The 230,686-nt window shown below is 40.7% G+C and carries 229 protein-coding genes, 6 pseudogenes, 4 riboswitches and 1 other annotated feature (2 of these 240 only partly in view); of the genes and pseudogenes, 143 read left to right on the top strand and 92 right to left on the bottom strand.

The window, feature by feature from the left end; genetic code table 11:
* From ACQKMH_RS15310 to ACQKMH_RS15285, 6 genes and pseudogenes are all read left to right on the top strand, one after another.
* Positions 1 to 58: pseudogene (locus ACQKMH_RS15310) on the top strand (aldehyde dehydrogenase family protein) (it extends 1,417 nt beyond the left edge of the window).
* Between the two features lie 80 nt (positions 59 to 138).
* Entirely contained in the window at positions 139 to 1,089 is a 951-nt protein-coding gene (locus ACQKMH_RS15305; protein ID WP_427588335.1) for a DMT family transporter, read from the top strand.
* 73 nt (positions 1,090 to 1,162) lie between these two features.
* Positions 1,163 to 3,115 carry a primary-amine oxidase gene (locus tag ACQKMH_RS15300; protein WP_427588334.1) on the top strand — a complete coding sequence of 651 codons (1,953 nt, stop codon included), beginning with the start codon at positions 1,163 to 1,165 and terminating at the stop codon, positions 3,113 to 3,115.
* A 51-nt stretch (positions 3,116 to 3,166) separates the two neighbouring features.
* A complete protein-coding gene (locus ACQKMH_RS15295) occupies positions 3,167 to 3,751 on the top strand; it encodes a hypothetical protein (protein ID WP_427588333.1) in 585 nt (194 codons plus the stop codon).
* Between the two features lie 231 nt (positions 3,752 to 3,982).
* On the top strand, positions 3,983 to 4,837 hold the full coding sequence (locus ACQKMH_RS15290; protein ID WP_427588332.1) for a RhaT/GlcU family sugar-proton symporter: 855 nt from the start codon (positions 3,983 to 3,985) through the stop codon (positions 4,835 to 4,837).
* A gap of 18 nt (positions 4,838 to 4,855) precedes the next feature.
* Positions 4,856 to 5,641 carry an SDR family oxidoreductase gene (locus ACQKMH_RS15285; protein WP_427588331.1) on the top strand — a complete coding sequence of 262 codons (786 nt, stop codon included), beginning with the start codon at positions 4,856 to 4,858 and terminating at the stop codon, positions 5,639 to 5,641.
* Positions 5,642 to 5,757: 116 nt separating this feature from the next.
* Here the strand turns inward: ACQKMH_RS15285 and ACQKMH_RS15280 are convergent, their stop codons facing one another.
* A complete protein-coding gene (locus tag ACQKMH_RS15280) occupies positions 5,758 to 6,303 on the bottom strand; it encodes an NADPH-dependent FMN reductase (RefSeq protein WP_427588330.1) in 546 nt (181 codons plus the stop codon).
* A 359-nt stretch (positions 6,304 to 6,662) separates the two neighbouring features.
* Between ACQKMH_RS15280 and lepB the strand changes: the two genes are divergently transcribed.
* A complete protein-coding gene (gene lepB / locus ACQKMH_RS15275; protein WP_427588329.1) occupies positions 6,663 to 7,211 on the top strand; it encodes a signal peptidase I in 549 nt (182 codons plus the stop codon).
* Positions 7,212 to 7,316: 105 nt separating this feature from the next.
* Entirely contained in the window at positions 7,317 to 8,363 is a 1,047-nt protein-coding gene (cobT, locus tag ACQKMH_RS15270) for a nicotinate-nucleotide--dimethylbenzimidazole phosphoribosyltransferase (RefSeq protein WP_427588328.1), read from the top strand.
* Positions 8,364 to 8,453: 90 nt separating this feature from the next.
* On the opposite strand, the gene ACQKMH_RS15265 is transcribed toward cobT, so the two are convergent.
* The gene (locus ACQKMH_RS15265) at positions 8,454 to 9,866 is read right to left on the bottom strand and encodes a sigma-54 interaction domain-containing protein (RefSeq protein WP_427588327.1); all 1,413 of its coding nucleotides are present in this window, start codon (positions 9,864 to 9,866) and stop codon (positions 8,454 to 8,456) included.
* 614 nt (positions 9,867 to 10,480) lie between these two features.
* Between ACQKMH_RS15265 and ACQKMH_RS15260 the strand changes: the two genes are divergently transcribed.
* From ACQKMH_RS15260 to ACQKMH_RS15230, 7 genes are all read left to right on the top strand, one after another.
* Complete coding sequence (locus ACQKMH_RS15260) at positions 10,481 to 12,163, top strand: alpha-keto acid decarboxylase family protein (RefSeq protein ID WP_427588326.1); 1,683 nt, start codon at positions 10,481 to 10,483, stop codon at positions 12,161 to 12,163.
* Between the two features lie 577 nt (positions 12,164 to 12,740).
* Positions 12,741 to 12,941, top strand: coding sequence for a hypothetical protein (locus tag ACQKMH_RS15255; protein WP_427588325.1), 201 nt, complete (start codon positions 12,741 to 12,743; stop codon positions 12,939 to 12,941).
* 319 nt (positions 12,942 to 13,260) lie between these two features.
* Positions 13,261 to 13,866, top strand: coding sequence for an acyltransferase (locus ACQKMH_RS15250; protein WP_427588324.1), 606 nt, complete (start codon positions 13,261 to 13,263; stop codon positions 13,864 to 13,866).
* A 743-nt stretch (positions 13,867 to 14,609) separates the two neighbouring features.
* Complete coding sequence (locus ACQKMH_RS15245) at positions 14,610 to 16,316, top strand: hypothetical protein (protein WP_427588323.1); 1,707 nt, start codon at positions 14,610 to 14,612, stop codon at positions 16,314 to 16,316.
* A 411-nt stretch (positions 16,317 to 16,727) separates the two neighbouring features.
* Positions 16,728 to 17,417 carry an alpha/beta fold hydrolase gene (locus ACQKMH_RS15240; protein WP_427588322.1) on the top strand — a complete coding sequence of 230 codons (690 nt, stop codon included), beginning with the start codon at positions 16,728 to 16,730 and terminating at the stop codon, positions 17,415 to 17,417.
* 113 nt (positions 17,418 to 17,530) lie between these two features.
* Positions 17,531 to 17,950, top strand: coding sequence for a VOC family protein (locus ACQKMH_RS15235; protein ID WP_427588321.1), 420 nt, complete (start codon positions 17,531 to 17,533; stop codon positions 17,948 to 17,950).
* Positions 17,951 to 18,186: 236 nt separating this feature from the next.
* Positions 18,187 to 18,435 (top strand) — a binding site (T-box leader).
* 70 nt (positions 18,436 to 18,505) lie between these two features.
* Positions 18,506 to 19,330, top strand: coding sequence for a hypothetical protein (locus ACQKMH_RS15230; RefSeq protein WP_427588320.1), 825 nt, complete (start codon positions 18,506 to 18,508; stop codon positions 19,328 to 19,330).
* Between the two features lie 356 nt (positions 19,331 to 19,686).
* Here the strand turns inward: ACQKMH_RS15230 and ACQKMH_RS15225 are convergent, their stop codons facing one another.
* Both ACQKMH_RS15225 and ACQKMH_RS15220 read right to left on the bottom strand, forming a co-directional pair.
* Positions 19,687 to 20,340 carry a YczE/YyaS/YitT family protein gene (locus ACQKMH_RS15225; protein WP_427588319.1) on the bottom strand — a complete coding sequence of 218 codons (654 nt, stop codon included), beginning with the start codon at positions 20,338 to 20,340 and terminating at the stop codon, positions 19,687 to 19,689.
* 2 nt (positions 20,341 to 20,342) lie between these two features.
* Entirely contained in the window at positions 20,343 to 20,783 is a 441-nt protein-coding gene (locus ACQKMH_RS15220; RefSeq protein ID WP_427588318.1) for a GNAT family N-acetyltransferase, read from the bottom strand.
* A 127-nt stretch (positions 20,784 to 20,910) separates the two neighbouring features.
* Between ACQKMH_RS15220 and ACQKMH_RS15215 the strand changes: the two genes are divergently transcribed.
* Positions 20,911 to 21,363: a MarR family winged helix-turn-helix transcriptional regulator gene (locus ACQKMH_RS15215; protein ID WP_427588317.1), complete on the top strand. Its 453-nt coding sequence runs from the start codon at positions 20,911 to 20,913 to the stop codon at positions 21,361 to 21,363.
* A gap of 274 nt (positions 21,364 to 21,637) precedes the next feature.
* Here ACQKMH_RS15215 and ACQKMH_RS15210 read toward each other — a convergent pair whose 3' ends face one another.
* Both ACQKMH_RS15210 and ACQKMH_RS15205 read right to left on the bottom strand, forming a co-directional pair.
* Positions 21,638 to 22,255 carry a DNA-3-methyladenine glycosylase gene (locus ACQKMH_RS15210; RefSeq protein WP_427588316.1) on the bottom strand — a complete coding sequence of 206 codons (618 nt, stop codon included), beginning with the start codon at positions 22,253 to 22,255 and terminating at the stop codon, positions 21,638 to 21,640.
* Between the two features lie 116 nt (positions 22,256 to 22,371).
* Positions 22,372 to 23,937, bottom strand: coding sequence for an MDR family MFS transporter (locus ACQKMH_RS15205; RefSeq protein ID WP_427588315.1), 1,566 nt, complete (start codon positions 23,935 to 23,937; stop codon positions 22,372 to 22,374).
* A gap of 286 nt (positions 23,938 to 24,223) precedes the next feature.
* Between ACQKMH_RS15205 and proC the strand changes: the two genes are divergently transcribed.
* Entirely contained in the window at positions 24,224 to 25,030 is an 807-nt protein-coding gene (gene proC / locus ACQKMH_RS15200; protein ID WP_427588314.1) for a pyrroline-5-carboxylate reductase, read from the top strand.
* Between the two features lie 86 nt (positions 25,031 to 25,116).
* Positions 25,117 to 26,484, top strand: coding sequence for an FAD-binding oxidoreductase (locus ACQKMH_RS15195; protein ID WP_427588313.1), 1,368 nt, complete (start codon positions 25,117 to 25,119; stop codon positions 26,482 to 26,484).
* 352 nt (positions 26,485 to 26,836) lie between these two features.
* Here ACQKMH_RS15195 and ald read toward each other — a convergent pair whose 3' ends face one another.
* From ald to ACQKMH_RS15165, 6 genes are all read right to left on the bottom strand, one after another.
* Positions 26,837 to 27,970, bottom strand: a complete 1,134-nt coding sequence (gene ald, locus ACQKMH_RS15190; protein WP_061461855.1) for an alanine dehydrogenase — start codon at positions 27,968 to 27,970, stop codon at positions 26,837 to 26,839.
* Between the two features lie 198 nt (positions 27,971 to 28,168).
* Positions 28,169 to 28,990 carry an EcsC family protein gene (locus ACQKMH_RS15185; protein WP_427588312.1) on the bottom strand — a complete coding sequence of 274 codons (822 nt, stop codon included), beginning with the start codon at positions 28,988 to 28,990 and terminating at the stop codon, positions 28,169 to 28,171.
* Positions 28,991 to 29,038: 48 nt separating this feature from the next.
* Positions 29,039 to 30,295, bottom strand: a complete 1,257-nt coding sequence (locus ACQKMH_RS15180; RefSeq protein WP_427588311.1) for a PucR family transcriptional regulator — start codon at positions 30,293 to 30,295, stop codon at positions 29,039 to 29,041.
* Between the two features lie 131 nt (positions 30,296 to 30,426).
* Positions 30,427 to 31,425 carry an inorganic phosphate transporter gene (locus tag ACQKMH_RS15175; protein WP_427588310.1) on the bottom strand — a complete coding sequence of 333 codons (999 nt, stop codon included), beginning with the start codon at positions 31,423 to 31,425 and terminating at the stop codon, positions 30,427 to 30,429.
* A 15-nt stretch (positions 31,426 to 31,440) separates the two neighbouring features.
* The gene (locus ACQKMH_RS15170; protein ID WP_053344716.1) at positions 31,441 to 32,061 is read right to left on the bottom strand and encodes a DUF47 domain-containing protein; all 621 of its coding nucleotides are present in this window, start codon (positions 32,059 to 32,061) and stop codon (positions 31,441 to 31,443) included.
* A 236-nt stretch (positions 32,062 to 32,297) separates the two neighbouring features.
* The gene (locus ACQKMH_RS15165) at positions 32,298 to 33,296 is read right to left on the bottom strand and encodes an inorganic phosphate transporter (RefSeq protein WP_427588309.1); all 999 of its coding nucleotides are present in this window, start codon (positions 33,294 to 33,296) and stop codon (positions 32,298 to 32,300) included.
* 376 nt (positions 33,297 to 33,672) lie between these two features.
* Here ACQKMH_RS15165 and ACQKMH_RS15160 point away from each other — a divergent pair, with 376 nt between their 5' ends.
* A complete protein-coding gene (locus ACQKMH_RS15160; protein ID WP_427588308.1) occupies positions 33,673 to 34,503 on the top strand; it encodes an aldo/keto reductase in 831 nt (276 codons plus the stop codon).
* 457 nt (positions 34,504 to 34,960) lie between these two features.
* On the top strand, positions 34,961 to 35,215 hold the full coding sequence (locus ACQKMH_RS15155; RefSeq protein WP_170946860.1) for a GlsB/YeaQ/YmgE family stress response membrane protein: 255 nt from the start codon (positions 34,961 to 34,963) through the stop codon (positions 35,213 to 35,215).
* A gap of 211 nt (positions 35,216 to 35,426) precedes the next feature.
* Here the strand turns inward: ACQKMH_RS15155 and ACQKMH_RS15150 are convergent, their stop codons facing one another.
* The gene (locus ACQKMH_RS15150; protein WP_427588307.1) at positions 35,427 to 36,341 is read right to left on the bottom strand and encodes an RluA family pseudouridine synthase; all 915 of its coding nucleotides are present in this window, start codon (positions 36,339 to 36,341) and stop codon (positions 35,427 to 35,429) included.
* Between the two features lie 231 nt (positions 36,342 to 36,572).
* On the opposite strand from ACQKMH_RS15150, the gene ACQKMH_RS15145 reads away from it, so the two are divergent.
* Positions 36,573 to 36,992, top strand: coding sequence for a DUF5365 family protein (locus tag ACQKMH_RS15145; protein ID WP_427588306.1), 420 nt, complete (start codon positions 36,573 to 36,575; stop codon positions 36,990 to 36,992).
* 69 nt (positions 36,993 to 37,061) lie between these two features.
* On the opposite strand, the gene ACQKMH_RS15140 is transcribed toward ACQKMH_RS15145, so the two are convergent.
* On the bottom strand, positions 37,062 to 37,532 hold the full coding sequence (locus tag ACQKMH_RS15140) for a thioredoxin family protein (RefSeq protein WP_427588526.1): 471 nt from the start codon (positions 37,530 to 37,532) through the stop codon (positions 37,062 to 37,064).
* A gap of 141 nt (positions 37,533 to 37,673) precedes the next feature.
* Positions 37,674 to 37,901, bottom strand: a pseudogene (locus tag ACQKMH_RS15135) (disulfide bond formation protein B); the annotation flags it as partial.
* 267 nt (positions 37,902 to 38,168) lie between these two features.
* Here ACQKMH_RS15135 and ACQKMH_RS15130 point away from each other — a divergent pair.
* The 3 genes from ACQKMH_RS15130 to ACQKMH_RS15120 all read left to right on the top strand — a co-directional run bounded on the left by ACQKMH_RS15130 (position 38,169) and on the right by ACQKMH_RS15120 (position 42,346).
* Entirely contained in the window at positions 38,169 to 39,716 is a 1,548-nt protein-coding gene (locus tag ACQKMH_RS15130) for a GNAT family N-acetyltransferase (RefSeq protein WP_427588305.1), read from the top strand.
* A gap of 148 nt (positions 39,717 to 39,864) precedes the next feature.
* On the top strand, positions 39,865 to 41,595 hold the full coding sequence (locus ACQKMH_RS15125; protein ID WP_427588304.1) for a phospho-sugar mutase: 1,731 nt from the start codon (positions 39,865 to 39,867) through the stop codon (positions 41,593 to 41,595).
* 220 nt (positions 41,596 to 41,815) lie between these two features.
* Positions 41,816 to 42,346 (top strand): NADPH-dependent FMN reductase, encoded by a 531-nt coding sequence (locus ACQKMH_RS15120; RefSeq protein ID WP_427588303.1) that lies wholly within the window; start codon positions 41,816 to 41,818, stop codon positions 42,344 to 42,346.
* 128 nt (positions 42,347 to 42,474) lie between these two features.
* Here ACQKMH_RS15120 and ACQKMH_RS15115 read toward each other — a convergent pair whose 3' ends face one another.
* Positions 42,475 to 42,717 (bottom strand): YhdB family protein, encoded by a 243-nt coding sequence (locus ACQKMH_RS15115; protein ID WP_230157202.1) that lies wholly within the window; start codon positions 42,715 to 42,717, stop codon positions 42,475 to 42,477.
* Between the two features lie 132 nt (positions 42,718 to 42,849).
* Here ACQKMH_RS15115 and ACQKMH_RS15110 point away from each other — a divergent pair, with 132 nt between their 5' ends.
* The 9 genes from ACQKMH_RS15110 to ACQKMH_RS15070 all read left to right on the top strand — a co-directional run bounded on the left by ACQKMH_RS15110 (position 42,850) and on the right by ACQKMH_RS15070 (position 52,310).
* A complete protein-coding gene (locus ACQKMH_RS15110) occupies positions 42,850 to 43,818 on the top strand; it encodes a M14 family zinc carboxypeptidase (RefSeq protein ID WP_427588302.1) in 969 nt (322 codons plus the stop codon).
* Positions 43,819 to 43,868: 50 nt separating this feature from the next.
* Positions 43,869 to 44,189: a DUF3889 domain-containing protein gene (locus ACQKMH_RS15105; RefSeq protein ID WP_427588301.1), complete on the top strand. Its 321-nt coding sequence runs from the start codon at positions 43,869 to 43,871 to the stop codon at positions 44,187 to 44,189.
* A 240-nt stretch (positions 44,190 to 44,429) separates the two neighbouring features.
* On the top strand, positions 44,430 to 45,311 hold the full coding sequence (locus ACQKMH_RS15100) for a radical SAM/SPASM domain-containing protein (protein ID WP_427588300.1): 882 nt from the start codon (positions 44,430 to 44,432) through the stop codon (positions 45,309 to 45,311).
* Between the two features lie 198 nt (positions 45,312 to 45,509).
* Positions 45,510 to 46,352, top strand: a complete 843-nt coding sequence (locus ACQKMH_RS15095; RefSeq protein ID WP_427588299.1) for a MurR/RpiR family transcriptional regulator — start codon at positions 45,510 to 45,512, stop codon at positions 46,350 to 46,352.
* A 61-nt stretch (positions 46,353 to 46,413) separates the two neighbouring features.
* On the top strand, positions 46,414 to 47,568 hold the full coding sequence (locus ACQKMH_RS15090; RefSeq protein ID WP_427588298.1) for a M20 peptidase aminoacylase family protein: 1,155 nt from the start codon (positions 46,414 to 46,416) through the stop codon (positions 47,566 to 47,568).
* Positions 47,561 to 48,367: a GNAT family N-acetyltransferase gene (locus tag ACQKMH_RS15085; protein WP_427588297.1), complete on the top strand. Its 807-nt coding sequence runs from the start codon at positions 47,561 to 47,563 to the stop codon at positions 48,365 to 48,367. Before ACQKMH_RS15090 ends, ACQKMH_RS15085 begins: the two co-directional genes overlap by 8 nt.
* 2 nt (positions 48,368 to 48,369) lie before the next feature.
* The gene (gene menC / locus ACQKMH_RS15080; protein ID WP_427588296.1) at positions 48,370 to 49,479 is read left to right on the top strand and encodes an o-succinylbenzoate synthase; all 1,110 of its coding nucleotides are present in this window, start codon (positions 48,370 to 48,372) and stop codon (positions 49,477 to 49,479) included.
* Between the two features lie 167 nt (positions 49,480 to 49,646).
* Positions 49,647 to 50,726, top strand: a complete 1,080-nt coding sequence (locus ACQKMH_RS15075; protein WP_427588295.1) for a YkvI family membrane protein — start codon at positions 49,647 to 49,649, stop codon at positions 50,724 to 50,726.
* 168 nt (positions 50,727 to 50,894) lie between these two features.
* Complete coding sequence (locus ACQKMH_RS15070; RefSeq protein ID WP_427588294.1) at positions 50,895 to 52,310, top strand: SpoVR family protein; 1,416 nt, start codon at positions 50,895 to 50,897, stop codon at positions 52,308 to 52,310.
* Between the two features lie 1,020 nt (positions 52,311 to 53,330).
* Here ACQKMH_RS15070 and ACQKMH_RS15065 read toward each other — a convergent pair.
* Complete coding sequence (locus ACQKMH_RS15065; protein ID WP_283901239.1) at positions 53,331 to 53,483, bottom strand: YfhD family protein; 153 nt, start codon at positions 53,481 to 53,483, stop codon at positions 53,331 to 53,333.
* A gap of 78 nt (positions 53,484 to 53,561) precedes the next feature.
* On the opposite strand from ACQKMH_RS15065, the pseudogene ACQKMH_RS15060 reads away from it, so the two are divergent.
* Both ACQKMH_RS15060 and ACQKMH_RS15055 read left to right on the top strand, forming a co-directional pair.
* Positions 53,562 to 53,936: pseudogene (locus ACQKMH_RS15060) on the top strand (SpoVR family protein); the annotation flags it as partial.
* Positions 53,937 to 54,081: 145 nt separating this feature from the next.
* A pseudogene (locus tag ACQKMH_RS15055) lies at positions 54,082 to 54,273 on the top strand (hypothetical protein); the annotation flags it as partial.
* Between the two features lie 192 nt (positions 54,274 to 54,465).
* Here the strand turns inward: ACQKMH_RS15055 and ACQKMH_RS15050 are convergent.
* From ACQKMH_RS15050 to ACQKMH_RS15040, 3 genes are all read right to left on the bottom strand, one after another.
* Entirely contained in the window at positions 54,466 to 54,849 is a 384-nt protein-coding gene (locus ACQKMH_RS15050; protein WP_427588293.1) for a VOC family protein, read from the bottom strand.
* 99 nt (positions 54,850 to 54,948) lie between these two features.
* The gene (locus tag ACQKMH_RS15045; RefSeq protein ID WP_427588525.1) at positions 54,949 to 55,227 is read right to left on the bottom strand and encodes an ArsR/SmtB family transcription factor; all 279 of its coding nucleotides are present in this window, start codon (positions 55,225 to 55,227) and stop codon (positions 54,949 to 54,951) included.
* 588 nt (positions 55,228 to 55,815) lie between these two features.
* The gene (locus ACQKMH_RS15040; protein ID WP_427588292.1) at positions 55,816 to 56,214 is read right to left on the bottom strand and encodes a VOC family protein; all 399 of its coding nucleotides are present in this window, start codon (positions 56,212 to 56,214) and stop codon (positions 55,816 to 55,818) included.
* Positions 56,215 to 56,565: 351 nt separating this feature from the next.
* On the opposite strand from ACQKMH_RS15040, the gene ACQKMH_RS15035 reads away from it, so the two are divergent.
* From ACQKMH_RS15035 to ACQKMH_RS15020, 4 genes are all read left to right on the top strand, one after another.
* Entirely contained in the window at positions 56,566 to 56,907 is a 342-nt protein-coding gene (locus tag ACQKMH_RS15035; protein WP_427588524.1) for an ArsR/SmtB family transcription factor, read from the top strand.
* A gap of 17 nt (positions 56,908 to 56,924) precedes the next feature.
* On the top strand, positions 56,925 to 58,223 hold the full coding sequence (locus ACQKMH_RS15030; protein WP_427588291.1) for an arsenic transporter: 1,299 nt from the start codon (positions 56,925 to 56,927) through the stop codon (positions 58,221 to 58,223).
* 34 nt (positions 58,224 to 58,257) lie between these two features.
* On the top strand, positions 58,258 to 58,677 hold the full coding sequence (gene arsC, locus ACQKMH_RS15025) for an arsenate reductase (thioredoxin) (RefSeq protein WP_427588290.1): 420 nt from the start codon (positions 58,258 to 58,260) through the stop codon (positions 58,675 to 58,677).
* 479 nt (positions 58,678 to 59,156) lie between these two features.
* The gene (locus ACQKMH_RS15020; protein WP_427588289.1) at positions 59,157 to 59,630 is read left to right on the top strand and encodes a divergent PAP2 family protein; all 474 of its coding nucleotides are present in this window, start codon (positions 59,157 to 59,159) and stop codon (positions 59,628 to 59,630) included.
* 49 nt (positions 59,631 to 59,679) lie between these two features.
* Here the strand turns inward: ACQKMH_RS15020 and ACQKMH_RS15015 are convergent, their stop codons facing one another.
* On the bottom strand, positions 59,680 to 60,468 hold the full coding sequence (locus ACQKMH_RS15015; protein WP_427588288.1) for a SurA N-terminal domain-containing protein: 789 nt from the start codon (positions 60,466 to 60,468) through the stop codon (positions 59,680 to 59,682).
* A 682-nt stretch (positions 60,469 to 61,150) separates the two neighbouring features.
* Between ACQKMH_RS15015 and ACQKMH_RS15010 the strand changes: the two genes are divergently transcribed.
* The gene (locus tag ACQKMH_RS15010) at positions 61,151 to 62,356 is read left to right on the top strand and encodes a metallophosphoesterase family protein (RefSeq protein WP_427588287.1); all 1,206 of its coding nucleotides are present in this window, start codon (positions 61,151 to 61,153) and stop codon (positions 62,354 to 62,356) included.
* A 167-nt stretch (positions 62,357 to 62,523) separates the two neighbouring features.
* Here ACQKMH_RS15010 and ACQKMH_RS15005 read toward each other — a convergent pair whose 3' ends face one another.
* The 3 genes from ACQKMH_RS15005 to ACQKMH_RS14995 are packed head-to-tail and all read right to left on the bottom strand — an operon-like array spanning position 62,524 to position 65,132.
* Positions 62,524 to 63,081, bottom strand: a complete 558-nt coding sequence (locus tag ACQKMH_RS15005; RefSeq protein ID WP_427588286.1) for a TVP38/TMEM64 family protein — start codon at positions 63,079 to 63,081, stop codon at positions 62,524 to 62,526.
* Between the two features lies 1 nt (position 63,082).
* The gene (locus tag ACQKMH_RS15000) at positions 63,083 to 63,763 is read right to left on the bottom strand and encodes a response regulator transcription factor (RefSeq protein WP_427588285.1); all 681 of its coding nucleotides are present in this window, start codon (positions 63,761 to 63,763) and stop codon (positions 63,083 to 63,085) included.
* Positions 63,741 to 65,132, bottom strand: a complete 1,392-nt coding sequence (locus ACQKMH_RS14995) for a sensor histidine kinase (RefSeq protein ID WP_427588284.1) — start codon at positions 65,130 to 65,132, stop codon at positions 63,741 to 63,743. Before ACQKMH_RS14995 ends, ACQKMH_RS15000 begins: the two co-directional genes overlap by 23 nt.
* A gap of 840 nt (positions 65,133 to 65,972) precedes the next feature.
* Here ACQKMH_RS14995 and ACQKMH_RS14990 point away from each other — a divergent pair.
* From ACQKMH_RS14990 to ACQKMH_RS14980, 3 genes are all read left to right on the top strand, one after another.
* Positions 65,973 to 66,713, top strand: coding sequence for a hypothetical protein (locus tag ACQKMH_RS14990; RefSeq protein WP_427588283.1), 741 nt, complete (start codon positions 65,973 to 65,975; stop codon positions 66,711 to 66,713).
* Positions 66,703 to 67,437, top strand: coding sequence for a hypothetical protein (locus ACQKMH_RS14985; RefSeq protein WP_427588282.1), 735 nt, complete (start codon positions 66,703 to 66,705; stop codon positions 67,435 to 67,437). The genes ACQKMH_RS14990 and ACQKMH_RS14985 overlap by 11 nt, the downstream gene beginning before the upstream one ends.
* A gap of 184 nt (positions 67,438 to 67,621) precedes the next feature.
* Complete coding sequence (locus ACQKMH_RS14980; protein ID WP_427588281.1) at positions 67,622 to 68,098, top strand: Lrp/AsnC family transcriptional regulator; 477 nt, start codon at positions 67,622 to 67,624, stop codon at positions 68,096 to 68,098.
* Positions 68,099 to 68,135: 37 nt separating this feature from the next.
* Here the strand turns inward: ACQKMH_RS14980 and ACQKMH_RS14975 are convergent, their stop codons facing one another.
* Both ACQKMH_RS14975 and ACQKMH_RS14970 read right to left on the bottom strand, forming a co-directional pair.
* Positions 68,136 to 68,690: a chromate transporter gene (locus ACQKMH_RS14975; protein WP_427588280.1), complete on the bottom strand. Its 555-nt coding sequence runs from the start codon at positions 68,688 to 68,690 to the stop codon at positions 68,136 to 68,138.
* The gene (locus tag ACQKMH_RS14970) at positions 68,690 to 69,277 is read right to left on the bottom strand and encodes a chromate transporter (protein ID WP_427588279.1); all 588 of its coding nucleotides are present in this window, start codon (positions 69,275 to 69,277) and stop codon (positions 68,690 to 68,692) included. Before ACQKMH_RS14970 ends, ACQKMH_RS14975 begins: the two co-directional genes overlap by 1 nt.
* Positions 69,278 to 69,539: 262 nt before the next feature.
* Here ACQKMH_RS14970 and ggt point away from each other — a divergent pair, with 262 nt between their 5' ends.
* Entirely contained in the window at positions 69,540 to 71,114 is a 1,575-nt protein-coding gene (gene ggt / locus ACQKMH_RS14965) for a gamma-glutamyltransferase (RefSeq protein WP_427588278.1), read from the top strand.
* An 869-nt stretch (positions 71,115 to 71,983) separates the two neighbouring features.
* Here the strand turns inward: ggt and uraH are convergent.
* The 4 genes from uraH to ACQKMH_RS14945 form a co-directional block, all read right to left on the bottom strand.
* On the bottom strand, positions 71,984 to 72,343 hold the full coding sequence (gene uraH / locus ACQKMH_RS14960; RefSeq protein WP_427588277.1) for a hydroxyisourate hydrolase: 360 nt from the start codon (positions 72,341 to 72,343) through the stop codon (positions 71,984 to 71,986).
* A gap of 9 nt (positions 72,344 to 72,352) precedes the next feature.
* Positions 72,353 to 73,846, bottom strand: coding sequence for a factor-independent urate hydroxylase (pucL, locus tag ACQKMH_RS14955; protein WP_427588276.1), 1,494 nt, complete (start codon positions 73,844 to 73,846; stop codon positions 72,353 to 72,355).
* A 15-nt stretch (positions 73,847 to 73,861) separates the two neighbouring features.
* Positions 73,862 to 75,187, bottom strand: a complete 1,326-nt coding sequence (locus ACQKMH_RS14950) for a nucleobase:cation symporter-2 family protein (protein WP_427588275.1) — start codon at positions 75,185 to 75,187, stop codon at positions 73,862 to 73,864.
* A gap of 166 nt (positions 75,188 to 75,353) precedes the next feature.
* A complete protein-coding gene (locus ACQKMH_RS14945; protein WP_427588274.1) occupies positions 75,354 to 76,970 on the bottom strand; it encodes a PucR family transcriptional regulator in 1,617 nt (538 codons plus the stop codon).
* A gap of 322 nt (positions 76,971 to 77,292) precedes the next feature.
* Here ACQKMH_RS14945 and ACQKMH_RS14940 point away from each other — a divergent pair, with 322 nt between their 5' ends.
* The 4 genes from ACQKMH_RS14940 (at position 77,293) to ACQKMH_RS14925 (ending at position 82,480) form a co-directional block, all read left to right on the top strand.
* Positions 77,293 to 78,348, top strand: a complete 1,056-nt coding sequence (locus tag ACQKMH_RS14940) for a Rieske 2Fe-2S domain-containing protein (RefSeq protein WP_427588273.1) — start codon at positions 77,293 to 77,295, stop codon at positions 78,346 to 78,348.
* Between the two features lie 197 nt (positions 78,349 to 78,545).
* Entirely contained in the window at positions 78,546 to 79,790 is a 1,245-nt protein-coding gene (allC, locus tag ACQKMH_RS14935) for an allantoate deiminase (protein WP_427588523.1), read from the top strand.
* Between the two features lie 15 nt (positions 79,791 to 79,805).
* Positions 79,806 to 81,068 (top strand): pyridoxal-phosphate-dependent aminotransferase family protein, encoded by a 1,263-nt coding sequence (locus tag ACQKMH_RS14930; RefSeq protein ID WP_427588272.1) that lies wholly within the window; start codon positions 79,806 to 79,808, stop codon positions 81,066 to 81,068.
* Between the two features lie 32 nt (positions 81,069 to 81,100).
* A complete protein-coding gene (locus ACQKMH_RS14925) occupies positions 81,101 to 82,480 on the top strand; it encodes an allantoinase (RefSeq protein ID WP_427588271.1) in 1,380 nt (459 codons plus the stop codon).
* 167 nt (positions 82,481 to 82,647) lie between these two features.
* Here ACQKMH_RS14925 and ACQKMH_RS14920 read toward each other — a convergent pair whose 3' ends face one another.
* Genes ACQKMH_RS14920 through ACQKMH_RS14910 form a run of 3 tightly spaced genes read right to left on the bottom strand, consistent with a single transcriptional unit; the run spans position 82,648 to position 85,012 of the window.
* On the bottom strand, positions 82,648 to 83,094 hold the full coding sequence (locus ACQKMH_RS14920) for a PaaI family thioesterase (RefSeq protein ID WP_427588270.1): 447 nt from the start codon (positions 83,092 to 83,094) through the stop codon (positions 82,648 to 82,650).
* A 17-nt stretch (positions 83,095 to 83,111) separates the two neighbouring features.
* On the bottom strand, positions 83,112 to 84,662 hold the full coding sequence (locus ACQKMH_RS14915; protein WP_427588269.1) for a solute symporter family protein: 1,551 nt from the start codon (positions 84,660 to 84,662) through the stop codon (positions 83,112 to 83,114).
* A complete protein-coding gene (locus tag ACQKMH_RS14910) occupies positions 84,659 to 85,012 on the bottom strand; it encodes a DUF485 domain-containing protein (RefSeq protein WP_427588268.1) in 354 nt (117 codons plus the stop codon). Before ACQKMH_RS14910 ends, ACQKMH_RS14915 begins: the two co-directional genes overlap by 4 nt.
* 256 nt (positions 85,013 to 85,268) lie before the next feature.
* Between ACQKMH_RS14910 and paaK the strand changes: the two genes are divergently transcribed.
* From paaK to paaX, 14 genes are all read left to right on the top strand, one after another.
* The gene (gene paaK, locus ACQKMH_RS14905) at positions 85,269 to 86,597 is read left to right on the top strand and encodes a phenylacetate--CoA ligase PaaK (RefSeq protein ID WP_427588267.1); all 1,329 of its coding nucleotides are present in this window, start codon (positions 85,269 to 85,271) and stop codon (positions 86,595 to 86,597) included.
* Between the two features lie 114 nt (positions 86,598 to 86,711).
* Positions 86,712 to 86,951 carry a ferredoxin gene (locus ACQKMH_RS14900; RefSeq protein WP_133349024.1) on the top strand — a complete coding sequence of 80 codons (240 nt, stop codon included), beginning with the start codon at positions 86,712 to 86,714 and terminating at the stop codon, positions 86,949 to 86,951.
* A 129-nt stretch (positions 86,952 to 87,080) separates the two neighbouring features.
* Positions 87,081 to 88,037, top strand: a complete 957-nt coding sequence (paaA, locus tag ACQKMH_RS14895; protein ID WP_133349022.1) for a 1,2-phenylacetyl-CoA epoxidase subunit PaaA — start codon at positions 87,081 to 87,083, stop codon at positions 88,035 to 88,037.
* An 18-nt stretch (positions 88,038 to 88,055) separates the two neighbouring features.
* On the top strand, positions 88,056 to 88,415 hold the full coding sequence (paaB, locus tag ACQKMH_RS14890; RefSeq protein WP_133349020.1) for a 1,2-phenylacetyl-CoA epoxidase subunit PaaB: 360 nt from the start codon (positions 88,056 to 88,058) through the stop codon (positions 88,413 to 88,415).
* Positions 88,405 to 89,205 (top strand): 1,2-phenylacetyl-CoA epoxidase subunit PaaC, encoded by an 801-nt coding sequence (gene paaC, locus ACQKMH_RS14885; protein ID WP_427588266.1) that lies wholly within the window; start codon positions 88,405 to 88,407, stop codon positions 89,203 to 89,205. Before paaB ends, paaC begins: the two co-directional genes overlap by 11 nt.
* A 26-nt stretch (positions 89,206 to 89,231) precedes the next feature.
* A complete protein-coding gene (paaD, locus tag ACQKMH_RS14880; RefSeq protein WP_230157139.1) occupies positions 89,232 to 89,729 on the top strand; it encodes a 1,2-phenylacetyl-CoA epoxidase subunit PaaD in 498 nt (165 codons plus the stop codon).
* A gap of 20 nt (positions 89,730 to 89,749) precedes the next feature.
* Positions 89,750 to 90,055, top strand: a complete 306-nt coding sequence (locus ACQKMH_RS14875) for an EthD family reductase (RefSeq protein WP_098372584.1) — start codon at positions 89,750 to 89,752, stop codon at positions 90,053 to 90,055.
* Complete coding sequence (locus ACQKMH_RS14870) at positions 90,052 to 90,828, top strand: enoyl-CoA hydratase/isomerase family protein (protein WP_427588265.1); 777 nt, start codon at positions 90,052 to 90,054, stop codon at positions 90,826 to 90,828. The genes ACQKMH_RS14875 and ACQKMH_RS14870 overlap by 4 nt, the downstream gene beginning before the upstream one ends.
* A gap of 10 nt (positions 90,829 to 90,838) precedes the next feature.
* The gene (locus ACQKMH_RS14865) at positions 90,839 to 91,612 is read left to right on the top strand and encodes an enoyl-CoA hydratase-related protein (protein ID WP_427588264.1); all 774 of its coding nucleotides are present in this window, start codon (positions 90,839 to 90,841) and stop codon (positions 91,610 to 91,612) included.
* Between the two features lie 22 nt (positions 91,613 to 91,634).
* The gene (locus ACQKMH_RS14860; protein WP_427588263.1) at positions 91,635 to 93,152 is read left to right on the top strand and encodes an aldehyde dehydrogenase family protein; all 1,518 of its coding nucleotides are present in this window, start codon (positions 91,635 to 91,637) and stop codon (positions 93,150 to 93,152) included.
* A 120-nt stretch (positions 93,153 to 93,272) separates the two neighbouring features.
* Complete coding sequence (locus ACQKMH_RS14855; RefSeq protein ID WP_427588262.1) at positions 93,273 to 94,145, top strand: 3-hydroxyacyl-CoA dehydrogenase; 873 nt, start codon at positions 93,273 to 93,275, stop codon at positions 94,143 to 94,145.
* Complete coding sequence (locus tag ACQKMH_RS14850; RefSeq protein ID WP_427588261.1) at positions 94,142 to 95,350, top strand: acetyl-CoA C-acyltransferase; 1,209 nt, start codon at positions 94,142 to 94,144, stop codon at positions 95,348 to 95,350. The genes ACQKMH_RS14855 and ACQKMH_RS14850 overlap by 4 nt, the downstream gene beginning before the upstream one ends.
* Positions 95,351 to 95,390: 40 nt before the next feature.
* Complete coding sequence (locus tag ACQKMH_RS14845) at positions 95,391 to 96,167, top strand: enoyl-CoA hydratase-related protein (protein WP_427588260.1); 777 nt, start codon at positions 95,391 to 95,393, stop codon at positions 96,165 to 96,167.
* An 81-nt stretch (positions 96,168 to 96,248) separates the two neighbouring features.
* Positions 96,249 to 97,130 carry a phenylacetic acid degradation operon negative regulatory protein PaaX gene (paaX, locus tag ACQKMH_RS14840; protein ID WP_427588522.1) on the top strand — a complete coding sequence of 294 codons (882 nt, stop codon included), beginning with the start codon at positions 96,249 to 96,251 and terminating at the stop codon, positions 97,128 to 97,130.
* A gap of 91 nt (positions 97,131 to 97,221) precedes the next feature.
* Here paaX and ACQKMH_RS14835 read toward each other — a convergent pair whose 3' ends face one another.
* A complete protein-coding gene (locus ACQKMH_RS14835) occupies positions 97,222 to 97,734 on the bottom strand; it encodes a gamma carbonic anhydrase family protein (RefSeq protein WP_427588259.1) in 513 nt (170 codons plus the stop codon).
* A gap of 80 nt (positions 97,735 to 97,814) precedes the next feature.
* Between ACQKMH_RS14835 and ACQKMH_RS14830 the strand changes: the two genes are divergently transcribed.
* Positions 97,815 to 98,780 (top strand): NAD(P)H-dependent flavin oxidoreductase, encoded by a 966-nt coding sequence (locus tag ACQKMH_RS14830; protein ID WP_427588258.1) that lies wholly within the window; start codon positions 97,815 to 97,817, stop codon positions 98,778 to 98,780.
* Positions 98,781 to 99,082: 302 nt separating this feature from the next.
* Here ACQKMH_RS14830 and ACQKMH_RS14825 read toward each other — a convergent pair whose 3' ends face one another.
* Positions 99,083 to 99,217, bottom strand: coding sequence for a YjcZ family sporulation protein (locus ACQKMH_RS14825; RefSeq protein WP_427588257.1), 135 nt, complete (start codon positions 99,215 to 99,217; stop codon positions 99,083 to 99,085).
* Positions 99,218 to 99,433: 216 nt separating this feature from the next.
* Here ACQKMH_RS14825 and ACQKMH_RS14820 point away from each other — a divergent pair, with 216 nt between their 5' ends.
* The 5 genes from ACQKMH_RS14820 (at position 99,434) to ACQKMH_RS14800 (ending at position 103,939) form a co-directional block, all read left to right on the top strand.
* A complete protein-coding gene (locus tag ACQKMH_RS14820) occupies positions 99,434 to 100,177 on the top strand; it encodes a metallophosphoesterase family protein (protein WP_427588256.1) in 744 nt (247 codons plus the stop codon).
* A gap of 98 nt (positions 100,178 to 100,275) precedes the next feature.
* Entirely contained in the window at positions 100,276 to 100,410 is a 135-nt protein-coding gene (locus ACQKMH_RS14815; RefSeq protein ID WP_427588255.1) for a hypothetical protein, read from the top strand.
* Between the two features lie 196 nt (positions 100,411 to 100,606).
* The gene (locus tag ACQKMH_RS14810) at positions 100,607 to 101,533 is read left to right on the top strand and encodes a cation diffusion facilitator family transporter (RefSeq protein WP_427588254.1); all 927 of its coding nucleotides are present in this window, start codon (positions 100,607 to 100,609) and stop codon (positions 101,531 to 101,533) included.
* Between the two features lie 296 nt (positions 101,534 to 101,829).
* Positions 101,830 to 102,519, top strand: a complete 690-nt coding sequence (locus ACQKMH_RS14805; protein ID WP_427588253.1) for a response regulator transcription factor — start codon at positions 101,830 to 101,832, stop codon at positions 102,517 to 102,519.
* Positions 102,509 to 103,939: a sensor histidine kinase gene (locus ACQKMH_RS14800; RefSeq protein ID WP_427588521.1), complete on the top strand. Its 1,431-nt coding sequence runs from the start codon at positions 102,509 to 102,511 to the stop codon at positions 103,937 to 103,939. The genes ACQKMH_RS14805 and ACQKMH_RS14800 overlap by 11 nt, the downstream gene beginning before the upstream one ends.
* 61 nt (positions 103,940 to 104,000) lie before the next feature.
* Here ACQKMH_RS14800 and spx read toward each other — a convergent pair whose 3' ends face one another.
* A complete protein-coding gene (gene spx, locus ACQKMH_RS14795; protein WP_057912582.1) occupies positions 104,001 to 104,396 on the bottom strand; it encodes a transcriptional regulator Spx in 396 nt (131 codons plus the stop codon).
* Positions 104,397 to 104,637: 241 nt separating this feature from the next.
* Between spx and modB the strand changes: the two genes are divergently transcribed.
* The 3 genes from modB (at position 104,638) to ACQKMH_RS14780 (ending at position 106,340) form a co-directional block, all read left to right on the top strand.
* Complete coding sequence (gene modB, locus ACQKMH_RS14790) at positions 104,638 to 105,291, top strand: molybdate ABC transporter permease subunit (protein ID WP_427588252.1); 654 nt, start codon at positions 104,638 to 104,640, stop codon at positions 105,289 to 105,291.
* A 161-nt stretch (positions 105,292 to 105,452) separates the two neighbouring features.
* A complete protein-coding gene (locus ACQKMH_RS14785; RefSeq protein WP_427588251.1) occupies positions 105,453 to 105,944 on the top strand; it encodes a hypothetical protein in 492 nt (163 codons plus the stop codon).
* A gap of 198 nt (positions 105,945 to 106,142) precedes the next feature.
* Positions 106,143 to 106,340 (top strand): cold-shock protein, encoded by a 198-nt coding sequence (locus ACQKMH_RS14780; RefSeq protein ID WP_028393295.1) that lies wholly within the window; start codon positions 106,143 to 106,145, stop codon positions 106,338 to 106,340.
* A 67-nt stretch (positions 106,341 to 106,407) separates the two neighbouring features.
* Here the strand turns inward: ACQKMH_RS14780 and ACQKMH_RS14775 are convergent, their stop codons facing one another.
* The 4 genes from ACQKMH_RS14775 to ACQKMH_RS14760 all read right to left on the bottom strand — a co-directional run bounded on the left by ACQKMH_RS14775 (position 106,408) and on the right by ACQKMH_RS14760 (position 110,492).
* Positions 106,408 to 106,572, bottom strand: a complete 165-nt coding sequence (locus ACQKMH_RS14775) for a hypothetical protein (protein ID WP_427588250.1) — start codon at positions 106,570 to 106,572, stop codon at positions 106,408 to 106,410.
* A gap of 114 nt (positions 106,573 to 106,686) precedes the next feature.
* Entirely contained in the window at positions 106,687 to 107,106 is a 420-nt protein-coding gene (locus ACQKMH_RS14770) for a flavodoxin domain-containing protein (protein WP_427588249.1), read from the bottom strand.
* Entirely contained in the window at positions 107,096 to 108,148 is a 1,053-nt protein-coding gene (locus ACQKMH_RS14765; protein WP_427588248.1) for a ribonucleotide-diphosphate reductase subunit beta, read from the bottom strand. Before ACQKMH_RS14765 ends, ACQKMH_RS14770 begins: the two co-directional genes overlap by 11 nt.
* Before the next feature lie 46 nt (positions 108,149 to 108,194).
* Positions 108,195 to 110,492, bottom strand: coding sequence for a ribonucleoside-diphosphate reductase subunit alpha (locus ACQKMH_RS14760; protein ID WP_427588247.1), 2,298 nt, complete (start codon positions 110,490 to 110,492; stop codon positions 108,195 to 108,197).
* A gap of 137 nt (positions 110,493 to 110,629) precedes the next feature.
* Positions 110,630 to 110,810, bottom strand: a riboswitch (cobalamin riboswitch).
* Positions 110,811 to 111,103: 293 nt separating this feature from the next.
* Here ACQKMH_RS14760 and ACQKMH_RS14755 point away from each other — a divergent pair.
* The gene (locus tag ACQKMH_RS14755; protein ID WP_427588246.1) at positions 111,104 to 112,033 is read left to right on the top strand and encodes a manganese-dependent inorganic pyrophosphatase; all 930 of its coding nucleotides are present in this window, start codon (positions 111,104 to 111,106) and stop codon (positions 112,031 to 112,033) included.
* Between the two features lie 93 nt (positions 112,034 to 112,126).
* On the opposite strand, the gene ACQKMH_RS14750 is transcribed toward ACQKMH_RS14755, so the two are convergent.
* The 3 genes from ACQKMH_RS14750 to ACQKMH_RS14740 all read right to left on the bottom strand — a co-directional run bounded on the left by ACQKMH_RS14750 (position 112,127) and on the right by ACQKMH_RS14740 (position 115,854).
* Positions 112,127 to 112,273, bottom strand: a complete 147-nt coding sequence (locus ACQKMH_RS14750) for a hypothetical protein (RefSeq protein ID WP_427588245.1) — start codon at positions 112,271 to 112,273, stop codon at positions 112,127 to 112,129.
* An 80-nt stretch (positions 112,274 to 112,353) separates the two neighbouring features.
* Entirely contained in the window at positions 112,354 to 113,811 is a 1,458-nt protein-coding gene (locus ACQKMH_RS14745) for a SulP family inorganic anion transporter (RefSeq protein WP_427588244.1), read from the bottom strand.
* Between the two features lie 560 nt (positions 113,812 to 114,371).
* Positions 114,372 to 114,462: riboswitch (cyclic di-GMP riboswitch) on the bottom strand.
* 180 nt (positions 114,463 to 114,642) lie between these two features.
* Complete coding sequence (locus ACQKMH_RS14740) at positions 114,643 to 115,854, bottom strand: MFS transporter (RefSeq protein WP_427588243.1); 1,212 nt, start codon at positions 115,852 to 115,854, stop codon at positions 114,643 to 114,645.
* Between the two features lie 232 nt (positions 115,855 to 116,086).
* On the opposite strand from ACQKMH_RS14740, the gene ACQKMH_RS14735 reads away from it, so the two are divergent.
* Together ACQKMH_RS14735 and ACQKMH_RS14730 are read left to right on the top strand one after the other, a co-directional pair.
* A complete protein-coding gene (locus ACQKMH_RS14735; RefSeq protein ID WP_427588242.1) occupies positions 116,087 to 117,394 on the top strand; it encodes a CitMHS family transporter in 1,308 nt (435 codons plus the stop codon).
* Between the two features lie 170 nt (positions 117,395 to 117,564).
* On the top strand, positions 117,565 to 118,197 hold the full coding sequence (locus tag ACQKMH_RS14730; protein WP_427588241.1) for a superoxide dismutase family protein: 633 nt from the start codon (positions 117,565 to 117,567) through the stop codon (positions 118,195 to 118,197).
* A gap of 116 nt (positions 118,198 to 118,313) precedes the next feature.
* Here the strand turns inward: ACQKMH_RS14730 and ACQKMH_RS14725 are convergent.
* Together ACQKMH_RS14725 and ACQKMH_RS14720 are read right to left on the bottom strand one after the other, a co-directional pair.
* Positions 118,314 to 118,691 (bottom strand): annotated as a pseudogene (locus tag ACQKMH_RS14725) (transposase); the annotation flags it as partial.
* 341 nt (positions 118,692 to 119,032) lie between these two features.
* On the bottom strand, positions 119,033 to 119,998 hold the full coding sequence (locus tag ACQKMH_RS14720; RefSeq protein WP_427588240.1) for a rhodanese-related sulfurtransferase: 966 nt from the start codon (positions 119,996 to 119,998) through the stop codon (positions 119,033 to 119,035).
* A 141-nt stretch (positions 119,999 to 120,139) separates the two neighbouring features.
* Between ACQKMH_RS14720 and ACQKMH_RS14715 the strand changes: the two genes are divergently transcribed.
* The 3 genes from ACQKMH_RS14715 (at position 120,140) to ACQKMH_RS14705 (ending at position 121,853) form a co-directional block, all read left to right on the top strand.
* Complete coding sequence (locus ACQKMH_RS14715) at positions 120,140 to 121,156, top strand: nitronate monooxygenase (RefSeq protein ID WP_427588239.1); 1,017 nt, start codon at positions 120,140 to 120,142, stop codon at positions 121,154 to 121,156.
* 13 nt (positions 121,157 to 121,169) lie between these two features.
* Positions 121,170 to 121,622 carry a GNAT family N-acetyltransferase gene (locus tag ACQKMH_RS14710; protein WP_427588238.1) on the top strand — a complete coding sequence of 151 codons (453 nt, stop codon included), beginning with the start codon at positions 121,170 to 121,172 and terminating at the stop codon, positions 121,620 to 121,622.
* A 78-nt stretch (positions 121,623 to 121,700) separates the two neighbouring features.
* Complete coding sequence (locus ACQKMH_RS14705; RefSeq protein WP_427588237.1) at positions 121,701 to 121,853, top strand: hypothetical protein; 153 nt, start codon at positions 121,701 to 121,703, stop codon at positions 121,851 to 121,853.
* A 49-nt stretch (positions 121,854 to 121,902) separates the two neighbouring features.
* Here the strand turns inward: ACQKMH_RS14705 and ACQKMH_RS14700 are convergent, their stop codons facing one another.
* Positions 121,903 to 122,481, bottom strand: coding sequence for a GNAT family N-acetyltransferase (locus ACQKMH_RS14700; protein ID WP_427588236.1), 579 nt, complete (start codon positions 122,479 to 122,481; stop codon positions 121,903 to 121,905).
* Between the two features lie 104 nt (positions 122,482 to 122,585).
* Between ACQKMH_RS14700 and ACQKMH_RS14695 the strand changes: the two genes are divergently transcribed.
* Positions 122,586 to 123,977: a PLP-dependent aminotransferase family protein gene (locus ACQKMH_RS14695; protein WP_427588235.1), complete on the top strand. Its 1,392-nt coding sequence runs from the start codon at positions 122,586 to 122,588 to the stop codon at positions 123,975 to 123,977.
* Positions 123,978 to 124,047: 70 nt separating this feature from the next.
* Here the strand turns inward: ACQKMH_RS14695 and ACQKMH_RS14690 are convergent, their stop codons facing one another.
* Together ACQKMH_RS14690 and ACQKMH_RS14685 are read right to left on the bottom strand one after the other, a co-directional pair.
* The gene (locus tag ACQKMH_RS14690) at positions 124,048 to 124,467 is read right to left on the bottom strand and encodes a MarR family winged helix-turn-helix transcriptional regulator (RefSeq protein WP_230158307.1); all 420 of its coding nucleotides are present in this window, start codon (positions 124,465 to 124,467) and stop codon (positions 124,048 to 124,050) included.
* A gap of 507 nt (positions 124,468 to 124,974) precedes the next feature.
* Positions 124,975 to 125,178, bottom strand: coding sequence for a hypothetical protein (locus tag ACQKMH_RS14685; protein ID WP_427588234.1), 204 nt, complete (start codon positions 125,176 to 125,178; stop codon positions 124,975 to 124,977).
* 127 nt (positions 125,179 to 125,305) lie between these two features.
* Between ACQKMH_RS14685 and ytvI the strand changes: the two genes are divergently transcribed.
* Positions 125,306 to 126,349 carry a sporulation integral membrane protein YtvI gene (gene ytvI / locus ACQKMH_RS14680; RefSeq protein ID WP_427588233.1) on the top strand — a complete coding sequence of 348 codons (1,044 nt, stop codon included), beginning with the start codon at positions 125,306 to 125,308 and terminating at the stop codon, positions 126,347 to 126,349.
* A 340-nt stretch (positions 126,350 to 126,689) separates the two neighbouring features.
* On the opposite strand, the gene ACQKMH_RS14675 is transcribed toward ytvI, so the two are convergent.
* Positions 126,690 to 128,042 (bottom strand): hemolysin family protein, encoded by a 1,353-nt coding sequence (locus tag ACQKMH_RS14675; protein WP_427588232.1) that lies wholly within the window; start codon positions 128,040 to 128,042, stop codon positions 126,690 to 126,692.
* Between the two features lie 606 nt (positions 128,043 to 128,648).
* On the opposite strand from ACQKMH_RS14675, the gene ACQKMH_RS14670 reads away from it, so the two are divergent.
* The 4 genes from ACQKMH_RS14670 to ACQKMH_RS14655 all read left to right on the top strand — a co-directional run bounded on the left by ACQKMH_RS14670 (position 128,649) and on the right by ACQKMH_RS14655 (position 131,110).
* Positions 128,649 to 129,221: a YitT family protein gene (locus tag ACQKMH_RS14670; protein WP_427588231.1), complete on the top strand. Its 573-nt coding sequence runs from the start codon at positions 128,649 to 128,651 to the stop codon at positions 129,219 to 129,221.
* 94 nt (positions 129,222 to 129,315) lie between these two features.
* Positions 129,316 to 130,029: a FixH family protein gene (locus tag ACQKMH_RS14665; RefSeq protein ID WP_427588230.1), complete on the top strand. Its 714-nt coding sequence runs from the start codon at positions 129,316 to 129,318 to the stop codon at positions 130,027 to 130,029.
* A 117-nt stretch (positions 130,030 to 130,146) separates the two neighbouring features.
* Complete coding sequence (locus ACQKMH_RS14660) at positions 130,147 to 130,311, top strand: hypothetical protein (RefSeq protein ID WP_427588229.1); 165 nt, start codon at positions 130,147 to 130,149, stop codon at positions 130,309 to 130,311.
* Between the two features lie 169 nt (positions 130,312 to 130,480).
* Positions 130,481 to 131,110, top strand: coding sequence for a DedA family protein (locus ACQKMH_RS14655; RefSeq protein WP_427588520.1), 630 nt, complete (start codon positions 130,481 to 130,483; stop codon positions 131,108 to 131,110).
* 53 nt (positions 131,111 to 131,163) lie between these two features.
* On the opposite strand, the gene ACQKMH_RS14650 is transcribed toward ACQKMH_RS14655, so the two are convergent.
* The 3 genes from ACQKMH_RS14650 to ACQKMH_RS14640 form a co-directional block, all read right to left on the bottom strand.
* Complete coding sequence (locus tag ACQKMH_RS14650) at positions 131,164 to 132,495, bottom strand: hemolysin family protein (RefSeq protein ID WP_427588228.1); 1,332 nt, start codon at positions 132,493 to 132,495, stop codon at positions 131,164 to 131,166.
* 273 nt (positions 132,496 to 132,768) lie between these two features.
* Complete coding sequence (locus ACQKMH_RS14645; RefSeq protein WP_427588227.1) at positions 132,769 to 133,878, bottom strand: histidine kinase N-terminal domain-containing protein; 1,110 nt, start codon at positions 133,876 to 133,878, stop codon at positions 132,769 to 132,771.
* A 236-nt stretch (positions 133,879 to 134,114) separates the two neighbouring features.
* Positions 134,115 to 135,002 carry a cation diffusion facilitator family transporter gene (locus ACQKMH_RS14640; RefSeq protein ID WP_427588226.1) on the bottom strand — a complete coding sequence of 296 codons (888 nt, stop codon included), beginning with the start codon at positions 135,000 to 135,002 and terminating at the stop codon, positions 134,115 to 134,117.
* A 416-nt stretch (positions 135,003 to 135,418) separates the two neighbouring features.
* Between ACQKMH_RS14640 and ACQKMH_RS14635 the strand changes: the two genes are divergently transcribed.
* Positions 135,419 to 135,646, top strand: a complete 228-nt coding sequence (locus ACQKMH_RS14635; protein WP_427588519.1) for an energy-coupled thiamine transporter ThiT — start codon at positions 135,419 to 135,421, stop codon at positions 135,644 to 135,646.
* A gap of 175 nt (positions 135,647 to 135,821) precedes the next feature.
* On the opposite strand, the gene ACQKMH_RS14630 is transcribed toward ACQKMH_RS14635, so the two are convergent.
* Complete coding sequence (locus ACQKMH_RS14630; RefSeq protein WP_427588225.1) at positions 135,822 to 136,346, bottom strand: universal stress protein; 525 nt, start codon at positions 136,344 to 136,346, stop codon at positions 135,822 to 135,824.
* A 278-nt stretch (positions 136,347 to 136,624) separates the two neighbouring features.
* Here ACQKMH_RS14630 and ACQKMH_RS14625 point away from each other — a divergent pair, with 278 nt between their 5' ends.
* Positions 136,625 to 138,658, top strand: a complete 2,034-nt coding sequence (locus ACQKMH_RS14625; protein WP_427588224.1) for a transglycosylase domain-containing protein — start codon at positions 136,625 to 136,627, stop codon at positions 138,656 to 138,658.
* Positions 138,659 to 138,861: 203 nt separating this feature from the next.
* On the opposite strand, the gene ACQKMH_RS14620 is transcribed toward ACQKMH_RS14625, so the two are convergent.
* Positions 138,862 to 139,170: a hypothetical protein gene (locus ACQKMH_RS14620; RefSeq protein ID WP_427588223.1), complete on the bottom strand. Its 309-nt coding sequence runs from the start codon at positions 139,168 to 139,170 to the stop codon at positions 138,862 to 138,864.
* A 190-nt stretch (positions 139,171 to 139,360) separates the two neighbouring features.
* On the opposite strand from ACQKMH_RS14620, the gene iadA reads away from it, so the two are divergent.
* On the top strand, positions 139,361 to 140,536 hold the full coding sequence (gene iadA, locus ACQKMH_RS14615) for a beta-aspartyl-peptidase (RefSeq protein ID WP_427588222.1): 1,176 nt from the start codon (positions 139,361 to 139,363) through the stop codon (positions 140,534 to 140,536).
* 271 nt (positions 140,537 to 140,807) lie between these two features.
* On the opposite strand, the gene ACQKMH_RS14610 is transcribed toward iadA, so the two are convergent.
* A complete protein-coding gene (locus ACQKMH_RS14610) occupies positions 140,808 to 141,377 on the bottom strand; it encodes a hypothetical protein (RefSeq protein WP_427588221.1) in 570 nt (189 codons plus the stop codon).
* A 755-nt stretch (positions 141,378 to 142,132) separates the two neighbouring features.
* Between ACQKMH_RS14610 and pdhA the strand changes: the two genes are divergently transcribed.
* The 5 genes from pdhA to ACQKMH_RS14585 all read left to right on the top strand — a co-directional run bounded on the left by pdhA (position 142,133) and on the right by ACQKMH_RS14585 (position 148,675).
* Positions 142,133 to 143,245, top strand: coding sequence for a pyruvate dehydrogenase (acetyl-transferring) E1 component subunit alpha (gene pdhA, locus ACQKMH_RS14605; protein WP_427588220.1), 1,113 nt, complete (start codon positions 142,133 to 142,135; stop codon positions 143,243 to 143,245).
* Entirely contained in the window at positions 143,245 to 144,228 is a 984-nt protein-coding gene (locus ACQKMH_RS14600) for an alpha-ketoacid dehydrogenase subunit beta (protein WP_427588219.1), read from the top strand. Before pdhA ends, ACQKMH_RS14600 begins: the two co-directional genes overlap by 1 nt.
* A gap of 32 nt (positions 144,229 to 144,260) precedes the next feature.
* Positions 144,261 to 145,541, top strand: coding sequence for a dihydrolipoamide acetyltransferase family protein (locus ACQKMH_RS14595; protein ID WP_427588218.1), 1,281 nt, complete (start codon positions 144,261 to 144,263; stop codon positions 145,539 to 145,541).
* Positions 145,542 to 146,966, top strand: coding sequence for a dihydrolipoyl dehydrogenase (gene lpdA, locus ACQKMH_RS14590; protein WP_427588217.1), 1,425 nt, complete (start codon positions 145,542 to 145,544; stop codon positions 146,964 to 146,966).
* Positions 146,967 to 147,298: 332 nt separating this feature from the next.
* The gene (locus tag ACQKMH_RS14585; protein ID WP_427588216.1) at positions 147,299 to 148,675 is read left to right on the top strand and encodes an amino acid permease; all 1,377 of its coding nucleotides are present in this window, start codon (positions 147,299 to 147,301) and stop codon (positions 148,673 to 148,675) included.
* Between the two features lie 99 nt (positions 148,676 to 148,774).
* On the opposite strand, the gene hisC is transcribed toward ACQKMH_RS14585, so the two are convergent.
* The gene (gene hisC, locus ACQKMH_RS14580; protein ID WP_427588215.1) at positions 148,775 to 149,887 is read right to left on the bottom strand and encodes a histidinol-phosphate transaminase; all 1,113 of its coding nucleotides are present in this window, start codon (positions 149,885 to 149,887) and stop codon (positions 148,775 to 148,777) included.
* A gap of 172 nt (positions 149,888 to 150,059) precedes the next feature.
* On the opposite strand from hisC, the gene ACQKMH_RS14575 reads away from it, so the two are divergent.
* Positions 150,060 to 150,527 (top strand): Lrp/AsnC family transcriptional regulator, encoded by a 468-nt coding sequence (locus tag ACQKMH_RS14575; protein WP_230158360.1) that lies wholly within the window; start codon positions 150,060 to 150,062, stop codon positions 150,525 to 150,527.
* Positions 150,528 to 150,606: 79 nt separating this feature from the next.
* On the opposite strand, the gene ACQKMH_RS14570 is transcribed toward ACQKMH_RS14575, so the two are convergent.
* Complete coding sequence (locus ACQKMH_RS14570; protein ID WP_427588214.1) at positions 150,607 to 150,990, bottom strand: carboxymuconolactone decarboxylase family protein; 384 nt, start codon at positions 150,988 to 150,990, stop codon at positions 150,607 to 150,609.
* Between the two features lie 118 nt (positions 150,991 to 151,108).
* Between ACQKMH_RS14570 and ACQKMH_RS14565 the strand changes: the two are divergent.
* The 7 genes and pseudogenes from ACQKMH_RS14565 to ACQKMH_RS14535 all read left to right on the top strand — a co-directional run bounded on the left by ACQKMH_RS14565 (position 151,109) and on the right by ACQKMH_RS14535 (position 154,391).
* Positions 151,109 to 151,538: pseudogene (locus ACQKMH_RS14565) on the top strand (Lrp/AsnC family transcriptional regulator).
* 87 nt (positions 151,539 to 151,625) lie between these two features.
* A complete protein-coding gene (gene sigY, locus ACQKMH_RS14560) occupies positions 151,626 to 152,189 on the top strand; it encodes an RNA polymerase sigma factor SigY (protein WP_427588213.1) in 564 nt (187 codons plus the stop codon).
* Positions 152,146 to 152,490, top strand: a complete 345-nt coding sequence (locus ACQKMH_RS14555; RefSeq protein ID WP_427588212.1) for a YxlC family protein — start codon at positions 152,146 to 152,148, stop codon at positions 152,488 to 152,490. The genes sigY and ACQKMH_RS14555 overlap by 44 nt, the downstream gene beginning before the upstream one ends.
* Positions 152,483 to 152,701 (top strand): sigma-Y antisigma factor component, encoded by a 219-nt coding sequence (locus tag ACQKMH_RS14550; RefSeq protein WP_230158374.1) that lies wholly within the window; start codon positions 152,483 to 152,485, stop codon positions 152,699 to 152,701. The genes ACQKMH_RS14555 and ACQKMH_RS14550 overlap by 8 nt, the downstream gene beginning before the upstream one ends.
* Positions 152,682 to 152,996, top strand: a complete 315-nt coding sequence (locus ACQKMH_RS14545) for a YbjQ family protein (protein ID WP_427588211.1) — start codon at positions 152,682 to 152,684, stop codon at positions 152,994 to 152,996. The genes ACQKMH_RS14550 and ACQKMH_RS14545 overlap by 20 nt, the downstream gene beginning before the upstream one ends.
* 200 nt (positions 152,997 to 153,196) lie before the next feature.
* Entirely contained in the window at positions 153,197 to 153,307 is a 111-nt protein-coding gene (locus ACQKMH_RS14540) for a hypothetical protein (RefSeq protein WP_427588210.1), read from the top strand.
* A 151-nt stretch (positions 153,308 to 153,458) separates the two neighbouring features.
* Positions 153,459 to 154,391, top strand: coding sequence for a catalase family peroxidase (locus ACQKMH_RS14535; RefSeq protein WP_427588209.1), 933 nt, complete (start codon positions 153,459 to 153,461; stop codon positions 154,389 to 154,391).
* A 59-nt stretch (positions 154,392 to 154,450) separates the two neighbouring features.
* Here ACQKMH_RS14535 and ACQKMH_RS14530 read toward each other — a convergent pair whose 3' ends face one another.
* Together ACQKMH_RS14530 and ACQKMH_RS14525 are read right to left on the bottom strand one after the other, a co-directional pair.
* On the bottom strand, positions 154,451 to 156,121 hold the full coding sequence (locus tag ACQKMH_RS14530) for an ABC1 kinase family protein (protein ID WP_427588208.1): 1,671 nt from the start codon (positions 156,119 to 156,121) through the stop codon (positions 154,451 to 154,453).
* A gap of 15 nt (positions 156,122 to 156,136) precedes the next feature.
* Complete coding sequence (locus tag ACQKMH_RS14525; protein WP_230158382.1) at positions 156,137 to 156,439, bottom strand: phasin family protein; 303 nt, start codon at positions 156,437 to 156,439, stop codon at positions 156,137 to 156,139.
* A 239-nt stretch (positions 156,440 to 156,678) separates the two neighbouring features.
* On the opposite strand from ACQKMH_RS14525, the gene ACQKMH_RS14520 reads away from it, so the two are divergent.
* Positions 156,679 to 157,428: an SDR family NAD(P)-dependent oxidoreductase gene (locus ACQKMH_RS14520; RefSeq protein ID WP_427588207.1), complete on the top strand. Its 750-nt coding sequence runs from the start codon at positions 156,679 to 156,681 to the stop codon at positions 157,426 to 157,428.
* Positions 157,429 to 157,430: 2 nt separating this feature from the next.
* Here the strand turns inward: ACQKMH_RS14520 and ACQKMH_RS14515 are convergent, their stop codons facing one another.
* Together ACQKMH_RS14515 and ACQKMH_RS14510 are read right to left on the bottom strand one after the other, a co-directional pair.
* A complete protein-coding gene (locus tag ACQKMH_RS14515; protein WP_427588206.1) occupies positions 157,431 to 157,661 on the bottom strand; it encodes a hypothetical protein in 231 nt (76 codons plus the stop codon).
* Between the two features lie 68 nt (positions 157,662 to 157,729).
* Positions 157,730 to 158,521, bottom strand: a complete 792-nt coding sequence (locus ACQKMH_RS14510) for a TIGR00266 family protein (RefSeq protein ID WP_427588205.1) — start codon at positions 158,519 to 158,521, stop codon at positions 157,730 to 157,732.
* Between the two features lie 186 nt (positions 158,522 to 158,707).
* On the opposite strand from ACQKMH_RS14510, the gene glpK reads away from it, so the two are divergent.
* Complete coding sequence (gene glpK, locus ACQKMH_RS14505; RefSeq protein WP_427588204.1) at positions 158,708 to 160,198, top strand: glycerol kinase GlpK; 1,491 nt, start codon at positions 158,708 to 158,710, stop codon at positions 160,196 to 160,198.
* A 71-nt stretch (positions 160,199 to 160,269) separates the two neighbouring features.
* The gene (locus ACQKMH_RS14500) at positions 160,270 to 160,737 is read left to right on the top strand and encodes a CBS domain-containing protein (protein WP_144550728.1); all 468 of its coding nucleotides are present in this window, start codon (positions 160,270 to 160,272) and stop codon (positions 160,735 to 160,737) included.
* 54 nt (positions 160,738 to 160,791) lie between these two features.
* Here ACQKMH_RS14500 and ACQKMH_RS14495 read toward each other — a convergent pair whose 3' ends face one another.
* From ACQKMH_RS14495 to ACQKMH_RS14480, 4 genes are all read right to left on the bottom strand, one after another.
* Positions 160,792 to 162,903, bottom strand: coding sequence for a peptidoglycan D,D-transpeptidase FtsI family protein (locus ACQKMH_RS14495; RefSeq protein WP_427588518.1), 2,112 nt, complete (start codon positions 162,901 to 162,903; stop codon positions 160,792 to 160,794).
* A gap of 390 nt (positions 162,904 to 163,293) precedes the next feature.
* Positions 163,294 to 163,647, bottom strand: coding sequence for a hypothetical protein (locus ACQKMH_RS14490; protein WP_427588203.1), 354 nt, complete (start codon positions 163,645 to 163,647; stop codon positions 163,294 to 163,296).
* 75 nt (positions 163,648 to 163,722) lie between these two features.
* Entirely contained in the window at positions 163,723 to 164,847 is a 1,125-nt protein-coding gene (locus ACQKMH_RS14485; RefSeq protein ID WP_427588202.1) for a DUF2515 family protein, read from the bottom strand.
* Positions 164,848 to 164,942: 95 nt separating this feature from the next.
* Positions 164,943 to 165,116, bottom strand: a complete 174-nt coding sequence (locus ACQKMH_RS14480; protein ID WP_427588201.1) for a hypothetical protein — start codon at positions 165,114 to 165,116, stop codon at positions 164,943 to 164,945.
* 512 nt (positions 165,117 to 165,628) lie between these two features.
* Here ACQKMH_RS14480 and ACQKMH_RS14475 point away from each other — a divergent pair.
* The 3 genes from ACQKMH_RS14475 to ACQKMH_RS14465 all read left to right on the top strand — a co-directional run bounded on the left by ACQKMH_RS14475 (position 165,629) and on the right by ACQKMH_RS14465 (position 169,779).
* Positions 165,629 to 167,380 carry an ABC transporter ATP-binding protein gene (locus tag ACQKMH_RS14475; RefSeq protein WP_427588200.1) on the top strand — a complete coding sequence of 584 codons (1,752 nt, stop codon included), beginning with the start codon at positions 165,629 to 165,631 and terminating at the stop codon, positions 167,378 to 167,380.
* A complete protein-coding gene (locus ACQKMH_RS14470; RefSeq protein WP_427588199.1) occupies positions 167,377 to 169,395 on the top strand; it encodes an ABC transporter ATP-binding protein in 2,019 nt (672 codons plus the stop codon). The genes ACQKMH_RS14475 and ACQKMH_RS14470 overlap by 4 nt, the downstream gene beginning before the upstream one ends.
* 135 nt (positions 169,396 to 169,530) lie before the next feature.
* Positions 169,531 to 169,779 carry a type B 50S ribosomal protein L31 gene (locus ACQKMH_RS14465; protein ID WP_427588198.1) on the top strand — a complete coding sequence of 83 codons (249 nt, stop codon included), beginning with the start codon at positions 169,531 to 169,533 and terminating at the stop codon, positions 169,777 to 169,779.
* Positions 169,780 to 170,125: 346 nt separating this feature from the next.
* Here the strand turns inward: ACQKMH_RS14465 and metC are convergent, their stop codons facing one another.
* Together metC and ACQKMH_RS14455 are read right to left on the bottom strand one after the other, a co-directional pair.
* Positions 170,126 to 171,307 (bottom strand): cystathionine beta-lyase, encoded by a 1,182-nt coding sequence (metC, locus tag ACQKMH_RS14460; protein WP_427588197.1) that lies wholly within the window; start codon positions 171,305 to 171,307, stop codon positions 170,126 to 170,128.
* Positions 171,304 to 172,416 carry a methionine biosynthesis PLP-dependent protein gene (locus tag ACQKMH_RS14455; RefSeq protein WP_427588196.1) on the bottom strand — a complete coding sequence of 371 codons (1,113 nt, stop codon included), beginning with the start codon at positions 172,414 to 172,416 and terminating at the stop codon, positions 171,304 to 171,306. Before ACQKMH_RS14455 ends, metC begins: the two co-directional genes overlap by 4 nt.
* An 86-nt stretch (positions 172,417 to 172,502) precedes the next feature.
* Positions 172,503 to 172,616, bottom strand: a riboswitch (SAM riboswitch).
* A 336-nt stretch (positions 172,617 to 172,952) separates the two neighbouring features.
* Between ACQKMH_RS14455 and fumC the strand changes: the two genes are divergently transcribed.
* Both fumC and ACQKMH_RS14445 read left to right on the top strand, forming a co-directional pair.
* Complete coding sequence (gene fumC, locus ACQKMH_RS14450) at positions 172,953 to 174,335, top strand: class II fumarate hydratase (protein WP_427588195.1); 1,383 nt, start codon at positions 172,953 to 172,955, stop codon at positions 174,333 to 174,335.
* A 106-nt stretch (positions 174,336 to 174,441) separates the two neighbouring features.
* On the top strand, positions 174,442 to 174,684 hold the full coding sequence (locus ACQKMH_RS14445) for a hypothetical protein (RefSeq protein ID WP_427588194.1): 243 nt from the start codon (positions 174,442 to 174,444) through the stop codon (positions 174,682 to 174,684).
* A 50-nt stretch (positions 174,685 to 174,734) separates the two neighbouring features.
* Here ACQKMH_RS14445 and ACQKMH_RS14440 read toward each other — a convergent pair whose 3' ends face one another.
* The gene (locus ACQKMH_RS14440; RefSeq protein WP_427588193.1) at positions 174,735 to 175,880 is read right to left on the bottom strand and encodes an ABC transporter ATP-binding protein; all 1,146 of its coding nucleotides are present in this window, start codon (positions 175,878 to 175,880) and stop codon (positions 174,735 to 174,737) included.
* 123 nt (positions 175,881 to 176,003) lie between these two features.
* Positions 176,004 to 176,891 carry a PucR family transcriptional regulator gene (locus tag ACQKMH_RS14435; protein ID WP_427588192.1) on the bottom strand — a complete coding sequence of 296 codons (888 nt, stop codon included), beginning with the start codon at positions 176,889 to 176,891 and terminating at the stop codon, positions 176,004 to 176,006.
* Between the two features lie 189 nt (positions 176,892 to 177,080).
* Between ACQKMH_RS14435 and ACQKMH_RS14430 the strand changes: the two genes are divergently transcribed.
* A complete protein-coding gene (locus tag ACQKMH_RS14430) occupies positions 177,081 to 178,118 on the top strand; it encodes an SDR family oxidoreductase (RefSeq protein ID WP_427588191.1) in 1,038 nt (345 codons plus the stop codon).
* Between the two features lie 404 nt (positions 178,119 to 178,522).
* Here the strand turns inward: ACQKMH_RS14430 and ACQKMH_RS14425 are convergent, their stop codons facing one another.
* Positions 178,523 to 179,860, bottom strand: a complete 1,338-nt coding sequence (locus tag ACQKMH_RS14425; protein WP_427588190.1) for a PLP-dependent aminotransferase family protein — start codon at positions 179,858 to 179,860, stop codon at positions 178,523 to 178,525.
* A 116-nt stretch (positions 179,861 to 179,976) separates the two neighbouring features.
* Here ACQKMH_RS14425 and ACQKMH_RS14420 point away from each other — a divergent pair, with 116 nt between their 5' ends.
* Together ACQKMH_RS14420 and ACQKMH_RS14415 are read left to right on the top strand one after the other, a co-directional pair.
* Entirely contained in the window at positions 179,977 to 180,897 is a 921-nt protein-coding gene (locus tag ACQKMH_RS14420) for a DMT family transporter (RefSeq protein ID WP_427588189.1), read from the top strand.
* A 262-nt stretch (positions 180,898 to 181,159) separates the two neighbouring features.
* Entirely contained in the window at positions 181,160 to 181,414 is a 255-nt protein-coding gene (locus ACQKMH_RS14415; protein WP_427588188.1) for an EamA family transporter, read from the top strand.
* Positions 181,415 to 181,651: 237 nt separating this feature from the next.
* Here ACQKMH_RS14415 and ACQKMH_RS14410 read toward each other — a convergent pair whose 3' ends face one another.
* The 4 genes from ACQKMH_RS14410 to ACQKMH_RS14395 all read right to left on the bottom strand — a co-directional run bounded on the left by ACQKMH_RS14410 (position 181,652) and on the right by ACQKMH_RS14395 (position 185,371).
* Positions 181,652 to 182,758 carry an iron-containing alcohol dehydrogenase family protein gene (locus ACQKMH_RS14410; protein ID WP_427588187.1) on the bottom strand — a complete coding sequence of 369 codons (1,107 nt, stop codon included), beginning with the start codon at positions 182,756 to 182,758 and terminating at the stop codon, positions 181,652 to 181,654.
* A gap of 71 nt (positions 182,759 to 182,829) precedes the next feature.
* Positions 182,830 to 183,651 (bottom strand): MetQ/NlpA family ABC transporter substrate-binding protein, encoded by an 822-nt coding sequence (locus ACQKMH_RS14405; protein WP_427588186.1) that lies wholly within the window; start codon positions 183,649 to 183,651, stop codon positions 182,830 to 182,832.
* Positions 183,652 to 183,699: 48 nt separating this feature from the next.
* Complete coding sequence (locus ACQKMH_RS14400; RefSeq protein ID WP_427588185.1) at positions 183,700 to 184,368, bottom strand: methionine ABC transporter permease; 669 nt, start codon at positions 184,366 to 184,368, stop codon at positions 183,700 to 183,702.
* Positions 184,355 to 185,371: a methionine ABC transporter ATP-binding protein gene (locus ACQKMH_RS14395; RefSeq protein WP_427588184.1), complete on the bottom strand. Its 1,017-nt coding sequence runs from the start codon at positions 185,369 to 185,371 to the stop codon at positions 184,355 to 184,357. Before ACQKMH_RS14395 ends, ACQKMH_RS14400 begins: the two co-directional genes overlap by 14 nt.
* A gap of 68 nt (positions 185,372 to 185,439) precedes the next feature.
* Positions 185,440 to 185,546: riboswitch (SAM riboswitch) on the bottom strand.
* A gap of 255 nt (positions 185,547 to 185,801) precedes the next feature.
* Here ACQKMH_RS14395 and ACQKMH_RS14390 point away from each other — a divergent pair.
* Positions 185,802 to 186,626 (top strand): MBL fold metallo-hydrolase, encoded by an 825-nt coding sequence (locus tag ACQKMH_RS14390; protein WP_427588183.1) that lies wholly within the window; start codon positions 185,802 to 185,804, stop codon positions 186,624 to 186,626.
* A gap of 170 nt (positions 186,627 to 186,796) precedes the next feature.
* Here ACQKMH_RS14390 and ACQKMH_RS14385 read toward each other — a convergent pair whose 3' ends face one another.
* From ACQKMH_RS14385 to ACQKMH_RS14360, 6 genes are all read right to left on the bottom strand, one after another.
* Complete coding sequence (locus tag ACQKMH_RS14385) at positions 186,797 to 186,985, bottom strand: hypothetical protein (protein ID WP_427588182.1); 189 nt, start codon at positions 186,983 to 186,985, stop codon at positions 186,797 to 186,799.
* A 97-nt stretch (positions 186,986 to 187,082) separates the two neighbouring features.
* A complete protein-coding gene (locus ACQKMH_RS14380) occupies positions 187,083 to 187,286 on the bottom strand; it encodes a YheE family protein (protein WP_427588181.1) in 204 nt (67 codons plus the stop codon).
* A 63-nt stretch (positions 187,287 to 187,349) separates the two neighbouring features.
* Positions 187,350 to 188,546 (bottom strand): YheC/YheD family protein, encoded by a 1,197-nt coding sequence (locus tag ACQKMH_RS14375; RefSeq protein ID WP_427588180.1) that lies wholly within the window; start codon positions 188,544 to 188,546, stop codon positions 187,350 to 187,352.
* A complete protein-coding gene (locus ACQKMH_RS14370; RefSeq protein WP_427588179.1) occupies positions 188,543 to 189,910 on the bottom strand; it encodes a YheC/YheD family protein in 1,368 nt (455 codons plus the stop codon). Before ACQKMH_RS14370 ends, ACQKMH_RS14375 begins: the two co-directional genes overlap by 4 nt.
* A 3-nt stretch (positions 189,911 to 189,913) precedes the next feature.
* A complete protein-coding gene (locus ACQKMH_RS14365) occupies positions 189,914 to 190,984 on the bottom strand; it encodes a YheC/YheD family protein (protein ID WP_427588178.1) in 1,071 nt (356 codons plus the stop codon).
* 15 nt (positions 190,985 to 190,999) lie between these two features.
* Positions 191,000 to 192,361, bottom strand: coding sequence for a YheC/YheD family protein (locus ACQKMH_RS14360; protein ID WP_427588177.1), 1,362 nt, complete (start codon positions 192,359 to 192,361; stop codon positions 191,000 to 191,002).
* 677 nt (positions 192,362 to 193,038) lie between these two features.
* Between ACQKMH_RS14360 and ACQKMH_RS14355 the strand changes: the two genes are divergently transcribed.
* The 4 genes from ACQKMH_RS14355 (at position 193,039) to ACQKMH_RS14340 (ending at position 195,040) form a co-directional block, all read left to right on the top strand.
* Positions 193,039 to 193,395 carry a YlbF family regulator gene (locus ACQKMH_RS14355; RefSeq protein WP_427588176.1) on the top strand — a complete coding sequence of 119 codons (357 nt, stop codon included), beginning with the start codon at positions 193,039 to 193,041 and terminating at the stop codon, positions 193,393 to 193,395.
* Between the two features lie 146 nt (positions 193,396 to 193,541).
* Positions 193,542 to 194,408 carry a Cof-type HAD-IIB family hydrolase gene (locus tag ACQKMH_RS14350; protein WP_427588175.1) on the top strand — a complete coding sequence of 289 codons (867 nt, stop codon included), beginning with the start codon at positions 193,542 to 193,544 and terminating at the stop codon, positions 194,406 to 194,408.
* 137 nt (positions 194,409 to 194,545) lie between these two features.
* The gene (locus ACQKMH_RS14345; RefSeq protein ID WP_427588174.1) at positions 194,546 to 194,800 is read left to right on the top strand and encodes a transcriptional regulator SplA domain-containing protein; all 255 of its coding nucleotides are present in this window, start codon (positions 194,546 to 194,548) and stop codon (positions 194,798 to 194,800) included.
* Positions 194,801 to 194,812: 12 nt separating this feature from the next.
* Entirely contained in the window at positions 194,813 to 195,040 is a 228-nt protein-coding gene (locus ACQKMH_RS14340) for a hypothetical protein (protein ID WP_427588173.1), read from the top strand.
* Here ACQKMH_RS14340 and ACQKMH_RS14335 read toward each other — a convergent pair.
* On the bottom strand, positions 195,025 to 195,474 hold the full coding sequence (locus tag ACQKMH_RS14335; RefSeq protein WP_427588172.1) for a DinB family protein: 450 nt from the start codon (positions 195,472 to 195,474) through the stop codon (positions 195,025 to 195,027). The genes ACQKMH_RS14340 and ACQKMH_RS14335 overlap by 16 nt on opposite strands.
* A 326-nt stretch (positions 195,475 to 195,800) precedes the next feature.
* Here ACQKMH_RS14335 and ACQKMH_RS14330 point away from each other — a divergent pair, with 326 nt between their 5' ends.
* The 10 genes from ACQKMH_RS14330 to ACQKMH_RS14285 all read left to right on the top strand — a co-directional run bounded on the left by ACQKMH_RS14330 (position 195,801) and on the right by ACQKMH_RS14285 (position 202,631).
* Positions 195,801 to 196,103, top strand: a complete 303-nt coding sequence (locus ACQKMH_RS14330; protein ID WP_230158458.1) for an urease subunit gamma — start codon at positions 195,801 to 195,803, stop codon at positions 196,101 to 196,103.
* Between the two features lie 13 nt (positions 196,104 to 196,116).
* The gene (locus tag ACQKMH_RS14325) at positions 196,117 to 196,431 is read left to right on the top strand and encodes an urease subunit beta (RefSeq protein ID WP_427588171.1); all 315 of its coding nucleotides are present in this window, start codon (positions 196,117 to 196,119) and stop codon (positions 196,429 to 196,431) included.
* Between the two features lie 4 nt (positions 196,432 to 196,435).
* Positions 196,436 to 198,145: an urease subunit alpha gene (ureC, locus tag ACQKMH_RS14320; protein WP_427588170.1), complete on the top strand. Its 1,710-nt coding sequence runs from the start codon at positions 196,436 to 196,438 to the stop codon at positions 198,143 to 198,145.
* Positions 198,146 to 198,154: 9 nt separating this feature from the next.
* Entirely contained in the window at positions 198,155 to 198,601 is a 447-nt protein-coding gene (gene ureE / locus ACQKMH_RS14315) for an urease accessory protein UreE (RefSeq protein ID WP_427588169.1), read from the top strand.
* Positions 198,594 to 199,280 (top strand): urease accessory protein UreF, encoded by a 687-nt coding sequence (locus tag ACQKMH_RS14310; RefSeq protein WP_427588168.1) that lies wholly within the window; start codon positions 198,594 to 198,596, stop codon positions 199,278 to 199,280. The genes ureE and ACQKMH_RS14310 overlap by 8 nt, the downstream gene beginning before the upstream one ends.
* A gap of 50 nt (positions 199,281 to 199,330) precedes the next feature.
* Positions 199,331 to 199,948, top strand: coding sequence for an urease accessory protein UreG (gene ureG / locus ACQKMH_RS14305; RefSeq protein ID WP_427588167.1), 618 nt, complete (start codon positions 199,331 to 199,333; stop codon positions 199,946 to 199,948).
* On the top strand, positions 199,945 to 200,760 hold the full coding sequence (locus ACQKMH_RS14300) for an urease accessory protein UreD (RefSeq protein ID WP_427588166.1): 816 nt from the start codon (positions 199,945 to 199,947) through the stop codon (positions 200,758 to 200,760). Before ureG ends, ACQKMH_RS14300 begins: the two co-directional genes overlap by 4 nt.
* 13 nt (positions 200,761 to 200,773) lie before the next feature.
* Positions 200,774 to 201,415: an urease accessory protein UreH gene (locus ACQKMH_RS14295; protein WP_427588165.1), complete on the top strand. Its 642-nt coding sequence runs from the start codon at positions 200,774 to 200,776 to the stop codon at positions 201,413 to 201,415.
* A 192-nt stretch (positions 201,416 to 201,607) separates the two neighbouring features.
* Positions 201,608 to 202,003 carry a hypothetical protein gene (locus tag ACQKMH_RS14290; protein ID WP_427588164.1) on the top strand — a complete coding sequence of 132 codons (396 nt, stop codon included), beginning with the start codon at positions 201,608 to 201,610 and terminating at the stop codon, positions 202,001 to 202,003.
* A 142-nt stretch (positions 202,004 to 202,145) separates the two neighbouring features.
* On the top strand, positions 202,146 to 202,631 hold the full coding sequence (locus ACQKMH_RS14285; RefSeq protein ID WP_427588163.1) for an HIT family protein: 486 nt from the start codon (positions 202,146 to 202,148) through the stop codon (positions 202,629 to 202,631).
* 129 nt (positions 202,632 to 202,760) lie between these two features.
* On the opposite strand, the gene ACQKMH_RS14280 is transcribed toward ACQKMH_RS14285, so the two are convergent.
* Positions 202,761 to 203,639, bottom strand: coding sequence for a dimethylarginine dimethylaminohydrolase family protein (locus tag ACQKMH_RS14280; protein ID WP_427588162.1), 879 nt, complete (start codon positions 203,637 to 203,639; stop codon positions 202,761 to 202,763).
* A gap of 278 nt (positions 203,640 to 203,917) precedes the next feature.
* On the opposite strand from ACQKMH_RS14280, the gene ACQKMH_RS14275 reads away from it, so the two are divergent.
* On the top strand, positions 203,918 to 205,534 hold the full coding sequence (locus ACQKMH_RS14275; protein ID WP_427588161.1) for a long-chain fatty acid--CoA ligase: 1,617 nt from the start codon (positions 203,918 to 203,920) through the stop codon (positions 205,532 to 205,534).
* A gap of 101 nt (positions 205,535 to 205,635) precedes the next feature.
* Positions 205,636 to 206,427, top strand: a complete 792-nt coding sequence (locus tag ACQKMH_RS14270) for an enoyl-CoA hydratase (RefSeq protein WP_427588517.1) — start codon at positions 205,636 to 205,638, stop codon at positions 206,425 to 206,427.
* A 354-nt stretch (positions 206,428 to 206,781) separates the two neighbouring features.
* On the opposite strand, the gene ACQKMH_RS14265 is transcribed toward ACQKMH_RS14270, so the two are convergent.
* Positions 206,782 to 206,970 carry a YhzD family protein gene (locus tag ACQKMH_RS14265; RefSeq protein WP_427588160.1) on the bottom strand — a complete coding sequence of 63 codons (189 nt, stop codon included), beginning with the start codon at positions 206,968 to 206,970 and terminating at the stop codon, positions 206,782 to 206,784.
* Positions 206,971 to 207,307: 337 nt separating this feature from the next.
* On the opposite strand from ACQKMH_RS14265, the gene cysK reads away from it, so the two are divergent.
* From cysK to ACQKMH_RS14225, 8 genes are all read left to right on the top strand, one after another.
* Positions 207,308 to 208,231, top strand: coding sequence for a cysteine synthase A (gene cysK, locus ACQKMH_RS14260; protein WP_427588159.1), 924 nt, complete (start codon positions 207,308 to 207,310; stop codon positions 208,229 to 208,231).
* 196 nt (positions 208,232 to 208,427) lie between these two features.
* Positions 208,428 to 209,630, top strand: a complete 1,203-nt coding sequence (locus tag ACQKMH_RS14255) for a metallophosphoesterase family protein (RefSeq protein WP_427588516.1) — start codon at positions 208,428 to 208,430, stop codon at positions 209,628 to 209,630.
* Positions 209,631 to 209,651: 21 nt separating this feature from the next.
* Positions 209,652 to 212,672: an AAA family ATPase gene (locus tag ACQKMH_RS14250; protein ID WP_427588158.1), complete on the top strand. Its 3,021-nt coding sequence runs from the start codon at positions 209,652 to 209,654 to the stop codon at positions 212,670 to 212,672.
* A 42-nt stretch (positions 212,673 to 212,714) separates the two neighbouring features.
* Positions 212,715 to 213,122 (top strand): hypothetical protein, encoded by a 408-nt coding sequence (locus tag ACQKMH_RS14245; protein WP_427588515.1) that lies wholly within the window; start codon positions 212,715 to 212,717, stop codon positions 213,120 to 213,122.
* A 271-nt stretch (positions 213,123 to 213,393) separates the two neighbouring features.
* Positions 213,394 to 214,218, top strand: coding sequence for an ABC transporter ATP-binding protein (locus ACQKMH_RS14240; RefSeq protein WP_427588157.1), 825 nt, complete (start codon positions 213,394 to 213,396; stop codon positions 214,216 to 214,218).
* Positions 214,211 to 214,909, top strand: coding sequence for a (2Fe-2S)-binding protein (locus tag ACQKMH_RS14235; protein ID WP_427588156.1), 699 nt, complete (start codon positions 214,211 to 214,213; stop codon positions 214,907 to 214,909). The genes ACQKMH_RS14240 and ACQKMH_RS14235 overlap by 8 nt, the downstream gene beginning before the upstream one ends.
* A gap of 179 nt (positions 214,910 to 215,088) precedes the next feature.
* Positions 215,089 to 216,027: a 3'-5' exoribonuclease YhaM gene (yhaM, locus tag ACQKMH_RS14230; RefSeq protein WP_230158554.1), complete on the top strand. Its 939-nt coding sequence runs from the start codon at positions 215,089 to 215,091 to the stop codon at positions 216,025 to 216,027.
* A gap of 99 nt (positions 216,028 to 216,126) precedes the next feature.
* Complete coding sequence (locus ACQKMH_RS14225) at positions 216,127 to 216,318, top strand: sporulation YhaL family protein (protein WP_427588155.1); 192 nt, start codon at positions 216,127 to 216,129, stop codon at positions 216,316 to 216,318.
* A gap of 46 nt (positions 216,319 to 216,364) precedes the next feature.
* On the opposite strand, the gene ACQKMH_RS14220 is transcribed toward ACQKMH_RS14225, so the two are convergent.
* Entirely contained in the window at positions 216,365 to 217,231 is an 867-nt protein-coding gene (locus ACQKMH_RS14220) for a peptidylprolyl isomerase (RefSeq protein ID WP_427588154.1), read from the bottom strand.
* Positions 217,232 to 217,430: 199 nt separating this feature from the next.
* Here ACQKMH_RS14220 and ACQKMH_RS14215 point away from each other — a divergent pair, with 199 nt between their 5' ends.
* Positions 217,431 to 217,514 carry a YjcZ family sporulation protein gene (locus tag ACQKMH_RS14215; protein WP_083450669.1) on the top strand — a complete coding sequence of 28 codons (84 nt, stop codon included), beginning with the start codon at positions 217,431 to 217,433 and terminating at the stop codon, positions 217,512 to 217,514.
* A 185-nt stretch (positions 217,515 to 217,699) separates the two neighbouring features.
* The gene (locus ACQKMH_RS14210) at positions 217,700 to 217,783 is read left to right on the top strand and encodes a YjcZ family sporulation protein (RefSeq protein ID WP_061462016.1); all 84 of its coding nucleotides are present in this window, start codon (positions 217,700 to 217,702) and stop codon (positions 217,781 to 217,783) included.
* A 403-nt stretch (positions 217,784 to 218,186) separates the two neighbouring features.
* On the opposite strand, the gene ACQKMH_RS14205 is transcribed toward ACQKMH_RS14210, so the two are convergent.
* Positions 218,187 to 218,573 (bottom strand): DUF3267 domain-containing protein, encoded by a 387-nt coding sequence (locus ACQKMH_RS14205; protein WP_427588514.1) that lies wholly within the window; start codon positions 218,571 to 218,573, stop codon positions 218,187 to 218,189.
* A gap of 396 nt (positions 218,574 to 218,969) precedes the next feature.
* Here ACQKMH_RS14205 and ACQKMH_RS14200 point away from each other — a divergent pair, with 396 nt between their 5' ends.
* Positions 218,970 to 219,296 carry a DUF1878 family protein gene (locus ACQKMH_RS14200; protein ID WP_427588153.1) on the top strand — a complete coding sequence of 109 codons (327 nt, stop codon included), beginning with the start codon at positions 218,970 to 218,972 and terminating at the stop codon, positions 219,294 to 219,296.
* A 2-nt stretch (positions 219,297 to 219,298) separates the two neighbouring features.
* Here the strand turns inward: ACQKMH_RS14200 and ACQKMH_RS14195 are convergent, their stop codons facing one another.
* The 5 genes from ACQKMH_RS14195 to ACQKMH_RS14175 form a co-directional block, all read right to left on the bottom strand.
* Positions 219,299 to 219,877, bottom strand: a complete 579-nt coding sequence (locus ACQKMH_RS14195; protein ID WP_230158572.1) for an HTH-type transcriptional regulator Hpr — start codon at positions 219,875 to 219,877, stop codon at positions 219,299 to 219,301.
* Between the two features lie 191 nt (positions 219,878 to 220,068).
* The gene (locus tag ACQKMH_RS14190) at positions 220,069 to 220,431 is read right to left on the bottom strand and encodes a YtxH domain-containing protein (protein ID WP_230158575.1); all 363 of its coding nucleotides are present in this window, start codon (positions 220,429 to 220,431) and stop codon (positions 220,069 to 220,071) included.
* 597 nt (positions 220,432 to 221,028) lie between these two features.
* Positions 221,029 to 221,547, bottom strand: coding sequence for a tryptophan transporter (locus ACQKMH_RS14185; protein WP_427588152.1), 519 nt, complete (start codon positions 221,545 to 221,547; stop codon positions 221,029 to 221,031).
* Positions 221,548 to 221,674: 127 nt separating this feature from the next.
* Positions 221,675 to 222,778: a 3-phosphoserine/phosphohydroxythreonine transaminase gene (serC, locus tag ACQKMH_RS14180; protein ID WP_427588151.1), complete on the bottom strand. Its 1,104-nt coding sequence runs from the start codon at positions 222,776 to 222,778 to the stop codon at positions 221,675 to 221,677.
* A gap of 247 nt (positions 222,779 to 223,025) precedes the next feature.
* On the bottom strand, positions 223,026 to 223,448 hold the full coding sequence (locus ACQKMH_RS14175) for an HIT family protein (protein ID WP_427588150.1): 423 nt from the start codon (positions 223,446 to 223,448) through the stop codon (positions 223,026 to 223,028).
* 666 nt (positions 223,449 to 224,114) lie between these two features.
* Between ACQKMH_RS14175 and ACQKMH_RS14170 the strand changes: the two genes are divergently transcribed.
* The 3 genes from ACQKMH_RS14170 (at position 224,115) to ACQKMH_RS14160 (ending at position 226,870) form a co-directional block, all read left to right on the top strand.
* A complete protein-coding gene (locus ACQKMH_RS14170) occupies positions 224,115 to 224,858 on the top strand; it encodes an ABC transporter ATP-binding protein (protein ID WP_427588149.1) in 744 nt (247 codons plus the stop codon).
* On the top strand, positions 224,851 to 226,059 hold the full coding sequence (locus ACQKMH_RS14165) for an ABC transporter permease (protein ID WP_427588148.1): 1,209 nt from the start codon (positions 224,851 to 224,853) through the stop codon (positions 226,057 to 226,059). The genes ACQKMH_RS14170 and ACQKMH_RS14165 overlap by 8 nt, the downstream gene beginning before the upstream one ends.
* A 106-nt stretch (positions 226,060 to 226,165) precedes the next feature.
* A complete protein-coding gene (locus tag ACQKMH_RS14160; protein ID WP_427588147.1) occupies positions 226,166 to 226,870 on the top strand; it encodes an EcsC family protein in 705 nt (234 codons plus the stop codon).
* A gap of 28 nt (positions 226,871 to 226,898) precedes the next feature.
* On the opposite strand, the gene ACQKMH_RS14155 is transcribed toward ACQKMH_RS14160, so the two are convergent.
* Complete coding sequence (locus ACQKMH_RS14155) at positions 226,899 to 228,110, bottom strand: M20 family metallopeptidase (protein WP_427588146.1); 1,212 nt, start codon at positions 228,108 to 228,110, stop codon at positions 226,899 to 226,901.
* A gap of 92 nt (positions 228,111 to 228,202) precedes the next feature.
* Between ACQKMH_RS14155 and ACQKMH_RS14150 the strand changes: the two genes are divergently transcribed.
* Positions 228,203 to 228,826, top strand: a complete 624-nt coding sequence (locus tag ACQKMH_RS14150; protein ID WP_427588145.1) for a phosphatase PAP2 family protein — start codon at positions 228,203 to 228,205, stop codon at positions 228,824 to 228,826.
* A 203-nt stretch (positions 228,827 to 229,029) separates the two neighbouring features.
* Here ACQKMH_RS14150 and ACQKMH_RS14145 read toward each other — a convergent pair whose 3' ends face one another.
* Positions 229,030 to 229,545 (bottom strand): antibiotic biosynthesis monooxygenase family protein, encoded by a 516-nt coding sequence (locus ACQKMH_RS14145; protein ID WP_427588144.1) that lies wholly within the window; start codon positions 229,543 to 229,545, stop codon positions 229,030 to 229,032.
* A 290-nt stretch (positions 229,546 to 229,835) separates the two neighbouring features.
* Between ACQKMH_RS14145 and hemE the strand changes: the two genes are divergently transcribed.
* Positions 229,836 to 230,686: the 5' portion of a uroporphyrinogen decarboxylase gene (hemE, locus tag ACQKMH_RS14140; protein WP_427588143.1), read on the top strand. It continues 193 nt past the right edge of the window; 851 of the gene's 1,044 nt are visible here — the first part of the coding sequence; it begins with the start codon at positions 229,836 to 229,838; the stop codon falls past the right edge of the window.

The raw sequence follows: 230,686 nt of genomic DNA, 5'->3' as shown, positions 1-230,686 counted from the left end.
AACAAAAAATGTGTGGATCGATTTGAACGAGCAAGGCTTGAACTGGTATGGGGTGTAAGGGGAGTGAGCGTCTAGTCATCGCTTTCTCGCTTGCAGGTTAACTAAGTTTCCTTTCCAGCATTCCGCTTGATAAACCGTATGAATGGGGTGGGTTCACTGAACGTTGGCTATATCTTCATCATATTGAATATGGTTGTTTTAGGTCTCTCGATCCCGGCCGGCAGTGTTGCAATGGCGACCATTCCCGTATGGCTGTTTACAACCATAACGCTTGCCATCGCTTGTATCATCTTACTGCCATCAGCGAAAATATACGAGAAAGTCAAGTGGAAAGAGTTAGGGTATAAAACGTACTTCGGAATATTCATGCAATCTCTTTTTACCGTTACATTATATACGGTATTCCTCCTATATGGTTTGAAATACTCTAGTGTAATAGCAGCTGGAATCATAAATAGCATGGTGCCTGCCGTAACTTTGGTTCTTTCCTTCATATTATTGGGAGAGCGGTTGAACATCCGTAAGAGCATAGCCATCATACTAGCTGTTTCAGCTGTTCTGATAATGGAGCTTGCAGGTGCGAGTACGGAGGGGGAATCCAGTGCATTAGGGATTACTTTCATGATATTGGCGGTTGTTTCATTGGGATTGTTTTTTGTATATGCAAAAAAATTCGCAGTGGAAGTACCCCCGGTGACGATGGCAGCAGGACTATGCTTAATGGGGCTGCTAACTACTTTGCCAATGGCTACTTATGAGGCAATATCATTTGATTGGGGAAAACTGACGCCCGGTTTATGGAGTGCTGTCATTGCGTACTCATTGCTTGGCTGGGTGCTTGCTTATGTATTTACGTACTTAGGAATTCCAAAGGTACCTGCAAGCACCATAGGGATGGTAACGGCAATCATTCCGATTACTGCGATGCTATATGCCGTTTTATTCCTAGGTGATGAATTACGAACGGTAGATATCATTGCTACTGTACTTTTAATTATTTCAATATTCATAGCAGAATCAAAAGAAAGAGAAAAGATAGGAAATGAGCTAACTACAACTATCGAAAATAAGGATGCAATAGAAAAATAAATTGGAAGTCAGTTTGAAAGAAAAGATGACCGTAAAAGATAGAACGATATTTTACCTAAAAGGAGAGGGTACGATGGAAAAAACATCAAACTTGAAAGTAGCGAGGGAAAATCATCCGCTTGATCCATTATCGGCAGAAGAACTTGAGTTGACGGTCAAGATTTTAAAACGTGATAAAGGAATGGATGTCCAATACCGTTTTGCTAACATTAGCTTACTGGAACCGGAAAAATCCATTGTTTTGAATTATCAGGATGAAGAACAAATCAAGAGAGAAGCATTCTGTATCGTTCTCCATAATAAAGAGGGAAAGACATATGAGGCTGTCGTTTCTTTAACGGAAGGCAACATAAAATCATGGAAACTGATTCCGGGAGTGCAGCCATCCATTATGGCAGATGAATTCTTGGAGTGTCAAGAAGTCGTGAAAAGCCACCCGGAGATGATAGAGGCCTTTGCTAAAAGGGGTCTTACGAATATGGACAATATTATGGTAGATCCATGGTCTGCGGGGAATTTTGGTATTGAAGAAGAAGAGGACGTTCGAATCGTAAGGGCTTTATGTTATTACCGTACATCATTATATGATAATGGGTATGCACGCCCCATTTCAGGATTATATGTCCTAGTAGATTTAAATAAGATGGAAGTCATCAAGATTGTGGATAAAGGTGCCATACCGTTACCTCCGCTTGATGGAAATTATACACCCGATCAAGTCGGGAAAATGAGGCAGGATGTAAAACCTTTAGAAATCATCCAACCGGAAGGTCCAAGTTTCACGACGAAAGGCCATGTGATCGATTGGCAAAAATGGAAGATTCGCTTTGGTTTCAACTCTCGTGAAGGTCTTGTCCTTCATACGGTCAGTTACAATGATGATGGAGTGCATCGGTCAATCCTCTATAGAGCATCTTTATCCGAAATGGTGGTGCCTTATGGTGACCCAACAGATCCGGTGAACAGGAACAATGCTTTCGATGCGGGGGAATACGGAATCGGCATGTTGGCTAATTCACTGGAACTTGGATGTGACTGTCTAGGTGAAATCAAGTACTTTGATGCGAACCTGGTGGATAGTAAAGGGGATGTCATTCATATCAAAAATGCCATTTGCTTACATGAGGAAGACTTTGGAATTGGTTGGAAACATACGGATTGGAGAACCGGTCATGTTGAAGTCCGCCGTTCAAGAAGACTGGTCTTATCAAGCATCTCGACAGTCGGAAATTACGAATATGGATTTTATTGGTATTTCTTTCAAGATGGGACGATACAGTTTGAAGTGAAATTGACAGGCATATTGCATACTCAAGCCATCGAACCTGGCCAAAAGCATCCACACGGCAATTTGGTTGCTCCTCAATTATTTGCAGCACATCATCAGCATTTCTTCAATATGAGGCTGGATATGATGGTTGACGGAAGCAATAATTCAGTCTATGAGGTCAATACAAAAAGGATGGAGAAGGGGCCGGACAACCCGTATGGCAATGGTTTCTACCCAGTTTCAACTCTGCTAAAACATGAATCGGAGGCAGTTCGAGATCTGGATTTGCGAACTGCGCGCTTCTGGAAGATTGTCAATCCATCAAAAACGAATAGTTTGGGAGAACCTGTTGGTTATAAATTGTTCGCAGGTGAAAATTGTTTCCCGTTCGCCGATGATGATTCGCCCCTTTTAAAACGGGCTGGATTCTTAAAGCATCATTTTTGGGTGACGCCATTCAATCCGGAAGAACAGTTTGCATCAGGGCGGTATCCAAACCAACATGCAGGGGGAGAGGGGTTGGAAGAGTGGGTTAAAGCCGATCGCTCCATTGAAAATGATGACGTTGTGGTCTGGTATAACATGGGGCACCATCATATAACCCGACCTGAGGATTGGCCGGTCATGCCGACTGCATATATTAGCTTCATTTTGAAACCAGTAGGCTTTTTCGATCGCAATCCGGCTCTTGACGTGCCTCCATCAAAATCAAAGAATTCGGCTTGCCATATGGATAATAACTCTTCCTGTCATTAAAGAATCAGCCGTCGCACAAAAATAGCTCTTACTAGAAGGGAAGCGAATCAAATGCTGCTGCTTACCAGTTTTATCATAGTCGGGGCCTATACGTTTTATTTTTCCAAAAAAGTAAATCGGAATAAAGATCATATTGGCACGAGCCTGGGTAAATGCATGGTCATGATGTTAAGCATGACAACAAGTTTGACCTTGAGTTTAATCCTGGCATTCATGTTACCCGGCATGCTGGCGGTTTTAACTGTTGTAGCCATCGCAATATGTGCCGTGGCAGCAATCATCATTGGAAGCCCATTCGGTTTAACTGCGGTAATGGAATCTATATCCACAACTCTGATGGGGGCGATGATGGGCGCCATGCTTGGGGTCATGCTGCCTCTTGGTTCACAAACTTTCATGCTCGTTTCGATGGATCTGATTTATCTTGCCAGTATATTATTTGTGACATTTTATATAAAGAGGCATGATGTAAAAGAAACACATCCAACAAAAAGAATGAAGGAACTTGTTCCATTCTACTTGACTCTCTTGTTCTCCATCATCATGATCGGAACGACGGCTGCTTGGGAAAGTGATTTTTTCAAGGTCGGGAATGATCCGGAAATGGACATGCAGCATCATAAACATGGTGGATAGCTGCTATGGAGCCAGAAATAATATTTTCACTCATCAAAAAGGGCTGCGAGGGCAGCCCTTTTTGTGTTGAACCTTTTTTTTACGACGGATGTGTCTAAATCCAGATCAATCCTCCCTTCAACCAAGGAAACTTCATAAAATTACCAAGACTCAATTCAAAGAATGCGAACATATTAAAAGAAGATAAAAAATTTCCTGCTTTGGATTTGAACTTACATATGGGGGTTGAAAATGGATATATTATTAGCTCTCTTGCCGGCATTATTCTGGGGAAGCATCGTTTTATTCAATGTGAAACTAGGTGGGGGACCTTATAGTCAAACATTAGGTACAACGATTGGCGCCTTGATTTTTTCAATTGGGGTTTTTATTTTTGCTGATATTAAGTTGTCTCTTTTGGTGTTTGGAGTAGGGGTTGTCTCTGGTCTGTTTTGGGCTGTTGGACAAGCTAATCAGCTTAAGAGCATTGATTTAATGGGCGTATCCAAAACGATGCCGATCTCAACCGGATTGCAGCTCATATCGACCACCTTATTCGGAGTCATTGTTTTTCACGAATGGTCCACAATGAAAGCGATCATTTTAGGGGTTTTGGCCTTAGTTTTCATTATTATTGGGATTGTCCTGACTTCATTGGAAGATAAAGAGTCAAAAGAGGGTAAAAAGGGAAACTTGAAGAAAGGAATCGTTATTCTCCTCATCTCGACGTTTGGTTATTTGGTCTATGTGGTCGTTGCCCGTCTTTTTGATGTTAATGGCTGGTCGGCGTTGTTCCCTCAAGCGATTGGTATGGTGATAGGCGGTCTGTTATTGACTTTTAAACATAAACCGTTTAACAAATATGCAATTCGCAATATCATTCCCGGATTGATATGGGCTGCAGGTAACATGTTTTTATTCATTTCCCAGCCTCGTGTGGGAGTCGCTACGAGTTTTTCCCTTTCTCAAATGGGAATAGTCATCTCAACTCTAGGCGGGATCATCATTTTACGTGAGAAGAAAACAAAACGCCAACTGATTGGAATCGTTATTGGAATTATCTTGATCATCATAGCCGGGATTATGCTCGGACTGGCAAAAAGTTAATTGGAGGAGGGCGATGAAATGTATACAGATTTAGAAGGTAAGGTCGTTGTGATAACCGGTTCATCCACTGGGTTGGGAAAAGCGATGGCCATTCGCTTTGCACAGGAAAAGGCAAAGGTCGTGGTTAATTATCGCAATAAATCAGAGGAAGCGGATAGTGTATTGGAAGAAATCAAAACCAATGGTGGAGAAGCTGTTGCAGTGAAAGGCGATGTCACTGTTGAAGAAGATATGATTAACCTTGTTCAATCTGCGATAAAGGAATTCGGCAAACTCGATATATTCATTAATAATGCAGGAATAGAAAATCCTGTTCCATCGCACGAAATGCCGTTAAGCGACTGGAATAGAGTAATCAATACCAACTTGACAGGCAATTTCTTAGGCTGCCGTGAAGCAATCAAGTATTTTGTCGAGAACAATGTTAAAGGGAATGTAATAAACATGTCCAGTGTACATGAGATGATTCCCTGGCCCTTATTCGTACACTACGCAGCAAGCAAGGGCGGTGTGAAGTTGCTTACGGAAACCTTGGCGCTTGAGTATGCGCCGAAAGGGATTCGTGTGAACAGCATTGGGCCTGGAGCCATAGCCACGCCAATAAATGCTGACAAGCTTGAAGATCCCGAAAAGAAAAAGGATCTGGAAAGCATGATTCCAATGGGGTATATCGGAAAACCTGAAGAAATTGCCGCGGTTGCTGTATGGCTGGCTTCTTCAGAATCCAGTTATGTAACGGGCATCACTCTATTCGCTGATGGCGGGATGACCAAATATCCTGCGTTCCAAGCTGGAAGAGGATAATTCATCCGCTTGGTAAAGGCGCAAACCTGCCATTGAGGCAAAGGGTCGCTTCTCACGATTCTTGATTAAAAAAATCCTGGCAGGATCAATTCCTGCCGGGATTTTTGTTAAAAAGATTATCGAGTATGATGATTATACCAGGTTATGAAATTATCAACGACCGTATCGATGAACTGGACAGTCGATTCATGTGTAAGACTTCCATCACTATCAATTTTATCATGCACGGCTCCAACGTATACTTCATTCCCAGGAAGGAGTGGGGAGGAGATACCTAGAGCGAATAAGATTTCACGCAAATGCAATTGAGCCTTAACCGTTCCTAATTGCCCCATTGACGCACCCATGATCCATGAAGGTTTACCGATCAAGACCTTATCGACTCGCGATAACCAATCGATGGCATTGCCCAATACCCCTGGAATCGTCCCATTGTATTCAGGTGTTACCCATAGGACTGCATCTGCATCAGCCACTTTACTTTTAAATTCGTTTACGACTGCAGGAGGATCATTTTCAATATCTTGGTCATAGAAAGGAAGATCCCGAATGTTTAAGATTTCGAGATCAAAACGATCTTGATATCTAGTTTGAATATATTTAGCGAGCTTTAGGTTGTAAGACTCTTTACGAATACTTCCCACTATTGCAACAACTTTCATCTTCATTACCTCCGACAGTTTATTTTTCATGGATAATCATGATAATAAATTCCACTTACCCATTATAATTGGAAATTAAATGAAAGGGAAAAAGGATGCTTAGGAAATAATCTTTCACCGATTCTAAGAAGCGGGCATTCGTTGATACCAAGTAAGTGCAGAAGCCGTTTTTAAGGCCACCTATTTTCCTGTTACAGAAGTGTACTCGTGAACTCGACTCTTTAGCTATGAAAAAATGATTCATTCTCGCAAGCGGTACATGGATATGTTACAATTTTCCCAGTTGAAACTGGACGATATTCTGAAAGATCATTGGTTTCCGAAGTGTTAGCGGCACTATGGAGGGGAGGAGGTCCCGCATGCAGGATAATAGGAAAAGTGAAGTATTATCGTGGTTGAAATCTATCTTATTTGCGATAATGATCGTATTTATTTGCCAACAGTTTTTATTTACGCCAGTGACCGTCAAAGGTGAATCCATGGAGCCGACTTATGAAAACGATGATCGGATCGTAGTTACTAAAGTCGGAATGCCCGAACGTTTCGATATGGTTGTATTTAATGCTCCAGACAGGGATGAGCTGTATATAAAAAGGGTGATCGGTTTACCAGGTGACAGTGTCGTTATGAAAGATGATGTGCTATATATCAATGGGAAAAAATATACAGAACCGTATTTGGAAACAAAAAAAGCGGAAATTCCAAGGGGAGAAAATCTGACGGAGAATTTCAACCTGAAAGATTCGTTTGGGAAAACCAAGGTACCAGTTGGTTCCTTATTTGTCATGGGGGATAATCGCAGGAATAGTTGGGATGGAAGAAGATTTGGTTTTATTTCTGAGCAATCACTTGTAGGCAAAGCGGAAATTCGTATCTATCCTTTAAATAAAATGGGAGCGCCGAAGTAATAATCGTAGATAATTATGTGGACGATGTTATATTTATAGCAGATGATGGATAAGAACCTTTTCCGATGGGGAAGGTTTTTCATTTTGAATTTTGGAGGGTTTAATATGACGAATGGGTTAGCCGCTATCTCCATCCCGATTCTGGATGAAGAAATGGGACGGCAAGTGAAAGGCCATGTTGATTCGCTGACTGTTCCTCAGGGAAGCTTAGGACGCCTTGAGGAATGGATCATCGAATTGGCCAAGATGACAGGATCGGCATTTCCTGACATTTCGAAACCGGGAGTGATCGTATTTGCAGCAGATCATGGAATAACGGAAGAGGGAGTTTCTGCTTATCCAAAAGAAGTGACAGAGCAAATGGCACTCAATTTCTTGAATGACGGAGCAGCCATCAATGTATTCAGCCGTGCGATAGATGCTTACTTAGACATTGTTGATATAGGGATCGATGCAGATATCGAAGCACCGGAATTAACCTCAAGAAAGGTCCGCCGTGGAACTAGGAACTTTTATAAAGAAGATGCGATGACACGAGAAGAGGTCATTCAAGCGCTTGAAATTGGATTTGCCCGTGCACAGGAAATGATTGCTCGTGGAGCGAAATGCCTGATCCTTGGTGAAATGGGAATCGGAAATACGACATCCAGTTCCGCCATCATCTCGGTCGTAAGCGGGAAAAGCGTAGAATCACTAGTGGGACAGGGAACAGGACTGAAATCGGAAGGTATTTTACATAAGCAAAGAATTATTGAAGAAGCGATTTCACTAAGAAATCCTAGTCCCGATGATCCTATCAATATATTAATGAAAATCGGGGGATTCGAGATTGCAGGTATGGCAGGGGCCATGCTCGCTGCAGCGAACAGCCGTATACCCATTCTTGTTGACGGATTCATTACAACCACCGCTGCTGTATTGGCCAACCTTATTTCAGACCGTGCAGCCGATTATATGTTTGTTGGACATCAATCGGCAGAACCAGGTCATAGAACAGCCATAGAATTGCTGGGTAAGAAGCCGATTCTCGATTTAGGAATGAGAATTGGAGAAGGAACAGGAGCCGCCGTGGCATACCCTATTCTAAAGGCAGCGACATTGGTCATTAAAGAGATGGCAACATTTGAATCGGCAGGCGTATCAAATAAGTAAGAAAAAAGAGACCTTCCATGTGAAGGTCTCTTTTTATTATAAGACTTCAATCCGCTTTTCCGGCTCCAAGACAGGTATGAAATGAGCTTTTTAGTTCCCTTGTTGAATGGTTAGTTGATCTTTATATTTTTTCATCTTCCTAACGACGGAAGGCTGGCTAATCCCTAAAAATTCAGCCATTTCATAGGTGGATTTACATTGTTTACTCGCTTTCATCATCATCCATTTTTCCACTTGTTCAAGAGCGGTCTTTAGATCATGATCCTCAACCATCATTTGATCGATCATTAGGATATCATCTTTTTTTTCCAAGGGTTCTTGTCCATGGAAATGGGAGGGGAGGAATCCTGGGAAAATGATGGAGTCTTCCGAGGTCAAAATGAGCCGTTCAATTAGATTTTCCAATTCTCGTACGTTCCCTGACCATTTATGCTTAATCAGGATTTCGTAAGTGGAAGGGTGCAATTTCTTATCGGTTTTGTACTTCTTGTTGATGATTTCGAGATTATGATTGATTAAGATGGCAATATCTTCTTTTCTTTCTCGTAAAGGCGGTATTTGGACGGGAATCACATTTAAGCGGTAATACAAATCGAGCCTGAATGCTCCCTTTTCAACCATTTCCTCAAGGTTTTGATTGGTTGCTGTTACAAGCCGGAAATCTATCTTATGCTCTTTCTTTCCGCCCACTCTTTTAAAAGTCTTCTCTTGCAAGACATTTAATAGTTTTACTTGCATATCCAGGGGAAGTTCCCCTATTTCATCCAGAAATAAAGTTCCGTTATCTGCCTGTTCAATCAGTCCCTGCTTCCCATGCTTTTGCGCACCGGTGAAGGAGCCTGCTTCATAACCAAACATTTCAGATTCAAAGAGACTTTCTGGAATGGTACTGCAGTTGACTTCGATGAATGGCTCTTTGCTGCGGTAACTTTGATTATGGAGTCGGCGGGCAAAGACGCTCTTTCCAACACCCGATTCCCCAAGTAGCATGACTGTGGCATCCGTTTTGGAAACACGGAGTATCGTTTTGGCGATTTGCTGCATTTCCTTGCTGCGATAGATCAGCTCTTCCTGTTCCCTAAGTTCCTCGACCTCCGATTGGTATTCTTGGATCTTTTTCTCCAATTGCCCATACTGATCCTGGAGTTTCCTGATTTCAGTTTGATCTTGAGCATAACTGACGACACGGATCAAATCACCATCATCATCAAAGATGGGAAAGGCAGTCGACATGACGATTTTTCCCGTCTTCGTCTGCTGCATAATCTGGACAGGTGTTTTTTCTTTCAATACCATGGCGGAAATCGAAGGTGAAAGTATTCCTTCCGTTTCAAGCTGGTAAACGGATTTTCCTAGATAATGGTCAGGTTCAATTCCATAAATCCACCAATGGTTAGGATTCGTAAATAAAATGAATCCTTTTTCATCGGTCACGGTAATATTGTTATTGGATGTACTGATGATGCATTCCAAAACTCTTTTCACATTCTTATCACTCATCATTTTCCTCCTTATCCCATTGTTCCGGTGATTCAAATATAAATCAAAAACAAGTAGTAAATCAAGAATTTTCAGATACCTCGATTCGAAATTGAATCATTTTTCATACATTTGGCATATGAGCACGATGATAGGATATCGAGTGGAGGAAGTGTCATCATGAAAGCTGTTATTTATCTGAACTAAGGAAAAATGGATGTTTCGTGAGCTGAAGGGGTTCTTTCGCTACCTCCATCAGAATAGCTTAGATTCGTATTTACGAAATATAGAAAAATATAAAGTGAAGTGAAAATTGATATTGGTTTTACTTTGCTTTGCAAGAGGTTTTTCATTTTTGTCACTTTGGATGACTTCCGAGGAGGTAGTGATATACCTCATATATTGTTTCGGAACCACCCTGATGCCGAAGCCCATTAGGGTGAGGTTTAGGAACTAGTGCTTTTCCTACTGGTGTGAAAGGTGGAACAAACCTAATGATTTCAAAATCACTGTCAATTCTAAAAAGTTGAAAATGGGGTAAATGAGTTGCAAAAGCAGCTCATTTTTATATGGATATCTAAACGGTTAACCTATTTCTGTTTGGGTATAAATAAAGGAGAGATGAATCGAATGAAGGAGTGATTAATTTGGCAGGGAACAGAACCTTGGGACAGTATTTGTACGACTGCTTGAAGGCAGAAGGTATTTCAGAGATTTTTGGTGTGCCTGGAGACTATAATTTCTCATTACTGGATACTTTGGAAGAATACGATGGGATCGAGTTCATTAATGGACGAAATGAACTCAATGCTTGTTACGCGGCGGATGCATATGCCCGTGTGAAGGGCATATCAGCATTGATCACCACATTTGGTGTCGGTGAAATGAGCGCATGTAATGCAATCGCTGGTGCTTACAGTGAAAATGTGCCAATCATTCATATTGTAGGCTCGCCAAAGTCCATGATGCAAAAGGAAAAGGCGCTTGCCCATCATACGTTAATGGACGGAGATTTTGACGTTTTTCGTAAGGTTTATGAGCATATCACGAGCTATACGGCGATTCTTACACCAGAAAACGCTGCTAGGGAGATACCGGCAGCAATCAGAATCGCGAAGGAAAAGAAAAAGCCCGTTTATCTTGTAGTGGCTATTGATCTCGTGACAAAACCGGTGATTTCTCAAAGCAAGCTTTCGGAAAATGAATCAAAAACGAATGTTGATGCACTGCAGTCAGCGGTCGAGCACATAAAAAGAATATTAGAGCCTGCAAAAAAAGCAGTTCTGCTTGTCGACGTGAAAACACTTCGTTATCACCTGCAGAATTCCGTGCAGCAGTTGGCTGAGCGGTTGAATGTTCCAGTCGCTTCGTTGATGCAGGGGAAAAGTGGATTTGATGAGAGCCATCCTCAGTATATTGGTGTATATGGCGGAGCTTTCGGAAGTAAGGATGTAACCGAGACCGTTGAGGAAGCGGATTGTGTTATTGCCGTTGGTCCTGTTTGGTCGGACACAAATACCTCAAAAAGTACGGCAATGCTTAATCCTCTTAAAATGGTAGAGATTCAACCCGACTCTTTAAAAGTGGGAGCAGCCAGCTATATGAACGTAAAAGCGGAGGATATTCTACATGCCTTGCAGGAAATTGGCTACAGGCAGGATGAATCTGTTGGAAAATTATCATTTCCGTATGACACGATGATTGAAGACCCAGCAGCACCACTAAAAGCGGCATCCTATTATCCTCGTATACAGCAGATGTTGAAGGAAAATGACATTGTGGTCACGGAAACAGGAACATTCTCTTATGGGATGTCACAGGTTAGATTGCCAAAAGGGACGACATACATAGCGCAGGGAGGATGGCAGAGCATCGGGTATGCGACGCCCGCTGCCTTCGGTGCTTGTATAGCGGATAAAAACCGTCGTGTTCTTTTGTTCACCGGTGATGGCTCAATACAGCTGACAGCACAGGAAATCAGCTCGATGCTTGCGAACGGCTGTAAACCGATAGTTTTTATTCTCAACAATAACGGTTATACGATAGAAAAATATCTAAACGTAAAGGTCGATATCGAAAAGCAGAAATATAACGAGATACCAGAGTGGGATTATACAAAACTAGCCGAAGCTTTTGGCCAGGAGGCGTTCACTGCGAAAGTCGAGACGAATAGGGAACTGGATGATGCCATTGTAAAAGCTCAGGACATGAATGACGAAAAACTTTGCCTTATCGAAATGATCGTGAAGGATCCAATGGATGGACCAGAGTATCTTCAGAAAATGAGGCAATACCTTGAGAAGCAAGAGAAACAACAGTAATATCAAAAGGCCTTCTGTCAGGAAGGCCTTTTTGGAGTGGGTGAAACGGAGTGCACGCTTTTATACCAAGAACCTTGAGTGAAGAATGCTTCAAGGACTTTGTATGACACAAATAGAACAGCCTTAGATGTCATCGGGATAAGAAAACGAGTGCCTTTGATAGTTTTTGTTATGTACGTAACGCCGGAGAAGGATAAACCAAAAGCCTAGGAAACATATCGCGTTTCACTTGGCTTCTTTGGCATGCCTGCTTTTGCTTTTTCATCACTCACTAGTTTGATCGTTTTATCGTATTTAAAATTACATAGTTTGATGGGCATGAAACGCAGCCTCATTATAGAAAGCATCATCTAAGCTTTTATGATTAAAAGAAACAAAGGATTGGGCAATCCCAATCACCTAAGTCCTACATACCTGAAGATAAATGGGCAGTCTTCCAAGAGTGGTCTCTGTCATTTCAAAATTGAAACCGAGAAACTTTAAATTGAGAGTAAGATGAAGAAGACCATAAAGTCATATATTTAGAAATCGATTTCCAGTAGGGTTAGCTATTTCTTAGTAGATAAGGGGGAAAAGAATGCGTAAATCTGTATCATTATCGTGGCTAATAGAGTCGAATAAAGAAAAACTAATCAATAATCAGATGTTTATAGATCGGGTAAAAGAAAAAAGGATAAAAAGCAAGTGGAAATGCAGGAAAAACCATAAAAAAAAGGCAGGTGATGATGATGTTATTGAGAAAAGCCTGGTATTTACAACAAACGATTACCTATCATAGAAAAAAGAAGGATGAAATAGCTGAACGAAAGGATTTATCAAGCCTTGAAGGAGTCCGTGTATGTAATCAACTCGATTATGCAATTTTGGAAATGCAAAGGTTAATGCGCGAGTGAGGATGGATTCAAAAAAATAATCATGGTCGGAACATTTGTAGGTATAGGTGTAACCGATTGTTAATTTCGTGAATATTAAATCTATTCATATTGAGAGAGTCTTAAAGCCATTAACCCTCCCTCTATTTTTGCATGTAGAAAGGCACTAGATCCTTCTGTTAAATATTAACATGTAAGAAAAAATTTAAAAAACGGAAGTGTATTATGTTGACGAAAAATGAAAAGTTAAACTTGGAATCTGGTTTTTTCAAAATGTATTGGATTAAAATTAATAAAATGCTATTAAGAAAGATAGGCGGTTTATTGCCTCAATCGAATCATCCATTCGGGAAAATATTAGGCAGGAACTTCAGGAATTGGACTGCGAAACAGATTGCTAAAGAATTTGGTCAGGGAATTAGCGTTGAAAAAGGAGCTGAAATTCAACCCTCAGTTATATTGAAAGACGGTTGCACAGTTGGGGTTAATTGTAAGGTAGGTGCAGAAACGATTATAGGAAAAAACTCAAAGTTGGCTCCAGATTGCATGATCTTTACAAGAAACAAGAAGTTCCACAAAGAAGAAGGGAAATTTTATGGGTATCGGGAAGTCAAGCCAGTTATTATAAATGATAATTGTTGGATAGGAGCAAGGGTTATAATTTTGCCAGGAGTGGAAATTGGGGAAAGTTGTGTAGTTGGCGCAGGATCCGTCGTCACTAAAAGTATGCCGCCTTTTTCAGTCATTGCAGGTAATCCAGCCGAAGTAATGAAAGGCTTACTAGGTGAAGAGGTGCAAAAGAAAAAAATTAACAGTTCCGAAAATATATAACCGGTATATATCCAATGAAAGAAAGAAGGGTTATTAAATCGGGTTTCAAATGACCTTCCTAGGAGATGATCGGAAACGGAAGCAAGGTTTCCTCGTTACAAGGAACAGTGTATATTGTACGTGTTCAGGTAATAAAAGATCTTTCAAACATTTTATTAAACAGCGGTGGTAGCGCAATTTCAATTCTTGTCTATTAATGAGAAGGGATTTTTTAGAGGTGAAGGATACCATCCTTCGGGGAATAGTTGAAAAAGTTATGAATGCAATTATTAAAATAACCGTCATAGCGATTTTGAAAAAGGAATCGCTATGAGACGAACAAGTTCAAATGTGCCATACAGCATTTTGCGGCTTTTAGGAGCTGTCCTTTTTTATTAGATTTTGAACTTCTTTTGATATATATCCTTTTGAATATTCTTTTATACCAAATTCAGATGCAGCTAATAATGAAGTTACATTCTTTCTAGGAATAACCAGCACCTCCTAAATTTGAATTTACTAGTGAAGGTTTAGTTTATTTTTTATGTTTTGCAATTCTTTTAAGTATTTGGAGTATTTTTAATAACAAGTAACCGCTAAAAATCTAATAAAACGCGTGATGTCCAAATTCATTTGCGTCAAAAGCCGTTTTATTGGCACCACTGCAGGGGAAGTCCATCGTCTTCACAGCCTTTTTGATTAATCAACACGCCACAAGGTAAAGAATGCATTGTTTCTTCCTCATCTTTTTCAAAGGAGTAGTTATGGGTAATGTATACAGAAATATCAGTATCCTCATTTTGTCGCTAGTAGCGGCCTTCTCTCTCCAATCCGTCGCATACGGAAAAAATCCTGCCTGTGAGCCTTCAACGGGTAAAACCATTCATTTAAAAGACAATGAAGGCAATCTAAAACAAATATTGACGCTCGCACCAAACTCTACTTCGTCAACGGTACGGACGACCCTAAATTATGCCATTACGTCGGTTGCAGGCTATCCAAAAGACGAGTCGAGTGGGAGACGGGGTACCTTACATTTATCAAAAGGAACATTCACCTCAAGTGCCCTTCTTCTTTTGAAGGAAGGCGTCACACTACAAGGAACAGTGGAAAATGGGAATCCGGTCACTACATTATGTACGGAATCAAAAAGTGATCCGGTCACCATTAAAATGGCGAGTGATACAGGCGTCAAGAACATTATCCTCGATGGGAAACGCAGGACGGAAGATTCGGAAGGGAATCCAAAAAAGTATTACTCCTCACGGCACAGAGGCATCGAAGCAACAGCTATTGATCAAACTAAATCCACAGATGATTTGGTTTCTACATACCCCACCTCGACACTGCTACGCAATATCACCATTGAAGATACCCACATCATTGGATATGAGGGATATGGCATTTATTTAGAGCGTGTAAAAGGGGTAACCATCAAAGGTTCAGATCCAGAATATAAGAGAAGCATGAAAATTTCAGATATCGGGTACGGGGGAATCGGGGGATATTCAGTCAAAGATGTAACCGTCCAATATGCCATGGTCACCGATATCATGCCAGGTGCAACTGTAGGAAGCGCCCAACAAAGCTATGGGATGGCATTTAGTCATCGGAAGGATCATATGGCGAGCCCGGAAAACCAAGCTAAGTTCCCGCGAAGCCAACAAATCCGCGTCGATCAGAATGTGGTCGCCAATAATCCGACATGGGAAGGGATTGACACGCATTCAGGGTACAACGTGCAATTCACGAAAAACGTCATTTTAAACACGCGCTTTCCAATCGTTGTCGGGGGGATGGATTATGATGAAGGGAAAATTTCAGCCTATCCACCTCGCAACATCACGATTTCCGGAAATCGAATTAATAGTGATGGAGAAGAAACCACCGATGATTATACGAAATATGGGATAAAAAAGGATAATACCATAAAAACCGAAAGAGGAATCTCGTTGAACGGCACCCGATACACCGATCTTTACAAAACGAAGTTGGGATTTTTAGAAGGAGCTGTGATCTTAGGTAATTATGTGAACAATGTGCATGCTCAAGTAGAAACAAAGGGAGGCATCAGCATTCTCGCGACGAAAAATGCGGAAATTAGGGGAAATACGGTAGAAAACAGCCTATATTTCGGTATTGTGCTGCTTGGCTCCAATAATGCTCCAAAAATACAAGGGAATATCATACGACATGACAGGTACAATAATCCATTCATCCAAAGTAGAATTGGAATCCGCAGTTCTCTTGAAAATGGAAACCCTACAAATGACAATACGACAAATCCACGGTCCATCGAAAATATCCAGATAGATAACGACTTCACTGAAGTTGGAAATCGAACAGATTCCCAAACTACGTCGGAATATAATCTTTTGCATGGCTGGATAAGCTTAACTCCTGTACGCACGAATTTCGTGACTTTTGACTGGACACAGTATGAAACGATCAAATTGATGCAGGATAAGTGAGATTTCAAGTGGGAAAAAGAGAAGCAACGGGAATAATATTACACGTTTTATAGTAATTAAAATCTGTGTATTTATGTATGTAAAGTCTAAGATTTAGGCAGATAACCAAGATTAAATTACAATATATGTGGACTCGTTTCAAAAATGGAACGGACCAAATTATTTTTGGTATAGCTGAAATATATTTATCTTTCGTCCACTCTATTTTTTTCTCGTAAAAATAACAAAAGAAAGATTGATCAACATCCTGTATTCATTTTAACAGGATGTTGAAGACTCCTGAAGTTACCTCCACTTAAGGGAAGAAGAGCGTAAGAAGGGAATAATCGCATATCAGTTGAAATATATAAAGTATGTACAATAAATAAATCAGGTTTCATATAACGAAGCCCACTAAGGAGATGATCGCAGATGGAAACACGGGTGAATCAAATTAAATTGAATGGACTCACCTTTCAATATCGTGAGAGTGGGGAACCTTCTGCCCCACCTATTGTTGCACTTCACGCGCTAGGGAAAGATTCAGAATCATGGGATCAAGTGGCTGCCAAATTAGGAGAAAAATACCGTGTTTTAGCTTTAGATCAACGTGGTCATGGTGGGAGTGCGAGAACAAGTACATACACTTTTGAACTGATGTGCAATGACTTGCTTCAATTTGCGAATGCTATGAATTTGGAGCGGTTTACGTTAATTGGTCATTCCATGGGGGGAACAGTATCCTATCTTTTTTCGGAAGCATTTCCGTCAAGGATTGAACGCTTGATTGTTGAAGATACACCTCCTCCTTTTCTGGATAAGCCGATCGAAATTCCTGCCCAGCCTTCTGATCCCCTGCCATTTGATTGGCTGGTCGTACCTTCGATTTTACGGCAACTTAATGAACCAAGTCCCGAATGGTGGGTGCGCCTTACAGACATTATTATGCCGACTCTTATTATAGGCGGTGGGTCCAGTCATATGCCTCAAAATAAATTGCAGGAAGTTTCTGAGCTAATTCCGAATTGCCAGCTGGTAACGATAGAGGATGCTGGGCACTTTGTGCATGATGCTAATTTACCAGCATTCTTAGCGGCCGTAAAAAGTTTTCTTAAATCATGAGTTTCCGAATGCTTTCGCCATTGGATACATCGAGTTAGTTACCCACCGTAAAATTCTACGACAAGGATAGCAAGGATTCTCCCCAATTTTGAAAAATAGAGAGGGATGGGACAATGGAAGGTAAATGGCCCAAAGAAATGAAAGTAGCGCAAATCCGAGTTGCACGCCCTACGGATCAACTGAAAGAAATTGAAAACTTCTATTGTGAAGGATTAGGTTTGAAAAAAATCGGTTCCTTTGAAGGACATGAAGGATATGAAGGTATAATGATAGGGCTTCCTAATTCAAACTATCATTTAGAGTTTACGCAACACAAAGATGGAAGTCCATGTCCAGCCCCAACAAAGGATAATCTGATTGTCTTTTATATTCCTGAAAGTAAAACCATTGAAGAAGTCACAAATAGATTGAAAGGTATGGGATATGATCCGGTATCCCCTGAAAACCCATATTGGGAACAATCAGGTGTTACAATTGGAGATCCAGATGGGTGGAGAATTGTATTGATGAATTCGCCGGGAATAGGAAATTAAAATGATAAATGCACATAAAATTTAAGATTTACCTTCAATAAGGAGTTGCTTCGGCAGCTCTATTTCTTATGGAACCAAAGAATCCCAGGTTCGGCGCTTACTCAACTAACGGGGGATTAGGAGCCTATTCTAACTATAGGGAAGGAGAGGAAAAGGGAAATCAATAACTTCCTTTGATTTACCATTGATTTTTTTTCTGATTCGTATAAAATAATGTCTAAATAATCAGATTTCATTCAAATTCTATGAAGAGAACGAGTACGTTATTGTTTCTGATCCAAAGAGAGCTGGTGCTTGCTGAAAGCCAGTGTTCAGATAATGCCGAAAATCATCTCTGAGAAGTAAAGTCGAAGTTTAGTAGGCTTTATCGGTTCCCTCCGTTACAAGGGACAACGTATGATCGTACGTATGTAAAGGGTAGTAAGGTGTTTTTTAAACATTTTATTAAACAAGAGTGGTACGCGAGTTTCAATCTCGTCTCTTACTGAGACGGGATTTTTTGTTTTTTAGCTGTTTTTTTACAACACAAATTTAAGAGAAGCGGGTGAACGCATTATGAAGACGTTACTATTTGTAACAGATTTATACTATGAAGCAAAAGGGAGAAATTATTACGAGGAGGATTTATATCTTACTTCAAAACTTCGCGAAGAGTTTCATTTATTGATCTGCCATCCTGAAGACATTGAAGCATTTGAAGACCATGCTGATTTAATTGTCTTCCGAAATGCAGGTCCCGTCGCGAATTTTAAAGACAAATATGAAGCATTCCGAACCCGGATTGTTTCGAAACATTTAAAAACCTATAATTCGTTTAATGGAAAGGCTGATATGAATGGAAAGGAATACTTAATTGAACTAACCAATGAACATTTTCCTGTTATTCCAACAATTGATACGCTTGATTTCCTAGAAAAACTATCTAACGTAGATACGTATATCGTAAAGCCAAAGGATGGAGCAGATTCTATCGGGATGGAATTTATTACGAAAGGTGAATTGAGTGAAAAAGTTGATGCGGAGTCAAAAAATACATTGGTACAGCCATTTATCAATTTTGAATATGAAGTCTCATTTTATTTTATCAACAAGGAATTTCAGTACGCCCTTTATGCACCTGATAAAAAGAAAAGATGGAAATTAAAAGAGTATGTATATACCGAAGAAGATTTAGCCTTTGCTAAACGATTTATCGATTGGAATAATCTTGATTGGGGGATTCAAAGAGTTGATGCTTGTCGTAATGAGGAAGGGGAACTTTTATTAGTCGAACTAGAAGATTTAAACCCCTATCTTTCCTTGTCAGAAGTATCTGATGAAACACGAGACAACTTTGTAGAAGCAATGAAAAAATCAATACGGAAAGCTCTTCAATCATAAATTCCCATTCTGTATGGGTGCATTACTTCTATTGAAGTGCTGCACCCTTTTTCTTTTAGAGCTTAAGGGGCAGGATTGTGGAATAAGTAAAACCATTCTAGATAGAATGGCTTCAGACTGTATACAAACTCGATAATAATGGAGTTTGTATACAGTTTTTTTTGAGGGTTTTAAAATTCAAACGTTTCTTTCCACTGCAGGCACTCGCTTTCCGCGGCCCTCGGAGGAGTCTCGCACACCCGTTCCAATCATCTTTGTTTTACAGTTAGATAGAAATCCTTTTGCCTACAGTCTTTTTTGTTTAAAAATAGAAGTAGTAAAACTTGAGGTGATACGGATGTTTTCTAAACATGATTCTATTCATCGAGATCAACTTGAAATGATGGTTTAGAGATTTTTATTGTGAGGTTGCTTATAACCTTTTCAATAATTGGCATGAAGTAATGCAGAATCGGGCCACCTAAACAAACGGTTAATAGAGTCCCAATGCCGATTGGTCCATTGAAAATGATTGCCATTGTCAAGAAGAGGAGATAAATTAATGTTTTCGAAAACAGAATATTCATTTTAGTTAAATCTCTAATTATCAACATGAAACGGTCAACAGGGATAGGCGCAAAATTTGTTTGTAAGTAAATTGCAGTTCCTAGTCCTATAACGATTAAACCTATTCCTAAACAAACAAGTTTACTGAACCACTGTTCTGGATTCAACAAAAGATGCAAGATGAAAAGCCATATATCAATTGCAAGACCGGTAATAAAGGCTGTTAGCAAACCCAAAAACTCTGGTCTTTGCCTTTTTAAAAACGAATTACAGAATATCATCATAAATGCCAGTATGACTTCCCAACTTCCTACAGTTAGACCCACTTTTATAGATAGACCGACCAAAAGTGCATCAAATGGTGAGGTTCCAAGGTCAGATAGGATAGTTAAAGAAATACCAAGGGTTAATATCAAGATTCCTAATCCATAAAAAATATATTTCGCTTTTCTCAATCTTTTCATAATTATTTAGTAGATAATTCTTTTATCATTAAAATATGAGGAATACCGTCTTCCATAAATATACTTGATGAAGTCTGATAGCCAAGTTTTTTATAAAAGCCCTCTGCCTGTGATTGCCCGTGTAATCTAACCCGGGATATACCTTTATCTTCTGCTATTTCTTCCAACGCTTTCATAATTACTTTTCCAAGACCAAATTTACGGTAAGGCTCTAGGATACAGATTCTCTCCAATTTACCAATGTCATCAACCCATCTTACTCGTCCAGTTCCGACAGGTTGTTCATTATAATAAACTAAAATGTGTTCAGAGAGCTCATTTAGTGTGTCGAATTCATCAAACTCATCTTCTAATGGTACACCCTGTTCTTCAACGAAGACTTCTTTCCTGATATGAAAGGCTTTTTTTAAATCGTTAATCTGTGTTATTCTTTTTGAATCCAATTTTTTCAGTCCTTTCTAGATTTAATGAATCAGACCAGTCATAATTAATGATAGCCATTTAATAGTATAAGTTAAATAAACTTTGTTGTAAATGCAACAAAAACAAGTGTATTAAGGAGTTTTGTAAATGACGGAAATTCTCCGTGAAATCGGAATGATAGCCAGGTCTTTAGATTCCATAAGCAATATAGAATTTAAAGAATTTGACCTTACAAAAGGGCAGTATTTATACCTTATACGAATATGTGAGAATCAAGGAATCATCCAAGAAAAATTAGCAGAAATGATAAAGGTTGACCGTACAACGGCAGCTCGTGCGATAAAAAAACTCGAAACTCAGGGTTTTATTGAAAAGAAAAGTGATGAAAATAACAAAAAAAATAAAAGGCTATTTCCGACTGAGAAAGGTGAAAAAATTTATCCTTTATTAATGAGAGAAGGAGAATATTCCAATTTGGTTGCATTATCTGGATTTTCCCCTGAAGAAACAGAAACAATCTTTACTCTTCTTCAAAGGGTTAGGAAAAATATTGAAGTCGATTGGGAATTCGTAAAAAAGGGAAACAAGAGAGAATATTGATGAAGCTAATTGATGAGCCTTCATCAAACAAGCAGTGCTTTACTTCAATACGGAGTTGCTTCGGCAGCTCTTTTTGGAGGGGGTGGTTGAAGAAGGTAATGCTATCGAAGGCAGGCACTATTGATCAGCTTGTATTTTTAAAGCATACAATAGTAGCTGTTATTTCGGACATCGTTAAATCCCCTCCACATTTGGTTACAAACCGGCATGTAGCTTGTATCCTTTTACACTGTGTAAGTATAGAGGGGATAACATCTCACGGGAATTTTTGGGATCATCCTTTTTTTATTAAATTCTTGCGAGATATAAACGGGTTGTCGGTAACCCAAAATCGCCACGGATAATCTTTTGCTTCCCCAGAGTTGTCAATTCCGACGCGGGGTCCGCTGGATATGTGTCCAGGCTTTTTTCCATCAGCAAGATAAAGCGGAGGACTCGTAAATGAACGACCATAATCATCCATAGTGATGCCTAGTGCTTTGGTTAACTTCCCAGGTCCATCCGTCCATTTACGAATATCGGCAATTCCGCGTCTTTCCTGCATTAACTCAAGCCCTGAATATGGTTCCACAGCTCGGATTAAAATGGCCTCCGGCTTCTCAGGCCCGCCGCTTACGACATTGACCAGTGTATGTGTATGCATGACGTATGTATATATCAATCCGGACTTACCGAACATCACATCCGTCCGTTTTGTCCGTCTATTTCCAAAACTATGTGCAGCCCTGTCAATAGGGCCCATATAGGCTTCGGATTCAACAATGAAACCAGAAGCGGCCCCATCCGGTGTTTCTTTTACGATCAGGCAGCCGAGGAGGGATTTTGCCAGTTCTAGCGTGGGCTGCTCATAAAAATCCGCAGGTAAAATTGAAAGGTTATTTATCTTGTTCATAGTATCACTCCAATTAGTCTCTTATAGGTAAAATTCCCTTAACGCTGGAAAAGAAACATAGGAATGCATGGATTAAAAAGACCGGCTGATCTATTCAGCCGGTCCCGAGTTTATTATTAACCTAATTCCTTTTCCGTTTCTTGATCTTTTTTGATTCTGCCGGAGCCCACGGAAAGTGCCACTAATATTCCTGCGGCAACAAAAAAGATACCTGTGACAAAAACACTGGAAAATGCATGGATCCAAGCATTTTCAATTGATTTTAAAAGGACATTACTGACCTCTGCCGGCATTTTAAGGTGTTCAGGATAAAGCATGATGTTGAATAACGCATCCGTTTTATCGGCTAACGCTTTCAGTGCCTCATGCAATATAGGGTTCTTTTGGCTTACGACCGCATCATCCATATTTTGTTGTAGATTATGATTCATGACAGCATTCAATATCGTGATGCCCATCGTTCCTCCTATTGATCGGAAGAAGGTTGAAGCCGCTGTAACAGACCCTAGCTGTGATTTTGGGAATTCATTTTGCACGGCAATCATCAATGTCGGCATGACAAGACCCATTCCGATCCCAAGGATGGCCATGAATGAGTAAGCAGTGAAAATAGTCGTACTATCGTCCATCGTACTCATTAGGAAGAAGCCGAGCGTCGCAAATGCCATTCCAAAGGTAAGCACGGTACGAAATCGGAATTTCAACAGTAACCGCCCGCCAATGATGCTGGAAAGAATCATACCGATCATCATCGGAGTCATGGTCGATCCCGCTTTTGTCGGTGAAACTCCCAGTACGCCTTGCATGAACAGTGGGACGAACATGATTGCCCCGAACATGCCAAGGCCCAGCAAGAATCCCAAAATATTCGTAGTGGCAAAAACTCTATTTTTAAAGAGGGATAAATCAAGGATCGGTTCAACTGCTTTTCTTTCAAAAATAATGAATAGGGCAATGAAGACGAGGGTGCTGCCGAAAATCAAGAGAGATTCAAGTGATTTCCATTCGAACTTATCACCACCGAATGTTAAGCCCAATAATAACAGGACAATACCAGGAATCAAGGTGAAAATACCAAGATAATCGATATTCACTTTCTCTGATTTTCGAATGCCTTCATGTTTCAGCCCGACATAAATCAAAATGGCAGATAATAAGCCCGTCGGTACATTGATCAGAAAGATCCAATGCCAGCTGATATGGTCAACGATCAGGCCACCCAGAAAAGGACCAATGACAGAACTTAAACCAAAAAGGGCTCCGAATACACCTTGCCATTTGGCTCTTTGTTCTGCAGAGAATATATCTCCTATAATCGTTTGGGATAGTGGCATGATCATCCCGCCGCCGATTCCTTGCAGCCCCCTATAGATGATTAACTGCTCCATCGAAGTGGCCGTGGCACATAAAAACGAACCAATCGTAAAAATGATCGTGCCAATCAGGTAGAGGGAACGCCTGCCATATAAATCAGATAGCTTTCCAACGATCGGTACAACAGTCGTAGAGGCTATTAAATAGGCAGTCGTTACCCATGCGAAGATGGTAAAACCATTCAATTCCCCAATAATAGTCGGCATGGCCGTTCCGACGATCGTCTGTTCCAATGAACTGAAAAACATTCCAATGATCAATCCAGTTATGACAAGCTTAGTATTAACTGCTCTTTTCTCCATTTGCATACCATTTCTCCATTCCTTGAACTTTATTCCTTATTTGGTTGTGACCAATAGGTCAAAATTATAATGCTGAAGTGACCATTTAGTCAATGGTTTTTTTTCGCTAAAAAAATCCATTGCATGAAGGAGTGTTTCTATGGAAAAGTTGCAGATTCGCCCCCATATCATCTTTATTAATTCGATTAGAATACACTAAATCCTTCCTGAAGATTCTCTAGCGTGTTTCCAATTACCAAATCCGATATAATAAGAAGGAATATAGATGAACTTATGATTGGAAGTGTTAGATATGAATAAAAAAGTCGGATTTATAGGATGCGGTAAAATGGGTGAGGCAATGCTTGAGGGCATGTTGCTTGCAGAGGTCATTTCACCTGATGGAATCATGGTCAGTACAGCAAGTATGGAAACTAAAACTAAAATCACCACGAAATATAAGGTTAAAGGTTCTTTGGATAATAAAGACGTTGCCGGTTTTGCCGATTTTCTCTTTCTAGGAATTCAACCTGCCATGCATAAACAAGTGCTTGAAGAAGTGAAGGGATATGTGAAAGAAGACACAGTGATCATTACAATGGCGGCTGGGATCACTATATCTCAAGTGGAGAACAATGTCGGAAAAAGAGTGAAGGTTGTCCGGACGATGCCAAACACCCCTTCCCTTGTCGGAGAAGGTATGACGGCTATAAGCCTAAACGATGAAATTACAGATGCTGATCTAGCAGGTGTGACGGAACTGCTGAATAGTTTCGGGAAAACGGAAATCTTGCAAGAAGATTTGATGGACGCTGTACCGGCTATAAGCGGTTCGTCACCTGCTTATGTATACATGTTCATTGAAGCGCTTGCTGATGGCGGGGTTCGTGATGGCATTCCGCGAAAGCAAGCCTACAGAATGGCAGCGCAGGCTGTTATGGGAGCGGCTAAAATGGTACTTGAAACGGAAAGACACCCAGCGGCCTTAAAGGATGATGTTTGTACGCCGGGTGGTTCAACGATATCTGCGGTCGCGTCTTTAGAAGAGAGTCAGCTTAGGTCCAGCATTTTACAAGCAATGAAGGCCTGCACGGATAAAACGAAAGGGATTGGCCAGTAAAGAAGGATGGATTGCCTACATGTGGGCAGTCTCCTTTTTCACCAACTATTATCAGAATGTTTTGTGAAAAAAGAGGGGGATGCAGAATGAATAATTATATAGAGGAATTAAGGAAGATACTGACGGAAGATCAAGTAACGGTGAATGAAACTTTATTGGAGCAGCACAGTCATGATGAATCGTATCATACTCCGCACCTACCAGACATGGTCATATACCCAAGAAATACGGCAGAAGTGAGTGCAGTCATGCGTTATGCCAATGAACATGAAATACCGGTCATTCCTTTTGGGTTGGGATCAAGTTTAGAAGGGCATGTCGTTCCTGTCAAAGGCGGGATTTCCCTGGATTTGTCCTTGATGAATCAAGTTTTGGAAATCAGGGAACATGATTTTTTAGTGAAGGTACAGCCAGGTGTGACAAGGACGCACCTTAATAAAGAATTGAAAAAATATGGTCTGTTCTTTTCCGTGGATCCTGGGGCAGATGCGACTTTGGGCGGGATGGCAGCTACGAATGCAAGTGGGACGACCTCAGTCAAATATGGGATAATGCGCGATCAAGTCAGGGATTTGGAAGTGGTTCTAGCGAACGGTGAAGCGATCCATACCGGAAGTTTAGCGACAAAATCATCTTCAGGCATTCATTTGAATGGTTTGTTTGTCGGCTCGGAAGGTACGCTTGGTGTATTTACTGAACTGACTTTAAAGGTATACGGAATCCCTGAAGTCACCATGGCAGGGAGAGCCTCTTTTCCAACAGTCGAGCAGGCAGTATCTGCGGTCAATGGTATCATGCTTGCTGGCATCCCGATTGCACGAATTGAATTGGTTGATGCCGAGTCCATAAAAAAAGTTAATCAATTCATGGAAAAATCCTATGATGTCAAACCTACTTTATTCCTTGAGTTTCATGGGAATTTCGCAGGACTAGAACAGGACGTCAAATTCGCTAAGGAAATCGTAAGTGATTTTGGCTGCGAGGATATCCAGTTTGAAACGGATTCAAAGGCACGGAATGCTCTGTGGGAAGCCCGCCATAATCTCGCCTATGCTTTCATTCACAGTGCCCCGGGTAAAAAGCTGATGGTGACCGACGTAAGTGTACCACTTCATGAATTGTCGGATGCCATATTGGAAACAAGGAAGAAAGTCGAGCAATCCAAAGTGGAGGGAGCGATTGTAGGGCATGTAGGTGATGGGAATTATCATGTATTGTTCATGATCGATCTGAAAAATCCTGAAGAAGTTCAAGAAGCGAAGAGGATAAATGAAGAAATCGTTGAATATGCATTAACAAAAGGCGGTACATGTACGGGGGAACACGGGGTAGGCCTTGGAAAATCGAAGTATCAGCGAAGGGAGCATGGAGCAGCGTACGATGTGATGAAAACGATCAAACAGGCACTGGACCCGAAAGGAATAATGAATCCCGGGAAAATTTTCATAGATTAAAAGAGTTTCATGATGTTAGGTGAGTAATAACTTAAAACAATGAATGAGGATCACTTGCTGAAAGGACAGACTTGCCCCCTATTATATGGGGGTAAGTCAAAAACGCCAAATATTTCATGTAATTAATCGTCTTAAATATGATTTTCTTCTTTAATTCGTGCCATCTCCTGAAAAATCGACTGATGTTTCGACCTATATTTGGAAAATTCGTCCGTTCGTGCTGATAATTCGACCTAAATCCGGAAAATTCGCCCCTCAACCCGATAATCCGCCCCTCAACCAAAAAACTTCATGAGATTTCGGATCAAAAAAAGACTTCAGACACGATGTGTGTCTGAAGTCTTTTTTTTGATTAAGCGTTAATGTTGTTTGGGTTTAAGGCGTTTTCAACACTTACGTAGTTGTAGCCTAGGTCTGTTGCAACTGCCTCGAACGTGATTTCTCCGTTCGCCACATTGACGCCTTTTGCAAGGGCATCGTTTTCAAGGATCGCTTTAATGGCACCTTTGTTTGCGATTTGCAGTGCGAAAGGTACTGTTACGTTCGTTAAGGCTACTGTAGAAGTTTGTGGCACCGCTCCTGGCATATTGGCCACTGCGTAATGCACGACTCCGTGTTTTACATAAGTAGGATTATCATGTGTTGTTATATGGTCAACTGTTTCAAAGATACCGCCTTGGTCGATTGCAACATCGACAATGACTGAACCTGGAGACATTGATTTAACCATTTCTTCAGTAACGAGCTTAGGAGCTTTAGCACCTGGAATCAATACAGCACCGATCACTAAATCAGCATCTTTGACTGCTTCAGCGATATTATAAGGATTTGAAATGAGTGTAGTCAGCTCATTTCCGAAAATATCATCAAGTTGACGAAGACGGTCAGGACTTAAGTCAAGAATCGTAACATCTGCGCCTAATCCAATTGCGATTTTAGCTGCATTCGTTCCGACCATACCTCCGCCGACGACAGCCACTTTACCACGTTTCACTCCAGGAACACCGCTTAATAGAATACCTTTTCCACCGTTATTTTTTTCAAGGAACTGAGCACCGATTTGTGCAGCCATGCGTCCTGCCACTTCACTCATTGGTGTCAATAAAGGAAGTGTACGGTTTACTGCAACCGTTTCATAAGCAATGGCCAAGACACCGCTTTCTTTTAGTGCCTGTGCAAGAGCCGGTTCAGCTGCAAGATGCAAATATGTGAAAAGAATCAAATCTTTACGGAAATATTTATATTCAGATGAGATAGGTTCTTTTACCTTCATGATCATTTCTGTGCTTGACCAAACGCTAGCAGCGTCCTCGACTATAACAGCACCAGCTTCTTGATATGATTCATTTGTAAAACTGCTTCCTAAACCTGCATTCATTTCGATTAACACTTCATGTCCCGCATTGACTAATGCTACAACCCCAGCTGGAGTGATCGCTACACGGTTTTCATTGTTTTTAATCTCTTTTGGAATTCCTATTCTCATCTTAATCCCTCCAATAATATGTTTTACTATTTGTATCACAAGTATAGTTGGAAAAAGAAATAGTTAGTATGTGGAAATCAGAAAAATGAAAAAGGTGTATTTGTGGAATTCCACAAACGCAGTTTCAATAAACATAGACTTGCAGGGATAAAGACATTGATTCATATCAATAATGTTAGAAATCATAACAATGGATTTTTAATTCTTTGGACTCGGTTCATGAATGCGTTCTAAAATCCGTCTTTTTTTATAAAGCATGATTCCCGTTTCGGCCATATCGGCAATCATGGAACGATTGGTAATGGCGCCAAAAATCATTCCGGCAACGGGCACCATTTGCAAAAGCTTTTTCCAGCCGAACTGATCACGGTATGTATAAACGACCTCTCGCCATCCTTGCAGTTCGGATGCAATTTCCCTTTTTGATTCGGACTCAGGCAGGTTCATTTTCGACAATTCATTTAATAGGGCTTTTTTTCCGACAATATCCGATGTGGTGAATTGTAGACATTTGACGATGAAAATACGCTCTTCGCGGTCACGGGGATCGAATCCATACGTGATGGCGATATCCTGAAGTGTTTTGATCGACATTCCCAGAAGAAGGGGGATGTCGACGGCCAAGGTGAAAATTCCGCCTATACCGGTAGTGGCACCTTGAACCGTAGCCAACTTACTGCCTGAATTTTTAATATCCTGACTCACGCTATCCATAATATGGAGCGGTAGGCTTGAAACATCTTCTAAGGTTGTAATATTGAACTCGGGATTCTTGGCCTCCAGCAGATTTAAAATATGGGCTTCTTTCGTTAAATATTTTCCGCCCGTCTGAATATAGCTCCCTAATTCATCGAGCATGACACCCAATTTTTTTTGAATGAATTCCGGTGTCACCTTGTCCAATAGCTTAAATGGGAGTCGCCCAATCCGTTCCCAAAACCATAGCCCTTTCTGATCCTTCTCCCATTTTTCAATGATTTTTAATTCCTTCTCAAGTTCTTCTTTAGTTTCCCGTTTCATTTGATCAACCTTTCCACACATCTAGTATTCCAGCCAGGAAATAAATCATTAATTTTTCTTGGAAAATTCATCATATTGATTAAGTTTAATATTAAGAAAGAGGGATATTTTTTGAACCGGGTCCTTTAACCGGATATTTCCCACTTCTGAGATCCTTTTTAATCGGTAATTCAATGTATTCACATGGATATGAAGATTTCTTGAAGCTTCATTTGGGTTGCAATCTTTCTCTAGATAAACCGTGAGTGTTTGCAGCAATTCTGTTTGGTTTTTCATGTCGTATGCTTTTAACTTAAGGATGGAAGGATGAACACGGCGCTGTTTGTTACTTGCAAGTGCTTCAATCATTTGAAACATGCCAAGTTCTTCATAATGTAAAATGAGTTTCATGTCATCAGGGAAAATATTTTTCATTTTTAGGGTGTATTGGGCTTCTTCGTAACTTGATTTAACATCCAATAAGTTTTTATACATATTGCCAGCCGTTCCAAGGATATGCTCAACACCGAAACGCCGTTTCATCTCCAGAATGAAGAAGGGAATGAAATCATAAATCGATGAAGTGAAAGAAGGGCTGTTTTCCTGGTTGGCTCCTGCGAAAAGAATGAGCTTGTTATGGTCAATGGCAAATAAGGAACTGTTTATCTTTTGAGTAGTCGTTAACATATATGAAATATAGCGCTCCACTTCGCGATTGATTTCTTTAGGAAATTCGAATACCAATATGGAAAAAACCACGGGAACATGGATGGAGAACTTCGTGAAATTTTCAATTATTTCGGATTCTTCTTGGTAGTGACCGGTCAACATTCGCCAAAGGAACTCTTGATGTCCTGCTTCTTTCCTTTGTTTTTTCAATTGCAATTGCTGCAACTGATTCTTGGCCTCCTTGGCAGCGAATTGCAGAAATTTCATATCTTCTTCGGAGAAAGGTTCATTTACTTCCAAAGCCCAAATGAATCCAAGGACTTCATTATTTTTTCGAATGGAAACCGCAGCCCTGTTACCGAGACCGACATCATTGATGGCCCCAATTTTAATGGGGGCATCTTCTTTCAATAAAGCGGGGATGAAGCCATCTTTCCATAAACTGTTGATGACCTTTTCAGGGACACGTCTTCCGATAATGGTCATGATACGAGCTTGATCCGTAGTATCATCGTGTGTGCTATAAGCAAGTAAGCGGTGGTTACCGTCCTCGATTGTAATGGGGCAACCTAAAACAGAACTGATCCTATCGGCAAACTCCATCATATCTCCATAAAGGTCTTTAAAAATATCTCTATTTTTTTCGAATTCCTTCATATTCATTTTGCCCCTCGCTAAAAAAATTCCTTCTCCTTGAATTTTAAACGATTTTCTATGAATAAGCATAGATAAATCCTTTGTTAAAACAAAAAATCCCTTCCGGTTGAAACAGGAAGGGATTTTTTAATTTAGAATATGAAATTAATCAAAAGATAAATCAAACCTGCTAATGTTGCCGAAATCGGAATGGTAATGAACCAAGTGATGATCATTCTTTTTGCCGTTCCCCATTTTACGCCCTTGACACGATGGGCAGATCCAACTCCTAGGATTGAAGAAGAAATAACATGGGTTGTACTGACTGGCATGTGTATAACGGTCGCGCCGAAGATGATGAAGGCTCCAGTTAAATCTGCTGCAACACCATTTACCGGACGAATCTTCATGATTTTGCCGCCAACGGTTTTAATGATTTTCCATCCACCAACGGAAGTTCCAAGTCCCATTGCTAACGCACAGGAGAATTGAACCCAGAAGGGGATATCGGCATTTGATGCATAACCGTTTGCGATAAGGGCCATCGTGATGATCCCCATCGCTTTTTGAGCGTCATTCGTTCCGTGGGTATACGATTGAAGTGCGGCAGTAGCAATCTGTATTGTACGGAATTTTTGGTTTGTTTTAGTCAAGTTATTGTTTTTAAAGACGACTTTAAAGATGCTGTATACGATAAACCCGATTGCAAAAGCAATTAGCGGGGAGAAAATCAAAGCTTGAAGGATTTTCATGAAACCTTCCCATTTAATGCCGGCGAAGCCTGCTGCAGCGATGGCGGCACCTGCAATCGAACCAATCAATGCGTGGGAGGAACTGCTTGGGATTCCGTAATACCAGGTAAGAAGGTTCCATATGATTGCTGCAAGAAGAGCAGCCAAAATTACATATGAACCATTCGGAAGCGTGAACGGATCCACGATATCCTTCGTTATGGTCTTCGCTACGCCTGTAAATGTCATAGCTCCGACGAAATTCATGATGGCAGCCATGATGATGGCATGACGAGGCTTCATGGCCTTTGTTGAAACAGCAGTCGCTATTGCATTTGCAGTATCATGGAACCCATTGATAAAGTCAAATGCTAAAGCAAAGAAAACGATTAATATTGTTAAAATTAATAAAGTATCCATTTATTGGGGTACTCCTTAGGCGTTTTTCATTATGATTGTTTCAAGTGTATTGGCCACTGCTTGACAGTGATCGGCGATCTCTTCAAGGCTTTCATATATTTCTTTATATTGAATGATCCTGATAGGATCCTTTTCAACAGTAAATAAGTTTTTGATCGATTGACGTTGAATTCCGTCGCAAACTGATTCAAGATCTTTAATTTTGATTGCATTTTCACGAATCATTGGTAATTTTTTTGTGGATAGTGTATCGACAGCTATTTCAATTTCATACGTACATTCTTTGATGGCATCCACAAATTTAAGCATATACTCATCCGCATTGACAATGGAGTACATTTCGAATAATGCGGCACAGTGTTCTAAACCGTCAATGACATCATCCATTCTCATGGTTAATTCAAGGATATCCTCGCGTTCGATAGGAGTGATGAAGGCATTGTTCAGCTCTTTAATCACGTTATGAACCATTGAATCGCCTTTATGCTCATAATCTTTCATGGTATCTGAAAATACCTTTAGATCAGAGATGTTTTTCAATTTATAATCCGCGAAATAGTCAGCACCTTCTTTAAGGTTTTGAGCGATGTTGAAAAGCATTACTGCGAATTTGTCTTTTTTTGATTTAAAAGCCATGTTAAAGCCTCCCAATTAGTCATGCAAATTTACGCACTTCAGTCGTACGCTTAGTATTAACAAATTGATTGTAACGAATTCATGTAGAAACTGGGAAGGTTTTTCGACGAAAATTTACAAAATCTTAATAAAACTTTACAAACCAAAACAAGGATAAGTAAAAAATGGGAGACAATTACACTTTTATAGCGGAATTTGCAAAAAAAAGCCTTCCCGATACGGAAAGGCTGAAGGGGCTATAAAAATAAAGCGATTAAATAATAAATTATTCCTGCCAATGATGCGGAAATCGGCAAGGTTATGAACCAAGTAATCAACATGCTTTTAGCAGTTCCCCATTTTACCCCTTTGATGCGGTGTGCAGAACCCACCCCAAGTATGGATGAAGAAATGACATGTGTCGTACTGACAGGCATATGCAGGAAGGTAGCACCGAAAATGATGGCTGCACCAGTCACATCGGCAGCAACCCCATTCACGGGACGTATTTTCATGATTTTACCACCGACGGTTTTAATGATCTTCCAACCACCGATGGATGTTCCAAGCGCCATGGCGATTGCACAAGATAATTGTACCCAGAAAGGTACCTCGGAGTTAGAGGCATATCCGTTAGCGATTAAAGCCATTGTGATGATACCCATGGATTTTTGCGCATCATTCGTACCATGTGTATAGGACTGGATGGCAGCCGTGAGAATTTGTATTCTCCTGAATCGTTTGTTGGTCTTTCCTAAATTATTATTTTTGAAAATCACCTTGAAGATACTATATACAATGAATCCAAGTGAAAAGGCAAGGATAGGAGAAAGAATCAATGCTTGGACAATTTTAGTGAATCCACTCCATTTAATCGCATCGAATCCACTAGCGACAATGGCCGCTCCCGCTATCGAACCGATGATCGCATGGGATGAACTGCTTGGAATTCCAAAATACCAGGTGACTAAATTCCAGGTTATTGCCGAAAGCAGAGCAGCCATGATTACATAAGTTCCATTGTTTAATGTGAAAGGATCAACGATATCCTTTGTAATGGTGTGCGCTACACCGGTAAATGTCAGCGCTCCTAATAAATTCATGACCGCAGCCAAGATGATTGCATGACGGGGTTTTAACGCCTTGGTTGATACAGCTGTTGCTATGGCATTGGCCGTATCATGGAACCCATTGATAAAGTCAAAGACCAAAGCAAAAATAATAATTAGCGCGGTTAAGATGAATATGCTGTTCATACATAGAAGACTCCCTTAATTTCAAGTATGTAAAAAGTAAATTTGGATTGTGACCATTGAATGGGCGTTGGGCAGTTTTTCAACTCCTCACCATTTAGAATGGGAGTTTTATGTTTGATTATTCTTTAAAGATGGCACCTTCTTTTTTCCTTGGTTTAAAACGGACTATATAATTGTAACGAATATTATATCAATAAGGATAGATGTTTCGTCATTTTTTTACAAATTAATTAATTTAGTTAAGAATTTAAAGGTGGAAAATCTGATAAAACGGGATTGTTTTCGGTTTAGGGGCACTCAATATCCCGAGGCTTATGGTTGGAAATAGAAGGAGGGGCGGTGTATAATTGGTAAATAAAAGTAAGGGGGAATGACAATGATTTCAAATATTGGGGAAACGATCACTTTACATAACGGAGTTCAAATGCCACAGCTGGGTTTCGGTGTATTCAAAGTGAAGAACGGCAATGAAACGGTTGAATCTGTCAAGAAAGCTATCGAAGTAGGATACCGCGCTATTGATACAGCTGCCATTTATGAAAATGAAGAGGGAGTAGGACAAGCGATTTCTGAGTGCGGAGTCCCGCGTGAGGAATTGTTCATTACTTCTAAAGTGTGGAATACAGAGCAAGGATACGAATCGACGCTACAGGCATTTGATGATAGTTTAAAACGTCTTGGCTTGGAGTATTTGGATTTATACTTAATCCACTGGCCAGGAAAGGACAAATACCTGGAAACCTGGAAAGCGTTAGAAAAGCTTTATAAGGATGGAAAAGTGAAATCAATCGGTGTAAGTAATTTCCATGTTCATCATTTGGAAAATTTACTTGCGAACTGTGAAGTCAAACCAGTCGTCAATCAAATCGAATTGCATCCACTTTTGACTCAAGTGGAAATTCGTGAATACTGTGCAAAACATGAAATCATGGTAGAAGCATGGAGTCCCCTAGGCAGGGGGAACATATTGGAAGAACCAACAATTAATCATATAGCGAAGAAGCACGGGAAAAGTTCCGCACAAGTGTTAATTAGATGGCATCTGCAACATGAAATCGTTGTCATACCTAAATCGATTACGCCGTCACGTATCAAGGAGAATGCAGAGGTCTTTGACTTTTCTTTGAGCTTAAATGAAATGAATCAAATAGATGCTTTGAACAAAAATGAACGGTTCGGAAGCAATCCGGATGAACTTTTGTTCTAAAGTGCGTCCTGTACGAATATAAAAATACGTTAGTAAGGGTGTCCCAAGGGGCACCCTTTTTCTTTTACCTATATGAACATATTTGCGACAGTTAATGCTTATACTATCTATGTGACAAAGTTAAGCATATGGTATACCCGTTTCATACGTCTGATAATCCTTTTTTTGCTGCCAAATATTTATAAAAAAAATTAGGTTTTAGATTATTAAAACGGGGAAAATAAGGAGTACAGCGGCAAACAAAAAGAAAAACACACTAACACATTGAGGAGTGTCCAATCAGTTCCTCAGGGGCTATAGCTAGCTAACTCTACCCATTGAATTTTGTGGATAACGGCATCATACCATTTGAATTAACGTTAAAGAACTGAAAAGGCATGACTAGATGGAAGTGATGAAATTTCTTGTTGTCTGCTGTAGCAGGTAAAATAACTAAATTAGAAGGAGGAAATATATTATGGGATTTTTATGGTCATTAATTATCGGAGGTATCATTGGTTGGTTAGCAGGTATGATCGTTGGGCGTGATGTACCATTTGGTATTATAGGTAACATTATCGCAGGTTTTGTTGGTGCATGGTTAGGTTCATTAATTCTTGGGAACTGGGGACCTTCAGTAGCGGATTTCGCTATTATTCCAGCATTGATTGGGGCAATCGTATTTGTCTTCATCTTAAGCCTTATCTTAAAAGGCATGAGAAAAGCATCATAACTACAAAATAAAGCTGGCCGAAGAGGCCAGCTATTTTTTGTTCATATCCTTATGCTATTTGGAGTGAAATCCGACCTTTGTGAAGATAAACTGGCTGATATGCAGGAGATCCAAAGGAAATCGAGATATAGGGACAATTGTATTTCATATATAAGGAAGAAATTAAATGAACACCGCGCCTTAAGGGAACGGTGTTTTTTTGTTTATGGCTTTATAATATGTGAACATCGAATATTTCAGGGCTATCGATAAATGGAGCTTCCATGGTCATTTTTTGTTCGGAAATGGGGTGGATGAATTCGATTTTCCGTGCATGCAGGGCTTGACGTGGAAATGTCCGCCTTCCGCCATACAGGGTATCTCCTGCCAAAGGGTGTTTCAAGTGACTGAAATGCACCCGGATCTGATGGGTTCGGCCGCTTTCCAAGGTGCAGCTGACAAGGGTCAAGTTTTTCTTGGAATTGCGATTGAGCACCCGATAATGGGTGACTGCTGTCTGGCCTGTAGGAGAAACTCTCCGCCTTGTAGCATGGTGGCGATCACGGCCTATTTTTTCTTTGATTTCGCCTTGGTCGTTTTTAATGATTCCTTCGACTAAAGCAAGATATGTCCGTTTGATTTCCCTTTCCTCCAACATTCTATCCAGAATGGACCCAATGAGGCGGTTTTTGGCAAAAAGGACTGCACCTGTGGTATCTTTATCCAGCCTATGAATATGCTTTATCATACAAGCCTGGCCGGTGTGTTGAAGATGGTATGCCACTCCATTGATAAGGGAATGTGCATCACCGGGTTGAGAAGGGTGCATATCCATTCCTGCCGGTTTATTGGCTACCAACAACACATCATCTTCATATAAGATGGAAATTCCTAAGTCTGTAGCTTTTACGCTTTCTTTTTCAGCATCATCAAGTAAGGGGATGCTGATTGTATCTCCTTTAGTAAGGACAGTTGACCATGGGACGGAATTGCCGTTCAACATCACTTCTTTACTCATTCTCCACTCATGCACCAACTTCTTGGGGGCTTTCCACCGCTCCCTAAAAAGTTTTTCCAATGATAACCCATTCCAGCTTTGCAGAACTTCTATTAATAAATGTTGGTTTGTTATATTGAAATATTCCATTTTAATTCCTACTTTCGGCCTGTTTGGTTGTGTGTAAATGAAAAAAATATATAATAATTAAGGATAAAAGATAAAAAAGTAACATTGGACCTATTGTCAATAAATTCGTGGTGGAAATTACCACATGTTTTTTACAATTTTTATGTTACTCTATAGGGAAAGAAATCGCTTGTCCTAGAATATACATATATTAAGATAGGTCTAATGGATCTGAAAAAGGTGGTTTTTTTAGTGAAGACGGTCTTTTCTTCAACGGAAGAACAAGAGCAAGAAATAGCGAGTCTCGTTGCTCGTTTCTATGAATCTGTATTTCCAAAGTACTTTACGGAAAGTGAAATCCTTCATTTTCGCGAAATCGGCGTTTTGGAGCCCAATCAAAGTTCCTTTACCTATTTAGCAACATTACGAGACGCATTTCAAGTAATGACGTGCCTTCAAGTCCTCATGTCAATATTAGACAAACAGAAGAGAGTAGATTCTTTAATGATGGAATCTGATTCTGAAGAATTGTTCCAGCATAACATTGCACTATTGAATGAATACGGAATCTTTTTCCCTTTTTATTATGACCATTTTTCATGTTTAAACCATGATGCGAGTAAAGATGTGCAGATGATGGATATCCAGGTAGCGAATCAATATTTAGTATAAGTCAAAAAAAATGAGCCGGCTATAACGGGAAAAGCATTTCCGTTAGGGCCGGCTCATTTTTATCCATCTTTAATTAATATCGTTGTCCTCGAACCACTTCTCGAAGGTTTCCTCATCTTTATAGCCATCGATCCGTTCTTGTTCTTGTCCATTCTTATAGTGTACGATGGTCGGCGTTTTTTTGATGCCATAATCGCTCCATCCTTGTTCAAACTCCAAAAGATTGAATTGAACAAGATCAATACCCAATTTCTCTGCCAAAGGTGCCACGACTGGTGTGGTTTTTTGACTGATCGAACTCTTGGGACTATAGAAATAAACGGTCACGTCTTTACTATCTTGGAGGTCCTTCTCCAACTCTACAGGAAGGATCAAGTTTTGATAATTGGGGTCATCCAGCTGATCGACAGTAGCGGGTTTAAGCTTATCCTTGCCGTATGGATTACCTTTTGATTTTTCTTCTTTTTTCATGTTTGTAAAAACGCCCAGCAGGACAAAAAGGGCGACGATTATCACTAAAAAAATAGCCATTTTCTTCATTAAGCTGCAACCTCCTTGGATCTTGTCCATACGATGTAACTGCATATGAAAATAATGACGAATGCAGTCAAGGCTAGAACGGATGGTAATGAAACCAAACACGTCAATATATTGTCCTATACATGGAACCCTTCCGCATGCAAGGGTGTGGTCGGGAAAGAATGAAACCTTTTGCACAAAATAATGATGCGTGGAAATAAATGCACCGATGGCTGTTACTATCATGGTATAAAAGCAAATCCAAAGATCTTTTCGAATGATTGCAATTCCTAAAATGATTGTAAAAGGATATATGATGATACGCTGATACCAACAGAACGCAAACGGTTCATTTTGCTTATTTTCAGAGAAATATAAGCTTCCAAACATAGCAATGATGGAGCAGCCAAGGCCACAAATAATAAGTTTTCCCCATTGCGTATGGTCTTGTTCATGGTTCCTCTTCCCCATCTCTTTTTGCTCTCATGAAAAGTATAGTATGTATGGATGGGGTCTGTAAAATATATATTCTTTTTCGAGGGCATTCAGTAAGGATTTTAGCTGCGCAATTTTGAAATCCTTGGGTAGGTTGAGTTGTTTTAATTTTTGAATAAGGGGTATAATTCTTATGGAAGAGATTAAAGGAGTCTGAGGAAAATGCCTAATTTGGACCTGCATAAATATGAAAAAATTATGGAAATACGCAACATGAGGCTAGGAGACATAGATGAAATAATTGCTTTGCAATCGAGTTGCTTTCCTGGAATGGTGCCTTGGAAACGAGATCAGCTTGAGAGCCATCTGGAAATTTTTCCGGAAGGTCAATTCGTAGCTGAATATGATGGAAAAGTGATTGGCTCATGTTCCAGCCTCATTATTAATTTTGACGAATATGATGATCGCCATACATGGGACGATGTAACGGATAATGGATACATCACGAATCATAATCCGGACGGTTATAATTTATATGGCATCGAGGTCATGGTCCATCCTAAATTCCGCAGGATGAAAATCGGTCAAAGACTATATGATTCAAGGAAAGAACTTGTTGCCCAATTGAATTTGAAAAGCATCATTATCGGCGGCAGGATCCCCAATTACCATAAACATGCGGATGAACTATTACCTAGGGAATATGTAAAAGAAGTGCAATTACATAAAATATATGACCCGGTACTTTCGTTCCAGCTTTTAAATGGCTTCACGCTCATGAGAATCAATCCGAATTACTTGCCGGATGATTTACAATCCAATAAGTATGCTACGCTCATGGAGTGGAATAACGTCGATTATCAGGCGAAAACAAAACGTTATTATAAAACATCTGAACCTGTAAGGATTTGCGTCGTGCAATACATGCTGCGTAAAATCGATTCATTCGAAGACTTTGCGAACCAAGTCGAGTATTTCACCGACGTGGCTTCGGATGCCAATGCCGATTTCGCCGTATTCCCGGAATTGTTCACGACCCAGCTGATGTCTTTCTTAAATGAGAGGTCACCAAGCTTGGCTGTTAGGAAACTGTCCGATTTCACGGAGCAATACATTGAGTTGTTTACCACTTTAGCAGTAAGGTATAACATCAATATTATTGGCGGTTCCCATTTCGTTAAAGAAGACGATGACAATATCTATAACATCGCTTATTTATTCCGTCGCGACGGGACGATTGAAAAGCAATATAAGATTCATATCACACCGAATGAAAGAAAATGGTGGGGAATCAACGCAGGTGATCGCGTTCGTGTCTTTGATACGGATTGTGGGAAAATCGCCATACAAATTTGTTATGATATTGAGTTTCCGGAACTCGCCCGGATTGCAACCGACATGGGTGCCAAAATCATATTCACTCCATTTTGTACAGAAGATCGGCAAGGTTACTTGCGCGTTCGTTATTGTGCCCAGGCCCGTGCTGTGGAAAACCAAATTTATACGGTCATCTCCGGAACTGTCGGGAATCTGCCACAAACGGAAAATATGGATATCCAATATGCTCAATCAGGGATTTTTGCCCCATCCGATTTCGAATTTGCGCGTGACGGAATAGTAGGGGAAACGAGCCCGAACCTTGAAATGGTCCTGATTGGCGATGTTGATTTGGAAATCTTACGACGAGAAAGACAGTCCGGTACAGTAAGGCAATTGAAGGATCGACGCCACGATATTTATAAGCTACATTATCAAAAAGGCGGAAAATAAAGAGATAGAGAGCTCGTAATGAGAAGCAAAGCTTGATGCTGTCCTTTTCATTACGAGCTCTCACTTCATTTATTGGAAAAAATGTGATAATTTTGTATAGGTAGATACATAACGACTAAAATAAGGCATTTTGGAGGAGATAATGGAGATGGAATGGAAATCTTTATACACCACATGGGCAGGGTACCAGAATTTAAATGGGGAATTACGTGTCCTCCTCGAGGAGATGCAGCAGGATGAAGCAAAACTCGAAGATGCCTTTTATAAGAATTTAGAATTTGGTACAGGCGGTATGCGAGGGGAAATCGGAGCGGGAACGAACCGGATGAATCTTTATACAGTAAGGAAAGCCACGGTTGGGTTGGCCCAATATATCTCATCGTTTGGGGAAGAGGCAAAGGGAAGAGGGGCTGTGATTGCTTTTGATTCGAGACATAAGTCTCCGGAATTTGCACTCGAGGCAGCTAAAACCTTAGCAACATTTGGGGTGAAGGCTTATTTATTCGATGAATTGCGGCCTACTCCCGAATTATCATTTGCCGTTCGCGAACTGAATGCTTTTGCTGGAATCGTCATCACGGCAAGCCACAATCCGCCTGAATATAATGGTTACAAGGTTTATGGACCTGATGGGGCACAATTGCCACCTGAGGCTGCGGATCAAGTGATCGGCTACGTGAATGCCATTGAAAGTGAGCTTGATATTCAGGTTGAAGAAGCTGAAAGTCTTAAAGGGCAGGGCCTCATTGAAATGATTGGCGAGGAATTAGATGCAGCGTATAATCAAGAGTTGCTTACAGTACCCGAGAATCCACAGCTTGCAGAGGAAATAGATGTGTCAATCGTTTTTACGCCACTTCATGGCACGGCAAATAAATCAGTAAGACGGGCACTGCAAAGCTTAGGTTACCAAAACCTGCATATCGTTAAGGAGCAGGAGCTGCCAGATCCAGATTTTTCAACAGTCAAATCTCCAAATCCTGAGGAACCAGCTGCATTTGAAATGGCGATCGAGCTTGGAAACAAAGTGGAAGCGGACTTATTGATTGCAACGGACCCAGATGCCGATCGGCTGGGGATAGCCGTGAAAAACGAGATGGGCCAATATGTTGTCCTGACCGGAAATCAAACAGGTGCCCTTTTCCTCGATTATTTACTGGCACAGAAAAGAGAAAAGGGGACAATTCCCCAAAATGGAGTCGTCTTAAAAACAATTGTCACCTCAGAAATCGGACGGACGATTGCGGAGTCCTATGGCTTGCAAACGGTTGATGTTTTGACCGGGTTTAAATTCATAGCCGAGAAAATAAATCAGTATAATGAAAGCGGGGAACACAGCTTTTTGTTCGGGTATGAAGAAAGCTACGGTTATCTAATTAAGGACTTTGCCCGGGATAAAGATGCCATTCAAGCGGCAGTGCTAGCTGTAGAGGTCTGTGCTTATTATAAAAAACAGGGATTAACACTTTATGAAGGGTTATTGAATGTGTTTGAAAAATACGGATTTTACCTGGAAGGTTTGCGTTCATTGACGTTAAAGGGCATTGAGGGAGCAAAACAGATTTCTGGTATATTGAATCAATTCCGTCAAAATCCGCCTGCTCAAATAGCCGGCACCCAGGTAGTTATTGAGGAAGATTATCTGAGCAGTATAAAGCGTTCATTACCTTCAAATGATGAAGAACGGATTGAGCTTCCGAAATCAAACGTATTGAAGTATTTCCTTGAAGATGGTACATGGGTATGCCTCCGTCCCTCAGGCACTGAACCGAAAATTAAATTCTATTTCGGTGTCCAAGGTAAATCAATGCCAGAAGCTGAGTCAAAGTTAGCTGAAGTCATGGCTGATTTCATGGGTAAGATCGAAGCATTAGTTTAAATGTTTGAAAAGCTAAACGAAGGACTTTGGTCTTTCGTTTTTTTCTTGTAAAGTCAATAAGAGTTGACGCCGACAAATTTTTAGTAGCAAGAATAATCAAAATTCAAGGAATTTCTGTTTCGGTTTTGGTATACTGAATTGGCGAGTGACCTCGGAAAACATCGGTTCATTATGTAGATAGAGTGAGCAGCAATTTAGGAACAATGGAAGGGGTATTTACATGAAAAAATTAGTAATCATTAATGGTTCACCACGTAAACAAGGGCGTACAGGGATTGCATCACGTTACATTTCCAAGAAATACGGAGCGGAACTTATTGATTTAAGCAACAGTGAGATTCCTTTATATTCGGGTGAAGGTGAGCAATATCAATTGGAAGTGATTCAAGGTCTTCGTAAAAGCATCGAGGAAGCGGATGGCGTGATCCTTACCACTCCGGAGTATCATGGTTTGATGAGCGGAGCTTTGAAAAATGCTTTGGATTTTCTAAGCAGTGAACAATTCACGCATAAACCAGTTGCTTTATTGGCTGTTTCCGGAGGAGGAAAAGGCGGAATCAACGCCTTGAATTCCATGAGGACTGTAGGGCGTAGCCTTTATGCCAATGTGATTCCGAAACAATTGGTCCTTGATCCGCATTGCTTCGATTATGAAAATGATGGATTATTTGAAGAGTCTGCTGTACTTGTAGAGGGTTTAATTGAAGAACTTAAAATATATGCAACTGCATATGCCACAATAAAAAAATAATGAAATGGGGGTCAGGTATTAAATACCTGACCCTTCCTTGTTTATAGGGTTCCACCAGCCACAGTTAAATCCCCGTAAATCAATCTTCTTGTATAAATTTCCCCATTTTGCAAAAACTATAGTTAATTTTAGCTTGGGAGTTCATTTAAATAATCACTTGTTTTTTCTGCTGCATGATCCAGATAACGTAGAAGTGCATACAGCTGGGATTGAACGATTTGGTAATCATGCTCAAACCGGTATGCGTGCAAAAAATGTTCTATTTTTTTCGAAAGAATGTGATCTTTCGTTCGAACCATTAATACTAACAAGCTGTCCCAATCAGAACGGTGTGTGTGAAACAATGCTTGATCATAATCCGCAATCCTCATGTAGTTCTCCCCCTTAATAAGGAGCTATTTGTATTTTGTTCAGATTGGACTGAACATTTCCTTACAATAAGTGGTGATGTATTTGGACCGCGGTTGTTGCTTTTTACCTGAATAAAAATAAAAGGTGAGTACATGAGAAAATTAATGCTAATTGGAATGTTCATTTTCCTTTTGTTTCCCGAAACCACACTTGCAGAAGAAGTGTATTCCCCTGAACGAATGGAAGCGGATCTGCAGGAAATACAGAACCAATATGATTTGGACGAACAAATAATCGGGAAAACTGAAAAGGGAAAAAATATAAAGGCAGTGAAGTTAGGAGAAGGGAGAAGATCGATATTGCTTGTGGGCTCGCATCATGGTAGGGAATGGCTTAGCTCCAAACTGTTAATGAGCATGCTCGAGGACTATGCAGGCGCTTATCGGGCGGGTAAGCCGATAGGAGGGTATTCGTCGGCATTATTGGATGAAGTCAGCATTTGGTTTATCCCGATGCTAAATCCAGATGGCGTCAGCATCCAGCAAGGAGATTTATCAAACTTGAGCTTTATTGAAAAGACAGCCGTCTGGAAAATGAATCGATATAGTAATAATTGGTCGCGTTGGAAGGCCAACGCCAAAGGCATTGATTTAAATAGGCAGTATCCGGCTGGATGGAAAGAAGTCATGAGTAATGAAACAAAACCAACTTATCAATTTTATAAGGGTGAACACCCCCTTGAAGCTGCGGAGGTTAAAGCGCTTGCTGATTTTACGAGGGAAATCGATCCCCTTATTGCGGTTTCCTACCATACGTCCGGAAGGGAAATCTTTTGGCATTATCAAAATAAACGGGAAAATATGGCGAGGGATTATGGCATTGCCAAAAAAACAGCGGAAATGACTGGGTATGAATTGACCTTTCCGGAAAAAGAAGCGGTGGGCAGTGGATTTACGGATTGGTTCATTACTGAATTCGGCCGCCCAGGAATGACAATCGAACTCAGTTATTTAGTGGATGAAACCAATCCTCCAATGTCTGTATTTCCTGAAGAATGGAAAAGGAACCATTTTGTTGGGATCATGCTTGTAAATGAAGCGAACCTGCTGCATAACAATTGAACAATTTTACATAATAATAAATAAGAGGACAGTATAAGGAGGAAAAGATATTGAAAAAAGTCATCTTGATGCTAATGGGTATTTTTTTGATAATACAAGCAGGGTCCATTTCTGCACAGGCCCAAAAACCTGATTATGAAAAATATGGAAAAATTGCGATTGCCGTCGTCCAAGCAGATTATCCCGAAGTTGAGATTACCGATTATGAATATAATGGTAGAAAAACTACAGCGAAGAATCTTGTCCAAGACGATTTCAGATTTTTGGTCAAGGAAAAAGGAAAGGAGTTCAATGTCATCGTGACCGTTCAACATGATTTGACAAATGAAAAATTACTTAATTTAAAGGTCACGGAGCAAAAAGGAAAGTGAGTTCATAAACGGAAATTATAGGTATGTATCTAACGAACATCTTCAACTCCAGAGGATGTTTTTTTCTAATTTATACTTAAGGTGATTGGCAAATGAATAATGGCTGCCACTGGAAAAAATGTTATGAGATCAACAAACTTATGCCCCTGCCATGAAGTTTTCATTGCATTTATGAGCTGCTAACAAGTATAGTTAGTATCAGATTGAAACAATATAGCTAGATTTTAGGGGTAGTAAATCATGAGAAAGTTTAAGAAAGTTTATGTGGAAATTACAAATATATGTAACTTGAAGTGCAATTTTTGTCCGAGCTCCAGCTTGCAAAGGACCCTGAAATTCATGGATCCTGAAGGGTTTACGCATGTTATCGAGAAAATTAAACCACACACCGATCATATTTACTTTCATCTGATGGGTGAACCATTTTTAAATAAAAATTTGGGTACATTCCTGGATATCAGTGCTGAAAATGATCTGAAAGTGAATATTACAACGAACGGTACTTTGATTCAAAAGGTCAAAGACAAGCTGCTCTCCAAAAAGGCCCTTCGGCAGGTGAATATTTCCCTTCATAGCTTTGAGGCAAATGATACGAGCAATAGTCTTGACTCTTATGTCAGTAATATTGCCGATTTCATTAATGAGGCCAATGAAAAAAGTGAAGTGATTTGTGCCATTCGTTTATGGAATATGGATACAGATGAACTGAAAGCGAGTAATGGCCTGAACGACGATATTCTCAGTATGTTGGAGGAGAAGCTTTCTTTGGATATCCGCTTAAGTGAAGCTCTTCAGCAAAAGAATAATATCAAGTTGAAGGACAGGGTTTATATAAACATGGCTGAAAAATTCGAGTGGCCGGAATTGGACCGTGATATTATCGATGAAAATATATTCTGTTATGCTCTGAGAGATCAGTTGGGCATCTTGGTGGATGGAACGGTCGTACCTTGCTGTTTGGATAGTGAAGGGAAAATTCCACTTGGGAATATATTTGAAACGTCACTTGAAGAAATTTTAAATGGTGAACGGGCTAAAAACATGTATGATGGCTTCTCAAGAAGATGTGCAGTTGAAGAGCTATGTAAACGGTGTGGCTATGCAAAGCGTCATAAAAAATAAAGTGTAAGGAAAACCACGGAGTTCATCTTCGTGGTTTTTTTGGTTAGGAGAAATCGGTCTCTTTTTATTAAAAATTCTGAATATTATTGTTTTATTAAAGAACCCGTGTTAAAATACTTTCTATTATTAAAGAAGTTTATACTTCATATTGTCATATATAAAGCCTAGGATTCATACTTTGTTTTGAGGGGATGTTTTATGGATATACAGCAAAAAGTTAAAGAGGTATTCCCTGATTTATCGACTGGTCAAAAAAAGGTAGCGAAATATTTGTTAGTACATTCACATACATTCGCAGTCACTTCAGCTGAAAAGCTAGGGAAGGATATTGGCGTCAGTGAAACGACTATCATCCGTTTTTGTTATTCGTTGGGGTTAAGTGGATTTGCGGAACTTCAAAAACTTATTCGTAATCAGTTGATATTCGAGAGCAGCAGTTTGAATGAGTATCATGCATCTAAACTAGAAGCTGCCAATCAGCCAAACTTCATGGCACAAGTGATGGGGCAGGATATTCTTAGCATCGAAAAGACAATGAAAAATTTATCAAATGATGATTTCTCCAAAACGGTTGATAAATTGGTGGCAGCCGACTATATCTTGATTTCCGGACACCGTTTATCATTTTCGGCAGCGCATTGGTTAACGTATACACTTAGGCTTGTTCGGGAAGATGTCCATTTATATAGACCGGACACAGATGATATTTTTTCACAACTGAACGAAATGACTGAAAATTCCGTCTTTGTTGCCGTTTCATTTCATCGGTATGTAAAAGAGACGGTGAAAATCACGGAAATGGCCAAACAAGCGGGTTCATTTGTAATCGGCATTACTGATTCTGAACTTGCACCGATTGCTGAATTCAGTGACATTTTATTGCCCATTTCTACACCGAGGACCTCCACTATCGATACGGCACCTGTTTTATTCTCCTTGTTGAATAGTTTAGTAGCAGGTGTATCGATTAAAGATGAACAGCGTTTCAAAGAAAGAAAAGCTAGATATGATGCGTTCAATCAAGATGATTATTTCTTTTAATTAACACTTATATGAATTCATTAATCAAACCGATAAAACCGGGATATTAGGGGGAACAGAAATGGATATAAAACGATCAATCGATAAATTAAGGCCGCGGATCATCGGTATATTCGACCATTTACACGCTCATCCTGAAACGAGTTGGAATGAGGTGAATACGACAGCTTTCATTTCTAATATTTTAAGAGAAAATCAGTGCACGGTAGAAACATTCGAAGATTGTACCGGAGTGATTGGAGAAATGGGAAATGGGAATTTCACAGTCGGATTACGATCCGATATCGATGCACTTTGGCAGGAGGTGCATGGAACATTTCAGGCTAATCATTCCTGTGGGCACGATGGGCATATGACCCTGGCACTTGGAGTATCCCTAGTTTTGAAGGAAATGGACTTTCGGCCGGGGGGTAAGCTGAAATTCATTTTTCAGCCAGCTGAAGAAAAAGGTACGGGCGCCTTGAAGATGATTGAAGAAAAAGTTTTGGATGATGTCGATTTCCTTTACGGAGTGCACTTAAGGCCAGTGGAGGAAGTGAAGGATGGGCAGGCGTCACCTGCCATTGTCCACGGAGCCGCACAGTTCATTAAAGGAGAAATAGTCGGGACGGATGCACATGGGGCAAGGCCGCATCAAGGGCAAAATGCAATCGAAGTAGGAGCAGCATTCGTCACTATGTTAAATAGTATCCATCTCAATCCATCCATCCCTTATTCAGCAAAAATGACCCAGTTTTTCGCTGGAGGCGAAAGTTCCAATATCATTCCTGGAAAAGCAACATTCTCACTGGATTTAAGGGCTCAAGATAATGAAGTGATGAAAGAGCTCACCAAAAAGGTGGAAAAAGTTGCAGAATCTTTGGCGTTTGTCCATGGAGTTGAAATAAAACTCGAGCCGGCTGCTAATGTTGCCGCAGCTATCGTAAACGAACAAGCCCAGGAAGTAATGGCTGAAGCGATTGCCGATACACTCGGGAAAGAAAATCTGGTAGCGCCTGTCATAACAACCGGAGGAGAAGATTTTCATTTTTATACGTTGAAAAGGCCTGAAGTCAAAGCGACGATGCTTGGGTTAGGCTGTGATCTCACACCAGGTCTCCATCATCCGAACATGACGTTCAACAAAGATGCTTTGTTTTCCGGGATAGAAATCCTGACGAAAGCCATCATTCTTACTTTTGATAAGTATGGAGAGAAGGGACACCTACATGACTGATGAATTAATCATAAAATCGCTATCAACACTAGAGGATTTACAAGAAGTGCAGCGACTTGAAATCCTTGTATGGGGCATGGATTGCGTTCCTACCCATCAGACGATTACCGCAGTCAAAAACGGCGGCCTTGTTTTAGGTGGTTATATCAATGATCAGTTAGTTGGATTTCAATACAGTTTCCCGGGATTTAAGGATGGAAGGGTGTTTCTTTGTTCCCATATGTTAGCCATCCATCCTGCCCATCAAAAGAAGGGCTACGGTAGATTACTTAAATTGGCACAAAGAGAAGAAGCACTCAAAAAAGGCTACGATTTAATTACATGGACATATGATCCATTGGAAAGTGTGAACGCAAACTTGAATATCGGCAAGCTAAAAGCGGTTTGCTCTACATATATGGAAGATTGTTATGGAAATATGGAAGATACCCTCAATGAAGGATTATCCACTGATCGGTTCGTGGTGGAATGGAATATACGGCAGGAAGGAAGGGAAGAGATAACACTTCCCGAAAATTCCACACACATCGTAATCACAGAAATGAATGACCAAGGCTTTCCTTATATCAAGGATTATCATTTGGAAACCAATGCAGATGTGGTCGCTATCCCCATCCCGACAGATATTCAGAAAATCAAAAAAGGTGATCTCCGCCTTGCGATTGATTGGCGGTCAAAAACGGGTGAATTATTTAAAACGCTTTTTGCTAACGGATATATTGTAATTGGAATAGAACGGGTACAAGGTGAGCACATTCAACACTACTTATTAAAAAAAACAGGATTGAGAGGGAAGTAGAAATGAAAATAAAAGAAGTGCGTTTACGTCATTTGAACATGGATCTGATTGCTCCATTTACAACAAGCTTTGGAACGTTTGTAGATAAGGAATTCATACTGGTGGAAGTGAAAAATGAGGAGGGGCTTTCGGGTTGGGCTGAATCAGTGGCTTTTTCAGCGCCTTGGTATAACGAAGAAACAATAAAAACAAATTGGACCATGCTTGAAGATTTCTTGATTCCGCTTGTATTGGATAAAGATATTGATCATCCTCGTGAAATATCGGAAATGTTTTCACATATTCGCAAAAACAATATGGCTAAATCGGCAATTGAGGGAGCTATCTGGGATTTATACGCAAAAGAAAAGAATATCCCATTAAGTATGGCACTAGGTGGAGAACTCGAAAAAATCGATGTTGGAATCAGTATCGGCATCCAAAAAACGGTACCTGAATTACTGAAGAAAATAGAAGATGGATTGAATGATGGTTATAAAAGAATCAAAATAAAAATTCAACCAGGTTGGGATGTTGATGTAATCAAGGAAGTGCGCAATCGTTATCCGGATATCCCAATCATGGCAGATGCAAACTCCGCCTACCGCCTGAAAGATATCGAATTACTGAAGCAGCTTGATCAATTTGATTTAATGATGATCGAGCAGCCCTTGTCATCGGATGACATAGTTGATCATGCGGCATTACAGGCGGAAATCAAAACCCCGATTTGCTTGGATGAAAGTATACATTCGGTGGAAGATGCAAGAAAGGCCATTGAATTGGGAAGCTGTAAAATCATTAATATCAAGATTGGCAGGGTAGGCGGTTTAACGGAAGCGAAGAAAATACATGATTTATGTAAAGAACGAAAAGTTCCGGTTTGGTGTGGAGGCATGTTGGAATCAGGTGTCGGGCGCGCTCATAATATCGCCTTGACAACTCTGGATAATTTTACGATGCCTGGAGATACCGCAGCATCTGCGAATTATTGGCATCAAGACATCATTCAGCCGGAGGTTACCGTTATAGATGGGGTCATAACCGTTCCAAAGTCTGCAGGCATTGGCTTTGAAGTCGATCCCACTGCTGTCGATGAATTCACTTCCTTTAGTAAAAGGTATACCAAATAATAAAAAGCAAGAACCTGAAGAATAGCACTCCCCAGCTTCAAGAGCGATTTGCTCGCTAAAATTACTGAAGCTGGGAAGCATTAAGGAACAGGGATAGTTATGAACGAATAGGTACTTCATTTAAAGTTAATTATCAGAATAATCATTCAATTAAAAGGAGGGTCCATATGAAAAACAGTGTAAATCTTGCAGGTGCATATATTGGAATCATCATTGGGGCAGGTTTCGCTTCAGGACAAGAAGTATTACAATTCTTTACGAGCTTCGGAATCTACAGTGTATTGGGAATTGTGGTGGCGACTGCTTTATTCGCGTTTTTAGGGAGGCAAGTTACACAACTGGGAAGCTCTCTTCAAACCCGCTCCCATAAAAGCATCATCGATCATATTTGTGGCCGTTACATAGGCAGGGTAGTCGATATTATCATTACTTTTTTCTTGTTTGGCGTTACAGTCATCATGATTGCTGGTTCTGGAACGATTTTTGAAGAACAATTCGGCATTCCAAGTATAGTCGGCGCAATCGTCATGACTGTCCTTACGATTGGCACGCTCTTACTTAATGTTAATAAAATCATGTCCATCATTAGTGCTGTCACACCCTTTTTATTTATAATCATGATTATTATTTCAGGCTATTCATTCTTCACATCCGAACTTAGTTTTAAAGAAATCATTTCTTCTTCAAGTAAAGGAACGGCAGCAACCGGAAATTGGTTGATGGGTTCATTATTGTATGTTTCATATAATATGACTGCCGGAATCGCGATGCTGGCCGTAATGGGAGGGATCTTTAAGAATAAGAAAGAGGCTGGAATGGGAGGCATCCTTGGAGGTATCGGATTGGGGATATTGTTATTTTTGATCAACATGGGAATGATGTCTGACTTGAAGGGCATAGAAGGGTCGGGAATGCCTACCCTTTATTTAGCAAATCAGATTTCTCCATGGTTGGGATATATCCTGTCAATCGTTCTTTTAGGAATGATCTATAACACCTCAGTTGGAATGCTGTATGCATTTACAGCCAGGTTGGTGACTGCCGATACGAAACGATTTAAAATCTCTGTGGTTTTGGTGGGAATCCTCGCTTTCCTTGCAAGTTTCGTTGGTTTCATTAAATTGGTCGGAACGGTATACCCAGTTACAGGTTATTTAGGTTTTGTAATCATAGCAGCGCTTATCATTTCCTGGATTCGTTCGAAAGCGAAAAAAGGGGCAGTGAATGCGGAATTAGTAAAATATTAAAGAGTGACGGGAAAATAAAGGGTGAACGGAATCGATCAATTATAACTGACATCTTCTTCATGGGGATGTTTTTTTTCTGTTTTCGAGGAACCTTTACACATGATCACGGCATTTTTCCGCCTTTTTTTCATACATTAGTTTAAAGGCGGAAGACAAGGGGGATATCGGATGAATGGAGCGGAGCAAAAGGCTCTGGAATATGCCATTAGTGAAATTACAGAAATAGCAACGGGGTTCGGGTTGGATTTTTACCCGATGCGCTATGAAATTTGCCCTTCAGAAATCATCTATACATTTGGTGCCTATGGGATGCCGACCCGTTTTTCTCATTGGAGCTTTGGGAAGCAGTTTCATAAAATGAAGCTGCAGTATGACTTTGGATTAAGTAAGATCTATGAACTGGTCATTAACTCTAATCCTTGTTACGCTTTTCTGCTGGACTCCAATTCACTTGTACAAAATAAATTGATCGTTGCCCATGTTTTGGCGCATTGTGATTTCTTTAAGAATAATGTACGTTTCAATAATACCAAGAGGGATATGGTTGAAAGTATGTCGGCCACGGCAGAAAGAATCCGTGAATATGAAATCCTGCATGGCAAAAAGGAAGTAGAAACTTTCCTCGATGCACTTTTAGCCATTGAAGAACATATCGATCCTTCGTTGATGAGACCTAAGCTTGCCTGGACGATGGAAGATGAGGAAGAGGAAGAGGAAATAAAGCCGATAGCCACACAATACGATGATTTATGGAATCTGGATAATAAGAATAAACCAATGAAATCCACTATTAAGAAAAGAAAAAAATTCCCGCCGAGGCCAGAAAAGGATATTATGCTTTTCATTGAACAGTACAGCAGGGATTTAGCCGATTGGCAGCGGGATATCATGACGATGATCAGGGAAGAGATGCTGTATTTCTGGCCACAGCTCGAAACGAAAATCATGAACGAAGGCTGGGCATCATACTGGCATCAGCGCATAATCCGTGAATTGGATTTGTCCTCAGGGGAAGCCATTGAATTCGCAAAACTGAACGCGGGTGTCGTTCAGCCATCACGGACCAGCATCAACCCTTATTATCTTGGATTAAAAGTGCTTGAAGATATTGAAGAACGCTATGATAATCCAACCGAAGAAATGATCAGGCTGGGCGTCAAGCCTGGATCTGGAAGGGAAAAGATGTTCGAAGTCAGGGAAATCGAATCCGATATTTCCTTTCTCCGCAATTATTTGACGAAGGACCTGGTCATGCGGGAGGATATGTATTTATTCCAAAAGCAGGGCAAGGATTATAAAATCGTCGATAAAGCATGGGAACATGTGCGTGATCAACTCGTCAGTATGAGGGTTAATGGCGGGTTCCCTTATATCACAGTAAATGATGGAGACTACATGCGCAATGGGGAACTTTATTTGAAACATTGGTATGAAGATATTGAGCTGGACCTGAAATATCTCGAAAAAGTCATGCCATATATCTATCAGCTTTGGGGACGCTCCGTGCATATGGAATCAGTCATGGAAGGAAAAGAAGTCCTGTTTTCCTATGATGGAAAAGGTATTCACCGGAAGTATTTATAAGAAACAAAACTGCTGAGAAATCGGCAGTTTTTTTGTTTGATATGTTTCCAGATGTTGGATGAAACTTGTGGTTTGCAAGTACTAGTGTTATTTACCCTAAAACTAATGATATCAAAATCCCTTGTGAATACTTCTTTAAATCTGCTACATACCGCGTCTTGGTGGCATCATTTTGCTAATGATCTGGTTTATTTATCTGGGCCTATCATCATTATAGGGGGAGAAATCAATGCCTTCATAAATGAAGATCATCCAAAATGTGAATGAGCTTCCTTCAGTTCCCGTAATACCTGAAAGCCCTTCAACGAACACTAATCAAGAAATAACATCTTGTATTGGGGAGGAATTCTTTCATGAGTAAGAAAGGAAAGCATAAGGGTAAAAAGGGGAACCATAAAACATCAAGTTCTGCAAATGGGCAGAATGGCGATCATTAAAAAGTTAAGCTGCATACAAGGGAGCCTTTTAGGGCTCCCTTTTGTATCTGTTTTACTAAAATTTAGGCTTTGTTAAAGAATAATGTTGTTATTTGATTTTCTCGAACTTTTGTTCTATAGTAAACTAAAATTACTGAGAGCGAGTGAGTTTTAATGGCGGTAGCGGGCATAATTAACCAAATCAGAAATCTTAGCCAAAGAGACCAACAGCGATTGAAGGAGTTCTTCACAAACTCATTAGGGAGTGCGGGAGAAATAAAGTCTGTATTCACTGATGTATCAGAACAGAAACACAAAGACGGCTACACCTGCACCCATTGTCAATCCACTAATGTCATTCGCTTCGATAAAAAGTGCTAGAGGATATTACTTTTGAACAGGCAATTTGGAAACGCAGCTTTTAAAAAAGCATTAGCTTTAAAGATATTCCATTCCATTATAGGGGGCTTTAATGAAATAAGAACGGGAACGTCCAAATCGGACGTTCCCATATTTTATACCTGAAAAACAACCATGCTACTTAACAAAGCCAAAATTTAAAGAGGAGTGTAATCAATCCGTATCTTTTCACTTTTTTGTAGTTTCATTTAGGTCTTGTAGCTCTTATTTTCCCACTTTCACCTAGCTCACGAGAAAACTCTTCATCCACGCGATTAGGTTCTATTTTTAAGTTTTTGGGAGTTTGAGGTAATGAATTTTTACTGCTAGATGGTTTTTGATTGTTTGATCTTCCCATAATATTGCCTCCTAACGAAATTTTAATCTTTATTAGTATGGCTAAGAATCACATTTATATATCTTTAGATTTGCTCATGAAGCCATTGAATTCGCAAAACTGAACGCGGGTGTCGTTCAGCCATCACGGACCAGCATCAACCCTTATTTTCTTGGATTGAAAGTGTTTGAAGATATTGAAGAACGCTATGATAATCCAACCGAAGAAATGATCAGGCTGGGCGTCAAGCCTGGATCTGGAAGGGAAAAGATGTTCGAAGTCAGGGAAATCGAATCCGATATGTCCTTCCTCGGCAATTATTTGACGAAGGACTTGGTCATGCGGGAGGATATGTATTTATTCCAAAAACAGGGCAAGGATTATAAAATCGTCGATAAAGCATGGGAACATGTGCGTGATCAACTCGTCAGTATGAGGGTTAATGGCGGGTTCCCTTATATATGGAATCAGTCTTGAAATGAAAAGGGAGTCCTGTTTTCCTATGATGGAGAAGGTATTCACCGGAAGTATTTATAAGAAAAAAACTGTTGAGAAATCGGCAGTTTTTTTGTTTCACGCGTTTCCAAATGTTGGATGATGTTTGTGATTTGCAAGTTCTATAAGGCAATCCGAAAAGAATTTTTTCTACGTTGTTGGGATGAAGAGTTATGGAGGATCACCTACATTCTTACTGGCTACTGAAACAGGAGTGTGCAGTATGAATCTCGCTTCTAGTTCCTGCGATTCTGTATTCCTGGTACTGAAACAAAGGATGATTCTTGCTGTGGCAGACCTGTTTTGGCGAGATTGATCATAAAATAATTCTTGCTGCAATCGTAGAATGACAACAATGTCATTTATTTTTAGACGTTAAAAATGTATAACCCCGTCCTAAAATTAGGACAGGGTTAACATAAAGTTGTTTAATTGTTGATAAAAACACTTCATCCAACTTAAAACATAACAATAAAGCCGTTTAGAACTAGGTTACTTCGTCATTAAGTTAATTCTGCAATATCTGAATAAGGTTACCACATGTATCGTCGAAGACAGCTATTGTGACTTCGCCCATTTTTGTCGGCTCCATAGTAAACTTCACGCCGTTTTCCAATAATCGTTTGTACTCTTTATGAATATCAGCAACGCCAAACATTGTTGCTGGAATGCCTTCGGCAAATATCTTCTTTTGATACTCCTTTGCGGCAGGATGCTCATTCGGTTCGAGTAATAGCTCGGTACCGTCATGATCATCGGAAGAAACAAGCGTAATCCACCTAAATTTCCCCATGGGGACGTCATGCTTTTTTACAAATCCGAGCTTTTCTGAATAAAATTCCAGTGCCTTGTCTTGGTCTTGTACGAATATACTGGTAACAATGATTTTCATACTGTTTTTGCCTCCTTTGATATTTACCACGTTGGTGCTCTGCAAACAATCTGGCTCCAAGTAGAAAAACCCTACATTCGTCAGAAGTTTTTAAATAAATTACTCTATCCATCCTTTTAGCAAATTTTTAAGTGGTTCGTTGTTAAATATAACTACGCGATATTTTCCCTTTTTTTTTGATTTTACGAGCCCTGCATCTTCCAGTACAGAAAGATGTTTAGCTATCGCTTGTCGCGAAATGGAAACGTCGTGCTTCATAATGAGACGTACCGTAAGTTCATACAACGTCAGCTCATTGCGTTCGGATAGTTCGTCTAATATAAGCCGCCGTGTCGAGTCGCTAAGTGCTTTGAATATAGCATCTTTTTCCCAATTCATATATCGAGTATAAGCAACTATACGGTTGCTTGTCAAGGATGAGCAACTGTATGGTTGCGTGATAGAGGAACCGTATCATGCAATCTTAACAAGTTAAAGTCACATAATTGTAGTTTGAACAATTATAGAAATATAAATTGTATTTTAACAAAAAAGTGCATGGTTCGCTGGCACGAGTTGATCTCGCTGAATAGAATTATGTTTAGAAAGCATCCTAATCACCTCAAGGTTAATCCTTCTTTTTTATACAAAAAAGACTGTAGGAATAAGTTCTATCTAAATGTTAAAACAAAGTTGGTTGGAGCGGGTGTTCGAGACTCCTGCTTAGAAAAGCGCGTCTATGGGAGACCCCGCATGCGCAAGCAGAGGAGGCTCTCCGACCGCCCGCGGAAAGCGAGTTCCCTACGTTCCAATTTACGTTTAAATTGTAAAAGCTATAAAAAATAAAACTGTAGACAATCTCGATATTCATCGAGTTTGTCTGCAGTCTGAGAACAGTCTGGGTATAACAGACTGTTCTTTTGATTGTATTTCAAGATGCAGTATGAAATCACTTTTATGAAAGCTTTGTTAAAATACTTCAGACCTTCATGAAGGAAGATTGAGTTGCCACGATATTCCAAACTTATCATTTAACCAACCAAACCTCTGACTAAAACCATACTCACCAATTGGCATAAGTGCTTGTCCACCCTCGATAAGTTTCTGATAAAGGATGTTAATTTCTTCTTCAGTATCACAAGTAACAAAAATTGAGAATGAAGGGGTAAAGGAAAACTGATGCTTCACATTACTGTCAATGCACATGAATTCTTGCCCTTTTAAGGAAAAAGTAGCCTGCATTACAGTTCCCTCATCTCCATTTTCATTCGCTCCATAGCGAACAATACTTGTAATTTCTGAATCGTCAATGATGGATATGTAGTGATTCATCGCTTCTTCTGCATGACCATCTTGAAACATTAAGAATGGTGTAACTTTTTCCATTAAAATCATATCCTTTAGTCACTTAATTAAAGCCTTCATAAATTAATATAATGAATATACGTAAGGTGACTTTAATTTAATAATGACATTACCTGAAATATAATTCAATACAAGTCATACTTCTTCTTTATGCTAAGCGCCCCGATCGTTCATCAAGAAAATCATAATATCCTTTAATAGAGAATTTGTAAAAAAATCCACATGCAAGTTTTTTAGCAGATTAAAATGTAAAATGGTTTGTTGAATAGTTAATGGTTGATTAAATAAGAATATGCTTATACAATGATATTGAATAAGTACATAAGCATATGGTTATGTGTTGAGATTAGGCGAGGAGGGGATATAGTGCAAATGAATGAAGCGTTGGATATAGAAGCTACTGCAAATCTTCTTAAACTTTTAGGTGATAAAACACGTTTGACGATGGTGAAAATTATGTCTGAACATGAATGTTGTGTCTGTGAATTTGTAGATCTTTTTGATATGAGCCAACCTGCTATTAGCCAACATTTACGAAAGTTGAAAGATAGCGGAATCGTGAATGAAGCAAGAAGGGGACAATGGATATTTTACTCGTTAAACCAAACATCTCCGTATCACTCATATATTCTAACTGTTATCAAGGACTTGCCAAGTCAAGCATTTAAAGTTGAAGAGTTAACTGCACAAGGAAAACGAATTTGTTGTGACTAACGAGGAGGAGAACATCAGTGGGTTCAGTTTTATTAGCTAGTATCATCTTTTTGCTGACGTTGACACTCGTCATTTGGCAACCCAAAGGATTGTCAATCGGCTGGTCAGCATGCGGGGGTGCGGTACTTGCCTTACTAGTTGGGGTTGTTGACTTCAATGATGTAATTGCCGTTACGGGTATTGTATGGAACGCGACGTTGGCGTTCATTGCTATTATCATTATTTCTTTGATTTTAGATGAAATTGGTTTCTTTGAATGGGCAGCTCTACATATGGCTAGAGCGGCCAAGGGAAATGGAGTAAGGATGTTTGTGTATGTAAGCATTCTCGGAGCCCTAGCCGCTGCGTTCTTCGCAAATGACGGAGCCGCTCTCATCTTAACTCCGATTGTATTGGCGATGGTTCGAAACTTGAAGTTGGAAGAGAGAATGATCTTCCCATTTATTATCGCAAGTGGGTTTATTGCGGACACTACATCCTTACCGCTTGTCGTAAGTAATTTGGTCAACATTGTTTCTGCTGATTTTTTTGATATCGGGTTTATTGAGTTCGCATCTAGGATGATTGTTCCAAACCTGTTTTCATTAGCAGCTAGCATCCTGGTATTATATTTGTACTTCAGAAAGAGCATTCCGAAGAATTATGATATGGCTCATTTGAAGAAGCCAGTCGATGCCATTCGGGATGTGAAAATGTTTCGCCTGTCTGGGATTGTTTTAGGCGTTCTGTTGGTAGGCTATTTTATCAGTGAATTTTTCAATATTCCTGTATCCATCATTGCAGGTGTTATCGCCATTTTCTTCTTGTTTATGGCAAGACGAAGTCCAGCTGTTAATACCAAGAACGTTGTAAAAGGCGCACCATGGGCTATTGTGTTCTTCTCAATTGGAATGTATGTCGTGGTGTATGGATTGAGAAACGTTGGATTGACGAACATTTTAGCTGACCTTATACAAGTAACGGCTGATCAAGGATTATTCGCTGCTACTGTCGGGATGGGATTCATCGCAGCAATTCTTTCATCCCTTATGAATAACATGCCGACGGTCATGATAGACGCTCTTGCAATTGATAGTACCAATACAACAGGCGCGATTAGGGAAGCCCTTATTTATGCAAATGTCATCGGTTCGGATTTGGGACCGAAAATTACACCGATTGGTTCTTTGGCTACATTAATATGGCTGCATGTCCTTTCATTAAAAGGTGTGAAAATCTCATGGGGAACCTACTTTAAAACGGGTATCATCTTAACCATCCCAACGCTGTTCATCACATTAGTTAGCTTATATATATGGTTGCTCATTATTCACTAAACACATCATTTTACTCATGAAGGAGAGGAACAACATGGCTAAAAAAACACTTTACTTCTTATGTACGGGTAACTCTTGCAGAAGCCAAATGGCTGAGGCATGGGGTAAGAAATATCTAGGCGATGAATGGCAAGTACTTAGTGCAGGAATGGAAGCACATGGGTTAAATCCGAATGCTGTTAAATCGATGAACGAGGTTGGATTGGATATTTCCAATCAAACCTCCGATATCATCGACCCTGACATTTTAAATAATGCCGATTTTGTTGTGACATTATGCGGCGATGCGGCAGACAAATGTCCAATGACGCCACCGCATGTTAGACGTGAACATTGGGGCTTTGATGACCCAGCAAAAGCGGACGGTACAGATGAAGAAAAATGGGCTACCTTCCAACGTGTTCGTGATCAAATCGGAGAAAGAATTGAACGTTTCTCTAAAACGGGCGTATAAATAAAATGGAAAAGCCTTGCAGCGGGTTATTAATGTTGGCGACTACAAGCGCAAGGGAAAGCTATATTTGAAACAATGGTATGAACATATTGAATGGGACCTGAAATGTCTCGAAAAAAAGGCAAGGGGAAAAGAAGTACTGTTTCCTATGATGAAAAAGGTATTTACCGGAAGTATTTATAAGGAAAAAAACTGCTGAGAAATCGGCAGTTTTTTTGTCTAGTCGAATCTCAATACTCAATTCTTCAACACTGATAACGTAACTGGATTTCTCAGTGTCCAAGTAACTTATGTATCCTGTTGATTTTTTTTTAAGGTGTAACAATTTTGTTTAGTTATGAGATCTAAAGAATTACTAGACAAGATGAACCTATTAAAAGCTAGTAATCATGGAAGAACTCCGCATATAAAAATGAAATTTTGGGTATCAAAAGAGAGAGGATTGGGTTGGACTGGTCCGTGGACTGGAGGAGTTGCTCATGGAAAAGATGAATCGAGGAATATGGACGGCGCTGTCGGCAATCGGCATTGCGCAAGGCCTGAAAATTTTAACGCACAAGAAACTGACGGGAGAGTGGGACTTGAAGCAGGCCTTCACAACAGGAGGTATGCCGAGTTCGCATTCTGCTGGTGTCGCTGCGCTGGCATCCTATGTGGCAGCGAACAAAGGCTGGAGGCATACGGAGACTTCTCTTGCGACTGTGTTTGGTGTGATTGTGATGTATGATGCACAGGGAATTCGGCGCCATACAGGCGAAATTGCTAAGCTTGTGAACGATCTTGAAGATAATATGGCGAAATTTTCTGGTGAGTTTCCAAGTTTTAAGTATGTGGAGCGTGAGAAAGAGCTGAAGGAATTGCTCGGACATCAGCCAGTGGAAGTGGGGGCTGGTGCGCTGCTTGGCGTTGTACTCGGGCTTGTTTCGGCAAAAATGGAAGATGGTAGAGCTTAAGTTGCCATCATAAAGAAAAAGCTGCCAAAATTGGCAGCTCTTTTTTGCATTAAATCTTAATATCGACCTTAGCGTTTTTCTGAAGTTCTTCCACATGCTTCACAAGCTTTTCTTGTTTCTTTTGCTGCTCTATTTGTTTCTTGATTTGTGGCTTCATTTCTTCAAGTTTCTGTACTTTTTGCCCGCTTGCCTTGGCTTGCTCCGCAACCTGGTTATAATACTTTTCAATTTCTTCATCTGTTGCTGCATCAACTTTAATCTCATTTTCAACGTACTTTGTATATGGAATATTCTCGGCGATCTGAGTATTCAACATTTCCGCATTCAGACCTGCTTGTTTCATCGCTTCCTTGAATTTTTCCTCATTTTCATATTGGTCTTTGATTTTGGCAAGTTGCTTTTGAATTTCTGCCTTGGAGGCTGTGTATCCCTTTTTATCTGCAGCTTGAAGCAGTAATGTTTGCCCCACTAAAGAGTTGATCGTTTGCTCTTTAATTTGTTTGGCACCCTCCTTGGTTGTTGGGTCTTGTCCAAATTGCTGCATCTGCATTTGTGTCGTGGACAACACGTTATTATAGTCCGCACCTGAAATTTTCTCGTCATTGACGATGGCTACCGTTTTCTTTTCATCTACCTTTTGCTTATCTAGTTTCTTCTGCATTTCTTCCATCTTTTTTTGCTGTTCTTCAGTTGCTTTAGCCGTTTCTTTGCTTTGCTGATCCTCAGTTGTTTTTGCATCTTTTTCCTCATTTTTTTTATCAGCTTCATCGTTTGAACCACAAGCTGTTAGAACAACTGCCAATAATCCAATAATGATTGGGTAAAATAGTTTCTTCATTTTCAGTCTCCTTTCAATTCGGTACTTAAAAAAATCATCTAATGCGCATTATAAAGGAAATTCCCGTAAAAACACAATATATTCATTCTTTTTTTCCAGAAAACAGGAAGATAGTATAGGCATTGTACATAAAATAGGTGTAACCTTCTAGGAATTGAACCAATTTACCCTTTGGCATGCAATAAGTTGAAAAGAGATGGTCAGGACGACATACACGAACAAAAGGGAAAGCACTTCGCACCATCCAGAGCGGAGACTACCATAGACTATTTATGGAGCAAAAATCAGAGAAATTTTAAAAAAATTAGTTGTAGTGCCTAATTAAGGAGTAGCATTGTATACTAGCTAAGCTTGAAAACAAACTTTCCTGATGAATAATTGAAACGATAAAAGCCACTGGTTTTGGTTTCATACATTCCTTCTTCTATTGTTTTCTTTACTTCCCTTTCATATAACATTCATACTCCACTAATAATTCTATCTTATGATGAAGTAGGAGCTGAACTTTATAGGGTGATCTTCAATACCGTGTAAGTTTGTCATCATAATATATCCAAATCCAATTTTTTTGTTTACCATAATTCTTTTTTGAATTGGAACTACATAGTTAATGTGCTCACCATCGTATCGATAGCTTGATCCCCTATAAAACAGTTACTAGAAGAGAATGGGAGATTTTTTTATGAAGAATCAAGAACCACATGAAGGGTTGGATAGACGGAATTTTATCAAGATAGGAGGCATGAGTACACTTGCCTTAACACTTGGATTCTCCGGACTTTCAGATGATTTATTTAGCACTGCAGCACTGGCAGAAGAAAAAGATGACATGGCTCTTCAATTTAATCGTAATGGAAAATTAAAAATCGTTCAATTTAATGATACACAAGATGATGAACGTATTGATCGTAGAACTTTACAGCTTATGGAGAAAGTGCTCGATACAGAAAAACCTGATTTTGTTGTGCTTAATGGAGACATTATTACGGGTGGATGCGATTCAACTATGGAGATGAAGCAAGCCATTAACAATGTTGCGTATCCTATGGAACAAAGAGGAATCAAGTGGGCCATTACCTTTGGAAATCATGATGAGGATTCTACCCCGAAGGGCGGACTTGATGAGGAAGACATGCTCAAAATCTATCTTTCTTATAAATACAATATGAACAAACCTACAGTTGAAGGTATTACTGGGACAGGTAACATGAATTTACTTATAAAGGATTCAAAAGGAAAAAAGGCAGCTTTCAACCTCTGGCTGCTTGATAGTGGAAGATATGCGCCAAAAAACATTGCGGGTCAAGACTTTCAAGGATATCCTACATGGGACTGGCTTCGTTTTAATCAGGTAAATTGGTATTATGAGACGTCTAAGAAGTTAGAGAAAAAATGGCGAAAAAAAATTCCTTCACTCGCTTTCATCCATATTCCTCTTTGGGAACACAGGTTTATGTGGTATGCGAGCGTAGACCAAAGAGCAGACTCCAATCATGAGGTAGCCGTTAAAAAGCATAATATAGTAGGAGAAAGAAATGAAGAAGAGTGTATGGGACCAATCAACGGGGGGCTGTTTTCAGCGATGCTGGAGAGAGGCGATGTCAAGGGCGTTTTTTGCGGTCATGATCATATAAACACTTATGTAGGTAATTATTACGGAATCCTGCTTGGTTATGCGGGCAGTACCGGATTCGGTGCTTATGGTCTGCCGGGAGCTGAAAGGAACAGACTGCGCGGCGCCAGAGTATTTAATTTAGATGAAAATACAGCAGAGGTTCTAGTAGAAACGCACATGGTATTCGCAAAGGACTATGGGATCGACTTGACAGCTAATGATCAGAGCATTGATCCTGTGCCTCTAGAAAACAATAAGAAAGTTAAAATCTAAAGCAAATTATAATATTGTATACAATAAAGGATAGATAAAGCAGATTAAGTTCTGTCTTTATCTATCCTTCTATATGTTTGACATGATTTATTCCTTCTTTGTTATCAAACTCTTTCCTCATAACCTTATTAATGAGAATATCAGGTAATCTCTTTTAAGAGGGTCTCCTACTCTTTCATTTCTTTATTTTTACCTCTTTTAAAGTAATAAAAGACTACGATGATTAAAATCAATATGACTAGAATAGTCCTTACATCGTCTGAAGCCTGCAACACCTGTGTCACCGAGTACGCCTCGACAAGGAGGGCAGGCAGTTTGCCGATGGATGTGGCGATGAAGAAAATCATCACGCCCGTCTTACTTAATGCTGCAGTAAGGTTAATCACGCCGGACGGTATAAAAGGTAGGAGCCTGAGCAATAGAATCATCCAAAAGGCCGGATATCCTTGTGACTTTTGCAGGCTCATGATCCATCGATTCTTCATGTATTTGGGTTGGAATGTTTGAAAGCCTTTGCGATATAACCAAAAGCTCACTACGGCTCCTGTAATTTCCCCTATGTAAGAAACGATCAATCCCTTTTCAAATCCAAACGCGGTTATATTGGCTGCCGTGATGAATACGCTTGGAATAAAACCAAGCACGCTAATCAATATATTCAATACTATACTAACTGCAATGGAGAAGGGGCCACTGGATGCCAATGCGTCAGAAATGAAGTTCATATCAATTGACAGACCTCCATTTATATCCGATGCCCCAAACCGTTTTCAAATGTTGATCAACAGGAAAACCGGCATGACGTAATTTCTCTCTAATATTTCGAATGTGGGAATCGATTGTCCGATCTTCCGTGTCTGTTTTAAATCCCCATATGGTCGAAAGCAAGTGATCTCTGGAGTACACTTGATCAGGGGATTTGATAAACAAGCACAACATGGAAAATTCTTTTGGTGTCAATGGGACGGCTCTAGAATGATAATGTGCTTCATAAGCGGATTCATTTATTTTTATCCCGTTAAAGATCATATGGTCCTCTTGGTGATTATGTACTCGTCGAGTCACAGCTTCGATTCTGGCAAGTAAAACCTCTTCATTAAATGGCTTTGTTACGTAATCATCGGCGCCCTTTTTCAGCCCTTTTACCATTTCTTCCGCTGCATCCCGTGCGGTGAGCATGATAATGGGAATATTGGAAAACGCCCGGATCTTTTCGCACGTTTCCCATCCATCCATTTCAGGCATCATTACATCAAGAATGACTACATCCGCATGATTCTGCTTTAAGAACTGTAAGGCTTCATGTCCGGATTTCTTCTTTATGCATGTATAACTGTGAGGGATCAGGTATAGCTCTATAAGATCAATCATTCTCTGTTCATCATCAACCAAAACTGCTATCTTCATTTTTTATCTCCTTAAATATGATAGTGAAGCACGTTCCTTGCTCCAACTTGCTTTTAACTGAAATGGCCCCTCCTTGAATCTCAACTAATTGCTTGACGATGGAAAGCCCCAATCCAAATCCACCGGTACCTCTAGCACGTGATTTCTCGACACGATAAAAACGATCAAAGATATGCGGGATGTCTTCACCTGGAATACCAACCCCTTGATCGATGATGGAGATGGAAATACGGCCAAGTGATTCAGTGACTTTGATGGTGGTGATTGTATATTCGTTCGAGTATTTTAGTGCATTATCCAGCAGGTTAAGGATGACTTGCTCAAATCGTGAAGGGTCTATCTCAATATATAAATGATCCTTACATTCCAGATTCAATTGTATTTTTTTATTTGAAAAGGCTGGTAACACTTTTTCATGAATGGATTGTAGGAATGAAGAGAGCTGGACATTTTTTTTTGAAATGGTGAATGTATGTATATCCATTCTAGCCATATGGAATAGTTCGTCCAATAGTTTGTTTAATCGTTGTGATTCATCATGGATGACTTCTAAGTATCGTGATCTTTCAGCTGCATCCAAGTCTTTTCGGCGGGCAATGTCAGAGTAGCCCTTGATATAGGTTAGTGGCGTGCGCAGTTCATGAGAGATACTTGCCAAAAATTCATTGCGTTCCTTCTTTAAATAATTCAATTCATTAGCCAAGCTTTGAATGGATTGAGCCAGTTCACCTAGTTCATCATGTGAACGTACAGGTACAGCTACAGAAAAGTTCCCTAGGCTTAGATTGGTTGTCGCTTCCTTCATCGCAATAAGCGGTCTAGTCAGGGCTTTTGATAGAAAATAAATGGTGATAAGCATAACGAAAAGGAGCAATACAGTTGCAAAGATGAAATGTTTATTCAATTGGGCAATTAATTCTTCTACATCTCTAGTATTCTTGAACATATAGACATAGCCTTCATTTTCTTTATCACTTTTAAATGGTGTAACTGTGGCTATATACCGCTCATCCTTCCATCTTGATTGGATGATCAGACCTTTTCGCGGTACTTGTGGGAGCTTCTTTGCTAAGATTTTTTTCATTGCCCCATTTACCTCTTCGGACGACATCAGAGTATTGCCTGTAGTATTCGTGATGACGACATCTGTATCCGTATGTGATTCCATCAGGCCGATATGCTGAAGAGTTGAGTCGGAATAAGTGATTTCTAACACATCACGATGACTATTGCCACGAGCCTTCAGTGATTCCAATTCTTGGTTGATCCGGGAATGGATCACTTTATTATGCAAATAAAACATGGAGACGGTTTCCATCAATAAAATGCACACAAATATACAAAGCCCCAGCTTAAAGGAGATTTTCAATTTATCACCTTCTTATTTATTGAAGACAGTTTAGCGAAAAAATATGAAGAAAGTATGCAGTTTTTTATAGTTCCTTTCGTTTCTACTTAAATAACGATAATCCGAATGACGACTGGTTGCAAGAAGGACAACGTTTTTTAATGATCACGAACTGTCGTTTTTCAGCATTTGAATAGATGAAAATGGAAATCAGGTTGTATTTTGACTTCCTTCAATAAAGCATGAACTTAGCATTGCTAAGAAAAGCCTGTTTAATTAAGGGTGCCAGTAAATCCGTTTACGAAGGGACGAGTTTCAAAAAGAACAAGCGAAGAAGTTACACGTTCAAGCTGCTTCCATTCCTTTAATTTATATAGTTATATAGAATGGTCTGGTTTAATCACCTAAATCACAGATCGATGGATCCATATTCCATATGTGAAATTGAAACTGCCGAAAGAAACGGTAGTTTTTGTTTTTGTCTAAACGAAATATTTTGCGTATAGGAAACATTTTGTCACTAGTGAATAGTATGTAAAAAAGGAGCTGATTCATATGAGTTGTACAAACCGTACGCAAAAAAAAATAATGGCTTATTCCGCATTATTCAAAAAAATGGGTATTCTCAATGAAGAAGAATACAAAAATATCGCGAAGACCTTTCAAGCAAAGGATTGAGGAACGTTCCATTGAATGCCCATAAACTTTTATCCCACATTAAACAGGCTGTAAAACCCCCACCTACAATTTCCGAATGAAGTGGGGGACGGCAGTCTGTGGATAGATTCCCTGAATTACGAAAAAAGGATTTATATGGTATTGTATGAGAGTTGTATATATTAAGGGGGAGTGGTAGATAGAATGAATGGAATATTTGATGTGGGAGAATATTTGCATACACCCACTTTAATCCTTATGGTGCCTAGTTACATAATGATTGGGATTGTTTTTTCCATTATTTATAAAAAAATAGAAAGTCCTCCTAAGGTATGGAAGGCTCTCATTGTGTTTGTCCTAGGAATGATCACTTTTCGTTTTACTTTTAATCTATCAGAAGAGGTGGTAAGTGTACCCATTATCCCTATAGGGGTGGCCCTCTTATCATGGTTATTGAGAAGGAAAGGAGATATAGGCAGATGGCATCGTTTTCGTCGATTTGCCTGGCTCGGATTCTTATCGAATTTCATCTTTTTGGCGGCTTCACTATTAGCCATACCGCTGGATGAAATGATGTATCCCAAGAAGGAACCAACTACATATATGATGGACGTTAAAAATTCGTCTCTAATAGCGACCCATCCGAACTCTAAAGAAGTCACATTGAATCAAGAAGAGCTGCAAAGACAAATGAATAGGATGAAACAAAAGAAAATCGAGAGCGAATCTTGGTATTCCGGGATTAATGAAGAAAGCGGATATAAAGAAACGTTCCCTTATATTCTGTCAGGGACCGTTCATGAAAAGGGAAGTGGACTTAATGCACTCATTTATATTGAAAAGGATGGAAAGGGTCTACTGATTACACCAAATAAAGGGCAGCAGGTCTATTACAGGTTAGAAGAATCCATTTTGACTGAAGGAGGGGAGAGGAATGACTCATAAAACAAAAATGATTGTTTTCATTACAGCTGTTATATCGATGGGAGGTATCCTTTTATTTGGTCGATTTCCAAAAGCGCCGGAACCCTTCCTATCGAACAGACAAGTCATCGAACAAATAAACTCTAACTTCTCTGAGGCTCAACCGCTGGTCATACAAGATCAAATCTTTTTGGATGATACACATGTGTTTGTCCCCTTCATTAGCGAAGATAATCGATATGGGATGAGTTTTTGGGTCTGGAAGGGCAATAAATGGAGAGTGGCTTCTGTGGAAAATAGGGGTCAGCCACACGTTTGGAATGGAGAAGAAAAATCTTTGATCATGTGGAATATGGATCCGAAAGATGACATTTCCGAAATTAGGGTTTTTATGAAAAAAGATAGAGATTTTATGGTATCGGATGGCAAAGCCACCTATCAACCTGGAATAGAAATGATGCACAGCATTGTGATGCAGGGGAAAATGTACGGAGTCGAGACGTATCCCGACAATTGGCAGGAACTTATGGATCATTTTGTAAAACTAAAGGGCGAAGTTGGTCAGAAAGACTTTCTTGAGTTGAACGAACCGATACAATTGGCGATTAATTTTTATGATAAGGATGGGAAAGAGACTTATCCTGAACACGCCTTTAACGGAAATAGCTATACGACAGGAAATCATTTTGTGGATGTTCCTTTTCTTGTTCATGTGGAAGTGGATGAGTTGGAGGGGACTTATTGAAAGTGAGCTGCCAAAATTGTCAGGCCTTTATTCATTATACTAATCAGTTTAGATAGTGTGATATTGACCAATATGATCAATAGGCTGTTGTTTTAATGGAGGTTATGTAGAAGGAAGATTTGTTGTGATCCCGTGGTTGTCTCTGCGATAATAGAATAAAGAAATCGAAAAGGAGTTACAAAGGATGGCAGAGGACTTTAAGATTCCCAGCTTGAAAGTGGATGAGATCGATAAGAAGATCATATCGGTTTTACATGAAGATGGGCGAATTTCATATACCGACTTAGCGAAGAAAGTGGAGCTCTCCAGAGTTGCGGTTCAGATGAGAATTAATCATCTTGTTGAAAACGGCGTGATTGAGAGGTTCACTGCGGTCATTAATCCAGCTAAGGTGGGCATCCATGTTTCCGCATTTTTTAACGTTGAAGTTGAGCCTAAATATTTGGAATCGGTGGCCCAGCAATTGGAAAGCGAGCCGGCTGTAACGAGTTTATATCATATGACCGGCCCGAGTAAACTCCATATGCACGGAATCTTTTCTGATAATCAGGAGATGGAACGTTTTCTCAATGAAAAGTTGTATGCGGTCGTCGGGGTTGTCAGCGTTGATTGCCAAATTCTCATTAAACGTTATAAGAGCCGGATGGGCATGAAACTTTAACTAAAAAAATCCGCCTTTATAGGTGGATTTTTTTTATTTATGTGAGCGGGATGATAAAGCCGCCGTACGCAAAGGCAAGAATGATTACAAATGCGGGGTGAATCTTGAATTTACCCAGTGCCAAGTAAGCCAATCCAGCGATGATGATTGAATGGATGTAGCCGATGGAACCGACGGCATCTGCGGCCATGTTCCAGGTAAGCAGTAACATCATGATTGCAATCACGGGCTGAACAAGTAAGGACATGCCTTTTACGATGGGGGATTGCTTGTATTTTCGCAAGATTTTCAATAAGTAGATTAAAGCCACTGCTGAAGGGATGATGGTGCCAGCCAATGCAGCTATAAACCCTGGCCAGCCGTACACATCATATCCGACATATGCGGCAATTTTGGTGGCGATTGGCCCTGGAAGGGAATTTCCTAATGCAAGCATTTGCGAGAACTCGGTATTATCAAGCCAGCCATAACGGGTGACGATTTGATCATACATAAGCGGAATCGAGGCTGGACCTCCGCCATAACCAAGAATATTGGCTATGAAAAACGCTAGAAAAACTGCGACACCAATAGGGATGAAGATAAGACCCATTACGCGGATTCCTCCTTCTTATCAACCTTTTTATTTTTCAATCTATCTTTTAATTTAAAATGGAACGCCCCATATAAAAGGAATATCATGATGACGATACCCGGATGCAGGGTAATGATCTGGAGAAGCAAAAAGGAAATCGCAAAAAAGGTGATTCCGAGTACCTTTCCCAAACCTTTTACCGCCTTTTCGCCAAACTCATATGCCATTTGACCAAGCATGACCGCAACAACTGGCATTACAGCCGCGATCATATTGCTGATCATCGCCGAATTACTTAAAACATTAATAAATGCAATCAAGAAAACCATCGCAAAGCATGAAGGTAAAACATGAGCTGCCACACTCACGAGGGCTCCCGGCCAGCCTTTTAATTTATAACCAAGATATGCCGCCATCTTGGTGGCGATCGGTCCTGGGAGTGTATTGGCAATCGCCAAGGTGTCACCGAATTCATCATCGTCGAGCCAGTGATAGCGGGAAACTGCTTCGTGGCGGATGAGCGGGATGACAGATGGCCCGCCGCCAAAACCTAAAATCCCCGTCCGCAACATCCCGACCGTTAATTCGGTATATGGATTTTTCAAAACGATTCCTCCTATTTTTGTTTAAATTTAGTAATGTATTTCCAAGATTATGAATTAATGATATCAAAAATGCTTTCGAAATGTATATAAAATTATAATAATAATTACGGAATGAATGTATTCTTGTTATTTTATAATAAAATAGGCTGGTGAAAATGAAAAAAAACATCTTTTTGTCTTAAACAAATTAATTTTTAAAAAGGTATAATACAATTATCGTTAATTATCTGAAAAATCTAATAATTTAAAAAGGAGCGAACTGATGACCCGATTAATTGGAACGAAAAGCATGGTTGTGAGCCCTCATTATCTAGCATCGATGGCAGGAAATAAAATTCTCGAAAAGGGAGGGAATGCTTTTGATGCGGCAGTGGCAGTCAGTGCCTGTTTGGGTGTAGTTTACCCACATATGACCGGGCTCGGAGGAGATACCTTCTGGCTGACATATGAAAAGAAGGGTGGGAAAATTCGTGCTTTTAATGGAAGCGGACGCTCGGGCGGCCATGTCAATCGTGATGCTTATAGAGGGGAAAAAAAGATCCCTTTTCGCGGGGTGAGAAGCGCCATTACAGTACCGGGGATGGTAGATAGTTGGGCTGAGATATTGAAAGAAAGTGGAACACTTACTTTAGCCGAAGTTCTCGTGCCAGCGATCGAATATGCTTTTGAAGGTTTTCCGATTACGAAAAATCAGGTGATGTATACGGAAAAGAATTGGAATTGGCTCTCGACGACACCGATAACTGCTGAACTATATGCACCGGGGGGAAGAGTGCCCCAGGTAGGTGAACGATTTGTTCAAAAAGATCTTGCACGAAGTTTATCGTTGATTGCTCAACAAGGCCGTGATGTTTTTTATAAGGGAGAACTCGCAAAAGCTATCGTATCCTATTTAAAAGAGCAAGGTGGTTTGTTAACAGCAGTGGATTTCGCTGATCATCATGGGAAATGGGCAGAACCCATTTCGACTCAGTACCGCAATTATACGATTTATCAGGTCCCCCCTAATTCTCAGGGGTTCGTGGGGCTGATGGCACTTAACATTCTTGAGAATTTCAACTTTGACAACATTGAGCATGGCTCTGCCGAATACTATCATTTATTGACCGAGGCGTTAAAGGCTGGTTTCCGCGATCGAAATGAAGTGCTGACAGACCCTGAGTTCTTTGATATTCCCCTTGATAAGCTGCTTGATAAGCAATATGCAACAAAGCTTTCATCAGCGATACAAACAAAGGCAATGAAGGTGACGAGTCCTCCAATGGGAAGTGACACAGCCTATGCCGCAGTGGTTGATAAAGATGGAAACGCGGTGTCCTTTATTCAAAGCCTTTACTTTGAGTTTGGATCAGGAATCATTGCCGGTCAAACAGGGGTCATGTTACAAAATAGAGGATCGTTTTTCTCGCTTGATTCCAATCATGTCAATTCACTCGAACCTAACAAGCGATCATTCCATACTTTGATGCCGGCAATGGCCTGCAAAGATGGAATACCCAGTATTTTATATGGTACGCAAGGTGGGGAAGGACAGCCGCAAACACAGACCGCGATCATTACAAGGATGATAGATTATGGAATGGATCCACAAGCGGCAATCAATGAACCGCGATTCGTCTGGGGAAGAACCTGGGGTGAAGATAGCGAGTCGTTAAAGATAGAAAGCCGTGTCCCAAAGGATGCGATTGATGAACTAAAAGAAAGGGGCCATCAAGTAGAAGTGGTTGAAGAATTCGATGGAGTAATGGGCCATGCCCAAGCAATTCGGATTGATGAGCATAACTTCCTCAAAGGAGGAATCGATCCACGTGGGGACGGTGCGGCGGTCGGTTCTTGAAGAATTCGCCTTCTTTTAACACAAAAAAGTACCCTATAGGCAGCCTTTTTAAAGTGAATGCTCTATGGGTACTTTTTATATATAATACTAATAAACTCATATTTTTCCTGAATGACTAATCATTGCTCTTCTTTTGATAAGATAAATCATTTTTTTCATTAATTTTCCGAGTTATACATTCAGTAATTTCACTTCGTTCCTTCTTTAATTTTAGCCTCCATAATCTCCCACTTTTTTTATTTTATCCACTCTATTACATTCTTATACTTATTTTTGGCCTATCTGGTTTACTGTTCAAGTTAATTTTCATGAACTGCAGTTTATGATTGTGTTCAGCAATGGTTCTTTGCTAGGCAAAGGGAGAGAAGTCAATATCATTTATTGGTTAGTAAGGCAAAGGTGGATTTTGGAGAACATCAAAAATTTATCTTAAAGTGGGCAGTGGGAACATGTATAGTCATGATTACTATGGCTGTATTTGCAGGAGCTATTTCTTAATAGAAAGATTTTTAAGATATGTATGGGAGTTGTTTTTTACTAAACGTAAGAAAATACATTACGAACGGTTTGTAAAAATGATAGCTTGATATGAATTGTTTTTTAGTCGGGATGAGGGATAATGATGAAAAAAAATCAAATAGAAGGGGGAGAGGCAAATACTGTTGCGGGTTGCCACGGCAACTCTTTTTAATTAAAAGATCGACACAAATATCCTGAAAATCAAAACCTTTGTTATAAAGTACGACAAATGCCTGCTGCTAATAATAGTGTGGGTAAATAGTTATAGTTTATTACTTTTTCAGTTTTGTCGGTCCTGAATGTAATCAAGAAAAAGCCGGAGAAGGAAGCATCTTCTCCGGCTTTTTTCTTTAACTTCCCCGGTACACTTGATAGCCCCATGGGGAAACGAGCAGTGGTACATGATAGTTAGAGGATGGGGAAGATAGTCCGAAACGGACGGGAACCAGGTCCAAAAAGGGTGGCTCAGGAAGCTCTACGGATTTATTCCGGAAGTAATCCCCGATATGAAATACGATTTCGTAGTTTCCCATTTTAGTGCTTTCGGCGTTCAGCAGCGGGGAATCGAGCCTCCCGTCTGCATTTGTGACCGCTGACTGGAGCAGTTGCCAGCTAGCGGCGTATGATTCGGAAAAGTATAATTCTATCTTCACGTTTTCGGCAGGCTGACCATGCATTAAATCCAATATATGTGTCGTTATACCAGGCATAATCACTACTTACCCAATGCTTTCTTTTGCCGCAGCAAGGATTTTGTTGTTTTCAAGATGTTCTTTTTTAACGGTGAAGACCTGAAAGCCATATGGCGGGCGTGGCTCGGTATATACTTTGCCTTTTGAATCCGAGATTTCGGAGACGACGGTATCCCATGTGTGGTTTTGGGATTCGAATGTCACTTCAAGAAGCTGGGGAAATCTGGTTAAAATACGACAGCCGATTTCATAAATCAAATTTTGGATGGAGGGGGTCTCCATCTCATGAAAAACGGATGTGGCAATATCGATAACCTGTTCAGCAGCTACGTATTTAGAGGGATCCATGCCGAGTGCATCCTTTTGATCCTCATAGACCCAATGAAGATTCAAATAGATGAAAAGCGGCCGGTTTCCGTCTTCGGGTAGTGTCGTATACTCATCGCGGACAAAACCTATAAATGAGTTTCCGCTTACTTTGATTAATTGGAGGTCAAGGATGGAGCTGCTTTGGTGAACGATTTCATTGCCATTTTCCCCGCGGATGATTTCGACTGAAGCCCTTGCCCGTTCGTTGCGTGACTTTTTGAATACAAGGTCACTCGGTTTCAATTGAGGGTCCGTTGCTTCCGTCACCGCTTCAAAAGGGATATCTTGGGCAATCAATTTAACCGTATCGATTTGGGGATATTTGTTAAGGAAGGCTTCTGAAACATATGAAGCAAATCCTTCTAATGTTGCCCCCTTGAATGTTGCTAGATGTCTTTGGATGAAGTTTTTCATCGAATCAGTTGCTACGACCATGGAATTGTCCCCATCAGTGAAGGAGGGAAGAAAAGAAGAGCCGCCAACGGAAACTTTTACGTTGGTGCCAAAAATGATATGATCTCTACCTGAAAAAGTAGATTCTGGTATTTGTTTGATTCCGGTTAATGGATTTGAATAGGTCCTATAGGCGAAAACATTTCCTTTCCCGTAACTAAGTGTTTGGGCGGCAGACTTATTTTTCATGAAATTCTCTCCTTCAGTTTTGATTTTATCCTTTAAACGAAATAAGGCTATTTGATAAATTTCAGACAAGGCATTTTCGAACTCGGCGGTTTCAGTGTGGTGAATCCTTGTTTTCATCGATTGGTAAATGTCATTTTTATCCTTTCCGCGTACAGCTAAGATAAATGGAAAGCCGAACTTATTCATATATTGCCTATTCAATGAGACGAAATTTTCATATTCATCAGCAGTTAGGTCCTTTAAACCGGCACCTTGCTGTTCCTTAATCGAATCTTCACTCATTTCAACTTTGTCACCAAGGCTCGGATGCGTTCTGATTAACGTTAACTTTTCTTCCTTTGACGAATGACTTACAATGTCCACCATGCATTGATGTAGGATAATAATTGAAGAAAAGGGCCTGTAGGGTGCAGCTTTTTCTGCAATCCAAGCTGAATGTTCAAAAATATCCCCAAGGAACTTCGTGAAATTTTTTTCGCTTTGTGCATTTAGTGTCGTAAGAGTAATCATCTTCCAGGCTCCTTCCTATATACTTTTTGCCATAATCTGATCTGCATCAGGTATGGTACTATCGGCATCCTTTTTCCTGCGGGGAGTCAAGATCAAATTCAGGATGATGGCTGTCAGGCTACCTGTGATGATCCCATCACCGACGACGATACGGATTGCTTCCGGCAAGCTTGAGAATAACTCGGGGACGACGGTGGCACCCAGGCCTAGTGAGACTGAACAAGCGATGACCAATAAATTAGCGTTATCCGAGAAATCGACGTCGTTCAACATTTTAATTCCAGATGAAACGACCATTCCGAACATGACTACGGTTGCGCCCCCGAGGACTGCCGTAGGAATAAGTGTAGCGAGTGCAGCGATTTTCGGTACCAGGCCGAGCCCGATAAGTATGAAGCCGGCTACAATGGTGATCGTTCTTTTTTTGACACCGGATAATTGTACGAGTCCTACATTCTGAGCGAATGTACTATAAGGAAAAGCATTGAAAATCCCTCCTAAAGTGAATGCCAGGCCTTCTGCCCGGTAGCCTCTGATAATATCTTTCTCACTCAATTCCCGACCGGTTATTTTTCCGAGAGCAAGGAATGCGCCAGTGGATTCGATTAGAATGACTGTACCAACCAACATCATCGTAAGAATGGGGGCCATTTCAAAGGTAGGTGTACCAAAGTAGAAAGGAGCAGGGATATGGAACCAAGAGGCCTCGGCAACGGTGGAAAAGTCCATGCTCCCAAAAAATGTTGAGGCGATTGTCCCTAAGATGATGCCGATCAGAACGGAAATGGCGCGTATGAATCCGGTGAAGTAGCGATTGATTAATAGGATGACAGCGAGGACACCGAAGGATAGCATTAAGTTTTCGGCTGAACCAAAGTCTTTGCTGCCAGAACCGCCAGCCATGTTCTTTATGCCGGTGGGTACTAAGGATAATCCAATAATGATGACGACGGTACCGGTCACGACCGGTGGGAATAATTTAAGCAGTTTACCAAATATGTTGGAGAAAATAATGATGAAGAACCCGGCTGCGATAATTGACCCATATATAGCGGAAATGCCATAATTGCTGCCGATGGATATCATTGGGGTGACTGCGACGAAAGAAGTTCCCAACACGATTGGGAGTCCTATTCCGAAGTATTTGTTTTTCCAAGCTTGCAATAATGTAGCGATTCCGCAGGTTAAAAGGTCAATGGCAATAAGGTAAGCGAGCTGTTGCGAAGTAAACCCCAATGCTCCACCGACGATGATTGGTACCAAGATGGCACCAGCATACATAGCTAGGACATGTTGAAGACCTAATGAGAAGGTCTTGGACGTGTTAATTCTTTCGTTCATAAAAAAAACTCCCTTCTCTAAATGGTTGTCATGTTATATTACGTCAATTTGTTATGATAGTTATCATCATAATAAAAAAACTGAAAATTGTCATTAGTTAAAATAGACAATTTTTGGATGGTAATATAGACAACTTGCATAAAGTGAGGGAGGGGAGGCTGGTGTTTTATATTTTAAGCAAAGATTTAATGCGAAGGGCAATTCGTATCTGGAGTGTGGTCTCTGAATCTTTTAAGCTCTTGCCGAGCAGCTCTTCGCATTTCTCGAGTCTGTACACAACGGTGTTCCGGTGAACGAATAATCTTTTGGCTGTTTCGGAAATTTGGCAATGTGTTTCGAGATAGACGGATAATGTTTGTAATAAGGATTGTTCCTCCTCTGTGAAAATCTTTGTAAAGCCTTGTAGGGCGAAAAGGTAAAAATTCTTTAAGTCTTCTTCTGGGATGACTCTCAACAATTCCATGATATCCTTTGTCCGGAATGTTTGGATGTATCCTGTCCTTTTTGAAAGACCTCCTTCGTGAAGGGAGTCGTTCGCTTCTTTGTAGGAGTTCTTGGTTTGTAAAAAACTCTGGCACATATGGCTCACTCCGAAAGAAATCGTGCAGTCGAACTGGCTGGATGTTATCTTTTGCAATGATTTTAGGGAGGTTTCGACATATTGGAGAACATGGGTTTCGACTTCGTTCACTTCGTATAAAAGGATGCATTTCTTTCCTTTTGTAAAGAGATGAATGGGATTGGGTGATGTACAAAGTTCGTCTTCCAAAAATTCGTAAATGGAGTCTGCCCTTCGATGTAGCTGTGTGTAACTTTTGGCTGATTCGGATTCATCGATCTTTCCGACTGCGCAAATATACGCTTGGTCATTATGTAAGGAAAACTCTTTTGCACGGTTTATGATTTCCTCTTGTGAGGAGAAACTGCCATCCAGAAAATGAAGGAAGAAATCATTTCGGATATTTCGATCATGCTGTTTAAGGGCATGTTCTTTCATCAAGGCAAAAGAGATGACGTTTGTGGCTTGCTCGATCGTTAGTGTAATGAGGTTATCGCTAGTCTTGATTTCTCCTGAGATCGTCAAATAGCCAAACTTTTCTTCATTCATATAGATGGGGAAAACGGTATAGGTTTGTTGATTGGAAAGAGATGAAAAAGAAAAGAATGAAGCTTTGGTTTTATGAAATCGGAATCCTTCACCGCTCATTTTTTTGATTATTGCAATAACTTCAGGTGTTGAGAACGGATGGAAGATCGGTTTAAGGTACTGGTCAACTAATAGGATGGGGTATCCAATCATTTCTGATAAATGATCAAGAAGTTTTTGAATCCCTTTACCCCGCATGATTAAGTTAGTGAATTGTTTATGGGTTTCCATGGCGAAAGTCAATTCTGCTGCCCGTTGGTCCAAAATCCCCCGTAATGTATGGTTGATGATTTCCCCGAGTGATAATTCTGACGGAAGGTCAATGATCGGGAAGGATAGTTCATCGGCAAGTGCCAGTGCATCTTCTGGAATTTCTTTTAAGAATCTGCTTGTCTTTATCCCGAGTGCTGCACAGCCATGGGTTGCCATCGCTTCTACAAGTGATGATAAAAGGTGTGGCTTGTCCTTTAGGTGATAAGCTGTGGTTACAAGGAATTCATCTGGTTTTAAAAAGTGAATGATATCTGGAGCATCCATCATATTAACAGTGAGGACTTCGCGGTCGATCCCTGTTTCTCCGGCGATCAATTTCGTGCCGGTTAATGTGGGCAATGTTAAAAGTTCTGTTACCTTCATCTGAAACACCTCGTTCTGGAAAAATTGGGTTATTGCTTGTGATTTAAGTGAAGCTTTATAGGAATCCAGGGAATTGAATCGGGTTTAAATGAGTGCTTGTAACTGTATATCTGAATCCTTGCGTTTGCTCACGTGGTATTGCGGATTTTTACTATCATATCATACTAACCCTTTGGCATATCTTACGAATTTCGTTGTTTGGATTGTTAAGGTATACAAAGATGAATTTAATGTGAGGTTTTATCACATTGTAGATGACATTTTATTCTAACTTTGTTAATATTTATAAAAAAATAACGTGAGAATAAGGGAGGCCGCTAATATGAGTGAAAGTACAGTTGCTTCAAATAAGAAAAAAAGAGTAACGCCGTTTCCGAAAGAATGCACATTCAGCAAAGGGGACTGGGATGTCTTAACGCAATATTGGTTTCCGGTGGCTGCAATCGAGGAAGTGTCGGCAAAGCCGATGGGCATTAAACTTCTCGATGTGCACCTAGTCCTTTATCGGACCAATGGGAAGATTATCGTTGCAAGGGACCTTTGTCTGCATCGTGGTGTTCCATTAAGTATGGGGTGGGTGGAAGGTGATAATATCGTCTGCCCTTACCACGGTTTTAGGTATGGCCCGGAAGGCAACTGCACCGGGATACCTGCGCATCCCAATGCTAAAATATCCCCTCGTCTTTGTATTAATATTTATCCTGCGGTGGAGCGCTACGGTTTGGTTTGGACATCGATTGCGAGCGATAAAGAGAATATTCCGAAGTTACCGGCCTGGGAGGATGATGAATATTTGAACATCCTGCCGCCCTCCATTGACATTGCTGGTTCAGCCGGTCGGCAAATGGAAGGTTTTTTGGATGTGTCCCACTTTGCTTGGGTGCATTCGGAAAGCTTTGCCGATCGTAACAATCCAATCGTTCCGAGTTATAAGGTGGAAAAAACGAAGTATGGCCTACATGTGGAATACTTAAGTTCTGTCAGTAATTACGGAAAAAGCATGCAGCATTTAGAGCCTGATAACTTTGAATGGCTGCGTGTGTTTGATATCTATCCACCGCTGGCTGCGAGGCTGACTGTACATTTCCCTGAGGACGGTAAACTTCATATACTGAATTGTGCCAGCCCGGTTTCGGCACGTAAGACAAGAATGTTTTCGCCGATGGCCCGTAACTTTGATTTAGATGCCCCGATTGAAGATACGTACGAATTCAATTTACAGATCTTCAATGAAGATAAGGAGATGGTGGAAAACCAAAAGCCGGAAGAGCTGCCTCTCGATCTACAAGCGGAAGCGCATATCGCGGCAGATAAAACATCGATCGCTTATCGTCAGCTTTTAAGGGAATTGGGCTTAGGTTCGAATTATACAAGTTGAAAAGAAGAGGGTGCCCATTTAACATGGACACCCTCTTCATTTACAAGCGTGTTTCCATTGGTTATTTTGCACAAAAAAATACCAAAATACTCACAAAAATGTCAATGAAGTTAAATGCGAAAGCAAGTAAAATAATAGATAACATATATTTGTGAATATTCATAACATGAATGGATAGTGAGAAGGGAAGCGATGTGATGAGCATTCAAATCGAAAAGTTCAATGAAAAAGATGATGTAGCTTCGATGATCGAATGGTTAGCATCTTTCGGAGCTACGGAGAGCAGTGGGGTAACTCGTTTATTATATTCCGAGGAATGGTTGAGGGCTCAACAGGCAATGAAAGCCGAGATGGAAAAGGAAAATCTGGATACATATTTTGATAGTGTAGGTAACTTGTTTGGCAGGCTCGAGGGAACGGGCTCCGCCGGCGGAACCATCCTGACCGGCTCTCATATCGATACGGTCAGGAATGGGGGGAAATATGATGGAGCATATGGGGTCATTGCTAGTTTCCTTGCGGTCAAGAGGTTGTATAAAACCTATGGCCTTCCAAGGAAGACAATTGAAGTCGTTTCCTTTTGTGAAGAAGAAGGGAGCAGATTTCCATTAACGTTCTGGGGGTCGAGGAATATCCAAGGTATCTATGATCTTGATCATGTAAGGAATCTAAAAGATACAGAGGGAATTTCCTTTTTGGAAGCCATGAAAAAATCGGGATTTGAACCTGAAGCATATATAACGCCTGTCCGTGATGATATCGACCGGTTCGTCGAAATTCATATAGAACAGGGGGCGATTCTTGAAAAGAACCAGAATACAATTGGTGTCGTCAGCCATATTGTCGGGCAGCGACGTTTTACGGTAAAAATCGTTGGTGAAAGCGATCATGCGGGCACTACTCCCATGTCATACCGGAAGGATGCAGTCAGTGCAGCTTCGGAATGCATTTCCTTTTTAACGAAAAGAGCGAAGAGGATGGATCGGGATTTAGTTGCGACGGTAGGCAGGATGGATGTTAAACCTAATGTTCCGAATGTCATTGCTGGTGAAGTGGAGTTCAGTCTGGATATCAGGCATCACGAAGAATTGATTCTTGATAAGTTTTGTCAGGAAATCTTTTCGACTTTTGATTCCTTGGCGAAAGAAGCGGAAATGCAGATGGAGATTTTACAATGGATGGATGTCAAACCTGTTGCACTGGATATGGAAATGAATCGCCTTGTCCGAAAGATTGCGGAAGATAAAAATACACCATATCAGGACATGGTCAGCGGAGCCGGGCATGATGCACAGGTGTTTGGGTCGTTTTGCCCGACGTGTCTGCTGTTCGTTCCAAGTCAGGGCGGAATAAGCCACTCGCCCAAGGAGTTTACGAGTGTTCCGGATTTGGAAAGGGGAATCGATGTTTTAAGCGAAGTACTATATAAATTAGCCTATTAGAAGGAGTTGGGTAAAATGGCATATTCAGAGTTGAATACACCGGTGAGAACAATCATGACGCCAGGTCCAGTGGAAGTGGACCCGCGTGTTTTAAGGGCCATGAGCACACCGATATTAGGGCAATTCGATCCTTCATTCACGACCATCATGAATGAAGTGATGGAAATGTTGCGTTTGGTTTTTCAAACGAAAAATAAGTGGGCATTCCCGATAGATGGCACATCAAGGTCCGGGAATGAAGCGATTCTATGCAGCATCATTGAACCTGGCGATAAAGTCCTGGTCCCTATCTTCGGAAGATTCGGTCATTTATTGGTGGAGATTTGTGAGCGATACGGAGCGGAAGTTCATACGATCGAATGTCCTTGGGGAGAAGTGTTCGATCCGCAAGCTGTCATTGCGGAAATAAAGAAAGTCTCACCTAAAATAACAGCAATCGTACATGGGGAAACTTCCACTGGTTGTATGCAGCCATTGAAGGAAATCGGGTTGGCTTGCCGTGAATTGGGTGTCTTGCTTGTGGTGGATGCGGTAGCGTCAATCGGGGGAACGGATGTAAAGGTGGATGAATGGTGTATTGATGGATTGATAGGCGGGACGCAAAAATGCTTGTCCGTTCCTTCGGGCATGGCACCGATTACATATAATGATCGGATAGAAGAAATCATCCAGGCCCGCAAAAAGGTGGAGCGTGGTATTGCTACCGATGAAGACAACCAAAAATTATCAGGCCGCCTTCCCATTACAAGCAATTATTTCGATTTAGGGATGCTGCAGGATTATTGGGGACCGCGACGTTTGAATCACCATACCGAAGCTACTTCAATGATATATGCGTTGCGTGAAGGATTGCGCCTTGTACTTGAAGAAGGTCTGGAAGCGCGCTTTGCCCGTCACGAACTCCACGAAGCAGCACTCGTGGAAGGGGTCAAGGCGATGGGACTGACGTTATTCGGGGATGGGCAAAATAAACTGCCATGTGTAACTTGCATCGAAATTCCAGAAGGAATCGATGGGGAAGCTGTAAGAGCGATGCTGTTAAATGAATTCGGTATCGAGATCGCCTCCTCGTTCGGTCCGCTTCATGGGGAAATATGGAGAATAGGCACCATGGGATTCAGTTGTAGGAAAGAAAACATCCTCTTTGTGTTGGGCTCCTTGGAAGCCGTCCTTTTGCGCCAGGGCTTCAATGTGAATCGGGGAGAAGCTTTGCAGGCTGCGCTTGATGTTTATGTGGGGAAGACAGGGAACGTGGTTGCATCCAGGGGTTCTCTTTGATTTAATAAAACTATTTTGGAGGAGTGGTCTGTATGGCGATATATGATCTTATTATCCGCGATGGGTATGTAGTTTTTCCAGATGAAGTGAAGAAGTCTGATCTGGCAATCCGAGATGGGGTGATTGTTAAGATAGGGGATCGTCTGGATGGTAAAGCGAAAGAGGAGTACGAAGCGAGTGGACTGCATATCTTTCCGGGTATGATTGATGTCCATGTACATTTTAGTGAACCTGGCCGCGCTCATTGGGAAGGCTTTGAAACGGGATCCCATATGATGGCAGCGGGCGGTTGCACCACATATTTCGATATGCCGTTGAATGGCATCCCTTCAACGATCGATCGAAAGGCACTCCTTGAAAAAGCCGAGATAGGTGAAAGGAAGTCAGTAATAGATTTTGGATTATGGGGAGGGTTGGTCCCGGGAAATATCGATGATTTAGAGGCGTTGGCCAATTCTGGAGTCATCGGTTTTAAAGCCTTTCTCTCAGCTACGGGAAATGAAGAGTTTGAACGGGCGGATGACTTCACCCTGTTGCATGGAATGAAGCGAATCGCAGAGTTGGGCAAGGTATTGGCCCTTCATGCGGAAAGTGATCCGATCACTCAATGGTTGAAGCAGGAAAAAGAGAAGGATGGTCTATTCAGTGCAGATGATTATGCAGCAACAAGACCTGTGCTAGCAGAAGCGGAGGCTGTTGAACGTGCCATTACATATGCAGAGTTAACAGGCTGTCCACTGCACTTTGTCCATATTAGCAGTGGCTTGGCCATTGAAAAAATAGAATCAGCCAAACGACGGGGTCTGGATGTGACCGTTGAAACGTGTCCACACTATTTATTATTCAATCACGGAGATTTATTCGAAAAAGGCGCAGTTGCAAAATGTGCTCCTCCACTAAGGGAACGTGAAGAACAGGAGAGATTGATTACCTGTTTAATGGAAGGGAAATTCGATATGATTTCTTCCGACCACTCACCATGTCCTTATGAACTAAAAGACTCTGCTACAAATAATCTTTTTGAAGCATGGGGCGGAATAAGCGGGGGGCAATTTTCATTGATGTCGATGATAGAATTGGCTGTACTGCATGATATCCCGCTTCATAAAGTCGCAGAGTGGACTGCATCAGCCCCTGCTGAACGATTTGGCCTCTCTTCTAGAAAAGGGCAAATTAAGAATGGAATGGATGCAGACCTTGCGATTGTTTCCTTGAATGGGGTGCATGAAGTTTTGGATTCGAATTTTTTCGCGAAACATAAGCAAAGCATATATATGGGCCATACCTTTCCTTGTCAAATCACCGCTACTTTTAATAGAGGAAAAATGGTTTATCAGGTTGATACAATAAGTGAAGGAGTGCAGGGGGAGTGGTTGAAAGTGATTGACTCCTGTATAGCGGTCAATAACTAGGAAGAACGATTTCACTTTAGGATTCGATAGTGATGAAGTATCAAAAAGGGGGGATTCCAAATCGGGAATCCCCCCCTTTTTCTGCTCGACGGCTCCTAACTATGGTCTTTTCAATCAAATGAAAAAGAACCGGACAAGTCAATGGCCTTGTCCGGCTCACGGATTACTTATTCAACGTGGTCAACGAAATATTGATTTTTCCTGAAAACCATCGCTTCCATCGTTGCGATCAGTTCCTTATCATTTACAACTTCTATTTTATACCAAGCAAGTTTATGGTTTTTCTTTATCTCATTTGCCCTTGCAGTTAAAGTCTCACCACGCTTTCCAGCTGATATGAAGTTAATGTTGTTTGAAACACCGACTGCTATTTTCCCATATGAATTGCTGGCAGCTGCAAACACATAATCAGCAAGTGAGAAGATAATCGCACCATGAACCGTTCCGTGAGCATTGAGCATGTGGTCACTAGGAATCAATTCAGCTTCCGCTGTACCGGGACCGAGTTTCGTCAACTTCATCCCGAGAAAAGAGGCATATGGTTCGTCAACCAGCACTTGCTTGATTTTATCGTAATGCAATTCGTGAATATCCTGATCTAATTGAATGGTCATTTGAAACCTTCCTTCCTTTAATGGTCTTTTGCAGAACTTATTCCATATCCTGTGTTAGATTTGAAGAGTACTTCCGAAAACTTGTTCTCCTCATCTTTTGGCTTTGACAAGACTGTGCCTAAATAGGCTCCGATAAAGCCAAGAGGCACGGTGAAAATAGTCGGGTTGCTCATCGTGAAGAGGGGATCTCCTGTGAAAATACCCATTCCAGGCTCAGGATTCCATACATTAGGACTGAGCATGACCAGTATAAGGGAGCTGATTAACCCGAATAGCATTCCGGTGATTGCTCCGGTTGAGTTGAATCGTTTCCAATATATTGTACATAGGATGATCGGTAAATTGGCACTGGCAGCTATTCCTAGTGCAAGAACAGAAAGGAAAGCGACATTCAACGATTGTGCAAATAAAGCGAGTAAAATCGAAATGACCGCTACGCTTATTGAGGCCAGACGGGCAACAAGAATTTGTTGTTTTTCCGTAATGTTTCCGTCTTTGATGATTTCGCCATATATGTCATGTGCAAAAGCGGATGCCGACGTTAAAACAAGACCGGATACAACCGCTAAAATCGTCGCAAATGCCACAGCAGAAACGAAGGCGAATAAGAACTCCCCGCCCACTGTTAATGCAAGAAGTGGAGCGGCCATGTTCCCGGCCGAGTTTGCTTCAACAATTCTATCAAAACCGACGAAAGCAGCAGCCCCGAAACCAAGGAAAATCGTCATAATGAAAAATATTCCAATAAACCAAGTGGAATATACCACGGATTTCCTGGCAGTAGCTGCGTCCTTCACTGTAAAGAAGCGAACGAGTAAATGTGGAAGGCCTGCTGCTCCAAGGACAAGCGACATATTAAATGAAATCATGTCAAGTCCATCGGTGTATTTATTGCCAGGATTCAAAAAATCATTACCAAGAGGTGTTGCGGTTTGAACATGATGGAACATCTCTGAAATGTTAAAATTAAAACGGGAAAATACAATGAACGTCAAAACAGCTGAACCGCAAAGTAAAAGAACAGCTTTGGTGATCTGCACCCAGCTTGTCGCTCTCATTCCACCGAAAATAACATAAATCGTCATCAATACACCAACAAGAAGGACGGATAGCCAGTAATCGATGCCGAGCAATAGTTTAATTAATCCTCCTGCGCCAACAAGCTGTGCAATCATATAGAAAATTGAAATGACCAGTGTGTTTGCGGCAGCTATCCCGCGCACTTTTTTTGATTTGAAACGTGCTGAAATCATGTCTGCCAACGTATATTTACCTAAGTTACGAAGTGGTTCCGAAACAAGATACAATAAGACAAGGAATGCTACAAGGTTCCCGATGCTCATATAAAAGCCGTCAAAACCAATCAGCGCAATCGCACCAGTAATCCCTAGGAAAGAAGCGGCTGACATAAAGTCACCGGCCACGGCCAATCCATTTTGCCATGCAGTCAATCCGCCGCCGGCAGTATAAAAATCACTGGCATTTTTCGTTTTCTTTGAAGAATAATAGGTTATTGTAAGCGTTAACAAAATGATTCCTAAAAAAAGCGTAAGGGATAACATGCTCATTTGCCAAGCTCCTCCTGATATTTATTCAAAATGTTTTTAGCCATTGTGTCATATTTCGCCGATTTTTTTATATAAACAATTCCCCCGATCCATACGACAGCAAATTGGAGTAGTGCGTATACCCATGCCCAAGTTATATTGAAAAAAGCTTCACCTTTCAATACATCCGTATAAGCAGCTAAAATTGGCAGAATAAAATAAAAAGCAAGAAAGAATAGAGTAACAGGTACGATGAAAGCTTTTTTCTTTTGAAGTAAATCCTTGAATTCATCTGTTTCAATTAATTGACGATACTTAGTTTCGTTGTCATGATTTTCTGCTGAATGACCCATTTTAACCGGTGATTCCATAATAAGCCCCCTTTTAATTGTAGTACGTTTTTAAAACGAGTACTGAAAAATATGATATATCATTGTTAAAATTAACATAGTCAGAAAATTATGTAAATTAAAAAAGTTTTGTTAAATTATACAAAACATGATTGACATCGTTAAAATGACGTATTAATCTTAAAATGAAGCATAACAATAAAATTAAATTCCGTTTTAATATCGTTATGAATGAGAAGTCGGATGGAACACTAGCTAAATTGAGGGGGCTGAAACAATGTACAATCCTGAAGTTGAAACGGCAAGCCGCGCTGAAATGGAAAGTCTTCAAACGGCACGACTAAAAAAAACGATTAGCCATGTATACGAAAATGTACCTTATTACAGAGAAAAGTTTGAAGAAATGGGCATTGATCCAGAGGATATTCAAACTTTAAGCGATGTGTCAAAGCTTCCATTTACAAAAAAACAGACTCTTCGTGACCAGTATCCGTTCGGTTTATTTGCCGTTCCAATGGAAGACGTAACACGCATTCATGGTTCATCCGGAACAAGCGGGAAGCCTACCATTGTCGGGTATACGAAAAATGATTTGGAAAACTGGGCAACGATCGTTGCACGTGGAATCGTGGCTGCAGGAGGACGCAAGTCAGATATATTCCATAACGCATACGGATATGGTCTGTTTACAGGTGGACTGGGCCTTCATTGCGGTGCAGAAAAGTTAGGGGTTGCCACTGTTCCTATTTCAGGGGGGAATACCGATCGCCAGATTACGATCATCAATGATTTTAAACCGCGTGGGATTTGTGGAACCCCTTCTTATATATTGAATATTGCAGAAAAGATGGAAGAGATGGGGCTTGACCCAGCCAATAATGGGCTTGAGTATGGGATTTTCGGAGCTGAGCCGTGGTCAGAGGAAATGAGGGTTACCCTAGAGAAGAAACTGAATTTGAAAGCAGTCGATATTTATGGATTAAGTGAAATCATGGGGCCGGGAGTTGCAATAGAATGCCATGAAGCACAGGATGGACTGCATATCGCAGAAGACCATTTCCTTGTTGAAGTCATTAATCCGGATACACTTGAACCGGTTGAGGACGGCGAGGATGGGGAACTTGTCTTTACAAGCCTTACAAAGGAAGCGCTTCCAATCATTCGTTATCGTACAGGCGATATTGCCTCGATTACCCATGAACCATGTAAATGCGGACGCACCACAACAAGAATGTCCCGTGTTAAAGGCAGAACGGATGATATGATCATAGTCAGGGGAGTGAATGTATTTCCATCTGAAATTGAGCGTGTGTTATTCCAAATGGAGGGAATTGTTCCTCATTACCAGATTCACCTCGTTAAGAAGGGGAATATGGATAGTGTTGAACTGCATATAGAGATTGAAAGCGTTTTCTACAAAGAGATTGAAGAAGACTTAGCACATATAAAAGTAGAGAAATTAAAGAAAACGATTCAACATCATATGAAATCCACATGTCTTGTAACGATGGATATTGTTGTTAACATTCCAAAAAGCATTCCGCGTTCAGAAGGAAAAGCCATTCGTGTCGTGGATAAACGGAATGATGAAATCATTAGCGTATGAATGGGGCTTTGGGTAAAAGGGTGTATGAACAAGAAAATGCAGTGGACGTTAAGATAATTGGACGGTAGGGAAACAAGAAAGAATTAATGAAATAGAGATAAGGAGGAAGGCATCATGGCTAAATATGCAATTGTGGATCAAGAAACTTGCATTGCTTGCGGGGCATGCGGTGCCGCTGCGCCGGAAATCTTTGATTACAATGATGAGGGAGTCGCATTCGTCATCCTGGATGAAAATGAAGGAACCGCAGAAGTCGAAGAAGATTTATTTGATGACTTGGATGATGCACTGGAGGGCTGCCCAACAGAGTCCATCAAGGTGGAATCGTCGCCGTTTAACGTATTAGTTGAATAAAAGACTGGTCCAATTCCGATAATTTCCTTTTATTCAGCAAAAAGACAGAATAGTGTTGCATTTAATATAACAATAAAATATAATAACGTTATATAAACGTTATATATTATCGAATAAGAGGTGTTTTGGATGAACGTTCTTTTAAATGATATGGCAGAACAAGAAAAGCTAAATCAATTTATTGCCAGAATCGAGGCTGGAGAAAAGATAGAAGCGGATGATTGGATGCCTGAAGATTACCGAGGCACCCTCATCAAATTAATTTCAATGCATGGCATAAGTGAAATCATGGGGGCGCTTCCAGAAAAGGAATGGGTACCTAAAGCTCCGACCTTAAATAGAAAACTTGGAATCATGGCAAAGGTGCAGGATGAAATGGGGCATGGACAATTATTGCTTCGAGTCGCGGAGGATTTGCTAAAGCCTTATAACAAAAAACGGGATGACCTTATGCAAGATTTATTTAATGGAGATTTAAAGTTTCATAATGTTTTCCATATGGAAGCAAAAACTTGGGGAGATGCAGGATTGATTGGCTGGTTGGTTGATGGGGCAGCGATCATTTCCCAAACGAACATGCTTGGCGCTTCATACGGACCTTATGCCCGTGCGCTGCAAAGGATTTGCGCGGAAGAAGTTTTTCACGCTCAGCATGGTGAAGCGATCATCATGGCTTTGGCAGAAGGAACGGAAGAACAAAGGAAATTGGTTCAAGATTCCATCAATTATTGGTGGGAATCCTTGTTACTCTTCTTTGGACCTCCGAGTAAGAAAGAGGTGGGTTCATCCAAGCAGGATGTAACGATCAAATACAGGATCAGAACAAGTACCAATGAAGAGCTTCGCCAAGCTTTCTTTTCTAAATATGTGAAGCGGATTCTTTCACTCGGCTATACCATTCCCGATGAAACACTTCGATTTGATAAAGAATCGGAAACCTGGATTTACCAACAACCCGACTGGGGGAAATTGAAGGTGTACGCAAGAAATGAAGGGCCACGTTCACAGGATCGCTTAAGTCTTCGAAGAATTTCTTATGAAAATAATAAATGGGTGCGCGAAGCGTTAGCGCCGAAGGTCATCTAAGGGAGGGGGAAGGACTATATGGAAACTAGACAAAAAACTTACTTTGAAGAATTTGAAGTATTTAGCCGAAAAACACAAACCTCACCCGTTCAATATCATTTTAGCCTGCTGGCCCCCAATGAGGATATCGCCATCATGATGGCACAAGAAAATTTCATGAGACGTGAAGCGGTAGATGATATCTGGGTGGTTAAAAGACAGAATATACGGAAAATGACGGTCGAGGAAAAGAAAACGCTTCAACGTATGGATAATAAAGATTACAGGACTACAAAAGGATATGGATACCTAAAGAAAAAATGGCGGAAGTACGAGCAGGAAATGCTCGATGAAAAAGAGATAATGTCTTGGGCTGGAGGCGTGAAAAATGGGGAATGAATCATTGAAGGACATCGCAATCAAGGAATTGCTGCTTCACTTGGCGGACGATGATTTTATCCATTCGTATCGTGGTTCGGAATGGCTGGGACTCGCTCCGCATATTGAAGAAGATGTTGCATCCTCCTCGATCGCCCAAGATACGATGGGGCATGCAGCGATATATTATAAATTATTGGAAGAAATCGGCGTAGGGAATGCAGATCAGCTGGCCCATGATCGACCAGCGAAAGAACGGCGTAATGCAATTATCCTGGAAGTGGTCAATGGTCCTGGATACTATATGAAGGATCCTGAATATGATTGGGCTTTTGCAGTGGTGCGGAATTATCTTTATACCCAAGCCAAAGCGATTAAGCTTCAATCCCTTCATACAAGTTCATATGAACCGCTTGCAGAAGTGGCACAAAAAGTACAGATGGAACTTTACTATCATTTGATGCACTGGAAAATGTGGTTCGTCCAATTGCTGGGTTCCGGTCACGAAGAAGCGGTTTCGAGAATGAAAGCAGCGATCGAGAAAACAATACAGGATTTCGCTGGCGTTTTTTCACTTGGGCAATACGGAGAAGAAATGGTGGAGCTCGGACTGATTGAAGGCGAAGCTGACTTACAAAAGAAATGGATCGAGGCTGTTTCCCCCATTTTTGAAAGTGTAGGTTTAGCAACAACCTTTGAAATAGGAATGGCCAAAGGTGATGGACGAAATGGCCAGCATACGGAAGATTTGGAAAAGGCGCTGGAAACGTTATGCGAAGTGTATGCAAGCGATAAAGCAGCTTCATGGTGAAACACTAGAAAAAGGGGAGGGGTATCATGTCGACCGTACTGTTGAACACAAAAGAAATATATAAGCTCCTGGAAGACGTAAAAGATCCCGAAATCGATACAGTCAGTATTCTGGATTTAGGGATGGTAGAAAACGTGACGGTTTCGGGCCAGGACGTTTTGGTGAAGATGCTGCCGACTTTTCTGGGGTGCCCGGCATTGTCGATCATTCAGAAAAATGTGGAAACTGCTATTAAACAGCATCCTGCCGTAAAAAATGTCAGCGTTGAATTTTTACGCTCCCCTTCCTGGACATCCGATCGAATTACGGAAAAGGGGAAAGCTGGACTGAAGCTTTTCGGAATCTCCCCTCCTCCTCGTCAAATGAAAAAAGATGGATCCTGGCATGTGGATTGCCCGTATTGTGAATCCACTTATGTCACGATGGAAAATATATTCGGCCCAACGGCTTGCCGCAGCATTTTATACTGCAAGTCGTGTAAAAATCCGTTCGAAGCGATGAAACCGATGATAAAAATGATCTAATAAAATGGAGGTTTTCTAAAATGGTAAAACTAATCGCCCTTTATAAACAACCTGAAAACAAGGAAGAATTCGATGAGCACTACTTCAATGTACATGGTCCGATAACGGAAAAAATTCCTGGTCTTCAAAAAATGGAGGTCACTAAAATAGTCGGGACACCGATGGGCAAAGACTCTGAGTATCACATTCTATGTGAAATGTATTATGAAGACCATGATGCACTGCAAAAAGGAATGCGTTCTCCAGAAGGCAAAGCATCAGGGAAAGACTTAATGGGCTTTGCGGGGAAACTTGTAACGATGATGATCGGCGAAGAAATAAAATGAATGCGCTTCAATTCATTGAAACGTCAATCGAGGACGGCATTGGTTATATCTTTTTAAATCGGCCGCAGCAATTGAATGCGCTTAACAGGAAAATGGTCAGGGAAATCGTTTCATCCTTGGAGGCATTCGACCTCGACCCACAAGTGAAGGTGATTTTGCTGGCGGGCAATGGAAAAGCATTTTCTGCTGGAGCTGATATTGACGAAATGGCTAACGACAATCCAATCAATCTGGAGGTAACGAACCAATTTGCCGATTGGGATCGAATAAACCTAGTTAAGAAGCCTGTAATTGGTGCGGTGAAAAGTTTTGTATTCGGTGGTGGTTTTGAACTTGCTTTATCCTGCGATTTCTTGATTGCCGCCAGCGACACCCAGTTTTCCTTTCCGGAAGTGACTCTAGGAGTCATGCCTGGTGCAGGCGGAACGCAGAGGCTGACGAAATTGGTAGGCAAAATGAAGGCGCTTGAATGGATATTGTCGGCCGAAAGGATTAATGCTAAGACAGCTTTGCATTACGGTTTCATCAATAAGATCGTTGCTCCTGAATTGTTAATGGAAGAATCGATTGATTTTGCTAGAAAGATAGCAAAGCAACCTCCGTTAGCTGTAAGGCTGATTAAAGAATCCGTCAATAAAGCCGTTGATCTTTCCTTATATGAGGGTATGCAATTTGAACGAAAGAACTTCTATATTCTTTTTGCATCAGAAGACCAAAAAGAAGGAATGAAAGCATTTGTTGAAAAAAGAAAGCCTAAATTCACAGGCGGATAAGGAGTGCTCTATGTACGAAACGATCACTTATAGGGTTGAAAACGGAGTGGCTTGGCTTACTTTGAACCGTCCTGATAAACTTAATGCCTTTACTTCCCAAATGAATAAAGAAATACAAAAAGCGATCAAAACATCTTCGGGGTCCGATGAAGTGCGGGCCATTATCATCACAGGTGAAGGCAGGGCCTTTTGCTCCGGACAAGATTTATCGGATTTGGATGATAGCATGAATTTAGGTCAATTGCTGCGTGAAAATTACGGTCCAATGATGCAGCAAATAGCAAGCTGTGAAAAACCGATCATCGCAGCGGTCAATGGGGTGGCTGCAGGGGCCGGTTTCAGCCTTGCACTGGCATGCGATTTCCGGCTTGTTTCTGAAAAAGCCAGTTTTATAAATGCCTTTGTCAATATCGGATTGATTCCTGATTCAGGAAATCTGTATTACCTTTCGCGGATTGTCGGTCATGCGAAAGCCTTGGAATTATCTTTATTAGGGGAAAAGGTTACGGCTAGCGAGGCGAAAAATATCGGAATCGCTACAAAAGTGATCAGTGTGGAATCATGGGACGAGGAATTGAAAGCCTTTGCAGAGAATCTCGCAAACAAACCGACGAAAGCAATCGGCTTAATCAAAAGATACTTAGAGGCATCCTATCACCTTTCATTGGAAGAATACTTAAAAGAAGAAGCGGAGGGTCAGCGGATCGCTGGCTTAACGATGGATTATGCTGAAGGTGTGGCAGCATTCATGGAAAAAAGGAAAGCTCAATTCATAGGCAAGTAATATAAAAAGGGAGTGGGATTACATGGTTAAAGTTCAAGAGTCAGCATTTGAAAAAGCGGAAACGAAACGTGATTATTACCACCTTATCATTAATGGAGAAAGAGTGGAAAGCTCTAATGGATCCACTATTGATGCGTACAATCCTGCGACTGGTGAAATCATTGCCAAGGTTGCAAAGGCCACTAAGGAAGATGCAGAGAGAGCCGTTCAAGCTGCTCGTGAAGCATTTGATAACGGTAAATGGAAGAAAACTCCGATCAATAAACGGTCCCGTGTATTGAACAAGATTGCAGCGATCATGCGATCACGCTTCAATGAATTGGTTGAATTGGAAGTCCTGAATAGCGGCAAATCCATTTCTGCAGCGCAAGGCCAAGTCATGCAGGCAATAGAAGATTTCGAATTTTATGCAGGTGCTTTAGTTGGGCATCGTGGATCTGTCAATAATGTACCTGGTCAATTCCATAACTATACGGAGAAAGAGCCTGTGGGTGTTTGTGCACAAATCATACCTTGGAATTATCCAATGATGATGGCGGCTTGGAAAATTGCACCTGCCATTGCAGTTGGATGTTCGGTCATTGTTAAGCCAGCCTCTTTAACACCGCTGACTGCCATCGTATTAGGGGAAATCTGTTTAGAAGCAGGTGTGCCTTCCGGAGTGGTCAATATCATCCCAGGTCCTGGATCAGACGTAGGGAATTACCTTGTCGAACATCCTAAAGTGAATAAGGTAGCCTTCACAGGTTCTACGCCAATCGGCAGGGATCTCATGGGCAAAGCTTCTCAAACATTAAAAAGGGTAACATTGGAGCTTGGCGGAAAGTCTCCTAATATTGTATTTGAAGATGCTGACCTTGAAGCAGCAATCGATGGATCCTTATATGGAATTTTCTACAATACTGGACAATCTTGCGAAGCAAGATCCCGTTTATACGTACATGAGGACATTTACGAGGAATTCGTTACTAGATTCGTAGAAAAAACGAAGAAATTGAAATTGGGCAATCCGCTGGATAAAGAAACACATGTCGGTGCAGTCATAGATCAAGGGCAATTGGATGTCATCGACAATTATGTCCAATCTGCCATTGCTGATGGAGCGGATATCCTGACTGGAGGAAAGCCGGCGACTATTGAAGGCTTCGAAAGCGGTTATTGGTATGAGCCGACGGTCATTGCCAATGTGAATCATGATATGAATGTCGTTAAAGAGGAAATATTCGGACCGGTTGTTGTCATCATGAAATTCAAAGATGAAAAAGAAGCCATTAGACTTGCGAATGATACAGAATTCGGATTGGGCTCAGCACTTTGGACAAAGGATGGCGGGCGTGCGACGCGGGTTGCCAACCAAATCGAAGCGGGAATCGTCATGGTGAACTGTCCATTTTCCGCATTTCCTGGTACACCTTTCGGAGGGTATAAACAGTCAGGATTCGGCAGGGAACTTTGTATTGAGACGCTTGATCTTTATACAGAAACGAAAAGCATCATTTCCTATCATGGAAGCCGTCCCTTAAATCCTTTTGGCATTTAAAAAAACATAAAATAGGGTGCTGGCAAAACGATCTGTCGGAAAAGTAATTCAGGTTTGGGATGAATGCTGATCTGATTCATTGTAGCCAGCCCTATTTATTTTGAAGGAGGAATGATTTGAATGATTAGAAATCTAGTGATTGTAGGATCTGGTGTCATGGGCAGGGGAATTGCCTATGTAGGGGCAACAGGAGGCTTTGATGTAATATTGGTGGATGTGAATCAAGACGCATTGGAAAGTGCAAAAAAAGAGATCGATACCATTTTTGAAAAGGGTGTGCGCTACCAAAAGATCACACAGGAGGAAGCGGCTTCTGCAAAAAGCAGACTTTCGTATTCCTCCAATTTGAAAGAGTCAGCAGCATATGCCGATATAATCATAGAAGCTGTTCCGGAAAAGGCAGAAATTAAGAAAGCCGTTTTCGAAACAATTGAAGAGCATGCAAAAGAAGGCTGTTACTTTGCAACAAATACTTCCACTATGAGTCCGACAGAAATTGGTTCATATGGAAAACGTCCTGAAAAAACGATTGCGATGCATTTTTTCAACCCTGTCCAAAAGATGCCACTCGTGGAAATAGTACGCGGGCTTGAAACAAGTGATGAAACGGCAGCCATAATAAAAGAGGTGGCTGAAAAAATGGGGAAAGAGACCGTGGTCATCAACGAATTCCCTGGTTTTGTTACCAGTAGAATCAGCTGTCTGGTAGGTAATGAAGCGTTCTTTATGCTTCAAGAAGGGTTAGGGACACCAGAAGAAATCGATAAAGCAATAAAGTTAGGGTTGAATTACCCGATGGGACCATTTGAGCTAGGTGATTTGGTGGGATTGGATGCCCGTTTAAATAATTTAAGATATTTACATAGTAAGCTAGGTGAGAAATACCGTCCGGCACCACTGCTTGAGCAGTATGTTAAAGCTGGCAGACTAGGCCGAAAGTCAGGTAAAGGTGTGTACGATTATACAAAAGATGGGGAGCTGGTGAGAAAATGAAGGATGTTGTGATTGTTGATGCCGTGAGAACACCAATAGGAAGATATAAAGGCGCATTGAAAAGTGTTCGCCCGGATGACCTGGGTGCAATTGTCATCAAGGCGCTGACAGATCGCAATCCTAAGCTTCCCCCAGAGCAAATTGAAGATGTCATCTTCGGAAATGCAAATCAAGCTGGTGAGGATAATCGAGATGTTGCCAGAATGTCTGCACTTTTAGCCGGCCTTCCTGTAAACGTGGCTGGAACGACAATAAATCGTTTGTGCGGATCAGGACTTGATGCCGTTATGTATGCTGCTCGTTCCATAGCTGCAGGGGAAGGCGATATTTATATCGCAGGCGGGACCGAAAGCATGACAAGAGCGCCATATGTCATGGCCAAACCTGAAATTGAATTCCCGCGGGGTTCGATGGAGCTTCAGGATACAACGATCGGCTGGCGTTTCACGAATGAGAAACTTGAAGAAATGTATGGTGCGGATTCCATGCCTCAAACAGCTGAAAATGTCGCTCAGCGCTTTTCGGTTTCAAGGGAAGATCAAGATCAATTCGCGTTTCAAAGCCAGCAAAGGGCGAAAATAGCAGTGGAAAATGAGCGATTCATTAATGAAATCGTACCTGTTCGATATACGGACCGTAAAGGGAATGAGGTCATTTTCGATAAAGATGAACACCCTCGTCCTGACACGACCATCGAAAAGCTGGCAAAACTCAAACCGATTTTTAAAGGTGGTACGGTAACGGCCGGTAATGCCTCCGGTGTTAATGATGGAGCCTCTGCCTTGCTATTAATGAGTGCAGAAAAGGCACGGGAGCTAGGGGTTAAACCTCTGGCCAAATATGTAGTAGGAGCGGTTGCAGGCTTAGAACCGTCGATTATGGGCCTTGGTCCCATACATGCTACGAAAAAAGCGATGGAGCGGGCGGATTTATCTATTGAAGATATTGGGCTAGTCGAATTGAATGAAGCATTCGCTTCCCAATCCGTGGAGTGTATCCGCCAATTGAAACTGGATCAGGAAAAAGTGAATGTCAATGGCGGGGCGATAGCGTTTGGCCATCCACTCGGTGCGAGCGGTGCGCGTATTTTAACAACACTTGTTCACGAAATGAAAAAGCGGAAAGTACGCTACGGTCTTGCAACGATGTGTGTCGGTGTTGGGCAGGGGATATCAGCCATTATAGAAAATATTGAAAATGATTGATGGTAGTGAACCATTTTTTTTATAAAAGGGGAGAAGAATCATGTCTAACGTCATTTATAATGTGAATAATCAAATTGGCTATATAACAGTGAATCGACCTGACGTATTGAATTGCTTCGACTATGAGACACTTTCTGAACTGCAGGAAGTCGTTGATGCTGTTTATATGGACGGAGATATCCGTGCCGTCATTTTCACGGGTGCAGGAGAAAAAGCATTCAGCGCAGGAGCGGATTTAAAGGAAAGAAAGACTTTGAATGATGCGGAAGTAAGAAGGAACGTTAAATTGATTCGCGATGTTTTTAATAGTATCGCAGGGCTTCCGCAGCCAACCATAGCTGCCGTTAATGGATATGCATTGGGGGGAGGATTTGAGTGGCTGCTTTCATGTGATTTTGCAATTGCAGCTGAAGGTGTTTCATTGGGGCTCACTGAAACTAGCTGGGCCATCATTCCTGGAGCAGGCGGTACACAGCGGCTGCCGAGATTGATAGGTGAAATGAAAGCGAAGGAATTAATCTTTACTGCTAAAAAATTGACAGCAGAAGAGGCGTGTCAACTAGGGATCCTATTGAAGGTCGTTCCGAGGGATGAATTGTTATCAGTCTGTGAGGAATTGGCAGGAAAGATTATGAATAATGGGCCGATTGCAGTCAAGCAAGCCAAATATGCCATTGTCCAGGGAATGAATACAGACTTGCAAACCGGAATGGCCATAGAGGGGAAAGCCTATGAATTGACCATTCCGACTCAAGATAGATTGGAAGCGCTCGAAGCATTTAGTGAGCGGAGAAAAACGCAATTTACGGGTAAATGATATTGCGGTTTCATTTTAAAAAGATATAATAGTATTTATGCAGTCCGTGTGAAAATCGTAACAATGAAAGAGGTGAGAAATATAGGAACTAATACGCAATCCATGATTTTTACGATTTATGGTGATTATATCCGTAACTATGGAAATAAAATCTGGATAGGCAGTTTAATTCGTTTATTAAAGGAATTCGGCCACAATGAACAGGGCGTACGTGTAGCCGTTTCCCGTATGGTCAAACAAGGCTGGATTCAATCAGAGAAGCAGGGAAATAAGAGCTATTACTTTTTGACTGATCGCGGTGTACAGCGAATGGATGAAGCGGCCAATCGCATATATAAAATGAAACCAAATGATTGGGACGGTAAATGGCGCATTTTAATGTACACGATCCCTGAAGATAAACGTCAATTACGGGATGATCTTCGAAAAGAATTATTATGGAGTGGATTTGGCAGCTTTTCCAATGGTTGCTGGATTTCCCCTAATGACTTGGAAAAACAAATCAAACTCTTGATCGAGAAATACGATATCAATGAATATGTTGATTTTTTCATTTCGGAATACAAGGGTCCCAAACAAAATCAATCGCTTGTCGAGAAGAGTTGGCATTTAGAAGAGATTGAGAATAAATATGAAGAATTCATCGAGAAATACAGCAAACAATTCATCGTGCACCAAAGCATCATTAGCAGGAGGGAAATGTCTGATGCTGATTGCTTTGTGGAACGAACGAATTTGGTGCATGAATACCGCAAGTTTTTATTTATCGATCCAGGCTTGCCCAAGGAACTATTGCCTTCCAAGTGGAACGGGAATCATGCCGCACTTTTATTCAGCCAGTATTATCAAGTCTTGGCTGAACCAGCAAGCAGATTCTTTGAAAGCGTATTTCAGGAAAATAATGATTTATGCCGGAAAGATGAAACCTATGATGCTAAGGATCATCCTCTAATCATTAAGTAAAAAAGGTTCGGCCAGTCACTAGTGACTGGCCGAAGCTCTTTTTTACATGATATAGCCACATAAGGACAACGGGGTATGTTCAGTGTGAAAATTAATCAAGCAGCCCTTTGAAGTCCTTTCCTTTTTGAACATATGTATCAACCGAAAGTTGGATCAATTCAAGATCTTTATCATTCAATCTGCGAACCACTCGCCCTGGGGAACCAATAACTAGCGAACGTGGAGGTATACTTTTGCCAGCGGCAATCAATGTATTTGCTCCGACGATGCATTCTTCGCCAATTTCTACATTATCCAATATCGTTGAACCCATACCGATAATGGACCGTTTGCCTATTTTACAACCATGTAGGATAACGTTGTGACCAACCGTCACTTCGTCTTCGATGACAACAGGGCAACCTTCAAATAAGTGGATGGTGGAGTTATCCTGAATACTGCACTTCTCTCCTATTGTAATTGAATCTTCATCACCGCGTAGAACGGAGTTAAACCAAATGGACGATTCTTTTCCAATTGAAATATCACCGATTAAATGAGCACCAGGTGCAACAAAAACAGTTTCGTCAATAGAAGGTTTTTTATTATTGTACGGAATAATCATAGTCTCGCTCCTTTTGGAAAAGTCAGAATTGTTTTTCTAATGAATATAGTATAACATTAAATGGACAGGGAGGGGTAAAAGTGAAATATATTTGTGAACTTTTTTCGATAAAATATCCTATTATTCAAGGCGGCATGGGGAACATAAGCAATGCAAGTCTAGCAGCCGCAGTATCCAATGCAGGTGGCTTAGGGACAATAGGGTGCGGTACCATGAACCCTGAACAGGTAGAAGCCATCATTCTTGAAACCAAAGATAAAACCGATAAAAATTTCGCGTTGAACATACCGATAAACGTTAATCCATATACAGATGAGTTAATCAATCTTGTCCTGAAGCATGATATACCAGTCGTTTCCTTATCAGCTGGAAATCCTGCCCCTTACATTCCGCAATTGCAACAAAAAAATATAAAAGTGATCGCTATCGTTGCTTCGGTCAAGCACGCGCAAAAAGCGCAAGCCGCTGGAGCCGATGTGTTGGTTGCTGAAGGGTTTGAAGCTGCCGGCATCAATTCGAACCTGGAATTGACCACATTTTCACTCATCCCGCAAATCAGCAAGCATGTGAACCTGCCTGTTTTGGCTGCTGGCGGAATCGGAAATGGCCAGGGTCTGGCAGCTGCATTGATGCTGGGAGCTTCAGGCGTCCAGTTAGGAACAAGGCTGATTGCAACACAAGAAGCACCGTTCCATCCGTCATATAAACAGAAACTAATCGAAGCGATGGGCAATGATACGGTAATTTTGGGCAGATCCGTTGGTCAGGTCAGAAGAGTATTGAAGGATCCATATACCGAAAAAGTCCTGGATTTGGAAAAACAGGGGCTGTCTCCTATGAATTATCGTGAAATGACCTCTGAAGTTCATCATATTAATGGTGCAATGAACGGGGATGTTAACAATGGTTTTATGAACAGCGGCCAGGTTGCCGGATTGATTGACGATATCCCCACGGTCAAGGAGTTACTTGATGGCATGATGAAAGATGCGAAAAAACAAATGGAGGATGGATTGAGCAGGCTCTCTGCCCCTTTTATGATTTGAGAGCAGAGGGTAGAAATATTGCAATTAGTTCATGTCTAGCAGAGGTTATTCCCTTGGGTAACTTTCAGAAGCTTAAGGTCAATTCGTCCTTAAGCTTTTTTCGGGACATTTAATTATTATACTTCTTATAATCTGAATTCTGCAGTAAATAGCTGGATAACACAATATGGGATTATGGAACATATCGTTTATGAAATCATGGGGTGCCGGGATTATATGTAATAAAAGTTTGATAAGGGAAAATGACTATGGAAAAACAAAGAAGGCGCCATGATCAGGCGCCTTTTTCATTTTTGACATTATCAGAATCCACCGAATCCGCAACTGCATCCAATGATGATTAGCAGGATAAATAATACGATCAGCAATGCAAATCCGTTATTGAAACCGCCGCAGCCGCCACCGCCGCCACAACTATCGTTACCAAATCCACCCATTCAATTTCCTCCTCATACATATTATGAATTACATACCTAGCAAAACATCTTTACCGGGAATACTTCATACTATGTATTCTAGGCCGAAGTGTTAGCTTATTCATAAAAAATGGGCGTTAAACAAATCAGGGGAATAAGCCCGAATATTTTTTTGATTTCGTTTGAAATGTTATAATATACCTTGTGGATTATGGGGGAAGGGAGCTGAGCTTAGTCATGAAAGTTGCCATTATAACGGATGTGCATGGTAATGCTTCAGCGTTAAATGCTGTTCTTAGGGATATTGATCAAAGGGAGGATATCGATCATATCTATTGTTTGGGAGATATGGTTGGAATAGGCCCGGATACAAATGAAGTCCTTGAACTTTTATTTTCGAGAAATGATTTATCGATGTTAACTGGAAATCATGATGAAGCTGTACTCGCCATCATTAACGGGGAGCCGCATCCGGAAGGTCACATTCATGTCAAGGAGCATCATGAATGGATAGCGCGAAGAATGCATTGGAATTTCATTGCAAAACTGGAGAATTTACCTCGCACCATACAGAATACCATCAATGATCACTCCGTTTACTTCACTCATTATCACATGGAACCGAAGAAGTTGGATGAACACATAAGCCAAAACCCTTTTAGTAAAATCGTCGAACCGAATTTATATAACTTAGAAAGACTTTTTAAAGATCAGCATCACGATTTAATTGGATTTGGACATCATCACCCTATCCATCATTTTAAAAATGACAGAACGATATTCCTGAATCCAGGTTCTCTTGGCTGTAATGGTGAACCTGTTGCACCTTATGCCATCGTTACGATTGAAAATGCCGGTATACAGGTATATCTCGAACAAGTCATCTATGATAATTCATCGTTTCTATTATCCTATAAAAGCTTACAAGTTCCTGAGCATGAATTCATTATACGTGCGTTCCATGGTGGGCAGCAGGTCTGAACCTTTTATAAATGATGAAAATGGGGAAATGTTCAGCATAAAGGTACATGCCTGTGGATACGATAATAGGCAAAACATGATGATGCGGGAGGTAGGCCATGAAGGAACATGAAAAGCAAAGAAATTTTCAAGATCAACAAGAGAAGGAACGTCACAGTTTTGTCTGTAATAATGAATTGTTTAATAAAGATCTGCATGCCATTGTCGATGATACGATGCAAGAAGAAAGATAAACAAAAAATAAACGCTGCAGGAAAAGTCTGCGGTGTTTATTTTTTGTTTTTAGGAAGGTTTTCCTAAAAAGGGATCTTTTATTTGCTTTTTTTAACATTTGCTTTGCAGCAATGAAATCGGGAAGTGAATCATTTGAAACCATTCTAGATTTATCCCATACTATATATAAGTTTTAAATCCGAGAGGAGGAATGGCATGGGACATCATCATGGTCACTCCCATGAACATGGGCACGGACACCACCATCATTCTAATAATAAAAAAGCGTTGTTGGCTTCTTTCTTGTTAATCACTACATTTATGGTAGTTGAGGTTATTGGAGGATTCATGACAAATAGTCTGGCTTTACTGTCGGATGCAGGTCACATGCTTAGCGATGCGGCAGCTTTAGGACTTAGTTATACAGCGATAAGGTTCGGTGAAAGAAAAGCGACATCGTCCAAATCGTATGGATATAAAAGGTTTGAAATCATTGCTGCTTGTTTGAATGGATTGACCTTAATCGTGATATCCGTTTTCATTTTCATAGAGGCAATTAAAAGGTTCATCAATCCCCCTGAGGTACAAAGCCTCGGAATGCTAATGATTTCAATCATTGGTTTACTGGTTAATATCATTGCCGCATGGATTTTAATGAGCGGAGATAAGGAAGACAATTTGAATGTACGGAGTGCCTTTTTACATGTCATTGGTGATATGCTTGGATCGGTGGGTGCCATTGCTGCCGCACTCTTGATTTATTTTTTCGATTGGGGAATGGCAGATCCGATTGCGAGTGTCATCGTTGCGATTTTAATTATTATCAGCGGATTTAGAGTAGTGAGGGATTCTTTCCATATCTTGATGGAGGGTACACCCGAGCAAGTCGATATGGATGAAGTGAAAACATCCTTGATGGAATTGGGCAGTGTATCAGATGTCCATGATCTCCATATCTGGACGATCACCTCTGGTTTTTTGACCATGAGCTGTCATGTTGTCATAGATGAGAGTGGCAACCACGATTCTGTTTTAGCAGAAGCACAAAAACTACTTCACGATCAGTTTGGAATTGAACATAGCACGATTCAAGTGGAAAGACAGGAAGTGGGCTGTCCGAATCCACACGAAACATGTAATTGAAAAGAGGCTGGCTCCACCTTGAGCCAGCCTCTTAAGGGTGTATATAAGAAAATCATAAGTTTTGTACAAGCTTTATCCGTTTCCATATAACTTTTTCCTAGAAGGTTAAAATGAATCGAGATTCTTCGTACAAAATAAGTTTAATGGAAAGTACTAAGGGAAATCGTAGCCAAATTTTGCTGCGAACATAATCCTGACACATTAAAAGGGTAAAATTGAGGGAAAAAGCTCTTATACTTTAATAGTTAGCATATACAAAATGATTCCACTATAATTCAGGAAGGAGGAATCCTTAAATGAAGAAAATTTTAGTAGTAGAAGATGAATTGGCCATTTCAATGGTATTGAAAGCATATTTGGAGCGTGAAGGTTTTAATGTAGTCCAAGTATACGATGGGTTAAAGGCCATTCCTGTATTTGAAGAAACGACGCCGGACCTTGTCCTGCTTGATGTCATGCTGCCGGGAAAGGAAGGCTGGGATATATTGAAGGAAATCAGGGAGGGTAATACATGCCCGGTTATCATGTTGACGGCACTGAATGATGTCGATTACCGATTATCCGGATTTAAGTCAGGTGCGGATGATTACATCTCTAAACCATTTGTTGCCGAGGAAGTCGTGGCACGGGTGCATGCCGTTTTAAGGAGATCCTCGACTGTTGTTGCGGAAGATGATCATGTACATGAGTTTGGGAGTTTAACCATCGATGATCAGTCTTATATGGTGCAATTGAATGGGAAAGAAATAAGTTTGACACCACGTGATTTATCTCTTCTCATTTTTTTCGCTAAACACCCTAATCAAATTTTTACGAGGGAGCAGCTGCTCGATCAAGTGTGGGGCATGGATTATGATGGCAGTGACCGTGCCGTGGACCTGGCAATCAAACGAATCAGGAAGGCAATCGATGCATGGCCTGCAGCTGAAGGGGAAATAAAAACGTTGCGCGGATTGGGGTATCAATTGAGTGTCTATGAAAACTAAAAAAAGAACCACTTTACAACGTTATTGGACGAAGAGATACGTATTGACCTTGATTTCAGGTTTGATATTATTGTCTGTTTTTTCCTTATGGTGGATGGAAAAAACAGCTTTGGAATATAGGCTTAGCCTCCTTAAGTACTTAGCTGATGAAACATCAGATCGGGCGATAAAGGAAAATGGACAGATAGTCGTTGGTCCGGTCCTTTCGGAGATTGTTGAGGAAAGGGAAAAAATCCTTCATCTGAACCAACAGCCAATCATCTATATCGTCGACACTGATGGCAGCATCATTTATACGATGCCTCAGTTGTATATCGATCCGGATGAAAACAAACTTCCAGACGTCATTATGAAAAATAGGGAATTAATTCAAAAGGTCAAGATTTCCGACAACAAAGTATATGTCGTCAAATCCCCCATTACGTTTAATGATGAGACGAGAGGGTGGGTGGTCATCGCACAGGAAGAAGCAGCATTAAAGGAAATCAACCAAGATCATGGCTTGTTGGCAATCATGATAGGAGGCCTTTTAATTCTTGGAACGGGAGTCATTTATTTTCTTTCGAGGCAGATTTCGCGGCCCATCCAAGACGTAGCTAACGCCGCGGTCCAGGTTCGTGAAGGCAACTATGATATCCATTTCAAAGAGGAAGAAGAAATAAAGGAAGAAGAAATTTATGAACTGATCGAATCATTTAAGGAAATGACCAATCGATTGAAAGCGATGGAGAAGTTACGGGCAGAATTACTAGCTGGTGTAACCCATGATTTGAAAACGCCTGTCACTTCTATTAGCGGACTCATACAAGCGGTTAAGGATGATGTCGTTACGGGAGAGCAGAGTAAGGAATTCTTGGATATTTCCTTAAAGGAAACACAGCGGCTACAAGATATGATAGAAGATTTACTTAATTATAATGCCATTTCTGCAGGCGCTTTTAAAATTCGTGTGCAACGGGAAAATATCAATAAATTCATCCAGGAAATCGCCTATCGCTGGCAAGTAACCCAGGATGATGATCAAGCGTTCGAGCTTGTTATAAAAGTTCCTGATGAACCTGTCTTTGGTCAAATAGATCCATTGCGGATGCAGCAAATTGTCATTAACCTTTTGAATAATGCCAGGCATGCTCTTGATGGCAACGGGAAAATAGCGATTCACCTTTATGAAAAGGAGGATGATCGAATCTGCATTGACGTCCAGGACAGTGGACGAGGAATTCCGAAACATGAACAACAGTATGTGTTTGAACCATTTTATCGAGGTGAAAGCAAAAAGTTGAAGATACGTGGTTTAGGTTTGGGGCTGCCATTCAGTAAGATGCTCGCAAAAGCACAAAATGGGGATCTTGTACTGAAGGATAGCAATGAACAAGGCACCACCTTTACGATCATTGTAGAGAAGACGAATCAAATATAAAAAAAGGGTTGTCCAATTTAATGGACAACCCTTTTACATAAGCACCTGAATGTTTAATGGTTTAAGCCAATTGGGAGATTGCTCGCCATAATTGGACATGACGGACCTTTCTTGGAAGGAAGCGTCCCATTTCTTCCTCATTATATCCGGCATGCAAGTTCTTATGGTCGAAAATGATTGGCCGGCGAAGTAAATCCGGATTATCTTGAATAAGCTTGCAAAGATCGTTAAGTGGTGTATTATTTATATCGATATTCAGGCTTTTGAATTTTTTAGAACGGGTTGAGATGATTTCATCTGTTCCGCCTTCCGTTTTACGTAAAATCTCTTTTATTTCTTCTATAGAAAGAGGTTGAGAATATAGGTTGCGTTCATTGTATGAAATTTCGTTTTTCTTAAGCCAAGCTTTTGCTTTACGACAGGCTAAACTGCTTGGAGTAGTATAAATTGTTACCATTTAAAATCGACTCCTTCAAAGTTTCAAGTTTATTGGAATGAAATTATTTTTACATTTGTGATACTCTTACTTTAACGTTTCTATGTGTCAGCAAGATGTCAAGAAAAATAAACTTAAATGTTATTTCAAAAAGAAAGGGAGAAACCGAAATGAAATCTGCCTTTAATGAAAAAAACTCGGTGATAATACAGAGCAAGGATTTACATAGGTTGATATTTAACATGGATGCGCGGATAGTATCATGACAGAGGATTTTTGGTCACCTGTCAGGTTATCGATACAGGTAGCAGGACTAGCGGGCGTCCTTGTGTTCTTCTTGGGGATTATCCTTGCACGATTGATGTCTAAAAAGAAATTCAAGGGAAGAGTCCTGCTGGAAACCGCATTTTTATTGCCGCTTGTTCTGCCACCCTCTGTCGTAGGTTTTTTATTGATTGTGATTTGGGGTAAAAATGGGGTGCCAGGCCAATTCATTGAAATGGTTTTTAACCAGCCGATCATGTTCACGTGGTGGGCGGCAGTCATTGCATCTACCGTTGTAGCTTTTCCGCTTATGTACCAATCCGCTAAAACAGGCTTTGAGGGAATAGATGAGGAAATAGAAAATGCAGCAAGGGTTGACGGGGCCGGCGAGTGGAGATTGTTCCTGAGTGTATCCCTTCCGTTGGCGGTCAAATCCATCGTCACAGGTGCCATATTGAGTTTTGCACGTGCATTGGGGGAATTCGGGGCGACACTCATGTTTGCCGGAAACATTCCAGGAAAGACACAAACCATACCAACCGCGATTTATATTGCCATGGACTCCGGGAATATGACATTAGCTTGGCTGTGGGTTGCCGTGATCATTGTCCTTTCATTCATTATGCTTTTTGTCGTGACGTACATTAAATGAATGGTTTCTCTCCTATATCCTTATGAAAAAATGAGGTGCGGCGTCTATGTCTTCTTTATGAGGGTAGCCGTTTTATTATAGCGGAAGAGGGAGATTATTGTTTCTTATCAGTCTGTGTTATAATCGACAAACAATATGATCTAATGAAATGAGGAAGAAATTTGTTAACATTTGAAGAAAAATTGAGCATCATTGAGACTTTTCCGGAATTACAGCGAAAGGACGTTTCATTGGGGCGTGTGAACTTTCATTATCCAGGGAGTGTCCAGGAGAAAAAAATCGTCGTTCAGCACTTGCATCCTAATGGAAATGGATTCGTTTACGCAGGGCATATCAGAAAAAAAGACACTGACCGTAAAGGGTTTATTAATATACGTGACTATAATGAAGCAGAATTAAAGGAATTGATCCAAAAAAGCATGGATTACCTATCCGAACCTCCGATTGAAATCGAAGAAGAGGAAAACGAGTTCGCTAGGTTGGAAGGAACGTGGATTGGTCAAGAAAAACAAGAGCTTTCTCTTATTAGAGAAGATCAACTCTGGAACGTGTACTCTGGTTCGAATTTGGAGGAGTGTTTCGAGAGCCCGATCGAGGCGGAGCGCTACTTACTTGACGAGGGTTTCCGTCAAAGCAAGAAGCGGAAAATGTAGAATTTTAGGGTAATTTGTCGGTTGATTTACTGTTATAATCTTGTTTTTTTTTGATTTCCCATGATATAATATGGGTAATTATTTTTGTTCGGTATAAGTTTGATAGAAGGATTTACTGTTATAGGATTCCTCTTGAAACATTATCCAGAACCAAAAATAGTAATAAAATGGATTTTTCCAAACACAGGAGGAACTATCATGGTACAAGGTAAAGTAAAATGGTTTAACGCAGAAAAAGGTTTCGGTTTCATCGAAGTTGAAGGCCAAGACGATGTATTCGTACATTTCTCAGCTATCCAAGGCGAAGGCTTCAAAACTCTTGAAGAAGGCCAAGAAGTTTCTTTCGAAATCGAGCAAGGCGCTCGCGGACCACAAGCAGCTAACGTTCAAAAATAATTGAACGCTTATAAAAAAGACTCCGATTTTGGAGTCTTTTTATTTTTCGTTAAAAGGGAAACATCGATTAATCCTCTTTTTTACTGGCCATTTTCTTTAGTACTTCATCCAATTTTTCTTCAATCCGTTTAGAACGATTAAAATGACGTGACAGGTATAACACGATGGATATAACGAATATGACAAGTACTAGCATAAAAAGTATAGGTAGTAACTGAGTGATATTAGCCATGAATATCTCCTTTTTCCCTTCATTATACTTCATGTTTAATCGTACTATGATATAGGCAGCTAAAGTTTTTATAAAACGATTGAAAGGGATATGCGAAAACGCATATCCCTTCAGTCAGTTCTGGAATAGTGAGGCGAACTTCTTAAGTCGGGACAAGTCTGATTCTTGATACATCTGTTCTATCTTCAATGTCACCAATAACTGGCTTTGGGCAAATAACATGTCCCGGAAATGATCGACTGCCCCGCAAAAATGATTATAGTTGGTTTCACCAGTTCCGAAGACTCCCGTTTTCAGATGAGCAATAGGCAGCTGTTCAAGTTCTTTATAAAGGGCTGCTGATTTAGCAGGCAGCTCTCCATTTCCCCATGTATATGTACCAATTATCAATGCTTCATAATCCGGCAATGTACGTAAATCGAATTCATTCATTCGATATAGTTCGGATTCAGGTAATAGGGAGGCGATGGCTTCAGCAAGCGCTTTTGTATTGCCGCCGGCTGAATGATAGACAATGGCAACTTTAGAGCTCATCGAATCCATTGCTGGCATTTACTTGACTGTATGTCCTGGACTTCTGCTCGAAGAAATCGGTTTTGGTAAGGCCGATGGATTCATCATCGAATGTTTTGATCCATGGCATCGGGTTCTCGCTATACTCTTTATACAAGTTCTCAAGTCCTAGCATGCGCAGCCGTTTGTTGGCGATATATTCGATGTATTCATTGAATTCTTCCAAATCGAGATCGGCCTTGGTTTGGATATCTTCAAGCATATATTCAGACCATTCCTTTTCGAGTTCGACGGCTTTTTCAATCGTTGTATAGATGAATTTCGTGTTTTCTTCATTATTTAATTCAGGATATTCATACATCAAGATTTGAACGAGCATTCCTATGAAATCGAAATGGACCATTTCATCACGATGAATATAGGAAATCATCGTAGCCGAACCGGTCATTAGGTTTTGGCGCCCTAAATTATAATAGAAGGCGAATGCCAAATAAAAATATATCCCTTCGAGGTTCGTTGAATGGATCAGAGCCTCGAATAAATGCTGAGGGCTTGGATCATCTACAAACGTTTGGTAGGCATCCACAATAGGCTGATTGCGCTTAATCACTTCCGGATGTTCTTTAATGCGGTCGAAAAGCTGTTTTTGCTTGCCTACCGGAATCAAGGAAGCCAGGATATAGGAATAAGACTCATTATGGATGGATTCCTGCTGGGCCATGTTTGCGAGGATAGCTTTTGCCGCCGGATCCTTGATGTACCGAAGGATTTCTACTAAAGTAGGCGTTTGAAGACTGTCCATTCCAGCGATCATCGTAAGGATATCAAGAAAAGCATCCTGGATATCCTCGTCCAATTCGCCCCACTGCTTTTTATCCTGAATCATGTTCACGCTCGAAGGCTTCCAAAAGTTATTGATGAGCTGTGTATAAGTATCATAGAATTTTTCATACTGGATATCGTTCCAAAGGAGAAAGCCTGAGGCTTCTCCTTTGAATACGCCGGTCGCTTTAGTTGGATGCGTAGGTTCGAGCATCCGAATCTTTTTGATATGATTGTTCATACGTGAAAACTCCTTTAAGAATAAATTACTGGGTCTTGATCAAACGTTAACTTGAACAGCTTTCACAAGCATTGTCATATTCGGAAGAAGTCGAACGAACATAATATGTTGATTTCAACCCGCTTTCCCAAGCCGTTAAATGGATATCTAATAGAACCTTCGCTTTGATTGTGTTGTGTACATACAGATTAAAGCTGATTGCTTGGTCAATATGACGTTGACGTGCTGCATTTTGCTTGATGCTTTCCAGTTGGTCCAAATTAAAGCGCGTCTTTTTATAATATTCATACGTGTTTGGCGTCAATCCTGGTGCTGTCACCTTGAATTTGAAGTTTTTCTTTTCTTCATAAAATTCAATTTCATACAAGGGATCGATGCCATCCGTGGAATTACCGATTTTAGCGGTCGATGAATTGGGGGCGATGGCCATTAAATATCCATTACGGGTCCCATGTTCCTGTACGTTTGCTTTTAAATCAATCCATTTTTGATCCGTATAGTCACGCAGTTCGAAATATTCGCCTGTATGCCAATCCGATCCTTCGAAATATGGATATGATCCTTTTTCCTTGGCCAACTCATTGGATGCCTTGATTGTTAAGTAAGCGATCTTTTCGTATAAAGCATCGGCATATTGAACAGCCTCATCAGATTCCCAATAAATATTCTGGGTAGCAAGTAAATGATGCCATCCAAATGTTCCTAATCCAATTGCCCGGTAACGTTTGTTCGAGATGGATGCCTGCTTGACCGGAAGATTATTCACATCAATGACGTTATCCAGCATCCGGATCTGAATAGGAATCAATCTTTCCAAAACATCACTGCTCACCGCACGGGGCAAGTTAATGGATGAAAGATTGCAGACAACGAAATCACCGCTTTTACGAACCACAACGACATCGCCATCTTCCGTTTCGTATTCATCCGTGATCGTCGAAGGACTTAAGTTTTGAGCAATCTCTGTGCAAAGGTTAGAACAATAAATCATACCCTTATGTTTATTCGGATTCTTCCGGTTCACTTCATCGCGGTAGAACATATATGGGACGCCTTCTTCTAATTGGGAAATCATGATGCTTTTCATGATTTCCATCGCATTGATTTTTTCAAAGCTATAATTTGGAAGAATGCCATTTTCTGCTGCCTCAACGGCAAGTGCGTAATGTGTCCTGAAGCTTCCTTCACCTTTCTTCTCGTCATAAAGATCTTCAAGTGAGAATCCAAGTGTTTGCTTGACGGTGTGCGGGTCGAACAGATACCATTCTTTTCTGTCGCGTACAGCCTCCATGAATAAATCAGGTATGCATACACCTGTAAAAATATCATGGGCTTTTAATCTGTCGTCCCCGTTTTGCGTCTTCAAATCAAGGAAGCTCAGGATATCTTTATGCCAGGCATCCAAGTAAATCGCGATGGCACCTTTACGTTGACCCAATTGATCGACACTGACGGCTGTCTGGTTGAATAGTCGAATCCAGGGAGTCGTACCGGAACTATTTCCAGAGAAGCCACGGATATCAGAACCAAGCGACCGAATCTTGCCTACATAAAGTCCGACACCACCGCCGAATTTAGATACTTTTGCAGCATCGTAGTTAGATAGATAGATGCCGTCAATGGAATCTTCGATGGCATCGATAAAGCAAGAGCTTAACTGTCCATGTGTTTTACCGGCATTCGATAGTGTAGGGGTCGCAACAGTCATATAAAGATTGGACATGGCCCAGTAAGCTTCTTTTATAAGTTGCAGGCGGTGCTCCGTTTTTTCCAATCGCATGATTTCCATCGCAATGATCATGAAGCGCTCTTGAGGCAGTTCATAGACCTTGTCTCTTTTTGGGCGGGCTAGGTAGCGATCGTTTAATAAGTAGATGCCTATGTAAGAAAAAAGTTTATCTCTTTCCGGGTCAATCATCGAACCCAATTCCTCGATTTCAGCTTTCGTATAAGAAGCTAGCAGTTCTGATTTATAAATGGGATACCGCTGGCCATCTTGTAGTTGGGAGAGCTCCGAGATCAGTTCATAAAATGGGCCATAACTCTTGCCTTCATAACCTCGATTGGCTTGCGCATCCTTATACATTGTATTCAACAGTTCTGCAGCAGCAACGAATGTCCAATCGGGAGCATCGATATCCACACTTTCAAGAGCGAGCTGAATCAGTTTTTTTGAAGCCTGTTCTTCGGTTGAGTCACTTTTGCGATCAAGCCATTTAGTAAAACGCTTTTTGAACTTTTCCATATCGAGACGACCTTCGAATTCCTTCGATAACATTTCAAGCTGGATGGAGCTCGTTTCGGTATCATTTTCGCTTATAATAGAGTTATATGTTTGAGTCATTAATAATCCTCCTTGTAAAAATCCGCTAAATAAAAAAACCGCCCAATGAATTGAGCGGATCAAACGATAGAATAAAAGAGCCATGAAAAAATAGCCATTAAACTATCGTTTCATCATCTCAATCCCCGAAGAATAAGAAACGTGAAAAAATCAAGGCAGGTCTCCTGACTCATGATCATCCTACTTTGAGTCCTTCCCGTATAGAGAGCTATACAGTGGTTTTCTCATTTCGTCACATTTACAGTTGCGGGGACAGTTCCGGGTTTGCACCGGATTCCCTTTTCAGCCATCACTGGCACCTTGGATTATAAAAAATTCTATATATAGTTATTAGCATTGTTCGTGTAATCAATATCTAGTATTTCTGCTTATATTATCGTAAGCCATATACGATGATAATTCAACTAATATATTTGAGAAAAACCAACCCTTATCTATTGACAAAGTGAAGGTAGAGGGAAAAGGAATGAAAGATTTTATTGGATAATGGACAATTCAAGCACTGAATTTACAGGATTTTGTGTTAAAATAAAGTGTATTGTAAAGGTGGCTCTCCTTTATTGCGCTGAGGGGATTCGCGGAAAAATATTTATGAAAAAGGAGATAAAATCTTGGAAAAAGTATTAGTTTTTGGACATAAAAACCCGGATACAGACACAATCTGTTCAGCAATCGCTTATGCAGATTTGAAAAAGCAACTAGGTATCAACGCTGAACCAGTTCGTCTGGGTGAAGTGAATGGTGAAACTCAATTTGCGTTGGATCAATTCAATTTCGAAGCTCCTCGTCTTGTGGAAAAGGTGGCAGGGGAAGCGGATGGCGTGATCCTTGTCGATCACAACGAACGCCAGCAAAGTGCTGAAGATATTGACCAAGTCCGTGTGCTGGAAGTTATCGACCATCACCGTATCGCTAACTTTGAAACAAGCGATCCTTTATATTACCGTGCGGAACCAGTTGGCTGTACGGCAACTATTTTAAATAAAATCTATAAAGAAAACGGAATTGAAGTCCCTAAAGCAATTGCAGGACTTATGCTGTCTGCCATCATTTCTGATTCTTTATTGTTCAAATCCCCGACCTGCACAGAGCAAGACGTTGCAGCAGCTATGGAACTGGCTGATATTGCAGGAGTCAATGCCGAAACATATGGCTTGGAAATGTTGAAGGCGGGAGCTGATTTAAGCGACAAAACGATTGCCCAGCTAATCACTCTTGACGCAAAAGAATTCTCCATGGGTAATGCTAAAGTGGAAATAGCCCAGGTGAATGCCGTAGATCCGAACGAAGTGCTTGCCAAGCAATCCGAATTGGAAGCAGCAATTGAAGAGGTCATCTCTATGAAGGAATTGGATTTATTCCTATTCATTGTAACGGATATCTTGACTAATGATTCTGTTGCCCTTGCTCTTGGAAAAGCTGCGAATGCAGTGGAAAAAGCATATAACGTTACATTAAACAATAACATCGCCGTCTTAGAAGGCGTTGTATCGCGTAAAAAACAAATCGTGCCGATTTTAACGGACACATTCAATAAGTAATAGAGAAAAAGGGGTGCTTTTCGGGCATCCTTTTTCATGTGCAAAAAAAAAGACTCAAGCACTCCCATATAATGGTGTTTGAGTCTTTTTATCTTAATTCAAAGAATCCTTCTCTTTTTCATAGGCGATGACAATCAGTTCTTTATTGGCTTCCTCGCCAAGTTTGCTTTCAAAGCTTTTCAGTTCATTCAATAAATCAGCTGACAGATTTGCTGCCGTATAATCCTGCTGGTATGTCATGTTTTTCGCTCCTTCAAAATAGTTTTCATGTATCTATTTTGTCGGTTTGAAACGTTTCTATTCAACAGAATTTTACTTTTTCAAGATATTTTACTTTCTGTAGTGGCGAGTTTCTCAAACAATAAGGAACTTTCGTGATCAAGACCTTGCACCTTGACGGGTGTACCGTGAAGCTGATATTTAAGAATAATCTTATCAACGGCACCGACCGCAGAAGCATCCCATATTTTAGATTGGGAAAAATCGATGATGATCACATCTGCTTTCTCCTTAGAATCGAACTTCGAAATAAAGTCCTCCACTGAAGCGAAAAATATTTGTCCACTGATACGATAAATGATTTTCTTACCCTGGCTGTCTGCCGTTTTCTCCACCGTCACTTTAGAAATTTTTGCCGAGAAGAAAATCATGCTCAAAAGCACTCCAGCAAAAACCCCTTTTGATAAATCATGCGTATAAATAACAATGAGAACCGTCACGATCATCACGGCTGAATCCGTCTTTGGAGCCACCTTGAGCCTTTTTAGGGAGGACCAGTCAAATGTTCCAATGGAAACCATGATCATGACCGCGACAAGTGCAGCCATCGGTATCTGTATAAGGACGTCATTTAATACCACGATTAAGACCATAAGGAAAGCGCCAGCTACAAATGTCGAGAGACGGCCCCTTCCCCCTGACTTAATGTTGATACCGGATTGACCGATCATTGCACATCCTGCCATGCCGCCAAAACATCCGGCAATGATATTAGCGATACCCTGGCCTTTGGCTTCCCTGTTTTTATTGCTGTCCGTGTCAGTCATCTCATCGACTATTTGGGCCGTCAACAAGGATTCAAGCAACCCGACAAACGCAAGGGCTATGGAATAAGGGAAAATGATCGCCAAAGTTTCGAAGGTCAAAGGGATATTTGGAAGCATGAACATCGGAAGTGCTTCTGTCAATTGTCCGATATCCCCAACCGTCCGCACCCCAGCACCCGTAGTAACTGCGACAATTGTCATGAATATGATGGCGACCAATGGCGAAGGGATGACTTTCGTGATCATTGGAAAAAGATAAATGATAGCTAATGAAACAGCAGTCATGACATACATGATCCATGTCTCACCCACGAAATGGGTGAGCTGTGCAGTGAAAATCAGGATGGCTAAAGAATTCACAAAACCAGTCATGACGGGCTTTGGGATGAACTTCATTAATTTCCCGATTTTTAAGACCCCTAGTAAAATTTGCAGCAAACCAGTCAATATTGTTGCAGCAAGTAAATAGTTCAGACCGTGATCTTTAACAAGATCGACCATGACGAGTGCCATTGCTCCAGTGGCAGCCGATATCATTCCTGGCCTACCGCCGACAAAAGAGATGACGATGGCAATACAAAATGAGGCATATAAACCAACCATTGGGTCAACACCTGCAATGATCGAAAAGGCGATCGCCTCTGGAATCAATGCCAAGGCAACGACAATACCAGAAAGAACATCTGCCCTAATGTTGCCTGTCCATTCTTGTTTGTATGCAGATGTATTCAAAGAAACACTCCTTTTATATGTGTGAATTTCATTTTTTAACGGACTAAATTATAGCATGAGTCCTTCTTTCTATCTATATGGATAATTGAAATGGCAAATCCGGGGCTATTCTGTCTAATCATTTACAGGCGGTCGGCATAAGGGGGCATGAAGTCTAAGATAGCTTTTGTTTATCGGAACGATGTACTTTTACCTATTAACCTTACATGGGAGTGATGAGGGCAGAACTGGCGAGTTCTATCAATTTCTAGGAGAAAGGAACCCATCAAGTGAAAAGGGACTAATTGTCCTTATGAATAATACTTGATTTACATTTTGTGCATGTCACTTCTTTATAATGCTTGAATCTGATCTTTCGAAGGTCGCTTCTGGTCAACATTGCGAAAACATTATATCTTGTGCCGCATGCACATGTATTTTTATCTTTAACAATGTGCCTCTCATCCGTATTAGCTGAATAAATGGTTGGAAAAAACATATATAACCCTCTTTTTTCTAATTTTAGGCAAATTAAAAATGGGGCAAGAAATAATTAATTAAACGATCTAATCAAGATAAATCTTGGCAACCCGGCTGCCATGACAACTAAGTTGTTGGTTTAGGCCCGTGGCTTTGCGTCTTTTACTTTCATAAAATTTGCCTATAATAATCTTAACATAAAATGTGATGCGTTTATGAGGAGGAATAAAAATACTTATCAGTTTATGGTTCAAGCCTAAGGAGTAAGGAGGTCAAAGAAAAGTGATCTCACTGCCTGTATATCGGAATCCAAATGACTACCGAATAAAAGCCTGCTTCCATCTGGAAGCAGGCTTTCTTGCGAAAAAATGATCAATGTGATCTGGCCAGCTCTGGATTTCGGTGCATCGCGAAATAAAGAACAAGCCCAGCGATGAGAAGCAGGGTGCTGGTCGTGATGAAAACAGCGGAGAATCCATAGAAACCAGCGACCATTCCGCCCATTGCAGGTCCGATGATATTGCCTAAAAAGCGTAGACTCGTATTGTAACCAAGGACTTCCCCCTGCATTGCGACGGGGGCTTCTTGGCGAATGTAGGCAATCCTTACAGGGATGATGCCCCCTATTGCCATGCCTAGTATGAAGCGTACAATGACAAGTTGCCAAAAATGATTGATGAAGGCACCAGGGAAGTAGACGAGTGCGGTCAGAAAAAGTAGCAGCACAAGGATCTTCACATGCCCATGCCGATCACCAATCTTGCCCCAATGACGCGCCATCAATAAATTTCCAAGTCCCGCTGCAGAAAAGGCGATCCCCGAATAAAATCCTAGATTGGAAGTTCCATGCAGCTCGCCAACATATAAAGAAAGAATGGGCTGGATGCTGAAATGGGCAACTTGAACAAGTGTCGAAATGAGCATGACATTCACCAGGATGGGATTCCGTAAGATATGCGAGAGTACTTCTCTGCTTGAATAGCTCGACTTGGTTCCCTTTTGACGTTCCATTTGGTATTCCTTGGTTGCAAAAACGAGCAGTCCAGAAACGAAAATGGTGATCGAGGTGAATTTAAAGGCGGTTGAATAGCCGAGTGTGTCGGCAAGTATGCCGCCGAGCAATGGTCCGAAAAGTGAACCAGTTATATTTCCCGTTTGCAGCGTTCCCAGTACACGTCCGGCAATTTCTTTCGGAGTCTGGGTTGATATGAAGGCCTGTGACATGGAAATGAATCCAGTGAATATTCCTGTGAACATCCTTAAGACGAATAGCTGCCAAACATTTTCGACGAATCCCATCAAGAAAATGGACAGCCCCATCCCAAAGGCACAGACAATCAAGATTTTTTTTCTTCCATACCGGTCACCGATCCGGCCCCAAACAGGAGAAAATAAAAAGGCAGTCACAAAAGTGATTCCGAATGTCCATCCGGACCAATGCTGGATATATTGAGTAGAATAATCGCCGAATGTACCAATGTATAAAGATATGAATGGAAGAACCATTGTCATGCTTCCGCCTATGAAAAAGTTTGCGAACCACATGATGAATAGATTCCGTTTAGCAATTTTATGAGCATTCATTTTACATGCAACACTTCTTTCTTAAAAAAACTTCGGGTCCCTAAATAATAGTATACAGAAATTAACTAATTTATTAAATGAATTTGACTTTGATTATAGAATTTGACTTTGGTTATAGAATTTGACTTTCGTTATAATAGTGGGTTTTTTAATGAATGTACAAGTGTTATAATGTGAAAATATTGATTTTTCAGAAAAATTTATTTATTTACAAATTAAAGGAGTTTTTAACATGTTAACTATTCTTGGCTTTTGCATGATTTTAACGTTTCTGGTCTTAGTCATCACAAAGCGTCTCTCCGTAGTCGTCGCTTTTATTTTCACGGCGATAGCTTTTGGTTTGATTGGCGGCTTTGCATCCGAAATGGGAGAAATGATGGTCACAGGTATTTTAAAGGTGACACCAACGGCTGTCATGATCGTTTTTGCTATTTTATATTTTGGTTTAATGATTGACGTTGGTTTATTCGAGCCTATGATCGCTAAAATTTTGAGTTTTGTAAAAGGTGATCCACTAAAGGTTGTCATGGCGACAGCCATCATAACCATATTGGTAGGTTTGGATGGAGACGGTTCATCCACATTCATGATCACCGTTTCGGCCATGCTGCCGCTTTATATGAAATTAGGGATGAACAGACTCGTATTGGCTTGTGTCGTTGGTTTAGGTGCAGGAGTCATGAATATGATTCCATGGGGAGGTCCGTTGGTAAGAGCGGCCGCGAGCCTGCAAGTTGAAGTATCGGATTTATTCATACCGCTTATTCCGGTCATGATTTGCGGTCTTTTATGGACCTTGTTTTCGGCATATGTACTTGGCAAAAAGGAAAGAGAGAGAGTAGGAGTCAGTTCGATGGAGACGACCATGCCACCCGGTATGAGCGAACAGGCTGCAACTGCAGAAACCACATCTAAACGACCATCCAAGTTATTTTTGTTTAATTGGCTCTTGACGATTTTACTAATGGTATTGCTGGTGATGGAGGTGCTGCCAATCCAAATCTTGTTTGCCTCTGCTTTCGCGATAGCATTATTCGTTAACTTTCCTAATCCACAAGAACAGCAGGAAAGGATTTTAAGTCATGCCAACAGTTTCGTGATGATCTGTACACTCATTTTCGCTGCAGGGATTTTTACGGGTGTATTTACAGAAACAAAGATGATGGACTCGATGGCCGCGTCCATCGTAACCGTCATTCCGGATTGGCTCGGGGCACATTTGCCACTGGTGGTGGCGCTGACGAGCATTCCGATGGGGTTCATTTTTTCACCTGATGCCTACTATTTCGGCATTCTGCCTATCATCAGTGAAACCGCCTCCAACTTTGGTATTGCCCCTGTAGAAATTGGAAGGGCGGCTTTATTAGGTCATTCGACCACAGGGTTCCCATTATCGCCATTGGTACCTGCAACATTCATATTGATTGGCCTTGTAGGCGTTGATTTTGGGGATCACCAAAAATTCCTGTTTAAATGGGCGTTTGGGACAACCATCATCATGACGATTGCAGCCATTACTTTCGGTGTCATCACTTTGTGAAAATGGAGCCCATTATGCCTTATTGTAAAATCGTTGACTGTGAATTTAGTAAGAGGTTTTCTCTTACTAGTGAAATCTATTTTCCTATTTATCCCGCTTTCTGTTTATTCTTCCATAATAGTGGAAAGTAATAAGTAGAATATACATATAAGAGAGCGAGGGTATTTATCATGAACTATAAACAAAAACTTATGCTTCCTATGTGTGTTGCCTTTATACTGTATGGATGTAATTCCGCTGATGATACAGATCAGGCCGGCAAAAATGCCGAGGACATGAATACAGTGGGACAAGGAACACAAACAGATATTGATCCCCAGGTGAAAGCGGAAGTAAAAGATGTTGAAGGTAAAAAATTAGGTACTGTCAATTTTACCGCGGAAGAGAATGCCGTAGTGATCCAGACAGCTTTGGAAGGTTTAGAGCCAGGCTATCATGGTTTCCATATTCATGAAAACGCAATATGTGAGGTGGATGCCAAGGATGGCCCTTTCACTACAGCGGGAGGACACTTCAATCCAACTTCTGAAACGCACTCACATCATGCAGGGGATATGCCCCCTCTATTTGTAAAAGAGGATGGGACGGCAAAATATACGGCAACATTGGATAATATGACGATAGATCAACTGAAGAAAGAAGAGTTAGCTGTCATTGTTCACGCAAATCCAGACAACTTTGCCAATATTCCTGACCGTTATGAAGCCAATGGAGAAAAGGGACCTGATGAAGATACCTTGAAAACTGGTGATGCGGGCGATAGACAAGCTTGTGGAATTGTTGTAAGTGCAGAAGAAAAATAAATTTAATGGAAACAAGAGAAATTCTTCGAAAGAGGAATCGCTCAGTTTGTAGACATAAAGGTTTCGGAATGGTCTCATTCCGAGACCTTTTTGATTTATTATTGGATTAGAAGCAGCTATAGGGAATAGTGACCTCTCCAAGTCCAGTTGGTCATCTTCTTTTCATTCATGGCACGAAAGTAAGTATCGCCTGTATCGACAATTTTTTAAGTCCTCTTAAAGTAGTCCAACGCATACCATGCTTTTCTTTTGCATTTGCGAATACACGCTCTATCGTTTCTTTGCGTTTCGCCTATATAAGTTTTACCTCTTCAAGATGATGAAGATGATCTGCTTCTTCCCAATATTCTTAAAAAATATGACGTGTCATCACTTTCAGAAGGTCTTTACTTTCTGTACACTATGATAAAAATGAACAAGCCGCACAAAATTGATTTCAATGATTTTATACGATAGTCCTTTTTATTTGTTGTTGGTACTTTAAAATCTCGCCCGAAGCAAAAGGAGTTCTATTTAAATGTTAAAACAAGTTGGTTGGAACGGGTGTTCGAGACTCTGATTGGGTTTGAGATGGGATAATGCAGTACCCTTTAGGAGTTAGTGGTTATTTCTTGCTTTTAATGCTTAAAGAAGGTTTTTTCTATTTTGATATAGAAGTAAGAGAGTATGGAATCTTGCAGTTAGAAAAAGTTCATAGTTAATCTAAGCAGTGGGATGAAGAAAAAGCTCAGGATTAAAATAGGGAAATAAGATTTAGTTTCTGTATGAGGGGGTTGAATGCAGGGTATTGAAAAAACCCGAATAGGGAACATGTCCACTGATTCGGGTTGCTTAATCATTTTGCCGTAATGGCTTCTTCGATTTTCTGTAATCTTTCAGCAACTTCTTCTTCAGAAAGGTTGTGCTCGACTACATAGCGGTTACGCGGATGCACTCGGCATTCGTGGGTACAGCTGCGCATATGTTTGTGTTCGTTCTCTTCACTGCAAAGGATTTTCTTGTTGCATTCAGGGTTAGCGCAATTGACATAGCGTTCACAAGGCTCGCCGGAATAAATATCGCGTCCAACAATGACATGCTCCTTTTGATTGATAGGTACGGCAATTCTTTCATCGAATACATACATTTGGCCATCCCAAAGCTCACCTTGGACTTCGGGGTCCTTCCCGTATGTTGCGATGCCGCCATGCAGCTGGCTAACGTCCTCAAAGCCTTCTTCGACAAGCCAGCCGGAGAATTTCTCGCAGCGGATACCGCCGGTGCAATACGTAAGGATTTTTTTGCCTTCGAACATTTGTTTATTTTCCAGGACCCAATCCGGAAGTTCACGGAAATTCGTTATTTCTGGCTTGATTGCGCCCCTGAAATGTCCTAAATCATATTCATAGTCATTTCTGGCATCAAGGACGATCGTGTTTTCATCTTGCATTTGCTCGAAGAATTCCTTCGGGCTCAAGTATTGGCCTGTCGTCTGATTCGGGTTGATGTCATCTTCCAATCGAAGCGTGACAAGTTCATTGCGTGGACGAACATGCATTTTTTTGAAAGCATGTCCATCAGCTTCATCTATTTTAAACACGATATCGGCAAAGCGGGAATCGCTTTGCATCATGTCCATATATTGGTTGGTTTGTTCGATCGTACCTGAAACCGTTCCGTTGATACCTTCTGATGCCACCAAGATACGACCTTTCAATTCAAGGGCTTTACATGCCGCAAGATGCTCGGCTGCAAATTCTTCGTGATTCTCGATAGGTACATACAAATAATAAAGCAATACTCTATATGGTTTTGTTTCCATTTTTTATTTACCACCTATGTTTTATATTTGCAAGATATAAAGGGTGATCATCTAGACACTTTTCTCTTACAGACAATCATTATACCAAGAAAACGTAAAAATGATAAGGGCATGTAGAAAAATCAAAAGGAGTTGTGTAGAATGTTCAAAGATTTACTGAGATATCCAATCATTCAAGCACCGATGGCAGGAGGGGCTTCCACACCAATGCTTGCGGCTTCAGTATCCAATGCAGGAGGATTGGGCTTTCTTGCGGCAGGCTATAAGACTGCCAAAGAGATGGAAGGAGAGATAGCGCAGACGCGTCAAATGACCAAGCGACCATTTGGCGTGAATGTTTTTGTGCCTGGTCATGAGGTGGTGGATGAAAGTTCATTATCTGCCTATCATGAAAAAATTGAAAAAGAGGCAAAGAGTGTGGGGGTTGCGATTGGAAATGCCCATAGTGATGATGATGATTGGCAAAATAAATTAGCTGCATTAAAAGAGGCCCGGATGGCGATCGTCAGTTTTACATTTGGATGCCCTTCATCTGATGTAATAAGCGAGCTCCAAAGCGTCGGTACCCTTATCGCCGTGACAGTAACCAACCTTCAGGAAGCAAAAAAGGCAGCGGGTGCTGGTGCGGATGTGCTATGTGTTCAGGGCATTGAGGCAGGGGGACATCGTGCCAGTTTTGAAAACCGTACAGAAGATGATTACGGTCTTTTAGTATTGATACGGATGATTGAAAATGAACTGAAGTTACCGATCATTGCGGCGGGTGGACTGATGCATGGAAAGGATATCGCTGCCGTACTCGCAGCAGGAGCAACAGCGGCGCAATTGGGAACAGCTTTCCTTCGCTGTCCGGAAAGCGGGGCAAGTCCCGTTCATAAAGAAGCTCTCGGAAATCCTCGATTTACTCGGACCTCAGTTACCCGCGCCTTCAGCGGCCGAAGGGCACGGGGGTTGGTGAACCATTTTTTGACGGAATATGATAGCGTTGCACCAGTCGCCTATCCTTATGTCCATCACATGACCAAGCAAATGCGAAAAGCGGCAGGACAAAAAAACAATCCTGAACTGATGGCCTTGTGGGCAGGGCAGGGGTTTAGGTTGAGCAGGGAGCTTCCGGCTTCCGAATTGATGGAACTCCTTATAGAAGAACTAAAATGAGAGAAGGGTTTGTGTGGAGATAAGAAAACTATATATGGAAGAGTCACCGCCGATGCATTTGTTGCTTTTGGCAGATCCTTCAAGGGAATTGGTAGAGGAATATTTGAGAAGTGGAACATGCTTTGTTGCCGAGATGGATAAGCAGATGATCGGGGTGTATGTTTTGCTCCAAAAAGGTCCTGAACTGTTAGAGATAATGAACATTGCGGTGGATGAAAGGCACCATGGAAGAGGAATCGGAAAACGATTGATAGAACATGCCATTCGCTATGCAAGGAAACAAGGTTATAAAACGATTGAAATAGGCACTGGAAATTCGGGAATAGGGCAGCTTGCCCTTTACCAAAAATGCGGTTTTAGAATAACTGGTGTCGATCGCGATTTTTTTAATAGAAACTATTCCGGGCCCATATATGAAAATGGGATTCAGTGCCAAGATATGATTCGCTTGTCACAAAGTATTTAGACTAGCACTAATCATCCAAGTTTGACGGAAAAGCTTTACTGACAAAAGTGCACGTCGAATTGCTTAGGGGGAATGAGCTTGTTCTTTGGAGATATGATTTATCTTCTTTTTGCTTTGCTAATGCCGCTTTTATTTGCGATTGGCGTTTTCATATTCATTCGAACAACGAAAAGGCAAAAGACTTCTTTTTTGAAAATTGAATCGAATCATAAAGACCTACATGAAAAATAGCAGCAGGCGAAAAGAGTGCCAAAATAATCGGCACTCTTTTTCTCCATCTTCACCTATCCAAAAAAGCTTCCAAGCTCTTTTTCACATCAGGCCATTCGTTCTCGATAATGCTGAAAACCACTGTATTCCTTATCCTTCCATCTTTCAGCTTTTTCTCCATCCTTAAAATGCCTTCTTCATGGGCGCCAAGCCTGGTTATTGCTGCACGCGATCTTTTGTTCAATTCATCCGTCCTGAATTCAACCCGTTTCATATGCCACCTTTCAAAAGCGTGCTGCAATAGAAGGTACTTACATTCAGTGTTAACGGCTGTCCGCCATTTGTCGGGATGATACCAAGTTGCCCCGATTTCCAGGGATTGATTGTCAAACTGGATACTTCTTAGGCTCGTGCTCCCGATTACGGAATCATTCGTTTGATCGACAACGACAAATGGATGATGAAGTTCCTGTTCCCTTGCTCGGATGCCTTCCTTTACATAGGAAACGGCATCCTCATATGACAAAATCTTTGTAGCGCTCCATTCCCAGATTTCAGATGGCAGGGAAGCTGCATAAAGCGGTTCAATATGATGCTCCATCATTGGGGTGAGGATCACGTGTTTCCCGAATAGTTCAATATGCTCCATAGTTTCCTCCTCTTGATTGATATCTTCATTATAAAAACATTCTGATCCTGTAATAAGGACCAAAGCTGATATAATTTATGGTACCAGTTTAAAAGGAGGGGCAAATGTTTGAAATCACGCTAACCTTAGATAAAAAGAATAAAGAAGCGTTATATCTCCAATTGTATAAATACTTCAAAGCGGAAATCCAGAACGGACAAATAAAAGCCGGAATGAAATTGCCTTCTAAACGAAAGCTAGCTGCTCATTTAGGAATAGGTCTGAATACTGTAGATACGGCATATCAGCAGTTGATGGCGGAAGGGTATGTGGAAAGTCAATTAAGGAAAGGATTCTATGCAGCCGATTTGGAACCGATCTCACCCGTGAATGAACCGTTGCCTGTTAAAGCAGAGATGAAAGGCCCTCACGATGAAAGGAGTAAGATAGATTACAATCATGGCCGGGTGGACGTTGATTCTTTCCCGCATGCGGTATGGAAAAGATGCTTAAACAATACGTTGTATCTACAGGAAAGGGAAATGTTCATCAGCGGTGATCCTCAAGGGGAATGGGGGATCCGGGCTGAGATTTCTTCCTATCTTTTTCAATCGAGAGGAGTCCGCTGTGGTGCTGAACAGGTCATTATCGGGGCAGGTACACAGTATTTCATCCACTTACTGCGGTTACTTCTTGGAAATGAGCGGGTTTTTGGGCTGGAGGATCCTGGCTTTCATCGAGTTAGGCAGGTACTGAGTTTGGAGGGAGCTAAAATGGCATTCATTCCATTAGATGAAAGCGGTATGAATGTTGACTCATTAAAAAATAGTGAGGCGGATGTTGCTTATGTCACCCCTTCTCATCAGTTCCCTTCCGGCATGATCATGCCGATAGCTAGAAGGGTGGAATTATTGAATTGGGCTGGGGGAAAAAAGGGTTATATTATTGAAGATGATTATGACGGTGAATTCCGTCATACAGGTAAACCGATTCCGTCCTTGCAGGGATTGGACACAAAGGGAAAGGTCATTTACCTAGGCACGTTTTCAAAGTCGTTCATTCCTACAATCAGGGTCGGCTATATGGTGTTACCCAAAGAGCTAGCTTGCCGCTATCAGGAGAACTTAATAGGATACAAACAGACCGTTTCCAGAATGATTCAGGAAACGCTCTGTCTTTTTATGAAAAATGGGCATTGGGAACGCCATCTGAATAAAATGCGTACGATTTATCGTAAAAAGAACAAGGTGTTGCTGAATGCAATTGAAGAGAACTTTCATGATCGTGTAGCCGTAATCGGTGAAAAGTCAGGATTACACGTTCTGTTAAAAGTAAAAAGCAGCAGCAGTGAATCAGAGCTTATTCAAAAGGCAGCCAGTGTTGGGGTTAAAGTCCATCCAACTTCAGTTTATCATTCAAAAAAGGTAAAAGAGCCGACTGTCCTGATTGGGTACGGTGGATTAACCGAAAAGGAAATCGAAGAAGGAATCAGACTTTTAAAAAAGGTATGGCCATAGCTCGATGGAAACTAGAAAGTGGCCAATGGAAGACCATGGCTCACACTTATTCAACAATCATATAAGACATTTAGTTTCTTATATTATTGAGGATTTTAAGGACCGTTTGGAAAAAAAAGTCCTGTTCTTCTTCAGTAATGCCTTCTAGGGCTTTTCCTTCGATCTTATCTGCTATCTTAAGGCATTTGGTATGTACTTCTTTGCCTCGGGGAGTCAGTTCGATTCGTTTTTCCTGTTCATCTTTTCCAGGGACCTGCTTAATCATATTATTCTGTTCCATGCTGTTGACCGAACGTGTGATGATAACACTATCTACATCCAAGTAGCTGCATATATCGGGTATGGTGGAGTATCCACAGTTTTTTAAATAATTCAAGATCGTCCACTGATTGTGGTAAATTTCAAGGGTTGTAATTTGCTCATTCATTTTGCTGACTAATGATCTGGATACTTGTAAATATTGATGAAATAATTGAGTAGGGTTCGTCATATGATTCTCCTTTATAATGGTCGACCAATCCATTATATTCTTTAATTCTTAAAAGTCTATTGTAAAGAATCATTCATTTCAGTCAATGTTTAATTTTGGAAGAAAAGGAGGTGTGGGAAAGACGATGGTGAAATATGAACAGAGGGTAACCGAATCTCCTATATCATCAAATAACAATGCACCAGCATCTCCTAACCTGAATGGATAACAAACATACTGATCGATATGAAAAACAGATGCTCAGAAAAAAAACCAGTGGTGGCAACTGCGTAAATAGATCCTGATGGTATCATCAAAAAGACTGCCTCAACGAGAAACGATAAGCTGCCATTTGCATAGGTGGGAAGTAATCATCGAGTTAAAATCGCTGGCACGAGTTGATCTAAAGTAATCATTTCAAGTTGATCTCGCTGAATAGAATCATGTTTAGAAAGCATCCTTATCACCTCATGTTTAATACTTCTATTCTAAAACAAAACAACAGCCTCCTAAGGCTGTTGTTTTGTTTTAGAACTTCTCGCTGGTGGAGCGGTGTTTCGTTTCTTTTTTATTTCGTTCTTCTTCTCGTTCATATTTAATTTCATCAATTGGTAAATCTTCAATTGGCATGACTACTTGATCACGTTCCAGCTGTTTTTCTTGATTTTCTTTGAATGCCTTGGATTTATCATTACGCTCTTCAAGATACTTTTCTTTATCTTTGTTATCCAATGTCAATCCCTCCATCTCTTTTTTTCTCTTTTTCCCTTAATTGAGAAAATAAAACGTATAAGCGAAATATATGCGGCACCGTTTCATAAATATAAGGAGAACAAGAAGTGCAAGGAGGGTTTGTTCAGTGAAGGGTGCTGTCTTTTTCCGCTGGTTTTGGAGGGGTATTTTCCTTTTAGGGCTATTTATCGTCATTCCCTATTCATGGGCGTTGATTTTAGCGTTACTCACTGCCATTCTTTTGGATGGATTAGTCCGCATAATTAGTGAAACGGCAAAGCTGCATCGTCTATGGGCAGTTTTGATTTCATTTGTTTTATATGTAGGCGGGGTTATGAGCATCACTTATTTTTCCCTATCGGTTTTAATCAAGAAGGTCATTGTCTATTCGGAGGAATTTCCTGACGTCATTCGTGAAATGTATCTGACGGCGATATTGCCAGTCATAAGGCAATGGGAACAATATTCCCAAACGTTACCGCCAAATCTCATACAGTCCATAGAACAAACCATGGAAAAGGGAGTCAAGGCTTTAGAGGGTTTCACTGAGGGCTTTGTTCAAGATATGGTCCAGCTCGTTACACTTATCCCTGGATTTTTCATTGATTTTTTAATTTATTTAATCGCTTTATTCCTAATTAGCCTGGAATTGCCTAAGTTAAGAAAAAAGGCAGTCCATTATTTAAAGACATCCACCTATCAAAAAATATCGCTAGTTTATCAAGATTTAAGTATGGCAGCAGTGGGCTTCTTCAAGGCGCAAATCTTGTTAAGTTTAATTACGTTCATCATGGCCTATGGAGGACTAAGGTTGTTGGATGTAAAATATACAATCCCATTGGCACTGTTAATAGTTGTTGTGGACATTCTTCCAATTTTGGGGACGGGATCTGTACTTGTTCCTTGGGCGGTTATTGTTTGGGCTCAAGGAAACCATCATCTAGGGGTTGGCCTGATTATCCTGTTCCTGGTCATTACCATTATTAGAAGGACCATCGAACCAAAAATCTATTCAGCAAATATGGGATTGTCTCCATTGGCATCGTTGGTCAGTCTGTATTTAGGATTTAAGATGTTTGGTTTCATTGGGCTTTTCCTTGGACCTTCAATACTGATCGTTTATGAAACGTTAAAGAAGGCAGGTGTCATCAAATCAAACTTCAAAATATGAAAGATTATTAGAGGTTTTTTGCATGGTTTCTTAAATTGGACATATCTTTTACCGCTTTACCTTGGCCGTTGCAATGATGGCAGTTCCGGGAAAAGAATTGCAGATAACGAGTTTTCCCTTTCCCTTTGCAGTGCTGGCAAATGGTTATAAGTTTCATGATTCCACACTCCTTCATAAAGTATTGCTTTTCTAACAGTATGAAACAATAAAGGTTGAACTATACTACATGTTATCAATCAATCTAAATCGGTGTATTTTTATATGATATGTCGTTTTTTTATTTCATGTACCAATTGGAAAAAAACCCCCGCTCCTAATGTTAGGAGCGGGGGTTTTTTAATCATGAAACGATTTCGGTCGGAGATATCCTTGGAAATTCTTTTACTTCGCTTACGATTTTTGCTGGTTTATATATTTCAATATAACAAATATGGTGATCTTCCATTTCTTTTATCCTAAAGTTATAGGGACCGTAAGTCAGGACATCACCTTGTTTGGCCTCGTAGTTCTCTGTAAGGATCCAACCGCCCATCGTATCGATATCTTCATCGTTTATATCCAATCCAAGTAAATCATTCACTTCACTGACTAATACCTTAGCATCGATGATATAGTGATCTTCTTTTAATTTGCGGACATCCGGCACTTCATCCAGGTCGAACTCATCGCGGATATCGCCAACGATTTCTTCAAGGATATCTTCAACGGTCACCAAACCTGACGTACCGCCGTATTCATCCATGAGGATAGCCATGTGAATGCGTTCTTTCTGCATTTTTAAAAGTAAATCATGAATCGGGATACTATCAATGACACGTATGATCGGACGGACATATCTGCTGATCGTTGTCGCCGTCTGATTGTTCTTGTCTATCATTTCAGTAAATAGCTCTTTGATATTGACCATCCCGATAACATGGTCTTTATCTCCATCGATGACAGGATAGCGGGTAAAGTTCTCCTCCGCCATAACGGTAAAAAATTGTTGAATCGTATCATCTTTGGATATTGTAGCAATTTCAGTACGCGGAACCATGATTTCTTTAGCAATCCGATCGTCGAATTCAAAAATTTTATTCACATATTTAAACTCTGATTGGTTAATTTCGCCACTTTTGTAGCTTTCTGAAACAATGATGCGAAGCTCTTCTTCTGTATGAGCCAGATCATGTTCGGAAACTGCTTTTAATCCTAGCATTTTTGTAAGCGACCTTGCAGAGCCATTAAGTACCCAGATGAAAGGATACATGACTTTGTTAAAGGCAATTAAAGGTTTCGAAACCAATAATGTTACTTGCTCCGCTTTTTGAATCGCCAATGTTTTCGGTGCCAATTCTCCAACAACGACATGTATGAACGTAATGAAAGAAAAGGCAATTGCAACTGAGAGTACATGTGAAGCCGACTCCGGAAGATTTAATTGATTTAAAAGTGGTCGCAAAATGTTTTCAACTGTCGGTTCCCCAAGGAATCCAAGCCCTAAAGCAGTAATGGTAATTCCGAGCTGACAAGTTGAGAGGTATTCATCCAGGTTGGATATGACCTTCCTTGCTGAAAGAGCATTCGGCTTTCCTTCTTCAATTAATTGATCGACCCTCGTGCTTCTCACTTTAACAATCGCAAACTCCGTAGCTACAAAAAATGCTGTTAAAGCAATTAAAATGGCAATAAGAACCAAGTTTATTATGTCCAAATAGTCTCCCTTAACTCGCCTCCGAGACGAATAAGGAGTCCACCTCCTACATTTTTAAAATATACAAGTATATTTTTTTTTGCTTGCAAAATCTTTTCGGGATTCATTCAAATAAGCTGGTTACAAGTTGTTTGAACTCCCAATTGTTTAATTGCTGAAGAGAATAATAGTATATGCCGATTAGCGATGCGCAGACGGGAAATAGAAGAATTTCTGTATGAGGGAGTACACCCATTTTTCAAAAGTATGCACATGTCCGTTACGCAAAGCAGCGTCCGTCCGTCAAAACGAACATTCTTTAATGTCCCATCAAATCACCTCAATTTAATTAATTTAAATACTTTCATTATAGAAAGAGTTAATGATTCAGTCAAACAGCTTACGGCTCCTTAAATCCGGTAAATAGCTTGTAAAGGATCAATTTGATCTAATAATTAGCGGTTTTTGACTGTTTTCTCTACTTTATTGTATCATGTGATGCAATATTCAGAAAACTTAAAGTTTGCTATATAAAAAATTGATTGTTTTCATTATTTTTTGGACTATATAAACATATTCTATAAAATCCGGACAGGTTTTTATGCAGGTTAAAAGGGGGTGGCAGTCATGAAAATCATGGAAAGGATGGCGGCGATCATTGCCGGCAGCATGCTGGTTGGTGTGGGAATTAATTTTTTCCTGATACCTTATCATTTATTGGATGGGGGCATGATAGGGATTGGGCTGATTTTTCATTACTATATAGGACTACCAACAGGGCTTGGTGTGATTTTAAGCAGTATTCCATTATATATATATGCTTGGTACTTTGAAAAAAAACTATTTCTGAACAGCTTGCATGGCTTGCTTTTTTCCTCCTTATGCATTGATATTTTTTCCGACGCTGTCACAGGATGGGATCTTCCCATTTTTGTTAGTGCGGTAATGGGGGGAGGATTGATCGGACTTGGAATAGGCTTGATGCTTAGGTATGGAACCTCTACTGGTGGAACGGATATGCTCGCGCAGATCCTTTCCAGGAAGAGTGGGCTCAATGTGGGTTTGCTGATTTTTTTCATTGATGGATGCGTTCTGCTTGCCGGGCTGAGTGTGGTGGGGACTTCGGTCTTTTTATATTCATTTTTAACGATCATCGCAGTAGCCATGCTGACTTCAGTCACCGTGATGCGAACTGCTTGATGTAATAGCATGTATAAAAATCTGAAAAAAGGGAAGGATGGGCAATATGAAAAGGACGGATTTTTAGTCTAATAAATAGTAAAGGGAAGTTTTTATGAAAAAATTCTATTTGTGTTCTGCGCTATTATTTATGCTGGCTGGCTGTCAAGAGTCTGAAATGCCAGAGGATAAAGAAGTGAACAGTGCCGTTCCAGAATCCTTGGAAGCATCGATTGTCATTAAGGGAAAATTAAATCCTGGAAAAGAAGTCATTCTTGAAACGACAGTGAAACAAGGAAGCCAATTAGTGAACGAAGCTGATGAGGTACTGTTTGAAGTGAGAAAGTCCGGACAGGACAAACGGGAAATGCTAGAAGCAAAAAATACTGGAAGCGGCATGTATCAAGTGATGCATACATTTGATGAACAAGGGAAGTATATTGTGGTTGCCCATGTAACGGCCAAAGACCTTCATGTTATGCCGGAAAAAGAAGTTGTCATCCCAGAACATGAAAGTGAAGGTGCCTCGGTTCATCCGAGTTCGGATGTATCAATCGAATTTCAAAGTAACCCTGTTAAGGCAGGAAACAGTTCGAGCTTTGAAGCAGCCGTAGAATTGGATGGGAAGCCTCTGACAAATGCAGATGTGAATTTTGAAGTGTGGAAGGAAGGCAGCGAAGAAAGTCATTTTACCAAAGCAAAAGAAGATGGAAATGGCACATACCAAAATAAGGTATCGCTTGATGAATCCGGAACCTATAAGGTGCAGGTACATGTAGAAAAAGACGACGTGCATGAACATCAACTGGAAACCATACAAGTAAATTGACAAGTGAACCTGTGCAACATGTTTTTTACAGTGGAATTGTGTAAGTAGGTTTTATCTTCACGTAAACTGGGAAGTAAAAGAATAACGATAACGAAACAGCAGAAAGGGAGGGTAAGCATGAATAACCCAATAATCAACAAGTATAAGAATCTCGGTATTCATATTGAAAAAACGAAATCACGCCAGGAGATTTTCACTAATGTCTCACAAAATGATTCATCCTTACTCACCATAGCTGCTTTTTCTCAATTCTCCCAAAAAAGGGAGCTAAAAGAATACTGATAAAAATGAGACCGGGGTACATACCAGCTGGTCTTTTTTTCTGTGCAATCGAAAAAAAAAGATATGAAGTGAAAGAAGGATATGAAAAATCGAATAGAACGTTATGAGCTAAAATAGGATAAAAGGACAAACATTTTGAAATTAGCGGTAAGGGGAGTCCGATTGCATGATATCACAGCTTATAATGACGATATTGAATTGGTTTGCAGGAATGGGGTATATGGGGATTTTATTGGGGCTGATGGTTGAAGTCATCCCTAGTGAGCTTGTTCTGGGATACGGTGGTTATTTGGTTGGCCTTGGGAAAATGAATTTTTGGGGAGCTGTCCTTGCGGGAGTAGCAGGAGGAACGATCGCACAATTATTTCTCTATTGGGCTGGTTATTATGGCGGACGGCCCTTCCTTTTGAAGTATGGAAAATATGTGTTCATTAAAGAAAATCATATCGTAATGGCTGAAGAATGGTTTCAACGTTATGGGGTAGGAGTGATTTTTACGGCTCGATTCATCCCCGTTGTTCGCCATGCCATTTCCATCCCTGCCGGTATAGCAAGGATGTCCGTATGGAAGTTTATCATATATACGGTTGCGGCTGTGATACCTTGGACCATTGCGTTTCTAACCTTAGGACGGATGCTCGGCGAGAATTGGCAGCAAATCAAAGAAGTTACTGCGCCATATCTAATTCCTTTGGCAGGATTTTCGTTTGTGCTAATCATGCTTTATATCATATGGAAAAAAAAGAGTACACCTCCAATCGTAACGGTCAAAAAAATGGGACGTTTTCCCGATAAATGAAAAGACAAAAAACAGCCTCGTAAAAGGACCTTTTACGAGGCTGTTTTTCATTATTATCCTTGGGAAAGGTCCTCTTCCAGAGGAAGCTGTATGACCTTTTTTGTTACCTCGATAGAACGAATGGCGTGATCTTCCATTTCAATCACTTTAAAGCAGAATCCGTCTTTTTCCATGATGTCCCCAACACTTACATCATAATTTTCCGTAAGGACCCATCCACCTATAGTATCGACATCATCTTCTTCTAAGTGAATGCCAAGTAAATCATTGACTTCCTTTACAAGTAGTTTAGAGTCCAAAATATAGTGTCCATCCTTAACTTTCCTGATGGATGCGACTTCATCGACATCGAATTCATCACGAATTTCCCCAACGATCTCCTCAAGGATATCCTCAACGGTGACAAGGCCTGAGGTTCCGCCGTATTCATCCATCAAAATAGCCATATGAATGCGTTCCTTTTGCATTTTCAACAGCAAATCATGTATGGGTATATTCTCCATGACCCGAATGATCGGGCGAGTGTAATTTTCAATCGCTTTAAAATGGATTTCCCGATCCTTAATAAGATCCGAGAAAATTTCCTTTAAGTTCACTAAGCCGATGACATGATCCTTATCACCTTCGACAACAGGATATCGAGTGTATTTCTCCAGTTTTGCCACGTCGACGAATTCCTGTACCGTTTCATCTTTGGATATGGTCATAATCTCTGTCCTTGGAACCATGATTTCTTTGGCAACACGGTCATCGAATTCAAAGATGTTGCTTACATATTTAAATTCCGATTGGTTAATCTCCCCGCTTTTATAGCTATCTGAGAGGATAAAGCGCAATTCTTCTTCCGTATGGGCAATCTCGCTTTCAGATGCAGGCTTGAAGCCAAATAATCCGACAACGAAACGAGAAGAGTGATTCAATATCCAGATGAAGGGAAAGGCAATCTTATGGAAAAAAATCAGCGGGTTGGCTATAGCCAAGGCCACTTGCTCTGCCTTTTGGATGGCAACGGTCTTTGGAGCCAATTCACCTACAACCACATTCAGGAATGTTATCAGGGAAAATGAAATGACAAATGTAAGAATGCTTGTGACTTCCTGTGGGAAATGCAGGGCATTGAATAAAGGTCCCACCAATTTGAGGACGGTCGGTTGTCCTAGCCACCCCAATCCAAGGGCAGTTACGGTAATTCCAAGCTGTGTGGCGGATAGGTATTCATCAAGATTGGATGTAACCTTCTTGGCCGCAATGGCTTTTTTGTTTCCCTCTTCTATCAATTGATCGATCCTCGAGCTGCGGACCCTTATGATCGAAAATTCAGAAGCTACAAAAAAGGCAGTTAAAGCGATTAAAATAATGACAAATAGAAAACTTAATATGTCCAATTAGTGTGGGACTTAATTGAATCGCCTATTGTACCGAACGACTTAATTATCCCAGTCACCTCCCAAAACCAATAATGAATGAAATGATGTTATCGTATTAAATGTTAGATGAAAAAATTATTTTGCAGGAAATATTATGATGGTTTTTATTTTCAATCTATAGGGTCATTCACCTCGATTAGTAGTGGAACCTAACTATTAGTATAAGTAAATAGACGTCAATCAGTCAAAAATTTCACACTGAATATCCAGGTAAATAAGGATATTTATCCATTATTTAGTTTTCAATTGAATCGAAAATGTCGTTAGAAAATCCGTTGAGTGGCATGATAATGTTCCTTGATGTTTTAAAACGATTTCTTTACAGACGAATAGTCCCAATCCCGTTCCCCTTTTTTTTGTGGTGATGAAAGGGTCAAATATATTCGGCAGGACCTCGTCGGGTATCTTCGGACCATTGTTGGAAATATTTAAGGTAAGGATGCCGGGCGGTGATTCAGAGCCAGATATATAGATGGACGGGGATGGCATTCCGCCAACCACATCAAGAGCATTTAAAATGATATTCAGTAAAACTTGGCGGAATTCTTCTTCAGAACCGGAAATTACCGCATCATCGGCAATATTACATGTAATGGAAGCATTTACTTCCAAAATGCTAGGATATAAAAACTCGATCACCTCGTTCACGAGTTTGGAAATGGAAAACAGATCCGGTGGTGATTCTGATGTTTCTTTTTTTGAAATATTAAGGAATTGTGTAATCCGGTAATTGAGCTGATCCAATTCCTTTGAAATGATATCAAGATATTTTATCTCGGATTGTTCGGCTTGTAACAATTGAATGAATCCCATGATGGAAGTAAGTGGATTACGGAATTCATGGACAAAACTTGAGGTCATTTGGCCTAGGAGCGTCAAACGGTCTTTATGGTTTGGGCTTATGAATTGATAGCGTTCTTCAAGTTCCTTCGTTTTCAATTCCGTATAATGGGATGATGCAAAATGAATGAGTTTATCGAAGTAAACGTTTATTTGCTTAATAAGATTGTATACTTCGTCTTTAGTTGCCTCGGAATTCAAAACATGATCAATGATGATGGATCTGCCGATGGTTGCAGTGGAAAAGAAATTTTCCAAATTCAACTGCTTATGAACTCGATCAGACGCAATTTTTTCCCCTACGACCCTCAGTACATCTTCTATGCCAGTATCCGATTTTCCAAGCTGATCCATTAGCAGATTAAAAATATTTTCTACTTCTCCTTTGAAGTACCCCATATATCCATCCGGTAAATGCAGCAGCTCATCGTTCCATTTGGAAATGATACTGCTTTTTTGAGAAGATAAAAAGTGAATGGTCATTTCTCGATTAGATACCATTTTGCCCTCCATACTGTAGGAAAATGAATTTACTTATGATCCAGAAATATATTAATTTGAATAAAATTACAAAATATCAAAATAATTACATTATGCCTTTATGATAACAGATTAATGTCCTTTACACATGTGTCAATTGGATAAATATTCGGCAATCAATCGATAAATCCCTTTTTTTGACACAGTTTTATTGCACTTATTACAAGATTAGACATAATAAAAAGGTATCCGTAAAGTTAATGACGGTTACCTTTTGTATGAAATGCATATGGTTCAATGTGAACGATTACATGCTCGATATTATATTCCTTCAAAAGATTCTCCTCGATTTTAATCGTGATATCGTGACCTTGAATGACGGTCAAAAGCGGGTTAACATGAACGGTGGTTTCAAGCAGGATTTCACTCCCATGCATACGTGCTTTAATTTCACTCATGTCTTTAACACCTTCTGTCAAGATAATGGTTTGTCCGATCTTTTGCAGAAGCTGTTCGTCAAAACCATCTGTTAAAGAGATGGAGGCGTCATGAAAGATGTCCCATGCAGTTTTGCAGATGATGATCCCAACGACTGCAGCAGCTATGGCATCTAACCAAGGGATTCCCATCTTAGTACCGATAATTCCTATAAATGCTCCAACACTGACAAGTGCATCGGAACGATTATCCTGTGCAACGGCGTAGATGGAAGCGCTGTTGATCTTTTTACTTAATGCGATGTTAAAACGATAGATTCCGTACATGAAGATTGCAGAGAAAAGAGCGACATAAGCGGTCAGCATATTGGGAACGGTTGTTGAATCTTGCTTGAAGAAGGATTCGATAGCACTGAATACTACCTGCAGTCCCACGGTTATCATGATGAAGGCAGCTACCAACGAGGCTACGGTTTCCGCCCGTAAATGCCCATATGAATGATTATCATCAGGCGGTCTCTTTGAGATTTTCAAGCCAATCAATACGGCTAATGAAGCGATAATGTCGGTGGTATTATTTAAACCATCTGCCCAAAGTCCTTTAGAATCGCCAAAATAACCAATAGACAATTTAAGAGCAGACAAGAATATGTAAGCGGCAATGCTTATGTAGGCGCCTTTTTCAGCTGAAACCGAATGTTTATCCATGTCTATTCCCTCCCAAGTGTAAAAAAGCTCAATAAGATACCAAAACAAATAGTCTAAAGAAAAATTATCGTATTTATCAATCTAACTTGATTATGATGGGTGTATTGAAGGCCTATAGAGAAGTTGGTTAAAAGAAAGAATTTGGCAATAAGGTTCAATTATAGAAACTAGTAATATATTCTAACCGAGGATCGATTTTTAATACTTCCACAAGGGGAGCCAGTAAGTGAGTTTAGCCCCCGTTAGCACGAGCACAAGGATGGGATGTAGTTTGGATGCGAGCATTACTGGACACAATATCGCCCGGTTGCCGCTTTTTGTATTGCGCTCATTGCGGTAGGGGAAATCATGGACACATTTTTGGATTATTCCTAGGCCTTTTTATAGCGTTACAGCATCGATGAAGGTAAAGATTCATTGATTATTATCTTGCCTTTTCGGTGGTGGGCCTATCCGGTGTATTCATGAATATGTTTGGCAATGACTATAAAGAGGAAAAGCGTTTCAAAACAAAGCTGAATGGAATTGGCAGCATGTTTTTGGGACGTTTTCTGAGGTTTCCTTGCCATTTCAATATATCTGGAATCGTGTCATTGGTTCTTCTGCTCCAACAGACAGCCAGTAGCGCTTTATTCGTTCATTGATAATGGGACTCACTTATATGCCGACAGTTTAATTATTCGCGGCCCTATTGGTGTTGCTATATTCTGCTGCTTCAAAGGAAGTAAAAAAAGCGTAGGAAAGACCGGATTCATAATGGAATCCGGTCTTTTTCGACGGATGATCATATAGGGCATAAAGGATGAACTGGGCCCATCTTCATTTGGCAATGAATACTGAGCAGTGCGCGTTTTTGGCAATGGAACTACTTGTACTGCCAAGAAAGAATTTTTCCAACCCGCTTTTAGCGCTATTACCGACAACGATGATGTCAGCCGCGGTTCTTTGAGCATAGTCACATATGCTATCAGGCGCATGACCTTCCAATATTTCGAATTTCCCCTTTACTTGACATTCACTTAGCAGTCTCATCGTATTGCATTCTGCATTTTGAACACTATTCTCGACGGCGGAAAGGTGATCATTTACTTTTTGATGTTCTGATTGTTCAACTTCTACGACGGGGTGTGTTTGGACAGGGTCTACATAAAATCCTGCGGCAGGTACGAATCCCGGAGCCGATACGTTTCCAATGATATGCTGTTCCACCTTATCATTCAGGACATGAACTACTGTCAGCTCAACACCAGGAAAGGCCTTTTTCAATGTTGCTCCATATTCAACGGCACGCTTACTCTCTTCGTTTCCATCAAAAGCGACGACAATATGTTTTAAGTCCTTCATGAATATCATCTCTCCCCATTTTATAATGTCTTTAAATGTGTTATACCCACTTTTACATGGCTTAACGCCTGTTTATCTAGATGATTCCAACCGAATGTGGGTAAGAGATAAGATACGGATTTTTAAAAAGATAACCCAGATGACTCAGTTGGATAGCGTGTTTTCTTTTGTAGAAGGGATATCGTCAGCAAGGAAGCTAATTCTGGAAAAGAAGATTTAACTATTGCCTTTTAAACAATCGACGAGTTTTCTTTTATAAAAAGGGTAAAATATTTTTAATGAAACATGTCGCAGATGGGAAAATGGGGGTACAAATGAGAGGGTTAATGAAATTAAGTCTATTTATAATATTGGCGATGGTGGTTTTAGGCGCCGGTTTACTATTTTATTTCAGGCAGGGTGCAGACATAAGCCAGCTTCAAAATCATCTTCAGCAGCCGACGGGAATTTATGATCTTGATGGGAATCTTGCCAGCACAGTAACAGCAAATAAATCCGAAGGTGTTTCGATAGATGAAATACCGGAGCATATGAAACAAGCGGTGGTTTCCATTGAGGATCACCGTTTTTATGAACATCATGGCATAGATTACCAAGGGATTTTGCGAGCCTTGGTTAAAAATGCGAAGGCCGGAAGTGTTGTTGAGGGAGGGAGTACGCTTACCCAGCAACTTGTGAAAATTACGATGTTGGAATCTAATCGAACACTGAAAAGGAAGATAGAAGAGTTTTTTCTAGCCCAAGAAGTTGAAAATGAATATACAAAAGATGAAATTCTCGAAATGTATTTGAATCAAGTTTATTTCGGCCATGGAGCATGGGGCATCAAAAAGGCAGCAAATATTTATTTTTCCAAAGAGGTATCCGAATTGACAATTTCCGAGGGAGCCTTGCTGGCGGGTGTCATTAATCTGCCATCCAAACTTGATCCTTACAAGAATTTGGATGGGGCATTGAAGCGACGTGATTTAGTGCTCTCAAGGATGGCTGAACATGGGTATTTGACGAAAGATGAAGAAGCTGCCGCCAAAAAAGATACAGTGACACTCCTTATGGGAGAGAAAGAAACTGATCCATTAAAAGGAAAGTACCCTTATTTTGTCGATCATGTTTTATCGGAAGCATCCAGCAAATATGGAATAAAGCTTGAGGATCTTCTTACAAAGGGCTATAAAATATATACGACACTGGACCAATCCATGCAGCAAGCTACAGAATCCGTGTATGCGAATCCTGCCAATTTTCCAGTTGGAACGAGTACAGAAGAAATTGTTCAAAGTGGGTCAGTCCTTCTTGATCCGAAAACAGGCGGAATAAAGGCGCTTGTCGGCGGGAGGGGGGAGCATCAATTCATGGGATATAATCGGGCGACCCAACTGACAAGATCTCCAGGTTCATCCATTAAGCCGCTTGTCGTTTACACACCGGCGGTAGAGGAGGGGTACGATATCACAACCCCATTAAAGGATGAAAAAATGAGCTTTGGTGAATATGAGCCAACAAACCTGAGCGGAGTTTATAAGGGGGAAGTACCTATGTACGAAGCGGTGATGAATTCCCTGAATGTACCAACTGTTTGGCTGTTGAATGAAATTGGCATCGATAAGGGGCTTGATTCACTTAAGCGGTTTGGGATCCCTTATGACAAGAATGACCGAAACCTGTCGGTTGCTTTAGGCGGGATGAGGAAAGGGGTGTCACCGCTGCAAATGGCAGGAGCCTTTTCAGCATTTGCCAACAATGGAGAACGGATGCAGACGCATGCCATTGTAAAAATAGAAAATAATGATGGAAAAGAGATAGCCTTCTTTAAAGAGAAACGCACCAAGGTAACCTCTAAAGGCGTTGTCGACAAAATGAATGCCATGTTGCTTGGAACTGTGGAATATGGCACAGGGGAAAACGCGGCTGTTTCCGGTTACGAAGTAGCAGGTAAAACAGGGTCCACACAAGTTCCCATAGAAGGAATATCAGGGGTTAAAGACCAATGGTTCGTCGGTTATACACCTTCATTGGTCGGTGCTGTATGGGCTGGGTATGATAAGACGGATGCAAAACATTATTTAACCACACATAGTAGTCAGGGAAGTGCTCTCATCTTTCAAAAAATAATGGCGAGAGCTCTACAGAATCAAGCTTCTCAATCTTTTAATACACAAGACATCGGACAGCTAATAGCTGAACAAGAGGCACTTATAGCAAAACAACAGGCAAAAGAAGAAGGGGCGCAAAGTAAGCAATATTGGATTGATAAAGGAAATGAAATTCGAAAAGGGTTGCATAAATGGAAGGATTGGGAGTTACCGTGGTAGGTTTTCTTTAATATGGAGAATGGATTCATATGCACTTACCCATCCAATTCAGCACAAAAAAAGACTGTCAAGCCTTTGACAGTCTTTCAGCATTCATTAAAAAATAAAATTTACGATTATGCCGATAACGACGATTGCGCCAATCACCATTAAAATGGTTCTCATTGTATACACCCTCTTTGTTTTTTCGTAGTTGTCATCATTTAAATGTTAACGGTTTGATTTGTTTGATAACCAAATGCACCTTCATCATTTTCTTTACAAATATCCTGTACATTTTGGAGCATGGCATGTACATTCTCGCCTTCAAGGATGACTTTCATGGTTGCACACTCTTGAAGAATGAGTACAAAAGAAACAAATGTTGAAAGTTTTTTGGCATCCACCAATTTATGGTTGCAGATAAAATATATATTTCCTTTAAATTCTTTTGTAACTTGATATAAGTTCATGATTTGACGCATGGATAACCTTTTATTTGTTTTAATATCAGAAGAAATTACTTTATTCATGTCGTTAGCTCCTTTAGTTTTTATACTTTTGAAAAGCATAATCAAGATGTCAGTTTGGCTACAACTTGTAAATCGAACAAGTATGTTTGTTTTATTTATGTAATTGTTAGCGGGTCATGTTGTATATTTACCCGTGTAAAAGACTTTGAAACCTATTTGAACATTTCATTTCGTGAAGGGAGAAGGAACAATGCTTACACTTATAAAAAATGGGGAGATTTATGGGCCGGAATATATGGGTCAAAAAGATATCCTCTTGGTTGGAAAGCAAATTGGGTTCATTAAGGACACGATTGATGTTCCTGCCAATTTCGTTGAAATGGAAGTGATTGATGCGAGGGGGCAAATCGTCGTTCCGGGCTTTATAGATGCTCACGTACATATCATAGGCGGGGGTGGGGAAGGTGGCTTCAAAACGAGGACACCTGAAATCCAATTAACAGATGCCACTTTAGCAGGTATAACGACATTAGTCGGAGTCATCGGAACAGATGGAACGACAAGGACGATGCCAGCACTGTTAGCTAAAGCAAGAGCGCTTGAAGAAGAAGGGATTAGCTGCTTCGTTCAGACTGGTTCATATCAAGTTCCAGTCAAGACGTTAACCGGAAAGATTGAAGATGATTTGATTCTTGTGGATAAAATTATCGGTGTGGGCGAAATTGCCATTGCTGATCATCGTTCATCGCAACCGACAGCGGCTGAACTTGCTAAGCTAGCCTCTCAGGCACGTAATGGAGGGCTTTTATCAGGAAAAAGCGGTGTCGTGAACATTCATGTGGGTGACAGTCAAAATCATTTGCAGGTAATTGAGGATGTAGTCGAAACAACGGAAATACCGATTACACAGTTTTACCCCACACATATCAATCGAAATCCGCATTTATTCAATGCAGGTCTGGAATTTGCAAAAAAAGGGGGGTATATTGATTTTACGACGAGCACGATCAGGAAATTCCTTGAGGAAGGGGAAGTAAAAGCAAGTACAGCAATAAAAAGGGCACTTGAAGAAGGTGTTGGAATCGGGCAGATCACTTTAACTTCAGATGGACAAGCCAGCCTGCCTGACTTCGATGGCAACGGGAACCTGCGCGGTTTGAACATTGGTACATGCATGTCTTTATATGATTCTGTTGTCGATGCGATTCTCGAGGATGGAGTGACAATTGCCGATGCCATACGAGTTGTGACGGAAAATCCTGCGAGTATTTTAAAACTTGAAAAAAAGGGACGGGTAGAGGTAGGCAGGGACGCCGATATCATCATAATGAAGCAGCCAAAGTTAGAAATAGATTGTGTAATCGCGATGGGCCGGATCATGGTCAAAGATGGTGCAGCGGTTGTGAAAGGAACATTTGAAAAATAGATTTTTCTCATATTGGAAGTGGAAAAAAGATAATGAAGTTCTTTTAGTAAGATTAGGCCATGATGCGGAATATGGTCGGTGCCGTTTCAAGGTCCCGTCATTCTCAATAAGAAATAAAAAAAGACTCATTATTATAATAAACAGGTTCCCTTCTGGGGAACAAATCATTCAAAAGTCACAATAATTTAACACCTAAAAAAGCATCGGCTCCATCACCGATGCTTTACTGTTTTTATTTGTTTTATCATCAATCTAAATAGCAAAGTTTTAACTATTTCTTTTTTAAGTTAAATCGAGTTATTTCTTTACCATCTAAAATTACTATTAGCGAAGCATCTAAAGCATCGTCCTTAAGTTTATTTAACTTCTCTTTTGATGGAACCCTTAGAGGAACTTGTGGGTTTTCTTCGCTTACACCCAAATCGAAAGTAAAAATGTATTTCCCATTTTTATTAGGCTGGATTTCCCCATAAAAAGAATTTCCGTAGCCTACACCCGTTCCTTCATATGAAGAGGGATTAAAAATATTAAAACCTACTGTTTCTTTGGAGATAGCCACTAATTTATCATTTGGTTCTATTTTAACTTGTAATCCCTTCTCATCCATTCCCCCCATTTTTTTATTCCCATTATTTTTAATTTCAAATTCATAATATAACGCGGTTGGTACAAGCTCTTGCCCCTTCTTATCCCCTTCCGTTATACCTATTGCACCAACCTTGCTCTTATCATTGACAATATCAGCTCGTGAACTTACTAATTCTAAAGATGGTCTAGTCGAGCAAGCCGTTAAAAGAGCAAAAAATAATAGTAAGCCTATAAGCATAAAAAACCGTTTCATTTTGAATTCCCCTTTTAATCCAACGATCCTTATATTTTATCATAATATTTCCATATTTCAGAAAATATCCTAATGACAATGGATCCTTAATTTCCATTGTCTGCATTTATTTCATATATTTCCGCTATGCCTAAGTAAGAACAGCATATCTATAAAATCATAAACAAACACGCACCAAATACCTGTGTACAATATCTAATGTATGAGTATATTTTTATCCGAAAATTCATCCTATTTTTGATGCTTATATTGTGTAATTGGCTTTAAATCAATAAAAAATGGCCTATCTGATTTTGCGATTCATATGCATTTTGATTGTTGTGGCCCTATCAAGGAAACCGGTTATTTCTTTGTTTGATCCAGGTTTCGGATGATGAAAGGGAGATCCTTATTTCATTCATTGGGGCACCCCAGGGGTAAATGTGATTAGCAGCAATCAAACTATATCCAATAATTTTTAGTGAATTATATGATTTTATATGAAATTTTCCCATTGAAGGATCCTGTTTTCAAAATGAAGGCAAAGTATAAGGAAACATATTCAAAATAAAGGAAATATGCAAAAAATTCATTCTAATTAACATATTATTAAAATCTTGGATGTATTATCCTTTTATATAAGGAAATGTAGTTTATGAAACAGCAATCATTCACAGGCATAATAGACCAACGAAAAATTTTTGGGCTGTTATTTCACGACTGTTAAAATCCTCGGTAAGTTTGCGAAACAAATCTATCTTAAGGGGAGAAATGAAATGGAAAAGACGGGAAACTCAATAATGAAAGCGCATTCAAGTGGAGTTGAATCGGAAATGTTTCGAGTATTGACTCCTGAAGGTGAAATCGTTGAAACGATTGATCCGAAAATCGATAAATCAATGATGTTAAAAATGTATGAGAGCATGCTTCTGCTCAGAACATTTGACCGTAAATCAATTAATCTTCAACGTCAAGGCAGAATGGGAACTTATGCACCTTTCGAAGGACAGGAAGCATCACAAGTAGGAAGTGCTTTAGCTCTGTCGGCAGGGGATTGGATGTTTCCCACTTACCGTGATCATGGAGCGGCAATCATTCATGGACAGGAGCTGTATCGTGTTTTCCTATACTGGATGGCACATTTTGAAGGTTCAATATGTCCTGAAGGAAAAAGAATAATGCCAGCTAGTGTTCCCATTGCCACACAAATGGTTCATGCGGTAGGAACGGCTTGGGCAAGTAAGCTAAAAGGGGAAAAGAATGTAAGCATTGCTTATTTTGGTGATGGTGCCACTTCTGAAGGGGATTTTCATGAGGCACTGAATTTTGCAGGCGTTTATAAAACCCCAACTATCTTTTTCTGCCAAAATAATGGCTACGCGATCAGTGTGCCTTTTAATAAGCAATCAGCATCCAAAACGATATCCCAGCGGGCGGCTGCTTATGACATCCCTGGGGTTCGAGTGGATGGAAATGATATCTTCGCAGTTTGGCTGACTGTAAAGGAAGCTGTCGAAAGAGCGCTAAAAGGTGAAGGACCTACTTTAATTGAAGCGATTACCTTTCGATATGGTGCCCACACTACGGCTGACAATCCGGCCATATATCGTGAACAAGACGAAATATCAACGTTCTGGAGGGAAAACCGCGATCCGATTACCCGGCTTAAAAAGTTTTTGATAAAAGAGGGGTACTGGAATGATGAGCAGGAAGAAATGGTGTTAAAACAGTTCAACGAGCAAATTGATGCTCACCTCCAAAAAGCGGAAGCTTATCCGAAATCCAACCCGCTTGAAATGTTTAACCATGTATATGCAAATGAGTCATGGCATCTAAAGGAACAACAGCAGGAGTTGGAACAAATCTTAAAGAAAGGTGTGAATAAATAATGGGCAAAAGTTTAACGATGCTCCAGGCTATTACGGAAGCGATGGACCAGAAGCTTGGTCAGGATGATCGCGTGATGATCATGGGCGAGGATATTGGAGTGAATGGCGGAGTTTTCCGAGCGACGGAAGGACTTTATGAAAAGTATGGGAAAGATCGAGTTGTCGATACACCATTGGCTGAGTCTGGAATCATCGGATCTGCCATTGGTTTAGCCCTTAATGGAATGTTACCCATAGTGGAAATTCAATTTCTCGCCTTTATTTATCCTGGATTCGAGCAGCTCGTATCCCATGCTGCCCGTATGAGATACCGAACGCGTGGGCAATTTGGGGTGCCCCTCGTAATCCGTACGCCATATGGTGCCGGAATCAGAGGTCCTGAGCTTCACTCCGAAAGTGTTGAAACCTTTTTTGCCCATACTCCAGGATTAAAGGTGGTTGCACCTAGTAATCCATTCGACGCAAAAGGGCTGCTCATTTCTGCGATTGAAGATCCTGATCCGGTAGTCTTTTTGGAGCCTACTAAATTGTATCGGGCTTTTAAGGAAGAAGTTCCCGAAGAAATGTACCGAATACCGATTGGCCAGGCAAAAGTGGTCCAGGAGGGAAGCGACCTGACCATTTTTGCCTGGGGGGCTATGTTAAGGGAGGCATTGAACGCCGCGAAAAAGATCGAAAACGAAAAAGGCTGGAAGTGTGAAGTGGTCGATCTTCGAACATTATACCCTCTGGATCGAGATACGATCGTACAATCCATTAAAAAGACAGGGCGTGCATTAATCGTACATGAAGCCCATAAGACTGCTGGATTAGGTGCGGAGATTATCTCCATCATTAATGATGAAGCTCTTATTTATCTGAAAGCGCCGATTAAGCGTGTCACTGGATTTGATGTTCCGGTACCGCCGTTTTCTATAGAAGATCATTATCTACCGACTGTTGAACGTGTAAAACAAGGGATAACGGACACGATTACATTCTAAATGATGATATTAAGGGAGAAGGGGGAAGACGCATGATCGAATTTAAACTTCCTGATGTAGGGGAAGGAATGCATGAAGGAGAAATCATCCAATGGCTCATCAAAGAGGGGGATGCAGTAGCGCAGGACCAACCCATCGTTGAAGTGCAAACGGATAAAGTCAATGCGGAATTGACTGCACCAACAACGGGAGTGGTCAAGAAAATACTTTTTTCCGAAGGGGATATCGTGGAAGTGGGGACCACTATATTCACCATTCAAGAAGAGAACGAAATGTCTGTACCGGAAAATGACAGTATGGAAGAGGATATCCCGAACGCGCAATCTGGAAATGTAAAAGGAATTGCAGAGCATATTACAAGCAAACCGGTTTTTGAAGCAGGGCGCGTTTTGGCTACCCCATTCGTTCGTCAAATGGCGAGGGAAATGAAGGTTGATATCCAGCAAGTAATAGGTTCTGGGCCTGCAGGGCGAATAATTGAAAGCGACCTGCAAAAGTTTAAAGAAAATAATTCGATTACACGCGAAAGTGCCCATCACAAAGATGACAGGATTCTTCAGGAGAAGGATCCTATGAAGAATGCCGATCAGGCAAAAGGAACGGAAAATGAGTGGGAAGAGCGCATTCTGCTTAAGGGAATTCGTAAAAAAATAGCTGAACATATGGTAAAGTCTGTTTCGACCATTCCTCATGTAACCCATGTTGATGAATTGGAAATGGATCGTTTGAAGGAATTGAAAGATCAATTAAAGGCATATTCCGATGACAAGGATATTAAATTGACCTTTTTACCGTTTTTCGTTAAAGCCATTGTCATCGCCTTAAAGGAGTTTAAAACATTAAACGCTTCAATTGATGAAAAGACAAATGAAATCATCTTGAAAAATTATTATCATATTGGAATTGCGACGAATACAAATGAGGGGCTTATTGTTCCTGTCATAAAGCATGCAGATCAAAAAACCATTTTCCAACTAGCTGATGAAATCAGGCAATTGGCCGCCCAAGCCCGTGAAGGGAAATTGAGCATAAATCAAATTACAGGCAGTACATTTACCATAAGCAATGTTGGACCGATTGGAGGGATGCATGCGACCCCGATCATTAATTATCCCGAAGCGGCCATATTGGCGTTGCATAAAATGGAACCGCGCATGGTCGTTCGCGATTTGGAAGGTGTTATTCGTTTAATGATGAATATGTCTTTATCTTTCGATCATCGTTTAATTGATGGTGTAACAGCGGTGCATTTTACAAATCGGATCAAGGAACTGCTGGAAAATCCAATTCGTTTAGTTGTGGAGATGAGATAAATGGTAGTAGGGGAAGTTGCTGTAGAAACGGATGTTATCATCATTGGAGGTGGTCCGGGAGGATATGCTGCGGCAATCCGTCTCGGACAGTTAGGGAAATCAGTCGTTCTGGTTGAAAAGGATAAGATAGGTGGTGTTTGCCTCAATAGGGGCTGTATACCTTCTAAGGCTTTAATACACACAGCTGACCAATTCCATCGGCTTAATGATTTAGGAAAAATGGGAATCAGGCTATCTCAAGAAAGAACCACTATGGACTTTAATATTTGGCAGGATTGGAAAGAGGGCATCATTTCTCAGTTGAACCAAGGCATTGCCCATTTATGTAAAGAAAATGGAGTGACAGTGGTTAAAGGTCAAGCAACCTTTTTATCTGACGACCGTATCGGGGTTGAAACGGATGGGGATTTTGAAACCTACAAGTTTGAACAGGCAATTATTGCGACGGGGTCCAGACCATTCGTTCCATCATTCATTAAAGTGGATGGAGAATATATTTTGGATTCAACAACATCTTTGCAGCTTCAGGAAGTCCCATCCAGCTTGTCGATCATTGGCGGAGGTTATATCGGTATCGAATTGGGTATGGCATTTGCAAAGTTAGGGGCTAAAGTGACCATCATTGAAATGGCCGACCGCATTCTTCCACAAGTTGCCGAAAATCTTGTCAAGGAAGTATCCCGTAATGCGAAGAAGCTTGGGATGACTATTAAAACATCCGCTAAGGTAGAAAAGGCGAGTGTAGTGGATGGTCAAGTGCATCTGCATGTTTCCTCCGAAAAACATGGGACGGAAGTGGTCGTGAGCGAAAAGGCGATGGTAACAATCGGCAGGATTCCTAACACAGAAGAGATTGGCCTGAGCAGGGCTGGCGTTACTATGGATGAAAAAGGCCATATAGCAGTAGATATGGAATGCCGTACAAATGTGCCGCACATCTTTGCCATCGGCGACATTACGCCTGGTCCCGCTCTTGCTCATCGAGCGTCTAAGCAGGGAATTGTTGCAGCGGAAGTAATAGGGGGGCTGCCAAGTGCCATGGACTCGGCTTTTGTACCTTATGTAATCTTTTCGGAACCGCAAATAGCAGGAGTTGGTTTAAGCCGTGAAGAAGCTGAGCAACAGGGATACAGCGTAAAGTCCGGGAAATTCCCGTTCAGTGCCAACGGAAGGGCGCTTGCAACGAATGAAACAGAAGGATTTGCTGAAGTGATCGTAGATGCCAAAAGCCACATATTGCTGGGCATGCATATGGTTTGTGCTGATGCTTCCAACCTTATTGGTGAAGGCATTCTCGCCCTTGAGCTGTCAGCACGGGTTGAAGATATAGCCCTCAGTATACATCCTCATCCAACTTTGACAGAGGGGTGGATGGAAGCGGCGGAGGCAGTTTTGGGACATGCGATCCACATCGTTAATAAGTAAGATCACGGGGAAGATGTAAACTCATGGGGATTACAAAAGTAGTCCCCGATTGGAATGTTCTATTTTTAATAGATAGAGATGAAAATAATCGTTATGGGTCCCCGTAAAGAAAGGCACCGTTTATCCATCCAGGAACAGTACAAGCTAGCAATGTCCTTTTCTAAAACTACTGGCATGTTGTTCTATTTTTATCTTGTTGAATAATGCCATGCAACTTCAACTTCTATAGCTTAACGGTTGATGAAAATCTAACTATCAAGTCGCCATTCAACCATTGGTTTGGAGTGATTGATTTTTCATTTAAAAATTATGGAATGAAGGAGGCGTATGTAATGGAATCAAATGGTGGGTCACTGCAAAAAAGATTGTTGCCGCGACATATTAGCATGATGGCAATGGGCGGGGCAATAGGCACTGGGATTTTTAAAGGAAGTGCCGAAACCATATCATTAGCAGGACCAGGAGTCATTTTCACTTATATGTTTGCAGGACTGTTACTTCTTGTAGTGATGGGAGCTATAGCAGAAATGGCGATCGTCTATCCAAATACGAATATGAAGGGTTTCGTTCAGAAAGCATTCGGTAAGCGCAGTTCCTTCATTATAGGCTGGATGTATTGTTTCATGTGGCTGTCCGTATGTGTCATTGAGTTAGTGGTGGCAGGAAGCTTCTTGCAGTATTGGCTCCCAGCGATTCCACTATGGATATTAAGTTTAGGGTGCGCTGTCTTGATCATTGGGGTTAACATGATGAATGTTAAAAATTATGGGGAATTCGAATTTTGGTTTGCTGGCATTAAGATTACAATGATCATCTTATTCATTATCTTGGGAGCCTGCATTTTATTTGGGGCCATCCCAAGCGGCGGAACTAATTATCTGCAAAACTTCACAGGGCACGGAGGGTTTTTCCCAAATGGGTGGATGTCCATCTTTTCGGCATTACTGATCGTTATGTTCTCATATGGAGGTTCTGAGTTAATAGGTCTGACGGTAACTGAAGCAAAGGATGCAGAACGCATTTTACCGAAGGTCATTAAAAGCTATATTTGGAGAGTCGTATTATTTTTCACCTTACCGATACTTGTAATCTGCGGTTTGATTCCTTGGAACGAGATCACCGACCAGGCAAGCCCCTTCGTCCAAGTTTTGTCGATGTCCGGCTTTCAGGGATCGGCACACATCATGAACTTCATTTTAATTACGGCCGTCTTATCTGCCGCTAACTCTGGAATATATGGGTGTACTCGGATGTTGCATTCTTTAGCGGCAGAAGGAGAAGCTCCCAAGTCGTTCGCTTATGTGTCAAAAAATGGCGTTCCGTTATATAGTTTAATGCTAAGTGCCATTGCATTGGTCGTCGGCTCCATGATTACATACGTTGCACAGGACAAGGCATTTACTTTATTAATGGCGTTTCCAGGTTTTGTGGTATCGCTTGTATGGATCAGCATTTGTTTAGCGCAGTTAAAACTTCGCCGTACATATCCTAAAGCTCCGAGTTTTAAATTGTGGGGCTTTCCATATGTAACCTTCTTTGCAGTCATCACCTTAATCATCATTTGTGTCACGTTCGTATTTAGTGCACAGAATCGGATCAGCATCATTGCCTGCCTTCTTGTGTTGGCTACATTGATCTCGATTTCGATCATTAAATTCAAAAGCGTGGATGAACAGGAAACAACGATCATAGAAAAAGAATCTTGTTGAATAAATCCACGTAAAAGATACGACATGGGCAAAGGCGTCCATGTCGTATCTTTTATCTATTAATAATTTATCGTCATACTGCAACTTCGTTTCGATCGTTCATGTACTGGAGGTTTTATTGATTGCATGTTGTAACGCTGTTATGAATCTCTCATTTTCATGAGGAGTGCCGATCGTCACGCGGATCGTATTATCATAGCCTAGCAAATGACCAGAACGGATGATGACACCAGAAATCAATAGCTTCTCGAAAATGTCCTTACCTGGTTGGTTTAGTTTGACCATCAAGAAGTTGGCATGTGAAGGGAAGCATGTTAATCCCATCTCGCTTAGTTCGTTTTCTAAAAACTTTCTTCCTTCCTCATTCTTACGGGCACATTGTTCTACAAATAGATGGTCGTCGAGGGAAGCGAAAGCAGCAGCCTGTGCTAACCGATTGGTATTGAAGGGTTCCTTCACTTTAACTAGCTCTTGTATGATGGAAGCGTCCATTAAACCGTATCCAATCCTTAATGCAGCCAATCCATAAATCTTTGAAAAAGTGCGTAAGATGACCAGATTTGAATGGGTATTTAGAAGTGGCAAAGTTTCTAAATATTCTTCATCATCGACATACTCATAGTATGCTTCATCAACGATCAGTAATATATGTTTCGGCACCTTCTCGATAAAAGATCTTAACTTTTCTTTTTGAACGATCGTTCCTGTCGGATTATTGGGATTACAGACAAATATCATTCTTGTTTTTTCAGTTATGGCATCATACATACCCTCCAGGTCATGTACACCATCTATAAGAGGGATCTTTACAGGTGTGCCGCCATCAATCAATACATTCGTTTCATAGCGTGGAAATGTAACATCAGCCATGATGACTTCATCATCTTGTTGGATGTAGGTTCTTGTTAACAAACGTATCACTTCATCAGATCCATTTCCCAGGATGATATGATCTTGTTTGATATTCAATTTCCTTGACAGCTTTTCAGCTAATGACGGTGCCATTCCTTCAGGATAAAAGGAGGTTTGCTCCATTTCGATAAGCATGGCTTCCTTTGCTAGAGCTGAGTAACCGTATGGATTTTCATTGGATGCCAATTTAACGATCGTTTCAAGTCCCAGTTCGCGTTGGACTTCTTCAATTGGCTTACCGGAAACATATGGGCTTATGTCTTCAATGTTTTTTCGAACCGGGATTTTCGTAAAGGTCAATGCAGGTTCCTCCTTTTGATAAATTCTGAATTTTCTTTTTCTATTTGCTAATTTTAATGATAGAATATTAGCTGGTAAATTTACATACAAAAAAGAATGTTTTTTCACTTTCCATACAACATTTTAAAGAAAGATAAGCTTATATTCCTTCATTATGAAAGGTGGTTGCTTCATGGATGAAATAGATGTCAGTTTACTGGAACTTTTACAGATGAATGGACGCATTACGATAAGTGAACTATCAAAGAAATTGGCTCTCAGTCGGCCCAGCATTTCGGAACGTATGTATCGCTTGCAAGAAAAGGGGATCATTGAGGGGTTCAGTGCAAGGGTTTCGCCGCTGGCAATAGGAAGAGGTGTACTTGTGTTCATTCAGGTCAGTGAACTTAAGGTTTCTGTTTCCGATTTCGAGCAGTTAGTTAAAAATGATTTAGACATTATCGAATGCCATCGTGTAACAGGAACAGTTGGATATTTTTTGAAAGCGGCTTTAGCTGATATGGACAGCATGAGATTACTTATAGATCGATTAATACCCTATGGACATCTGAACACTTCCATAGTTTTGACATCCCCGGTACCTTCCCGCTCCATTCTCCCAAAGATCAATGAAATGGAGGATCATGGCGCGAAATCCTAGCTGAAAGGGTTAGAATGAAGGATTTTTACAAAAAGGAACGAGGCGATGCCTGTTCCTTTTTGGTGTTATTTCAAATCCATCAAAGCCCCGAAATATTGCTGGGCAGTTGTAAAGCAAATGAAGGCCAATAGTTCCGAGACCTCTTCATCAGTGAATACCTCCTTAATACGTGAAAAAACTTTTCCTCCGTTTTTTCACGTTGAATGAGAAATACTTCTGCAAAGGCGATTGCATAGCTTTCTTTCGTATCTTCTGGCATTAATGGTGTTCCTTTTGCCTGACAGTATGTACAGCCATTACCGTATGCAAGCACCCTTCTGACATTTTCCTTTAACTCCTTCGAAAGTTTCCCATCTGCAGATACAGAATCCGAAAGGTTTGCCCATTTATGCGAAATCTCTTCTGAGTGAAACAATCGTTGAAATGGACTGGACCCAAGCCCCGAATTTTTTATTCTTGTCATGAACATCTCCCCTTTGAGATAATCTTAATATAAAAAACTAGGAATTTTCATTGCGTTTGTAAGGTATTTCAGTTTAATAATGAATGAATGTAAAGAAAAGAAGGGAAGTTATATTTAAATGAGAATAGATGAAAAAGACCGTAGCATCCTTGCCGAAATTAACGATGAATAGCCGAATTTCCATGAGGGAATTGGCAAAGAAAGTCAACCTCTCTGCACCCACCGTAACAGAACGAGTACGGCAAATGGAGTCGTTCGGAATCATTAAAGGGTATGTTGCCGAGATTGACCATAAAAAGATTGGTTTTCCTATTGAGTGTATCGTGGAAGCAACGATAAAAAATGGGGAATATGAGAAATTCAAAAAGTATATCTCCAAGTTACCGAATGTAGATTTTTGCTATCGAATTGCTGGACAGGCTTGTTTTATGCTGAAAATCCATAGTGAGAGCCTTGAAGAAGTGGAGGTATTCATCAACCGAACAATTCCTTTTGCGGCAACTGTCACCCATGTGATCCTTTCAGAAGTGGAGCGGAATCAAGAATGAAAAATATTATGTATTTCTCGTGAACGAATTCTTCGTCCCAAACGTCATATAACTATAACGGATAGGGACGAGAGTAGGTGATCATTGATGGAAGAAAAAAGACTGGTCAAAGCGGCGAAAAAGGGTGACGATGAAGCATTAGCCGAATTGTTTCAAGTTACCTATCCTTTCCTGCTTAAATATTTATTAAAATTGACTTTCAATCTTCAAAATGCTGAAGACTTAGCTCAGGAGACCTTTTCGAAAGCGATTGAGAATCTTCCTAAGTTCAAGGGGACTTCAAAGTTTTCTACATGGCTGATTGCCATTGCAACACGCTTATATCTGGATCAAAAGCGAAAGCAGAAACGAGAAATCAACTTGTTAATACGAGAGCAGTCAGTCCGCAAACTGAAATGGGAGACACAAAGCAATAACCAAGCATGGGATGATGTCATGGAAGCACTAGGTCATCTGAATGATGATTTACGGGTTCCGATCATCCTGAAGCATTACTATGGTTTTTCTTACGAAGAAATAGCGGGAATAATCAAGGTTCCAGAAGGGACAGTAAAATCCCGTGTCCATAAAGGCATTAAAACTATAAGAAAGGAGCTGAAACCGATTGATGAAGGATCAACAAACTTATCCAAACCGCTCAGCCAAGGATGATCAAGAAATAGTCGACCAAATAAATAAGAGCCTGGAAAATTTTGATGAGGCTTTTTCGATTGAAATCCCCCAACCATCCTATTTTGAACAAAAAATCAAAATGCAGCGAGCGGAGACCAAAAAAAAGTGGGTAAAAGAACTGCTTATATTTACTGTAACCGCTGCAATCATTCTAGGTTTCCTGTTTCTAGCCTTATTCCATCAACCCGAAGTCTTTCTAGCGCTCCAGGTGCTGACCGTTGTGTTCATTTGTTTTTATACGATGCTTGTAAAAAGAAAGGTGAAGATGAGTCATGAGTAACCTTAAAATATTTGCCTTGATCGTGTGTGGGCTGATTTTATTGGCTCAAAGTATTTTTCTCTTCATCGATGCCAGGAAGAATGGCTTTAACCATTGGATGTGGGGGATTCTAGGTTTGATTCAAGCTCCATTTCCGTTGATTTTTTATTTGATCGTAAAAAAAATTAGAAAAAAGGAAGAGGATGAACTATATGATTATCGTGACTACTAATACCGTTCCTGGTAAAGAAATCAAAGAACTGAAGGGGCTTGTTAAGGGGAACAGTGTTCAATCCAAGCATATCGGAAAAGATATTCTCGCTGGATTAAGGACCATTGTCGGGGGCGAAATCACTGAGTATACAGAAATGATGAAAGAAGCAAGACAAAAAGCAATTGGCAGGATGGTGGATGAAGCGAAAGAAAAAGGGGCGAACGCCATCGTTGCCATGCGCCTGGAAACTTCAGCTTTCATGCAAAATGCTTGTGAAATCATTGCTTATGGCACTGCCGTTCATGTTGAATGAAATAAGAGGGGGATCTGTGATCCTTTAAGCTTATTTCTCTTGTTCTTCTTACTATTTATCGTATCATGCTAAATAATTAAAGAGCCATATATGATCTTTCGGCAGAGGGTTCCGTATTTTTGTCAATACGGCAAGTGAATGAAGCTTTATAACAAATATAAAGATAAGGTCTGAATCAAGAGCCCGGCCAAAATGAAGAAGTGGAGACGTTTTGCCAGTTGAATTACGGCGTTAACTTCCCAATTCTCAGTAAAATCGATGTAAGGGGAAGTCTAGCACACCCCTTCTATAACATGGATTCGAAGAATTAATGAAGCGCCTGGATTTTTCCAGGCGCATTTTTAGCGATCATTGCTTTCCAATATTTTTATGAGATCAAAGTACCTTGAATAAGCAAATGAAATAAGGGGTACAGGTAATAGCGAATGAACTTTAATAAAAATTTGAAAAGAGGGGTGACACATGGAAGGGAATGCCAATGTTAAACCTGAACTAGCGAGTGAAGCAGTGAATGTAATTGAAAATGTAGCTGGAACATATCCTGGTTATCGACGGGCGCATGCAAGGGGATATATGTATGAGGGGGTTTTCACCCCAAACGGAAACGCGTCCCCATTAACGGTGGCAGCCCATCTTCAGGATGAAGCCGTGCCGGCGATCATCAGGTTTTCAAATAGCTCGCCGATTCCAATCCATCCTGATGCCATTTCACCTGTAAAGGGCATGGCAGTCAAGTTTCAATTGCCGAATGGAGAGTCATCAGACCTTATAGCTGTGACCATCCCGCTATTCTTTGCGAAAACACCGGAAGCATTTGTTGATATTGCTGACTTTTTCAAGTCTGCAAAAGATGGTTTTCCCAATCTGAAAGATCTTGCAAAAATCCTGTTGAAGTACCCTGAAAGCAAGGCAAGCCTGCAAATGCTGAAAGAAATGCGTTCTCCAGCCAGTTTCTCAACGTGTCAATATTACTCCATACATGCCTTCTATTTCGTTAATGCGGAAGGGAGGCGTCAGGCCATTAAGTATGAGTGGGTACCTGATGCAGGTCTTAGTATGCTAGCAAAAGAGGAGGTAGCCAAGCGTCATCCGGAATATCTGAATGAAGAAATGGAAGAGAGGCTCAAGCAAGGTCCAGTGGGCTTTAAATTGAACATTCAAATAGGAGGGGTAAATGACCCGACTGATGATTCAACCATTGCTTGGTCGGAAGATAAGCAAGTAATCACGGTCGGTCATTTAATGATATCAAATAAAATCGAATCTTTTGCCGATCATTTCCTGTTTGATCCAACCAATATCCCTGAGGGAATTGAGTGCTCGGAAGACCCAATCTTACATTTCCGCCATCATGCGTATGCGATTTCGTATGATCGTCGCACACATAACCAATGAATGAAATCATGAAAAAAGAGAAAAACCTTATTGATTGGTTTTTCTCTTTTTTCGTAAGTTTACATTTTTCCGGATCTGAAAATGGTGTAAAGCATGAATAAGAACATCAGGGTTGCAACCACAAAACCTATCTCGATAACTGGTATTTTCCATAGAAGAAGGGTTTCCCCGCCTATTGCCGAACCGATAATGAGACCGACCATGATTATGCTAAAGGCAAGCAGGATAATACTAAAAGACAAACGGTTGGAGATTTGATCTAGCTTATGTAAAAATACTTGAAGTTCGGGAATATTGATATCCAATCGCAATTTCCCTTTTTTTATGATACCTGTTACTTCCCTGATGTCCTTCGGAAGTTCAGCAAGAGCTTCAGCAGACTCTATGAATTGATTCCATGTGTTCTTTGCAATGTTTTTTGGATTGTAGCGTTCCTTAAAAAGCCTTTCCCCAAAAGGTTCAGCTGCCTTCATAATGCTGAAATGTGGATCTAATTCCTCGATAATGGCTTCCATGGTAAGCAGTGCCTTGCCGAGCATCGTGAATTCAGGGGGGATTTGGACATGGTGACGATTGGCAACTGTGAACAGGTCATTCACTGCTCCACCTAAGCTGATTTGGCTCAATGGGATATCATAATATTTATTTCGCAGTTCATCAATATCTCCCCTTAATGAAGCCATATCCGTTTCGTCTGTCAGGAGGCCCATATCGGAAAGCGTCTTGATCAGTCCATTAGTGCTTCCGCGTTTCAGATTGATGACAAGCGAGGCGAATTGATATTTCGTTTCATCCTCCAGACGTCCCACCATTCCAAAATCCATGAGTGCGACGACATTACCTGGCAAAACGATGATATTGCCAGGATGGGGATCGCCGTGGTAAAAGCCATCGATCAATATTTGTTGTAGCATGGCATTTGCTAATCTTTCCGCGATTTTTCGGCGATCATACCCTTCGTCATCAAGCTGCTTATAATGATTGATCTTAATTCCTTGAATAAAATCCATCGATAGGACCCTTTTTGTAGAATATTCCCAATGGATCCTTGGTATCTTTAACGCTTGATCATTGATGAATTGCTTGGCAATTCTTTCCCCGTTTCGCCCCTCGGAGTTATAATCGAGTTCTGCGCGAAGTGATTTAGCGAATTCATCAATCATTTTTCTGACTTGGTAGCGTCTTGCCCAAGATATGCGTGCTTCCATCAGTCTTGCCAAATCATCGAGAATTTCCAAATCCGTTTCCACGGTTGGCAGAATATCAGGTCGCTGCACTTTGATTGCTACTATTTCCTGCGATGGTAGCCGTGCAGCATGGACCTGCCCAATCGAAGCGGTTGCCAGTGGGATTTCATCAAATTCAAGAAAAAGGTTTTCCAATGAATCCCCCAATTCTGCTTCAACAATCTTGCGAACTTTATCAAATGGAAAGGGAGTGACCTGGTCCTGTAACTTTTCAAGTTCGCGGACGATTTCTTCCGGAACGAAATCACGCCTCGTACTTGCAATCTGACCAAGTTTAATGAAAGTGGGTCCCAAGCTTTGTAATATCTTATGCAACCTCTCGCCTATTGAGCGGAGGTTCAGATTTTCGTCTGGTTGGAGTTTCGATGCCGCTTTGCTCTCGGATAACCCGAGGCGATAGATGAAGTAACCAAAACCATTTTTCAAAAAGGCATTAATGATTTCTTGGTAACGATGTGCGTGTTTCAGTCGCTTGCCAAACATTCAAGTACCTCCAGATTACGGTTGTATGTTTTTGTTTTGCTGCTCTAAAATTGCGATACGACGCTCTAATTCCCGAACTTCTTCTTTGGTTGCCAAGTTTAGACCGTTGAGTGCTTGATTGACTTTGAGCTTGACGGATTCATCCAGTTGTTTTTGGGCTTGTTCCCCTTTTTCGACCCATTGTTTAATAAGAACCTTGGAGTCTTCCTTTGAGATATCGCCTTTTTTTACAAGAGAGTCCACTGCTTTTTCAATTTGTTCCTTTGTAGCAGCGGCAGCACCTAATCCTAAAGAAAACACATTTTTTAATAAGTCCATTTTTACATTCCTCCAATATAAATTTTTTTACACTGTAGAAAGATAATAGCAGGTTCCCTTCACCCTGGTTCATTCTTGTTGTTTCTATTATCATACATCATTGAAGGCCACTACAAAAATATAATGGGTCCTGCTGATTATTGATCACTCAAGGAAAGTGTTTGAAGTGAAGTGTTTGAAGTGGGGCGAATTGGAGATTATGATAGGGAAAGCAAGCTAGTGAAAGTGAGGATGAAAATATGGGGTTCACAAATAAAACGGTGATTGTAACAGGCGCTTCTAATGGTATAGGGAGAGGCGTGGCAAAGGGATATGCTGAAAGTGGTGCATCGGTCGTACTTGCAGATATGGACGAGCAGGAGGGCCTTCAGTACGTAGAGGAGCTCAAAAGTAATGGGAATGAAGCCATGTTCGTTAAAACGGATGTTCGGAAGGAAGCTGACATCCTGCATTTGATGGATGTCACTCTAGAAACATATAAAACCATTGATATATTAATTAATAATGCCGGAAAGACATTATTCAAATCGCTATATGATCTGACGATTGAGGAATGGGACGATATGATGAATACGAACTTGCGCAGTGTGTTCCTTTGTTCCCGGGCAGCAGCAATTTCGATGCGGAATAATGAAACGGGCGGGGCAATCATCAATTTAGCATCAACAAGAGCGATTATGTCAGAGCCGGATTCGGAATCCTATGCAGCGACAAAAGGGGGGATCGTTGCCTTGACCCATGCACTCGCCGCTTCATTCAGCAAAGAGAAAATTACGGTTAATTCGATTTCTCCAGGTTGGATTGAAACAGGTGATTATGGAGCGTTAAGGGAAAAGGATCATCAACAGCATTTATCCAATCGGGTTGGCAAACCGGAGGATATTGCAAGGGCCTGCCTATATTTAACGGCATCGGATAATGACTTCGTTACGGGAGTTGACCTTATCGTCGATGGAGGGATGACAAGAAAAATGATGTACGAGGAGTGACCTCATTTTTTCCGATAGAGATATTGCAGTTCAGTTCCGAGCTCCCGGTTGAGCAACTGTTCCATTTTTTCAAGCTCATTAATGCCGATGGGGGCATCGGCAGCTGTCCAGTGAATGGTATAAACAAAATAGTAATCTCTTATTTTTCGGAAAATAACAGGCGAGTTCGGGAATTCATCAAAAATTGCCTTGATATTATAACGTCTCATGTAGGACCATTTAATAAGCTGCATGTAGCTATCCATCCTTTTAAAAGAGAGCAATGACTGCCATGATGGCATGGCAGCCATTGGTCCGGTTCTTATTTATCGTTGAATAAATTGAACAATCCTCTAGCTACGCTGCCTTCTTCGGATGATCCTCCATTTTGCGGCGCTGCAGCAAATACACGGCTGGCAAGCCGGCTGAATGGCAAAGATTGCACCCAGACGGTTCCGGGTCCCTTTAATGTGGCGAAGAATAAACCTTCGCCTCCGAATAAGGCGGTTTTTACGCCTTTTACAAATTCAATATTATAATCTACCCCAGCAGTCATTGCTACCAAACATCCAGTATCGACGCGTAAAATCTCGCCTGCAGCCAATTCTCTTTTATGGATCGTTCCACCAGCGTGAACGAAGGTCATTCCGTCTCCTTCAAGCTTTTGCATGATGAAACCTTCACCGCCAAAAAAGCCAGCTCCTATTTTTCTCTGAAACTCAATTCCGACTGAAACGCCTTTTGCCGCTGCCAAGAAAGCGTCTTTTTGACAAATGATTTTCCCGCCGAGCTCGCTTAAATCCATGGGAATGATTTTACCTGGATAAGGGGAAGCGAAGGAAGCATGTCTTTTATCTCGTCCTTCATTCGTAAAAGCCGTCATGAAAAGACTCTCACCCGTTAGAAGCCTTTTCCCAGCACCAAATAGCTTACCCATCATTCCGCCGTCACTATTCGAAGACCCATCACCAAAGATGGTTTCCATCTTGATTTGGTCCTCCATCATCATTAAACTTCCAGCTTCGGCAATCACGGTTTCATGCGGATCCAATTCCACTTCAACAAACTGCATGTCGTCACCATAAATTTTAAAATCTATATCATGATTATTCATTTACCATTTCCTCCTATCCGTCTTTTTTCATTGTAAAAGATTAGCTAGCAATCTGCCAATAATTTTCAACCTTCCAACTAACTTTCTATATTTTTTGTTTTCAGGGGTATATCTAGTAAAATGAAGAAAGAAAAAACAGCACGACACTTAAGTTGAAATGTATCTTAGGTGTAGGAGGAGACAACTATGGAGACTTACATATTATCATTGGATCAAGGAACGACAAGTTCCCGCGCCATTTTGTTTAATAAGAACGGGGAAGTTTTGCATATTGCCCAAAAGGAGTTCACCCAATTTTTCCCCAATCCTGGATGGGTGGAGCATAATGCCAATGAAATTTGGGGCTCCATTTTATCGGTCATCGCTTCGTGTCTATCGGAAATGAATGTAAAACCTGAACAGATTGCGGGAATCGGCATAACGAATCAACGGGAGACGACCGTAGTATGGAATAAGGAAACAGGTCAGCCGATTCATCATGCCATCGTCTGGCAATCCCGACAGACGAGTGAGATTTGCGAGCAATTGAAGAATGATGGTCTTGATGACTTATTTTTCGGGAAAACGGGTTTGTTGATTGATGCTTATTTTTCCGGTACAAAGGTGAAATGGATTCTCGACCATGTAGAAGGGGCGCGGGAGAAAGCAGAAAACGGTGAATTATTGTTTGGTACGATCGATACGTGGCTGATATGGAAGCTTTCAGGTGGTAAAGCCCATGTAACTGATTATTCGAATGCTTCAAGGACGCTGATGTATAACATTCATGATTTAAAGTGGGACGAAGAGCTCCTGGAAATTCTGCAAGTGCCGCATTCAATGCTGCCGGATGTTCGTTCCTCATCGGAGGTCTATGGGAAAACAGCCCCACATCATTTCTTTGGCCACGAAATTCCGATTGCCGGAGCTGCAGGAGATCAACAGGCCGCTCTGTTCGGCCAAGCATGCTTTGAAAAAGGTATGGCTAAAAATACGTACGGCACCGGTTGCTTTATGCTGATGAATACAGGAGGACAGGCAGTGAAATCCGAGCATGGCCTGTTGACTACGATTGCATGGGGGCTGAACGGAAAAGTCGAGTACGCATTGGAAGGCAGTATTTTTGTCGCAGGTTCGGCCATACAATGGTTAAGGGACGGGTTGAAACTCTTGCAAGATTCGAAAGACAGTGAAAAGTATGCTATGCGTGTCACTTCAGCCGAGGGCGTCTATGTAGTCCCTGCATTTGTTGGATTAGGTACCCCTTATTGGGATAGTGATGTCAGGGGAGCGGTATTCGGATTATCAAGGGGGACATCGAAGGAGCATTTTGTCCGGGCAACATTGGAAGCATTGGCCTATCAGACAAAAGATGTCCTCAGTGCGATGGAAGGCGATTCAGGGATTAGTCTAAAGGCATTGCGAGTCGATGGCGGGGTTGTCAAAAATGACTTCTTGATGCAATTTCAAAGCGGCCTCTTGAATGTACCGGTCGAAAGGCCGGTAATTAGTGAAACGACCGCATTAGGGGCAGCGTATTTAGCCGGGCTCGCTGTCGGATATTGGAAAAGCCAAGAAGAGATTTCAAAGCAATGGGCTGTCGATAAAAAATTCGAACCCGAAATGGAAGAACAGGAACGGGAGGATTTATATGATGGCTGGAAAAAGGCCGTTCAGGCGGCAAGGGTTTTTAAATAGAGTAAGTAAGGGTATTAATAAAAAGAGAGATGAAATCAGAACGTCAAACTTATAAAAAGGGGTGTTTTTATATGTTAGTTAAGGATTTCATGATAAGGGAAGTCTATGTAGCCCGTCCCGATTTTACATTAAAAGAAATCCTGCGAACTTTAATCGAAAATAAAGTGGGCGGGGTTCCGGTCGTGGATGAACACGATAAGCTATTGGGGATGGTGACGGACGGGGATATCCTTCGTTATTTGACACCTGCAGAGGAAGCGATCATGGGGTATTTCACATACATTACCATCCTTCCTGGTGAAGAATTGGATGAAAAGGTCACATCCAAAATGAATGACAAAGTCTCACAGATCATTAAAAATAAAAAAATCACGAAGTTGTCCCCCGAAGATCCGTTAGAGGATTTGATAAAGGTCCTTTCCAAGCATCATTTCAAGAAAATCCCCGTCGTGGACAAAAATGATAAAGTCATCGGCATCATCAGCAGGGGAGATGCACTAAGGGCTCTTTATAAGGAATTCGTTCAAAAGCTGGAATAAATGGAGCATCAAAAAAGGCCTACTCGTAATCGAGCAGGCCTTTTTTTGTAATTATCATTGAGGGCTTTCTACTGCCTTATCTGCATCAGATTCACCTTTCGCTCTTTTTTCCTTCAATTTAAAGTAGGCATCCATCACTTCCTCCCCAATCCGTTTGTTAATATCGTCTGAAGGCTTACCTTGATACACCCATGGCACGACGACAGAGAATGCCACTTCAGGGTTATTGTGAGGTGCATATCCTACAAGTGTCAGATTGATAGTCGGAACTGGCGCGCTATATTGATTCCTCCGCGGTCCGTCGTAAAAGGCCTCGGCAGTACCTGTTTTTGCTGCCGCACGGTAGGACTTCCCGCCGAAATATTTATAGGCCGTCCCGCCTGGCTCCTGGGCAACCTGCCTGAATCCTTCCTGGACACGCTGTATCCAAACGTCTTTCCCATCTAAGTCATTTAACACTTTGGGGCTCATTGTTTTAAAAACGCTCCCCAATTCATTGTGTTCATTGGAAGGATTCCTTATTTCCCTGACCATACGGGGCTCCAGCCTTTTTCCGCCATTTGCAATCGTTGATACATACTGTGCCAATTGCATAGGAGTATATGTATCATACTGTCCAATCGATAAATCCAGCAGCAATCCGTCTGTTGACATATCGACTCCTTTAAATCCGACTGATTCATTTGGCAGGTCGATGCCTGTACGGACACCCAATCCGAATTGGGCATAATGATTCCGCATGATGGCATAAGCTTCCCTGTTGATTCCTAACGGTCGATGTGGTATATAATGCCCGCCCGCTATTTTGATCGCCGTCATGAACATATAAACATTCGACGATTTCTTTAACGCGGTGACATCTGTTACATAACCCAAATCACTATAAGATCCTTTCTTAGCCCCTGCTAAAAGGAGTTTTCTGTCAAAAAAAGCTGACCCTGGTGCGATGGCTCCTGTCTGAAAGCCCGTGTAGACAGTGGCTCCTTTAACAGATGACCCCATCGTATAGGATGTCGTGATGTTACCAAGGGCGAAATCGTTCATTTCGGTCAAGCCGGTTTTACTGTTGCGGCCGTATTGTCTACCGGCCATGGTTAGCACCTCGCCTGTGTTCGGATCCATCAAAACGACGAAGGCACGATCCAATAAGTAGGTATTTCCTTTAGCCTTAGTTCTCCGCAATTCGCTCTCGATGATAGCTTCTACCTTTTGCTGCAGCTCCATATCAATTGTCAGGACCAAGTCTTTTCCGCTTTGCCCTTCAGTGAGGGTATTCGTTTTGATGACTTCGCCTTTGCTCAGCACATTTTCAACCCGCGTCTTTTGACCGCGCAGGACATCTTCATATTGTTTTTCGATATAACTTTTTCCGACCCGATCATTCCTGGTATAGTCGCGTGCTAGATAATAGTCAATATTTTCACTGGGAATTCCTTCTTCTGAAGAAGAGACTTTGCCTAGAACCGAGCGCAGGGTCTCCTCATACTTATAGGTCCTTTCCCAATCCGTCGTTACGTCCACGCCTGGCATTTCATCCAAATGCTCACTAACCCTGGCGTATTCTTTTGTAGTGACATCTTTATTCTTCACGATGGACGGAGTGAGGGCATAGCCACTATTGAATTCCCTGAAGATGGCGATCACTTCCAATTCATCCTTGGTGAATTCATTGATATTCTCTTCGGTGACCCGTTCCATTTGAAGTTTGTATAAACTTTTTTGCTCCAGTTTCTTTTCTACTACTTTCTTCCGTTCTGCCTTGGTGATCAAAGCTTCGGCTTCTTTCGGGTGTTTTAAAATCCAAAAGTCCTTTTTATCCGGCAATGTTACCTTTTTCGTATCTTTTTCTATCAAGGTAGCAAGGACCTCGGCCGTTTTCACCATGTCGGCCGTTTTCGTATTTGGATATTTCGTATAAGTAATGGCGTTACGTGGCTCATTGTCAACGACCGGGTTCAAGTTGCGGTCATACATCTTACCACGCGGAACTGGGGTATTGGCCACATCGTTTTCCGTTCTGTCGACTTCGCGGAGATAATCATTTCCATACACGATTTGGACGATACCAAGCCTGATTATTAAGCTTGAAAATAAAATGAATATTAAAAAGAACATAATGTTCAATCGGAAAGGAATTGGATTTTTTTTCTTTTTTCCCTTGGCCATCATTTTCATTCCTTTCTAGTAAAAGTAAAATATAAGAAAATTCCTATCTCCAATGATATATAAAATTAACTTATTTTTCTATGCTTTATCCGTAAATTTATCTATAATGCCAAAAGAATGTTATTAATCTATAAAATTACTGGTGTTCATAAAATTAGGTAAATTGAAATAATTTGAATGATAATGATTTTGGTAAGGTTTTAATAGATAAAGAGAGGGTCAAGCCAAGCAGGATGGTAATCAAGAGAGGAATGGATTATGATTCGCTCATGTAAAAAGGAGAAGTTCAAATCAAGAAGAGGTCGTGATAAAAGACCGATGATTGACATGCATCTCCGTAGAGAATTCAGTCACAAGGTCTTTTTGTACCATGACTTTTTAAATAGTCCATTAGTTTGCTTCATATTTCCTAACGGGAGTTTCAGTCGCCACACAGATTATCTCTTTGAAATATCCGCAAAGCTCGAGCCACTTTTCAGGGTAAATATAGATAAAACGTTCCATCGTTTCTAAAGAGTGCAACACCAGGCAATCGATTTGATCCGTTTTTTTATTTTGTAAATTGAATAGAAGTTCATGTGGGATCGTGTAATAAGGATGGAGCTGATAAGGATTCAGTATGACCGGGGAAATATTTTTTTCTTCTATATACTTGTCCGTTACAATCTTTTGGATCGCAAAGCTTTCATTCGTATGTAAATCCCCGATTTTGCTGTTTGGATTCAATAGTACAATGCCTCTCATTTGATTCACCCATTCTTTTTTGCTAACCATTCTTGCCAAATGGAGGATGGGATATTCAAAGTAAGAGACATGATGCTAGAAAAAGGCTTTCAGTTCGTTTATGGTTTTGAGATGTTTGACATTTTCGAGCACCTTGTAGGTCAGGTCCACCTTTTTTATAATAGGTGAGCTTTGTAAATCTTCAATCTGGCTTTCCTTTGTAAACCAATCAATGGAAAGGGGAGGAAAGAATTTTTGATCTGCCCATGCATCATGAAGAGTGGGACTGTAGATTTTATCATCTTTGGATGCGGATGCATCGGATGCATCGGAGGTATATATGGTTTGCCAATAATCCTTTCTCGAGCCAGTATGTGGAACCTCTTTTATAAACTGGCCAACACCGCGAAAAACTGCTGGCTGAAAAAGAAGCTCATATAAGAATTTTCCCGTTTCAATTCGCTGTTTCGGATCGGCAAAGCGTTCAACGGTAAGGCCGGTCAAGGAATGGAGTCCGTCCTTCTTATTTGCATAAGGAAAGATCACGTTCGTGAAGCCTAAGAATTCCTGTAGCTGAAAATCAAGCCTTCGGAGGATTTCACCATGATGGGTGCGTTTTATTACCCTTTCCTGAAGCATTCTTTGTTCATTGATGATAAGTGACGTTGTCAAAAGGGGTGACTGGGGTTCTTTGATGAAAGATTCCCAAATCGGGGCCATGAATCTTGAAATATGGAAGATGGGTAAATACTTTCTTAATGGAAGCTCTTTTTGTTTAGAATGTTCATATAAAAGGAGTTGAGGGAAGGCATCGGCAAATATGGCTGAATTGGCGCGCTCAAGGAACAGGAAAAATTTCTGCCGTTCCGCGCTGTCAAGGAGATGGGTCATGGATGAACTTTTCAAGTCAGTCATATGGTATCCGCCATTCCTTGAAACCATATGTGCTAAAAAGGCCCAATGTACCTCGGGGTTACGATTGTAATAGGCAAGATATGCTTGTGTTCTTGTGATATTATTGCGATTCAAGGCAGCCGTCTTGGATCGAATGCTTTTTACAAGCGCGGTTTCCTCGGGGAAAAAAGCTTTTGATCCGTCCGTAGGCTGAAAAAGCTCTTTTTGTAAATGGGATTTTAGCGTGTCATAACTTTCTGCATCGATGATGGGTTTCGTTTTGACAAAGCTTTTGCCTAACAGCTTCTGCACATATTGGGAAAACATACAATCACCACAAATGTTTTTCAATCATTATATGCAGAGCGGTCAAGAAAGGGGCTTTGCATTTGCAACGCCCTCAAGTTCATCGTTGAATTTTGTTATCGGTTATTTTTCTTCTTCTTTTCCAGGTGCAATAAGATATAATAAACGATCCAGAAAAGTAACACGGGAATAAAGGATAATGGTGTATATTTGACCGGTACGGCAAATAAGATGAAAATGGATAAAAATAAAAAGGGAACCGCTAGGAGTATATATTTTCTCCAATGCATATGCTGAACCTCCTTAGGTTACGTCATTCTTATTAAGAATAAAGGATTATCCATCAATAATCTAGAAAACTGACAATTGACAAAAATATACACACGTAGTAATCTTTAAACACGAGTTAAATATTACCATTATTCAATGAGAAAGGAGACGAACGTCATGACTAAATCAGTTAAGCACATAGATGCCATAACCGAATATTATCATACGTCCTCCTGCCTTGAGACTTTGTCTTTCTAGATAAAGTCTCGAATGTGCTCATTGATCATTTTAAAGCGCAGGTTGTGGATTTTCGCGGCCTGCGCCTTTATATGTGTTCTTACACATCTAAAAGCTTCCGCTAATTGGCGGAGGCTTTTTGGTCTTTGGGGATTCAGGTGCAATAGCATCCTTTCCATATTAAAGATAGGAGGAATTAGAAATGAGACAAAAAACATTGGGAGTTTTACTGCAGCCAGGAGATCCAGAAAGCGGTTAGCGCAGGGGCAGTTTGGAACTTAAGGGAGGGGAATTCATGTTTGCGATTTTTAAAAAGCTGTCTTGGTTCTTTAAGGAACAATGGCAGCGTTATACCTGTGCCATTTTATTTTTATGTCTAGTGAATATTTTGGAGGTTATCCCGCCGAAGCTCGTCGGGAATGCCATCGATGATATGAACAATGGCAACATGACGCAGGAAGGAGTCATGAAATACGTTATTTATTTGCTTATGGTGCTGTGTGGCAGCTACTTATTTGGGTATTTATGGAGTTATCTGTTATTTGGCGGCGGAAACTTGGTCGAACGAAAACTAAGGTCCGGGTTTATGGGGCATTTGTTGAAAATGTCGCCGGCTTTTTATGAAAAAAACCGTACAGGGGACTTAATGGCAAGGGCCACCAATGATTTAAAGGCAATATCACTCACTGCTGGCTTCGGGATATTGACGCTCGTTGACTCGGTGCTGTTCACCATTACGGTCGTTGTCATGATGGGTGCAACCATCAGCTGGCAGTTGACGATTGCGGCGGTGCTGCCCCTTCCAATCATGGCAGTGATGATGCAAATCTACGTGAAGAAAATTTATAAACGATTTACGGATGCACAAGCAGCCTTTGGTACTTTAAATGACAAGGTTCTGGAATCCATTTCAGGTGTCCGTGTAATCCGGGCCTATGTCCAGGAACGGGAGGACGAAAAGCGATTTGATGAAATGACAGAGGATGTATATCGTAAAAACCTTGCAGTGGCAAGAATCGATGCCCTTTTTGATCCGACGATCAGCATTATTATCGGCATCAGTTATTTAATCGGTTTGGGCTATGGGGCTTATCTGGTTTTTCAACAGACCATAACGCTAGGCGGACTTGTTTCGTTCAATGTGTACCTAGGAATGTTAATCTGGCCGATGATCGCGGTGGGTGAACTGATCAATGTCATGCAAAGGGGAAATGCTTCGCTTGATCGTGTTCAAGATACCCTTTCATATGAAGCGGATGTGAAAAACTCAATGGGGCTGGAGCATATTCCAAATCCGGAAAATATCCGATTCAATCAAGTGTTTTTTACATACCCATCCTCTTCAGTAGTGAATCTATCCAATATTTCCGTTCGACTTGAACGTGGTCAAACATTAGGGATAGTCGGAAAAACAGGAAGTGGAAAAACGACATTCGTGAAGCAATTACTGCGGGAATATCCTTTAGGAAAAGGGGAAATATCCTTTGCCGGCATGCAGTTGGAGCAACTGGATCTTGAAGATATACGCAACTGGATCGGCTACGTTCCACAGGACCATTTTTTATTTTCAAAGTCTGTGAGGGAAAATATCTTATTCGGTAAAATGGATGCAACGGAAGATGAACTGGCTGAAGCTATCCGGCTTGCTGATTTTGAGAAGGATTTAATGATGCTGCCCAATCGACTTGAGACACTCGTCGGTGAGAAGGGTGTCGCTCTTTCTGGAGGGCAAAAGCAGAGGATCTCGATTGCGAGGGCACTGATTAAAAATCCGGAAATCCTTATATTGGATGATTCCTTATCTGCTGTAGATGCGAAAACGGAAACGACAATCATTGAAAATATCCAAAATGAACGGGCAGGGAAAACGACCATCATCACAACCCATCGCTTATCAGCCGTTCAACATGCGGATAGGATCATCGTATTGGACAGCGGAGAGATCATCGAAGAGGGAACTCATGAGGATTTACTGCAACATAAAGGCTGGTATAAGGAGCAATACGAGCGACAGCAGGTTGACGAAGGGACGGAGATGAAGGCATGAAGGTCGTAAAGAAACTGTTTGATTATGCTGCCCTTTATAAAAAATTGATCATTGGCGCATTGATCATGCTGACACTTTCAGTAGCGGCCGATTTAACGGGACCGTTCGTTGCCAAGAAAATCATCGACTCACATATACTTGGCATCGAATCTTCTTGGTATGAATCGGAAAAAGGAAAAGATGCTGTTAAGTATGATGAAAATTGGTATAAACGGGCGGAGTACTTTACTGAAGGTGAGAAGAAAGGTAGGGAAGTCCACGTTTTGCAGGTTGGCAATCAATTTGTCTTCGTAAACGAAGGTATACCCATGGATGGGCGCAGAACCTTGGAGAACCAAACGTTAATCATCAAGAAAGACGGGAAAGAGCAAAGGGCGCAAGTAGAGAAATTGACGAGTCAGGAAGTGATGGGGTTTTACCAACCGGAAATCCCGCGAATCTTGAAGCTTGTGGCTTTTTACTTTGGCCTTGTCATCATCTCATCCATTTTTCAATATGGGCAAAGCTTTTATCTACAGAAAGCGGCTAACCGAATCATTCAGAGAATGCGAAATGATATTTTTACACATATTTCCCGGTTGCCGATTCGTTACTTCGATAATATGCCAGCGGGGAAAGTTGTAGCAAGGGTCACAAATGATACCGAGGCGATCAGGGAATTATATGTAACCGTGCTCGCCAACTTCTTTTCGAGCACGATTAATATCTTCGGAGTTCTCATCGCTTTATATATTCTGGATGCACGCGCCGGTACCATGGGCCTTTTACTTATTCCGATCATCGTTATCTGGACGACGGTATACCGTAAATTCGCCTCGAAATATAATCACATCATTCGGGAGCGGGTCAGTGATATTAATGGGATGATCAATGAATCCATTTCAGGAATGAGCATCATTCAGGCTTTTGGGCGTGAAAAGGAGACGAAGCAATCTTTTGAAAATTTGAACCGGGAGCATTATTCCTATCAAAATAAAATGCTCCATTTAAATTCGTTGACGGGTGGGAACTTGATTGGCGTCATTAAGGTTTTGGCGCTGATAGTATTCGTCTGGTATTTCGGTGGAATTTCACTTACAGCTAGTTCAGCGATTTCTTTAGGGATGATGTATGCAATTGTTGATTTGATCAGCCGCCTGCTTCACCCGCTTCACGGAATCGTCAATCAGTTCGCCAACCTGGAACAGGCGCTTGTTGCTGGGGAGCGGGCATTCAGTTTATTGGATGAGCAGGGATTGGCAGTCAGTGATGAAAACATATCCAGATACAAAGGAAATGTGCAATTTGACCATGTTTCTTTTGGCTATAAGGATAATGAATATGTGTTAAAAGACATTTCCTTCTCAGCAAAACAAGGGGAAACGGTCGCCTTGGTTGGCCATACTGGTTCGGGAAAAAGTTCTATAATGAATTTATTGTTCCGTTTTTATGACAGCAGTGAAGGGCAAATCAAAATTGATGGAAGGGATATTTTGGTTATACCCCATCAAACGCTTAGGGAGCATATGGGAATTGTCCTTCAAGATCCCTATTTATTTACTGGCACCATCGCATCCAATATCTCCTTGAACCATAAAGGAATCACAAGGGAAATGGTTGAAAAGGCATTAAAGGATGTAGGAGGGGACAAAGTGCTGAAGCACCTTCCTTTAGGGCTGGATGAACCCGTTATAGAAAAAGGAGGAACCCTGTCTTCTGGACAGCGCCAGCTAATCTCTTTTGCACGTGCTCTTGCATTCAATCCGGCGATATTGATTTTGGATGAAGCGACAGCAAGCATCGATACGGAAACAGAGGCAATTATTCAGGAGGGAATGGAGGTGCTGAAAAAAGGGAGAACGACCTTCATCATTGCCCATAGACTTTCCACGATTAAAAATGCCGACCAAATTCTGGTATTGGATAAAGGGCGAATTGCGGAGCAGGGTACACATGAAGAATTAATGGAAGTGAAAGGGAAGTACTATCAAATGTATGAACTGCAGGCTGGTCCCCATAAAGGGATGGCTGGGTGAAATACAATTGAATAAGGATGGATAGACAAGATTACACTATATTGAGGGTGCCGCCTTGGCATCCTTAAGCATAATTCTTGATAATAGTTATCATTACGGTTAACGTATATCTATCCTAACAATGAGGTGATAATAGTGAAACAAGAAATTCATCCTGATTATCAACAAGTAGTATTTATGGATACCAACAGTGGTTACAAATTTTTGACGGGATCCACGAAAACGTCCAATGAAACGATCGAGTGGGAAGACGGTCAAACGTACCCATTATTAAAAGTGGAGATCAGTTCAGATACGCACCCTTTTTATACAGGCAAACAGAAATTCGCAGAAAAAGGCGGACGCGTGGATCGCTTCCTTGATAAATATAATATGAAGAAATGATAGGGAGGCCATCGAGAGGAAGGTGGCCTAGACTGTAGACAAACTCGAAAATAATGGAGTTTGTCTACAGTTTTTTTTAGGTTTGTATAATTTGACCGTTGGTTTCCGCTCCAGGCACTCGCTTTCCGCCCTCGGTGCCCTGCGCCTGCGGGGTCTGCCTTGGACGCGTATTCCCGCAGGTGTCTCGCACACCCGTTCCAATCAACTTTGTTTTGGATGGAACATTTTTATCTACAAACTGAGGCCATCGAGAAATCGTTGGTCTTTTTTGGAGCTGGGTTGAGAAAGAAGTGAAATTCGTGCAAAAAAAAGGGTGCCCATTATATATGAGGCACCCATCTTTTCATCATTTTGCTGCAATAGCTTCCCCTTTTGCAATACGTACAAGGGCGGCATCAAAGTCCTTGATTAAATCGTCCGGATTTTCAAGTCCGACTGAGAGACGAAGCAGGCTGTTGGTGATGCCTCGCTTTTCCCTTTCATCAGCAGGCATGGCAGCATGTGACATTTTAGCCGGGTAGGATAATATCGATTCGACCGCTCCAAGACTCACAGCAAAAACAGGGAGTTCAACAGTGTTCACGAATGAGCGGAAAATTTCCTCGCTTTCCAATTCAAATGATAAGACCGCTCCTGCACCAAGGGACTGTCCCTCCTGGATGGCATACTGCGGATGATCGGCAAGACCAGGATAATAAACTTTTTTCACTAATGGCTGCTCCTTTAAATAGGCGGCAATCTTTTCAGCTCCTCTTTGGGAGTGTTCCATTCTGACGGACAATGTTTTCAGACCCCTCATAACTAGCCAGGCATCCTGAACACCAAGTACAGCTCCAAAGGAGTTTTGGAGGGAACCGAGTCTTTCTGCCAATTCCGGATCCTTCACTACGGCAAGTCCAGCTATTACATCACTATGTCCGGATAAAAACTTCGTCGCACTATGAAGGACAACATCAGCACCCAAGTTCAACGGTTTTTGTAGCGCTGGTGTCAAGAATGTATTATCAACAAAACTTAAGGCACCTGCTTTTTTTGCGATATCACATACGGCTTGAATATCGGTCACTTTAAGTAAAGGATTTGAAGGCGTTTCAATGTATATGGCTCTCGTATTTGGCTGAACGGCCGCCTTGACGCTTTCCAGATCCGTCATGTCTACAAAGGTATGCTCAATATTGAAACGCGTCAGTACGCTTGTGACCATCCTGAACGTTCCGCCATACACATCTTCGGAAATGACGATATGGTCACCGGAAGACAACAAAAGAAAGGCCGTTGAGATGGCTGCCATACCCGATGAAAAGGCAAAGCCGTGAGTGCCCTCCTCAAGTTCGGCTATGATATCTTCAAGTGCCTCGCGAGTTGGATTCCCGCTTCTGCTGTAATCATATTTGCCGTAAGAATCGATATCGGATTGATGGAAAGTGGATGCGTGCTGAATGGGGACGCTCACACCGCCTGTTGTAGGATCGAATTTATGTTGATTATGAAGTAATTTGGTTTCAAAACTAAAATCATGATCTGTCATCGTAGTGCCTCCCTTTTTACATGTGCGAATGCTTGCTGTAAGTCCCCAATCAAATCATCGCTATCCTCGATGCCAACGGAGAAGCGGAGCAGGCGATTACAGACCCCATTTGCCGTTCTTACTTCAAGGGGTATATCGGCATGTGTTTGTGTAGCGGGATAGGTGATGAAGCTTTCAACCCCTCCAAGGCTTTCTGCAAACGAAATTAATGAGAGCGATTGTAAAAATGGGTTGACCGCTGATTCATCAATGATACGGAATGAAATCATGCCACCTCTTCCGGGATACAATACGTCCGTTACACAATCATGTTCAGATAAGTAATCTACAAGTATCTTGGCATTCTTTTCATGACGTTCCATCCGCAATGCCAGGGTTTTCATTCCGCGCATCAGCAGCCAAGAATCAAAGGGGCTCAAGACCGCGCCGGTACCATTATGATGGAAGGCAAGAGCCTCACATAAATCCGTGCCGCTAGCCACGATCAGTCCGGCAAGTACATCATTATGACCACCGAGATACTTGGTGGCACTGTGAATTACAATATCCGCGCCAAGCAGGATGGGTTGCTGAATAAGAGGCGTATAAAAAGTGTTATCAACGATTAACAATAAATTAAACCGTTTTGCCAGTGCGGCAACGGCGCTAATGTCCGTTTGCTGCATAAGGGGGTTAGTGGGAGTTTCGATGAAGATGGCTTTCGTGTGAGGAGTGATGGCTTTCTCGATATCCTCCAAACAACAAGTGTTTACATAGTCACACTGCAACCCCCATTTTTTAAAACCTTGTTCTAACAGTCGATATGTACCGCCATAAAGATCTTCGCTGACAATCCATGCATCGCCTGATTTAAATAGCGCCAGTATCGTGGAAATGGCGGCCATTCCTGAACTGCAGGCATATCCTTGGTCGCCTTTTTCCAAATCGGCAATGGATCGTTCCAATAGCTGTCGTGTGGGATTACCTGTCCTTGTGTAATCGAATCCTGTCGATTGGCCAATTCCTTCGTGTCGGAAAGCTGTTGAAAAGTATACCGGCGGATTTACTGTTCCCGTCGCCGTTTCACTGCGATTTCCTAATTGAGCAAGATATGTTTCGGTTTTGTACATAGTTTTCACTGCTCCTTTGAGTTATATAAAATAAAAAAAAGTCTTCTTTAAGAAGAAGACTTTGATTAAATGGGGATGAGTCATTCTTCTTATCTTCCAAGTTCACAAACTTGTGGAATTAGCACCTTTTCATTGGTTTGAAACAAATGAAGGTTGCTGAGGTGTCATCGGGCCATTCCCTCTACCTCTCTCGATAAGAGTTTAGATTATTCAATTTCTTTTGAATTTACTATATATATAAATTACTGTCAAGAACATTTTGGAAGGAAGTTGCTTCGAGGTTCAGGTTTAGGTCGATTGGGGCCAAGCGGAGTCGACACTTTACGTATTTTAAAAAAATATCAAAAATCTGCATGGGAGCAGGGATAATCGCAATGTTAAATGAGTTTTTCAGAAAAAGGAGGGAAGCCTGGACGGTTTTTTTGCTTTAAAATAATAAAATTTGTACAATGTATAGAGAGAAAGAATAATACGACATTATTCATTTCATATACATAAGGTCTTCGATGAATAGTGCAAACTTAGGAGGAGAACACATGGAATACAGAATCGAACGAGATACGATGGGTGAAGTGAAAGTTCCTGCTGATAAATATTGGGGAGCACAAACTGAGAGAAGCCGCAATAATTTCAAAATCGGTAATGAAAAAATGCCAATTGAATTAGTACGTGCATTTGCATATGTTAAACAAGCTGCGGCAAAGGTGAACTATGACCTTGGTGATCTTTCGGAAGTGAAAAAAAATGCCATCATTAAGATTTGCGGCGAAATTCTTGAAGGTACGCTTGATGAACATTTCCCGCTTGTGGTCTGGCAAACGGGAAGCGGCACACAAAGTAATATGAATGTGAACGAAGTGGTCGCTAACAAAGGGAATGAATGGTTAAAAGAAAATGGTGAATCTGAAACCCTTCACCCGAATGATGATGTTAACAAGGCGCAAAGCTCCAATGATACATTCCCGACCGCCATGCACATTGCTGCCTTCATGGAAGTCGCTGAAAAATTGGTTCCTGCCATTAAAGCACTTCGTGATACATTCGATTCAAAAGAAAAAGAATTCTGGGATGTCGTGAAAATTGGCCGGACACATCTTCAAGATGCAACTCCACTAACTTTAGGACAAGAAATTTCCGGTTGGAAGGCGATGCTAGAAAAAGACTTGGCGATGATTGAGGAAAGCAGCCAAAAATTATTGAACCTTGCACTTGGAGGAACGGCTGTAGGAACTGGAATCAATACTAAAAAAGAATTCCCGGGACTTTCTGCTAAACAAATCGCAGCAGATACAGGACATCCTTTTGTCACTTCGGATAATAAATTCCATGCATTGACAAGCCATAACGAAATCGTTTATGCACATGGTGCATTGAAAGCACTGGCAGCAGATTTAATGAAAATTGCGAACGACGTCAGATGGTTGGCAAGTGGTCCTAGAAGCGGAATCGGTGAAATTGCCATTCCAGAAAACGAGCCAGGCAGCTCCATCATGCCGGGTAAAGTCAATCCAACACAAAGTGAAGCGCTTACGATGATTGCGACACAAATCGTGGGTAACGATGCGACAATTGGCTTTGCAGCAAGCCAAGGTAACTTCGAATTGAACGTTTTTAAACCTGTCATCATCTATAACTTCCTGCAAACGGTTAAATTATTGACGGAAGGCATTCACTCTTTCAACAATAATTGTGCGGTTGGCATCACTGCAAATGAAGATAAAATCAAAGAAAATGTAGAACGTTCCCTTATGTTGGTTACGGCATTGAACCCTCATATTGGTTATGAAAAAGCAGCCAAAATCGCCAAAACTGCATTCAAGGACAATTCTACGTTAAAAGAAGCAGCGTTGAAATTGGAATTCCTGACGGAAGATGAATTCAAAGCGTGGGTCGACCCAGCTAACATGGTTAATAAATAATGACTAGGAATGCCCTCCCACTGTTTTTAGGGAGGGTGTTTCAATATTTGAATCATGGAATGAAAAAACCTAAGATCATACGTTATCTGAAACAGGAGGAAAAACAATGTCTTTATGCCCGCTTTGTAACGGTCTAAGAAAAATTCACGTGAATTGCCCGGAATGCGGCAGTGATCTTGATGATAAAGGGAAATTCATGGATTACGCTGATGAATACAGCGCCTATATGGACATAGACACTCTCAAGCTAAATGACGGGTACCCTCAATCCCTTCAGAAAGGCCAATGCCCGCATATCATGAAATGCTCAGAATGCGGACATGATGAAGTGATATTGGTGCAGGAATAGTTGTCAGAAATAAACACAAAAAGACCCGTTCATGAACGGGCCTTTTGTATTTAATTAGCAGGCAACTTCATGCCTTCAGCAATCTGTTCATCTTCTTCAACTAGAATGCGATGTTCGGTCCCTTTATCAAAAAAGTGGGCTTTATTCATGTCGAGGGCAAGCTCGATGTTTTCGCCTGCATGAATAATATTTTTCGCATCCACCCGGGCAACGAAGTCCTGCCCCTCGAATGTGGAGTAAAGCATAATTTCCGCACCCATGAGTTCAGCTACATCAATTTGGGTCGTGAATGTAGTGTTAGGGGACTCCGTGAAGTAAGCTCCTTCATTATGGAAATCCTCCGGTCGGATGCCGAGGATGATTTCTTTTCCGACATATCCTTGATCACGCAGCATCTTCATCTTAAATTCAGGTATTTCGAGCGATTGCTCACCAATTTTAAAGATGCCATCTTTTAATGTTCCGGTAAAGAAGTTCATCGCAGGTGATCCTATAAAGCCACCGACGAAAACGTTTATCGGTTTCTCGTAAACGTCTTTTGGCGCACCGACCTGTTGGATGATACCATCCTTCATAACGACAAGGCGTGTCGCCATGGTCATTGCCTCTGTTTGGTCATGTGTGACATATATCGTTGTGGTGTCCAGTCGTTTATGTAGTTTAGCGATTTCCGCCCGCATTTGAACCCGTAGCTTTGCGTCGAGATTGGATAATGGCTCATCCATTAAAAAAACTTTTGCGTCACGTACAATTGCACGGCCAAGTGCCACACGCTGCCGCTGTCCACCTGAAAGGGCTTTAGGTTTCCTATTTAGAAACTCTTCCAGTCCGAGGATTTTTGCCGCTTCATTGACCCTTTGCTTGATTTCCGCTTTCGGCGTTTTCCTGAGCTTTAATCCAAAAGCCATATTGTCAAAGACGGACATATGTGGATATAAAGCGTAGTTCTGGAAAACCATCGCAATATCACGATCTTTAGGTGGGACATCATTGACTCGCTTGCCGTCTATATATAAATCCCCTTGTGATATGTCTTCCAGCCCGGCAATCATCCGTAAAGTAGTAGATTTCCCACACCCGGAAGGTCCCACAAAAACAATGAATTCCTTATCTGCAACACGAAGGTTAAAATCTTTAACAGCCGTCACCTTTTTATCATAAATCTTGAATATATGATCTAATACTAACTCTGCCATGAAAAATCCCCCTTTTAAACTACTGATTACTTGTACAATTAACTATAGTCTAAGCTATCAGATTAGAAAAAAGTATAGGCACATTGCACAAAAAAGGTTAATAATCCCTATATGCAATGAATGTTAATCATTCAGTAAAAGAATCAAATAAGCAGTCAAGGCGTGACGAAAGTTTCTAATATCGAGTCCCGTTCTTTCAGTGAATTTATCTATTCGGTATTGTAAGCTGTTCCTGTGTATATAAAGCTGTTTGGCGGCATAGGTGGCATTGGAATTACACTCGATATACGTTTTAATCGTTTTGATAAGTTCAATATCCTGCTGGGTCTTGCCGAGAATTTCATTGATATACCACTTGGTATTCGTAAAGGATTGCTCCTTTAATAGTGAGTGTGGGATGATGTCTGCCAAATCAGCCACCTTTAAATCCGGCAAATGCACTTGGGCCAAATCAAAACATTTTTTTTCCTGATTCCTGTGATGACGAAGTTCTTGATTGACAGGGTGAAAGCGCCCGGTGAACATCCGGGTCTTTACATAAAAATCACTTTCAAGCGTCGATGTAATGGCGATTAGTTCATTTTTGGATAAGGATCCATCCTTGTCCGTTTCTATTAAAATTCCTGCGGTTTCATTTTCCCAGACGAAGGCTGCGTCAGATGGAACGAAAGCGAGGAAGGCGTCTTCAAAATCAGTGTTGGAAAAATCATCATGTGTCAGTTTAAAATGAATGAATCGAACATTCTCCCAGTTAGTTAAAGGCAAGGGTGCATTAGGTTCGGATAAAAAAGAGTTCCATGATGCGTTTGGAAACGTGGTGAGGTCATTTTGGCTAAAGGAAGGAGCGAATAGTAATTCCAGTAAACGGATTTCTTCGGCCGTGATTTCTGAACGGGGAATGCCAAGTATCATTCCTATTGAGTCTTCGAACCAAACATATTCAGAAATGTCATCAGTATCCAATTTATTGGAAAGAGCGTTCGGGAATTTTTGTTTTAGATTTTCAAGCATTTTCTTCACCTTCTTTCTCCCTATTTATCTCATTATAGCGAAAAGCCAAATCATAAGAAAACTAGTTTTCATTCCGTCAAATAAAATCCATGGTTAAATAAGAGATTTTAAATATTTACAAATATTATAAATTTTAGGGGATGTCATTGCGTATGCTTTAAGGACTATCGTTAAAGAGGAGGAGATCGTATGAACATTTTAATATTGGGAGGTACACGGTTTTTAGGCCGATATTTAGTTAAGGCAGCCCTGGAGAAAGGGCATGAGGTCACACTTTTTAATCGTGGAAGCAATCCTGATGTTTTTCGCGAAATAGAACAGGTAAGAGGGGACCGCGATGGGGATCTCGAAATGTTAAAGGGAAAACAATGGGATGCAGTCATTGACACATCTGGTTTCATCCCTAGAACTGTATCGAGATCTTGCAGATTACTCAATCATGTTAAACATTATACATATATTTCAAGTATCTCAGCTTATAAGGATCCAAGCAAACCAGGTATTGATGAAAATGGAGAGGTTCATACACTAAGTGAAAAAAAAGTAGAAGAAATCACCCACGGTACAGCTGGACCAATATATGGTGAATATTATGGTCCACTAAAATCATTGAGCGAAAAAGCAGCTGAAAAAGAGCTACCGGGGAAAGTCTTGTCAATTCGTGCTGGCCAAATAGTAGGTCCATATGATTACACCGACCGATTGCCATATTGGCTTAAAAGAATAGCGGAAGGGGGAGAAATTTTATCCCCGGGACGCCCAGGTCGTCCAATCCAAATTATCGATGTAAGGGATTTAGCTCAATGGATCATACAAATGATAGAAAAAAGTATAACAGGTGCATTTAACGCCGTTGGACCCAATTACACTCTAACTATGGGACAGTTACTTGAAGAATGCAAAAAGGTAACAAGAAGTGGTGCTACCTTTACATGGGTATCTGAAAAGTTTTTATTGGAAAATAAAGTAGAGCCGTGGGGAGAAATGCCTTTATGGATACCAGAGGAATTCCCTTTACCAGGAGCTAAGGAACCCTTGAATGGATTTTTGGCTGTCGATAACAAAAAGGCGATCAATAATGGACTATCCTTCCGTCCTCTTTCAGAAACCCTCGAAGATATTTGGGATTGGGAAAAGAATCGTTCAGGATCTGCTGAAAGAAAAACTGGCATTCATAGACAACATGAAAGTGATCTCCTTCGATTGTGGAAACAGACAGTTGGTTAAAACCTTCTTTTATTCTAAAGAAGTTATGATTCAACCCCTTAACCTCCAGAAGGTATTAAAAAAGCGATGGGGTAAAAATTAACTGCTCTATAATGAATAGTGGATACTATGTTTAATATAAGCCCCTCCTGTTTGTCTTTTTATTCAACAATCTAGCCATTTAATGGAATAAGAATTTAGAATAATATACGAATGTAAGTGGATTTTTTTAATGTGAAAATCTATCAGACGATGATAAAGTAAATCTGATTTCGAAGAAGGAATTCTATAGGAGCCGTGAGACAAAATATAAAGATGAATGTATTAGACAAGAGTAAAAGGGTGAGGGATATTAGTCATGTTTAATATCCCTCACCCTTTATGCTTTCGAACAAGGATAGTTTTTGCCTTGCTGAAAGAATTTATTAAAAGTAGTTTTGAGGATTTTTTAATGCACTTGCAATTTTCCTAATTCCTTCTTCAATTCGATGGGCGTCAACATTTGAAACATTCAACTTCAAAATCCGTTCGTGGTAAAAGTCATCTAAATAATTTCTTTCAACTGAATCCAGATATATGCCTTCTTCATGCAAATGATAAACAAATGATTTCATATTCACACGCTTGGGCAGCACAATATGACTATGCATTACAATTTCTGCTGATGATTCGTACGTAGATAAATGATCCTGTATGGATTGATGCAGAATTTTCGCACGTGTATGATAGATGTTACTGACTTTTGTTTTATTATGTTCAAACATACCATTTTTCAAATAGAGATATAATGCGGCTTGTGAAATCATAGAGCTGTCGATATCCGTTGTCATTTTGTATTTTTGAAAAATGTCAATAATTGAAGGAGGAAGAACTGCAAATCCAACTCTTAACCCAGGAAACATAATTTTTGAAAAACTTTTTAAATAGATGACTTTATCGTGGTAATCATCAGCAAAAAGAGGGTCGTTCTTCGGATTGTATTCAAAATCTGCTAAATAATCATCTTCTAAAATGTATACATTATATTGGTCTGCTAATTTTAAAATAGCCTCTTTTTCTTTTTTACCGTATGTAGATCCTAAAGGATTATGGAAGCGTGGCATTGTATAAAAAAATTTAATATCTTCTTCATGAAATATTTGTTCTAGTCGACCTAAATCAATACCTTTCTCGGTACGTTGAATCCCTATTGCTGGCAGCTGTAAGGTTTTTAGCAGATCCATATATAAATGATAGCTAGGTTGCTCAACTAGAATGGTGGAACGATTATTTGGAAAGGGCATCATACTTACTAAAGAAAGAGCCTGTTGAACACCTGTAGTGATGAAAATCTGTTCGTTATGCGTGAATACTTGGTAAGATTCTAACAGTTTTTTAGCTTCTGCTATGAGTGGCGGCCAACCTTTTGGCGTTCCGTAACGAAATAGTTCTTCTTGATAGGTATCAATTGCTTTATTTATGCAGTGTTGAAATTCTTTATAAGGAAATGCATGCCAAGTAGGAGATGCGCTTGCAAAGTCAATTATGTCAGTGGGCAATGGGGTTTTGAAGACGTGATTATCCACAACATAATAACCACTTTTCGGTAGGGAATAAATAATATGTTGCTCCTCCAATTTTTTTAAAGTGGTCAATACCGTGCTTTTACTACAAGAATATTGTTGTGTTAAATTTCGAATGGATGGTAATTTTGCACCGGTCGAAAATTTACCAGACTGAATTTGCAACAGGAGAGATTGATAGATTGATTCATATTTAAGCATCATAAACCTCCTTGCACATCTGTATCGGTACAGATGTGTATTTTTTATATCGTAAAGGTTATTATTTTCTCTTAAGATAAGGGTACCGGCCGGATCAATTTAAGGGGGGAATCGAAATGATTGAAAATAGAAATGCATATATCGCAGTAACCATCTATGCAATCATTATCGGATTGTCATTTATGTTTGTTAAAGTGACATTAACGGTTGCAACACCGTTAGATACATTGGCTCATCGGTTTACCATTGCATGGATCGCTGCCACAGTGTTGTTCGTGTTAAAAAAAGAATCGATCAAAGTAACAAAAAAAGATGTACTGCGGATTGCCTTGTTAGCCATCTTATATCCGACACTCTTTTTTGCTTTTCAAGTATTTGGGTTAGTGCATACATCTTCATCGGAAGCCGGTATTATTCAAGCAACAATACCAATTTTTACATTGATTTTTGCAAGTATCATTTTAAAGGAAACATCTACACGTAGTCAAAAAATAGCGATTGGCTTATCTGTACTCGGTGTGATGTATATTATGTACATGAACGGGGCAGGGGACACAAATACAAGTCTCTTCGGGGCTGGTTTAATTTTACTTTCAGCACTTACCGCCTCACTATACAACGTATTTGCCAGAAGGTTAACACAACGCTATTCGTTATTCACAGTCACATATATCATGACCTTGTTTGGGTTTATAGCTTTTAATGGACTGGCACTGACAAATCATGTAATGAATGGAACAGTCGATCAATTTATGCAACCTTTTGGACACGGGAATTTTGTTCTTGCCATTTTATATTTAGGTATCCTATCGTCTTTAGGAACGTCCTATCTTTCCAACTATGCTTTATCAAAAATAGACGCATCGAAAATGAGTGTTTTCAGTAATTTTGCTACGCTCATTACCATTTTAGCAGGGGTCATTTTTTTAAAAGAGGAATTTCATTTATACCACATAGCAGGATCAATTATCATTATCATCGGTGTTGTTGGTACAAACTATTTTAGTGCAAGGGGCAAATCAAATAAAAAAATTTAGTCTCTTGCTAATCATAAGCTTCATTTGGGGATCTCAATATTTCTTCGTGGAATGAGTAACGAATGATGTAGGTTCCATTTCGTTGTCTGCTTTGAAAGCACTGATCGGTGCAATTTGCTTATCAGTGATAAGTCTGTTCCAATCAAAGAAAAACTACACAACCAATACAAAAAAAATTTTTTGGATTGCTAGTATTGTCCTATTGCCAATGGTATTCCTTTTTGAAAAGCCATTACAAAGCGATATCAATAATTAACAAATAATGTATATTATCTTTTTAGGTATATTCCATGCAGGAATTGTCTATATGCTGTATACTCTCTTAATTCAAGAAGAGGGAGCATTATTTGCCTCTTTTAGCAACTATATTAGCCCGGTTATTGGTGTAATTTTAGGCTATATTATTTTAAAAGATCCATTATTTTTGCAGCATAAGATTGGCATATTAATCATTCTTTTAGCACTTTTGTTTTCGAATCCTGATATTTTTAGAAAATGGGCTAGAAAGGATAATTAATAGAGAATATCCTTGTGTATAATGTGCTTTTGTTCTATAAAAAATCTCTAAACTAAAGTTAATCGGAACAGAAAATAATCTTAAATATTTAAAATTAGGATATTCAACAATCTGGCGCGATTGTTGAACAAGAAGTAAAAGGGTGATACATATTATACATGACTAATATGTATCACCCTTTATTTTTTATGACTTTTTACGATTTAGGTCTTGATAAGGAGATTCCCCATCGTTTTTTTAGTTCATGGATTTGCTTGCATGGTTTGTAAGGATTTCAAGGTTTTCCATGGCGGCTGTCACTTTTTCCTGGCTAATATCAGGGAATAGAAGATGAATGCCTTCCCCTTCTTGGACAGAGATGGCTGCAATTTGTTGAAGTTCCGCTCTGTCTTCAATCTTCAGACCTATATCAGATAATGTCATCGGCAGTTTAAGTGACTTGTATAATGGCAGTAAATGTTGGATTTCTGAGAATTTCCCTTCTAACATTAGCTGGACTAAAATGCCATATGCCACTTTTTCCCCGTGAAGCAAATGATGTGTTTGCGTGATGGAAGTCATGCCATTATGAATGGAGTGGGCACCGGCAATACGCAGGAACTGGTCACCGAAGCCACCAACTAGACCGCTTGTGACGATATTCGTTTCAATCACATGCTTTAGTGCATCTGTCCATTTACCCTTTTTTAAATCTTCGAGGGCTTCCTCGCCATATGTCAATAAAACTTCCTGGCATTGCCTTGCGGCTATGTGCGCCAATTCAATACAGACAGACTTGGTGGCTAGTTTTTCCACGAGTGCATTGCCTTCATACCATTTCGCCAATGTATCACCGATTCCAGCCCGTAAATAGGCAATGGGGGAATCCAATAGTATTCCTGGCTCGATAAGTAACATCCAGGCGCTTCTTTCATGAATGTCATAACGAACATATGAACCATCATTATCATATATGACACTTAGAGGTGTCCATGCAGCGCAGGTGGAAGCCAGAGTTGGAATGAGGATGATATCCTTATGAATCGAGTTTCCGGCCGATTTGGCGAGGTCGAGCAGCTTACCGCCGCCGATGCCGATTATTGCATCCACACCTAATTGAAGAGCAGCCTTCCTGACGCGTTCAATTTCTGAGTCACTGCATTCCCCACTGTATGTGAAGAAGGCGGTTTCAATATTTATTAATGAAGGAAAAAAGGGTTGAGCAGCTTTCCATGATTTTTCTCCATGAATAATGAGTACTTTGCTTATGTTCCCTTTACTCAGTTTTGCTTCCAGGGTGTCAAGAATATTTGCCCTGCAGGCATAATAGGCGGGGCCGCTGCGGACTTCCAGTAGGGTATTCATATTTATTCTCCTTAATGTTTAGGCCTGTTCCCAGAAAAGGGAAACAGGCCTCGAATATTGTGGTTTATTGATCACTTCATCCAAGCTGGTTTTCCGAAACCGGTAAATTTGCTATCAATCACTTTTTCAAATTCGTCGGATTCTACTACGGATTTTATATCCTTGGCAAATTGAGCGTCAACATCCTTTGTATTCACTGCGACAACGTTTCGATACATATCCGGCATATTTTCTAAAACAAGGGCATCCTGGAGTTCCATTTTCGCTGCAAGAGCGAAGTTGCCTGGTACCGCAGATAGGTCAACACTGTCTGTTGCCCGTGGCAATTGAGCGGATTCCAATGGCTTGAATTGGATGTTTTTTGGATTTTTCGTTACATCTTTTTCAGATATTTTTAAAGGATCGACATTTGGATCGACTTCAATTAGCTTTTCATCCACCAGTACTTTTAGTGCACGTGCGAGGTTTACTGGATCATTAGGCACTGCCAGGGATGCACCGTCTTTAATTTCTTTCAGTGTTTTATATTTGTTTGAGTATATCCCCATTGGTGCTGTAGGAACTATGATAAGGTCAGAAAGCTCTAAATCATTTTCTTTAGCGAAGTTATCCATATACACTTTATGCTGGAATAGGTTGGCATCGATCGAGTTGTTGCCAAGTGACTTATTCGGCTGGATATAGTCGGTGAATTCAACGATTTCTATTTTGTACCCGAGATCTTCCAAACCTGGTTTGATGGCTTCTTTAACCATGTCGGCGTAGGGCCCGGTAGTCGCCCCAATCTTCAATTCTTTTTTGTCTTCTGTTTTTGGTGATGCATCATCGCTTCCGCAAGCTGCCAAGCCAAGAGCGAGTGCACAGACTGATAATAATGAAGCTATTTTCTTCAAATGAAATTCCTCCTGAAATGTATTGAATCATTGAAAAAATGAGTGATTCTATCGTTTGTTCACTAAGTATGAAGCTTTGTCACCGACCATTTGAATGATTTGTACAAGGCAGATCAACACGACGATTGTCGTGATCATGACTGTGTTGTCATAACGGTAATATCCGTACCGGATGGCCAGATCCCCGATTCCCCCTCCGCCGATTGTCCCTGCCATTGCTGAGTAACCGATAAGTGAAATGGTCGTTAATGTAAGCCCTTGAATGATTCCCGGTCTTGCCTCTGGAAGAAGTACATCCTTAATGATCATCCATGGAGTGGCACCCACGGCAATGGCAGCTTCAATCACTCCTTTGTCTATTTCACGCAATGCCGATTCAACGATCCTTGCAAAAAAAGGTATCGCGGATACGGATAGGGAAACAGATGCCGCTTTTGGCCCAATCGTTGATCCAGTTAGCAGATCCGTTAAAGGAAGAAGAGCCACCAAGAGAATGATGAAAGGGATTGAACGGACTATATTGACTGCAAAGCCGAGAGATCGATTCACGACGATATTTTCAAAAAATAAATTCCTGGTCGTCGTAAACAGTAACACGCCAAGTGGCAAACCGATAAGAAGGGCTATCGCAAGGGAAATGCCGACCATATAAATCGTTTCAATAAAGGCTTTATTAAGATCCGGTAAAATATTGACGATGGATTCAAGCAGTGACATGTTTTAACACCTCCACAGAGCTGGAACGACTCTTTATATATTCCAATGCCGAATGAATTTGTTCGGCTTCACCAATTAATTCAATGATCAAGATCCCAAATGGGATATCCTGAATATACTCAATCTTACCGTGCAAGATATTACCCTTTACTGAATGGGATTGGAGAGTATCCGAAAGAATCGATTCACCGGCGGTTTGCCCTTCGAATTGAATTTTGATGATCGTTCCTTTACTCTCTTCAACCAAATGTGAGGGAAGTTCGAAATCCAGGACACTGCTAATGAATTGCTTCGTTAACTCCTCTTTAGGCTGTGAAAAGATCTCATATACGGAACCCTCTTCTATTACGCGGCCATCCTGCATGACGGCTACTCGGTGGCATAGTTCTTTGACCACTTCCATTTCATGTGTAATCAGCACGATGGTGATCCCTAGCTCCCGACTTATCTTTTTTAATAACTGTAAAATCGCTTTAGTCGTTGTAGGATCCAGGGCTGAAGTCGCTTCATCACATAATAGTACAGTAGGGTCATTGGCTAGAGCGCGTGCGATGCCTACCCGTTGCTTCTGGCCACCGCTAAGCTGGGCCGGGTAGGCATCTTTTTTATCACTGAGCCCAACGATCTCCAAAAGTTCCAATACACGTAACCTGATGGCAGCCTTCGATTGGCGTGCAGCCTTCAACGCGAAAGCAACATTTTCAAAAACGGTTTTGGAACTGACCAAAGAAAAGTGTTGAAATATCATTCCGATTTTTTGACGTTGTTTACGAAGCTCTTTGCTTGATAAAGTGGTTAAGTCAATCCCGTCAATGATGATATTTCCTCCTGTCGGACGTTCAAGCAAATTCAAGCAGCGGAGTAATGAGCTTTTTCCGGCTCCGCTGTAGCCGACAATTCCGTACACTTCCCCTTTTTGAATGGTCAAAGATACGTTATCCACTCCGATAACTCGGTTTTTTTTCGAGATGTATTCCTTTCGGACCGAACGGATTTCAATCATGAACCTTCCCCCTTAAACATAAAAAAACTGTCTCCATTATTCTGAAAGAGGCAGCGAAATTATATCTCGTCTTATCTTTCAGAATGCAATCATTCTGCAGGAAGTGGCACCGTTCCCGATCGGGGCGGTTGCCGGACATCACAGGGCCTGATCCCTCCGTCACTCTTGATAAGTAAATTATTATTATTTTGGAATATTTCAAGTTTTTTAATATAATCTATATTATTTGTTAATTTATCCATTGTCAATCGATTCTGTAATTTTAGAATAATTTTTTTGCCTGACCAAATGGTTATGATGCCATTTTCATATCTTTCCTTCCAGGTGGATTATTCCATTATTTCCTTGTCAAATGTGTAAAGAGATAATACATTTATTGTAATAATGTGAAAAAGATAAACTATTTTTACAATGATGGGGGAGGCAATGCATGATAGAAATCAAGACGGTAAATGATGTGGTTTGTGTGCACGGGACTCCAAGTGGGATCAAATCGGGGATGAGTGTCTATGTCTTTGTAACGGATGGTCTATTGATTGATACGGGCGCACAGATATTGTTGGAAGAACTTATTCCATTCTATGAGACTGCCGATTTCGATTTAGTGGCCCTTACGCATTATCATGAGGACCATACGGGGGGAGCAGCCTGGATAAAGGAACATAAACAGGTCCCGATATTTATTCATCCGATGTCGGTCGATGTTTGTGCGAGGGATGCTGAATATCCTGAATATCGCAAAAAATTTTGGGGGAAGAGAGACGCATTTAAAGCTGAGCCGCTAGGGAAGACCATTCATTCCCGTACCCAAACGTGGGAGCCGATTTTTACTCCTGGTCATGCAAAAGACCATATGGTGTTTTTGAATCACAGTAATGGCATGCTCTTTTCAGGTGATCTTTTCGTAACACCAAAAACAAAGCTTGTCCTAAGGGAAGAGTCAGTCCCGGTCATCATCGATTCCATAAAAAGATTACTCCAATATGACTTTAAGGATGTTTTTTGCTGTCATGCGGGGCATGTTCCCGAAGGAAAGGAAATGTTTCGAAAAAAACTGGATTATTTGGAAAACCTACGTGGTGAAATTTTGCGTTTACATGATCAAGGACTGACCGTTCATGAAATACAGCAAGTCGTTTTACCGAATCGCTATCCCCTTATCGAGAGATCTGACCATGAATGGGATTCGGAGCATATCATTACATCGATTTTAAACGAAAATGTTTTGAGTGCGAGGGAGAATGGGACTATTTGAATGCTATCCGTTTAACTGTCCGACTGCATGTTTTCTATTTGTCATTCAAGAACTTGAATGACTTATAAAAGTCGGATTTTATGTAGGGGGAATGCAGTGCAAGCATATTTTCTTGATACGGAGATGAACGGGATAAAGGGGCGGGTTCTCCATAAGAGAACCCACCATCGTTAGTTGTTGACATTGGGATCGGTTTCATCATAAAAATCATGTGCTTCCTCGATGTTTCGAAGATTAGCGACTTCATATACATTTCCGCCTGCCATTCCTTCATTGATGATACGGTCAATATCCAGGTAAACGGAGTCCTTGCCATCATATTCGGTATCTTTCAAAAATGTCATTTTTTCTTTATCCAAAATAAATCCCTCCTAACCTTTTCATTAGTTTTAGGCAAAGGAGGTTTTTTTATTCTGTTTAGGGATTTCATGAATGTAAAAGGGTGGGTTCATTCATTCATTCATATACATGGAAGACCATTAAGTCATGGATCATGCTTTTGAGTTTGGTTTCATCTGTTTCGGAAGGCGGGTTGGCTGTCCACTCGATGGATCCATCTTTATGATACAAAGCTTGGACTACCTGTTTGTTGAAGAAAAAGGAAATTTTCCATCCTGGCAGATTCTTATGCAGTGGTGCCCATTGAAAATGAGTGATCATATGTATTACCTCCATATATGCTGTCTCTCATTTAATTATAATGGAAAACGGCAGCTGGAGGTGTTATTTTATTGTCAGGTTGGAAAAAGTTAATTCAATGAAAAGATTTTTTAAATGTAAAAGCCGGTTGGCTTCAATTTCCTCTTCATCGAATTGCATGGGCTTTGAGTTCACTTCGTATATGAAGAGCGAGCCCGATTCATCTTCGCCTATATCAATGGAAAACTCTCCAAGAAATCCGATTTTTTTTGAAAGAATCTCTCCGCATTTTTGAGCAATATTCGCCAAGTTTAGATCCAAACTTCTTGATTGGAGGCTTTGATAGGGGAAAAGCTTACCCCCTCTCGGAGTGTGGGTAGTGATTTCCTGTGTTTGTGACATCCTTACAGCTTTGCCAGTCACATTATAAAATCCCTTTTCATAATGGACGAGAATCCGGTAATCGTAACGATGACCAAGAAGTTTTTTTGGTATGATCGCTCGTTGAGCAAGGTAGCTTCTTTTTAATAAATCCCTTTTTTTTGTTTCCCAGAATGAAGTGAAATCCGGAAAGGATTCACCATGTTTTAGGCTATTGAACAAAAGTGTACCATCAGGATTTTTGATGATGGTGTAAATGCCCTTCCCTTGGCTTCCTTTGCAAGGTTTTAGGTATATATGCTTGTGGGCCTCCAGGAAAGCATTAAGGCATTCGCCGTTTCGCAGCAATGTCGTGGGCGGAAGGTGATTGGAAAGGAATTCATCTTCCTTTAATGCTTCAAACATTACATATTTATCTAAAAAACAGGGATTGAATAGAATCATTCGGTGCTCTTTGATGTGGTTGATGATCCGTTCGAATTCACCGGATGACTCGTAGCGCCTCGATGGAATCCGGTTATAGACAATGTCAGGGAGCGGCATCCTGCACTCGATCCACTTGTTTGTTTCGGAGGAAAAGACATATCCTCTCAATGACTCCGAATGAAGGGCGTTTCCTGTGAATGCATAGGTCAAAATTCCATGTTTCGATAAATATAACGATAAATCCCGAAAAAGGGTCAAGTTTCCTCCTAAACCTGATTCCCTTTTGGGATTGAAAGAAGTCAATATCCCAACGACGAGCATCCTGGAAACGGGAAATATCGTGATTGGTAATAGTGTTTGATTCAAATGGTCCTTTTTATAGCGGATTTCTTCCGCGGCAGCGCCGGCGAATAGTTCTCCATTCTCTTGGGTGTGGTACCAAGATTCAGAGGGGATATCGTAAAAAATATTCATCGCTGCACACTGATGGCATTTGTAATCGTCTGTTCCGTAAGATAAATGGCGTAATCCAGGCTAAGCTTTCGGGTTAACAATTCAAAATCCTTGAGTTTTGGATGTGAGAATATGGAGCGTCCTGGTTTCGAATTTGCTTCAAACATCCAAACCTGGCCCTTTTTATCCAATCCAAAATCAAATCCGATTTCTGCGATGATTCCGTCCATGTGTCTTTCAATACTGTCACTTAATACTAGTGCGGCTTCCGAGAGCTTTTTCTCGACTTCTTTTGCTTCAGCGTCATCTCCGAAAAGTTCAGCAATCGTTTTGATGACCCCGCCACTTTTAATATGGGTCGTGACGCTGCCGGTACCGGCAATTTTAGCGGCGATGGCGGTTACCTGCCATATACCATTACTGTCCTTGTTCGTATGAACGCGGAAATCCACTGGGCGTTTTTCGGATCGTATTAATGGAATGCCCTGCTGCACGATAAGATTTTCAAGCGGTCGGTCATGAAAGATATGTTTAACGATGGATTCAAGTGTGGAAAACTTTTGCAATTTATTTTCCTTAGCTTCATTTGTATAGCGGCAATAATACACATCATCATGCTTATCGTAAAGAATTTGATGAATGCCTAGACCCAAGCTGCCATGAATGGGCTTTATATAAACTTGACGGTAGTGGGAAAGAAGGGTTTCTACCACAGATATGGATTGAAATGGATACGTTTCCGGTAAATAAGGCAGGGCCCGCTCATCCGCACATAACCTTTCATTTACATCCCATTTATTGAAAAAACCTGGATTGTACCATGGAATGGTATATTCTTTTTGGAATTTTTGCTTCACTTCTTTAGGTCCATCGCGGTTTTCCGTCAAACGATTGGGAAGCCGGTCATAAATGACATTTGGAAAAGGGAATTCATCAATGTGCCAGTTATCGTTCTCAAACACATAACCCTTGATTGTCTCCTCATCCCAATTGATTACATTCTCTCCGAAAACAAAGGGGATACAGCCTGTTGTTTTGCTCAGGGAAAGGAGCTTTGAGAAAAAATCCGATCTTTCCCCTAGCGGTTTGTTTGAAAGGCCGGTGAAGCCTGAAGAAAAAATTCCAACCAGCGGTCCGATATGGATGCTTTTGCCGTATATGAATAAATGAAGAGGAATATCGGTGTGATCGAATATAAGCGATTCCGCGAGACTTTCCGATAGGACGATTGATTGATTGATGGCCGGGTTTTGTTTCACGGTGGCAGGACATGAATGTTGTCCGAAATAGATTAATTCAATCTCTGCCAAATCTCCAAGTTCTGAAGGGTAGAAGAGGACATTGCCAGGGATAGCGGCAATTTCTGCAGGATAAGTCTTTCTCATTTTTTATTCACCTGCTTTCTGAAGATGTTCGGCTAAATACTGGCTATATTGAAAAGGTGCGCGATGTATATCTTTCATGGTCTCCGGCTGTAGTAGCTGAATGATTTTCCTGCCAGGTTTCGAGTTAATGTCCATTATCCATATTTGCCCTTTTTTATCGATACCTAGATCAATTCCCAACTCGAATAGCCTTTCAAAGACAGCTTCGGTTTCTGCAGGCAGTGTACGAAGGATATGCTGGATCTTTTGTTCGACAGGAATCGTAATGGCTTCCGGATTATTCTTGATGAAAGTATCCAATGAAATGGCTTCCCCGCCAGTGGCCAAATTTGAGGTAATACTATCTTTTTGTCCCGTGCGAATGCCGCGGCACCGTTCCATCCATTGATTTTTTTCGTTTTTTTGAAGTAAAATCCGCAAATCGAATGGTTCGTTTTTTTGATTGCGAAGTTCCAAATATGGCTGGCAAAGGTAACGGTATCGATTTAATAAATGCTGAAGCCATTTGTTCAGCTGAGATGTAGAGGTAAATGGGCGCTCGTATTTGGTGCCTTTCTTCGTCATGGATACCAAAGTGCCTTCTTCGGTTTTTGAAAGTAGATAGATTCCTGTGCCGCCCGCACCGAATTCAGGTTTGATAATGACTTTATTCAAGCGTTCCAAATGACCGATAATATCTTCAGATGTCGTTACTTGAAAGGTCTCTGGAAAAAATGCTTGTAGCAGGGGGTGTTTTTTTAGGATTTGGTAAACTTCCCACTTTCCAGGAAGGCCGAGCCCCAAAAAATTAGAATGACCTTTTAACCAATCGATTTTATCCCGCGTTTCGGTTGTCTCGCGCGATAATCCATGGAAACAGCGGTCATATACAAAATCGGGTAAATCAAAAGATGTAGGAATCCACGTTTCTTTCTCAGCATCAAAACGCTCGCCCCGCACTTTCTTTAATTCCATATCAATATTTTCCGGTGTGAATTTACAAACTTTCATATTGAATGATTTAGCCGTTTTGGCTATTTCGGTGAAGTAGTTGTTTTCATGTATATCCGACGTGGCCATTAATCCAATTAACACGTGCTAGCAACTCCTTTATGGATGGTTTTCGCGGTTAAGGGTAAGCATGAAGTCTATGATGGATTTTACTGATGGACGAAAAGTTTCATAGTTGCCTTGAAATTTTTTCGATGGTTTCGAATTCACTTCGATGATCCATGGGTGGGTGTCGGAATCTAGAGCTAAATCAATCCCTAACTCCCCGAATAGATCGTCATGGTTTTCAACCAAAGCCTGGGCAGTGTTTTTAGCCAACCTTATCAGCTTTTGATACATGCGGATAGCTTCCTGATGGTCAAATACTTCCTTTAGAAAATCCGAGCCGTTTTTCATCACCCCCCCTTGTGCTAGATTGGAAACGATGGTACCAGGATCTCCAATCCGGGCAACCATCGATGTAACTTTCCATTGAAATTCATCATTCTGATGAAGGAGTATGCGGAAATCAAGCTTTCTCTGATCAGTTTCGAATAGGGAAATCCCTTTTTGAAGGATGTAGGCTTGTTTTCTGGAAAAGATTTTTAAGGTTTTAAACAACTTTTCATCCGTGTCTGCAAAATGCACATCCTCTATATTTCCGGAGTGTTCGATTTTCCATTTTCCGGAAACTTGCGTTAATCTACATATATTCCTGCCTTGACTGCCTGACGCCGGTTTGAAATAGACGACCGAATGCTTTTCAATAAATGTCAAAAAGGGTTCCTTCTCGTTAAAAAGAATCGTATCAGGCAAATTGGGGAGCAACGCATTTTCTAAGAGAAGCAGCTCATGTACATCATACTTGGAAAGGAACCTTCCGTTGAACATTGGTATCGACCGTGCCTCGAGTTCAGTTTTAAACAGCTCGAAGGAATGCGATACTTCAAGTTTGCGTGAATGTATCCGATTATAAAGTACATCCGGAGTGGGAAGTGTTATCGGTTGCCAACCATTTTGACCTGACAAATATCCTTCCACTACTCCTTCTTCAAGAGACTGTAATTTAACTAAATAGAAGGGGATCGCCTGTTGAATACAGTATGAATTCATTTCCTGATAAAATTTCTCCATCTCGCCGAAAGTCCCGTCTTGCAAGGGAGACTGGTTCATGAGTAACGCCAAGAAAGGACCTATTTTAATTGACTTTCTTTCCGCATGAAATGAGACGGAGATTGGATCTGAAAAAGCAGGCAGGGACAACATTTGATTCATATCATAAGAAAGTTTCAGTGTCGGCTGGGATGAAGGGAATGGTTGGACAAGAACAGGGACGGAACGGCATCCAGCCTGGATCGTAACAGGTTCTCCAAATTGAAGGCCCCATTCCTCAAATAGTTTTTCTTCGATAAACAGTAGTGCCTTCTTTCTAGTCACCGCAGGATTTACCGTTATGAAAACTTTCTGATGGTTAAGGTTCATATTAATTCCCCGTTTGCACTAAGTTTGAAGTCCTTTATTAATTAAATGATGGGCAAAAGTGGATATCACATTCTATGTTTTTTTAATTAGAAGGTGTCATTAAGCCCTGTATTTCAAGCGATAAAAGGAAAAATTTCATGGATGAGTTTTGAATAAAGATACCGTTTAAGGATGTTAGCTTAATGGGAGGCTTCCCTAATATATTGCCTTTCAGATGCTGTTTTGAGCTAGCAATCCATCTATATTTTCGGGAAGCGGTGCCGTTGACACCAGGGCTGATGAGCAAGCTGAAGAATAAGTTAGAAAAATCAGTTAGGCAAGTTGGTCGTTGATCATTTAATCATGCACAGAGGTCATTCAACATAAAGTCGTAAATGATGCTCTATACAGAATATGAAAATTTTCGTTCAGGCAGAAGTAAAGAAAGCGTTGTCCATGGAAAAAAGTACAGCTCAAGTGCTTGAGCAATTAGGGTTGAAGAATTCTTCTACAAGCAAAACAGAGGTGACAAGGAGTCGTTCTTTAAACAAATTGTCGTAAATTACATACCTAGGGGCGTCGTTGGTGGGATTATCGGATTATTTCAACTGTTTTATTAGGATGACGTGTAATTAGCAATCGGATTTGTTATAGTGGAAAAGGTGTAGGAATACAATGATTACCGGGAGGGGAAATAAATGAGTAACGTATATGATGCAGCGTATGAAATGGAAAAGGCAATTCGGGCAAGTAATGAATATGCGGACTTGAATCGTTTATATGATCTTGTCAATTCTGATGAAGCAACAAAAGGAATGTTTGAAAACTTCCGTAATCTGCAGATGTCATTGCAGCAAAAGCAAATGATGGGACAGGAGATTGCACCTGAAGAGGTTGAGCAAGCACAAAAGACGGTACAGCTTGTCCAACAAAACCCAACCATTTCACAATTGATGGAAGCTGAACAACGGATGAGTATGGTCATCGCAGATCTTAATAAAATTATCATGAAGCCGCTTGAAGATTTATACGGCTTGCCTGAGCAACAGCAATAAGCTGTTGGAGACTCCCTGCCTATATGGTTGGGAGTTTTTTTCTGTCCGAAAGCATCGTATGCAAGGGCAGTGAACTACTATTTGTTCTACTCTCTAAATTTTAGTCATAAATTTTAAAGAGGATATTACAGATGGGGGAGATCAGCATGGTATATCGTCTACTTGCGGTCAATATCGACGGGACATTGCTCCAGTCGAATGGCCGATTAAATAAATCGACTAAAGAAGCAATCGATTATGTGCACCAAAAAGGTGTCCATGTTGCACTTGTGACGTCAAGGAACTATCACTCCGCAAAAAAAGTGGCCAAAGCCTTAAAAATAAATCCGATGATCGTCGCCCAGCAAGGAGCATTTGTCGGGGCTTCCATTGAAAAACCCATAATGGTAAAAAGAATATCGGAAGAACTGACTGCGGAGCTCGTGCAAATGCTAGAAAAGACAACGTGCCAAATTTTGCTCATTCATGAAAAATACTCGCTTGGTAATCGAGTGAACCTTCCGGAGAATTTATTGGGCAAAACGGTGATGTATTTGAATGATCAAAATATTTATGCTCAAAATTATGTGGATGATATCAGTGAAGAGCTTATTGACCAACCGATGGCCCCGACGAAAATGGATATAATATTTTCAGAACAAAGTGACCGAAATGATATGCTGAAGTTAATAAAGGAAATGTTCCCGGAGGTAGACGCAATCTTACATCCGGGCCATAAGATGACAGTTGTTCCAAAGGGAGTTTCAAAATGGAGTGGTGTATTGTATTTAGCCGACCACTTAGAGGTTAAAAGAACGGAGATCGTCTCGATTGGAGATGGATTGGATGATATGGAGATGATAGCGGGTTCTGGTCTCGGTGTTGCCATGGGGAACGCGGATGAGGAAGTGAGGAGAGTGGCAAAATGGGTGACGCGCTCCAATGATCAAGATGGTGTTGCTTACATGCTGAGGGAATTTTTCCGGAAACAGCATCCTATCGAATTTTTGCAGAAGATGAATATGCTTAAGTGATTGATGAGACTCCTTCATATAGAAGGAGTCTCTTTTGCATAATTCCGATTCCCCTGGACTAGTAATTTTCCATAAATAATTCTAACCACCTTTCCATAAACTAAAGAAAATTTAGTAAAGGAAAGGAAGAATTCCAAATGGGTGTAATCAATGCAAAAGAGGTACAAGTCGGTGACGAGGTGTTTGTGATTTATAATAACCCACATGTTCCAACCGTTTCGAATATTAGGGCCGCTGAGATTGTCCCACATCCCAAAAATCCCAATGCAGTCGCGTTGTTCCTGAACGATACATTCCATACCATTGAAGATGATGATGCTTTGTTCACTTCCGAAGCCGCTGCCGAAAAAGCGTATAGCGACTACATGGATCAACATGACCAGTTGACTTGAAGGTTCGTTTTCTTGGAGAAGGAACAAAAGAAAGCCCTCGCTTTAGATGCGGGGGCTCCTGTTAGTTTATGGGTTGTAGCACATAAAGGGAATGCTCCAAACTTATGGGTAACATACAAATTCACGAGAAAAGCAGAAAACTCACGAGTAAACGCTCCGAATTCGGGTCATAAAAAAACTGCCACTCATTTTGGATGCAAATTGAGCGGCAGTATGTGGCTTTATCAGTTAGTAGATTGAATGAAGAGTTTCATAGCGTGAATTTGTCCAATATGATTCGTTTCGTGCAGGACTACGAAATTAATGAATTCCCCCACTGTTTCCATTCCTTGGAAAGGTTGTGCTACTTTTTCCGTCAAGCTCTCTTCTGGAATTTCAAGAAGGCGAACAAGTTGTTCTTGCAACTGTTGCTTTAATACTTCTACGGAAGGTACATCCCCGGTCCATTCGGCTGGTTTTGAACCATATCCGAATAGCTGGCTGTAATGAGCAGGCAGATTACTGTTGGAGTTCAATAAAAATTTTTCCGCTGCAGTCAGAACATGTCCAAGATGCCAGTGGATCGTATTATTAAATCCTGCAGGCTGCACATCCATAAACTCAGGATTGACTCCCTCGATTTCTCTTAAAAGACTTCGGCGCATGACTGTCAGCTGATTTTTTACATAATTCATTCTATACATTCCCCTTTCAATCTATGATTCAAAAAAGTATCTCACCGAATTATAGCAAGGACGTTTCAATATTATCAAATTTAAGCCTTTTCAAAAGAGGGCACAATTAAGTTCATTCTAAGGGTTGTAATTGTCAGATAATTCATTATAATTAAAACAATGTTATATAATATTACGCAGTTATGTAAAGGTGATGATCATAATGAGACGAATTAGGTAATTGGATCCGTGTGAGATGCATGTGATGCAATGAAAAGAGTTGCATCTGGACTTAGTGGGGGGACCTGGAATATTAGGTGGTTTAGATTGTTAAAAGGAGAGAGGGCATGCGTTTAACAGCAAGGGAACAGGAAAAGTTAATGATTGTAGTGGCGGCAGATTTGGCAAGAAGGCGAAAAGATCGCGGCTTGAAATTAAATTATCCGGAATCGATTGCCTTGATTACCTATGAAATTGTGGAAGGGGCAAGGGATGGTAAATCAGTTTCGGAATTGATGCAATTTGGAAGGACGATTCTTTCAAGTGAAGATGTAATGGAAGGAATCCCTGAGATTATCCATGATATTCAAGTCGAGGCGACGTTTCCGGACGGTACAAAGCTTGTGACTGTTCACGATCCGATTCAGTGAGGGGGGCGAGGCCATGATACCAGGTGAATATATTTTGAAAAAAGAACCAATCGTATGTAACGAAGGTAAGATTTCAACGGTCATAACCGTCATCAACAGGGGAGACCGTCCAATACAAATTGGCTCACATTTTCACTTTTATGAAGTGAACCTTGGTTTGGAATTTACTCGTGAGGATGCTTTTGGGAAAAGGTTGAACATTCCTGCCGGTACAGCTGTCCGTTTTGAGCCGGGGGATGCCAAGGAAATCGAACTGGTTCCATTCAGAGGTAAGAGGGAAGTTTATGGATTAAACAATAAAACGAATGGTCCGCTTGATAGGGAGTGAAAATATGAGTCATGAAATGTCACGTAAGCAATATGCCGACATGTTTGGTCCGACAACAGGAGATTTAATTAGATTGGCAGATACCGAGCTTTTCATAGAAGTGGAAAAAGATTTTACCAAGTACGGAGATGAAGTGAAGTTTGGCGGGGGGAAGGTGATCCGTGATGGTATGGGCCAACATCCGACCGCTTCAAGAGATGAGGTGATGGATCTTGTATTCACAAACGCGATCATCATCGATTATACCGGCATTTATAAAGCGGATATCGGCGTGAAGGATGGAAATATTGCAGCGATCGGAAAAGCGGGAAATCCCCTATTGATGGACGGTGTGACAATGGTGATAGGGGCCGCGACCGAAATAATTGCAGCTGAAGGAAAGATCGTCACCGCTGGTGGTATTGATGCCCACATCCATTTCATTGCCCCGCAGCAAATCGAAACTGCACTTTCAAGCGGGATCACGACAATGATCGGCGGAGGAACCGGACCTGCAACGGGAACGAACGCCACGACGTGTACACCGGGTGCTTGGAATATACATAAAATGCTCGAAGCTGCAGATCATTTTCCTATGAACCTCGGTTTTTTAGGCAAAGGCAATTCCTCGGCCAAAGAACCGCTTGCTGAGCAGATAGAGGCTGGTGCGATCGGGCTGAAATTACATGAAGATTGGGGCACGACGGCTGCAGCGATCGATACAAGTTTAATGGTGGCTGACGAATACGATGTTCAAGTGGCGATTCATTCAGACACGCTTAATGAAGGTGGTTTCGTCGAAGATACGATCAGAGCGATCGACGGCCGTGTCATTCATACCTATCATACCGAAGGAGCGGGCGGGGGGCATGCCCCTGATATCATCAAGGCGGCTAGCTATCAGAATATTCTCCCGTCCTCCACGAACCCTACCCGTCCATACACCATCAATACGTTGGAAGAGCATTTGGATATGCTGATGGTTTGCCATCATTTGGATCCATCCGTTCCGGAAGATATCGCTTTTGCCGATTCCCGTATAAGAAAAGAGACGATTGCCGCTGAAGACATTCTGCATGACCTGGGCGTCTTCAGCATGATCAGCTCCGATTCCCAAGCGATGGGGCGTGTAGGAGAAGTTATACTGCGAACATGGCAGACGGCCGATAAGATGAAAAAGCAGCGTGGCAAAATGCTGGAAGATAAAGGGGAAGGGGACAATTTCCGCGTTAAGCGTTATATTGCCAAATATACGATAAATCCTGCAATTACACATGGGATTTCTGGTGTCGTCGGATCTGTGGAAGAAGGGAAATTCGCAGACTTGGTGTTATGGGATCCTGCCTTTTTCGGGGTTAAACCGGACATGATCCTAAAAGGGGGCATGATCGCGCACAGTATAATGGGAGATCCAAATGCTTCGATTCCAACGCCTCAACCCGTGTTATACCGCCCGATGTTTGCAAGTTTTGGAAAGGCCGTTGCAAGTACGTCGATTACGTTCCTATCAAAAGCGTCATATGAAGCGGGAATTCATGAAGACCTGGGTTTGAAAAAAATAGTGAAGGCTGTTTCGAACATTCGTAATCTTACAAAAAAAGATATGAAGTTAAACGGGGAGACCCCTGTCATCGAAGTTGATCCACAAACATATGAAGTGACGGTGGATGGTGATTTAATTACGTGTGAGCCTGCGGATATCCTGCCGATGGCGCAACGATACTTTTTGTTCTGAGGTGATAGCATGATAGTTGAAGAGATTTTGGGGAATATAGAGTTTATTGAAAAAAAGGCAAAACATATGGAAAAGGTTTATCTGGAAAGCGATGCATTAAGAAAACGGATTCTAAGGGTTAAAACAGATCATGGCAATGAAATTGGGATTCGCCTTAAAGAAAATAAGGATTTGATGGATGGGGACATTCTTTATATGGATGATAAAAATATGATTGTGATCCAAACGCTAGATGACGATATTTTAACGATCTCGCCTACGACTCTAGGGCAGATGGGTGATATAGCGCATCAACTGGGAAATCGCCACTTACCAGCCCAATTCGATGGGGATGAAATGCTTGTTCAATATGATTATTTAGTTGAAGAGCTTTTGATGGAACTGGAAATACCGTTTCGCCGTGAAAAGAGAAAGGTGAAGCAGGCATTCCGTCATATCGGCCATTCACATGATTGAACGTTTGTTTCCGTTAATCCAGCTTTGTGATTCCAATTTTCCATCTGGGTCGTTCTCCCATTCATTCGGGATGGAAACTTACATTCAAGAGGGGAAGATACATGATGCAGCTTCTTTAAAGGAGTTTTTGAAGGTATACATTTCAAAATCATTAACCTATACAGATGGACTGGGCTGCCGGCTTACTTATGAATTCATAAAAAGTCATAGGGCTGAAAAAGTATGGGATTTGGATGAGTTGCTTTATGCTGCATGTTCCGCCCGGGAATCCAGAGAAGCCTCCAAAAGAATTGGGCAGCAGATGGCTAAACTATGCTCGAACTTATATCCATCCGAAGAATTATCGGTATACTTGAAGAAAATCCAAGGAAAACAATGCTATGGACATCCGGCCATTGTTTTTGCGCTTGTTTGTACCGAACTGAATCTTTCTGTGGAAATGGCCATTCATGCCTGTTTGTATGCAGCCGTTTCCTCACTGATCCAAAATGCAGTCAGGGGAATCCCTTTGGGTCAGACAGCGGGACAATCCTTGTTGTTATGGACGCATGAGGAAATCCAGACAGCCGTTGCATTAGTCAAAGAACTTCCGGAGGATGAACTCGGAAGGACATTGCCGGGTTTGGAAATCGCGCAAATGAGGCATGAGCAATTACATGTAAGACTATTTATGAGTTAACTAGAAAAGAGGTGAAAGGTTTGCTTCCTATGGAGGTAAATCGTTTATAGATGAAACAAGTTGTGAAAATTGGTGTAGGCGGCCCGGTTGGTGCCGGAAAAACGATGCTTGTTGAGAAGTTGACGCGGGTAATGGAAAATGACTTCAGCATGGCAGTCGTAACGAATGATATATATACAAAGGAAGATGCGTTATTTTTAATGAAAAATGGTGTACTTCCTGAAAATCGGATCATCGGAGTGGAAACTGGCGGCTGTCCGCATACGGCTATACGTGAGGACGCTTCGATGAATTTTGCGGCCATTGATGAATTGATGGAACTCCATCCGGAACTGGATTTGATTTTTGTGGAAAGCGGCGGTGACAATTTGGCGGCCACCTTCAGTCCTGAACTCGTTGACTTTTCAATCTATATCATTGATGTTGCACAAGGGGAGAAAATCCCCCGAAAAGGTGGCCAGGGAATGATTAAATCGGATTTATTCATCATTAATAAGACGGACTTGGCCCCTTATGTAGGAGCAAGCCTGGAAGTGATGAAACGGGACACATTAAGGACAAGAGGGGACAAACCTTTCTTTTTTACGAACTTAAAAGACGAAAAGGGTTTGACTGATGTCGTAAACTGGATAAAGTCAGAGGCGTTTTTTGTAGGTCTTGAGCAGTGAGGTGGACAGGCAGCATCCGCTTAAAGGCGATACTGAAAAATGATCGTACAATAGTGAAGGATAGTTATTATGACGGGGCATTCAAGTTGTCCCGTCCTGTGTTTCTTGATGAACTTGCACCCACTTATTTTCTCATTCATGTGGGGGGCGGTTATGTCGGTGGTGACAGGTATCATCAGCATTTTTGTTTGGAAGAAGGATCTACAATGACCTTGACGACACAGTCGGCGACAAAGGTATTCAAAACGATGGGGGAGCCGGCAAAGCAGGAAACTGAGATCGTATTAAAAAAGGGGAGTTTCTTAACCTATGTGCAGGACCCCATAATTGCTTATGAGTCAGCTCGATACATTCAGGATACGACGATACATATGGACAGCGGAGCAGGGGTGTTGCTGACGGAGATATTTACACCGGGTTGGTCAGAGAGTATGACGGAATTTACATATGATTGGATCCGCCCCAAAATGAACGTGTTCCTTGATGGGAAAAGACTGATCATGGACAACTTGATTTTGAATCCTTCCGACGCGATGGGCTCTGTTCTCCTATTGGAGGGATATAGCCATTTCGGCTCATTTTTATTGATACATGAAGGGGTGGATGGGGAAATCATGGCCGAACTCGATGAAATGCTTTCCTCGTTAAGACCCAATGTTAGAATAGGTTTTTCCCGGTTGCCAATTCGCGGTTTAATGCTGCGGGTATTGGCAAATCAAACCCAGCAGATTGAAAAGGTATTTTCTGTTTGTGAGGATCTCTTCCGAAGGAGGGTCCTGCGCGAGGATGCCATTTTTTATCGTAAATATTAGAAACGGGGGGGTCATGGAAATGAGTTTATTGTGGGTTTTAGCGTTTGGATTTGTATTAGGGATCAAGCATGCCCTTGAACCCGATCATATCATTGCCGTTTCCACAATTGCGAGCCAAAGCAAGAAAATATGGAAATCATCTCTTGCGGGCGTATTTTGGGGAATTGGCCATACACTTACTCTATTGGTGTTCGGTGTCATCCTGATCCTTTTAAAAAATGAAATTCCGCAAGCCTGGGCAATGTCATTGGAATTTCTTGTGGGAATAATGTTGGTATATTTAGGTGTCACGACGATTTTTTCTTGGAAGAATAAGCAACATGATCATACAGGCCGGGCTACCTATCTGAAATCGATGTTTGTAGGAATTGTCCACGGACTTGCCGGCAGTGCTGCAATGGTCCTTCTTACAATGGGTACAATAGATGCAGCATGGCAAGGCGCAATCTACATTATTATATTTGGTGTTGGTACATGCATAGGCATGCTTCTGTTCACGACGATTTTAAGCATCCCCTTTGTCACAAGTACTTATTCTAAAAAAGTGAATCGTTCACTCATCCGGTTGACAGGTGTGATAAGCATGGTTTTCGGAATCTATTATATGTATAATTTGGGTATCAATGAGAAACTATTTTCAGTTTGGTTTAGTTGAATCCAGGCTGTATGCTCAAGGGATATGGAATCGTGGACTCTCAAGTCAAAGGCTTGAGGTTTTTTTTGTTGCTAAAACGATTTTGCGATTTTCTTAATAATAAATAAACAATCCTATTACTCATTTAAGTTGACTAGTATAATGAAATATATTGGATAATTAATCCATTCGGGTATAAGGAGATGAAATTTATTGAAAAGGAAATCAATTCTACTTGCACTTTTCCTATTATCAATATCGTTAACTGCAGGTTGTTCAACAAAGCAAGAACATATTTCCATTCAAAAATATATAGGTAAAACCTATATATTCGAAGCATATAAAGAAAAGATAGAAGTTAAAAGAACAGAAAAAACAAAAGAAATAATAGAGAAAGCTAATTGGAACGAATTCAAGTTGGAGAAGGGCCGTCCAAAGGCGGATTTCATCTTTTATTTTAATGATGATAAAAATGAAGGTAAAATAGCCGTTTATTATGTTTGGGTTAATCCGGATAAACATTTGGTTGAATTGACGCGCGATGAACATAGCCTCTATGTACAGTTAAACAGAAAGGATTCTGAAACTATATTAAGACTGCTGCATTAATGAAAAGGAGAAGACGCATACTTTCAAAATTCCAGACAAGTATCTTTTTATGGTATTTAGAACTCTCATGTGCCCGAATATCAACAGAGTTAGAGTTATTTAACATAGCCGGCTTTTTAAGGTGTAATATTTAGGGGGACTTATGAGGAAAATTACTTTATCTACTGGAAAAACAGTGGAAGTTGAATGTTTAAGCTGTGCTTTGACAAGTGGGGAAGTAGAAGCCCAGGGTGGTGTAATAGTCGAAACTGAATATTTTCATGCTCACCAAGACGTTGCATATCCCATTGAAGGATTAGTAATATTAGCATCTAAACGCCATATTAAGTGCTTTGATGAATTAAATGAACCAGAAAAGGTTGATTACATAAACTTATTATCCAAGATTAGAAAAGCTCAAAGGGAAATATTGAAGATAGAACACGTTTATTATTTTTACAATGAGGATACTACCCACCATTTTCATACTTGGATGGTTCCTCGATATGAATGGATGTACGAGTTTGGACGCTCGGTGGAATCAGTTAGACCGGTTTTGCTGCATGCAAGAAACAGATTGAATGATGTTGAACATTTAAAAAGTGTAATGGATGGTATCGGGGCATTAAAAAAAGAACTAAACCCTTAATCCTTCCTGTTCTTAAGATGCGTGTTTCTCATAATAAAATCTTTATGAATGTTTGATAACACCTTGTTTTAAAAAAGAGAAAGATACCGGACTTCCATACGGCAGTCCGGTGAAACCTTCCCTTCTGCTCTAGGCTAGTCCAGTCATTTTAGTCTTTGTCCTCAATAAAGGCATGGTGCAACAACGGAAAGAGCCTCCGGACTTGATGATTTCGCTTATATCGACTTCAATGATTTCATATTCACGTTCACGAAGTTGGCGATTTACTTGTTCATTACATGGGAGACTGAATAATTTTTTATTTCCAATGGAAAGCACGTTGGTTCCTAGTGTGAATTGTTCTTCTTTAGTCACTTCAATGATCTCATAACGAGAAGATAATAAATCCAACTCTTTTTTTGTAAAGGACTCTGGAAAAATAAGCGCTTCTGTTGGCGATATAACATTGAAAACGCAGTCTAAATGAAGGAATTTTTCAATGAAAGGAACCGCAATGAAATCGTATTCCGGTAATAACGTTTGGAGATGCTTGATGGATGGCTCATCCGTTCTATTACTGATTCCGATATAGATGGTTTTACCATCAATTATGACATCCCCGCCCTCTATATGATTTTTTTGGAGGTTGAAAAATGGGATATCATTCGTTTCGAGCCAAGATTTCAATATAAGTTCTTCACCCTGCCGGATATCTGTAGCCATCTCAGCGACATATACGGTATTGCCAAGGGTGAAACCGATATCTCTAGTAAAGACTTGTTCTGGATATGTAGATTTAGGTGGTAGTTTAATGACTTCAATGCCTTCATGTTCAAGTGCTTTTGTAAAGAAGGCGTGTTGCTCCAAGGCAAGTGCTTGATCGATGTTCTCTTCCTTAAACTCTTTTTGTGTTTCGTTAATGATATCGCGAATCTCCATATAACGAGGTTCGCAGACGATCACCCGTGATAGCTTTGAATATTCACTCGAACAATAAGCCTCTAGTTCATCGTTTATCTGGTTTACCATACATGAGCTCCCTCTATATATTATTGTATCTTTACTATTACCTCTTTTTTCTAGAAAGAAACATAAAAAATTGCACGGTTAAAAAGAATGGTCTTGTTAATCTTCATTTAACTGTCGGATGTAAGAAAGTTTGATTTAGCTCCCTTTCTTTATGTGAAAATATCTTTAATATAAAGCTCGATTCAAAATAATTGTAAAACGTTCCTAGGGAAAAAGGATTATTTTTTTTCTAGTCGAATATATAATGAAGACGTTTTCATTATAAGGGGGAGATTGTAATGATGGATACTCCATTGATCATGACTCAAATCATTGAGAGAGCTGAAAAATATTTTCCGAAGAAAGAGGTAGTTTCGCGTACGGATGGTGGAATTCACACTTTTACATATGCCGAAATTGCTGAGCGTACAAGAAGGCTAGCAAGCAATCTTGAAAAATTCGGTATTAAAACAGGTGACCGTATCGGAACGCTTGCCTGGAATCATCATCGGCATTTAGAAGCCTATTTTGCGATTCCATGCCATGGTGCTGTCCTACATACGATTAATATGCGTCTGTCTCCACAACATGTCTCTTATATCGTCAATAGTGCGGAAGATCGATTATTACTGATTGATCCCGATGTCATCCCCCTGCTGGAAGCGATTAAAGATGAGTTAACGACGGTGGAAGGATATATCATCATGACGGATAAAGAGGAGCTGCCTGAAACGTCCCTTTCACCTATTTATCATTATGAAAAATTATTAGCGGAAGGGAATCCGAAACAGCCATTCATCCAAGGTTTAGATGAAAATGCTCCAGCCGGCATATGTTATACTTCCGCCACGACCGGCAATCCAAAAGGTGTGGTTTACTCTCATCGCGGGATTTTGCTGCATGCGATTGCACTGGGGCTTGCCGATTCTACGGCAGTAAGCGAACGGGATGTGGCACTTCCAGTCGTGCCAATGTTCCATGTAAATGCTTGGGGCATGCCTTTTGCCAGCGTTTGGTTTGGAACTAAAATGGTTTTGCCGGGACCCTATTTCACCCCGAAAATTTTGGCCGAGCTTGTAGAAACGGAGAGGGTCACAATTGCAGCAGGAGTCCCGACGATTTGGCTGGGATTATTGAAGGAGCTTGAAGAAGGCAGTTATGATACGAGCAGCATTCGCGCTGTTTTATGCGGAGGGTCAGCTGCTCCAAAAAGCATGATTAAAACATTTGAACAAAAGTATGGGATTCCATTCCTGCATGCCTATGGAATGACTGAAACAAGTCCGCTCGTCTTTGTTTCCAAACCAAAAAGCTATCAGGAAGACCTCCCTGAAGAAGAACTTTATGAGTTGAAGGCCAAGCAAGGCCTTGTCTCGCCAATGATTGAGATTAAAGTGATTGGTCAGGATGGCGAAGTAAAACCTGATGGAAAAGAAATGGGCGAATTGCTTATAAGGGGTCCTTGGATAGCGAATGAGTATTTTAAAGATGAGCGGTCCGAGGATACATTTAAAGATGGCTGGCTTTATACCGGGGATGTTGTCACGATAGATGAGGAAGGATTCGTGAAAATCGTCGACCGGACTAAGGACTTGATTAAAAGCGGCGGTGAGTGGATTTCTTCCGTAGATATAGAGAATGCATTAATGGCCCACGAAGGTATCTTTGAAGCTGCAGTCATTGCAGTGCCTCATGATAAATGGCAGGAACGACCGATTGCCTGTGTGGTTTTGAAGGAAGCATATAAGGGGCAAGTGTCCCAAGAAGACATCATCGAATTTTTAAAGCCACAGTTTGCGAAATGGTGGCTACCTGATGAAGTGGTCTTTTTGGATGATATTCCGAAAACGGGTGTGGGGAAGTTCTTGAAAAGGGCTTTGCGAGATCAGCTTCAGGATAAATATATCAAAAAATAATAGGGTATTTACACTTAATTATAACTTTTCACCCTATTACGAAAAAGATAAAAAAATATATAATACATTCATAGAGCGTTAGAGGAGGAAATAAATTGAATATTGAATCAACATCATCTGCAGGTACAGTATTAGTCACATATTCGGAACGGACGGCTACTGTTGCAATGAACCGGCCAGAGGCCATGAATGCACTAAATCCGCAAATGCTGAATGATTTAACTTCTGCCCTTAAAGAAGTAAGTGAAAAAGAAGAAGTGGACGTAGTCATTTTAAAAGGGAACGGGAAGGCATTTTCCGCGGGTGGAGATATTAAGATGATGCTCACATCTGATAAAGAAAACGCTTTCGATGACTTGATGGATGGAATCAGTGAATTGGTTACCACTCTCTATTTCATGCCTAAATTGACCATAAGCGCCATTCATGGTGCAGCGGCGGGGCTTGGCTTGAGCATAGCTCTTGCAACTGATCATCTCATCGCAGATTCGGAAAGTAAGGTTGCGATGAATTTTATCGGAATTGGATTAATTCCTGATGGCGGCGGACACTTCTTCCTTGAGCGTCGACTTGGTGAAGTAGGTGCAAAGGAGTTAATCTGGGAAGGTAAAGTGCTTACAGCGCTCGAAGCTAAAGAAAAGGGTCTCATTCATGAAGTGGCAGACGGAACTTTGGATCAGACGGTAGCGAGAAAAGTACAAGCGTGGCTGGAAAGCCCGGTCCAAGCTATGATCAAAACAAAAAAAATCCTTAGTGAAAAAAATCGGCCATTATTAATTAAAATGCTTGAGATTGAAAAAGCTGCTCAAATGAAAATGCGTCAAACAGCGGATCACCAAGAAGGAATAAAGGCTTTCATGGAAAAAAGAAAACCGAAATTCACCGGGAAATGAATGAGAAAGGACGTCATTTCCTTAGTGAAGTCCTCAGTTAGTAGCCAAAAAGGGTTCGGAAAACGTATCATTCATCAAATGATGTTCCGTACCAACTGACCCAAAGCAACACCTTCAACTCCTAAAGTATGTTTTCTAGTTAAATGTTATAACAAAGTTGATTGGAACGGATGTGCGAGTCACCTGCGGGAAAAGCGCGTCCAAGGGAGACCCCGCAGGCTACCCGAACCGCCCGCGGAAAGCAAGTGCCTGTAGCGGAAATCAACGGCCAAATTGTACAAGCCATAAAAAAACTGTAGGCCGTCACGATATTGTGACGGCCTTTCTTTAGAATGATTGCGCTTCCATTTTCGGTCAGCGATGAAAAAGCAATAGCGCTCCTGCAGGAGATGTACAGCGATGTGTTTGATCTAGATAGTTTTTTTCTTTCAATAGATTTTGTCCCAATTCTTTTGCTTGTTCATCATTCTCGGCTGTAAATGATTCATCCAATAGTTTTTCCCCTGACGGTTCAAAAACGGTTAATTTGTATATTCTGCTCATTTCCAAAACTCCCTCATCAATAATATACTGTCTTTTTTCTAAATACAGGAACTGTTATAAAAATTTTATCATTATCTGTCAATTTTGACTATTGTTATGTTAGGGAAATGTAGTCACACTGGGAATATTGATAAGTAGCTAAATGTTTTTGGTGAATGATGGAAAATAACTATACCGAACGAACTTCATCGTTTTTTTCCTTTAAGTTTGGAAAGAATGAAAACAAAACCTATTTATACTAGAGGAATTCTCTCTTTAAAATGAAAAATCATAAATGATATAATAAACCAGAGTAAAAGCGCATCTAGGAAGTGTAGGAACGAAGGGAGTTTTTTGAATGACGGTAAAAATCGTGAATAATATTACGGAATTGATAGGAGATACACCTGTTGTAAGAATTAATCATTTAACGGGGAAGGATGACGCGGAGGTATTTGTGAAGCTTGAATATTTCAATCCAAGCCGAAGCGTAAAAGATCGGGCGGCCTTCAACTTGATCAGGCAGGCTGAATTGGATGGAATCATACAATCCGGGGCTACTATCATAGAGCCAACCTCTGGAAATACAGGTATAGGGCTTGCAATGAATGCTGCCGCAAAGGGTTATCGGGCCATTATGGTCATGCCAGATAATATGTCAAAAGAAAGAATCAATATACTAAAAGCATATGGAGCGGAAGTCGTGCTAACCCCTGCATCGGAGCGGATGCCAGGAGCCATTCGTAAAGCAGAGGAACTCGCTGCAAAGATTCCTAACAGCTTTATTCCGCAGCAATTTGAAAACAAAGCCAACCCTGATATTCATAGAGTGACGACTGCCGTTGAGATTATGGATCAGATGGATGGAAAGCTAGACGTGTTTGTCGCAACTGCCGGAACGGGCGGAACGATAACTGGTACAGGTGAAGCATTAAAAGAACAGCTGCCTGATTTAAGGGTTGTCGTTGTCGAGCCTAAGGGTTCTCCTGTACTTTCAGGCGGAAAGCCTGGTCCTCATAAGTTAGTGGGTACGAGCCCTGGTTTTATCCCAAGCATTTTAAATACAAACGTATTTGATGAAATCGTTCAAGCGGCTGATGAAGACGCCATTTCCACCATGAAGGATATGGCTTCGAAAGAAGGGATATTCATTGGGCCTTCAGGTGGTGCCTCTGTTTGGACTGCCCTGCAGGAAGCCCGTCGTCTTGGAAGTGGAAAGCGAGTGTTATGTATTGCGCCGGATAACGGTGAACGCTACTTAAGCATGGATATTTTTAACTAATATTGGAAGGGGCCGAATGCCGTGTACAGCACAAAGTGCACGCCATTCGGTCTTTTTTCGGTTGAATTTGCCCATACTGGATTATCTGGTCCCTTGATAATGTATTAAAATGATAATGTATGGGAAAGTATGTTCTATTCATGTTAAAATTAAAAGTGAATTGTTGATAGAAATCGAGGTGGTACTTTTGAGCAATGTGAAGTTCATTCATGCGGCGGATCTCCATTTGGATACTCCTTTTTCAGGGTTGAAGGATTTGCCATTATCTATATTGAAGGAATTAAGGGAAAGCCCATTTAAAGCCTTCCAAAAAATCATTAATGAAGCAATTTACCATCGAGTTGACTTTATCGTCCTGTCGGGGGATCTGTTTGATGGGGAAAATCGGAGTCTCCGGACACAGGTCCGTTTTCGAACCGAAATGGAAAAACTCGAGCAACATCAAATCCCTGCCTATATCATTCATGGAAATCATGATCATCTCAGCGGCTCATGGATTACCGTAAAGCTACCGGATAATGTTTACGTTTTTTCTGGGCAAACGGAAGTGAAAACGTTTGAAAAAACCGATGGAACGACTGTCCACCTTTATGGTTTCAGTTATCCGCGCCGTCATGTAAGGGAGAGAATGATTGAAACCTACATAAAAGCCGAAGGGGCGGATTATCATATTGGTCTGCTTCATGGGAATTTGGAAGGCCATTCCGAACATAGCCCATATTCCCCTTTTTCTCTGAAGGAACTTGCGGCTAAAGATTTCGATTACTGGGCATTAGGCCATATTCATAAGCATCAGGTTGTTTCAGAAGATCCGCTTGTGATTTACTCAGGAAATATTCAAGGCAGGAACCGCAAGGAGTGTGGTGTAAAAGGTTGCCTGCTGGTCGAACTCGACGGTGATACGAAGCGTCATTCTTTTATTGAAACCTCTGAGGTGATATGGGATAGTGTAACGATTAAACCATCAGCTGATGGAGGATTTGATGCCCTGTACAAGCAATGCAGGGAAGTAATTGAGCAAAAGGGTTTCGATGGAAGAAGCTATCTTTTGGAAATGAAGTTGGATGTTGGGGGAGCAGCGGACGCTTGCGGGGAATATCTTGAGGAATTGACCCGGATTTTACAGGAAGAAGAGCAAGCTGAAACGTTTGTCTGGGTCTATAAAATCAAAGTCATCCAGTCCGTGCCAATGATCAGGACAAATGAAAGGATATCGCCATTTATGGCTGAGGTATCCATGCTGGCTTCTGAATTTGATGATACAGAGGCTGCTCTGGCCCCGCTTTATAATCTCCCAGGTGCAAGAAGATATCTTGATGTCATAGAGTTCGATGAGCAGAGGGAGCTTTTGGATGAAGCGGAAAGCTGGCTTTTGCATGTGTTTGAACAGAATAAATAGGTACAGATAGGAGGAAGAGATTTGATTATTAAAGACCTCCATGTTTATGGTTATGGTAAACTGGAAAATCAGCGTTTTCCTGAATTGGGGCAGCTGCAGATTTTCTTTGGCGAAAATGAATCAGGCAAGTCCACCATCATGTCCTTCATTCATAGTATTCTATTTGGTTTTCCGACAAAGGTTCAAAACGAACCGCGTTACGAGCCCAAAATGCATGCCAAGTATGGGGGAAGGCTTAGTCTCATAACAAAAAAAGATGGGGAAATCGTTATTGAACGAGTGAAGGGGAAAGCTACTGGGGATGTAAAAGTAACTTTCGAAGATGGAAGGGTTGGCGGCGAGGACGAGCTGAATGATATTCTCCATGGCGTTGATAAAAACTATTACCAAGCCATTTTTTCTTTCAATCTTCAAGGCCTGCAGGGGTTACATACACTAAGTGAAGGAACGATGAGTAAATATCTGCTTTCAGCCGGGCTGATCGGGAACGATAAACTTCTTGAAGCCGAAACGAAATTGCAAAAAGAGCTGGATTTAAGGTTCAAGCCATCAGGCCAAAAACCTCTACTGAATGTGAGGTTAAAAGAACTTAGGGAATTGCAGAAAAAGGTAAAAGCATCAGAAGAAGAACAGCAGTCATATACGGCATTACTTCAGGAAGAGACAAAAATAAAGGTGGAGCTCTCTGAGATCACGGAAGATATTCAAGAAATTGAAGAAAACCTTGTTACCATGAGTACTTTTTTGCGAATTAAACCGTTGGTTGAAGAAAAGGATGAACTTGAAACTGAAATAAGTAAAATCAAGGATGTAAGTTTTCCTGTTGATGGTTTAAAAAGGCTTGAACAGCTACAGGCAGTTGGAGTGCCTATGAAAGCCCATTTAGCTGCATTGACGGAGAAAATGGCCAAACTTGAAGGAAATCTCGCCGAAATCGAAATCAATCATTTCATCAAGGAACATAAAGAGCAGATTGAACATGCAGTCGATCAAGGAACATTGCTGGAGAAGCTTGAGCTGGATATGCGCAAAGCAAAACTTGAAAAGCTGATGGAAGAAAAGAATATCGAAAAGGTGAAGCAGGAATTATTCTTGGATGTATCTGATGATGAAATCAGAAAACTCGATATCAGTACATTCATGAAGGAAAAGACCAAAAGGGCAGAGAGGGAAAAGCATCATCTCCAAAATGTTAAAAAACAGCTTGATGAGAAATATGGACTGCAAAAGGGAAGTTTGGAAACGACGGAAGCCCGCTTGAAGGAGATTAAGGCCCAGATAATGCCAGAAGAAAAAAGAAGCAAACTGGAATCTTTATTCAACAAGCAACATAGCTTCGAACTTGAAGCAGCCAAAAGCATTATCCTTGATGAACAAATACTCGAACTTGAAAAACAATGGTCATTACAAAAAAAGAAGGAAGCGCATAACCGAAAACGTTCACTTTTCATGAATGGCGGTTTTATCGTATTACTATGTTTAGGTGCGATCAAAAGCTATTTCAGTGAACAAATACTGTTGGGAATGATACTTCTGGCAGTGGCTGTTCTGTTTGCGGTTTCCAAGTCTTTCTTCAAAGGTGATGATATATTGTCCGGGTATAGTAAGCAATTGGAGGAGGCAAAAAAGAAAAGGTCTGTAATTGCGAGTGAAGCAAAAAGAGAGAGTGAAGGAGAGTCGATGGGACAGTTGCTTGAGCTGGACCACCGTCTTCAAAGGCAGCTTGAGAATGAAAGATTCAAATACAAAGAACGAGAGGAAGCATTCGAATCGACCATCCAGGAATATGCCTCTTGGGAAGCTGGCAGGGATCGGCTGGATAAAGAGGTGAGCAGCATCTTAAGCGATTGGGGCATGTCTTATCCCAGAGTGGAAATCAATCTTGAATCTGTATTTGAACTGCTGGAGAAATGGAAGGGAGCCATTGAAAGAAAATATGAAACAATCAAGCAGTACCAATTTTTACATGCAGAGTTTGAAGGTAAAGTGAAGGCTTTATTTCATTTTGCCCACAGCCTTGATTTTGAGCCATCCACATGGAGGGAAGCAATAGCCCTTTTAAAGCGGGAAATGAACAAAGCGGTGGAGTTCTCCGTTCAACTAACACAATGGATGAAGGAACGGGACCGTTTGGTGAACGAAATCGAGCAGTTGACGATGGAAAAAGACTATCTAGATGCGGAAATGGAGCAGCTTTTTGAGTTAGCGAAGGTAAAGGGTGAGGAAGAGTTCAGACATAACGCAGTTTTGTCCGAGAGGAATGTATCTTTGCAAAAACAGCTTGATTTGATCAATGTTCAAATAGGACAATCAAGAATGGAACCTGAGCAAATTCAAACTTACCTAAAGCAGGGAATCACTACATATACATTTGAACATTTAGAAAGGAAACGGAAGGATTCCGTAAATTCTAAGTCACTTTTATTGGAGAAACAGTCTGAAACGAAGCAAAGGATAAAGCAGCTTGAAGCTTCAGGAATTTATGACGACTTACTTCATCGTTTTTATGAAGAAAAAGCGGCATTCAACGAAGAAGCGAAGGAATGGGCGAAATTGGCAATAGCCAAAAGCTTATTGAATAAAACCTTGGACCGATATAAAAGGGAACGACTTCCGAAGGTTATCGCTGATGCTGAGCGGCATTTTTCCTTTTTAACGAAAGGGTGCTACCAAAAGATCATCCTGGATCAGTCGGGTGATGGGATTTGGGTACAGCGTAGAGACGGCTTGAACTTTAGGGCTGAAGAGGTCAGCCGCGGGACAGCAGAGCAAATTTATGTGTCCCTAAGGCTCGCACTTGCTGATCATACTTTTGAAAATGATTCATTCCCTCTCATCATTGATGATAGTTTCGTCAATTTTGATTCGGAAAGGACAAAACGGATGCTTGAGTTATTGAAAAAAGTTTCGGAAAAGCGGCAAATTTTCTTTTTTACTTGCCATCGGCATGTATTGGAGCATTTTAGGGAAAACCAAATAATTCGTCTATCAAGTTCCGTGTTACGCCCAAATATGAATGATTTGATTATCCCCGAAATATAATGGGAAATAAACTATAAATAAAAGAGAGTGAAGTCAGTGAATATGGTTGAGTTTGTAAGCCAACATGATTCTTCATTAATGTTAATCATCGAAAAGGAGTTCCCTGATAAACGGTGTGTGGGGGGAAAGTATTCTGCCGAAGGACATATGATCACTTTATATAAGAGAGATATCGAAATACAGTGTGAACGCTCTCTTGGCTCGCTTGAAAAGCTTGAGGAATATACATGGATCATCCTCACACATGAAATGGGTCACGCGTTGGACCCGGATCTTGACGTACTGAGTAAGGAGCTATACAGTACGGGAAAATCAGAAATCCTTTATCAAATAGAAGTCAATGCCTGGAACATCGCCGAAGGATTAATCCCTTATATCCTTCAGGATTTATTTATCTTCATTAGAAAGGAATCCCTTGCACATTGTACAAATCGCCTTTTGGTCGGTTAAAATGCTCTCCGAATGGAGGGCTTTTCTTTATTCGCTATATGAAACTGTTCGATGGTTCCGACAGGAGAATGTCTCTATGTAGAAGCATGAACGAATGAAACATTCATTTGGAAGCTGTGCAAAAGATCTGAAATGAGGGTCTAATCTTTTTTACACATGAATGTTTACCTAGGATGACACGCAGTTTATGGATTATATTCTTTTTTAAGATTGACAGTGAGAATCATTTTCATTAAACTGGTATTATTAGATTAATAAGGGGAGTATATTAATGCGACCAGCTATTAACACTCAGTCTCTATCGCTCGGTTATGGTGATAAATTAATTATAAATGATATGAATATAGAATTACCACGTGGGGAAATCACCGTGTTCATCGGTGCTAATGGGTGTGGGAAATCAACACTGCTTAGGTCGGTTGCCCGCTTATTAAAACCGCAATCCGGCTCAGTTTTACTTGAAGGCAAAGCGATTTCAACCATGTCATCGAAGGATGTAGCAAGAAAGATGGCGATTCTTCCACAGTCGCCGATTGCTCCTGAAGGACTTACAGTCTATCAACTTGTGAAGCAAGGAAGATATCCTTACCAAAGTTGGTTGAAACAGTGGAGTTCCGTGGATGAAGAGAAAGTTCAAAAGGCAATCGAAGCAACGAACCTGTCCGAATTGAAGGATCGGGCAGTCGATGAATTATCGGGAGGCCAGAAGCAGCGTGCATGGATAGCGATGACACTGGCTCAAGACACGGACATCATATTGTTGGATGAACCGACTACATATCTCGATATGACTCATCAAATCGAGATTTTGGATTTATTGTTTGACTTGAATGAGTTGGAGAACCGAACAATCGTGATGGTGCTTCATGATTTGAATTTGGCTTGCCGTTATGCGGATAATCTGGTGGCACTTAAAGAAGGAGCGATACTTGCTCAAGGCCGGCCGGAGGATATCATCACGCCTGGATTGGTAAAGCATGTCTTCGGCATGGAATGTCAAATTTCCTTTGATCCGATTTTCGGTAGCCCGATGTGCATCCCGTTTGGTAAAGGCCGTTACGCTCAAAGTCAGGTAAAAGCGCTCGCCAATGCATAACCTCACACCTACTATCGAAAAAGAGCTGAAGGGATATCGCATATCCTTACGAGATAAAGCCAAAGCTTCCAAGACCTTTGATCATCTAGATGAGCTGATTCAGTATGCCCAGGCCCGTACAGGGGCGGAAACGACAAGAATAGCCATTTCAATGTGGTTCAGACGGTACGCTTTTTTTGTTACGGCACAATTGTACATGGTCAGTAAACACCGGCTCATTTGGGAGGGCACATTAGGGGACATTGCCGTTTTGGATGATCCCGAAGATGAACATTGGCTGCCGCATTTTTTGTTGAAAACTAACCAGTGGAGCGATGTTCAAGAAAAGGAAAGCTCTATTGCCCTCCAGTCCATATTAACCAGGTTTGGTGCAGAAGCGATTCACCCGCTTTCTAAAACGACTAGAATATCGAAACTTATACTATGGGAAACTATTTGGAGCTATACGGTATGGATGTATAGTGAGTTACTGAAGCAGACTGATATAAAGACACGTGTTGAAACGGACATTGTAAAGTTGCTTGAAGATGAAGTATGGCTGAATATTGAAAAGCATTCACCGTTTAAACGATTCATTGGGGCAAAAACCGTCGAAGAGTCCATGAATCCTTATAAACGGGTGACATGCTGTTTATATTACCGGATTGAGGGCCAGGAAAAATGCGCGTATTGTCCGAACAAGAACTGTTGAATAAGATCGATTACAAAGCCAGGCTTGGGTTCAAGGCTGGCTTTCTTGTGGTGTGAAAAAAGTGGCAGCCGCCCAGTCTTTTTTTCCTTCAAATTGTCTATCACTTATTAACGAAACTAAACGCACTGGCCGGGTTGATATGTTATAATGTTGATATTTAATTGAACGGAGGCAGTCGCATGGGAAATGGGATCATTCACTACGGAATTGGTGAAGTAGTAGATATATATATGTATATTAAAACGAGTACAAAAGCGGTTGCAAGTAATGGAAAGCCGTTTTTAACATTGATTTTGTGTGATAAAACCGGGGAAATAGAGGCAAAGCTATGGGATGTTTCCGAGGCAGATGAGAAAACCTACAGCTCGGAAGCCACGGTGAAAGTTCAAGGGGAAGTCCAAAATTATCGAGGGCGCAGCCAATTGAAAATCCGTAATATTAGAATCACTTCAGATGCTGATGGCGTCACAAAAGCGGATTTGATTCAAACGGCACCTTTAAGTCAGGAAGAAATGATGGAAACGATCACTCAATTCATTTTTGAAATGAGGAATCCGAATATCCAAAGAGTGACTAGACACCTTATTAAGAAGTATCAGAATGAATTCCTGACGTTTCCTGCTGCCACCAAGAACCACCATGAGTATTTGTCGGGACTCGCCTATCACGTGGTATCGATGCTGGGGCTGGCTAAGGCCATTTCAAGCCTCTATCCTTCGCTCAATAGAGATCTTTTGTATGCGGGGGTCATTCTGCATGACCTTGGGAAGGTACATGAGCTATCTGGACCTGTATCGACTGTTTATACCGTGGAAGGAAACCTGTTAGGTCATATCACCATCATGGTAAATGAAGTCGGTAAAGCTGCAGAGGAATTGGGGATAGAAGCAGAAGAAATCATGATTCTCAAGCACTTGATATTAAGCCATCATGGCAAAGCGGAATGGGGCAGTCCCAAGCCGCCAATGGTGAGGGAAGCTGAAGTGTTGCATTATATTGATAACATGGATGCCAAGATAAATATGATGGATCGGGCCTTGGAAAAGGTGAAACCGGGTGAATTTACGGAAAGAGTCTTCGCGCTCGATAACCGGTCATTCTATAAACCAACATTTTAAAAAAATATGCTTCTTTCCCGACGTGGAAAGAAGCATATTTTTTTTATTCACGCATATTCTCTAGTAAATGAATAGTAGATTTTTTGGGAGGGAATGGACATGCCAATTTGGATTTGGTTCGTGTTTATTGGAATAATTGTCAGTGCAGTCATGTCAATTTGGACAGCTAGGCAGGAACGCCTAATAGATGATGCTTGGATCGAGAAGGAAGGTCAGAAGTATATTGAACGTATGGAAGAAGAGCGTGAGAGGCGTAAAAAGGATATAAATCAGGGGAGCATAGCTGAATGATGATAAAAAGCGACAGGACAAAGTCCTGTCGCTTTTTACTATCGAATTATTTTTCTGCTTTAGTTGCATCACCAGAAGTAATGGCATCTTTTAGATCTTTATCTTTAATCTTCACGTCCGCTTTTTTAACTTCTGCATTCAATATATCTTGAACTTTAGTTTGGTCAATTTGAGCGACTTTCAAATCATATTCAAGATCTTTTTTCATATCTTTGTATGATTTCTTTTCTTTTATATCTTCAAGTTGGATGATGTGGTAGCCATAATCGGATTTAACCGGTTTGCTGATTTCATCTTTCTTCATTTTGTATGCTTGTTCTTCAAAAGCAGGAACCATTTCACCTTGACCGAACCAGCCTAGCTCTCCGCCTTTTTCAGCTGTTCCTGTGTCTGTTGAATATTCTTTTGCAAGTTTAGCGAAGTCTTCGCCTTTGTCCAATTTAGCTTTAACTTCATCAGCCGTTTTTTGGTCTTTTACAAGAATATGTCTCGCTTTGATTTGTGGTTTATAGTCTTCATAAGCTTTCTTTACATCAGCTTCTTTTACAGTAATATCAGCAACAGCTGCTTTTTCTTGAAGCATGCCGATTTTAAGGGCACGTTTAAGATCATCTTCACTCTTATATCCGGAAGAGGCTAGGGCCGTTTCAAAATTTTCACCCATTTGTTCTTTAAGCTCGTCCGCTTTAGCGTTAACTTCTTTATCCGTCACTGTATATTTTTCGGAAAGAACTTTTTCATAAACAAGTTCTTGAAGAACGGTTTCACCATAACGGTCTTTCATGACATTGTAGAATTCTTCTTTAGATATATCTCCCGCTTTAGTTTCCACGACTGCTTCCTTGTCGCTGTTGCATGCTGTAAGTCCGATCAGCCCTGCAGTAACAGCAATCGATAATGCCCATTTCTTCATTAAAAACAACTCCTAGTTTTAAGTTTCTGATTTGCTATTCTTTGTAATTCCACAAAATTAACTATAACATATTCTGGTTACTTTACAAAAAATAATATATTGATGTATCAATAAGAAATTTTGAAAAATGGGTGTACGCCTACCCAAATTATAAACGATTACATATGATACATCGAGGACATCAAAAGGAGGTAGCAGAATGGGTAATGGATTTAACGGAGGTTTCGCTTTGTTAGTGGTGTTATTCATTTTATTAATAATTGTAGGAGCAGCATTTTGCTAATCGATTGCAAAATTAATAATGAAAGTGCCCACTCCTTTTGCCGTGGAGTTGAATAGGATAGGGTAGCCGCTCAACAGAAAATGATTGAAATGTTTTTCAAGCTATGAAAGGAATGGATTCCTTTTGGCGGATATAAGAGCGCGCATTAAATTGCTGGTACTTAAGAATGGAAAGGAGGAAGATCAATGTCTGGAGGAATAGGTGGAGGCTTTGCTCTAATTGTCGTTCTTTTCATCCTGTTAATAATCATTGGAGCTTCTTGGTTATAAACCCATAAACAAAAGGCGAAGCAGACCGCTTCGCCCTTTTTCTTTATGTGGATAATGCTCCGGGTATCACCAATGTATGTAACAAATGATTGGTCATCATTTGTTGCTCATCTCTACGTATACAAAATTTCAATATAGGAGGATAATAACATAATAGTAATTAATACATTAATGGTCCTGAATACTTTAGGCTGCCGGTCTTCAGCAATTTCCTTTTGAATACATAAAGAGTTTGTCATTCTATTAATATTATAAAAGATCAAAATAGCAAAAATAATAAACCAGAACGAGATCAAAGCCTAAATCCCTCCTTGCAAAACATCATGTATAAATACGATACCAAATTATAATGAAAAAAGATACCAAAAAATCTTATCATGAATCTTTATGGATGTTCATGAAATCACTTTTGAATAAGTATGTCATATCCTTCTCGATGTTCTTCGATATAAGAATGTCCTGGGGAACCAACCAGGTTTTTTATATAAATGAAATCCGATACACATAATCCGGTATGCAGGGATAATAAAATAGTGAAATAATGAATGTAATGTGGAAAACTAATGGCACAACCAATTAAAATAACAGACATAATGAAGAAAGGTAACACAAGGGTCAAGAGATATAGGTGCTTTCGAATCGGATGATGCACATTAACATTGCATGTAAGCACAAGGTTCCACTTCAAGGACCAAGAAGTTTTTACTTTTTTACATAATAATCGTAAGGGTAAATAGTGTAATAGTTTGTGAACAGGATATAATAAAAGCAAAAGGCTAAAAAATACCATTGTTTGGTCGTCATACAAAACAATATGGGATGTAAAGAAACTTAATATTGTATAGATCAGAACAAAAGACATCAATATTGTAAAAACTGAAAAAAGGATCAGACGGCAATTCCCATACTGTTTTGCCAGGTCAATTGATTTCCACGAATTCATTTCGAAATCAGCCCTCCAAAGACTGTTGAATTTACTTACATACATTACGATGAATGGGGGGAAATAGCAATAGAATTATTGGATTTAGTTATAAGAGAATATTCACTTCAGGACGGAAGAAGGCTTAAGATGCATAAGACCGGGTTTTCGAACGACAGAATAGGCGGATTTTTGAGCAGGAATTTCCAATGTTTTTAAACCTTTTAAGTTAAAATTGAATGATTGATTGGGGATTAATGATATATGAGAAATATGAATGAAGAAATAGAAATACTCCGTTTTCATCAGCGGCTTTTATTAAACCTGATACGCAATCCGGAAGCCAAGTTGGACTTTCTTTTTGTGGAAAAAAATTTCACGAAGAAGGAAGCGGAAGAATTATTGGAAACATGTGATATCTTGAGCAAACGCTATGAAATAGAAAAAGCGGAAGGGTTCATGAACTTTCGACCGCTTTTTAATCAATTTGAAAGAAAGGTTAATCCAAAAATAACCATAAAGGAATGCATAGATGCATGCCTATCACAAGGTTTATATGTATCATTCATGAAGGAAATGGATAGAGTGTGAGATTAAACTGGCTCAGTTTCTTTCTCTATCTTTTTTTTTGTAATTTTACCCTCCACATCAGTAAACTCCTGATCAATATTATCGAAGGACCGTTCAAAGATTTGCATGAAATCTTCACCGTATATATTACGGATGACAGCCATCATTTCAATCATATCCGGAAACTTACCGTAAAGTTCGCGAAGGGGAAGTGCACCTGAGAAAGCAGAGTTCTTACTTGGGTCGTATGTCTCCATTAAATCAAGAAGAATCCTTTCACCTTCAGGGGTGATTTCTATATACGTATTCCTTTTGTCATTTTCTTTCTTTGAAAATGTTAAAAACCCGCGTTCTTCTAATTTTTTTGAAAAGTTAAATGCCGTAGAAACATGCATGACCCCAAATTTTGCAACGTCTGAAATGGAAGAGCCATTAAGATGGTAGGCAATCCAAAGAATATGGTGCTCATTGATATTTAAATCATAAGGCTTAATCCATTGCTGCCAATCTTTTTCAATCGATTTCCATAATGCTTTGCTTAATTGTGCAATTCGTTGACTAAAAATCATTGCTTCTTTCATAGAATAATTTTTATTCTGCATTTTATGGGCTCACCTACTTATAAGATTCTGTATATTTATTATGACAATAAAATAAAAATTAATAAAGATAAATATTTGCAAAATTTTTAGAAAATTTTAGCTTTTTTAATTAATTCTCCATTTTTGTCCAAAAAAATCATGTAATTAATTGGGAAAAATGGAGAACCTGGCTTGTGTTGCGATATCAAGCTTTAATTTTTAGGAGAAGGGATGGCTGTTTCCAATTCTTTTAATGAATTTTCGATTTCTTGAACGTTCTTCAATAATTCGTTCTTGTTCGGTTCGATTTCCTGCTTCCAGTTCTCGATGACGATTTGAACATCCGAAATGAAAGTCTTTACCGTTTCTTTGCTTATTTGTGTAGCTTCCATCGTGTCATCTTTAATGTTTAGCATTTTTACCTTTAATTCTTCAATGGTATTCTTAATTTCTTCCGTATTTGTTTTGATGCGAGTCCTTAAGTCTTTACCTGAACTTGGTGTTGAAAGTAAGGTTGCTGCACCGGCTACGACTGTTCCAGTTAAAAAGCCAATTAGTAATGATTTTGCTTTCAATAGGATCACCTCATTTTATAGTATTGTTTTCGCTTTATATGGTCTAAATCCCTGCTGAAAAAAACATCAATTGGAAATTATGATAAATAGGGATAGAAATACTATTGATAACAAAATACCATAATTTTCATCCTTATGGAAGAGAATCGACCATTTTATCTTTATATCACAAAAATATTTTTTTAAACTTAGAGAGTAAATATATAATATTTAAAAATAACTTGAAGCTTTATTGAAAATGCTTCATATAAAGGAAAGGGCAGCATATAGATAGTAAAAACAAGCTGTCGGAAAATAGATGGCACTGGTGGGTTAATAATGAAAATCATTTTTTTATTAGGCCTGATATGCCTGTGCGGTATGGGGTATTTTTTAAGGAAAGCGAAAACACCCAGCATCTATCCGCCTAAGAGGGCGCTCCAGGCCAGAGCTTACGTTTTGGGTCTTCCCGGGGTGTTATTGCTTTTCATTTGGTTTATGTGGGTATTGATTCACTGACCCTTATAGGATGATCCTGACGGACTCCCAGATCCATAAGAGTGAAAAAAAAGCACCGGGCATTCCGGTGCTTTTTTTTAATATGATACTCAAGCTAGCTTAAGCATTAACAGGTATATTCGATTTTCTTACGATGCCGTTCACAATTGGATAAATGATGACCATCGCAACTGTATTTAGCAGTACGGCAGGAAGTACAACAGCGCCGAAAAGTGCAACGAAAGGCCCTGGAAGGGAAACGATATAATAAGCCGAACCAAGGAAGACAGCGCCGGAAATCATTGTTCCTACGGCAGTCAAGATACTAACGGTGACAACGGATGTTGAAAACTTCTTAAGACTGATGAATAAAAGATAAAACAGAAAGGCTGTTACCAACTTGTCTATGATATTTGGGATCTGTCCTCCAGGAAATGTAGTTGTCATGGCCGAGATGGCTCCAGCAGCCAAGGCGACAATGAATACATTCTTCTTTGCGGGAAAAAGTGTAATCGCCAAAAACAGCATCAACAACATCATATCCGGTTTCATTCCAAGGAAGAATCCAGGAACGATAAAATGCAGGGCAGCCCCAATCCCGATTAATAGGGACAGCGACACAAGGGTTTTCGTTTTCATTTACTCATCTCTCCTATTCTCATCTCAACTAACATCTTTTCTTCAACAATGCACTATTGCCTGTTGCAAGAAGTTTAAAATAGTATATCATAAGACCTATTTTTTTTGAAGGTATATTTGTTTGAAATTAAAGAGTTTGAGCTTCCTTCGCTTTATAAGATTCCTGGAACTTTTTCATGAAATTGGCAAGGTCCTGGCAATGGGATAGAGGGACTGCATTATAAATGGATGCTCTGCAGCCTCCGATGGAACGGTGACCGTTCAGTCCTACGAATCCGGCTTGCTTCACTTCTTTAAGGAATTGAGTTTCAGCTTCTTCAGATGGAAGCGTGAACGTTACATTCATCAATGAACGGCTGTCGGGTAGGGCATGGCCTTTATAAAATCCACCGCTTCCGTCGATGGCATCGTAGATGACTTTTGCTTTTTCTTCATTGTTTTTTTCAATCTTATCTACGCCGCCCTGCTCTTTTGCCCAGTCCAAAACAAGGGACAATAAGTAAATGGCCAATGTCGGAGGTGTGTTGTATAAAGAGTTATTTTTCGAATGGATAGAATAGTTCATCATGGATGGGATTTTCTCATTATCCGTTATTAAATCTTTACGGATGATAACGACTGTGATTCCCGACGGACCTAGATTCTTTTGTGCACCTGCATATATGATGCCGAATTTACTAACATCAATTTTTTTGCTTAGAATATCACTTGACATATCGGCTACTAAAGGAACGTCGCCTGTATTCGGGAAGTCCTTCCATTGCGTTCCGTATATCGTATTATTGCTTGTGATATGAAGATACGCAGCATCATCATTCACTTGGATGTCTTCAACTTTAGGTATGAACGTATATTTATCATCTTTGGATGAAGCGACTACCGCCGTTTTACCAACTTTTTTTGCTTCTTTTAATGCTTTTTCCGACCAAGAACCAGTAAGGACATAATCTGCCCTTTTTTCATCATTCAAAATGTTCATGGGAATCATGGAAAATTGAAGACTTGCTCCTCCTTGCAGTAGAAGAACTTCATAATTTTCAGGAATTTCCAAAAGGTCTCTTAATGATTGAAGGGCATGGTTATGAATTTTTTCGAATTCAGCACTTCGGTGGCTTAATTCCATGACGGACATACCGGAATCCTCAATATTCAACCATTCGTTTTGGGCTCTTTGTAAAACTTCTAAGGGAAGGGCGGCTGGCCCAGCGTTAAAATTGCGTGCACGTTTCAATTTTTTTCCTCCTATACGACAATGTGTTAAAGTATAAAGTCTATTTATATATCCTACCAGAAAACTAAATTCAATAGGAGGAAAATTTAGAATTTTAAGTGGACAACTTGTTGGAATATATGGCCAAATAAAAAAAGGTCCAGCACTTTGAAGTGAGGACCAAGTCAGGATTAATGTTTTTGGATCAAAACTATAGATGACGTTATTTTGCCGATCTTTTAAAAAGGGGGTAAGAATACATTCTTAGTCATTTAATATGCTGCGCAATGGAATCAGCGATTTGTTTCAGGTCATCAGGTGTATAATCACGGGCATTTGTTTTCCAAACAGCACCATAGCCGTCACCCTCACCATATCGCGGAATTAAATGCATATGAAAGTGGAAAACGGACTGCCCTGCTGCTTCCCCATTATTATTTAAAAGATTCAAGCCTACAGGTTGGAATTCCTGTTTCATCGCACGGGCGATTTCCGGAACCACTTCAAATAGATCCTTGGCAATTTCAGGTGTTAACTCATAGAGGTTTTCTTTATGTACTTTAGGAATAACCAGTGTATGGCCTTTTGTTACTTGACTGATATCGAGAAAAGCCAGTACATGTTCATTTTCGAAAACTTTGGTACTCGGAATTTCCCCATCGATTATTTTGCAAAAAATGCAATCACTCATTAAAAACGCTCCTTTAAAAGTAAATGTATTTGGTTAATCGTACCATAGCATGAATCCTTGAGAAAAGAAAAAATCATAAAAACAGGATGCAACATTAAGTTGCACCCTGCTCATTTGAAAAAGGGGGGGATTTAGCTTTAGCTTCAAAATTCGCATTAGCATAAATTCTCTGCGACAAACACCTCATCTACATTAAAGTAAAATATGGTTATCTGATTAGAGATTTTCCATTCAAAGCAACCATCTCCTATATCTTTAAAGTTTCATCAACTTTTAAAGCATAATTGATAATTATTGAATGATTTTTCTGCTTTTACGTGCAAGAGAACCATCTCCCTGCTCGAAACGATTTTTTTAAATGAAGCTTCTGGTTTAATTCAGTTATACGTCTTTAACTGACACCTCATTTACAATATGATGTGAATCATTTGTAAGAAAACATTTGGGCATTTCAGTGTAATACGTCTTTAACTGACACCTCATTTACAATATGATGTGAATCACTCGTAATGACTAACCCCTTCTTCCTTAATTATGATGGCCACTTTACGGGAAAAATATAATTAGTTATTTATGGAAATTTTAACACGGAACACTCGACTATATAAAAGCAGGAGAATTTGGTAAAATGGAATCAAGAACCTCTATATAGAAAGGGTCGTTAAAATGTCCTTATTGGAAATTAATCAATTAGTCGGCGGATACACGAAAACGCCCGTTTTAAAAGGAATAAGTTTTGACATTCAACCAAATGAGCTAGTGGGGTTAATCGGGCTCAATGGGGCAGGGAAAAGTACGACAATTAAACATATCATCGGACTCATGGAGCCAAAAAGCGGAAGTGTCTCGATCCATGGTAAAACACTTGCACAGGACCCGGATACATACCGTAAACAATTCACTTATGTTCCAGAAACGCCGATCTTATATGATGAGCTGACACTCGAGGAGCATTTAAAGCTGACGGCCATGGCGCATGGGTTGGAGGAAGCTACATATAAAGAAAGAATGGAATTTCTGTTAAAGGAATTCCATATGGAGAAAAGACTTAAATGGTTTCCGGCCCATTTTTCAAAAGGGATGAAACAAAAGGTCATGATTATGTGCGCCTTTTTAGTACAGCCATCTTTATATATCGTGGACGAACCCTTCGTAGGTCTTGATCCATTAGGCATTCAATCTTTGCTTGATTTGATGAGGAAAACGAAAGAGAGTGGAGCGGGAATTTTAATGTCCACACACATACTGGCAACAGCCGAGCGGTATTGTGATTCTTTCATCATCCTGCATAATGGGGAAATCCGCGCAAAAGGCAATCTGGAGCAGCTTAGGGAACAATTTTCCATGCCGGGGGCAACGCTTGACGATTTATATATTCAATTGACGAAAGAAGAAATTGGACATGAATAGTCAAAATCTCTGGAAGGAAAGATATTTAGGCTATATAAATGAAACGCAAAAATATCTTCGCTATATTTTTAATGGACATCTTGTTTTCGTCATGGTGTTGGTCCTTGGAGGTTTGGCTTACTATTACAGCGATTGGGTGAAAACGTTAGACCGTGATTTTCCTGCTGAATGGATCATGGCCATTGTTTTATCAATCATTGTAACCAGAAGCCCGATAAATACTTTTTTGAAAGAACCGGATACCGTATTCCTGTTGCCGCTTGAAACGAAATTGAAAAGCTATTTCAAAAATTCACTGTTGTTAAGTTGGGTTATGCAAGGTTTTATCCTGCTGGTCGTATTAATTGTTTTTTTACCGATGTATACGAAAGTTACGGATGCAAGCGGTAAAGACTTTGGGTTCATCCTTATTGTATTGCTGGTTATGAAATTTTTGAATTTAACCATGCGATGGCAGGTATTGAAATATCAGGATACATCAGTGGGCCATTGGGACTCACTCATCCGTTTTATCCTTAATGGAGTGGTGCTCTATTTCATCTGTTCAAGGGCGAATATACTGTTTGCTCTGATAACCATCCTATTATTATTAGGGCTCTACATGTATTACCGAAGTGCAACTAAGGATTTTGTATTGAAGTGGGAACGGCTGGTTGAATTGGAGAATAAACGGATGAATTCTTTTTATCGAATTGCAAACATGTTTACTGATGTTCCCCATTTGAAAGGAAAGGTAGCAAGAAGGAAATGGATGGACTGGCTTTTATCATTCATCCCGTATGGTGAGAGATCAACTTATAATTATCTATATGCCCGTACTTTGTTGCGATCCAATGATTATGTGGGACTTTGTTTTCGTTTAACTATCATTGGGTCCGTCATTTTAGTTGTATTCACTAACATATGGGCGCATTTGATATTGATTTTTATGTTCCTTTTCATGACAGCCCTACAACTGCTGCCGATTTGGAAGGTACATGAATGGAAAGTGTGGGTCTCATTGTATCCATTGCCTTCAAAAATGAGAGAGTCTGCTGTCATTAAGCTTATTTCTTATTTCCTATTATTTGAAGACATCGTCTTTTGCATGGTCCTTCTAGTGAAAGGAGAATGGATGTCTGCTTTGGCTGCATTGGCGATGGGTCTTGTTTTCTTATTCGGTTTTAAAAATTATGCAACAAAGAAAATTAAAAACTTTTAAGCCGGAAGCTGATTTTTCATAAAATCAGCTTTTTCTTTTAAGAAGTGAAAATTGAAACTAAAAGGCATGAAGGGGGTATATACATATTCAATGGAGGTGTTAAAAGATGGATGAATATGAACAACAGGCATTATCGGAACTAGTATCATGGAAAAAGAAAGTAGCCAAGAAATCCGGCAGGCTTGAGCGGATGTCCAAAAAGGTGCAGATCAAAGTGAATAGCTATATTCCAGACCAAGTGCAAAAAATGATTACTGAAAGTATTAAAGGCATGATAGAGGCCGTATTATCAGGTTCGAAATATATGTCTAAAGAAAGAAATGTCATGCTTCTATCCTTACAGCAAAAAGAAGAATGGGTTGCAGAAACCGTAAATGCATATCGAAAAACGGCCGTTATAGAAGGTGTAGGGACTGGAGCGGCAGGGCTTTTAATCGGGATGGCTGATTTCCCTTTGCTCCTTAGCATTAAGATGAAGTTATTATTTGAGATATCCCGTATATACGGTTTTGATCCAAATAAGTATGAGGAACGCCTGTTCATTCTTCATATCTTTCAAATGGCGTTTTCAAGCGAGGAAAAAAGGATGGAAACATTAACAATAATAGAAGAATGGGATTCAGGGAAATGGCCGGAAATAGATTGGCAAGAATTTCAGCAGGAATATCGCGATCACATCGATGTCATCAAAATATTCCAGCTAGTCCCAGGGTTTGGGGCAGCCGTCGGTGCATATGCCAACCATCATTTGTTGGAACAGCTCGGGGAGACAGCTGTCAATTGTTACCGAATCAGACTTCTAAAAGAGTAAGGGACGGGGAAAACCCGTCCCTTCATCATTACCGCAATAAAGATTCATTCACCTTTTGCGAGGATTGTTTCTTATTGTGATAGGTTACAGCTGCCGTGCCTAATATTTTGGCTGCAATGAGCATCGCTTTTTCATCGATGTCAAACAAAGGATGATGATGCGGATATGTATGTTCATTGTTTGGTCTGGCGCCAGTAAAGAAGAATGTACCTTTCACATTTTGTAAATAATAAGAAAAATCCTCCCCTGTCATATCCGGGTCAATTTCCTCTGTAATCAAAACTTCCCTGATTGACTCAGTGCTTTCGATAAGGAATTTCGTTTCCTCATCGTGTGGGATAACAGCAGGATATCCTTGGAAATATTGATAATCATACGTACAGTCCGCAGCTAGGCACGTTCCTTTAACAATCCGCTCTATTTCTTCACTTATAAATGAACGGACATCTTCTTTGAAAGTGCGGACGGTCCCGATTATTTTAGCCTTATCTGCAATGACGTTAAAGGCATTATCCGCTACAAAGGAACCGACGGTAATGACTGCAGAATCTATTGGGTTAAGGCGTCGACTCACGATTTGCTGTAGGGCTATGACTAGCTGAGAGCCGACTACGATTGCATCACGGGTTTTATGCGGCTGTGCTCCATGTCCGCCCTGCCCTTGAATGATGATTTCAAAACGGTCAGCAGCTGCCATAAGGGGTCCATAAGCGTATTGGACTGTTCCGGTAGGGACCGTAGCCCATAAATGGGTGCCGAAAATTACATCCACCCCATCAAGGCAGCCAGCCTCAATCATCGGTTTGGCCCCCCCGGGAGCATATTCTTCAGCATGCTGGTGGATAAATATATATTCACCCTCGAGCTCATCCTTCAGTTCATTCAGATTTTTTGCAAGGACAAGGAGTGTCGCTGTATGGCCATCGTGTCCACACGCATGCATTACCCCAGGTACGGTGGATTTATAGGGAACTTCTTTTTCATCTTGAATGGGTAAGGCGTCGAAATCAGCGCGCAAAGCTACGGTTTTACCAGGCTTAATACCAGTAACTTTGGCAATAACACCATTACCGCCTACATTCGTCCGGTATTCGATTCCAAGTTTTTCATAATAGTCAGCGATGAAGGCTGCCGTTTGGGTTTCTTGAAAAGAAAGCTCAGGATATTGATGAAGATAACGCCTGATTGAGACCATTTCTTCATATGAACCATCTAGAAGATCATGTAATCGCTGTATCATTTTGCCCCTCCCAATGATTGGTTTAATTGTAAATAGTATATCATATTCTGAATAATCCAAAGGGAATTAAATACTTCGAGGAGGGATATATAATGATTAAACATTCCTGGATTGCTATGGTTTTGCTTTGCTTGTTGCTATTCTTTTTTTTGATGCATGAAGTCCAGAGTGAGAATACTTTAACGTTTGATACATATATTACCGAACTTATTTCTGTAAGTGAAAATTCTTTTTGGTTCACTTTCTTCAAGTGGATTACCTATCTTGGGAAATCCATGTCCATTGGTTTTGGAAGCTTACTATGTGTTCTATATTTGTGGATAATAAAGAAGGATTATTGGACCATGGCCGTCTTCTCTATCGGAATCGCTGGGGGCGATGTATTAAATGGGTGGATAAAAAATCATATTCAAAGAGTGCGCCCTGAAAATCATTTGATGGAGACAGCTGGTTTCAGTTTTCCGAGTGGCCACGCAATGGTAGGCCTTCTTTTCTTCAGCATGGTTGCTTATTTAATTATTAAACAAGTTAAAGGTGACTCATTGAAATGGGCAGCGGGAATCGGTTTCGGTTGTCTAGTTCTGCTCATCGGGGTTAGCAGGATCGCTATGAAAGTTCATTTTCCAACTGATATCTTGGCAGGATTTGCACTAGGAGCTGCATATAGTTTAACCTTGTTTAATTTGTATAAGTTCTTAGGCAGGAGAGTACTTTGAAAAAAGGATTTTTAGCTAAAATATCTGTAAATACCTGTTACATTTCCCCGGAAATAATGAAGAAGTTTGTCGGATTGTTTTACGAGTTATAATCTTCAACAACAGAGCTATATCATTTTGGCAGTCCAAAATAAACTCTCGAAGAGCTTAAATCAAAGAGGCCCATCCTTGAGGGGATGGGCCTCTTATTAAGCAGCGATAGTTTATTCCTCGGAATCTTTCACCAATGTATACTGCGTTACGAAGGCTTCACCTGAAAACATCTTCTGGCTGGAATTCGTAACAGGAGGTTTGGAGTCACTATTATGCGCCTGCTGGAATGAACTGGATTTCTTCCAGTTCATAAAGTCTGATTGTTTTTCCCAAATCGTTAAGATAACATATGTTTCAGAGTTGATTGGGCGCAGGATACGAAGGGCAACGAAGCCTGGTTCATTTTCAATTAACCCAGCCCTGTTTTTAAAACGATGTTCAAATACCGGCCGTCCTTCCTCACTGACAGGGATATTGTTCATGACCACATATCCATGATCTTGAAGAGTTCCCTTCCCATCGACTACTTCATATTTACGTGGCGAGCTGAAGAGCGTTTTACCTGTTGTTTCATGTAAAAGTACTGTGTTTTGAGCATTCTGCATAAGTAATATTTTTTCATTCGGGTGCTTATCTTTTTTTAATTTCAAAAAATCATAAGTACCTGATGTGATGAATACATTCATAAATTCCCCTCCAATTCTTATATAGTATCTGTATACCCATTTTACCCAATGAATAGCGCTTTTACCATTTCCACTAATATAATTCTCAGACCTTGCACAAATGGACTTGGAAAACGTGTGAATTCCGTACAAAAACGTCGATTTTCTGACAAATAAATAGGTTGGCTATACTTCTATTATATAAAAAGCTATAGTTTAAGGAGATTCAATTTCAAATTCAACATCCTTCTGATATTCTATGTAAGTAATGAATAAAAATAGAAACGTGATTGCTTGAAAGGTGGATATTAATGTCTAAGGAAATTACGAATGATACATTTTTAAAAGCTGCTAGAGGAGAGAAATCGGATCATGTACCTGTTTGGTATATGCGCCAGGCTGGCCGTTCACAGCCGGAATATCGTAAATTGAAAGAAAAGTACTCCCTTTTTGAAATAACTCATCAGCCGGAAATATGCGCTTATGTGACGAGATTGCCAGTTGAACAATATGATGTAGATGCAGCGATTTTATATAAAGATATAATGACACCGCTACCAGCCATTGGAGTCGATGTGGAGATTAAGTCGGGTATCGGTCCAGTCATATCCAATCCGATCCAATCGGTGAAAGACGTTGAAAAACTAGGTGAATTGAATCCAGAGGAAGACATTCCATACGTGTTGGATACGATTAAACTATTGACCACAGAGCAATTGTCCGTTCCTTTGATTGGTTTTTCTGGTGCACCTTTCACCATTGCTTCATATATGATTGAAGGAGGCCCTTCCAAAAACTACAATAAGACAAAAGCTTTCATGTATTCAGAGCCAGTAGCCTGGTTTGCTTTAATGGATAAGTTAGCGGACATGATCATTATTTATGTTAAGTCACAAATAAAAGCAGGCGTCAAAGCCATCCAAATCTTTGATTCATGGGTGGGTGCATTGAACGTTGAAGATTACCGCGTATTCATCAAGCCAATCATGAATCGCATCTTTTCTTCATTACGTGAAGAAAATGTACCGCTAATCATGTTTGGGGTCGGTGCAAGTCACTTGGCACTGGAATGGAATGACCTCCCGATTGATGTAGTCGGGCTGGATTGGAGACTTCCAATTACTGAAGCTAGACAGATGGGTATACAGAAAACCGTTCAAGG

Origin of the sequence: Peribacillus sp. NPDC097895 (genome assembly GCF_050277555.1) — a bacterium.
Taxonomy (GTDB): domain Bacteria; phylum Bacillota; class Bacilli; order Bacillales; family DSM-1321; genus Peribacillus.
The sequence above is the reverse complement of the archived record's forward strand: the minus strand, read 5'-3'. Positions and strand labels throughout refer to the sequence as shown.

Bases quoted from the DNA above. Each gene is read 5' to 3' on its own strand.
- ACQKMH_RS15305 (WP_427588335.1), top strand. From the start codon at position 139: ATGAATGGGGTGGGTTCACTGAACGTTGGCTATATCTTCATCATATTG.
- ACQKMH_RS15300 (WP_427588334.1), top strand. From the start codon at position 1,163: ATGGAAAAAACATCAAACTTGAAAGTAGCGAGGGAAAATCATCCGCTT.
- ACQKMH_RS15295 (WP_427588333.1), top strand. From the start codon at position 3,167: ATGCTGCTGCTTACCAGTTTTATCATAGTCGGGGCCTATACGTTTTAT.
- ACQKMH_RS15290 (WP_427588332.1), top strand. From the start codon at position 3,983: ATGGATATATTATTAGCTCTCTTGCCGGCATTATTCTGGGGAAGCATC.
- ACQKMH_RS15285 (WP_427588331.1), top strand. From the start codon at position 4,856: ATGTATACAGATTTAGAAGGTAAGGTCGTTGTGATAACCGGTTCATCC.
- ACQKMH_RS15280 (WP_427588330.1), bottom strand. From the start codon at position 6,303: ATGAAAGTTGTTGCAATAGTGGGAAGTATTCGTAAAGAGTCTTACAAC.
- lepB (WP_427588329.1), top strand. From the start codon at position 6,663: ATGCAGGATAATAGGAAAAGTGAAGTATTATCGTGGTTGAAATCTATC.
- cobT (WP_427588328.1), top strand. From the start codon at position 7,317: ATGACGAATGGGTTAGCCGCTATCTCCATCCCGATTCTGGATGAAGAA.
- ACQKMH_RS15265 (WP_427588327.1), bottom strand. From the start codon at position 9,866: ATGATGAGTGATAAGAATGTGAAAAGAGTTTTGGAATGCATCATCAGT.
- ACQKMH_RS15255 (WP_427588325.1), top strand. From the start codon at position 12,741: ATGCGTAAATCTGTATCATTATCGTGGCTAATAGAGTCGAATAAAGAA.
- ACQKMH_RS15250 (WP_427588324.1), top strand. From the start codon at position 13,261: ATGTTGACGAAAAATGAAAAGTTAAACTTGGAATCTGGTTTTTTCAAA.
- ACQKMH_RS15245 (WP_427588323.1), top strand. From the start codon at position 14,610: ATGGGTAATGTATACAGAAATATCAGTATCCTCATTTTGTCGCTAGTA.
- ACQKMH_RS15240 (WP_427588322.1), top strand. From the start codon at position 16,728: ATGGAAACACGGGTGAATCAAATTAAATTGAATGGACTCACCTTTCAA.
- ACQKMH_RS15235 (WP_427588321.1), top strand. From the start codon at position 17,531: ATGGAAGGTAAATGGCCCAAAGAAATGAAAGTAGCGCAAATCCGAGTT.
- ACQKMH_RS15230 (WP_427588320.1), top strand. From the start codon at position 18,506: ATGAAGACGTTACTATTTGTAACAGATTTATACTATGAAGCAAAAGGG.
- ACQKMH_RS15225 (WP_427588319.1), bottom strand. From the start codon at position 20,340: ATGAAAAGATTGAGAAAAGCGAAATATATTTTTTATGGATTAGGAATC.
- ACQKMH_RS15215 (WP_427588317.1), top strand. From the start codon at position 20,911: ATGACGGAAATTCTCCGTGAAATCGGAATGATAGCCAGGTCTTTAGAT.
- ACQKMH_RS15210 (WP_427588316.1), bottom strand. From the start codon at position 22,255: ATGAACAAGATAAATAACCTTTCAATTTTACCTGCGGATTTTTATGAG.
- ACQKMH_RS15205 (WP_427588315.1), bottom strand. From the start codon at position 23,937: ATGCAAATGGAGAAAAGAGCAGTTAATACTAAGCTTGTCATAACTGGA.
- proC (WP_427588314.1), top strand. From the start codon at position 24,224: ATGAATAAAAAAGTCGGATTTATAGGATGCGGTAAAATGGGTGAGGCA.
- ACQKMH_RS15195 (WP_427588313.1), top strand. From the start codon at position 25,117: ATGAATAATTATATAGAGGAATTAAGGAAGATACTGACGGAAGATCAA.
- ald (WP_061461855.1), bottom strand. From the start codon at position 27,970: ATGAGAATAGGAATTCCAAAAGAGATTAAAAACAATGAAAACCGTGTA.
- ACQKMH_RS15185 (WP_427588312.1), bottom strand. From the start codon at position 28,990: ATGAAACGGGAAACTAAAGAAGAACTTGAGAAGGAATTAAAAATCATT.
- ACQKMH_RS15180 (WP_427588311.1), bottom strand. From the start codon at position 30,295: ATGAAGGAATTCGAAAAAAATAGAGATATTTTTAAAGACCTTTATGGA.
- ACQKMH_RS15175 (WP_427588310.1), bottom strand. From the start codon at position 31,425: ATGGATACTTTATTAATTTTAACAATATTAATCGTTTTCTTTGCTTTA.
- ACQKMH_RS15170 (WP_053344716.1), bottom strand. From the start codon at position 32,061: ATGGCTTTTAAATCAAAAAAAGACAAATTCGCAGTAATGCTTTTCAAC.
- ACQKMH_RS15165 (WP_427588309.1), bottom strand. From the start codon at position 33,296: ATGAACAGCATATTCATCTTAACCGCGCTAATTATTATTTTTGCTTTG.
- ACQKMH_RS15160 (WP_427588308.1), top strand. From the start codon at position 33,673: ATGATTTCAAATATTGGGGAAACGATCACTTTACATAACGGAGTTCAA.
- ACQKMH_RS15155 (WP_170946860.1), top strand. From the start codon at position 34,961: ATGGGATTTTTATGGTCATTAATTATCGGAGGTATCATTGGTTGGTTA.
- ACQKMH_RS15150 (WP_427588307.1), bottom strand. From the start codon at position 36,341: ATGGAATATTTCAATATAACAAACCAACATTTATTAATAGAAGTTCTG.
- ACQKMH_RS15140 (WP_427588526.1), bottom strand. From the start codon at position 37,532: ATGAAGAAAATGGCTATTTTTTTAGTGATAATCGTCGCCCTTTTTGTC.
- ACQKMH_RS15130 (WP_427588305.1), top strand. From the start codon at position 38,169: ATGCCTAATTTGGACCTGCATAAATATGAAAAAATTATGGAAATACGC.
- ACQKMH_RS15125 (WP_427588304.1), top strand. From the start codon at position 39,865: ATGGAATGGAAATCTTTATACACCACATGGGCAGGGTACCAGAATTTA.
- ACQKMH_RS15120 (WP_427588303.1), top strand. From the start codon at position 41,816: ATGAAAAAATTAGTAATCATTAATGGTTCACCACGTAAACAAGGGCGT.
- ACQKMH_RS15115 (WP_230157202.1), bottom strand. From the start codon at position 42,717: ATGAGGATTGCGGATTATGATCAAGCATTGTTTCACACACACCGTTCT.
- ACQKMH_RS15110 (WP_427588302.1), top strand. From the start codon at position 42,850: ATGAGAAAATTAATGCTAATTGGAATGTTCATTTTCCTTTTGTTTCCC.
- ACQKMH_RS15100 (WP_427588300.1), top strand. From the start codon at position 44,430: ATGAGAAAGTTTAAGAAAGTTTATGTGGAAATTACAAATATATGTAAC.
- ACQKMH_RS15095 (WP_427588299.1), top strand. From the start codon at position 45,510: ATGGATATACAGCAAAAAGTTAAAGAGGTATTCCCTGATTTATCGACT.
- ACQKMH_RS15090 (WP_427588298.1), top strand. From the start codon at position 46,414: ATGGATATAAAACGATCAATCGATAAATTAAGGCCGCGGATCATCGGT.
- ACQKMH_RS15085 (WP_427588297.1), top strand. From the start codon at position 47,561: ATGACTGATGAATTAATCATAAAATCGCTATCAACACTAGAGGATTTA.
- menC (WP_427588296.1), top strand. From the start codon at position 48,370: ATGAAAATAAAAGAAGTGCGTTTACGTCATTTGAACATGGATCTGATT.
- ACQKMH_RS15075 (WP_427588295.1), top strand. From the start codon at position 49,647: ATGAAAAACAGTGTAAATCTTGCAGGTGCATATATTGGAATCATCATT.
- ACQKMH_RS15070 (WP_427588294.1), top strand. From the start codon at position 50,895: ATGAATGGAGCGGAGCAAAAGGCTCTGGAATATGCCATTAGTGAAATT.
- ACQKMH_RS15065 (WP_283901239.1), bottom strand. From the start codon at position 53,483: ATGGGAAGATCAAACAATCAAAAACCATCTAGCAGTAAAAATTCATTA.
- ACQKMH_RS15050 (WP_427588293.1), bottom strand. From the start codon at position 54,849: ATGAAAATCATTGTTACCAGTATATTCGTACAAGACCAAGACAAGGCA.
- ACQKMH_RS15045 (WP_427588525.1), bottom strand. From the start codon at position 55,227: ATGAATTGGGAAAAAGATGCTATATTCAAAGCACTTAGCGACTCGACA.
- ACQKMH_RS15040 (WP_427588292.1), bottom strand. From the start codon at position 56,214: ATGGAAAAAGTTACACCATTCTTAATGTTTCAAGATGGTCATGCAGAA.
- ACQKMH_RS15035 (WP_427588524.1), top strand. From the start codon at position 56,566: ATGAATGAAGCGTTGGATATAGAAGCTACTGCAAATCTTCTTAAACTT.
- arsC (WP_427588290.1), top strand. From the start codon at position 58,258: ATGGCTAAAAAAACACTTTACTTCTTATGTACGGGTAACTCTTGCAGA.
- ACQKMH_RS15020 (WP_427588289.1), top strand. From the start codon at position 59,157: ATGGAAAAGATGAATCGAGGAATATGGACGGCGCTGTCGGCAATCGGC.
- ACQKMH_RS15015 (WP_427588288.1), bottom strand. From the start codon at position 60,468: ATGAAGAAACTATTTTACCCAATCATTATTGGATTATTGGCAGTTGTT.
- ACQKMH_RS15010 (WP_427588287.1), top strand. From the start codon at position 61,151: ATGAAGAATCAAGAACCACATGAAGGGTTGGATAGACGGAATTTTATC.
- ACQKMH_RS15005 (WP_427588286.1), bottom strand. From the start codon at position 63,081: ATGAACTTCATTTCTGACGCATTGGCATCCAGTGGCCCCTTCTCCATT.
- ACQKMH_RS15000 (WP_427588285.1), bottom strand. From the start codon at position 63,763: ATGAAGATAGCAGTTTTGGTTGATGATGAACAGAGAATGATTGATCTT.
- ACQKMH_RS14990 (WP_427588283.1), top strand. From the start codon at position 65,973: ATGAATGGAATATTTGATGTGGGAGAATATTTGCATACACCCACTTTA.
- ACQKMH_RS14985 (WP_427588282.1), top strand. From the start codon at position 66,703: ATGACTCATAAAACAAAAATGATTGTTTTCATTACAGCTGTTATATCG.
- ACQKMH_RS14980 (WP_427588281.1), top strand. From the start codon at position 67,622: ATGGCAGAGGACTTTAAGATTCCCAGCTTGAAAGTGGATGAGATCGAT.
- ACQKMH_RS14975 (WP_427588280.1), bottom strand. From the start codon at position 68,690: ATGGGTCTTATCTTCATCCCTATTGGTGTCGCAGTTTTTCTAGCGTTT.
- ggt (WP_427588278.1), top strand. From the start codon at position 69,540: ATGACCCGATTAATTGGAACGAAAAGCATGGTTGTGAGCCCTCATTAT.
- uraH (WP_427588277.1), bottom strand. From the start codon at position 72,343: ATGCCTGGTATAACGACACATATATTGGATTTAATGCATGGTCAGCCT.
- pucL (WP_427588276.1), bottom strand. From the start codon at position 73,846: ATGATTACTCTTACGACACTAAATGCACAAAGCGAAAAAAATTTCACG.
- ACQKMH_RS14950 (WP_427588275.1), bottom strand. From the start codon at position 75,187: ATGAACGAAAGAATTAACACGTCCAAGACCTTCTCATTAGGTCTTCAA.
- ACQKMH_RS14945 (WP_427588274.1), bottom strand. From the start codon at position 76,970: ATGAAGGTAACAGAACTTTTAACATTGCCCACATTAACCGGCACGAAA.
- ACQKMH_RS14940 (WP_427588273.1), top strand. From the start codon at position 77,293: ATGAGTGAAAGTACAGTTGCTTCAAATAAGAAAAAAAGAGTAACGCCG.
- allC (WP_427588523.1), top strand. From the start codon at position 78,546: ATGAGCATTCAAATCGAAAAGTTCAATGAAAAAGATGATGTAGCTTCG.
- ACQKMH_RS14930 (WP_427588272.1), top strand. From the start codon at position 79,806: ATGGCATATTCAGAGTTGAATACACCGGTGAGAACAATCATGACGCCA.
- ACQKMH_RS14925 (WP_427588271.1), top strand. From the start codon at position 81,101: ATGGCGATATATGATCTTATTATCCGCGATGGGTATGTAGTTTTTCCA.
- ACQKMH_RS14920 (WP_427588270.1), bottom strand. From the start codon at position 83,094: ATGACCATTCAATTAGATCAGGATATTCACGAATTGCATTACGATAAA.
- ACQKMH_RS14915 (WP_427588269.1), bottom strand. From the start codon at position 84,662: ATGAGCATGTTATCCCTTACGCTTTTTTTAGGAATCATTTTGTTAACG.
- ACQKMH_RS14910 (WP_427588268.1), bottom strand. From the start codon at position 85,012: ATGGAATCACCGGTTAAAATGGGTCATTCAGCAGAAAATCATGACAAC.
- paaK (WP_427588267.1), top strand. From the start codon at position 85,269: ATGTACAATCCTGAAGTTGAAACGGCAAGCCGCGCTGAAATGGAAAGT.
- ACQKMH_RS14900 (WP_133349024.1), top strand. From the start codon at position 86,712: ATGGCTAAATATGCAATTGTGGATCAAGAAACTTGCATTGCTTGCGGG.
- paaA (WP_133349022.1), top strand. From the start codon at position 87,081: ATGAACGTTCTTTTAAATGATATGGCAGAACAAGAAAAGCTAAATCAA.
- paaB (WP_133349020.1), top strand. From the start codon at position 88,056: ATGGAAACTAGACAAAAAACTTACTTTGAAGAATTTGAAGTATTTAGC.
- paaC (WP_427588266.1), top strand. From the start codon at position 88,405: ATGGGGAATGAATCATTGAAGGACATCGCAATCAAGGAATTGCTGCTT.
- paaD (WP_230157139.1), top strand. From the start codon at position 89,232: ATGTCGACCGTACTGTTGAACACAAAAGAAATATATAAGCTCCTGGAA.
- ACQKMH_RS14875 (WP_098372584.1), top strand. From the start codon at position 89,750: ATGGTAAAACTAATCGCCCTTTATAAACAACCTGAAAACAAGGAAGAA.
- ACQKMH_RS14870 (WP_427588265.1), top strand. From the start codon at position 90,052: ATGAATGCGCTTCAATTCATTGAAACGTCAATCGAGGACGGCATTGGT.
- ACQKMH_RS14865 (WP_427588264.1), top strand. From the start codon at position 90,839: ATGTACGAAACGATCACTTATAGGGTTGAAAACGGAGTGGCTTGGCTT.
- ACQKMH_RS14860 (WP_427588263.1), top strand. From the start codon at position 91,635: ATGGTTAAAGTTCAAGAGTCAGCATTTGAAAAAGCGGAAACGAAACGT.
- ACQKMH_RS14855 (WP_427588262.1), top strand. From the start codon at position 93,273: ATGATTAGAAATCTAGTGATTGTAGGATCTGGTGTCATGGGCAGGGGA.
- ACQKMH_RS14850 (WP_427588261.1), top strand. From the start codon at position 94,142: ATGAAGGATGTTGTGATTGTTGATGCCGTGAGAACACCAATAGGAAGA.
- ACQKMH_RS14845 (WP_427588260.1), top strand. From the start codon at position 95,391: ATGTCTAACGTCATTTATAATGTGAATAATCAAATTGGCTATATAACA.
- ACQKMH_RS14835 (WP_427588259.1), bottom strand. From the start codon at position 97,734: ATGATTATTCCGTACAATAATAAAAAACCTTCTATTGACGAAACTGTT.
- ACQKMH_RS14825 (WP_427588257.1), bottom strand. From the start codon at position 99,217: ATGGGTGGATTTGGTAACGATAGTTGTGGCGGCGGTGGCGGCTGCGGC.
- ACQKMH_RS14820 (WP_427588256.1), top strand. From the start codon at position 99,434: ATGAAAGTTGCCATTATAACGGATGTGCATGGTAATGCTTCAGCGTTA.
- ACQKMH_RS14815 (WP_427588255.1), top strand. From the start codon at position 100,276: ATGAAGGAACATGAAAAGCAAAGAAATTTTCAAGATCAACAAGAGAAG.
- ACQKMH_RS14810 (WP_427588254.1), top strand. From the start codon at position 100,607: ATGGGACATCATCATGGTCACTCCCATGAACATGGGCACGGACACCAC.
- ACQKMH_RS14805 (WP_427588253.1), top strand. From the start codon at position 101,830: ATGAAGAAAATTTTAGTAGTAGAAGATGAATTGGCCATTTCAATGGTA.
- ACQKMH_RS14800 (WP_427588521.1), top strand. From the start codon at position 102,509: ATGAAAACTAAAAAAAGAACCACTTTACAACGTTATTGGACGAAGAGA.
- spx (WP_057912582.1), bottom strand. From the start codon at position 104,396: ATGGTAACAATTTATACTACTCCAAGCAGTTTAGCCTGTCGTAAAGCA.
- modB (WP_427588252.1), top strand. From the start codon at position 104,638: ATGACAGAGGATTTTTGGTCACCTGTCAGGTTATCGATACAGGTAGCA.
- ACQKMH_RS14780 (WP_028393295.1), top strand. From the start codon at position 106,143: ATGGTACAAGGTAAAGTAAAATGGTTTAACGCAGAAAAAGGTTTCGGT.
- ACQKMH_RS14775 (WP_427588250.1), bottom strand. From the start codon at position 106,572: ATGGCTAATATCACTCAGTTACTACCTATACTTTTTATGCTAGTACTT.
- ACQKMH_RS14770 (WP_427588249.1), bottom strand. From the start codon at position 107,106: ATGAGCTCTAAAGTTGCCATTGTCTATCATTCAGCCGGCGGCAATACA.
- ACQKMH_RS14765 (WP_427588248.1), bottom strand. From the start codon at position 108,148: ATGAACAATCATATCAAAAAGATTCGGATGCTCGAACCTACGCATCCA.
- ACQKMH_RS14760 (WP_427588247.1), bottom strand. From the start codon at position 110,492: ATGACTCAAACATATAACTCTATTATAAGCGAAAATGATACCGAAACG.
- ACQKMH_RS14750 (WP_427588245.1), bottom strand. From the start codon at position 112,273: ATGACATACCAGCAGGATTATACGGCAGCAAATCTGTCAGCTGATTTA.
- ACQKMH_RS14740 (WP_427588243.1), bottom strand. From the start codon at position 115,854: ATGAATGCTCATAAAATTGCTAAACGGAATCTATTCATCATGTGGTTC.
- ACQKMH_RS14735 (WP_427588242.1), top strand. From the start codon at position 116,087: ATGTTAACTATTCTTGGCTTTTGCATGATTTTAACGTTTCTGGTCTTA.
- ACQKMH_RS14730 (WP_427588241.1), top strand. From the start codon at position 117,565: ATGAACTATAAACAAAAACTTATGCTTCCTATGTGTGTTGCCTTTATA.
- ACQKMH_RS14720 (WP_427588240.1), bottom strand. From the start codon at position 119,998: ATGGAAACAAAACCATATAGAGTATTGCTTTATTATTTGTATGTACCT.
- ACQKMH_RS14715 (WP_427588239.1), top strand. From the start codon at position 120,140: ATGTTCAAAGATTTACTGAGATATCCAATCATTCAAGCACCGATGGCA.
- ACQKMH_RS14700 (WP_427588236.1), bottom strand. From the start codon at position 122,481: ATGGAGCATATTGAACTATTCGGGAAACACGTGATCCTCACCCCAATG.
- ACQKMH_RS14695 (WP_427588235.1), top strand. From the start codon at position 122,586: ATGTTTGAAATCACGCTAACCTTAGATAAAAAGAATAAAGAAGCGTTA.
- ACQKMH_RS14690 (WP_230158307.1), bottom strand. From the start codon at position 124,467: ATGACGAACCCTACTCAATTATTTCATCAATATTTACAAGTATCCAGA.
- ACQKMH_RS14670 (WP_427588231.1), top strand. From the start codon at position 128,649: ATGAAAATCATGGAAAGGATGGCGGCGATCATTGCCGGCAGCATGCTG.
- ACQKMH_RS14665 (WP_427588230.1), top strand. From the start codon at position 129,316: ATGAAAAAATTCTATTTGTGTTCTGCGCTATTATTTATGCTGGCTGGC.
- ACQKMH_RS14660 (WP_427588229.1), top strand. From the start codon at position 130,147: ATGAATAACCCAATAATCAACAAGTATAAGAATCTCGGTATTCATATT.
- ACQKMH_RS14645 (WP_427588227.1), bottom strand. From the start codon at position 133,878: ATGGTATCTAATCGAGAAATGACCATTCACTTTTTATCTTCTCAAAAA.
- ACQKMH_RS14640 (WP_427588226.1), bottom strand. From the start codon at position 135,002: ATGGATAAACATTCGGTTTCAGCTGAAAAAGGCGCCTACATAAGCATT.
- ACQKMH_RS14630 (WP_427588225.1), bottom strand. From the start codon at position 136,346: ATGAAGGACTTAAAACATATTGTCGTCGCTTTTGATGGAAACGAAGAG.
- ACQKMH_RS14625 (WP_427588224.1), top strand. From the start codon at position 136,625: ATGAAACATGTCGCAGATGGGAAAATGGGGGTACAAATGAGAGGGTTA.
- ACQKMH_RS14620 (WP_427588223.1), bottom strand. From the start codon at position 139,170: ATGAATAAAGTAATTTCTTCTGATATTAAAACAAATAAAAGGTTATCC.
- iadA (WP_427588222.1), top strand. From the start codon at position 139,361: ATGCTTACACTTATAAAAAATGGGGAGATTTATGGGCCGGAATATATG.
- ACQKMH_RS14610 (WP_427588221.1), bottom strand. From the start codon at position 141,377: ATGAAACGGTTTTTTATGCTTATAGGCTTACTATTATTTTTTGCTCTT.
- pdhA (WP_427588220.1), top strand. From the start codon at position 142,133: ATGGAAAAGACGGGAAACTCAATAATGAAAGCGCATTCAAGTGGAGTT.
- ACQKMH_RS14600 (WP_427588219.1), top strand. From the start codon at position 143,245: ATGGGCAAAAGTTTAACGATGCTCCAGGCTATTACGGAAGCGATGGAC.
- ACQKMH_RS14595 (WP_427588218.1), top strand. From the start codon at position 144,261: ATGATCGAATTTAAACTTCCTGATGTAGGGGAAGGAATGCATGAAGGA.
- lpdA (WP_427588217.1), top strand. From the start codon at position 145,542: ATGGTAGTAGGGGAAGTTGCTGTAGAAACGGATGTTATCATCATTGGA.
- ACQKMH_RS14585 (WP_427588216.1), top strand. From the start codon at position 147,299: ATGGAATCAAATGGTGGGTCACTGCAAAAAAGATTGTTGCCGCGACAT.
- ACQKMH_RS14575 (WP_230158360.1), top strand. From the start codon at position 150,060: ATGGATGAAATAGATGTCAGTTTACTGGAACTTTTACAGATGAATGGA.
- ACQKMH_RS14570 (WP_427588214.1), bottom strand. From the start codon at position 150,990: ATGACAAGAATAAAAAATTCGGGGCTTGGGTCCAGTCCATTTCAACGA.
- sigY (WP_427588213.1), top strand. From the start codon at position 151,626: ATGGAAGAAAAAAGACTGGTCAAAGCGGCGAAAAAGGGTGACGATGAA.
- ACQKMH_RS14555 (WP_427588212.1), top strand. From the start codon at position 152,146: ATGAAGGATCAACAAACTTATCCAAACCGCTCAGCCAAGGATGATCAA.
- ACQKMH_RS14550 (WP_230158374.1), top strand. From the start codon at position 152,483: ATGAGTAACCTTAAAATATTTGCCTTGATCGTGTGTGGGCTGATTTTA.
- ACQKMH_RS14545 (WP_427588211.1), top strand. From the start codon at position 152,682: ATGATTATCGTGACTACTAATACCGTTCCTGGTAAAGAAATCAAAGAA.
- ACQKMH_RS14535 (WP_427588209.1), top strand. From the start codon at position 153,459: ATGGAAGGGAATGCCAATGTTAAACCTGAACTAGCGAGTGAAGCAGTG.
- ACQKMH_RS14530 (WP_427588208.1), bottom strand. From the start codon at position 156,121: ATGTTTGGCAAGCGACTGAAACACGCACATCGTTACCAAGAAATCATT.
- ACQKMH_RS14525 (WP_230158382.1), bottom strand. From the start codon at position 156,439: ATGGACTTATTAAAAAATGTGTTTTCTTTAGGATTAGGTGCTGCCGCT.
- ACQKMH_RS14520 (WP_427588207.1), top strand. From the start codon at position 156,679: ATGGGGTTCACAAATAAAACGGTGATTGTAACAGGCGCTTCTAATGGT.
- ACQKMH_RS14515 (WP_427588206.1), bottom strand. From the start codon at position 157,661: ATGCAGCTTATTAAATGGTCCTACATGAGACGTTATAATATCAAGGCA.
- ACQKMH_RS14510 (WP_427588205.1), bottom strand. From the start codon at position 158,521: ATGAATAATCATGATATAGATTTTAAAATTTATGGTGACGACATGCAG.
- glpK (WP_427588204.1), top strand. From the start codon at position 158,708: ATGGAGACTTACATATTATCATTGGATCAAGGAACGACAAGTTCCCGC.
- ACQKMH_RS14500 (WP_144550728.1), top strand. From the start codon at position 160,270: ATGTTAGTTAAGGATTTCATGATAAGGGAAGTCTATGTAGCCCGTCCC.
- ACQKMH_RS14495 (WP_427588518.1), bottom strand. From the start codon at position 162,903: ATGGCCAAGGGAAAAAAGAAAAAAAATCCAATTCCTTTCCGATTGAAC.
- ACQKMH_RS14490 (WP_427588203.1), bottom strand. From the start codon at position 163,647: ATGAGAGGCATTGTACTATTGAATCCAAACAGCAAAATCGGGGATTTA.
- ACQKMH_RS14485 (WP_427588202.1), bottom strand. From the start codon at position 164,847: ATGTTTTCCCAATATGTGCAGAAGCTGTTAGGCAAAAGCTTTGTCAAA.
- ACQKMH_RS14480 (WP_427588201.1), bottom strand. From the start codon at position 165,116: ATGCATTGGAGAAAATATATACTCCTAGCGGTTCCCTTTTTATTTTTA.
- ACQKMH_RS14475 (WP_427588200.1), top strand. From the start codon at position 165,629: ATGTTTGCGATTTTTAAAAAGCTGTCTTGGTTCTTTAAGGAACAATGG.
- ACQKMH_RS14470 (WP_427588199.1), top strand. From the start codon at position 167,377: ATGAAGGTCGTAAAGAAACTGTTTGATTATGCTGCCCTTTATAAAAAA.
- metC (WP_427588197.1), bottom strand. From the start codon at position 171,307: ATGACAGATCATGATTTTAGTTTTGAAACCAAATTACTTCATAATCAA.
- ACQKMH_RS14455 (WP_427588196.1), bottom strand. From the start codon at position 172,416: ATGTACAAAACCGAAACATATCTTGCTCAATTAGGAAATCGCAGTGAA.
- fumC (WP_427588195.1), top strand. From the start codon at position 172,953: ATGGAATACAGAATCGAACGAGATACGATGGGTGAAGTGAAAGTTCCT.
- ACQKMH_RS14445 (WP_427588194.1), top strand. From the start codon at position 174,442: ATGTCTTTATGCCCGCTTTGTAACGGTCTAAGAAAAATTCACGTGAAT.
- ACQKMH_RS14440 (WP_427588193.1), bottom strand. From the start codon at position 175,880: ATGGCAGAGTTAGTATTAGATCATATATTCAAGATTTATGATAAAAAG.
- ACQKMH_RS14435 (WP_427588192.1), bottom strand. From the start codon at position 176,891: ATGCTTGAAAATCTAAAACAAAAATTCCCGAACGCTCTTTCCAATAAA.
- ACQKMH_RS14430 (WP_427588191.1), top strand. From the start codon at position 177,081: ATGAACATTTTAATATTGGGAGGTACACGGTTTTTAGGCCGATATTTA.
- ACQKMH_RS14425 (WP_427588190.1), bottom strand. From the start codon at position 179,860: ATGCTTAAATATGAATCAATCTATCAATCTCTCCTGTTGCAAATTCAG.
- ACQKMH_RS14420 (WP_427588189.1), top strand. From the start codon at position 179,977: ATGATTGAAAATAGAAATGCATATATCGCAGTAACCATCTATGCAATC.
- ACQKMH_RS14415 (WP_427588188.1), top strand. From the start codon at position 181,160: ATGTATATTATCTTTTTAGGTATATTCCATGCAGGAATTGTCTATATG.
- ACQKMH_RS14410 (WP_427588187.1), bottom strand. From the start codon at position 182,758: ATGAATACCCTACTGGAAGTCCGCAGCGGCCCCGCCTATTATGCCTGC.
- ACQKMH_RS14400 (WP_427588185.1), bottom strand. From the start codon at position 184,368: ATGTCACTGCTTGAATCCATCGTCAATATTTTACCGGATCTTAATAAA.
- ACQKMH_RS14395 (WP_427588184.1), bottom strand. From the start codon at position 185,371: ATGATTGAAATCCGTTCGGTCCGAAAGGAATACATCTCGAAAAAAAAC.
- ACQKMH_RS14390 (WP_427588183.1), top strand. From the start codon at position 185,802: ATGATAGAAATCAAGACGGTAAATGATGTGGTTTGTGTGCACGGGACT.
- ACQKMH_RS14380 (WP_427588181.1), bottom strand. From the start codon at position 187,286: ATGATCACTCATTTTCAATGGGCACCACTGCATAAGAATCTGCCAGGA.
- ACQKMH_RS14375 (WP_427588180.1), bottom strand. From the start codon at position 188,546: ATGAATATTTTTTACGATATCCCCTCTGAATCTTGGTACCACACCCAA.
- ACQKMH_RS14370 (WP_427588179.1), bottom strand. From the start codon at position 189,910: ATGAGAAAGACTTATCCTGCAGAAATTGCCGCTATCCCTGGCAATGTC.
- ACQKMH_RS14360 (WP_427588177.1), bottom strand. From the start codon at position 192,361: ATGAACCTTAACCATCAGAAAGTTTTCATAACGGTAAATCCTGCGGTG.
- ACQKMH_RS14355 (WP_427588176.1), top strand. From the start codon at position 193,039: ATGAGTAACGTATATGATGCAGCGTATGAAATGGAAAAGGCAATTCGG.
- ACQKMH_RS14350 (WP_427588175.1), top strand. From the start codon at position 193,542: ATGGTATATCGTCTACTTGCGGTCAATATCGACGGGACATTGCTCCAG.
- ACQKMH_RS14345 (WP_427588174.1), top strand. From the start codon at position 194,546: ATGGGTGTAATCAATGCAAAAGAGGTACAAGTCGGTGACGAGGTGTTT.
- ACQKMH_RS14335 (WP_427588172.1), bottom strand. From the start codon at position 195,474: ATGAATTATGTAAAAAATCAGCTGACAGTCATGCGCCGAAGTCTTTTA.
- ACQKMH_RS14330 (WP_230158458.1), top strand. From the start codon at position 195,801: ATGCGTTTAACAGCAAGGGAACAGGAAAAGTTAATGATTGTAGTGGCG.
- ACQKMH_RS14325 (WP_427588171.1), top strand. From the start codon at position 196,117: ATGATACCAGGTGAATATATTTTGAAAAAAGAACCAATCGTATGTAAC.
- ureC (WP_427588170.1), top strand. From the start codon at position 196,436: ATGAGTCATGAAATGTCACGTAAGCAATATGCCGACATGTTTGGTCCG.
- ureE (WP_427588169.1), top strand. From the start codon at position 198,155: ATGATAGTTGAAGAGATTTTGGGGAATATAGAGTTTATTGAAAAAAAG.
- ACQKMH_RS14310 (WP_427588168.1), top strand. From the start codon at position 198,594: ATGATTGAACGTTTGTTTCCGTTAATCCAGCTTTGTGATTCCAATTTT.
- ureG (WP_427588167.1), top strand. From the start codon at position 199,331: ATGAAACAAGTTGTGAAAATTGGTGTAGGCGGCCCGGTTGGTGCCGGA.
- ACQKMH_RS14295 (WP_427588165.1), top strand. From the start codon at position 200,774: ATGGAAATGAGTTTATTGTGGGTTTTAGCGTTTGGATTTGTATTAGGG.
- ACQKMH_RS14285 (WP_427588163.1), top strand. From the start codon at position 202,146: ATGAGGAAAATTACTTTATCTACTGGAAAAACAGTGGAAGTTGAATGT.
- ACQKMH_RS14280 (WP_427588162.1), bottom strand. From the start codon at position 203,639: ATGGTAAACCAGATAAACGATGAACTAGAGGCTTATTGTTCGAGTGAA.
- ACQKMH_RS14275 (WP_427588161.1), top strand. From the start codon at position 203,918: ATGATGGATACTCCATTGATCATGACTCAAATCATTGAGAGAGCTGAA.
- ACQKMH_RS14265 (WP_427588160.1), bottom strand. From the start codon at position 206,970: ATGAGCAGAATATACAAATTAACCGTTTTTGAACCGTCAGGGGAAAAA.
- cysK (WP_427588159.1), top strand. From the start codon at position 207,308: ATGACGGTAAAAATCGTGAATAATATTACGGAATTGATAGGAGATACA.
- ACQKMH_RS14245 (WP_427588515.1), top strand. From the start codon at position 212,715: ATGGTTGAGTTTGTAAGCCAACATGATTCTTCATTAATGTTAATCATC.
- ACQKMH_RS14240 (WP_427588157.1), top strand. From the start codon at position 213,394: ATGCGACCAGCTATTAACACTCAGTCTCTATCGCTCGGTTATGGTGAT.
- ACQKMH_RS14235 (WP_427588156.1), top strand. From the start codon at position 214,211: ATGCATAACCTCACACCTACTATCGAAAAAGAGCTGAAGGGATATCGC.
- yhaM (WP_230158554.1), top strand. From the start codon at position 215,089: ATGGGAAATGGGATCATTCACTACGGAATTGGTGAAGTAGTAGATATA.
- ACQKMH_RS14225 (WP_427588155.1), top strand. From the start codon at position 216,127: ATGCCAATTTGGATTTGGTTCGTGTTTATTGGAATAATTGTCAGTGCA.
- ACQKMH_RS14220 (WP_427588154.1), bottom strand. From the start codon at position 217,231: ATGAAGAAATGGGCATTATCGATTGCTGTTACTGCAGGGCTGATCGGA.
- ACQKMH_RS14215 (WP_083450669.1), top strand. From the start codon at position 217,431: ATGGGTAATGGATTTAACGGAGGTTTCGCTTTGTTAGTGGTGTTATTC.
- ACQKMH_RS14210 (WP_061462016.1), top strand. From the start codon at position 217,700: ATGTCTGGAGGAATAGGTGGAGGCTTTGCTCTAATTGTCGTTCTTTTC.
- ACQKMH_RS14205 (WP_427588514.1), bottom strand. From the start codon at position 218,573: ATGGTATTTTTTAGCCTTTTGCTTTTATTATATCCTGTTCACAAACTA.
- ACQKMH_RS14200 (WP_427588153.1), top strand. From the start codon at position 218,970: ATGAGAAATATGAATGAAGAAATAGAAATACTCCGTTTTCATCAGCGG.
- ACQKMH_RS14195 (WP_230158572.1), bottom strand. From the start codon at position 219,877: ATGCAGAATAAAAATTATTCTATGAAAGAAGCAATGATTTTTAGTCAA.
- ACQKMH_RS14185 (WP_427588152.1), bottom strand. From the start codon at position 221,547: ATGAAAACGAAAACCCTTGTGTCGCTGTCCCTATTAATCGGGATTGGG.
- ACQKMH_RS14175 (WP_427588150.1), bottom strand. From the start codon at position 223,448: ATGAGTGATTGCATTTTTTGCAAAATAATCGATGGGGAAATTCCGAGT.
- ACQKMH_RS14170 (WP_427588149.1), top strand. From the start codon at position 224,115: ATGTCCTTATTGGAAATTAATCAATTAGTCGGCGGATACACGAAAACG.
- ACQKMH_RS14165 (WP_427588148.1), top strand. From the start codon at position 224,851: ATGAATAGTCAAAATCTCTGGAAGGAAAGATATTTAGGCTATATAAAT.
- ACQKMH_RS14160 (WP_427588147.1), top strand. From the start codon at position 226,166: ATGGATGAATATGAACAACAGGCATTATCGGAACTAGTATCATGGAAA.
- ACQKMH_RS14155 (WP_427588146.1), bottom strand. From the start codon at position 228,110: ATGATACAGCGATTACATGATCTTCTAGATGGTTCATATGAAGAAATG.
- ACQKMH_RS14150 (WP_427588145.1), top strand. From the start codon at position 228,203: ATGATTAAACATTCCTGGATTGCTATGGTTTTGCTTTGCTTGTTGCTA.
- ACQKMH_RS14145 (WP_427588144.1), bottom strand. From the start codon at position 229,545: ATGAATGTATTCATCACATCAGGTACTTATGATTTTTTGAAATTAAAA.